Source organism: Methylobacterium nodulans ORS 2060 (assembly GCF_000022085.1).
Lineage (GTDB): Bacteria > Pseudomonadota > Alphaproteobacteria > Rhizobiales > Beijerinckiaceae > Methylobacterium > Methylobacterium nodulans.
This window is the reverse complement of the sequence record NC_011894.1, coordinates 6,858,500-7,082,024: the sequence shown is the minus strand read 5'-3', so window position 1 is coordinate 7,082,024 and position 223,525 is coordinate 6,858,500. Positions and strand designations below refer to the sequence as shown.

Genomic DNA, 223,525 nt, shown 5'->3' with positions numbered 1-223,525 from the left:
GTGCCCGTTCGGCTGGCGCAGGGCCGGGAAGCGCGCCACCGTGAAGGTGCCGCCATCCTCGAAGGCCTGCGCGGTGGTGGCGTCGAGGGCGCGGAAGGCGACCGGATCGAGCCCGACCGCCTCAACGGCGCCGTTGACGTCGCCGCGCTCCAGGAGGGCGGCGATCACCCCGATCTGGGCCTTGTCCTGAATGTCGGCGATCGCCGCCAGGAACGCCCGCTGGAGGCGGGGCGCCCAGGCGTCGATCAGGTCGGCGATCGAGGCGGCCATGCCGGGATTAGGACTTGCTGCTCTCGCGCTTCCAGCCGTCCTTCAGGTAGGCGTCCACCTGATCCTCGGTCACGATGATGACGACCGGCTGGTCCGAGCCCTCGACCGGGCGCTGGAGCCGCACGCTCGGCTCGGCCACCACGTCGGGCTTCGGCTGCGCCGTCTTCGCCGACTTGGGCGTGTCGGAGGTATCGGCCATGAGAAATCTCCCTTGAGAGTGACGGGACGGATCACGGCATCGGTGCCGTGAGGTTCACGGCGCGTCAGACGCGCTCGCGACAGGGGCCGAGGCCGCAGAGGCCGCAGCGCTTCGGCGCGGGCTTGTCCTGGGCCAGCAGGACCTCGCGGCACACCGCCGGGCCGGGCCGGCTGGCGGACCGGGACGAGGTGAGCAGGGCGACCTCGCCCGGCACCACCGCGCGGATTGTTTCCGCAGCGCGCTCGGCCGCGGCATGGCCGTCGCGGCCCGGGTCAGGAACGATCAGGATCCGCATCAGAGCCGGCAGCGCAGCACCCAGGCCCCGCGGGCTGGGTCGGTGGTGACGGCGGGCGCGCCGCCGCCGGCCGAGGCGATGGTGAGGGTCTGCCCGTACAGGGTGATGCGGGCGCCCTCCACGGGGGTGACGGGCAGCGACTCGGTGAGGACCAGCACCTTCCAGTCCTGGGCGCCGATGAGGCCGCCCTGGCGCTCGTAGGCGGTCCACTCGTCCCGCATCGCCTTGCAGGGATAGGTCTTGGGCGTGGGCGGGGCCGGGTCCCACTTCGACCCGCCCTCGGACGGCTCGTCGACCGTGTAGACCGCATCCGCGTAGAGCCAGGAGAAGCCGGCCGCGAACACGCCGGCGAGGCTACCGTCGAGCAGTCCCATCAGACCACCAACACGCCGGGGAAGTGGGAGCGGATCAGGGCGAGCAGCTCCCGCCCGTAGGTGGTCTGCGCCAGGGGATCGCCGGACGCCTGGGCGGAGGCCTCTGCGCGATCCAGCTGCAACTGCCCGGAGCGGAACGAGGTGAAGCCGAGGGCGCCGGCCTTGGCCAGCTCCGCCTCGGCGCCCGTCCCGAGTCCGCGCAGGGTCATGTCGTGGGCGGCCTGGAGCATCACGGCCTTGCGCCGGTCCGCCTCAGGCCACCCATTGTCGGCCACCGACGCCGCATCCTCCAGGGCCGCGAGGATCGTCTCGTCCGGCACGCCGTCGAAGGCCGGGAAGCGGACCGTGAGATCCGCGACGGTCGGGGGCGCGTAGGCCATGGCTCAGCCCTGACCCGCCTTGGCGCGCTCGGCCTCGGCCAGGAGCCGCCGGCGCCCCCAGTTGCCGACCTGCACGCCGCGCTCGGTGAGGTAGGCGCGCAGCTCGTCGTCGGAGAGCTTATCGAGTTCGGCGTCCTGCGAGCCGGCGCCCTCCTCGCCATCGTCGCCCGCGGCGGCCTCGCCGAAGACGATCTGCCCCTGGTCCTTCCAGACCTTCAGGATCGGATCGTCCGGGTTGTGCAACTGCACGTCGGCCGTCTCGCCGACCTGCAGGATACGCTGGCGCGGGTTGCCCCGCTCGTCCTTCTCCCAGATCAGGCGCGGGCCACGGGCCCGGTTCGTGATCTCCACCATTGCTATTCCTCCTCGGACCGCTCTCAGGGGCGTGAGGCGCCGTGCGGCGCCTCAGATCCCGTCGAGGTAGCGGAAGGCGCCCGGGCGCCGGATATCGACGCCGCCGAGGCGGAAGGCGCCGGGCACGTCGAATTTGAACGGCCCGGTCTGCCAGGCCGGGAAGAACCGGAAGGGCATGGGCATCCAAAGCTTCACCACCGCCGGATCGCGCCGGTAGGCGACCATACGGGTCGTGCCGCCGGCCCCCGCGGTCTCCAGCCCGCGCACGCCGAACACGTTGAGCGGGCGCTGGGTCTCGATGGTGTAGACGTTCTTCTGCTGGATCCAGTCCAGCAGGGTCATCTGGCTGGTCGGATCGATCCGCCGCAGGCTGAGCGCAATCATCTGGTCGTAGGGCAGCAGCACCGTGTCCGCGAGTTCGACCGTGGATGAACCGGTATAGATGCCGGTCAGCTGCCCGTTGACGTCGGCCAGCACCTGATCCGCGGTCTTGTCCACCCAGCGCGTGCTGCTGCCCGTGCCCGTCGCCGCCGCCGAGCCCTGGGTGACGCCCGGGTTGTTGATGAGGCCCGAGTAACCCTTGGCCGGATCGCCGAACAGGGCGACCTGATCAATGAACTCCTCGGAGGCGCGGCGGGCCGCATCGGCCTTGTCCGCCGACAGGTTGAGGCCCATCAGCTGCGCCTTGCCGATCTCCTCCAGATCGTAGCCGTAGCCGATACCGGCCATCGAGACCGAGGACTCGAACTGGCTGCGCAGCACATCGGCCCGCGGCACGTCATGCGCCTGACCGGTGATCCACTTGGCCCGGCCGACCTGATCGACCGAGTAGTAGGTGACGGATGGGATCCACTCGGGGGCATTGGTGTCCACCGGGACGAGCCGCGGGTAGCGGATCTCAGGGTACTGCGTCCGGTAGACCTGGGGCTCGATGAACGTCTGCTGGCTGACCAGAAAGGCCAGGGCGCGCGGTGCATCGATCAGAAACTGGCCTCGCATGGTCAGTGTCTCCTTTCGATCAATTTCCAGGATGGAGAGGGGAGATCCGGCTCAGGCCGGATCAGGGGAGGTTGAGCCGCAGCATCACCAGCGCGCCGTCGGCGCCGGAGCTGTCGAAGATGGCCGGGACGGCCGTGTTGCCGGACGCCGTTGCGGAGAATCCGCCGGCCGGGGTGACGAAGGCAGGCGCGCCGGCCGTGACGGCACCGGTCGCCCGCACCCAGACGGTGCCGCGGTGCATGACCGAGACCGTGTCGCCCTTCGGGTGCAGGTCGCCCGCGCCGCCCGCAATGGTCAGGGTGGGGAAGTGGTCGGTGCAGGTGACGCCGCGAAACACCGCCCCGGTCGTGGCGATGGCATCGTCCGTGGCGCCCTGGAAGGCCGCCTTGCCGAAGCCGATCCCGCCTGCCGTCTCGATGACGCGGGAGATAATCCCGTCGCTCTCCATGTAGGCGACCATGCCCTCGAAGGCGGGGGCCATGGCGCCCGCATAGGTGGTCTGAACCGGAGGCATTCCAGTCTACTCCTATTCTAGTGCTGCACGAGGAATGACTGGATCACTGCGCCGCGCGGGCGGGCATGTTCTTCCAGGCATTGGTGAGGTAATCGACGTTCGCGTTGTAAGCGTCCTCGATCACCTTCGGGCCGGCGGTCGGCTGGACGCCGTCCGCGATGGTGCGGGCGAGCGGGTCGGCCGGCTTGGCGTCCTTGGCGATCGCCAGGAAGGCGCCCTCGACCGCGCCGTCCGTGAGATCCTTCGCGCTGTCACCGAGGCGAGCGGACACGACCTCGCGGCGGATCTGGGCGTCGGTCTTGCCGGCATCCATGAAGGTCGCGCCGATCACAGTCTTGGCCACGTCGATGACGCTGGCACGCGCCGCCACCGCGGCCGCCAGCTTGTCGGGGGTGAGGGCCGCGTCCTCGACCTGCTTCTTGAGGACCGCGATCTCGCCGTCCTTGGCCTCGATGGTCTTGCGGGCCGCGGCGAGCTCGCCATCCTTCGCCTCGATCGCCTGGGCGTGGGTCGTATTCGCCTCGTTCAGCTGCTTCGTGAGCGACAGGTTGTCCGTCGTCAGCTGGCCGATCTGCTTCTGCAGTCCGGACACCGCGACCACCGCGGCGTCGCTCATCTCGACGGTGTGTCCGTCGATCGTCAGGGTCTTCATGGGGATCGCATCCCTCTGCTGTTGCTGGACGGAGAGCGCCCGCATGGTCTTCGCGTCGGCGGGGCGCTGGTCGCCGATGCGGCAGTCGGGGCCGGCCCGGCCGCGATCCACGATCGCGACGTGATCGACCACGATGTTGGTCTGGCGGGCGTCGTAAGCGCGCCCGTCCGGGGTGGTGCCGGGGGTCCAGTCGAGGTCGCACTGGTACCCAACCGACAGCTCGCGCTTGCCGGCCTTCACGGCGTCGATCGCGCTCTGGTCGGCCAGCAGCATGGGGATGCGGACGAACTCGCCGTCGCGCAGCACCTCCTCGCCCACGTGCCCGCGGGCGACATCGCGCCAGGTGGCCGGGGTGACCGGCTGGGCGGGATGATCGAGGGTGACGGGCTTGTGGCCGAAGGTGCGCAGGCTATCGGCCCGGAAGACCTCATCGGCATCGCGGTAGACGCGGACGATCGGCATCTCGGGCTTGCCCACCTCGATGCCGAGGTAGTCCTGCACGTTGCCGCCGCGGGCCGCCTTCGCCTGGATGACGACCGAGCCATTGCGCATCTCGCGTGCGTTCGCGATCTCGGCCGTCTGGCCGAGCGACAGATGATCGAAGAACTGCATGGGTGCCTCTGCTACCGGCCGCCCGCGGCGGCTCCCTCAGACCTGATCGGTCCAGTGCTTGTGCCGGCGGACGATCTTCACGCGCCCGCGCCGGATCTCGCGCAGCACCTCGCCGGGGCGGGCCAGGTTCATGCGCGGGTTGCCGCGCTCATCCTTCGCGACGAGCTCGACCTCGCCGGCGAGATCGTCGGCCATGGTGCAGAGGCCCCGGACGCGCTAACCGTCGAGATAGACGACGAAGGTGATTCCGGCGGCGGCGGCCTCCTGCCAGAGCCCGCAGATCGTGCAGTGGCGCGGGGCCGGGAGGCCGGCGAGCGCGCTCCGGCGGCTGCAAGCGGGTTGGGTCATCCGCCGTCCTTCAGTCGTGCCCGGGGAGTTCGGGGGCGCGCTCGGCTGCGTGGAGCAGCCACGCGAGGCAGGCGAGCCAGACGATGCCGAGCCAGATCACTCGGCGGCCTCCAGCTTTGCCCGCCAGTTCTCATCGATCGGCTCGAAGATCTCGGGGCCGAAGACGAGCGGGCCGTTGTAGGGCTGGACCTTGGATAGATCGATGTCGCCCGCGTTCCATGAGAACGTGACGTGGGGCTGGTATTCCGGGTGATCCCACGAGGCGCCCGCGTCGATGATCTCCTGCCAGCGCCACCTCAGGTCGGAGGAGGCGAACAGCAGAACCACCGCCTCGCCGAAGCGCTCGATCAGCCGCGGGCCGCCGGCGTCGATCTTCAGCTGCTCGCCCTGCCAGGTTTGGCCGACCTTCATCCAGTCGAGGGGCTGACGGCTGTAGGCGATGGTGACGTGCAGCTCGCGCGCCGGCATCAAGTCCGAAAACCCCTGGCTGCCCGCCCAGGCGAGCAGGTCGTCCCCATTGAGGAGCTTGCGGCTGACGTAGAGGCTCCGCGGGGTGGCGTCCGCGACCTGGCGGGCCGGGAATGGCACCACGGTGCCGGTGAAGCCCTCAGCCGGCTGGCCGTCCGGCCCGAACTGGTCGGCCTGCGGATCGTCCTCGGTCAGCGGCGTGTCGCCATGCTCATCGTAGGCCACGTCAATGCCCGGCAGCAGGCCGCTGTCGGTGACGAAGCCCTTGACGCCCTTCGCCAGGATCTCGTCGGGGATGACGGCGGCGTTCGCCAGCACGTTGACCGCATCCGAGATGGTCTTGAAGGCGTCGGCCTTCTCCTTCTGGGTCGGCTGGTAGAGCGGGCGCCACTCGTACCAGACCTCCGGAGGGCGATCGCCGAGGGCATGGCGGATCAAGAGCTCGTCCAGGCGGGCGATCGCCGGGGTGAGGACGACCTTCTGCTCGGCAGCGCAGCGGTCGTAGTAGTTGCGGGTATCGCTATCGCCGGTGGCATTCATGCCCTGGGGCGATTGGCCGAGCAGCCGGGTCGCCGGGATATCGGCGGCCGCCGAGGCGACCAGCAGGAACAGGCGGACCACGTCGGGCAGGCCGGTGAAGGACAGCTGCTTTTGCTCGTAGACCTCACCCTCTGGGCTCCGCCCGTCGCCCTCCAGCAGGAGCATGTTGACCATGCTCTTCATCTGGGCTGCGTACTCGAACCGTTTCGTGAGGTCGGCGGTACCCTTGGCCGTGGCCAGCTGGCGCGAGAGGCCGGGGACGAAGATGATGTCCTGCTTGGCCTCTGGCAGCATCGCATTGACGTAGGCGGCCGAGGAGGTCGCCTGATCCACCGCATCGAAGACCGCCTGGAGCACGCTATCGCCCCAGCCCTGCTCTGTGGCCTGGGCGTTCACCTCCAGGAGCGGCGCGCCGATCAACCGGATGACGCGCGAGGGGTGGATCCGCTGGACGCCGCTCTTGGTGCCGCTCAACGTCCACTCAACCGGCTCCCCGAACCAGGGCGACTCCGGGTGCATATCGATCTGGCCGGGGGTGATCTCGTAGCGGCCAAGGACGTGGACATAGCGGATGCCGCCCCGGCGCAGGCGCTCGGGGACGAGCGGCTGGCTGGGATCGGCCGCGCCGTCCCCGATCAGCAGCGCGGCGCCGCCGTCGCGCCGGGCCCGGCGCAGGGCGTCGAGCAGCTTGGTCTGGAGGCTCAGCGCCTTCTCGGCCGCCTCGATCGCCTCGACCTGCTTGGGGTCCGCCTGCCAGCTGCGCCACTCGCGCAGCATATCGAACGGCACGATATCCACGATTTTGCGAGCGACCCAGTTGCCGCGGTAGGCGGCCTGGATCTCCTCGGGCGTGCGCGGCAGGAAGACGTGGGTATTCCCCAGCGTCTTATCCTTGGCGGTGCCGATTCCGCTGAGGAAGTTCTTGAAGCCGTCGATCAACCACATCAGTCGAGCACCGACATCATCCCGTAGCTGGACTTCGCGAGTTCTTGGAAGGCGCGCGATAGGGCGTCGACCTGATCCTTGAAGCTGCCACTGGGGAAGGAGGACACCTCGTCCAGAAAGGCCTCATTCCAAGGCCCCACGACGAGAACGATATTGCCGGCCTCGGCCTGGGCCGAGACGGGCAGGGCGCGGGTCTCCTTGTCGCCGCTCTCGGGCGTCGCCCGGGCGATGAAGCCGGCCAGCTGCCCGATCAGGTACTGCGCCTGGAACTTGCCGGCGCCGCCGGGATCCTGGGGCAGTGAGATCCGCACATCCTCGCCGTCCTCGCGGGCGGTATTCACGATCATGCGTTCGAGCTTGCCGGCCGAGACCCGGTCGCGCCGCACGTCGGCGATGTAGAACGTCCCATCCGGGGCGCGGCCGAGCAGCAGGCCGGCGGTGTAGGCGGGCTGGCTGCTGCCCTTGGCCTCGGAGGCGGCCAAGTCCCAGGACCGCACCCACTCGCAGCCGGCCGGCGCCGCGCGGACGATCCCGAACCAGTGGCGCTTGAACAGGCCGCCCTCGCGCGGGGCCGGGCGCTGCTGGTATTGCCCGGCATAGGCGTAGGAGCCCATATCGTTCCGCAGCTGCTCGACGGTGGTCCGCGGGAAGCGGATCGGATCGAGCAGCTCGCCATCGCGCTTGCGGGGGTCCTTGAACCCGATCGTGGTGACGCAGCGCCGCTCGGCCTCGAATTCCATCGGCAGGCAGAGGTGCACGTACCCCATGTTGTGCTTCAGGATCGTGCCGCTGATGTCGTCCTCGTGCAGGCGCTGCATGATGACGACGATCGCGCTCTGCTCCTGGTCGTTCAGGCGGTTGACCGCGCCCTCCCTGAACAGGCGGGTGGTGGCGGCCCGCTCCGCGGGGCTCTCGGCCGTCTTGGTCGAGTGCGGGTCGTCAATGATCAGCCGGTCGCCGCGCTGTGAGGTCAGTGACCCGAAGGGCACGCCCTCGCGCGAGCCGGTGCGGGTGTTGGCGAAGCTGGTTTCACCGGCGCGAGTCAAAACCACCTCGGGCCAGAGCGCCCGGTACCAGTCCGACAGGATCAGATCCCTCGCCTTGCGGGTGTCGCGCTTGACCGGGATGTCGTTGAACGCGGTGGCGAGGTAGCGCATCGAGGGCAGCGCCGCCGGCCCCCACTCCCATGCCTGCCAGAGGACCGACGCCAGGAGGCTCTTGGACGAGCCCGGCGGCACGTTGATGAGCAGCCGGTTGATATCGCCCCGCGTCACCGCCTGGAGGTGGTCGCAGATCGCGTCGATATGCCAGCCATGCACGTAGGGGGTGCGGGGCTCCAGCACATGCCACGCCTCCCTCACGAAGCCCTGGAGGGTGGAGCAGCGGGCCCGGATCCGCTCGGCGTCGCGGGCAACCCGCTCAGCCTCGGCCTCACGCGCTCTCCTCGCCCTCTCCGCCCGGAGCGCCGCCATCATCGTCGCCGGATCCACCGGCAAGCGGGCCGAAGATTGCCTCAAGCGCATTGAGTTGTTCCGGTGTCGCCTTCGACAGGTCCACGGTCGTAATGGGCGCGCCGCCCGGCCCGCTGACCTCCCGGGGCGGCTCCTTCCAGCCGGCGCGCGTTTTCAGCCAGAATATCTGCGCTGTGGTCTGCCCGGGGCCGCGCGTCGTAGCGTTCTTGTATAGACTTTGCGCTACTTTCGCGTTTGCAGATATCCGGCCGCGGAACAGCTCTTCTGCATAGTGTTTGCGTAGCGTCATAATCGCTACGCCGATATACCGTGCGATATCCTCTTCCTTGATCCCGAAGCTGGCGAGGGCGGCAACCTCCGTGCGCTTGCCCTCGGGTGGATCATGTGGGGGACGCCCGCCCTTGTTCTTGGGCGGCTTGCTCATTCCCACACCTTCGCTGCAGCGAAGATCCAGCCTGAGAAGTCACCGAAGCGGAATATCTCGGTGAACCCGGCCATCTCCTGGGCGTGCATAGGGCGCTGGACCCCGGCCAGGGATAGCTCCTTGGCGATCACCTCATCCGGCTTCGCCCCGGCCTCGTACTTCGCCGCGAGGGTGAGCCGATACATGATCTGCCCGACCTCGCCGCCGATCGGCTCGCGCTTGTCGAACACGATCAGGGCGCCGGCGGGCCGTAGGGCCGCCTTCATCCGGTTGATGACGCCGAGGCGCTCAGCCGGCCGGACGAACATCAGGGAGAGGAAGCAGATGATGAGGTCCGGGCGCCGGGCCGCGAAGTCGTAGGACTCGGCCTCACCGATCTCGACAACGCCGGGCGCGGCGTAGGCTTCAAGCATCGCCGGGCTGTTGTCGACGGCAATCAGGTTAGCCCGGCGCGCCCTGAGGGTCGGGGCGAGCGCCCGGCCGATGTTGCCGGTACTGGCGCCGAGGTCGATCACCACTGATCCGTCCGCGATGAAGTGGCGGGCGAAGTGGACGACGATCCCGGTAGCGAGCTCGTACCACGGCAGCTGTTCCCGCACGTGGGCGTCGAACGCCGCGGCGATCTCGGGACGCTGGAAAGTCCAGTTGTCGGGAATGTGCATTTTTTGCATCAGAAACTGTGTACATCCCGCGGGATGCACCCTACGAGTTCTTGCGGCGGCGGGTACCGCCCGGGGTTCTAGCCCGGATCAACACGAGGACTACTCAGATGACCGCTATCCTTGAGACCCTGACCAATGGCGCGCTCGCTGGTCTCTACCAGCAGGTGACTGGCGCGAACGCTGCGCGGTTCTCGTCTCGCGCCGCCGGCCTCAAGCGGGTCCGCGCCGCTCTGGAGTCTCGCAATCTGACGGTCGAGATCGAGGACGGCGCCCCGATCCTTATCAACCGCGTCGAGGCGCCGGCCCGCGCCGGGGTGAGACAGGGCCGGTCCAACTTCGACGCCCACGTTACTGACCGCGCCGTTACTCTCAACACCGCCGCGGCCATGGCCGAATACAAGGCGGAGGACGTGGTCGCCGAGCTGCCCGAGGGCACCGCTGCGGTCTACCGCGCTCTCCTGGGGCAGGCTGAGGGCTGCGTGTCGACTGACGACACCGGTCGCCAGTTCCGGACGACCTACCTCGACAACGCCCGACCGGGCGGTATGCCGCCGCGCGTCTTCGCCGCCACCCTGTCGGTCCTGGCCCAGCGCGGCCTCTACCGGCCCCTCGACAATGAGGCGTTCGGTGAGGTGCTGCTGACCTCGATCGAGACCGCAACCCCGATCGGTATCAAGGCCGGCGCTGGCCAGCTGGATGCCCACGTCGAGGCGATGCGCTTCGTCCGGGCTGATAAGGGGGCCGTCGCCAGGCTGCTTGATCAGGTCCAGGCGCCGGCGCCGGCCGCGGCGGAGGACAATGGGATATCCGAGTACATCCGCCGGCTCCGTTCGATGCCCAACGAACGCCGGCCCGGGCTGCGGGTGATGGATCCCAAGCCTGGGAAGGAGAAGCCCGCCAAGGCGGCGGACGGTCAGCCCCGCGCTGGCTCGAAGAACGAGCAGATGCTTGCGATGGTCCTCGCCGAGGGCGGAGCGACCGAGGAGGAGATCTGCAAGGCGATCGGGTGGAAGGCCTGCGCGGTCACCCTGAAGCGAGCCGCCGCGAAGGCCGGGATCAGCCTGACCCTGGTCAAGCAGCCCGGCGAGAAGCGCGGGCGGTACGTCGGCCAGCGGGCGGCCTAGCGATAGCGGCAGGCCCGTAGGCCGTTTGCACGACCGACCGATAGAACGCCGCGGGATCCGGAAGCACCCGGCCCGCGGCGTCTGACATTCCGGCGCCGCCCTGGAAGGTGTCCTTCGGGCGCTTCACGACCCAGCCGGGGACGATGCCGGCGGCGGCCTGCTTGAGCGCCCCCTTACCGGGGGGGCACTCGGCCTTGGTCATCGCGATCACCGCCTCGACCAGCCGGCGCTCGATGAAGGGCAGGCGGCACTCAACCCCCGCCGCCATGAACGCCTTGTTGCAGCGGACGAAGTTGCCTCGGGCCATCTTGAGCAGCTGCGCGACGCGGATCTCCCGCCAGCCGATGTCACTAGCGCTCGCGCCCTTGATGCACATGTTGCCGTAGCCGCCGAACAGCTCGTCCGCGGCCTCCCCTGATAGGCATGCCTTGAACCCGTCCGACGCGATCGCGTGGGCAAGGGGGATGCAGAGCGCGGCGATCTCGACCTGGGCCTTGCTGTCGATCTCGATGGCGCGGGCCGCGGCCTCGAGCGCATCCCCGGTCGGCGCCGGGACGGGGACCTCGACCAGGGGGACCTCGAACTCGTCGCAGAGCCGGCGGGCCGCGCGGAGGTCCGCACTCTCCCCGTCGAGTACAGCCGTATAGGCCACCACGTCCGGCTTGCGCGCCTTGGCGAGCGCGAGGACGAGGGATGAGTCCAACCCGCCGGAGATCAGGCAGCAGAGCGGGGCATCAGCGACAAGCCGGCGCTCGACCCCATCACGCACGAGGCTGATGAGGCGGTCATTGATCCCGGGGTGCTCGGGCCGCTCATACCAGGGCCGGACCTCACCGTTAGGGAGGTCGAGGACGCAGCCGGGCGGGAGCGGGGCGGCAGGGCAGTCCCGGCCGAGCCCTTTGCGCTCGCTTGACCAGGCGAATCCGTTGCCCTTCCGGTGGACGTACAGGGGGATCTCGCCGAAGCGGTCACGGACGAGGATGTGCATCTCGCCCTTGCTCCAGGCGAAGGCGAACATGCCCTCCAGTCGCGCCAAGCCGTGAACGCCCCACCGGTGCAAGACCGCGGCGAGGACTTCCGTGTCCCCGGCGGTCCGGAACCGGACGCCTTCAGCCTGAAGCTGAGCACGGACCTCCTGGTAGTTCCAGATCTCGCCGTTGAAGGTGAGCACGGCGTCCCCGTAGCGGAACGGCTGGTCGCTCGCGCTGGTAAGGTCCACCAGGGAGAGGCGGACGTGGCCGTGCACCGCCGGCCCGGCGGAGAGGACGCCGGATCCATCCGGACCCCGATGCGCCAGCTGCTCCAGGCGCGACGAGACGTCGAAGCCCGGCAGGTTGAAGGAGCCGATGATCCCGCACATCAGAGCTTCGCCAGTCAGAGCTTCGCCAGGATGTGATCGCGGACGGTCGCCGCGACGTGGCTCATCATCACCGGCGGCACGGCGCGGCCGAGGCGCTCCCACTGCTGGGCGAAGTCACCCTTGAGCACGTAGTCATCAGGGAACCCACAGATGCGCCGCAGCTCAGCGATGCTGAATTTCCGCTTCTCGTACGGGTGGGTGACGCTGGCGATCGATCCGGATCCGCCGGACGCCGTGACGGTCGGGCATGGCGCGTTCGGGTCGGGCCGCACAAGCTGGAAGTACCGGTCGCTCTGACCCGGCCCGCCGAGCTTGTCCCACTCCTCACCGATCGCGAACCGGCTGATATCCGCCTCCGGCTCGACCTCACCGTACACCTGGTAGTGGTTCGCGTTCACCGAATTGACGCCGACCGTCACGGTCGGGCAGGGGCGGTTGGTGATCTCACCTGCCCCGTACAGACCGGAGGTGTCGTGTACCGCCCGCGTGATCCAGGGGAGCGCGTCACGGACGCTGTAGCGGAAGGGCAGCGGCTTAGGGAACGCCGGGCTCAGCCCGAGATCATCCCGCACCCCGACGAAGATCAACCGCTGCCGGGCCTGTGGGACGCCGAGCCACTGAGCGTCGAGCAGCTGCGCCTCGACCTTGTAGCCGAAGGACTTCAGCTTGCGGATGATCTCGATGAAGTAGCCCTTAGCGGTCCCCTTGACCAAACCGCTCACGTTCTCGGCTACGAAGACCTTCGGCCGGACGCCATCGATCAGGCGGGCGTACTCGAAGAACAGATCATCCGACCGCTGCTGCGTATCCGAGTAGGCCTTGACCGTGCCCCAGCCCTTCTCACGCTTGCCGGCCGTCGAGAAACTCGCGCAGGGCGGGGAGCCGTCGAGGATGTCGAGCTCGCCCGGCTTGAGGCCGGTGGCGAACAGGAGGTCTTCGGCGGTCAGCTGCCGGATGTCCCGGCCGTCGAGGATAGTCGACGGGGAGGCATTCGCACGGTAGGTCTCCCGGGCCGCCTCGACGAACTCGCTAGCGAACAGGATCCGGTACCCGGCCATCCGGTACCCGGTGCTCGATCCGCCTCCGCCCGCGAAGGTCGAGATGACGTTGAAGCCGTTCCACGGCATCTCGCGGATCTCGGCCATCAGCGGCACGCGGTAGGGGGGCTTCTGCGGACCCGTAGCGCGGGCGCGCGGGACTTCGTCCGTGATCACGATCTCAGGCACGTAACCCGCCACAATTGTCGGCGCCGGGCGGTCGGTGCAGTCCATGAAGGCGTGCGCCCGCCCCGGGAAATACCGTAGCCGATCCTCGGCTTGCTGGAGCTTCGCGCCGGCTGAGACTAGCCCAGTCGCACGCTCGATCCAGAGCCGTGGCACTCACGCCACCTTGCCCGACCACTGGTACCCGCACTTCGGGCACTTGTGCTCGGTCTCTACGTCTTCGTCGAAGCTGCCGAAGGCGGCTGGCGGATTATCAGCGGTGAAGAGGTCGCCGATCGCCTCGGCGGTGAAGCCGGTCAGCGCGGTATCGAACCCCTCATCCTGCAGCGCCTTGAACTCGACCCGGAGCAGGTCATCGTCCCAGGTCGCGTTGAGGGAGAGCTGGTTGTCCGCGAGGATATAGGCGCGGCGCTGCGCATCCGACCAGCCGGTGCAGTCCACGACGGGGACCTTGCCCTCGGGGATCGGCGCGCCGTTGGCGAATTTCAGGGAGGCGCCGGCTGCGTAGAGTTCCCGCGCGGCAATCGAGCGGGCGTGCCCGGCTACGATGCCATTGGCGTCGGCGAGGATCGGGTTCGTCCAGCCGAAGTTCTCGATGCTCGACTTGAGCTGCTCGATTTGCTCCCGCGAGTGTCGGCGAGCGTTGCGCTCATAGGCCTTCAGGCTGTCGAGAGCGCGAAGCGTGATCCGCGGGGCGGCCTGTTCTTTCATAGACTCTAGAATCCTCAATCGGCGTCCGAGGAGGGGGTGTCCGCCGCATTAGGTCTGCGTCTCGATCGATGCGGGCCGGTCTCGTCACCGGCTCCGAGTTCCGCGTTGGTCGCCTGCCCAGGGAATGGATACCCACGGACCCCAGCGCGCGTCCGGACCCTACTCTCAGGCGGTGCGTGTCCTTCCACACTGCCGCATCGAACTCGGAAACTGCCGGGCGGCGGGTGCCGTACATCGGTCCGCCGATTTTGGGCACAAGCCGCCCTTTGCCTCGTCATTCCTCGCTTGGGGGCGACGTGGGCCGGGACCTGGGGGGCAAGCATCGGGCCGTTGGCTGTCAGCGCCTACGCACGCAGGTTACTCCTGGCGTCTGGATAAAGGGCGGCATTCCTGTGAGTCAAGTCCGCTCGACCTGTGAGAAGTCGAGTCCAACCGACGATATGCGGCCGAAGATCTGCACACCTACCTTGAGTCGCCTCGTCACGAAATCAGCGTCCTCGACCACGCCGTTAAACGAGGCGAACGGCCCATCCTTGATCCACACCTCGTCGCCGGGCTCGAATGCGCTGGGGTCGCGCTCGGTGAGCGTGTCGGAAAGCGCCTGGACAAACTGGCTGAGCTCATTGGGGGGGACCACGATCGGGCGGCCCAGGCCGTCGCGCACGGCATCGCGGACGAAATAGGTCTCGCCGTGGACGGCATCGACCGGTGCACCGGCCTTAAGCCCCACGAACAGGACGCGGCGCAGCAGTTGGCGCTGGACGATGCGGCGCCGGCCGTTCTCGGCGACCACCTCCACGCGCTCGTCGGTGAGCACCGCGGGGATGCCGGCGCGGTTGAGGTCTTTCGCAGCGCGGCGGGCATATCGCGGCTTGGCGACCACTACGTGCCACCTCCTGCCCGCGTCGATGGCCGATTCCGGCCGATTGTCGGGGCCGCGGGCGGTCTTCTGCGAGCTGGGCGGTACCTCCTCCGCATCGGCGGAACGGCCGCCAGCGGCCTCCTGTGCGGATTCCACGTCCGCCGCCAGCGTGGCCAGAGCCTCGCGCTGCTGCTCGCCCTGGGGATGGAGGCTGCGGCGGGCGGCCTCGGCCGTGAGCCGGGACCGCTCACGGCGGGCCTTCTCGCGACGGCGGCGGCGGCGGCGTTGTTCGGGGGTCATCGGCGCACCTCGGCTGGTGTGACGGGGTTGCGGGAATCGGGGTGCGGTCAGGCGGCCTTGCGGGCGCTCTCGATCAGTCGGCGAGGGACGTGGCAGCCGGGCTCGTTCGGCTTCGGCCCGAGGAACGGGAACCAGCTGCTCGGGTCCTGGCGCCAGCGTTTCACGCAATCGCGGAGGAAGGTCTCGGAGTAGTCGCCCGCGCCGGGAATCGTAACCTTCGGCCCGTCATCGCGCTTCGGCTTGGCGGAGATCCCGTCCCGCTGCCGGGCGACCCGTTGCCGAACGACGCGCTCCTCGACGCGCTCGGCGACGATCTCCCACGAGTAGATCCGCCGCTTGCCGGATAGGGCGTCGAGGCAGGCGGGGATGATCTCGTCCTCGAGGTCGAATCCCTGGGCGATCAGGCGGACGATCGGGCCGATCGCTGGGCTCTGCGGGGCGTGTGGGACGGCCTCACAGATCCGGGCCAGTACCCGGTCGTAGGTGGCGTGATTGTGCTCGATGGCCGCGGGCGCCACGGCCTTGCCCGCTGTCGAGGGGTTCGAATCCTCCCCCAAGGCGCGGCTGGGCACGTTCTGACCGGGCTGGACATCGGCCGGCGTGTCCGCGGGCAGGGCGTCGGCACCAGCGGCCTCGGCGTCATCCTCATCGCCCGCGGCGGCCCCCGCCGGGTTGGGGCCGCCCTCGCGTGTACGTGCGCCCGCGCCCGCGGGGGACGGGGCGCCATCGCTGCCGCGCCTAGTATTATCCTTTTCCCTTTCCTTTTCCCTTTCCTTTTCCGGCAGTGAGCCCTCAGTGAGTGACCCCTGATCGGGTACCGTCTGAGCCCACGGCGGAAGGGGTGTCATGGGCTTTCCGCGGCGGTTGATGTTCTGGTGGCGCCAGCCCGTAACCTCAAGAAACTGTTTGTTATCAACGTCGTAAAACCGGACGAGGCCACTCACTGAAAGCTCAGTGAGCATTCCGTGAATGTCGGCCGCCGTGAAATCATCGGACGGGTAGATCTGCGCCTTGATGCGCTTGGCGGAGACCGCCATGCGCCCGTGGTCATCGCAAAAATTCCATAGCCCGATGAACAGGAGGCGCGCCGGCACTGAAAGCTCCATGACTTGCTCGGAGGTCCAGTACTCGGGCTTGATGGTGCGGATGCGGGCCATGGTCAGGCTCCCGGGGCGAGGGCGTCGAGCCGGGACGAGGCGACGTCGCAGAACAGCTCAGCGGTGGTGAGGGGGCCGGCGCGGTTCTTCCCGAAGATCACCTCTAGGATGTTGCGCCGCTTCGCGAGGCGGTCAGCCAGATCGGGGTCACCGGTCCGCTTGACCTTCTCCTCAAGGTAGTAGGCATCGCGGTAGAGGAAGAGGACTCGGTCCGCGGCCTGCTCCAGGGAGCCGGAGTCGCGCAGATCGCCGAGATTCGGGCGCCGGTCAGTACGCTCTTGCTTTTCCGTCTGCCTGTTCAGCTGGACAAGCAATACAATGCAGACATCCTCAGCCTTCGCGACGGTCTTGAGACCATTTGCGATCTCGCTGATCTCAAGGTTGCGATTGCCCTTATAGCGGTCGGGCGACTTGATGAAGTCGAGGTAGTCGATGAACACGACACCGAGCTTGTGCCCGCGGCGCGCCATCCGCCGCCGCTCAGCCCGGATCCCATGAACGATCTTCGGAAGGGTGATGTCATTCCCGACCTCAAGGCGCAGGGGCAGCCCGTCGTACTGCGACTTCGCCCAATGCAGCCGGTACATATCGGCGTCGGAGAGGCGTGTAGCCTGCATGACATCGCCAAATTCGATCGCGCCCTGACGATCCCATGCGATGTCGGTCAGGTACCGGGCGACCTGCTGCTCCCGGGTGATCTCCAGCTGGTAGACGAGCGTACCAGCCTTCTGAGCGGCACGGCGGCTGAACGAGGTCAGCACTACGCTCTTGCCCATCCCCGGGCGCCCGGCGATGAGCCAGAGCTCGCCGCGTCGGTACCCGCCCTTCGTAAGCGCGTCGATCACGGGCAGACCGGTCGGAATGGCCTCATCCTCGAGCGTCCCATTGCGCTTGGCCTCGACACGATCAAGCAGCCACTGCGCAGCCTCGTCGCCATACATGCCGGCTAGATGATCGGAGCCCTCATCCGCGCGGCAGTCCAGCATGGCCGCCTCGATGTCGTCGACGATGCTGTCGGACGAGGACTCGATGCCCTCGTTCCGGGCGCGATCGGCGGCCTGCTCGGCCGCCTGGATGATCCGGCGCCGGGCAGCGAGATCACGAACGATGAGAGCGTAGCCCTTGGCGTTGACGGTGGTCGCCTGCACCGCCAGCTCGCGCAGGTACGCGCCGAGGGTCAGATCCTCATCGACCTCCTTGTCGCCGATGTACGCCTTCGCGGTGATCGGCGTACATGGGAGACCCTGTGCGATCATCGCGGCCATCTCGCGCCAGATCTGCCCGTGCAGGGCCTCGAAGAAGTGCTCCGGGGTGACGATGGAAGCGACCTCGGCCATCACGTCGTTGTTGTGCAGGACCGCGCCGAGCAACGCCTGCTCAACATCGATACTGTGCGGTAGCGGGGGGGCCTCATTCTGGCCGCCGCCGATCCCCTGGAACGGGATGACGTTGCCTTGCCTGCGCATCAGGCTCTCCTCGTGGTGGTGCTGAAGTCACGGCTGGCAAACAGCGCCAGCCATCGCGCCCACGCGGCACCCGCCGCGCGGCCGTCCTCAATCCGGCACGAGCCCGCGGCGTTCGCGCGGGTGGCCAGAACCTCGTCCCAGGCCCGCGCTAGCTCGGCGCTAATCGCAATGAGCCGGAGGGCGGGAATTCCGTAGGCGATCTCCTGCCACTCGGCCCATGCGCGGCCGGCAGCCATGCCCTTGAGCAAGTCCGCGGATGCCTCCGCGGCTTTGTGGGCTTCTCGGTAGAGGCGCCAAGCGAGAGGCTCCCCAACAGCACCGATACGGCGATGGGCGGCGCTCATGCGGCCCCCCGATCGTAGGCCGCCAAGATGCGCTCCCGCTGGCGGACCGGCAGGGCTTCGAGGATGCGGAGCGCCAGAGCGCGCCGCTCCGGATCGAAGTGGTCGCCCAGCGCCTCCGCGGCCGGGCGGGCTTCCGGTACCGCGCCGATCGCGCCGGTGAGGCGCACGGCGTCGGTCCCGCGGGTGAAGATCCCGACGATGCCGGCCTGAAACACGGGCAGGGACCGGAAGCTCATGTCAGGCCCCCGCGAGCGCGAGCAGGGGCGCATCCGCCTGGACGCCGTAGAGGCGGGCATCGTCGGGCCGCGTGCAGCGCGCCCGGGTGCCGGGGGGCAGATGGGTGAATTCGGGCTTGCGGCCGCGGTTCGCCGTCTTCCGCCAGATCACCCAGGCGTAGTCGGTGGCGGTGCTCGCCGCCGGATCCCAGCGACCGCGGGTCATGGGCACCCGCTCGCAGAACTGCGCCACGATCGAGGGCGGCTGCGGGCCGAACAGCTTCTCGTAACGCTCGGCCCCGGCGAGCCAGGAGGTCCGCACCAGCAGCGCCATGCCGACGCGGGCGAGCGGCAGCGCGGTCAGGGCGAACTCGAGCGCGACCGAGAAGGGCGGGTTGGTGATGATCCAGTCCGGGCGGTAGGCGTGCCCGGCCGGGTCGAGGAAGTCCCGCACCCGAAAGCCGCGGCCGTAGTCGAACACGTCCGAACCTTCCGCGTGCCAGAACTCCTCCTGCAGGGGCCCGACCATGTGCCCCTCGCCGCAAGCCGGATCCCAGACCTCCTGGCCCGCGATCGGCACGCCGCGCTCGCGCAGCAGCGCGCAGAGCGCGCGGGTCGCCCACGGGGGCGTGGGGAAGAAATCGAGGGCGGTCGGCGGCTCGCGCCGGCTCGCCATCACGGCGCGGGCGTCCCGGGTCTTCATGCGGCCCTCAGCGGGCGGGCGCCGAGCGGCCCGGCCAGGAAGCGGCCGGCATGGGCCTTGGCGAAGGTGCAGACGCCCCCGACCCAGAGGGCGAGGGCGTCGGCCTCGTCATCGCGCTGCACGTCCCAGCCGTAGCGGCGGGCGACGTGCATCATGGTCTCCTTGTCGGCCCGGCCGTGCCCCGCGAACCGCTTCTTGTTCGTCTGGATATTCTCCTCGATGCAGCGGATCTCGGCCTGGTGGCAGACCAATTCAGTCACCCCGGCGAGGCACATCAGCTTGCGGGCAGTGGTGATATGGGTCTTGCCGGGCGTGAGGATCGGCGCCTCGAACACCACGATCGCGATGTCCTCGCCGGCGATCTTTAGGCTCAGCCAGTCCTGGAACGCCGCGAGCAATTTCCCGATGTCATTGCCCGTCGAGGGCAGGGTGTAGTGCCCGAAGGCTGGATCGCCGTCCGGCGACCCGAGGGCCCAGCCGGTCGAGGCGACCGAGAGGTCGAGGGCGAGGATCTTGCGCATCGGCGTAGCGCGTCCCGGCTCAGTTTAGGGTCTTGCCGCTAACGCGGGTCGGCTTGATGCCTTTGGTGATCGCCTCTGCATTCGCCGCGGCCTGGGCGGCGCCGGCATCGGCCGGCGGCTGGTCAGCCTTCGGCGCCTCAGCGAACAGGTCGGCCTGATCATTGAAGCCGAGTACGTCGCAGTAGTGCCGGAACGTCTGGAGGTACGCGGAACGGTCCTGAGCCTCCATACGCTTGAGCGCCAGTGCGGCCTTGAACGCCTTCCGATTGATCCCGAACCGCTCCTCCGCGTCCTTGATGAACGCGCCCATTTCGCCCCTCGCGCTGTCCATCTCCGCCTTGTGACTGTCGGCCTGCGAAAACAGCGTCTGCAGAACTTCAGCGGCGGTCATCGTTCCGCCGTTCTCACTCATCCGTGCGGCCATTCGTGTTACTCCCGAGTAGAGCGGCCGGCGGCCGCGCGCTGCTATAATCCAGTTATTGACGACGAGCCGAGGAAAACGATAATTGAGGGCGGCAACGGCTCATATATCGTGCCGCAGAAGCTGCAAATCCGCGAAGCACTTGAAGAAGTGCAGAAGCGCCGACCGGCAAAGGGGCTGTATATTGCGCTGTGCACGCAACCGGCGACCAACCGAGGCCCTTAGGAAGGCGGGCGCTCATCACGCCGCGCACTCCCGCGGCACGGCGGCAACAGCGGCGCGCTTCGCCGCAAGGCAGATCGCAAGGAACTGGTCGGCGGTGACCCTGCCACCGGTCACCCGCTCGACATCGAGCGCGATGTCCAGGCTGACGTTCCGCTCGCCGCGCAGCGGCCGGGAGATCGTCGTCGCCGCGCGGCCCATCCGCTCGGCGAGTTTGGAGACGTTATCGCCTGTCTCCTCGAAGTACTGCTCTAGCGCGTTCATGCCGCCGCGAACCTCAAAGGTTGGGTCCGCCAATGTTGCCAAATAGGCAAGATGAATTCAAGCCTGTTGGTTGCCTATCTGGCTATGGCCTCGGGCGGCTGGTCGGGCGAAATTGTCGAATGGGCAAGACCAATCGAACGCGGCTCACACCTGCGGAGAAGCCGAACCGCATCGCGGAGTGGCGTGAGAAGCGCGGGCTGACGCTCGAGGCACTCGCTGAGGCGACCGGCTTCTCGACGGGCTATCTATCCCGCATGCAGAACGGCAGCCGGAACGTTTCCCTCAAGAACCTGGCGAAGATCAGCGAGGCCCTTAAGGTTCCTGTTGCGGACCTGGTTCCGGAGGGCGAAGAAGTACCTCCCGGCGGGGAGGCGTCCCCGATCCCGCTGCCAAAAGGGATGGTGCGCGTGATCGGGATTGCAAAAGCCGGGCTGTTTAGGGAGGTCGAGTCCCTGGCCTACTTTGTCCACGATCCAATTCCGGCCTACCCAGACACGGAATTTCCTCACGCTAGACAGTTCGCCGTGTTAGTTGAAGGCGACTCTATGAACGCCGCTACCCCCGTTCCGATCCCGGACGGGGCAAAGTGTATTTGCGTGGACTTCGACGACATCAACATTCCCCTCCGGTCTGGAATGAAGGTCGTTGTAGAGCAGATCCGCGACGGCGGCCATCTGCGCGAGTGGTCCGTCAAAGAGGTGAAGCTGTTCGCCGACCGAGTTGAATACCACCCGCGCTCGACGTCTCGCGAGTTCAAACCGATCGTTGTGCCCAAGGATGCTACGGCCGACACCGGCCGGGTCGTGCGCGTCCTTGGGTTGGTGCGTGAGGTCAACGCACGGATGCCTATCTCCTAAGCACCCCAATCATCGGAATCCGCATCCCAGGAGCCGTGGGCATGGTCGACGCCCGTCAGCTGGGCTGACGGGCACTCGCAGACGCTGCAGACTACGACCATCCGGCGCAAGAGGCCGCATTCCAGAAAATCCTCGATATTGGCCGGCGGCTCTGCTTCCGTACTAGCATCCACTAGCCGCATTGTATCTTTCAGACAATTTGCGCAGCGCAGGTGAACTGCGAAGGCATGCGGGTTTCTGCCATTGATTATGTCGTCGGCCGTAAGACTGTCCTGACTCATAGCGGCTCCCGAGTCGACCCGTTTGTTCTCATTTCGTTCGCGTTCCGGCCGGGAGTCAATCGGCGGAATTCCCGTTTTGCGTGCCTGTGGAAAGGTGTGGATTGTGGAGCTGGACCGGGCCCGATGCGTGAGGGTCGCCACATTGCTAGTGCCTATTTGGCAATTTCTCACTTGCGTGAATTTTGCCTCTTTGGCAAGGTTGTGCCATCGCGATCTCGCGACGGAGCACGCCGATGCCGTCCCATCAGGAAACCTCGATCGTCGCCTTTCCCGGCCCGGGCGACACCGCCAAGCGCGTCGCGGCCTCCCGCCTCCGTGACGCCGTAGAGGCCTTAGCCGCGGCCGAGCGGCGCCTGAACGAGATCACCCTTACCCTCGTCGCGGGGTCCATCGACTTCGCGCGCACCAGCTCTGACGCCGAGAAAGCTATCACCGAAGCGACCGCCCGCGTCTTTGAGCGCCGCCGGGCGCTGGATGAGATCCGGTTCGAGCTGGTTGCCCCCGAGGATCACCGCCTCGTCGCGAACGACGAGGAAGACCTCGAGCGGGCGCACAAGGCCCGCCTCCGCGAGATCGAGGCCGAGATCCCGACCTACGCGCCGCCGCGCCTGACCGCGGCGTGCCTCGGCCTGTCCTCCGTCTCCCGCTGAAGGAAGTCTGCCATGTACGCGGCTGCTTGCGCCGGGGCTCGTCCCGGTGCGGATCCCGTCATCCGTCCCGTCATGGATCCCGTCGCCCATGCCGGGAAGAATGCCCTGATGGAGGCCGGCATCATCCCGCTGCTCGGCCTGCCCCAGCCCGAGGTCAAGGACGAGGCGCATACCTTGCGCCTCGCGGTGATCGGGCTCCGCGCCCGGCATCAGGCGACGGCGGTCGACCTCGATGAGATCGCCGGGCTGCTGCGCGACGGCGCATCGGAACTGGCCCTGGAACGGGTCGTCTCGCTCCGCGCCTTCGTCGCCTCGGCCGCCGCCGGCCTCGCTCCAGAGACGCTGTGATGCTGACCGGCGATCAGCTCGCCGTGGCGATCGCCTCGGCCCCTGTCCTGCTCCTGGCCCTGCTCTGGGCGGCAGGCGACCTCGTCCGCCTCTGGGCCCAGCAGCGCCCGGCCGCCCGCCCGCGGGGGACGGCCCGCCGGGCCCTCGGCGACCTTCTCGGCGCGCTGCTGCTGTCGGCCGCCTGGGGCTTCTTGGGGCTCTCCACGCTCTGCGACGCGCTCGGCAAGCGCGCCGCGGGCCAGCGCTACGGGGGCGGCCGGTGAAGATCGAGCGCCACCGGATCAACCCGGCCAAGGACCGCGCCGGCTGGCTCGCCCTGCGGGCCCCGGACATCACCGCCTCGGTCGCGGGCGCCATCCTCGGCGTCCACGAGTACACGACCCGCTTCGAGCTCCACGCGCTCAAGGCCGGGCACCTCTCCGAGGATCCGACCGAGACCCCGGCCATGCGCCGGGGCCGCCTCCTCGAGGACGACGCGCTGCAGATCCTCGCGGAGGACCGGCCGCACTGGAAGGTGACGCCGGCCAACAATGTCTACCTGCGCGCGCCGGACCTTCGGATCGGCTGCACGCCGGACGCCTACGCGGTCGATCCCGAGCGGCCCGGCCGCGGGGTGATCCAGGTCAAGACCACCTCCGACTTCGTCTTCCGGCACAAGTGGCGGGCCGAGGGCGAGATCGAGCTGCCGCTCTGGATCGCCGTCCAGGCGATCGTGGAGGCGAAGCTGGCCAAAGCCGCCTGGGCGGCGGTAGCGCTCCTCGTGGTCGGGCACGGCCTCGACCTGCACGTGGTCGACATCCCGCTCCACGCCGGCATCTGGGACCGCCTTGTCGAGGAGGTGCGCGGGTTCTGGCGCGGGGTCGAGGACGGCGTGCCCCCGCCGGCCGACTATACCCGCGACGGCGATGCGCTGGCCGCCCTCTACCCGCCGGACGACGGCCTGCCGGTGCTCGATCTCTCAGGCGACAACCGGGCGCCCGCCCTGGTCGATGAGCGCGCCGCGGCGGCCGCCGCGATCCGCGACGCCGAGAAGCTGAAGAAGGCCCTCGACGCCGAGCTGGTCGAAAAGCTCGCCGGCCACACCCAGGCGACCCTCGGCGACGGCCGGCTGATCGTCCGCAAGACCCAGCACCGGGCCTCCTACACGGTCCAGGCGACCTCCTTCCCGCAGATCACCATCCGCAACCCGAGAAAGGCAGCCGCATGAGCGCTGGAGCCCTCACCCTGTCCGACGCCGAGAAGAAGATCGCCGAGCGGGTCGATGTCGGGTCGGCGAACGCCCTCACGGTCTCCTCTGAGCGCGGCGGGATCGCCTTCGCGAATGCCGGCCAGCTGCTCGAATTCTCGAAGATGATGGCGATCGCCAAGAGCGGCATCCGCGCCCACCTGCGCGGCAATCCGGGCGCCTGCCTCGCGATCGTCACCCAGGCGGTCGAGTGGGGACTGAGCCCCTTCGCGGTCGCCAATAAATCCTACTTCGTGAATGACCAGATCGCGTTCGAGAGCAGCCTGATCCAGGCGGTGATCCTCAAGCGTGCACCGATCAAGGGCCGGATCCGGTTCGAGTACACGGGCGAGGGAGATCAGCGGCGCTGCCGGGCTTGGGCGCGCCTCGCCGACGAGCCGGACGAGATTGTCGAGTACACGTCGCCGCCGATCGAGAAGATCACGCCGAAGAACTCGCCGCTGTGGAGGAATGACCCGGATCAGCAGCTGTCCTACTACTGCGGCCGGGCGCTCTGCCGGCGCCACTTCCCCGATGTGCTGCTCGGCGTCTACGCCGAGGACGAGATCGAGGCGACCCCGGCCCGCGGACCGGAGGCGGCGCGGGATGTGACGCCCCGCGGGCTCGCCTCGAAGCTCGACGTCCTGGCGGCCGGGCCGAAGGCGCCGCTGCCCGTGACCGATGCCGTGGAGGCCTTCACCGCCCCGGAGGAGCCGCCCCAAGAGACCGCGGAGGAGGCCCGTCCGCCCGTGGACGACTTCCCGGGGGGTGATGCGCTTGTCACCCCTCCGACCGAGCGGGAGCCCGGCGCGGACGAGGAGGAGGGCGAGGACAAGTTCCTGGGCGATCCCGAGCATCCGGACTTCAAGGCGGGGGCGCTGGCCAAGCAGCGCGGCCACCGGCGGCGCTGCCTGAACCAGTCAATCGCGGGCGATCCCGAGCGCCTGAACCGCTGGTTCGCTGGCTACGACAGCGCCGAGGCTCTGGCGGGCAGGGAGGGCTGACCGATGCGCGCCCTTCCCATCACGATCACGGCCAACGACTCGGGGCACTTCAACCTCACCGTCGGGCACGGCGAAAATACCCAGCACGCGACCGGCCTCGCGTGGGACGAGCTCCTCGGCATGGTGGGTGTGCTCACCCACCCCGAGATCCGGTCCGCGCCCTACGGCATCAGCAAGGTCCGCGCGGTCGGTGCTCCGGAGCCGGACGCCCCCGCGCCCTGCGTCCCGCGGCACCAGGAGCCGGCGCCGCCGCCGCTGCCCGAGCCGATGGCGGTGATCCGCATCCCGCTCGATCAGGCCAATCAGCTGTCGTCCGGCATGGCCGACCTGCTGTGCTGGCTCGGCGGCTTCCGGGCGGCGCTCCATAATGATGCTCTCGACCGCTTGCCCATGGGGATCGACCAGACCCGCGAGGCGCGCCGCCTGATCCGTGCGGCGATCTCTGACGCGACTGGAGATGACTTCGCGGAGCTGCCGTTCTGATGGGCGCGCCCAGCTGCTGCGGGGCGCTCGCGCGCCTCACGACCGGCCGGGAGATCTATCCCCACCGCGTCGATCTCGCCCGCACGTCCTTCTGGAAGTGCGACACCTGCCAGGGGCACGTCGGCTGCCATGAGGGCACTCACCAGCCCCTCGGCACTCCTGCCACCGCCGAGGTGCGCGCCGCCCGCAAGGCGGTGCACCGGGTGCTCGACCCGATCTGGCAGGATGCCTGGCGCATCCGCGCCTACGTCGGGCGGCCGAAGCGCGACCGGCGAAGGATCCAATGCGCGGCCCGGCGCCGGCTCTACGCCTACCTCGCCCACCGCCTCGGGATTCCGCGCGAGGCGTGCCACGTCGGCATGTTCGACCTCGACCGCTGCGCCGCGGCGCTCGCGGTGCTGGACGGCCTCACCTACGGCGCCGTGCGCGCCTGGGCGCAGCCGATCGAGGCCGCGGCCCGCGCGGCCGGGAAGCCCAGGCCGCTCCGCGAGCGCGGGAGGGCCGCGGCATGATGCAGGCCGAGCACGCCACCGAGCTGCGCGCGCTGCGCCGCGCCCTGGCCGAGAAGGAGGCCGAGGTCGCCGAGCTGCGGCGGGCCCTGACCGGCTCCCTGACCACGCCCCGCGCGTGGGGGCTCACCGCCACCGAGGAGCGCCTGCTGCTCGCCCTGCGGCGCGGCACCCTGATGAGCCGCGACGCGCTGATGACCGCCGTCTACCAGCTGGCCGACGACGAGCCGTCCGAAGGCGTCCTCGACGTGATGATCAGCAAGCTGCGGCGGAAGCTCGCCCGGCGCGCGGCCGGCATCCACATCGAGACCGCCTGGGGGCGGGGGTGGCAGCTGGCTCCCGAGAGCGCGCGGATGCTCGCCCGGATCCTCGATCCGAGCATTCCCGACCACCGCAAGCCGAAGGCCCGGCGGTTCTTCTGGCCGGAGCCCGCGGTCACCCGGCTGGTCGAACTGTGGAAGCAGGGCCGGACCTCCCCGCAGATCGCGAAGATCCTGGCCCAGGAGGGCCTGTGCCGGGTCTCGCGCTGCGCGGTGATCGCCAAGCTCCACCGCCTCGGTCTGCTGGGGGAGGGCCGCCATGGATGAGCCCTGCGCCTGCCCCTACTGCCGCCTCACCCGCCGGATGATGGAGGTCATTGCCGAGGAGGCCGCCGCCAGCGGGATCGCTGCCAGCGGCTTGTCGCTCCGCGCGGCGGACGTGGCCCTCATCGCCCTGGCGCGCGTGGCGGGGATCACGCTGAACCGGATCGATGACATCGGCACGGATCGCTTCGCCAACCTCGTGGTGCAGGCCCGCGACTGCGCCCGCGCGGAGATCAGCGCCGCGGGAGGCATCCAGTGATCTGGGCCCTCCTGCACTACCAGCGGGTGATCGCGACCGGCTGCCTCGCCGACGTCCTCGACGCGGCCGAGGGCGACGACGTGATCGAGCGGACCTTCCTGCCCGGCGGGCTGCGCGAGATCGCGCGCATCCTCGAAGTGCCGGTCCATGCCCTCTTCGGCGCCGAGCAGGAGCCGGCGGCCGGTGGCGAGATCTTCACCCTCGTGACGCTGCCCGGCACGGTGCAGCTGCTGCGCGCCTACGAGGCCCTGGTGCCGGTGCGGCGCCGCGCGCTGCTGACCCTGATCGGCCCGGCCGAGGATGCGATCGGGGAGGCACCCTGATGGTCGCCTACAACTTCAAGCCGCGCTTCGTGGAGCCGATCGCGCTGGGCGCCAAGGCCCAGACGATCCGCGCCCACCGCGGCGTCACCAACCAGGGGCGCCACGCGCGGCCCGGCGAGGCGCTGCAGCTCTACACCGGCCAGCGGACCCGCCACTGCAAGCTGATCGGCCGGACCACCTGCGAGAGCGTGGACCGGATCATCCTGACCCTGCCGAGCATTGCGCAGCGCCCGTCCGTGATCCTGACGAACGGCGCCGGCACCGTGACCGAGGACACCGACGATCCGGCCGCGCTCGACGCCTTCGCGCGGCGGGACGGCTTCCGCGACTTCGATGACCTGGCTGCCTTCAGGCGCGCGGAGCATCCGGACGTCTGGGTCTTCTCCGGCGTCGTGATCCGCTGGCCGCCCTTCCAGAACTTCGACGCACTTGGAGGTGCCGCATGACCCCCGCTCCCGACACCGCTCAGTGCCGACAGCTCGGCGACCAGCTGATAGCGCTCTGCGCCGGCTTCCCCTGCGAGATCGCCATGCTCGCGCTGGCCGACGCCCTGGCCATGGGGGCCGCCCAGGCGGCCGACACGCCCGACGAGGCCGCGGCGATCCTGCGCGACCTCCTGCCCGAGATGCAGCAGTCGGTCCGGGTCAACTGGCCGGCGGTCCTGCGCGCCCGGGCCGCGCTCGGCTGCGGGGGAGGACGCGCCTGATGCCCGCCCCCTCCTCCGCTTCGCAGGGTGGACCGATGACCACCGAGACCCAGGCCGGCCCGGCCTTCCGCCGCTTCGACGGCGCCGACATCTGGCTCGGCCTCACCCGCGAGGAGCAGGCCCGGATCGGCGCTGTCGCGATCGAGCTGGTCGCCTCCTGGCGGCTGCGCCAGCGCGTCTACGAGGACCAGCTAAGCGACATCCTCGGGCGCGCGGCCGAGGCCGCCGAGACCCTGCTGACCCGGATGCTCACCATGGAGGTGTCCGAGGCGCTGCCGGACGGCGCCCTGGAGGCGGAGGACGGCGTCACACCGCGCGTCCCGTTGCTGCTCGGCGGAATCTGCCGGGATTGCGGCTGCACCCAGGAGGACGCCTGCCCCGGCGGCTGCGGCTGGGCCGGCGAGGACCAGTGCTCGACCTGTGCCCGCGAGAACGCCCCAGCGGCGGGCCGGATCGAGCTTTGACCCGGAGGCAGTGCATGGCCGAGAACAGCAAGATCGAATGGTGCCACCACACCTTCAATCCCTGGGTGGGCTGCACTCGCCTCAGCCCGGCATGCGACCACTGCTACGCCGAGGCCTGGGCCAAGCGCACCGGACAGGCGCACCTCTGGACCGGCGAGCGCCGCCGGACCAGCGCCTCGAACTGGCAGCAGCCGCTCAAGTGGGACCGCGCCGCGGCAGCGGCCGGCGAGCGGCATCGGGTCTTCTGTGCCTCGCTGGCCGACTTCTTCGACAACCAGGTGCCGAGCCGCTGGCGCGACGACGCTTGGCACCGCATCGCCCAGACCCCGCACCTCGATTGGATGCTGCTGACGAAGCGCCCGCAGAACATCGCCAAGATGCTGCCGGGCTCGGCGATCGGCGCGCCGGCCTGGGGCGCGGGCTGGCCGAACGTCTGGCTCGGCACGACGATCGAAGACCGTGCCCGGCTGCGGAACCTCGACGCGCTGAGGACCGTGCCGGCGCGGGTCCGCTTCCTGTCCTGCGAGCCGTTGCTCGAGGATCTCGGTGAGATCGACCTCACCGGCATCCACCTCGTGATCGTCGGCGGCGAGAGCGGCCCGGGCGCCCGGCCGATGCGTGCGGAGTGGGCGCGAGCCATCCGAGGCCAGTGCATCGCGGCGGGCGTCGCCTATCACTTCAAGCAGCACGGCGACTGGATCGACGTCGACCAACTGCGCCACCTCGACGGCTGGACGGGCGGGCCTGAGTTCGGGCGCTTCGACCACTGCCGCTACGACCAAGACGCCGAATGCCTGCGGATCGGCAAGGCCGCCGCCGGCCGCCTCCTCGACGGCCGCACCTGGGATCAGATGCCGGAGGTGCGTCCGTGAGCACCTTCGAAACCATCCGGCTCGGCGCCATCACGCTCTACGCGCTCTTCGGCGCCACCCGCTACAGCTGGCGCGCCGTGCGAAGGGGAGGGGGAGGGAGACAATGAGACCAGGCGCTCTGACGGAGGGCGAGGCCGATGCGATCTACACCGCTCTGGTCGAGGAGGCTGGGGCACCCGACGACGTATACGACCGCGAGATGTTCGTGCGCTCCGCAGCCGGCGTGCTTCCACTGGAATGGCGCTTCCAGGGGCGGCTCGGGTTCGGCGGCAAGCTGTACTTCGACGGGGAGAGGCCGCCGCGTGTCGATTGCTACCCGCAGGATCGGAATGAGGAGCGCGAGGCGATCATCGCCCGCACCAACGAGCGGCTCACCATACTGGAGATCCTCCGTGCGTGAGTTCGTGCGCGTCGCGCTCGGGGCGCCGCTCGTCGTGTGGTGTCACAGTCGGGGAGGGGCCGATGCCTGAGAGTCCGCTTGCGAGCTTCCCGATCCCCGACCGTCTCGCCCGCGCCTTCCAGGAGCGGACCGCCATCACCCTTGCCGAGGCCGCCAACGCTCTGGAGATGAACCAGAAGCAGCTTCGGGCCGAGGTGAAGGCCGGCAAGGTGAAGTACGTCTTGCGGGGTCAGAGTCAAACCCGCAAGCTGCGCCGGTTTCTTCTCGTGGATCTGCTGGAATACCTCAACGGGGAGCGCCGCCAGGAATGTCCGTCTACAAGCGCCCGAACTCCGCGTTCTACTGGTGCGAGTTTGCAATCGGGGGTCATCGAATTCGATGCTCTACGGGCGAAACTGATCGCCGGCAGGCGCAAGTCGCCGAAAAGAGACTAAGGGAAAAGAAGCGCCTCGAACTGGCAGAAGCCGAGAACCGTCGGGCCGAATGGGGCGGTAAAGAACCGCCGACCATGGCGCATGTCTGTACCCGATACTTCAACGAGGTAGGACAGTTTCACGCGACGCCCGACACGACGTGGTGGGCGCTCGAATGGCTCGCGCACCACTTCGGCAAGGAGACGCTCCTCTCGGAGATCACGACGGAGCGGATCGCGGAGATGGTCGCGTATCGGCGCGGGATCCGCGTGCGCCGGGATCCGGAAACGGGAGCGCTGCGCGAGATCCCATCGGAGAAGGTCGCGAACGCCACCGTGAACCGCTACGCGGTGGAGCCCCTCCGGAAGCTGTTCCGACGCGCCCGGGACGTGTGGCTCTACCAGATACCCTACCCGCGCTGGGGCGACCTGCGGTTATCCGAGCCGCAGGAGCGCATCCGCGAGGCGGACCCGGACGAGGAGCACCGGATCGTCGAGGCGCTCGGGCCGGACTATGGCCGCCTGTTCCGGTTCATGATGGCGACGGGCACCCGCGCCAGCGGCGCCCTGCTCACGTGGCCGCAGATCGACCGTCGCAACCGCGTGGCGCGGATCAGGAACAAGGCCAAGGACGGGCAGGCCCGCTGGTACACGATCCCGCTCACGAACGCGTGCCTCGCGATCCTGGACGAGTGCAAGGGGCACCACCCAATCGCCGTGTTCACCTACACCGTGGCGCGCACCCGGGACGGACGGACAAAGGGCGAGCGGCTGCCGATCACAGACAACGGCTTCAAGACGCACTGGCGGCGCTGCATCCGCGAGGCCGGCCTCGCCGAAGGCTTCCGGCGACATGACACCCGCCACACCGCCGGCACCCGCTACGTTCGGGCGACCGGCAACCTGAAGGGCGCGCAGAAGCTGCTGGGTCACTCCCGCATCGAAACCACGACCCGCTACGCCCACGTGCTCCTCGACGACATCCGGGCAGGGCTTGAGGCCGTGGAGGCCACCCACACTGCTCAATCTCCCCACATTGAGCCCCACATTGACGCGGCTGAAGGCAGAAAATCGAGTTAGATCAGGTGTTTAGTGCGTCAGAACGTTGTTCTGGGGGACTAGGGGTCGTGGGTTCGAATCCCGCCGCTCCGACCATTTATCTTCAGGAACTTAGCCCTGATCTTGAGGTGGTGCCGGCACCCCGGTTTGCAGAACGGTTTGCAAAATCGTGGGTCTGCGACGCGCCCACGATGGTCTGGACGGTGCCGGTCGCTCTCGCGCTGGCAGCCTAACGCCACGCTAAGACGTGGCGATGTTTGCCACCGAATCGTCTCCCGGTCCCCCCGCCGTGCTCGCATAGAGCCGCGGGCTCGCCAACCTGTCGCTGGGCCAGCCGCCGTGTCCTGGCTTCAGGCTCGACGCGGCCGTCCGCGGCTACCTCGATGACCCCACGCCCGGCATGCGGCTGATCGCGGAGGGGGGTTGCTCTCGACCTCGCCGCGGTCGTGCTGGCCCACCCCTATGACCGCGAGTTTTGGCATTCTGCAATTTAGTCTGCTTTCTCTTCGTTACTGCCAGAGCGGTCCGCTGCGAGGTGCGCAGGGTCCGGCTTCAAAGGTTGCGCTTGGCCTGAGAAAAGGCCCAGTCAAGCCAAGGGGTAAGCGCCTCGAGATCGTCACGCTCGACGGTGCCGCCGCACCAGATGCGAAGACCCGGGGGCGCATCGCGGTAGGCGCCGATGTCGAAAGCGACCTGCTCCCGTTCCAGGATCTCGACGATGTCCTTCGTCAGGGCTGCAGTTGCCGCATCGCCCCTGGCGAGCACGTCGGGATCGGTGATGACGAGGCAGACGCTCGTGTTCGAGTAGGTGGCTGAATCGACCGCAAGATTGGTAATCCAGGGGGTCCGCGCCACCCAGTCATGGATCACCTTGGCGTTGGCGTTGGCCCGTGCGTGAAGCGCGTCGAGGCCGCCGATCGACTCGGCCCAGCGCAGGGCATCAAGGTAGTCTTCGACCGCGAGCATCGAGGGCGTGTTGATCGTGTCCCCCTCGAAGATGCCGTCTATCAGCTTACCGTTCTTTGCGAGGCGGAAGACCTTCGGCACGGGCCAAGCGGGGGTGTGGCTCTCGATCCGTGCGACGGCGCGTGGCGACAGAACCAAGACGCCATGAGCAGCTTCGCTGCCCATCACCTTCTGCCAGGAGAAGGTGACAACATCGAGCTTGTCGAAAGGCAGAGGCTGCGCAAAGGCTGCCGAGGTGGCATCGCAGATCGTGATGCCTTCGCGGTCCGCCGCGATCCAGTCGCCGTTCGGCACCTTCACGCCCGCAGCCGTGCCGTTCCAGGTGAAGATGACGTCGTTGTGCCAAGTGTCGATCCGAGAGAGATCCGGCAGCACGCCATAGGGTGCTTGGTGAACGCGAGGATTGATCTTCAGCTCTTTCAACGCGTCCGTAACCCACTCGGCCCCGAAAGCTTCCCAGGCAGCGACCTCGACGGCCCTCGGGCCCAGCATCGTCCACATGGCCATCTCGACGGCACCGGTGTCGGAGCCCGGCACGATGCCGATGCGGTAGCCGGATGGTACGCGCAGGACTCGACGGGTCAGGTCTATGGCTTCCTTGAGCCTGCTCCTGCCCAGTGGAGAGCGGTGGGAGCGGCCGAGTACCGCCCTTGAGAGCGCATCGACCTGCCAGCCAGGACGCTTGGTGCACGGCCCAGACGAGAAGCAGGGCACACGCGGACGCACCTCAGGCCGACGAGATGCCGCCTCAAGCGATCCGGATTTGCCGGAAGCGCCCGTGCCCATCACATGAAGAGTGCCCTGCATCGCGGCTGCCTCCTGCTACTGGACCAGCATGTTGCGGAACTGCCAGGGATCGCTCTCGTCGATGTCCTCCGGGAACAGCCCGGGACGGTCGGCGAGCACGGCCGAGGTCACCTGCAGGCCGGTGGCGTTCTGGTAGGGGGCGATGCGGCGCGTCTCCTCGATGGAGAGCTGCGAGCCGTACCAGTAGGCGTTCTTGCCGTGGCCGTAGAGGAACACGCCGATCACGATGGGTCCAGTGATGCGGCCATGCACGGGCCAATGGCGGTCAACCATATCTGCATCCTGCAGGGGCGTTGAAACGGGCCGGCCTTCAGGCACAGCCGTGACGGCGACATCGCCACGCCCCAGTGGGCGACGTCGCCGAGGCCTGTAGGAGAACGGAGAGCTCTTAGTGCTTGAGGAATGCTCTGGTCGTTTTTGGAGCATCCTCGACGAAACGCAGTCCAACGCCTTCAACTGCAACCACGTGCCGACCACCCGTCTGGGTGTCACAGAAGGGCATCCGATCTCCGACCTTCAGGCCCAGCAGCGCGATGCCAAGTGGGCTGCCCGCCGAGATCTCGTCGTCGGGGCTTATCAAGTCACAAGGATGCACGAGCATGTGAGCCCGCAGGCATGGCTCGTCATCGATCCGGTAGATCACACGACAATTGGCTGAAACAACCTGGTCGGGCAGCTCCATGGCCGGGCATACCGTCGCCCGCTCCAATTCAGAAAATAGAAAAACGACGTTACGGTCTCCGTGCATGTAGGCTGTGAGCCCATACACGACGAGACGGTCAAAATCGTAATTAGAAATCGTAATCGGTGGGAGGCTGGGGACTCCGTCCATACTGGCACCTCACAGCATGACCGCCCCGCGCAGCTATTCCGGGCAGTGCAGATCGCGGCGCAGCCGTTTCCAACGGCGTGCACGAAGAACAACGATTATGTGCTGGAGATTTTTCCCTGGGCCTGGCCTCACCCTGACAAGGTTAGCCAAGCGCCAGGGCTAAGAGCCTGCTTGGAGGCTGCCCGCGCGTGCCAGGAGGCGGATGCTTTGAAGGCGATTGGACATAGCGTCTTCCAGGATAGACAGAGCCATTCGGGAGTCAAGTGGGGCTTGGCGGGCTGTCAGGGCAATCGCTTCTGCGTCAGGGAGTCAGTGGCAGGTGTGCCTATGATTCATGAGGGCTTTGTGCCGGAAGCCGCCTGGAGGGCGAGGGCCGCATCGTCCAGCCCGACAGCAGGGTGGGGCGGAGCGCCCCTTCTACCGCGCGATGGGGCCGTTCGGGCCCGAGCAGCTGCAGTGGTCGGACAAGGCGAGCGCCGAGCTCGTTGCGGTGCTCTACGCGGGCGCGGAGCCGGTCGGGCAGTTCCCGGCTGCGGCCGCGCGCATTTATCGCCCAACACGACTACACCACAAGAAGGCGAACGCGCATTGAACGGGCATGCCTAGATTTAGAAAAAGTATAATTAAAACACATGCCCTAGGTGTGTCATCAACATCACTCGGGAAAATCTAATACCAACGCAGGCATTGCGAGCCTTGCTGCAGAACGCCATTTGTTGGCACCGTGCTGACGTTCCTAGAGGCAGGTGTGATGCGTAGGATGAGCTGCAATCAAGCATTGCGAGACCATGGTCAGGTCGCGCCAGTGTCGAGAAAGTCTACCGACCTCCTGACCGTTCTGGTGGCCACTGTCGCGCTCAGCCCCCTCGCCGCCAGAGCTCAGGAAGCTGCCGGCGGATCCATTCAGCTCTCCGAGATCGTGGTCGAAGGAGCCGGCCAGGGCACGGCACCCGGTACTGCGCCTGCATCTGTGGGCAATCCAAATGCCGTCGTTGGACCGCCGCCCCCGCCCTATGCCGGTGGGCAGGTTGGCTCCGGCTCGCGCCTCGGCTTTCTCGGCAATCGCAGCACCTTCGACCAGCCCTTCAGCCAAACCAGCTTTACCGACAAGCTCATCCGCGATCAGCAGGCCCACACTCTCCAGGATGTTGTGAACAACGACCCGGCCGTGCGCACAAATGTGCCAGCCTTCAGCGGCATCCAGGGCTTCTTCATCCGTGGCTTCCCGTACTTCGCCCAGGACATCGCGTTCAACGGCCTCTATGGCGTGGCCGACGCCTTCAATCCGGCGCTCGAACCGATCGAACGCGTGGAGGTGCTCCATGGCCCCTCGACGCTCCTCTCCGGCATCCCGCTTTTCGGCAACATCGGCGGCACCATCAACCTGATCCCCAAGCGCGCGTTGGAGGTGCCTCTCACGCGCGTGACCCAGGGCTACATCTCCGATGGTCAGAGCTACACGGCACTGGACTTCAGTCGCCGCTACGGTGCGTTCAACGAATGGGGGGTTCGCTTCAACGGCGCCTACCAGTTTGGCAAGACGCCCATCGATAATCAGCAGATCGAGTTTGGCGTTGCGGCCCTGGCGCTTGACTACCGCGGCGAGCGCTTGCGGCTGTCCGCCGACCTCGGATACCAGAAGACCGACTTCAACTCACCGCTGCGCAACCGCACGGTTGCAGCCGGCTTCCCCATTCCTCGCGCCCCAAACCTGAGGCTGAACCAGCAGCAGCCTTGGGAGTACCGCGACAGCGACAACAAGCAAGTGGCGCTGCGGGCCGAGTATGACCTCACTGACCAGCTCACCGTCTATGCCGCCTACGGCCACAGTCAGTTCTATCAGGAGTACCTAGGTGGTGTTCTGACGATCTTCAATGCTCGCGGCGATTACCGCGATCCAATTAGCTATCTGCCATTCATCTCGAATGGAGATACAGGCGAGGTCGGAGCGCGTGGTCACTTCTATACGGGTCCAGTCAAGCACGAAGTGGGCGTCGCGGCAGTCGGCCTCTGGTACGACCAAAGTGCAGTCAGCTATTCTATTGGCAGCACCATCACTTCCAACCTCTATGCACCGACCTATTTTCCGCCTCGCAGCGCATTCGGGCAGACTGACGCGCTGCCGATGACCGCTGCACGAATCAACCGCTCGGTGGCCATTGCCGACACACTGTCTGTATTCGATGGCCGAGTACAGCTCACCATTGGCGGGCGCTGGCAGGGTATCAACGTAAAGAGCTTCAACGCTCGTACCGGAGCGACAACTGCGATCGAGGATAGCAGCGCATTCTCACCCGGGGTCGGTTTGGTGGTGAAGCCGATAGATCGGCTCTCACTCTACGCCAACTACATCGAGGGTCTAACCTCCCCGGCCATACCACTCACGGCAGCGAATGCGAACCAAGCGTTGCCAGCCATCGTGTCGAGCCAGGTTGAGGCTGGGGCCAAGTACGATTTCGGTGCCGTGGGCGTGGGCTTCGCCGCCTACGAGATCAACCAGCCCTTCGGCTTTCTGGGCCTCAACAACGTGTTCGCGCTGAACGGCGAGCAGCGCAACCGTGGCGTCGAGTTCAGCGTGTTCGGCGAGCCCGCGCCCGGCTTTCGCTTGCTTGGCGGTTTCAGTCTGATCGACGGACGCCTGCTGAAGACGCAGGGCGGTCGGTTCGACGGCAATGTCGCCGTTGGTGTTCCTGACGCTCAGGTCAATCTTTACGCTGAATACGATCTTCCGCCATGGCTTGCACCCGGCGTGACGCTGACCGGGCGCATCATCTACACATCTGCACAGTATTATGACCAGGCAAACTCGCAAAAGATCCCGGATTGGGCTACGCTTGATCTTGGCCTGCGCTACAGCACCGTTGTTCAGGATCGCCCTGTGACCTTCCGCGCCAATGTGGTCAACGTCACAGGCAACAACTACTGGGCTACGACCGGCCGCGGAATCCTGAGCCAAGGTGCGCCTCGCACCTTCTTGGTATCAGCGACAGTCGATTTCTAGAGCGCTCCCCGCCGAAGCGGATGCCGGTTCGGCGCAAGGGAGCGCGAAAAATCAAAGACTTGAGAGCCGCGGCCGTTTCAACCGAAACGGGCACGGCTCTAAGAGTCCGTTGGGAAAGGGTGGCCAAGAGAAAATGCGGGATGATAGAGCATGTCTGCTCGTCTCGAATGGATGAATGGCCCCTCCTTGGTCTGGACCGCTGCAAATCGGCCGCGCTATGATCGTCGCAGCCAGAGATACCCGAGTGATATGACGAACGACGAGTGGCTCACCCTGGAGCCACTGCTTCCTGTCGCGGAGGGGATCGGGCGGCCCCGGACCTATCCTATTCGGGACATCATGAACGGCATCCGCTACGTGCAGCGGTACGGCATTCCCTGGGATGCCATGCCAAAGGATCTGCCGCCCGCCAGTCTCTGCTACGATTACTGGCGGTTGCTCACCGATGGCGGCCACATGGACCGGATCAACCATCATCTCGTGATGAGGGATCGTGAGAAGTCCGGGAAAGAAGCCAGTCCAACGCTGGCGATTGTGGATGCCCAGGCGGTGAAGTGTGACGCCCCGCAAGGCGAGCGCGGGTACGATGCGGCGAAACAAGTGCTGGGGCGCAAGCGGCATCTGGCGGTCGACAGCGACGGACGCCTGCTTGCGGTGATGATCACTCCGGCCAACGTTCAGGATCAAGAGGGCGGGATCCCGCTCGTCAAGCGCTTGGTTCGTCTCTGTCCCTGGATCAAGACAATCGTGGTGGACGGTGGGTACAAGGCCCGTTTCATTGAGGCGGTTCAGGCTGGCACGAGCCGTGTCGTGGAAGTGGTCGTACGGCCGCAATTTGGGAAGGGCTTTGTGCTTCTGCCGAAACGATGGCGGATTGAGCAAAGCATCGGCGCTCTCACGGTGTCGCGCCGTCTCAAGCTGGATTACGATACGCTGCTTCACATCTCGGCGGCGGCTATGCTTTTCGCCTCTATAACTCGGCTTCTCGCGTCAATCACTATGAAATGACCCTTTCCCAACGGACTCTAAGCCCGGAGTGCTCGTCGCATTGAGGAACACAGGTCGCCGGTCCGCATCAGGAGCCTTGCGGATCGTCCTGACCGGTTGCGGTGGCGGTGCTGATGGACGGAGCCGCTGCGTGGCAAGTCTCGTGCTGGATCCCGGGCCACATTCCGCTGCCGCTGCATGCGCCCGGGAAAGAGAGAGCCAATCTCCTCGCGTGGGCTGACATGGTCTCATCCGGCATCCGCATGGCGAAGCCATCAATCGGATTTCGAATGATTCAGCCTTCAGTGACTTGCCCAACCCGGCCCTACGGTGGTGCGCGCTCGGTGAATGCCGTTCGCTCGACGTTGAGGCTGTTATGAACCCGGCGCTGGGCGAAGTGGACGCGCGAAAGTTCTACAGGAGCTGCGCGAGTTTGACACTTACTGGCTTGGCAGTCCCAAACGCGTGCCGCGTCGTCTTGGGTGGATAGAGTTGGCCATCGCGGGCGCGCCGCAGCACCTCTTCACGAGTGGGAACGACGTCGGCACGCCAAGAGGCCAGATCGACGGCCTCGTAGTCGAAGACGCGGACCGGTACGCGGGTGAGGCCGAGTTGAATGGCAGCCGCACGGCGATGGTGACCGTCGAGGAGCGCCAGCGTCGTCCGCTCGACGCAGATCGGCTGCGTCCAGGCCTGCTGCGCCACGATCAGATCGACCACCTCGCGCACGCGATCCGGGCAGATCTCTTCGGTCGGCCGCAGGGCATGGGGCGAAATGAAGTGGAGATCGGCCGTGCTCATGCGGGCTGCTCCGTCGTTTCTCTGGATGAGGAGAGAAAGATTCGCTCTGGCCGCGCATGGCAGAGGAAATCGTGGTGCGAGATGTCCCAGCCGTAAGCGCCCGCCATCTGCAGGCAAACCAAATCGCCGATGCGCGCGCGCGGCACCGGAACGTCACGGGCGAGCACATCCTTTGGCGTGCACAACTCACCAGCCAGCGTGAGCTTCGTGTCGAGCAATTCCGGCCTGGGCCAGGGGTGCGACCACTCCTCGCGCGGCAGGATTTCGAAGGGGTGGTTGTGCGACCACGAACTCGGCAGCCGGAAATGATGGGTGCCGCCGCGCAACAGCGCGAAAGCGCGTCCGTGTACCTGTTTCAGGTCGATGATTTCGCAGACGTATGCCGCATGATACGCGGCGACGATGCGTCCGCACTCGAACTGCAAGCGAAGACCTTTCGCGTGGGGAGTCAGCGCGCGTGCGAAACCGATGACGTCAAAGCGCCAGTCCGGATCGGCGTAGTCGACACCCCAGCCACCACCAAGGTTGACGATCCTCAGGTCCAGGCCGTGCTCGGCGGCCAAGCCGCGGGCCATCGCCAGTTCGGCGGTGCAGAGGGCCGCATGGGCAGCGGCATCCCGGTTGTTGGATACCGTATGGAAATGGAAGCCCTCGAACCGTAACGCGCGGCAGTCGCGCAGAATGGTGAGCGCATCGGGGATCGCGGATTGCTCGATGCCGAACTGGGTCGCCGCGCCGCCCATGGTCAGGGTCGCACCCGGGACCGGACCGGCAAGATTGACGCGCAACAGCACGGGAATCGTCGCACCGGCCCGTGCTGCGACCGCGTTGGCGAGGCGCATGGCCTGAGCGCTCTCCACGTGCAGTCGCTCGACCCCGAACGCCAGAAGAGTGCGGATATCGCCTTCCGTGCGAGCGGGGCCGCCCATCACGATCCGGGCCGCGGATCCCACGGCTTGACGCACGCGGACGATCTCGCCAGCGGAAGCGACCTCGAAGCCGGCCACATGAGGAGCAAGCGCCCGCAGCACCTGCGGGTCATTGTTCGCTTTCACCGCATAGAAGAAGTCGGTGCCGGGCGGGAGAGGCGCGCGCAGCGCGCGAGCCTGCTCTCCCAGCGCGCTGAGGTCATGGAGGAAAGCGCATATGGGGCCATCGCCGCGCGTTACCGCGAGAATAGTCTCGATCGAAGGTCGGTAAAAGCTCATGATGCAGCTCCGGAGGCCCGCCACGCACGGTCCGTTTCCGTCAGCGCTCGACGCAGCAAGCCACGGTCGTTGGCGGCGATGATGCCGAGCGCGCCCTCGTCGAGGAGGCGCGACACGTCCCCGTTCGCGCGGGGAATCGCGAAAGCGTGGATACCGGCCTCTCGGCAGACCCGCGTCACGGCAGAGCCTGCGGCAACCACGGCGGGAGCGTTGGTCTGCCAGGGAAGACCGATCGCCTGCGAGAAGTCTGCAGCGCCGAACAGCAAACCATCGACGCCGTCGAGCCTGGCGATCTCTGCGGCCATCCGAACGCCATCCTCGTCCTCGATCATGGCAACCAACAGGGTCTCGCCGTCGAGGCGCGTGACGAGATCTCTCAGCTCGCAGTCGCCGTAGCGGCCGAGTCGTCCGGCGTTCAGGCCGCGGATTCCGCGGGGGGCGTAGCGGACCCGGCGCACGGCTTCCTCTGCATCCGCGGGCGAGGACACGCGCGGCACGACGATGCCGGCCGCGCCGGCATCGAGACACTGCAGGATTCTCTCCGAACGCGCATCCGGCACACGGACGAGGGCACTGAGGCCTGTGCGCTCGGCTGCCGCGAGCAACTGCTCCACAGCCGCGCCGTCGAGGAGCGTGTGCTCCAAGTCGATCAGGACGAAGTCGAAACCCGCGATCGCGGCAATCTCGACGATTTCGGGGGCGGCCAACGAGATGAACAGACCGCCTGCCGGGCACCCCGCATCGAGCCGGGTTTTCAGACGCAGGCGCGCGCTCATGCGAGGAAAGCCGCCAGCGGCGCAAGAGGATTGGCGATCGGCCGGCCATGGGCCGTTTTGGGATCGAGGCGCCGGCGGGCGAGCGCCTCGACCACCAGCATCTCGGAGCCGAGCCGGTAACGCAAAGCGCCCTCCCGTGCGGCCGGATAGGCTGCGCAATGTTTGCTCAGGATTGTGATCACCTGATGCCAGAACCGAGACTCGGAGTATCCGAACCAGAGATCGAGGCACCAGCCGAGTTCCGCCAAATTAACGCCGAACAGAGCATCGACCATGAAGTCGCGCACGTCCTCGACGTCCTGCGCCTCCACATACGAATTCGCGTTGACGCGGGCGTGATCCGGCGGGGTTGGCAGCAGGGCCGGGCGACGGCAGCCGAGCAGTTCAGGAATGAAGCGGACCCCGTCATGGAAATCCTTCAACGCCACGCGAGTCGGCCAGCCGTCACGGTGAAGGAGCACCATGTTCTGCTGGTGGCTCTCGAGCGCGATGCCCCGCGCGACCAGGACATGCACGACCGGCAGCATCGTGACCGTCAGCAGCCGATCGACCCAGGCCTCAATGCCGTAGCGGGCGATCCAACCCGCGACGAAGGGAGTCTCGCCGTCCAGGTGCGTGAGCGCTGCGAATGGAACGGCCTCCTCGTCCTCCAGGTACGGCGCGACCGGATCGCGCCAGATCGCCGAGAGGGCGCCGCGCGTCGCCCCGGTTCGGTCCCAGACCAGCGGACCCGTGACGGCAACGCCCATGCGCTCGGCCAGGAGAATCGTGCCGCTCGCGCGCAGGTAAGCGTCACTTGCCGCGACCTCATGGAGCCAAGCGCTGATGATCGGCGCATTGAGCACCGTATGGGGTGCGAGGGTGCGCGCCGTCGAGGTGTTGCGGATCGAGAGCGACAATTTCAGCGAGGGCGCGTCCGGTGCCGTCCGGTCGGCAAGGGTGCGGATCGATTGCTGGGCCGTATAGACATGCGGGCTTGCCCCGAGAGGGATCAGCAATCCTTTCTGCTGCTCGGCCGCTGTCGCACCATCGGCGACGCGCTCCCATTGCCAGGGATGGACCGGCATCAGGAAAAAATCGTCGAGCTTGCCCCCACTCGCCGTGATGCGGGCGGAAAAGGCAGCGCGGGTCGCTGGATCAAGACTTCCGCCGAGCAGCTTCTCGTCTTGATGACCTGGCCTCTCGATGGCGTTCGCCACCGCGAGCGAGCGATGGGCCGCAATCCAGACCGGCCGCAAGGGCTCACCGAATTCGGGACCGAAAGCCCGATTGTCGGCGGGCGTGAAGCCGATGCGGGACTTGAAGCAAGGGTGATAGCGGTGCCCGTCCGGAAGCCGACCCTCCAGATCGTCGTAGGACAGAGCCGAGAGCCGAGTTTCGGCAATCTGGGCCAGGGTCATGGCGTGGTTTGCCTGCGTTCGCGCCACTTCCTCGGCGAAACGGGCGTGATCGTCAGGCGTGCCGGGTAGGTCGGGGAGCAGGTCCGCGACGAAGGCGGAAGCCTCGGTGACCGGGCCAGCTTCCGACTCCAGGCTGTCGTGATCGAGGAGCACGCGGCCATAGGCCCGCATGCGCCGGGCGCGGGCCCGATAGGTCGCCGCGCCGCTCGTCGGCGTGACCGTCACGATCACGTCTTCGTCCGGACCACGAAGCGAGAGCACCGAACCGGGCAGCAATTCCTCATGCAGCAAGGCACCCAACAGCTGCCCCGAGACGCGTCGTCCGGCGAGGTCCCATGCAGCGTGGTGATCGGACGGAGCCGTTTCCGGCTTCGTCCCGCCGCAGCGTGAGCGTGTCGCCGAAGCGGTCGAGCGAAGCGGATTGTCGATGGCAACGTAGTCGGGGCGCTCGGAGCGGCCAGTCAGGCAGCTCACGAAATTTGCTTTTGCCGGCAGGGTCCTGGCCTCGAGCAGACGCCTGATCAGAACGGCGGTCTCGGCATCCTCGCGCGCGTTTGTGAGCGCCTCGGCGAGACAGCTCCAGAGCATGGCCTCGTCGGTCTGGGCGGCGCGCGCGACTGTCGCCACCACATGCGCGACTTGGTTCACGATGAGGTAATAGAGCAGGCGCTGCCATGCGTCGGCGCGCGTGTAGTGTACGGCCGGGTCCAGGAGCAGATCGGGCGCGAGGCGGGCAAAGCGCTCCGCATCGATGCTGACACCTTCGAGATCCCGAACCACGAGGCGCGCCGGCCGACCCGCGTCAAGCGAGAGCAGGCTGTTCTGGGCATGTGCCTCCAGGCTGATGCCCGTCGCCGCGAAGAGGCGCAACGGCGGCAGGATCACGACCCTCGCGTAGTCGTGCAGCCACGCCTTCGCATCCTCCATGCCGGTGAGAGCACATCCCATTCCGGCGAGGATCGGCTGGCCATCGCCGGGCGCGGGTTCCAGCAGGCCGGCGACGACAAAGGCTCGACGCGCCGGTCCCTCGCGCGCCAGCACGCCCGTGACGGCCTCCAAACCCGGAAGGTTGACGTGGAGTGCACCGCGCTCGCTCAGGATATCGAGGCCGCACGCAGCGACGCTCTCCGGGATCGCCGCAAGAGCGCGAGCGGCGGCGATGCTGCGGGCCAGATGCTCGCGGCTGTTGGTGCGCGCGAAATTCGTAATTCGCGCCGCGATCGGCAGCTTCAGGAACAGGTTCTGCTCCGGCGCAAATACCGTGCGCACCGAGGAGGTTGGAGTGACGACACCGCCACTCGGGCCTGTGATCGTGAGGCGGCCCGCCGCGATCAGGGCCGAAATCGTCGGATCGGCTTCAAGCCGTGCTGCCTGCCAGGGGTGGCTCGGGATCGGGATTCGGCTGCCGATCGCGTCGGACGACAACCTGGAGAGATCCGCAAGGGCTGCGAGCGTCCGTGTCTTGGCGTCGGGGTCGCGCCAGAGATCTCCGACGAGATCGGGATCGGCCAGCAGCCAACACAAGCGATAGGCTGCGCCGCGCTCGGGCGCATAGGCTTCGAAATCGGCGTCCGAGAAGCCGTCGATGCTCTTGGCGAGCGGGTGAAACGGATGGCCGTGCCATAAGCTCTGCTCCAGCCCGGCCGGACTGCGATCCGGAGCCCGTCCGGCGCAGGCGCGCGCATGATCACGGGAGCGCAGGAGACCATCGAGGATGCGCCGCCTCATTGCTTCCCGCGCCGGCGTCTCCTCGGGAGCCAACGCATCGATCATGCGATGCGCGAGTTCCGCGGGATCATCGAGCGTGCGGGTATGGCCGTCCGCCTTCCGCAGCAGAACTGGCCAGCCCCACTGATGAAAGCCGCTCGGTGACCGCCGCAGGCAATGGGCCAGGAGCGTGTCGGGTCCGAGGGGAATCGCACAACGCTCGCCCTCGGCCGGGTCGGAGCCGGATGCGCATTCGCGCAGCCATGTGTTCAGCAAGCGCTCCGTGGCGAAAGCCTGACAGACCGCGGCAGTGGGATCCGGCTTTGCAAGCGCAGCATCGGAACGGGTCATCGGGCTCGGCTCCAGGCATCACGGACGAGGCGTGGTTGAACGGTCAGAAGGGTGACGGCACCGGCCAGCGAGAGGCCGGCGGCCGCCCAGAGGGCACCGCCGGGGCCGAACGGACCGAGCATCAGTCCGGCCGCGAAGGGGCCGATGAGCTGGCCCACGGTGAGGCTCGCCCGGGCTCGCGCAATGGCAGCGACGCGACTCGGCCCGGCCGCTTCCACGGCGGCGAAGAGGGCCGGGGCCTGGCCTGAAAACAGCGCGCCTTGAAGCAGGCGGAGGGCTATGACGGCCGTAAGGCTCAGGCCGAGCGGCATCGCCGCAAAGGCCAGGGCACAGCCGAGAAGGGACAACGCGAGAGCGGCAACCGGCGCCACGGCATCGATGCCCCGGCCCCAGAGCGGGAGGATCGCGAGAGCAACAAGCCAGCTGAGGCTGTGCAGCAAACCGATCAGACCCGGCGTGTAGATCTCTGGATCATGGGCAATTGCCCAAGCAGGAAAGAAGGCGATGAAGGCGAAAGCCCCGGCGCTGCCGCACATGCCGGCCCCGAGCAGCGGCAGGGCGGTGCGGCGATCCGGTTCGGTTCCGCGCTCCGGCTCAACCAGCCTCTTGCGACACGCCGCAGCCGCGACGGCCGCAGCCAGCAGGATCAAGCCGCCGCAGGTGAGCATCAGGGTTCCCAGCTGTCCACGTTCGAAAGCCAGGCCGCCGACGATCGGACCGACCAAGCAGCCGGCAGAGACGGCCTGCTGCATCAGCGTGAAGCTTCGCCCTGATTGCGGAGTCAGCGACCGGAAGGCCAGTGCCAGCACGACGCCGCTGCCGGTGGCACCTTGGACCAGCCGACCCAGCACCAAGGTCAGCGGATCGGCCGCAAGTGCCAGAAGCCCGCAGCTCACCGCGCTCAGGGCACCCGTCCCGAGGATGAGCTCGGATAGGGAGAATCGTCGGGCAAGGCGTGTCCAAGCCGGTGTGAGGGCAAGCGTCGTCACGGCCGGGGCCGCCAATGCCAGGGCGGTCCAGGCGGCTGGCGATCCGCTCATGGTCACGACGTGGAGACCGAGGAACGGCAGCAATGCGAGCGGCGCGATGGTGACGAGGGCCTGCAACGCTGCAAGTGCGGCGAGGCCGGGCCCGGACTTGGAGCCGTGCCCGACCCGGTCGGGTCGGATCACGGCTCCAAGCTCTTGCTGTGACGCGCTCCCTTGCGCTGAACCGGCATCCACTTCGGCGGGGAGCGCTCTGGCCTGTTGAGAATCACGGTGTTCCGCGACAGGGGACCCCGCCCGCTCCTTCGATCCGAAAGTCATTGCGGGACGCCCAGGAAGAGCGGGTTCGGCGCACGTGCGAGGCGGCTGGGCATCGAGGTGCTCGGCATGCTGGATGCCAACAGCGGCGTCAGCACCTGCTTGAACGGTGCGCTCCGTTCATTGAGCAGGAGGCCCGAGATCAGTGCCTTGCGGGAGCTCGGCACATCGACATCGCGAAGAACCCTTCGCACTTGCGCGACCAGGATTCTGCGCGCGTCGCGGAGATCGAAGTTGGATTCTGCAGCCGCAAAGGCTTCGGCCACGGCACGCAAAGCAACGTCGATCGCGAGCGTCTGGGCGTAGGCGAGGAGATCCTCCGGCCGGCGCAGGAGCAGGGTGTTCCGCTGCGGATCGGTAATCAGGTAGGCCGGAACGGGCAGGCCGACCTCTTCGAGCCAGACGGGAGCGCAGCGAACGGTGTCGTGGTCGCGCAGGACGAGGCAGCGGGGCCGTCCTTCCACGAACGTGATCAGAGCGTTCTGGCCGTGCAGCTCCGGTGCGAAGCCGTAGCAGGCTCCGCGCAGCGCGGTGCCGAGAACCAATTCCGCGACGCTCGCGAAGAGTGCCTGCAGGTCCGGCCGGTCTCCCGCGATCAGGCGTATGGCCGGAGGAAGGCCGCCTCGCGGCGCCACCGCAAGACTCGCCAGCGGGACCGTCAATCCGCCTTCTGCAGGGAGGCGGCGGATGGTGCAGCCGAGAAGCGCCGGCCGCTCGGCATAGACGTCGCCATCGCGCTCAGCGAAATGCCAGAAGGCTGCTTCGTCGGCGAGGGCGACATGACGCGACAGCCAAGCGTCGCGCCGGAGCCCGGCGGCAAGCAGATCCGCGCCGTGCAAGCCATTGTGCAGGGATTGTGGCGTCAGGAGGCGGCGTACGCTCAACGTCTGCACGTCGAGCGGCAGCTTGAGATGAAGGCCAGGCTGGCCCGGGAGGACGAGGGTGCGCAGGGAGGCCGTCGCCGCAACGAGCGGGCCCTGGAAATCCAGGATGACGAGGTGCCCGGCCAGGATTTCCTGTTCGAAGCGCTCCGGCAGCACATGTGTGGCCTGCCATGGGTGCACCGGCAGCGCGATGTGTGAGACGGCAAGTCCGCGCTCCGCCATCTCCGCATCGAGCATCGCCTTTTGCGGGCCATCGAGGAGCGATACGGCGGGGCCGCTCCGTTCGGCCTTTGGCGAGGCCGAGAGGAGCGTCCGCGCGACGGCACACCAAGACAGCGCGAAGAGGCGTCCTGCCTCGGCGCCGTAGGCCAGCACCTCCGTCGGGCTCATTCCCTGGCGAGCCCGGGCCAGCGGATGAAAGGGGCGGTCCTGCCAGGCAGCGAGCCGTTCACAAGCGAGTGGCCGGCCCGCCAGCACATCCGCTTCCAGCGCCTGAGCAGATATCTCCCAGAGATCGCGCTGCGCGAGAATGCCACCGAGTTGGAGCCGGGTGCGCTCGGCGACAGGGGGCGCGAGATCCGGCAGGCCGGACAGAACCAGGTCGAGCAGCCCGGCCGCGCCGAGCTCGTTCCGGGCGCTGGCCGTCTCGTAATGGACCGAGCCGGCGAGACGCACTCCTTCTCGCCAGCCATCCGGCGCAACCCGGGCGCGCAGATGGCCTGGACCGAGCGCCAGCGCATAATCCCGTGTTTGGTCCACAGCTGCCGGCCCAAGAATCGCCCGGCTCTGGAAGCCGGCGACATCCTCCAGCCAGAGAGCGTCGAAGAGATCCGCCAGGATCGCCGACGTGATATCCGGTGCCGCTCCGCCACGAATCACGGCGTACGCCCTCAGAACAGCGGCAGCAGGGTACCGGCACCCCGCTCCTCGGCACGATGCAGGACGGCTCGGGCGCAGACGATGTCATCGACAGCCATTCCCATCGGGTTGAGCAGGATGATCTCGTCATCGCTCTCGCGACCCGGTTTCCGTCCGACGACGATTTCGCCGAGTTCGGCATGCAACTTGTCCCGGGAGAACACCCCCTCCTCGACAAGCAGGTTGATGATTTTCTTCTCCCGATTGGATTGATCCCAGTCGTCAACGATCACCTTGTCGGATTTGAGGAAAACATCTCGCTCAACATCCATGATCGAGACGTTGGCAAGCAGGGTGCCGCGTGCGAGCCAGCGGAAAGGCAGGTAGGGCGTATCGGTGACGGTGCAGGTGATCACGACGGCTGCATCGCGCACGGCCGCCTCGGCACTCCCCGATATCTCGATGCCAAGCCGCGGGAAGCGATCGCTTAAGCGAGCCGATAGATCCTCGGCCGCCGGTCTGCGCAGATCGAACAGCCGCAGGGTGCGCAGGCTTGAGAACTGCTCGGCCAGCATGCGAGCCTGCCGCTCGCCGATCGGCCCGCAGCCGATGATGGCCGCATCCGAGAAGTTCCGTCGTGCCAGATTCCGGATTGCGACACCCGTCACGGCGGCCGTGCGCATGGCGCTGATGAGGCCGGCTTCCAGGATTGCGACCGGAAAGTGCGTTTCGGAATCGTTGAGCACGATCACCGCGCTCGCTCGCTCCAGGCCGCGCACGGCTGGGTTGTCGTGCTTGGAGCCAATCCACTTCAGGCCGGCGATCGGATGCTTCCCGCCGATCCAGGCAGGCATGGCGATGATGCGGTCTGCAATGTGTCGTGTGCGCGGACTGCGCAGGTAGGGCTTGAGGGGCTGCACGAAGTCTCCGGACGCGTGCAGGCGAAACCCATCCTCGACCGCCTGCATGTAAAGGTCGGAGTGGTCACCACCGAGGGCGACGATGTCCGTGCGTGAGAGGTAGCGCAGAACCGGTGACGTCATCGTTCTTGATCCAAGTGGCTGGTGAGCAAGAGGCGTCCGCCCCGGGACCTAGCGGCTGCCCAGGTTGGCCATGTTTGAGCGCGTGGCAGATCAGGCCGCAGCGGCGCGGGTTCCGAGAGGACGGTAAGATGCCTCGAAGGATATCGAACGCCTCCGGTCCGCAGGCGGCCAAGCCGGGTTGTAGACAGTGTCGAGGTAGCGCTCACCACGATCCGGCAGCAGAGTGACGATGCGCGAGCCTGGCGGCAGATGCGGGATCAGCTTGGTGATCGCCGCAACCACAGTGCCCGAGGAGCCGCCTGCGAGGATGCCCTGTGTTTCGGCAAGGCGCCGACAGCCGAGTGTCGACTCCCAATCTGTAGCGTAGATCACGCTGTCGACTTCGGACAACGAGAGCTGTTCGGGCACGCGACTTGCGCCAATACCCGGAATATCCCGTCGCCCACCGGGGGCGCCGAAAATCACCGAACCGTCCAGATCGACGGCGACGACTGAGATCCGCGGCCAGCGCTCCCGCAAGCGCCGGGCCAATCCCATCAGGGTGCCACAGGTGGAGACCGCGGCGACGACGTGCGTCGGCTCGGCTGGCATGTCCCGCACGATCTCGGCACCGATACCGTGGTAGTGTGCACGCCAATTGTCAGGGTTGGCGTACTGGTTGAGCCAGACCGCACCCGGAATGGTTCGAGCGAGTTCCTCGACGCGCCGCACCCGCGTGTGCAAGTAACCGCCTTCTTCGTCCCTCTCATCAACCATATCGATACGGCCACCAAAGGCCTCGATGAGGCGAAGATTGGCTGGGGCGATATTCGGGTCGACGACAGCCGTGAAATTCAGACCGCGCTGTTTTGCGATCATAGCCAAAGCAATGCCAAGATTGCCCGACGAACTCTCAATAATGTGACTTCCCGGTCCGATTCGACCCGTGGATACAGCTTGCGCGACCATATAATGGGCCGTGCGATCCTTCACGCTGCCCCCGACATTCAGCAACTCCAGCTTGGCAAAGACTGGCACGACATCAGGCGGAAACAGCGCGTCGAGAGCGACGAGGGGTGTGCCTCCCACGACCATCCCGGTGTCCGGCATCATCGGCATTTCCTCGATAGTTGAACGGTATGAGTCCGACGCAGCGGATCTCAACATCCTGCGCGGGCGCTGCTTCTGTGCGTCGCCGTCAACGTCGACCTGTTTAGCCATAAATTCCTTGGTTGCAAGCAGGTCTCGCAAGAAATTCGCGAACGGACCCACTCATTAAATTGAAAATTTACAATCTACACCCGGAAGTATCTGAACTTAGAATTATGAAAAAGCGTCTTTTTCTTTGCGGTACACCTCCGATCGAAGGCTTGAGCCTGACCCGCATTGTGGCTTTGCCGCCCATGAGCCCACGAGCGAACGCACGGCCTTCGCTTCCGTCGTGAGCTTGTCGCCCGCTCGCTCGACCAGGTGCGGTCTGCGGCCGTGACGCGGCCGCTGGATGAGCGAGGATCGGTTGTCTCGACTGGCACGCTGCTACATGCCGCGGTGACACCCTGGCGTTGCGCGGACAGCTGCCGGCCCGGGACCCGGCCGAGTTGTCGATGCGATCCAGACCGAGGTCGAACGGTTGGACGAGGACTCGCGCCCTCCGTTCTGGATGTGGCGGCATTCCAGCCCCACGACTGCAACGGCGCCCCTGTCGCCTCATCCTCCGGGGGAGGTCGGCAATGCGGAGCGCAACGGGGATGTGCTTCGCGCGCGCATCTTGCTTCTCTGGAGGATTACCCGACCAAATATGACAGCGCTAAATTTGATGATGCAGCACGATCTGATCGGCACTACCATGCTGGCGATGCACAAAGGGGGCATGAAGTGCAGCCACTATCGTTGCCGCTACTTTCGGCAGCCGGGTTTGTGCTCGGATGTGCTGCTTTGCGCGCATCCCGGCGATACGCGAATGACCTCACGCCGCTCCTGACAGGGACGACCATCCTGCTTATCGTCATCCTGCTCCTGGCCGTCTGTGCGCGGGTGCAGATCTTGCCGTTCGAGACGACCGGTCGTGACGAGGCCGGGATCCCGTTCGACGACGCCCTGTGACGGACCGGGCAGCGGGCGCCTGCCGCGCGACGCGGCCGGAGACGCTCCGGGCCTGTCAGACGACCGTCGAGATCGCGCCGGGGGGATGCGACAGCAGGGTCGCGAGCAGGCTGAGGCCGTATCGCAGCGTCTCGCAATCCGGCGCGGCGCCCAGGGAAATCCGGATCGCCTCCGGCGCCGGGCCGACCGCGAACGCGTCGCTCACGATGACGGACAGCCCGAGCTGCCGCGCATGCGCACCGAACTCGCCCCGCCGCCAGGGCGCCGGAAGCCGGAGCCAGAGGTGATGCCCGCACGGATGGGCCTGGAGATCGAGATCCCGCAGCGTCTCCCGCGCGACGGCTTGGCGGAGGCCGTTCTCCCGCCGGATGGCCGCGATGATCCTGTCGAGGTCTCCCTGCGCGATCCACTGGGAGGCGAGCGCCGCCGCGAGAGGCGACGCCATCATGCTGATGGCGCGCAATTCCGCAGCGAGGCGGACCGCCTCGTTCGTCCCCGGCACCGCCACGTAGGCGATCCGCAGACCCGGGCTGACACATTTGGACAAGGTTGCGATGTGCCACGTGATGTCGCCGGCCAGGGCCGCGAGCGGGGCGGGAGCATCGGGCGGCAGCGCCCCATAGGCGTCGTCCTCGATGATCGTCACCCCGTGCGCGCGCGCGATCTGCGCGATCCGCTCGCGTCGGTCCGGCGGCAGCGTCGCGGTCGTCGGGTTGTCCAGCGTCGGTACCAGGTACAGGGCGCGGGGCCGCTCGGACCGGCAGCATGCGAGGAACGCCGCCGGGATGACGCCCGCATCGTCGCAGGCCACGGGCATCAGACGGCCCCCGCGCCGCTCGGCGGCCATGCGCAGGCCCGGATAGGTCAGGGCCGGCACGCACAGGGTATCACCCGGCCTGAGGACGACCGCCAGGACGGCGGCGAGCGCCGCCTGCGCCCCCCCGGCGACGAGGATGCGCTGGAGCGGGACCGGGCCCAGCCGCCGCCCGAGCCACTCCGCCGCCGCCGCGCGGTCGGCCAGGTTCCCGGCGCTGTCCTGGTACTGCATCCGGTCCAGGAAGCCCGGAGAGCCGGCAAGCCTCGACAGGCCGGCCTCGATCCGCTCGGCGAGCCTCGCCTCGGCCGGCTGCGGCGGCATGTTCATGCTGAAATCCACGCTGCCGGAAGGGTCCGGCCTGGGCAGGCTTGCCGACGGCAGCGCGGAGCCGCGAACGAAGCTGCCCCTGCCGGCACTGGCATCGATCAGCCCCATCCTGCGTGCTTCGTTGAAGGCGCGCGTGACCGTGGTGAGGTCGACATCGAGGTGCTTCGCCAAGGCACGCTGCGGCGGCAGCCGCGCCCCCGGGGACAGGCGCCCGCTGCGGATGTCATCGGCCAGGGCCTTGACGATCGCCAGATATTTCGGGCCGGCACCGGCCGCGATTGTAGGGCTCCAGGACTCCATCATTGACCCCGAGACAAACCATGTTGTATGCATACATGCGGCATACATACAGGGTGCGGATAGCTTCTGCCGTCTGGAGCTCCTTCCAGATCGGCATCCGAATGTATGGATACTAATCCATACATTGGCGGCCCGCAAGGCGGATGCTCTGCCGACGGGCAGGCCGGCGACCAGTCAGGAACGTGGGACCATGCAAAGATCGACCGATCAATCGTTGCTGTCAGTCGGGCTGCGCTGCCGCTGCCCGCGCTGCGGCGAGGGACGCCTGTTCACCGGCTTCCTCACCCTGAAGCCGCAGTGCGAGGCCTGCGGTCTGGATTACAGCTTCGCGGACCCGGCCGACGGCCCCGCCTTCTTCATCATGATGACGATGGCCTTCCCGGTCACCGCCTTCGGGATCTGGCTGGAGCTTGCCTGCAATCCGCCGCTCTGGATCCATGCGGTCGTGACGCTTCCGCTGCTCCTGCTGACCTGCGTGCCGGTCATCCGGCCACTGAAGGGGCTCTTCATCGCCAGCCAGTACATCAACAAGGCCGAGGAGGGACGCTTCGCGGTTCCGGGCGCGTCCACCGCCCGGCCCGGGACGAGAGGCTGACGGGATTCGCGTCCTGCCGCCCGGATCGTACTCTCGATGCGAGCCCCGCGAGGCCCCTGGGCCGTGCAGAAGAGCCGAATGACCATCGACCGCGCGCGACACCGCACCGATGCGGTTCTCCTCGATCTGGACGGCACCCTGGTCGACAGCCTGCGGGACCTCACGGAGGCCCTGAATGCCGTGCTCACCGGGGAGGGGCTGCCATCCGTCAGCCTTGCCCAGACGCGCGCCATGGTCGGCGATGGCGCCGGCAAGCTCGTCGAGCGCGCCTTGCAGGCGACGGGCGGAGACCCGGCTCGCGCGCATGAGCTCGTGCCACGCTTCCTCACCCTCTACGAGCCGATCGCCTCCAGGCACACTCGCCCGTATCCCGGCGTCGTCGAGACCCTCGGGTCGCTCTCCGAGGCCGGCTTCGCGCTCGCCGTCGTGACCAACAAGCCCGTGCGGGCCACGCGCATCGTCCTCGACGGCCTGGGCCTGGCGCCCTTCATCGGCGCGGTGATCGGTGGCGATACCCTGGCGCAGCGCAAGCCGGATCCGGCCCCCCTGCGGGCGGCCTTGCGTCAGCTTCGCGTCCCGCCGGGGCGAGCCGTGATGGTGGGAGACAACCACCACGATGTCGAAGCGGCCCGGGCCGCAGGGGTCGCCGCCATCGCGGTGTCGTATGGCTATGCCCACCGTCCGCCGCACGATCTCGGAGCCGACGCGGTGATCGACGATTTCGCGGAGCTGCCTGCCGCGCTCATCCGGATCTGGCCGCGCGGGACCGCCCGGCTCTCCGCGGCGAGCGCTTCGGCCGCCTGGACCTCGGCCAGGACGGTGCGGACCCGCTCGTAGAAAAGACGCATGCCGTGCAGGCGGGCGTCCTGCTGCTGGTCCTTTCGGCGGCAGGAGGCGTCGGCCAGATCCTGACCCGCTGGGCCACGGCGCTCGGCGCGACCGTCATCGGCACGACCGGATCCCCGCAGAAGCGCGACGCGGCGCTGGCGGCCGGCTGCAAGGCAGTGGTGGACCTCAAACGACGCCGATTGGCCGCGGGCGTTCCTGGAGGCGACCGGAGGACGCAAGGCGCGCATCGGTTCACGACCGGCCGGCCCGCGCGAGGGGGGGCGTGCGCAGGCCGGCCGGTGTACCGCGCGCCCGCGGACGGGCTGCGCGATGGCGAGCGGCACCGGACCCGGTGCCGCATTCCTATCGCGTCGGAGCGGGTGGGCCGTCGGGACGGGGCCTCCGAGCCGGAGCCGGAACCGCTCCCGTGGCCGCCGGCTTGGCGGCCCATTCGGGATCCGCGCGCGGACCGCCGGCCGCGTCCGTCGCGCCCTGGAGCTGTCCGGGCGCCACATCCGTCACCCGCTTCCAGGCCTGCGAGCCGCAGAACACCGCCAGCATGCAGCCCTTCACCGACAGCTCGGTCGGCCGCTCGCTCCAGACGGTCACGTCATAGGACTTGCCGTTGTCGCCATTGTAGATCTTGCCCTCGAACCGTCCTTCCTCGTTCGGCGCGAGCCCGAGGAGCATCTGATGGCCGAGCAGGGGCCGCGCCTGCTTGCCCGGATCCGGGTTGAACTGGTCGAGGCGCGGCCGTCCCTGGTCGTCGAGCGGCTTCTTGGCCCAGACGATGTAGCCGCACAGGTGGGTATGGCGCGGCCCGCAATGCTCGGTGCGCACCCGGGCGCGACCATCCTCGGTCAGCCAGGTGCCGGTCGGATCGGCCGCCGCCGCCGGGCCCGGCCTCATCGCGGCGAGGGCCATGACGCCGACCAGCGCGGCCGCGGCAAGGCGAGGGGTGACAGAGGTCATCGGGACTCCTCCTGAGGAAGCCGGGCGGGAACGGCGAGTCCTGACTCTAGCGGGCCCCGCCCATGGCGGGATGGGATATCGCTGCCTCGGCCGGCTCGTCGCGCGACAGGGCCGGCAGGCGGCCGGCCAAGCCCGCCTCGAGTTGAGCGCGGAGCTGCGCGACCGCCGGGGCCGGGTCGTAGTCGGGCAGCAGGGCCCGATTGACCATGATGCCCTTCATCAGAGGATTGATCGCCGCATACAACGCGGCCGGGTCGCAGTCCGGCGCGGTGGCCAGCCTCGCGAGCGTCTGGACGAACCAGCCGCGCGCCTCTTCCTCACTCCGGTCCACCATGGCGGCAATGCCGGGATTGCGGGTGGCCTCCGACCAGATGTCGAGGCGCAGCACCGCCGTCCCGCGGGTGACCTGCGCGAAGTAGCGCTCGATGATGCCCATGAGCGCCCCACGCCGGTCGCCGGCCCGCTCCATCTCCGCGACGAGGGCGGCGCCGCGCTCCCGCTCGCGCTCGGCAAGGCCGAGGACGACGTCCTCCTTCGAGGCGAAGTAGCGGTAGATGTTGGCCGGGCTCATCGCCGCCTCGCGGGCGATGTCCTGCATGGTGGCGCGATGGAAGCCGCTGCGGACGAAGCAGGCCTCGGCGGCATCGAGGATATGCTCGCGCCGCGTCGTGCCCCCCTTCGCCTCGGCGACGGTGCCGGCCGCCACGCTCATGATGAGAGCCTTCCGGATTCCGCGAAGGGGCCGACGCGGCCCGCGTCATGCGTGGTCCGGACCGCGCTGCAGGATCGGGGCTGCAGCTCCAGATCGGCGCAGAGGCGCGCCTGCCACCCGGCCGATCCGGTGCCGGTCCAGCCGATGAGCGCCAGCCATCCGGCCGCCACGAGGACGGCAAGGACGAGGTTCGCCGGTGAGCACAGCGCGAGGAGACCCGTCGGGAAATCGGGCGCCCGGTATCCAGCGGTCCCGCGACACGGGCGGCGCGCTCCGAGCGCAGACCCCATCCGGCAGCCCTGCTGAGATCGACCCATGGTCAGCTCCTCTGCCTCGCCGGGGATAATGAATGTTCATTCTCCTGTCAATGAACGTTCATTCACCCCACTGGAAGCCAACGTGCTCTTCGCGGCCGGCGGGATCGGCTGCCTTCTGTTCAGCCGCGGCGAGCGCGAGGAGCAGGGCCTGCGCGCCGCCCTCTACCGGATCCTCGGTGTGGCCGTGCCGGCCCTGGCGGTTCCGCTCGTGCTGACGGTCCTCGTCGCCCCGTGACGCCCCGGCCCCGCGCGGCCGATCTCGCACGCAGAGACATACCTGACCCTGCGGGCGCAATGGTCCCCACATATCGCGAGGCTTGCCCCAGCCATGGCGTATCAGGCGGAAGAGATCGAGACGGATGGCCGCGAGCCGGTTCGCCTCCGGTGAGGGCGCGACCCCGAACGCGATGCGCCGCCGGGGGGCGCCCCGGATGGTGATGGCCAGGGACCGATGAGATCACCCCCGGTCCTCACTGAACCGAAGCTTCGCGCCTTGGCCGCTGCGGAGGCTTAGTCCAACTCAAGTCGCGCCCGCCCTCCGGCATCAGCCGTTCTGTATAGGCCGGCAGTAGGTGCGGCTTAGGTCGAACAGCATCGCCATCTGCCGGAACTACCAAGATCACACCGACACCCAGCACTCCGACGCTCAGGGCATCAACAACCCAACGTGGTATCCCCCAGTGATTCAGTAGTACTGATGCTGTAATTGTGACGCTGACAACGCCTACGACCTGATACCACATCTGCCCACGCTCCCGGCGAGCGGGCACAGATCACGCAGACTTTGCCGATTTCAAGGCGTCCCTCAAGGTGCCGCCGCGGATCTACTGCGGAAACAGGGCGTCCGCACGGACTTCATGGGGGAGGGCCGGCGGTGTGTTGAGGAGGCGCCGGACAGGTCGATCCTGCCTCGGGGCCCAAGATGCTGCCGCGCATGCTCACGCATCGGGCCGTCGATCCATCTCGACTTGTCGACGCCAAGCCAGAGGTTTGCGAAGAGACTTGGCGACAATTCGAGAGCATAACCAACGGTCATTGAAAATGACTGTTGGTATCATCCCTCAGGGTCAGCCCGGCTGGTGGTGAACGTCCGGCGCCGCGCGGCTGCACGCAAGCGGCCACGTCGATCCATTATCCATAAACATCATCAATCCGTTGATCAGCAACGATGTCGGATCCGCCGACACGCCGTGGCAGCGCGGCAGCCGAGGCCCGACCTCCATCCGTAACGACACGATGACTGTCGAGCTGATCTGGTTCGACCGCAGGCGTCCATGCCCGATGCCCGACCGCAAGGCCTGCAAGACCGTTCGGGAAGGCCCGCTAGCAAGAGATGGGCCCGTTTGCTGCAGGTAAGTGCCCGCCTGTGCGGTCCATGCTCTACGACCGCATGAGCAAGCTGGAGAGAGCAGGATGCAGGTGCTCGACGCCTACAACGTCTTTCGCCGCAGGGAGAAACCCGCGCTCCGCTGCGCCGTCCGCCAGGATCGCCCCGTGCCGAATTTCATCCGTGGTGATGCGTGGGAGTTCGCGGGGATCGCCCACACCGCTGATCCGCCGGCCGGGTTCAAGTCCAGAGCCGCCAGGGAGGCGACCTCACGGGCAGGCTACTACCTGTTTTATGCGTTGAACAGTTGAGAGGGATGGCAGCGGGCCGGGCTTGAGAGCAGCTTGCCGACCCGGCCCGCCGGTGACGCTGTGGCGGTTCTTCGGTGCTGGAGGAGACTGGCAGCGCCACGCCCCCTGTGTGGTCTTGGCCTGGAAAGCTGTCTTTCACGCAAGTTGAGCGTGGCCGAAGGCCGCCTCGGCCTCTCGGCCTCTCGGCCGCCGCCGCCACGGGCTCGGCGCCGCTGCCCTTGACCTCCAAGCAAAACGGCCGGAGCGCCCCCCGGCCGCCTGAGCGTCGAATCCGACCGATCGATCAGCGCAGGAGCTGCAGAACGCCCTGCTGCGCCTGGTTGGCCAGCGACAGCGCCGAGATGCCGAGCGAGTTGCGGGTCGCGAGGGCCTGCGAGTTCGCCGCCTCCTCGTTGAGGTCCGCGTTCGTCAGGTTGGCCGCGCCCGTGTCGAGCACGTTGATGATCTGCTTGGTGAACTCCTGCCGGTTCTGCACCACCGCGAGGTTCGCGCCGAGCGACGAGGCCTGGTTCTTGAGGGTGCTGACGGCCGTGTTGATCGTCGTCAGCACCTTGTTGATCGCGTTGGTCTCCAGGAAGTTGTTCTGGCCGACTGCCGACAGGCCGAGATTGGCCGCCGACACATTCGTTCCCGTCACCGACAGCGACGAGGTGCTCTTCTCGTTGAAGTTGATCTTCAGGGTGTCGCCGGCGAGCAGGTTGACGCCGTTGAACCCGGAATCGGCGGCGAGCTGGTCGATCTGCGACAGCAGGCTGTTGTAGGTGGTCACGAGGCCGTTGCGCGCCGTCAGGCCGTCACCGCCGATCATGGCGGTTGAGGTGCCGGAGTTGAACGGGTTGTTCGACCCGGTGGCGAGCAGCGTCAGGCTCTCGGCGCCGGCCTCGTTGGTGGTCGTGATCTTGAGCTGACCGGTCGAGACGTCGAGCGAGGCCTGCGCGTTGGCAGGCGCGAGCGCGGCGTTGAGCTGCGTCAGGTTCGAGATCTGGCCCGCCGCGGTGCCGAAGGTCAGGGACATGGCCGGGCCGCTGCCGACCTGCACAGAGATCGTCTTGCTGTCGAGCTGGCTCTTGGTGAAGGTCGTCCCGGTCGTCGAACCCTGGCCGGCACCGAAAGACTTGGTGGTAAAGCCGAGATTGCTCACCTTCGAGGTCGCCGTACCACCGTCGCCGAGGGCGATCGTGGTGGCCGAGTCGGTGGCCGCGAAGTTGAATTTCCGGTTGGCGGCGTCGTAGGTGGCGGACACGGCCCCGCCGGTCGCGACGCTGACCTTTTGGGCGAGCGAGGTGAGCGTGTCGGTGCGGGCGATCGAGATGGTCTGACCGTTGACCGTGAAGTTGTCGCCGACGTGAAAGCCGAGGCCGGTGGCGAGCGAGGTCGCGGTCGGAACGAAGGTGCCGGCCGCCGTGGTGGGCGATGCGCCGAACAGGGCCTGCGTCCCCGAATCCGTGCCGATCGTGAAGGCGCCGCCGTCACTCGTGCCCGTTGCGACGATGAAGTTGCCGCTTGCGGCCACGGTTACGGCCGAGCCGACTGCTTTCAGCTGCGTGTTGATCGAGTTGACGAGCGCGGTCTGGCTGACGTCGTCAACGCCCTTGTTCAGGGTGATCTTGACGTCATCGATCGTCACCGTGGCGGAGTTGCTGGAGCCGAAGAGCGCAGCGTCGATGGCCGCGGTGGTGCTGACGTCGACGGTTCCGGTGACGGTCTGAGCAGTTGCGCCCGCGGCTGCGCCGATGGCGTTGTCGCCCACCGCCGTGGTCGGCCCCACCGACAGGAGGTTCGAGGCCGTCGCCCCGGAGAGCGCGATCGAGGCGATGCTGGCCTTGGCCGTGAAGGCATTGGCAGAGGCGAGCGCCTGCTGAGCGACCGACTTCAGCTGATCGGTCAGGCCCTGCAGCTTGGTGATGCCGGTATTGGCCGCCTGAATGGTCTGGATGCCGTTCGAGACGCCGTCGAGCAGGGCGGTCAGCCCCGAGGACCGCGCCGTCAACCCATCCGCCGTGAAGAAGTTCGTCGGATTGTCGAGGGCCGTGTTGACCTTCTTGCCCGTCGCCAGGCGGTTCTGGGTCGTGGCGAGGAGGCTGGCGGTGTCCTGCAGCGACAGCAGGTTCTGGCGCGTCGCGGCCGAGAGGGTGATGGACGACATCCGGGTAGATCCTGTTGATCTCGACGCCCTCCGCTTTTGAGGGCGCCGGCAGTTGGCGCCGGAAGCCGTTGCTCAGTCCCTAATGCGATCGATGGATTATTCCACCATCCGCCAACATCGTCCGCAGAGTTAATGGCCCGTGAATGCGGAGAATCCGCCACCACGCGAAGACAGGGCGATGCTTGCGCGAATCATCCCCCGGCCGCACCGCCGGACCGGGCGGCGAGGGGGCGGGACCACCTCTCCCGCCCCAATCGTCGCCCGGGTGCCGCGGCTCAGAGGGACTTGAGGAGCGTCTCGGCGCCGGAGACCTCGGCCTTCGAGGGGGAGTCCTCGACGTTGAGGGCGCGCACCACGCCGTCATCGACCAGCATCGCGTAGCGCTTGGAGCGCACGCCGAGGCCGAACCCGGCGCCGTCCATGTCGAGGCCGATCGCCTTGGCGAAATCCCCGTTGCCGTCGGCCAGGAACTCGATGCCCTCGGCGCCCGCCGCCTTCGACCACGCATCGAGGACGAAGACGTCGTTGACCGAGGTCACCGCGATCGCGTCGACCCCGCGCGAGAGGATCTCGGCGCGCCTGGCGACGTAGCCCGGCAGGTGATTGCGGTGGCAGGTGGGCGTGAAGGCGCCCGGAACGGCGACCAGCACCACCCGGCGGCCCTTGAACACGTCGTCGGTGGTCTTCGCCGCCGGTCCGTCCGCCGTCATGACGCGGAAGGTCGCCTGGGGCAGGTGATCGCCTACCTGGATGGTCATCGTGCTCTCCCGATCGGTGAGGGCCGACCGGCGGCGCCTGCCGCCCGGTCGCCTGAGCCTCCGCTCCTGTGCCGGGCCCGGGCGGGCGACCGTCCCGCCGCGTCTGGGCCGCGGCCGCTGCTTAGCGCGACCATTCCCGGGTGTCGAGGTTCGCCTCGGTTGTCACGGGGCGCTGGCCCGGGCTCGCCAGGATCAGGCTCAGGGGCAGCCGATCGGCTCCCGCGGGCGGGCGCTCCAGGACGGGGATGCGGAACAGCACGGTCCCGGGCGCCTCGGGCAGGGGCCGGGGCGGGGGCAGCAGCAGCCAGCCGGGCGGGGCGGAAACGAAGAGATCCGCCCGGTCCCCGCTCGGCACCCGGACGCGCACGGCCACGAAGAGCCGGCCGGCGAGCCCCGGCCGCTCGGGCACGGCGCCCAGCACCGTGAGCGGCCCCTCGCCCAGGCGAACGGGCCGCGGCGAGGCGGCCACCGCCTCCGCCACCTGCGGGTCGCCGACCGCGGCGGTATCCGCCGGCAGGGTCAGCGAGAGGTCCGCCCGCACCGGGATGCAGATGTCGTTGCACACGCCGTAATCGAGGCGAAGCCGCAGGGCGACCGGGCTGCGCGGATCGGCCGGCACCACCCGCAGCGGCAGCACGACGCGGTCCTCGTAGCCGAACACGACGTCGCCCGCCTCCGTCATGCGCCGCGGCACCGGCCAGAGCACGTCGACGGCGGCGGCATTGCGGGAGGCGGACCAATCGACAGCGGGCGGCATCCCGGCCTCGCCCGGATCGCGCCAGAAGGTCTTGAAGCCGCGGTCGAGCAGGATCTCAAGGCCCGCATAGCGCACCCCGTCCGCCTGGCCGCCCGGGACGAGCCGCGCGCGGGCATGAAGGCCGGTCGCCCAGGCCGAGGCCGCCCGCGCCGGCGACGAGGCCAGCGCGGCGAGCGCAGCGGCGAGCGGGAAGACGCCGAGGCGGGCGGCCCGGCACCGCCCGAAAGCAGAGAGGGTCATGGCCTTGTCGTCCGCACTCGGTCGTCCGCAATCCCGTAATACGCGGCATGCCGGACCACGCCACGCGCGCCGAATCGTACCAGCAGGAATCGGACCAATGCGAGAAACGATCGTGTGACTCTCCGCGATCCATGGGGCCGCCGAACCATGAGGCGCCGATTCATGGGGCCGCCGCGGCGTCGTTCCACGCCCCCCCGGTCGGTTTCGAGGATGGACATTGCCGGGCCGGGGCGTAGCATGCTGTCATGCGCATGCGATCCGACCCTCACGAGACGACGGTGCCGGGCGAGAGGCCCGCGGCGAGCTACCTCGATGGTCAGCTCCTGGTGGCCATGCCCGGCATGACCGACGAGCGCTTCGCCCGGTCGGTGATCTATCTCTGCGCGCATTCCGCCGAGGGGGCGATGGGCATCATCGTCAACAAGCCGGCGGCGGACCTCAACATGCCCGACCTCCTGGTCCAGCTCGACATCATCCGCCAGGACGACGCCATCCGGCTGCCGATCCGGGTCGGGCACATGCCGGTGCTGATGGGCGGCCCGGTGGAATCGAGCCGCGGCTTCGTCCTGCACTCGCCCGATTTCCACATCGACCAGTCGACGCTGCTGATCGACGACGGCATCTGCCTCACCGCCACCGTCGAGATCCTGCGGGCGATCGCGGCCGGGACGGGCCCGCGCGACGCGGTGCTGGCGCTTGGCTACGCGGGCTGGCAGGCGGGGCAGCTCGAGAGCGAGATCCAGGCCAACGGCTGGCTGCACTGCCCGGCGGATCCGGACCTCATCTTCAACACGGCGCTCGACGCCAAGTACGACCGCGCCCTGCGGGCGATCGGGATCGAGCCCGCCATGCTCTCGACGAGCGCCGGGCACGCCTGAGCCCGCACCGGCCCGCTCCCTCTTTCCGGGCCCGTTCGGGCCTGCACGACTGGAGCGCCAGCGGAAGGAGATCTGGGACCCAGCATGAGGACGTGCCGCGAAGCGGCTCCGCTTGCCTCCAACGTGGCTGACAAGCGGGCGCTGCGCGACGTCTTCTGCTGGGTCCCGGGTCGCATTCCGCTGCCGCTGCATGCGCCCGGGACAGGGGGGAGCGGACGAGGTGACGCCGGGCGGGCCGATCGATGATCGTCGCTGGACGCGTCGGGCGGATGCCGGCTTCAGGTGCCGCGCAGGCTCGATGATCCGCTCTCCGAACCATCATCCGGAAACCGGATCACTCCTGCTGCGGATCGAAGCCCGGATTCATGCCCTCCACGGGCGGAGGACGGCGCCGGGGCGCGCGCGGGGCATTGCTCGCGGTCGGGGCCGCGCTCGTGCTGAGGCCGAGCCGCGTGGCGAGGGAGAGCACCCGGCCCTCCGTGAAGCGCAGGTGGCAGAAGCCATGTACACCCTCGCGCGCATAGGCGCGGCACATCTGCTCCCGGTCGGACGAGAAGGCCGCCTGCTCGGCGACGATGGGGCGGACGTCCTCGCGCTTGGCGCGCTGCGTCATCACCTTGTAGTTCTCACGCACGGCCCGGTCGGCGGCGCCGCGGGCGGTGTCGAATTCCTGGGCGCGCGGCACCAGCGCGGCGGCGCCGGGTCCCCACAGGCCCTTCGGGGTGGTGGCGCAATCCGCCGCCTGGAAGACGCAGATATCGGGCTCGGTCAGCGGCGTGACCAGCACGCTGCCCTCCAGGATCTCCATCCGCAGCGGACAGACCGGATCGGAGGAGGCGAGTCGGGTCACGCCGTTCGGCCGGCCCTGATCGGCCAGGGGGAGCGGAGCCCCGGTGTTGAGGGGGACGCGGCAGGATTCCGTCGGCTGCGAGACCTTGGTGCCCTGGAGGGTGATGCGGGCGGTGAGCCCGCCGCCCTGCGCCCGTTCGAGCCGCAGGGAGCCCGCGGCCCCGTTCTGCTGCAGGTCCTGGCCGATGGCGCTGTCGTCGTTCGGCGCCCGGATCACCACGGGCTTCGGCGGCGGAGGCGGGGCGGCCGGGCGGGGCTCCGCCGGGGGCACGTCGACCGGCGCGCCGGGCGGGGCGACCCGGGGCGCGGGCTGCGCGGGTGGCCGGGCCGCCCGTCCGATGCCGAACAGCTCCTCGAAGAAGGACTGGGCCGAGGCCGGGGCGGGCAGGACCGCCACCGCGAGGGCGAGGAGGAGGCGGGTCGGGGGCATCAGGCTCCAACAGGCGAAACGCGCGAAGACCGACATTACCATGCGCGACGTGGCGCGGACGTGGCAAGGCCGCAACATTCTCGTGGCGCCTTGGCCGGAAACGGGAATTCGGGTTGACGGGGCGATACGCGGGCGGGCCGTCTCGCCGCGGCGGGGCTTCGCCTTGCGAGCCTATCACGGCGTTCTTATATCGCGTCCGGCGCGGGCGCCGCCATCGACCCTCATCCCCCCGAGGTCTGGACGGATCCCGCCCGGCTGAACGATTTTCGTCACCTGTAGCACCATGGGCCGAGCTGCTTCGGGGCTCGGCGGTCTGCTTAAAAAACACCAACGAGGGATCCCACCATGGGTAAAGTCATCGGTATCGACCTTGGCACCACGAACAGCTGCGTGGCCGTGATGGAAGGCACGCAGCCCAAGGTCATCGAGAACGCGGAGGGTGCGCGCACCACCCCGTCGATCGTCGCCTTCACGGATGACGGCGAGCGGCTCGTCGGCCAGCCGGCCAAGCGCCAGGCGGTCACCAACCCCTCCCGCACCTTCTTCGCCATCAAGCGCCTCATCGGCCGCACCTACGACGACCCGATGACGCAGAAGGACAAGGGCCTCGTCCCCTACGCGATCACCCGCGCGGGCAACGGCGACGCCTGGGTCGCGGCGGACGGCAAGCAGTTCTCGCCCTCGCAGATCTCCGCCTTCACGCTCCAGAAGATGAAGGAGACGGCCGAGTCGTATCTGGGCCAGCCGGTCACGCAGGCGGTCATCACGGTTCCGGCCTACTTCAACGACGCCCAGCGCCAGGCCACCAAGGATGCCGGCAAGATCGCCGGCCTCGAGGTGCTGCGCATCATCAACGAGCCCACCGCCGCCGCGCTCGCCTACGGCCTCGACAAGAGGAAGTCCGGCGTGATCGCGGTCTACGACCTCGGCGGCGGCACCTTCGACGTGTCGATCCTGGAGATCGGCGACGGCGTGTTCGAGGTGAAGTCGACGAACGGCGACACCTTCCTGGGCGGTGAGGACTTCGACAACCGGATCGTCGAGTACCTCGCGGCCGAGTTCAAGCGCGAGCAGGGCATCGACCTGACCAAGGACAAGCTCGCCCTGCAGCGCCTGAAGGAGGCGGCCGAGAAGGCCAAGATCGAGCTCTCCTCGGCGACCCAGACCGAGATCAACCTGCCCTACATCACGGCCGACGCGTCCGGCCCGAAGCACCTCGCGCTCAAGCTCAGCCGCGCGAAGTTCGAGTCGCTCGTCGACGACCTGATCCAGCGCACCATCGAGCCCTGCCGCAAGGCGCTCAAGGATGCGGGCGTCTCGGCGAACGAGATCGACGAGGTGGTGCTGGTCGGCGGCATGACCCGCATGCCGAAGATCCAGGACGTGGTGAAGACCTTCTTCGGCAAGGAGCCCCACAAGGGCGTCAACCCGGACGAGGTCGTGGCGATCGGCGCCGCCGTGCAGGCAGGCGTGCTCCAGGGCGACGTCAAGGACGTGCTGCTCCTCGACGTGACCCCGCTCTCCCTCGGCATCGAGACGCTGGGCGGCGTGTTCACCCGGCTCATCGACCGCAACACCACCATCCCGACCAAGAAGTCGCAGGTCTTCTCGACGGCGGAGGACAACCAGAACGCGGTCACCATCCGGGTCTTCCAGGGTGAGCGCGAGATGGCGGCCGACAACAAGCTGCTCGGCCAGTTCGACCTCGTCGGCATTCCGCCGGCCCCGCGCGGCGTGCCGCAGATCGAGGTGACCTTCGACATCGACGCGAACGGCATCGTCAACGTCACGGCCAAGGACAAGGCCACCGGCAAGGAGCACCAGATCCGCATCCAGGCCTCGGGCGGCCTGTCCGAGACCGAGATCCAGCGGATGGTGCAGGAGGCCGAGGCCAACGCGGCCGAGGACAAGAAGCGCCGCGAGCTCGTCGAGGTGAAGAACCAGGGCGAGAGCCTGATCCACGCCACCGAGAAGTCGGTGAAGGAGTACGGCGACAAGGTCTCGGAGGCCGACAAGGCCGGCATCACCACGGCCATCGACGCGCTCCGCCAGGCGCTCGCCGGCGAGGATGTCGAGACCATCAAGGCCCGCACCACGGACCTGATGCAGGCCTCGATGAAGCTCGGCGAGGCCATGTATGCGGCGAGCCAGGGCGCCGGCCCGGAGGCCGGAGCCGATCAGGCGCAGGCCAAGAAGGACGACGTCATCGACGCCGATTTCCAGGAAGTCGACGACAAGGACCAGAAGAAGCGGGCCTGATCCTCGGGTCCGGCGCGGCCGGGGTTCGCCCCGGCCGCGCGCGATTCTTGCGTCATACCAACGGGCCTTGAAAAGGACCGTTGGTTCCGGTCTCGGATTCTCGCCAAGCCTCTGATGAAGCCTTTGGCTTGGTGTCGAAAATTCGAGATGGGTCAACGGCCCGATGCGGCAGCACCCGCTGCGCCAGCAGCCTGGGCCGTTGGTATCAGCGGATAAGACCGGCACGGTCCCCGGCGCCCGAGGCGGCGGGGGCCGTGCGCGTATGGCCTAAGGGTTCAGGCCCGGAGGGGCGAGGGCGACGGGGAATGTCGAAGCGCGACTATTACGAGGTGCTGGGCGTCGCCAGGACGGCGGGCGAGGGCGAGCTGAAATCGGCCTTCCGCAAGCTCGCCATGGCCTACCACCCCGACCGGAACCCGGGAGACAAGGAAGCCGAGATCAAGTTCAAGGAGGTCAACGAGGCCTACCAGACGCTCTCGGACGGCCAGAAGCGCGCCGCCTACGACCGTTTCGGCCATGCCGCCTTCTCGCAAGGCGCGGGGGGACCGGGCGGGCCGGGCTTCGGCGCCGACTTCGGCGACTTCATGTCGGACATCTTCGACACCTTCTTCGGCGATGCCCGGGCGGGCGGCGCGGCCGGCGCCCGGGGCGGCCGCGCCGGCGGCCGGGAGCGCGGTGCGGATCTGCGCTACAACCTGGAGATCACGCTGGAGGAGGCCTTCACGGGCAAGACCGAGACGATCCGGCTGCCCACCTCCGTCACCTGCGAGGTCTGCGCGGGCTCGGGCGCCAAGGCCGGCTCGAAGCCCCGCACCTGCCCGACCTGCGGCGGCTATGGCCGGGTGCGGGCCGCCCAGGGGTTCTTCGCCATCGAGCGGACCTGCCCGAACTGCCATGGCCGGGGCGAGATCATCGACGATCCCTGCACGGCCTGCGGCGGCGCCGGCCGGGTCACCCGGGAGCGCACGCTCTCGGTCAACGTGCCGGCGGGCGTCGACGACGGCCTGCGCATCCGGCTCGCCGGCGAGGGCGAGTCGGGCCTGCGCGGGGGGCCGGCGGGCGACCTCTACATCTTCCTGTCGATCAAGCCCCATCCGTTCTTCCAGCGCGACGGGGCCGACCTGTTCTGCCGCGTGCCGATCTCCATGGTAACGGCGGCGCTGTCGGGCGAGATCACCGTGCCGGTGATCGACGGCTCGCACACCACCGTGCGGATCCCGGCCGGGACCCAGACCAACAAGCAGTTCCGCCTGAAGGGCAAGGGCATGCCGGTGCTGCGCTCGCGCGACGTCGGCGACCTCTACATCCAGGTCTTCGTCGAGACGCCCCAGAACCTCACCAAGCGCCAGCGCGAGCTCCTGCAGGAGTTCGACCAGCACGGCAGCCAGGCCGACAACCATCCGGAGAGCGCCGGCTTCTTCTCGCGGGTGAAGGAGTTCTTCGACGGCCTGAGCGGGTCCGGGCGCGCCTGAGGCGATCGGCCATGAACCGGGGGGCTTGACGCGCGTTTCACGCGCGGCCCTGCGGGAAAGCGCCCTCCGGCGCCGGAGTCGAATTCTCAAGCCGGCTCCAGGCTTGACGGCCGCGCCCCTTTGGTCGAGAGCCGTTTCTCAATCGTCCGCGTGATTTAAGGGTCCGCCGTCTTGCCCTTGCCCCGCCGATCCAGCGCGAAAGCCCTCGCCCTGTCCCGCACCGCGCCGCGGCGCGACCTGTTCGAGGACGAGGCGCGTTTCCTGCGCTCCTGGTTCGAGCGGCCTCTCGTGACCGGGGCAGTGACCCCTTCCGGACGGTTGCTCGCCCGTACCATGGCCTCCTATGTCGACCCGCGGCTGCCGGGGCCGGTGATCGAGCTCGGCCCGGGCACCGGCCCGGTGACGGACGCGCTGGTGCGGCGGGGCATCGAGCAGGAGCGCCTCGTCCTCGTCGAGTACAATCCCGATTTCTGCGAGCTGCTGCGTCGCCGCTTCCCGCGCGCCACGATCCTGCGCGGCGACGCCTACCGGATGCGCGAGACCCTGCGGGACATCGTGACGGAGCCGGCCTGCGCCACCATCTCGAGCCTGCCGCTCTTTACCAAGCCCCTGGAGCGGCGCCTGGACCTGCTCCAGGAGGCGCATGATCTGATGCAGCCGAACGCGCCCTTCGTGCAGTTCACCTACGCGGTCGTGCCGCCGATCCCGGCGCGCTCCTCCGACTACACGGCGAGCCGCTCGAACAAGGTCTGGCTGAACCTGCCGCCGGCCCGCGTCTGGGTCTACCGCCGGCCCTGACGGTGCCACCTTGCCCGAATGGCGGACGGCGCTGCGCATCCTCCGCCGCCGCGTTCACTCTATAACCTCTACGGGCCGCCGGTCCCGACGACCGCGCGGCAAGGCGTTATGGGAGTGGACGCATGCACGTCACGATCAAGGAAGCCCAGCAGGCGATCGAGGCCGCGCGCGCGAAGGCGGAAGCGATTGGCACTCAGATGTGCATCGCCGTCGTCGATTCCGGCGGCAACCTCAAGGCCTTCTACCGGATGGACGACGCCTGGGTCGGGTCCATCGACATCGCCCAGAAGAAGGCCAAGACCGCCCTGTTCTTCGGCATGCCCACCGGACAGATCGGGGCATTGTCGCAGCCGGGCGGCCCGCTCTACGGGATCGAGCACTCGAATGACGGGCTCATCACCTTCCCGGGCGGGATTCCGATCGTCGACAAGGACGGGGTGATGTCGGGCGCGATCGGCGTCAGCGGCTCGACCGTGGAGAACGACCACGCGGTGGCCGAGGCGGGCGCGCGGGCGATCGGCGAGACGGAGCTGCCCGGCCATCCCTGGCGGACCTGACCGGGCGGCCCCGCCGCCGAGTTCGGCCCCGTCTCCGGGTCCGGCCTCCAGGTCCGGCGGCGGGACGTCCGGCGACGGGGCCCGTGCGGCCAAGCTACCCCATTGCGGACGCGATCCTCTGCTCTCACCGCGCCGCCCGGCTGGATCGGGTTCGTACTGGAGTTCTCGCCGTGCTCTACCGCACCGCTTTCGCCCTCGCCCTGACGTCGACCTGTGCCTTGGCGTCGCCCCAGCAGACGCCCGCGCCGGATCGCGCCGCCCTGAAGCAGTACTGCACTGGCGATTACCTGACCTATTGCGGCAACTTCCCGCCGGACGGCCCGGAGGTGCGGGCCTGCTTCAAGCAGAACAAGGCCAAGCTGTCGCAGCCCTGCCAGGCCGCCATCGCCGGCTACGTGAAGGCGCAGCGGCGGAGCTGAAAGCGCCTACGGCCGGCAAAAGCCGCGTCAATTCAAAGCCCTGGCGCTTTGTCCCAAAGCGAAATCGAGCTGCGTGGAAGCCGCCCCGCTCCTCATGCTGAGGTGCTGGGCGATCGAAGATCGCTCAGCCTCGAAGCACGCCGGACCGGTGCTCCTGCCCACCCTGATCTTGGACGAACGTTCAGGGGTGCTTCGAGGCCGCCCGCGCGATCTTCGATCGCCAGCACCTCAGCATGAGGGCCGGTGGGGCTGCCATGGGGGCGCACCATGGGGGGCGCACTTGCAGCCGGCTTCCGCCATCAGGGCCGGCTCGGCCGGTGGCGAACTCATGCGCGGGTCCGGGATGCGGCGCGCCGCGTCCCGGCGACTGCGCCGGCGAAGCACTCCGCCGCCGAGCGCGCTCATGCAGCGTCAGCGCAACCTCGCGTATCGGCCTGAGAAGGCTCGCGGATTCCGCAGTGCGCGGGCGGCTGCGCCAGGCTGTCCGGGCTCGCCGCCGGCTGGCGGGGCGTGAGCCGGCGCACATCGCCGTGCAGGACCTTTCTGCCACAGTGGCGGCGGATCGGCTGCCGGGAGGGCCGGATCCGACGGGATCGCCGCCGAGTGTCGCGACGCGACACTGGTGTCCCGCCGCCTCCGCCGCTCCACTGGCTGCCCTGTAGCGAGGCTGGCCCATGGCGGACACATCCCTGTTCCTGAACCTCGGCGGCGCGATGGTGCTCGCGGTGCTGGCCGGTCACGGCATCCGCTGGGCTCTCGACGCCTGGGTCCGGCTCGCCCCCGCGAGTTCCGACGAGGCGGAGGGCGCGGAGTAGCCCGGCCTCGCGCGGACCCGGCGACTCTGGGACGGCCGGCCGGCCGACAAAGCTGTGGGCCGAGTCCACGCCTGACCGGGCCCGCCTGCTTCCTGGGATCGGCGCGTCATCTCAATGACTTGCGTGATTGTCCTCAGGGCCGGCGCGAGGAGCGCCGGCGCCGCCGCGGGCCAACCGCCTCGACCCGATCTGCCCGACACGCCAAGGACTTGGAGGATTGTCCTCGGGCACGGCCGCAGAGCCGTCCCGCCGTTTGACTCCGCGCCCCGTCAAGCCTTCCTTCACGAAGACGCGCCAGCTTGGCGGTGAATGCCGTTGCCCCCCGGCGGCGGCTTAAGGCCGCGACAGGTCCGGGGCGAAACCGGGCGGCGGCGAGGGCGGCAGGCGGGAACCGGAAGGACGATGGCGGGATCCTCGAAGGGCGGCTTGATCGCATCCGGCAGCGCAGCGGGAGCCCTGCGGCTCGCGGCAGTGGCCGGCGTGGCGCTCCTCACGGCCAATTGCGCGGGCACCCCGCACCCCACCACCACGGCCGCGCGGAGCGGCCGCCAGATCGACCCGAAATACGGGGTCGCCCCGAGCCCGCGCCTCTACGGCGAGAACGATCCGATTCCGAAGGGCGGCGGCCGCGCCATGGTCGGCAAGCCCTACATGGTCGCCGGTCACACTTATGTCCCGCGCGAGGACCCGCGCGGCTATGTCCGCGAGGGGCTCGCCTCCTGGTACGGCACCGCCTTCCATGGGCGGATGACCGCTAACGGCGAGGTGTTCGACCGTTTCTCGGTGGCCGCCGCCCATCCGACCCTGCCGCTGCCGAGCTACGCCCGCGTCACCAACCTCGCCAACGGCCACTCGATGGTGGTGCGTGTGAACGATCGCGGCCCCTATCATGCCGGCCGCCTGATGGACGTGTCGGAGCGGGTGGCCGAGGCGCTGGAGTTCCATCGCCGCGGCACGACCCGGGTCCGGGTGGAGTATCTCGGCAAGGCCTCGGTGGCGGGCAGCGACGACCGCAAGCTGATGGCGACCCTGCGCACCGACGGGCGCCCTGCGGGAGGCCCCTTCGGCGCCAACCTGATGGTGGCCGACGCCGGCGAGGAGGCGAAGCCCTTCGCCTTCCGGCGGCCCGAGCCCGAGCCGACGCCCGTCACTCCGGTGGTGGAGCGTCCGCGGGTGATGCCGGCGCCCGTGCGGGTGGCCGAAGCCCCGCTCCGTCCCGCACCGGCCCCGCGCCCGGCCCCCATCCGGGTCGCCGAGGCGCCACCGCGCAGCGCGCCCGCGCCGCAGCCGGCGGCGGCCGCCAGATCCATGGTCGCCGCCAAGCCCATCGTCGTCGCCAAGGACCGCAGCGCCCTGGCCCAGGCCATGCTCGCGGCGGCGCAGCCCGCGGGCCGGACCGGACCGGCTCCGGCGCCCCCGCGCCGCGCCGCGCCGCTGCCTCTCTCGGCGCCCCTCCAGCTCGGCGGCGCTCATCCGGTCCCGCCCGGCCGGCCCGGAGCGGGCCGCAGCCTGACCGCCCGGTTCGACGGCGGCGGGGCGGGCGCGCGCAAGACGCATTCGGCCGCAGCGCCGCGTGCCCGCGTCGCGGATATGCTCTGAGCGAGGCGGCGGATCCGCCGCGGTTGCACCACCCCGGCCGGAGCGTCAGAGTGGCCGCCGGACGGGCAATCGGGACGGTGGCGGCATGGTGACGGCAGCATGGGCGGGTAGGGCGGTCGCGCGGCTCGCGATGGGGATCGCGCTGGCCGCCTGTCTCACGGCCGCCGCACGGGCGCAGGGCTTCCAGAGCCAGGCCCCGCACGCGATCCTGGTCGATGCCGATTCCGGCTCCGTGCTCTACGAGAAGGCCGCCGACGAGCCGTTCTCGCCCGCCAGCATGGCCAAGCTCATGACCGTCGAGGTGATCTTCGACGAGATGCGCAAGGGCCGCCTGAACCAGGACAGCGAGTTCCCGATCAGCGAGAATGCCTGGAGGCGCGGCGGCGCGGGCGGGGGCGGCTCCTCGATGTTCGCCCAGCTCAACAGCAAGGTGAAGCTGCCGGATCTCCTGCGTGGCCTCATCGTGCAGTCGGGCAACGACGCGGCCATCGCCGCCGCCGAGGCGATCGGCGGCACCGAGGACAATTTCGCCCAGATCATGAACCGGCGCGCCCGCGAGCTCGGGCTGACCCGCTCCACCTTCCGCAACGCCACCGGCTACTCGGCGCCCGACCAGAAGGTGACGGCCCGCGACCTCGCCAAGCTCGCCATTCACCTGATCGAGACCTATCCGGAGGAGTACAAGCTCTTCGCCGAGCGCGAGTTCACCTGGAACAAGATCCGCCAGCAGAACCGCAACCCGCTGCTTGCCATGGATATCGGGGCGGACGGGCTGAAGACCGGCTACCTGGAGGAATCGGGCTACGGCCTGACGGGCTCGGCGGTGCAGAACGGCCAGCGACTGGTCATGGTGGTGAGCGGCCTCAAGACTGCCCGCGAGCGGGCGGCGGAAGCCCGCAAGCTCCTCGACTGGGGCTTCCGCGCCTTCGAGGCCCGCCAAGTCTTCGCCCCCGGTGAGACCGTGGCGGAGGCCGACACTTATGGCGGCGAGAAGGGCAAGGTGGCACTCGTCGCGAAGAAGCCCGTGCGGGTGCTGCTGCCGCGGGGCTCGGCCGACCGCCTCACCGCGCGGGTGGTCTACCAGGGCCCGCTCATGGCGCCGGTGGCCGAGGGGCGCGAGGTCGCGCGGCTCAAGATCATGCGCGGCGATCAGCAGCAGCAGGTGCTCGACATGCCCCTCTACACCGCCGAGGCCGTCGGCACCGGCACCATGACCCAGCGCGCTCTCGACGCGGCCATCGAGGTCGGGACCGGCTGGGTGCGCGACGCCTTCGCCAAGCTGACGAACCGGTCGTGAGCGGGACGGCGCAGCCCGGCGTCTTCATCACCGTCGAGGGCGGGGAGGGCGCCGGAAAGTCGACCCAGATCGCGAGGCTCGCCGAGCGCCTGCGGGCAGGCGACCGGGAGGTGATCACCACCCGCGAGCCCGGCGGATCGCCCCGGGCCGAGCAGATCCGCACCGCGCTGCTCGCGGGCGCCGCCAAGGACCACGGCCCCTTCGCGGAGGCGCTGCTGTTCTCGGCCGCGCGTCTCGACCATCTCAACACCCTGATCCGGCCCGCGCTCGCCCGCGGCGCCGTGGTGCTCTGCGACCGCTTCGCGGATTCGACCCGGGCCTATCAGGGGGCGGCCGGCGGCATCGACCCGCAGGAGGTCGCGGCGCTGGAGCGCGTCGTCGTCGGGCCGACCCGGCCCGACCTCACGCTGATCCTCGATCTCCCCCCCGAACTCGGTCTCGCCCGCGCCCGGCGGCGGGCCTCGTCCCCGGGGCCGGACCGCTTCGAGGCCGAGACACTGTCCTTCCACCAGCGCCTGCGGGAGGCCTTCCGGGCCATTGCCGCCCAGGAGCCGGAGCGCTGCGTCCTGATCGACGCCGCGGCCGACCCGGACGCGGTGGCGTCCGCCATCCGGGCGGCGGTGGCCGGACGCCTGCCGCAGCTCCTGCGCGAGGGACACGGCCATGCCGCCTGAACCGGCCGGCGAGGATCTGGAGCCGGGCGAGGTCCCGGGGCTGACGCGGCCGCGGGCGCAGGCCGCCCTCATCGGCCAGGAGGCGGCCGAGCGGGCCTTTCGCGAGGCGATCGGGGCGGGGCGGCTGCACCATGCCTGGCTCCTCGGCGGCCCGCGCGGGATCGGCAAGGCGACACTCGCCTACCGGGTGGCCCGCCACCTGCTCGCGCAGCAGGGGACGGGGCGGGGCGTGCCGGAGACGCTGGCGGTGGCGCCGGGCCACCCGGTGGCCCGGCAGGTCGCGATGCTGTCGCATCCGAACCTCGTGGTGCTGCGCCGCCAGCGGGCGCCCGGCGCCAAGACCGTGCCGACGCAGATCACCGTCGAGGCCGCGCGCCGCGCGCTCCATCTCTTCGCCGAGACCTCGGCGGATGCGGGCTACCGCATCTGCATCGTCGATTGCGCGGAGGAGCTGAACCTCGCCAGCGCCAACGCACTCCTGAAGCTCATCGAGGAGCCGCCGCCGCGCTCCCTGTTCCTGATCGTCAGCCATGCGCCGGGCCGGCTCCTGCCCACGATCCGCTCCCGCTGCCGGCGGCTCGCGCTGCGCCCGCTCGGCGACGCCGAGGTGGTGCGGGTGCTCCAGGGTCTCGGCGAGCCCTTTGCCGCTCATCCGCCCGAGGTGCTGGCCCGGGCGGCGCGCTTGAGCGAGGGCTCGGTCGCCCGGGCGCTCGGCCTGCTCGACCCGGCGACCCTCGCCCTCGTGGACGAGATCGAGGCGCTCCTCGCCGCGCCCGACTGGCGCCGGGTCCTGGCGCTGGCCGAGCGCCTGAATTCCCGCGACGCCGACGCGCTCTACGAGACCGCTCTCGACACGGTGCAGCGCCACCTCGCCGCGGAGATCGGCCGGCGCCTCACCGAGCCGCCCGCCCGGCTCGCGGCCTTGGCCGATGCGAGCGAGCGCATCGCCCGCGCGGCCCGCGAGGCCGCGACCTACAACCTCGACCGCCGCCCGGTGATCCTGTCGCTGTTCGAGGAGGTGGCGGCGGCCCGCTAGAGCGGTGCCCGATCAGGTTGAAGCGTAAGCATCGTGCTCGTATCCGGCGGCCGCGAAGGAGTTGCGGCCCTCCTCGGGTGAGAAGTGCATGCAGGCTTGGCGGATACACCACACGCTGGCGCAGATCGACGGACAAGGTGGTCGGCATCAGAGCCTCCCCCTTGGGTCGTCAACCCCTTCACATCCTGCACAGCTTCAGAACGGATGAACACCGCTCTAGAGCGGGGCGCCAGGCCATCCATGCGCTTTGCTCAGGGCAGGGGGTGTCCACCTCACCCCGAATTTGCTCTAAGGCTTGAGAGACAAGGGGGCGCGGCCGCGCCCCTCGCGATCCTCGAACCTTCTCGGGAACCCCTTTCGTGGCGGGCGAACGCTTCACCATCACCACGGCGATCTCGTATCCGAACGGCGCGCCGCATATCGGCCACGCCTACGAGGTGATCGCCACGGATGCCATCGCGCGGTTCAAGCGCATCGACGGCTACGACGTGTTCTTCACCACCGGCACCGACGAGCACGGGCTGAAGATCCAGCAGACCGCCGCCAAGGCGGGCGTCACGCCCAGAGCCTTCGTGGACGCCATGGCGCCGCGCTTCCGCGCCATGGCCGAGGCCCTGAACTGCTCCTTCGACCGCTTCATCCGCACCACCGACCCGGACCATGTCGCGGCGTCCCAGGCGCTCTGGCGGCGCATGGAGGAGGCAGGCGACATCTATCTGTCGAAATATTCCGGCTGGTACTCGGTCCGCGACGAGGCCTATTACGACGAATCCGAGCTGGTGCTCGGCCCCGACGGCGTGCGCTGCGCCGAGAGGACCGGCACCCCCGTCGAATGGGTGGAAGAGGAAAGCTACTTCTTCCGGCTCTCGGCCTATGCGGACCGCCTGCTCGCGCATTACGCCGAGAACCCCGACTTCATCGGCCCGGAGACCCGCCGCAACGAGGTGGTGAGCTTCGTGCGCTCCGGGCTGCAGGATCTCTCGGTCAGCCGCACCACCTTCGACTGGGGCGTCCCGGTGCCGGGCGCGCCCGGCCACGTGATGTATGTCTGGGTCGACGCGCTCACGAACTACATCACCTCCTGCGGCTTTCCGGACGAGGGCGATCCGCGCTGGCGGCACTGGCCGGCCGACCTGCACGTGATCGGCAAGGACATCATCCGCTTCCACGCGGTCTACTGGCCGGCCTTCCTGATGTCGGCCGGCGTGGCCCTGCCCAAGCGCGTCTTCGGCCACGGCTTCCTGCTCAGCCGCGGGGAGAAGATGTCGAAGTCGCTCGGCAACGTGGTGGATCCGGTCGAGCTCGCCGGCCTCTACGGGGTGGACCCGCTGCGCTACTTCGTGCTGCGCGAGGTGCCCTTCGGCCAGGACGGCAACTACTCGCACGAGGCGATCGTCAACCGCACCAACGCGGATCTCGCCAACGATCTCGGCAACCTCGCCCAGCGCTCGCTCACCATGATCGCGCGCAATTGCGGGGGCGCCGTGCCGGAGCCGGGCGCGCTGATAGAGGCCGACCGGGCCTTGCTGGCCGCCGCCGACGCGCTGCCGGCCGCCGCGCGGGCCGCGATGACGGATTACGCGCTCCATCATGCGCTCGCGGAGATCTGGGCGGTGGTGGCGGAGGCCAACCGCTACTTCGCCGGCCAGGAGCCCTGGACCCTGCGCAAGACCGACCCGGCCCGCATGGGAACCGTGCTCTACGTCACGGCCGAGACGCTGCGCGCGATCGGCATCCTGGTGCAGCCCTTCGTGCCGGCGGCCGCCGCCAAGCTCTTGGATCTCCTGGCTACCCCTAAGCAGGCGAGGGGGCTCGCGCAGGTCGGGGAGGGGAACCGGCTCGTCCCCGGCACGGCCCTGCCGGCGCCGAGCCCGATCTTCCCGCGCTTCGTCGAGCCGGAGGCCTGAGGCGGCATGCTGGTCGACAGCCATTGCCATCTCGACTTCCCGGGCCTCGCCGGGCGGCTGCCGGAGGTGCTGGAGCGGGCGCGCGCGGCGGGCGTGACCCGGATGGTCACGATCTCGACCCGGGTGCGCCACGCGCCTGTCTATCGCGACCTCGCCGAGGCTCACCCCGAGATCTTCTTCACGGTCGGGACGCATCCGCATCAGGCGGGCGAGGAGCCGGACATCCCGGCGGACGAGATCGTGGCCCTGGCGCGCCACCCGCGCTGCATCGGGATCGGCGAGGCGGGCCTCGACTTCCACTACGACAACGCCCCGCGGGACGTGCAGGCGCGGGTTTTCCGCACCCATATCGCGGCGGCCCGCGCGAGCGGCCTGCCGCTCGTGATCCACGCCCGCGAGGCGGATGCCGAGATTGAGGCGATCCTCACCGAGGAGATGGGGCGCGGGCCGTTCCGGGCGGTGCTGCACTGCTTCTCGTCGGGCCGGCGCCTCGCGGAGGCGGGCGTGGAGCTCGGGCTGTTCGTGTCCTTCTCCGGCATCCTGACCTTCCGCCGCTCGGAGGAGCTGCGGGCGATCGCGGCGGCGGTGCCGCGCGACCGGATCCTCGTCGAGACCGACGCGCCGTACCTTGCGCCCGAGCCCCATCGCGGCCGTCCGAACGAGCCTGCCTATGTCGCGGAGACCGCCCGGGTGCTCGCCCGGACCCTCGGTATGGCGCCGGACGACCTCGCGCGGCTCACCACCGCCAATTTCTACCGGCTGTTCGACAAGGCTGCGCAGGGCGACGCCGCGCAGGCCGGATCGGCCCCATGAGGTCCAGCCCATGTCCGCGCTGACGCTCCGCATCCTCGGCTGCGGCTCCTCCGGGGGCGTGCCGCGGGTCGGCTCCGGCTGGGGCGCCTGCGATCCCGCCGAGCCGAGGAACCGCCGCGGCCGCTGCTCGATCCTGGTCGAGGGACGCCAGGATCATTCCGGCCCGGCGACGATGGTGCTGGTCGATACCTCGCCGGATCTGCGCGAGCAGCTCCTCGACGCGGGCGTGATGCGGCTCGACGCCGTGCTGTTCACCCACGCGCATGCCGACCACACCCACGGCATCGATGACCTGCGCCCGCTGGTGATCCAGATGCGGCGGCGCATCCCGGTCTATGCCGACGCGACCACGCAGGCGCTGCTGAAGCTGCGCTTCGGCTATTGCTTCGAGACCGCGCCGGGCAGCCAGTACCCGCCGATCCTCGACCTGCACGAGCTGCCCGACGGCATCCCGCTCTCCCTCGCAGGCCCTGGCGGCCCGGTCACCGCCTCCTCGTTCCGGATGGAGCACGGCGATGAGGAGGCTTTGGGCTTCCGCTTCGCGGACGCGGCCTACGCGCCCGACGTCAGCACCATGCCGGAGGCCGCCAAGGCGCATCTGCGCGGCCTCGATCTTCTCATCATCGACGCGCTGCGCGACACGCCGCACCCGACGCATTACTCGGTCTCGGACGCGCTCGCGCTGATCGAGGAGGTCCGGCCGCGCCGCGCCATCCTCACCAACCTCCACACGGACCTCGATTACGAGGCCCTGCGCCGCCGGCTGCCGGAGGGCGTGGTGCCGGCCTATGACGGGCTGACCGTCACGGTCGACGGCTGACAATACACGCAGAGCCAGATTGTCGCGGCGACCGGGCTCGTCCACTCCACCCGGTGCCGGAGATGGGCCGGAAGCAGGAGATGGTCGCCCGGCTCGAGCACCCGCGCCTCGGCCTCGCCGGCGATGCGCAGGCGCGCGGCGCCCGCGAGCAGCAGCACCCATTCGTCCTCCGGCTGGTCGTACCAGAAGCCCGGCGGGCTCGCTTGGCCGGTCGAGACGATGCGCTCGATCCGCAAGCCCGGGCGCGCCAGGATCGCGGTGACGACCTCGTCCGGGCTGCCGGGCGGCGGCAGGTCGGCGAAGATGTCGGCGGTCGGCGCGGTCATGGCGGGCTCCGGCTCCGGGAGACAGGACGCAGCAGGCGTAGCCGCCCCGGCGCGGCGGGTCACGCCTCGGACTGCAGCTGAAGCGGCGCCACCGCCGCCTTAGGTTCCATAAGATCCCTTATGCGAATCAGGATCCCGGGGCTCCGGCGGGTGGCCAGGTGTCGTGCGCGGATTATTTTGGCGCTGATGAACGGCATAGAATGGCACTGATCTGTCACCCTCCCCGCCTCGGCGTCGGCGCAAGTGATTGGATGTGAAGGCGGAATGCCTGGGTGGAGAAGAGGAGTCTGCCCTGGCTGCGGCGGCCTGTTCCCGAGTTTGCGACAGGCCCTGCATCGCCGATTATCTCGGGCTGACCATCGAGACGGTGTCGCGTGCGGTGAGCCAGTTGGAGGCTGACGGTGCGCTCCTTCGGGCGGGTGCCCGGCGGATCCGGCTCTGCCATGCTGCGATCCGCCAGATCCTGCGTGACTGACCGGCAGCGCGCGGGTCGGGGCCGCGTCGGAGGATGCGCGTGGTGTGCGACGAATCCAGGGACGGAGTCCTGGCGCGGAGCGGCAGGACTCCGCTGTAGGTGAAGGCATGAGTGGCTCAAGGATCCAACCTGCGAACCATCGCTCCGGCAAGCCCGCGGGCGCGGCCGGAGGCCGGATGCGGCGGATCGGGCAGCGCCTGTATGAAGAGCTGAAGCGGATCGCCACAATCTTCGTCTACCTATGGATTGTCTTCGGTGTTCTGGTGCTGCACGAGTCTCTCGTATTGTCGCGACATGGCATCAACTATGATTTCTATGGCTTTGCCTTCATCAATTCCTGGATCCTGGCAAAGGTCATGCTGATCGCCGAGAGTCTGGATGTCCGTCCCCGCTGGCAGGGCCGGCCATTGATCTACCCGATCGCGGTGCGCGCGGTCGGCTTCGCGATGCTCCTGGTCTGCGCCTACGCCATCGAGGAGACGGTTATCGGTCTCTGGCGGGGCCGGACGCTCGCAGCCAGCGTTCCGGCCATCGGCGGCGGCGGTTTGCGCGGGCTCGTGGTGATCACCGTGATCATGGCGGTCGCTCTCGTTCCCTATTTCGCCTTCCGGGAACTCGGCCGCGTGCTCGGCCGCGATCGATTGCGGGCTCTGATGGTCACGGGCGCTGTCGGGCCGTCATCGAACTCGACCGGAAGCGGCGGAGCTTGATCCGATGCCTGCGGCCTCCGCTCTGGCGGGCCGCAGCCGACCGCCCCCTTCCCCGGCACGGACGCCCTTGCCGACCGCATCATCCGGGATGTCCCGTCCGATCAAGCCGCGCAGGCGCGAACTGCAAGAATAGAGCGCCATTCTCCTGGCTCGGCGATCGGGCGAGGGACGTCCATGGTCCGCTTTCCCCGACTCCTCCTTCTCCTCTCGCTGGCCGTCGGGCCGCATCACGCGGCTCGTGCGCAGACGGACCCAGGCGCGGCCCTGCCTGTCGGCACGGTCGCAGCCCAGCGAAAGCCCATCGACAAGGCGCTCGACTTCGTGGGCCGCGTCGAGGCGGTCAGCCGCGTCGAGGTGCGGGCGCGAGTCACCGGTTATCTGGACGCCGTCCTGTTCAAGGAGGGGGACCCGGTCAAGGAAGGGGCGCCGCTCTACCGGATCGAGCCCGATCTGTTCGAGGCCGCGGTCAAGCAGGCGGAAGGCGCGCTCGAGCGCAGTCACGCCGCCGAAACTCTCGCGGCCATTCAGCTGCAGAGGGCGCAGGAGCTGCTCGACCGGAACGCCGGCACCGTGGTGGCCCGCGACCAGGCCCGTGCCGCCCTCGACCAAAGCAAAGGCGCGGTCATGGGGGACGAGGCGAACCTGCGGACCGCCCAGATCAATCTCGGCTACACGAAGATCGTCTCCCCCATCGCCGGCCGGATCGGGCGCACCAGCGTGACCAAGGGCAACGTGGTGGGTCCGGACAGCGGGGTCCTGACCACCATCGTCAGCCAGGATCCCATGTACGTCACCTTCCCGGTGAGCCAGCGCGAGTTCCTGCGCGTCCAGCAGGGCGGCGATCGCCCAGACCCTAGTCGGATCGCCGTGCGGATCCGCTTCTCGGACGGCTCGACCTACGGCCAGGTCGGGCGGGTCAACTTCGTCAACATCAGCGTGGACCGCACCACGGACACCGTACTGGTGCGCGCGACCATGCCGAACGGGGCTGGCGCGCTGCGCGACGACCAGCTGGTGCAGGTCGCCCTGCAGACCGGGATGCCGGAGGAGAAGGTGGTGGTGCCGCAGGCCGCGCTGATCGCCGACCAGGGCGGGGTCTACGTCTTCGTGGTCGAGGACGGCCGCGCCGTGACCAAGCGCGTGAAGCCGGGCCCCGGCGCCGGCGGCCAGGATGCGGTGATCGAGGAGGGGCTGTCCGGCGGCGAGCTCGTCATCGTCGACGGCCTGCAGCGGGTCCGGCCCGGCATCCTCGTCCGGGCAACGCCGATCGGCCCCCCGGCCAGCAGGACCTGATCCAATGCTCTCCGCCATCTTCGTCGACCGGCCACGCCTCGCGGTGGTGATCGCCATCGTCACGGCGATCGCCGGGGCTCTGGCGCTGCTCTCCATCCCGGTGGCGCAGTATCCCGACATCGTGCCGCCGCAGGTCTCCGTAACGACGACCTATCCGGGCGCGTCCGCCGACGTCGTGGAATCGACCGTGGCCCAGCCGATCGAGTCCCAGGTCGTCGGCGTCGACAAGATGATCTACATGAAGAGCGTGAGCGGCAACGACGGCAGCTACACGCTCACCGGCTCCTTCGAGCTCGGCACCGATCCCGACATCAACGCCGTCAACGTCAACAACCGGGTCCAGATCGCCCTCGCCAAGCTGCCCGAGGACGTCCGCAAGCAGGGCGTCACGGTCAAGAAGAAATCCTCGGCCCTGCTCGGCGTGCTCGCCGTCTACTCGCCGAAGGCGATCCAGGATCCGCTCTTCATCTCCAACTACGTGACCATCAATCTGCTCGACCGGATCAAGAGCACGCCGGGCGTCGGCGACGCGACGCTGTGGGGGCCGCAGGATTACGCCATGCGGGCCTGGGTGCGCACGGATCAGCTCACCGGCCTCAACCTGACCACAGGCGACGTCATCAACGCCATCAAGGCCCAGAACGTGCAGGCGCCCGTGGGGCGGATCGGCGCCCGCCCGATCTCCGACGAGCAGCAGCTCCAGCTCAGCATCCAAACCCAGGGGCGGCTGACCTCGCCCGAGCAGTTCCAGAACATCGTGCTGCGCACGAACCCGGACGGATCCCTGCTGCGCCTCGGCGACGTGGCCCGGATCGAGCTCGGCGCGGCGAGCCTCGACCGCGAGACGCGGCTCAACGGCAGCCCGGCGACGGTCATCGCCATCTACCAGTCGCCCGGCGCGAACGCCATCGCGACCCTGAAGGAGGTCAAGGCCCGGGTCGGCGAGCTCGCCAAGGCCTTCCCGGAGGGGCTGGAGTGGAAGGTCACCTACGATCCCACCGCCTTCATCACCGAGACGGTGCACGAGGTGCAGAAGACCCTCGTCGAGGCCTTCGTGCTCGTCGTCATCGTGGTGTTCCTGTTCCTGGGCAGCCTGCGGGCGACGCTGATCCCGACGCTCGCCGTCCCGGTGAGCCTGATCGGCACCTTCATCGCCCTCAAGGCCGTGGGCTACTCGGCGAATTCCGTCTCGCTGCTCGCCATGGTGCTGGCGATCGGCATCGTGGTCGACGACGCCATCGTGGTGGTCGAGAACGTCGAGCGGGTGATGGAGGAGCACCCGGACCTCACGCCGCGCGAGGCGACGAAGCGTGCCATGGCGGAGATCACCGCGCCCATCATCGCGATCACGCTCGTCCTGCTCTCCGTGTTCGTGCCGGTCGCCTTCGTGCCCGGCATCTCGGGCGAGCTCTTCCGCCAGTTCGCGGTCGCGGTGGCGGTCTCGATGTTTTTGTCGGCCATCAACGCGCTGACCCTCTCGCCCGCCCTCTGCGGCGTGCTGCTGCGGCCCCATCACGGCCCCCGCCGGGGCATCATGGGGCTGGTGATGCGCGGGATCGACAAGGTGCGCGACGGCTACGGGGCCGCCGTCGCCCGGATCGTGCGGCTGTCGGTCATCGGCCTCGTCCTGGCGCTCGCGGCCGCCTGGGGCACGGTCGAACTCTCGAAGATCACCCCGACCGGCTTCCTGCCGGAGGACGACCAGGGCGCCTTCTTCGTCGTGGTGCAGTTGCCCGAGGGCGCCGCGGTCGGGCGGACCTCGGAGGTCGTGGGCCGGGCCGAGGCCCTCCTGCGCGAGGAGCACGCGGTGGCCGACTACACCTCGGTGATCGGCCTCAACTTCATCGACAACTACTCGCAGAGCAACGCGGCCTTCATGGTGGTGACGCTCAAGCCGTTCGAGGAGCGCAAGGGCGCGGGCGACGGGGCGGCGGCGATGATCGCGCGCCTCGGCCAGCGCTTCCGGGAGATCCAGGGCGGGATGGTCGTCCCCCTGGCGCCCCCGCCGATCATCGGCCTCGGCACCGGCGGTGGCTTCGCCTATGTGCTGGAGGACCTGCGCGGCGGTGATCCGCGGGAGCTCGCCCAGGCCCTGCGCGGCCTCATCGTCGCGGCGAACCAGGAGCCGCGGCTCAACCGGGTGTTCAGCACCTTCTCGGCGACGAACCCCTCGGTCTTCCTCGACATCGACCGCAACAAGGTCCAGATCCTCGGCGTGTCGCTCGATTCCGTGTTCCAGGCGCTGCAGGCCTCGCTCGGCGGCTACTACGTCAACGACATCAACCTGTTCGGCCGCACCTGGCAGGTCCAGGTGCAGGCCGAGGCCGCCGACCGGGCGAGGATCGACGACATCTACCGCATCAACGTGCGCAACAAGGACGGCCAGATGGTGCCCCTGCGCAGCCTCGCGGAAGTCAGGATCGTGGTCGGGCCGCCCTCGCTCATCCGCTACAACAACCTGCGCGCGGTGACGGTGCAGGGCTCGCCCGCCCCGGGCGTCTCGTCGGGCCAAGCGCTCGCCGCCATGCAGGCGGTCGCGGCCCGCACCTTGCCGACCGGGTTCGGCGGGGAATGGACCGACACCGCCTTCCAGGAGAAGCGGGCGGAGGGCAAGACCGCGATCATCCTGGCCTTCGCGGTGCTGTTCGCCTTCCTGTTCCTCGTCGGCCTCTACGAGAGCTGGACGATCCCGGTGCCGGTGCTGCTCTCGGTCACGGTGGGCATCGTGGGCGCCTACGCGGCCATGGTCTGGGGCAAGCTGACCCTCGACCTCTACGCCCAGATCGGCATGGTGGTGCTGATCGGGCTTGCGGCCAAGAACGGCATCCTCATCGTCGAGTTCGCCAAGGAGCAGCGGGAGAAGGGCGTGGGCTTGCGGGAGGCGGCGACCGAGGGTGCGCGGCTGCGCTTCCGCCCGGTGATGATGACCTCCTTCGCCTTCATCCTCGGCCTGCTGCCCCTGGTGGTCGCCACCGGCGCCTCCCAGCTCGCCCGGCGCGACGTGGGCACGCCGGTCTTCGGCGGCATGATCGCCGCCTCCTTCCTCGGCATCTTCGTGATCCCGCCGCTCTACGTCGTGTTCCAGGGCCTGCGCGAGCGGGCCTGGCGGCTCATGGGCGGCAAGGGGAAGCAGCGACCGATGCCGCCGCCCGGCGCGCCCGCGGGGGCGCCGGGGCATCTTCCGGCCGAGTGAGCGGGGCCCGAGAGGGGGATGCGCCATGGACGACACCGATCAGAGCCTGCTGGCCGAAGCCTCCAACGACGGCGCAGCTGAAGTCGCGGAGGGCGGCCGGCTGAAGCGGAAGGTCTATGAGCGCGAGCTGCGCAAGCTCCAGGTGCAGCTGTGCCATCTGCAGGCCTGGGTCCGGGCGACGGGCGCCCGGATCATCGTGGTGTTCGAGGGCCGCGACGCGGCCGGCAAGGGCGGCACGATCAAGGCCATCACGGAACGGGTCAGCCCGCGGGTGTTCCGCGTGGTCGCGCTGCCGGCGCCCTCCGACCGGGAGAAGAGCCAGCTCTTCCTCCAGCGCTACATCGCGCATTTCCCCGCCGGCGGCGAGATCGTGATCTTCGACCGCAGCTGGTACAACCGCGCCGGCGTCGAGGCCGTGATGGGATTCTGCAGCGAGGCGGAGCAGCGCCGGTTCCTCGATCTTTGCCCCAGGGTCGAGCACTTCATCGTCGGCGGCGGCATCCAGCTCATCAAGTTCTGGCTGGAGGTCGGTCGGCAGGAGCAGAAGCGCCGCTTCGAGGCCCGGATCACCGATCCCCTCCGGCAGTGGAAGCTGAGCCCGATGGATCTCGAATCCTACCGGCGCTGGTACGACTACTCCCGGGCGCGCGACGCCATGCTGGCGGCGACCGACACCGACGAGCTGCCCTGGCACATCGTCCGCTCGGACGACAAGCGGCGGGCGCGCCTCAACTGCATCGCGCATCTCCTCCACCTGATCCCCTACCGGGAGCTGGCGTCCGAGCCGGTGAGCCTGCCGAAGCGGTGCAAGGAGAACGCCTACGACGACACCCTGCGCGACCGGCGCTTCGTGCCCGAGCGGTACTGACCTCTCAGAGCCCGAGGCTCGCCTTGAACTCCTCCATCCGGCCGATGGAGGCCTCGTGTTGCGCGCGCAGGTCCGGGTCGGCGGTGCCATCCCGCTCCATCTGGAGGTGAAGGATCTCCTCGTCGAGCCGGTCGCGGGTGAGTTCCTCCACCGACAGGACGTGGTCGGCGAGGATCGTCACCTGCGTCCCCGTCACCTCCGCGAAGCCGCCCCGCACGAAGGCGCGGCGGCCGGTCCCCTCCGCGTCGGTGGCGAAGACGAGGCCCGCATGGAGCAGGGTCACGAGGGGCGCGTGACCGGGCAGCACCGTCATGTCGCCCTCGACGCCGGGAAGCAGCACGGAGCGGACCTCGCCCGAGAACACCACGCGCTCGGGTGAGATGAGTTGCGCGAAGAGGTTGGCCATGGCGCCCGCCCGTTCAGGCCATGATGCTGAGGCCGCCGTCCACGTAAACGGTCATGCCCGTGAGGCGGGCGGCGTAGGGCGTCGTCAGGAACGCTGCGGTGAGGCCGACATCGTCGATGTCGACGAGTTCGCCGATCGGCGAGCGCTCGATCGCCTCGTTCAGGAGAAGATCGAAATCCTTGAGGCCGGAGGCGGCGCGCGTCTTGAGGGGGCCGGGCGAGACGGCGTGGACGCGGATGTCGCGCTCCCCGAGCTCGTAGGCGAGGTAGCGGACCGCGCTCTCGAGCGCCGCCTTCACGGGCCCCATCAGGTTGTAGTTCGGAACGACCTTGTTGGCGCCGTGATAGCTCATGGTCAGGAGCGTGCCGCCCTGCTTCATCAGCGGCGCGGCGAGCCGGGCCATGCGGATGAAGGAGTGGCAGGACACGTCCATGGCGACCCCGAACCCCTCCGCCGAGCTGTCGACGAGCCGGCCCTGCAGATCCGCCTTGGGCGCGAAGGCGATGGAGTGCAGGGCGATGTCGAGGCTGCCCCAGGTCTCGGCGAGTTGGCGGAACACTGCGTCGAGGTCGCCCTCCTTCTGGACGTCGCAGGACAAGAAGATCGGTGCGTCGAGCTCGCGCGCCAGCGGCTCGACATGGGGCTTGGCCTTCTCGTTCAGGTAGGTGAGCGCGATCTCCGCCCCGAGCCTGCGGAACACTCGGGCGCAGCCATACGCGATGGAGTGCTCGTTCGCGACGCCGAGCACCAGGGCGCGCTTGCCGCGAAGCGCGTTGCCGTCGGGGATCTGAGTCATCAATGGGCCCTCTGCGACTTGCTCCAGCCGGCCCGGCGCCGGGGAGGCTGCGATGCGGCAACGGCCGCGGGGACGGGTTCCGGCGCAGGAGCGAGGAGATCCTGGAAGATCGGCAGGAGCGCCCGCTGTTGCGGTTCAAGATCGAGGTTGCTCATCAGCCGCTCGAGAAGGGCGAGGAGGTGTCGGCGCTCCTCCGCCGTCGGCACCAGCGCCGGCAGGGCTTCCATGGCGCGCTCGGGCTCGTGCTCGACGATATGGGCCTGCCGTCGCACGATCTCGCTCGCCTCGCCGGCCGGCCGGTCGAGCAGCCCGACCTCGCGGCCGACGAGTTCGCGGATGCGCTTGAAGATCGAGAGGTGCCGCTCCTGCCCTCCGACCCGCGCAATGAGCAGGGCCGCCCGGACCGCCGCGTCGGTGAACCCGCCCTCCCCGATCCGGCTCAGAGCGTCGCGGATGGCGGGCGCGTCGCGGCCGGAGATCGCCTCGGCCACCGCGGCCTCCGGCTCCTCCGCGGGGGCGACCACGCTCATCGTGCCATAGATATTGTAGAACAGGTTTTCGACCGTCGCGTCGCGCAGCTGCCGATAGAGATCCCAGCCCGCCATGATGCCGGCGGCGAGCCGGCGCTCCGCCGCGACGCTCGGACCCGCCTCGTCGCGGGGCACGCGATGGGCCTTGGCGAGATCCGCCCATCCCCCCAGCGAGGCGAGGGCCGGGTTGAGGTCCGAGAGCGCCCAGCGCCGTGCCCGGAGCGGGTGGAAGGCCCGCGCGAGACGCCCGGTCTCCGGTCGAGCCCAGGCGGCCATCACCGGGTGGACGAAGGTCTCGTAGAGCGTTGCATTGAAGGCGGAGACCTGCTCCACGGCCGCGAACGGCACCTCGTCCTTGCGCGCGTATTTCTGTAGCTTCTGGAGATCCTCGACCTGGAACTCCCGCAGGGCGACGTCGTAGCGCACCGCCCCATCCGCGCGCTCCTCCTCGACCTTCATGCCGTAGAGGCCGGGCGGGAGGTGCTCGATATACTCGAGCAGGTCCACGATCTGGGCGTGCTCGCGGCGCGCCACGCTCGCCGAGACGAAGATGCCGAGATGGCCGATGCTCTGATGCATCAGGCCCACGATGACCTGTCCGTTCGCCTTGAGGTCCTGCGTCGTGGGGTAGAGGTCCGCGACCCAGTTGAAGGCCTGCTGCGGCGGCGTGATGTTGTCGCCGAGGGAGGCGAACAGGATGATGGGGGAGCGGATCGCGCGCAGGTCGAAGGCGCGCCCCTCCGACCACTCCGCCCCGCCGGAGGCCAGCCGGTTGCCGACGAACAGGTTGTCGACGATCCACTTGATCTCGTCGCGGTTCATCAGGAAGTAGCCGCCCCACCAGCGCTCGAACTCGAGGTAGCGCTCCGGCTCCGTGTCGATCTTCGCGAAGAGATTGTATGCCTTGCCGAAATAAGTGTTGGCCGGGTTGAGGTACTCGAAGTTGTCGACGAGATAGGCCCCGTCGAACTGGCCACCGCCGAGGTCGCTCGCCAGAAGCGCCGTCCAGCTGCCGCCGAGCATCCCGCCGGCATAGCGCATCGGGTTCTCGGCATCGTTGCCGGCCCAGTAGGACATCGGGGCACCGTTCACCACGATGGGACCCGCGCAGTCCGGATCGAGCGCGCCCACCAGCATGGCGGCCCAGCCGCCCTGGCAATTGCCGACGATGACCGGCTTGCCCCGCGTGGGGTGGCGCTCGCGGACGATGCGCAGGAACTCGGCCTCGGCCCGCGCGACGTCGGCGAGGGTCTGCCCCGGGACCGGATCGGGGAAGAAGATCACCATGTAGACGGGGTGGCCGGCCCGCAGCGCCATGCCCACCTCCGATTCCGGCTTGAAGCCGCCGATGCCCGGCCCGTGCCCGGCCCGCGGGTCGATGATGACGTAGGGGCGCTTGTCGGGATCGGTGTGCACGTCCGGCGGCGCCGTGATGCGCACGAGCGCGTAATTCGCCGGCCGCTCGAAGCGGCGCGCATCGGCGACGATCTCCCAGCCGAAGGCCAGGAGGGGGGGCTTGCCCGCCGCCTCGTGCGCCAGCCAGTTGTTGCCGCGCTGCCGCAGCGTGTCCCAGAACAGGAGCGAGCGCTGGGCGAAGTCGGTCCAGTAGGTGACGGCATCGCCCCAGGCCTGCGCCGGCGTGAGCGGCCGGGCCGCCTCGATCCAGGCCCGGTTGGCGGCCTCCGTCGCGTCGAGGTAGCCCTGCAGGGCCGCCGCGCAGCGGCGCTGGTAGACTTCCGCGATGCGGGCCTGCAGCGACATCAGGGTGGGCGGCCCGTCGCTCGTTGCGGGTTGGGATGTCTGAGAGTCTGCCATGATGATTGTCCTGCGCGGGCGGGGTCTCAACCGCGGGTCGCCTCCCAGGTGAGGAAGAAGCCGACATCCCCCGGCACGCCGTCCGGCCAGTCGACGATCATCGCCTTGAGGCCATATCCGGCCGGATGCAGGCGATCCCGCCAGAACTCGTAGGCTTGGCGCGGCCGGCCGGTCAGGGTCTCGGGCCAGCCTGCTTCCGCGTTGTTGATGGCCCGGCCCTTGTCGGTGCACATCAGGTTCGGGAAGCGCATCACCAGCAGTTCCTTCTGCCCCTGCTCCGCGGCGATGCGCAGCTTGTGCAGGAGCGCCTTCGTGATCTCCTGCACCTTCTCGGGCGTGACCTCGACCGGCTCGGACAGCCGCTTGACGAGTTCCGCCCGCGCCTTCCCGGCCCGGTCCTGGCCCTCCATCTCCTTCATGGCCTTCGCGGCCCTCATCCGGGCCGAGTAGGCGGCAAGGTCGGCAGCGGACATGAAGGGGTCGTTCCCGATTTCCGATTCGGGCTTCGTCGTCAGGGTCTCCATGGCGGCCTCTCTTGGCTCACAGCGCCGGCTGGCGCGCCTCGGCGAGCACGTCGTGCATCCCGTGCGCGATCATCGCTTCCTCGTCGGTGGGGATGACCCAGGCCGACGGGCCGGGCCCGCGCGTCACGCAAGGGCCGCCCGACGCGTTGGCGGCCTCGTCGAGCGTAAAGCCGGCCCAGGCGGCGCCGCGCAGCACCTCGGCCCGGGTGGCGGCGTCGTTCTCACCGATGCCCCCCGTGAAGACGAGGCCGTCGATGCCCTTCAGCGCCGCCACGAGCGACCCGATCTCCCGCCCGATGCGGTAGACGAACAGGTCGATCGCCGTCCGGGCGCCCGGATCCGTCGCCGTGCGGGCGCGTAAGGTACGCATGTCGTTCGACACCCCGGAGACGCCGAGGAGTCCCGACCGGGTGTAGAGCAGGCGCTCGGCCTGATCGGCGTCGAGCCCCATTTCCCGCAGCATGTAGAAGACGACGCCCGCATCGAGGCTGCCGCAGCGCGTGCCCATGGGCAGGCCGTCGAGAGCCGAGAAGCCCATGGTGGTGGCCACGCTGCGTCCCCGGTCGAGGGCGCAGAGGCTCGCGCCGTTGCCGAGATGCGCGGCCACCACGCGGCCCTCGGCGAGCGCGGGGGCGTAATCGCCGAGCACCGAGGCGATGTAGGCGTAGGACAGGCCGTGGAACCCGTAGCGCCGCACGCCCCGCTCGGTCATGTCCCGCGGCAGCGCGAAGAGCTGCGCGATCTCCGGCCGGGCGCGGTGGAAGGCGGTGTCGAAGCAGGCGATCTGCGGAAGCTCCGGGAACTGCCGCCGGACGATGCGGATCGGCTCCAGGTTGTGCGGCTGGTGGAGCGGCGCCAGCGGCACGAGGCGTTCCAGCTCCCGCACCACCGCGTCGTCGATCCGCACGGGGGCGGAATAGGCGAGGCCGCCATGGACCACCCGATGCCCGACCGCCGCCAGCCGGTGCTCGCGCCGGTGCGCGCGCAGCCATGCGGCCACGTGCAGCAGCGCCTCCTCGTGCCCGTACGGCTTCCCCTCGCCGAGGCGCTGGTCGGCCACCACCGCGCCGGCGCCGTCCCGGATCAGAAGGTGCGGCGAGCCGCCGAGGCCCTCGAACAGGCCCCGGAAGATCCGGCGCGGCGCACCGCCCTCCCCGGGCTCGAAGACCTGGAACTTGAGGCTCGACGAGCCCGCGTTCAGCACGAGGGAGGCGGGGATCATGGCCTAGACCTCGGGCAAGGGCCGCGTCGCGCGCTGGGCGGCCGCGAACAGGGATGCGACCGCGCAGGAGGCGAGACGGGTCAGGCGCGAATCGGCGCGGCTCGTCAGGATGATCGGGACCCGGGCCCCCAGCACGATCCCGGCAGCGTCCGCATCGGCCAGGAAGGTCAGGCTCTTGGCCAGCATGTTGCCCGCCTCGAGGTCGGGCACGACGAGCACGTTGGCCCGCCCGGCGACGGGCGAGTGGATCTTCTTGATGCGGGCCGCGCCGAGATCGATGGCGTTGTCGAGGGCGAGCGGCCCATCGAGAACCGCGCCCGTGATCTGGCCCCGATCCGCCATCTTGCAGAGCGCAGCCGCATCGAGGGTCGAGGGCACCTTCGGGTTGACGGTTTCCATCGCCGACACGATGGCGACCCGCACCGTCTCGATCCCGAAGGCATGCGCGAGGTCGATGGCGTTCTGGACGATGTCGCGCTTCTCTTCGAGCGAGGGCGCGATGTTGATGGCGGCATCGGTGACGATGAGCGGGACATCGTGACTGGGCACGTCCATGACGAAGCAGTGGCTGACGCGGCGGGCGGTCCTGAGGCCGCCCTCCCGGCGGACCACCGCGGCCATCAACTCGTCGGTGTGGAGGCTGCCCTTCATCAGCGCCTCGGCCTCGCCCGCATTCACGAGCGCCACGGCCTTGGCGGCGGCGTCGTGGCTATGGGCGGCATCGACGATGCGCAGGCCCGCGATGTCGGCGTCGAGCGCGGCGGCGGCGGCCTGGATCTTGGGGCGGGGTCCCACGAGCGTGGGCTCGATGAGGCCCAGGGACGCGGCCTCCAGCGCGGCCCCGAGCGATGCCTCATCGCAGGGATGGACGACCGCGACCTTGAGCCGGGGGCGTGCCTGCGCGGCCGCGACCAGGCGGTCGTACTTCTCGTGCCGGCGGTGCCCGGCCGGCGCCTGCTCTGTCGTCGAAATCGCCACGATGCTCTCTCCTGACCGGGGAAGGCTGTTCGTGCGCCATCGACCGCTGTCGGGGCGGGGTCGCGGTCGAAGTGATGGGGTGCGGCGTCGCGGGATCGCGTTCGCTCGCGGCACTGCCGGACCCGCCGGCGTCGTTTCCTGCCGCGCAGTATCACGGAGTCCCGGGCGTCGCGCTTGATCGGGTGGGACACCCGCCGCGATGCTCCGCACGGTCGACGCGCGAAGCCACGCGGGCGCAGCAGCACCGCCTTATTGCTGCACGCGAATCTTGATCTGCATCAACAAGACTTGATCTTCATCAACAAGAACGGACCGGAACGGTGCGACAATGCCAGTTCCGGATGGGGATCGCCCGCGGCATCGCCGGGACACGACCGGACACCTCTTCGGAAACTCACGATGCGGGAGCACGCGATGCAGAGGCTCATGCGTGACTGGGTATGCGCTGTTGCGCTCGTCGCGACCGCCGGCGCGGCCGATGCGCAGACCGACCGCTCGCCCCTGACGGACCGGGCGGATTCGATGATGCAGATGGGAGCGGCTTCGCTGATGCCGGCCCTGCGCGGGCGGTGGATCCATGCCGATCACGGGCTCATCGTGGGCCGCGTGCGCGAGGTCAGGGTCTCGGAGAACGGCCACACGCTCCTCGCGGTCGTGGCGCGTCGCCGCCGGCTCGGAGGCGGAGAGGTCGCGATCCCGGTCCCGAACCTGCGTCAGGTCGGCGACACGCTGACCGTCTCCGGAGCTCCCGACGCCATCCGGGCGCTGCCGCCGCTCTAGCGTCTGGACGCTGCCTCCTCTCTTGGCGATGGCGCAGGTCCCGGTCTCTGGACCGAGGCGGAGGATGACCGTCATGGAGCCGATCTCGACCTACGCTGCCAGCGAGCGCCTCCGCGACGGGCGAAGCCTGACGATCCGCGCGCTCCGGCCGGAGGATCGGGAGGGCCTGCTCGCCGCCGTCGATCGCTTCGGCGAGCAGTCGCGATACCTCCGCTTCTTCGGTCCGAAGCGCGGTTTCAGCGACAAGGAGATCGACTATTTCGTGAATGTCGATTTCCGCGGGCACGTGGCCCTGGTCGCGCTCGTCGACGAGACCGCCCGCCCCACGGTCATCGGGGGCAGCCGCTACATCGTGACCGGGCCGGGCGTGGCCGAGCTGGCCTGTGCGGTGGCGGACGACTACCAGGGACAGGGCGTCGGCACGGCCCTGATGCGCCACCTCATCGCCATCGCCTCGAAGAGTGGGCTCAGGGAGCTGACCGCCGAAGTGCTCGCGGACAACGCTCCCATGCTGACGCTGCTCGCGCGCTGCGGGCTCACGGTGAGCAGGCAGCGCGACGGGCAGGTGGTGCATGTCGTCGCCCGTCTGCCCGAGAGCTGACCCGGGGAGCGGACACCCGATCGCCCTCGTCCCGACCCAATATCCCTCGGCGTCGCGCCCGTTCGATCCCGGCTCCCCGCGAGGCGGGCCTCAAAAGCGGTGCACGCGCATTCGAGATGGATCGATGGCCCGATGCATCAGCATCTCGGGCCGTCGGGATCAGACATCGTGCGGACCGGCCCCGGTGGGCGGCCCGTCCGGCACGACCAATTCGGCCTCCGTGGCGGCAAGCACCTGATTGAGACTCACGCCGGGCGCCAACTCGACGAGCGTCGCGCGGGGACGACTGCAGCGGCAGCGGAAGGAGATCCGGGACCCATATGTGGACGGCCCGTTCTCGCAAGCGGACAATCCCGGTCCGGCTCTGCCGTTGCATCCATATGTTCGGCCTTCGGGTGCGGCTCTGCCGACCGCGGCCCAGGTGGTGGTGCGCGACACGCCGCCCAATCAGCACAGTGACCTCGAACGGCCCTTGGATCCCCCGGAGTGAGGCATGTCACGACAGCCGAGCTGACCAACCATCTCCCGCTTGCAAGCTCATGGGCGCCTCACCGGCCCCCGGTTCCCTCCTGATCGCGCCACCGGCCCGGTCAGGCCCGGGCCGGCTCCGCCCCTCCCATCGGCGGGCCGGCCCGGGCCGGGTCGTAGCTCGCCCCGCTCACCAACAGCCGCCAGGCGATCCGCGCCAGCTTGTTGGCCAGCGCCACCGCCACCAGCCGCCGCGCCTTGCGCGCCACCAGCCGCGTCAGCCAGCCCGCCAGCCCCGCGCTCTCCGGCTTGAGCTGGCGCAGCACCGCCATCGCGCCGGCCACCAGCACGCTGCGCAGTTGCTCGTCGCCCGCCCGCGTGATCCCGCCCAGCCGCGGCTTGCCCGCGGTCGCGTGATCCTTGGGCGTCAGCCCCAGCCAGGCCGCAAAGTCCCGCCCGCTGCGGAACGCCTGGGGGGCCGGCGTCTTCAGCACCAGCAGCGCCGCGCCCACCGGACCGATCCCCGGCACGGCGCTCAGCCGCCGGCAGCTGGCGTTGCCCCGCTGCCACACTTTGAGCTGGCGGTCGGCCTCCTGCACCCGGGCCTCGATCTCCTGGTACTCGGCCCACAGCGCCGCAAACAGCGGGCGGGCCAGAGCCGGCACGCGCGGGTCCTCGGCCAGGCGCGCGACCAGTTCCGCGAGACGGGCCAGCCCCTGAGGCGCCGCCAGCCCGAACTCGGCCGCATACCCGCGCAGGCTGTTGCTGACCTGGGTGCGCCGCTTGAGCCATTGCTCGCGCAGGCCCGTGAGCATCAGCGCCGCCTGCTGCTCGGCGGTCTTGACCGGCACGAAGCGCATCTGCGGCCGGCTGACCGCCTCGCACAGGCCCGCCGCATCGGCCGCGTCGGTCTTGGAGCCGGGCACGTAGGGCTTGACGTGCTGGGGCGCGATCAGGCGCACCGTGTGGCCCAGCCCGGCCAGGGTGCGGGCCCAGTGATGCGAGGCCCCGCAGGCTTCCAGCGCCACCAGGCAGGGCGGCTGCTGGGCGAAGAAGGCCAGCATCTTGCTGCGCGACAGCTTCAGCTTCAGCACCGGCCGCTCGGCCGCATCGACCCCGTGCAGCTGGAAAACAGACTTGGACGTATCCAGCCCAATGCGGATAATCTCGCTCATGGACGGCCTCCTCGGATGAGATCCTGACGACCTCATTCTGGCACACACTGATGCCGTGGGGGGCCGTCCACACCATCAGCACAGGAATCCGCGCAGCGACCGCTTTCAGCGACAGTACTGACATTCGGTCGGAAACTTCTCCTCGACATCCGCTAGCGCGTGATCTGGTGCGGCGAGATGGGGTCGCTGCTCGGGAAGGTCTCCTCCAGCGCCTCATCCAGCAGCTTGTCCTGGCGACGATTCAGGTCCTCCCCGGGCACCCGGTTGCCCGGCGCGGACGCCGCCGCCTGATCGGCGCGCGACCGACCCCGGCTGATTCCGTCAGGGCTGCCGGTGCGGGCGCGGCTGCGCGCATCGCCAGCCCCGCCCCACGGCCGCCCGGAGCGCCAGACGATGAGCAGGAGGGCGGCAGCCGTCAGGCCGACCGCGAGCGCCCCGAACAGGTCGGTGGTGTCGATGGCCACCCGCTGCGGCAGGCTGCGCGGGCCCGACGCCTGCAGAGCCCGCACCTTTGCCCGCACGAAGGCGGTGGTCGCAGTCCGAACCTCCTCGGAAGGCAGCGCTTCACGCGCCATGGGCAGGAGGTCGTGACGATGGCGATACAGGTGCTGGTCGACCAGATAGGTGGCATCCTCGAAGGTGTTGAGCCATCCTTCCGAGCCCTTCCGGTGATGGCTGGACAGCTGGCTGAGCTGCCGCATCACTTGACCATGCTCGTGGCGGAGATCGTCGATCAGCTCACCGGCCCGGCCGTGAGCGCTCAGCGGCTCGAACAGGCTCGCCTCGACGGCTTCCGAATGGGCGCGGAGCTCGTCGATGAGGTCGGCGAGGAGCCGCTCACGGCTGCGAATGACGCCGGGACCGTTCAGCGCATTGGGTATCTCGCGGATGAGTTCGGCGATGTTCGCGTGGTCGCGCGCGATGAGCTGCCAGACGTTCATGGCTCGTCCCCTCTTGATGGCGCCTTCCAACCCGCGCGGATCGAGAGTCGTTCCCGGCGATCGGGCCGTCATCCGCGGCCCGACCGCGCTCATCCGGGCGGGCCCGGTGTCGGCGAGACGCCTGACACCGGGCCGCCGGCCTCCGACCGGCGTCAGAGGAACCCGGTCGAGAACCAGGGCACGAAGGTCAGCACGAGCAGCCCGAGGAACAGCGCGCCGAGATAGATCCAGATCCGACGCATTCCGGATTCGGGCGACACCTGCCCGATGATGCAGGCCGCGTAGTAGCAGAGGCCGAATGGCGGCGCGAACAGGCCGAGGCCCATCGCGAGGATCACCACCATGCTGTAGTGCACCTCGTGGATGCCGAACTGATGGGCGATCGGGAACAGCAGGGGTCCGAAGAGCACGATGGCCGGGATGCCCTCCAGCAGGCTTCCGAGCACCATGAAGGCGACGACCGAGATCAGCAGGAAGCCGACCTGCCCGCCCGGGACGGCGGCCATCGCCCGGGCGAGGTCGTGCGAGAAGCCGGACTGCGTCAGCGCCCAGGCCATGGCGCTCGCCGCGCCGACGATGAAGAGGATCGCCCCCGACAGCGAGGCCGTGCGCGCCAGCATCGGCAGCACCGCCCTCGCCCGCAGACCGCCGCGGTAGACGAGGAGCCCGAGGAGCAGCGCGTAGGCGATGCCGATGGTGGAGACCTCCGTCGCCGTGGCGACGCCCTCCACCACCGCGGTGCGGATCAGGAACGGCAGCAGCAGCGCCGGGAGCGCAACCACGAGCGTCTTCCCGACCACGGAAGCCGGGGCCCGCGCCACCGTGACGGCATCCTCCTCCCTGCCCGCGCGGTAGCGGGCGACGGCGGCGAGCACCACAGCCAGCACGAGCGCGGGCAGGATCCCGGCCGTGAACAGCGCCGCGATCGACACCCCCGTGACCGACGCAATGGCGATGAGGACGATCGAGGGCGGGATCGTCTCGCTCATGGCGCCCGAGGCGGCGAGCAGCGACAGCAACTCGCCGTCCTTCATGCCGCGGCGGCGCATCTCGGGAAACAGCACCGGGGCGACCGCGGCCATGTCCGCGGTCTTCGAGCCGGAGATGCCGGAGACGAGCAGCATCGCGCCGAGGAGCACGTAGGACATGCCCGCCTTCACGTGGCCGAGCAGCGAGGCCAGGAACGCGACCATCACCCGCGCCATCCCGGTCACCTCGACGAGCTGGCCGAGGAGCACGAAGAGCGGGATGGCGAGCAGGATCAGGCTGCTCATGCCCTCGTCCATGCGGCCGACCACGATGGTCAGCGGCGTCGAGGTCACGGTGAGCAGGTAGGCCGAGGTGGCGAGCGCGAAGGAGAACGCGATCGGCACGCCCGCCACGATGCCGACGCCCAGGAGCCCGACGAAGAAGACGACGAGGGACCAGTTGCCCATCCCGGTCAGGGCCGGCGCGCCGAGGGCGAGGAGCGCGGCGAGCCCGCCTAGAACCAGCCCGACACCGAGGAGATCGGCGATGCCGTGGCGGGCGAGACGCAAGGAGGAGCTCAGCAGCGCCGCCACGAACCCGACCGGCACCGCGAGCGCCCGGATCGTCCCCGGCCAGCCGAGGGCCGGCGTCTCCACGAAGGACTGGTCGTCCGTGTAGTCGTAGGCCGCGTGCAGCAGCAGGACGAGGAAGGCGAACACCGCCCCGACCGCGAGCGCCTCGCACCACGCCTGCGCCCGCGGCGACAGGGAGCCGACCACGAAGGTGAGCCGCATGTGCTCGCCGCGCTGGATCGCCACCACGCTGCCGAGCATGGCGAGCCACAGGAACAGGATCGAGGCGAGCTCGTCGCTCCAGATGATCGGATGGCCGAGCGCCCGCGCGCCGATGCCGGCGAACAGGATCAGCACCTCGGCGGCGACCAGGAGGGCGGCCGGGATCTCGACGGCGAGCCGGAGCCAGCGCTCGGCGACGGCGAGCCAGTCGGACGGGGTGGCCGGCGCCGCGTGAGCCCGGCCCGGCAGGTCGGCCGCCGCGCTCATGCGAGGGCTCCCGTGACGGATTCGAGGGCCTTCCAGGCCTCTTGCCCGAACTTCTCCTTCCAGTCGCGGTAGAAGCCGGCCTGGCCGAGGCTCCGGCGGAACGCCTCCTTGTCGGCGCTCTCGAAAACCAGCCCCTTGGCCGAAAGCTGCGTCTTCAGCGTGCCATTCAGCCGCGCGACGTCCTCGCGCTGCTCCATCGCCGCCCGGTCGAACTCGCGCCGGACGATCTCCTGCAGGCTCTCGGGCAGGCGGCCGAAGGCGCGCCGGTTCGCCACGATCCAGAAGGGATCCCAGATGTGGTTCGTCTCGGAGACGTATTTCTGCACCTCGTAGAGCTTGCCGGCGTCGATCGCCACGAGCCCGTTCTCCTGGCCGTCGACCAGCCGGGTCTGCAGCGCGGTGTAGAGCTCGTTGAAGTTGATGGAGGTGGGGTTCGCCCCGAGCGCCGAGAACAGCGAGGTGAAGATCGGCGAGACCGGCACGCGGATGCGGTAGCCTTTCAGGTCCTCCGGGGTCTTGATCGGCTTCGACGCCGAGGTGATCTGCCGGAAGCTGTTGTCCGCGGCCTTGGCCGGGACGAGCAGACCCGCCTTCTCGATCTGGCTGCGCACGTACTGGCCGATCGGCCCGTCCGCCCCCCGCCAGACCTGCTCGTAATCCGCGAAGGCGAAGCCGACATTGGTGATCGCGGCGCCCGCCGCGACGGTCGAGATCACCGATCCGGCGATGTTGAGGAACTCGATCCCGCCCGAGCGCACCTGCGTGATCAGGTCCGTGTCCGAGCCGAGCTGGCTCGCGGGGAAGAACTTCATCTCCAGGCGCCCGCCCGAGGCCTCGCGGATGCGCTGGGTGGCCTGCTCGAGGCGGGCATTGATGGGCTGGGTGAGGGACTGGCCCGTCGCGAGCTTGTAGCTGAACTCGGCCGCCAGCGCCGGCCGGGTGCGGATCGCGACCAGCGGGACGGCGGCCGCGGCGGTCAGGAAGCTCCGGCGCGAGAGGCCGCCGTCGCTGGTGGAATCCGGCTCGTTCGTCATGGTGTTTCCTCCGAGCGTGCCTTCATCTGCCGCGAGGGGCAGTTCGGCATCGTTTCCGTTGAGAATGCGTCGTGTCCCGGAATCCGGGTCGGTCCCGGGCCCGGCGGTCGCGGGGCGTCCGCCCTGCGGAGCGCGGGTCCCGCCTCCGTCGTCCTCCCTGTCGGCCCCCTTCGCGAGGGGGCTCTTCTCGTTCCCTGCCCGACACTAGGAAGGGCATTCATGTAGGACAATCCAGATTGTTTGCGCGTTCATGTAGCCTGGCTAAACTATCGCCATGCCGGTCCCCTTTCGCGCCATCAGCGTCTTCCACGCCGTCGCCCGCTCGGGGAGCATCACCCGGGCGGCGGACGAGCTCGGCGTCACGCCCTCGGCGGTGAGCCAGCAGATCCAGACCCTGGAGGTCAGCCTCGGCACCGCCCTCATCGGCAAGTCCGGGCGCAACATCGTCCTGACGGAGGCGGGCGAGCGCTATTTCGAGATGATCGGCGGCGAGATCGACCGGATCATGGAGGCCACGCAGCGCATCCAGGGCTTCCGGTCGGTCACCACGCTCACGGTCCGCGCCACGCCGAGCCTGTCGACGAAGTGGCTCCTGCCCCGGCTCGCGGCCTTCGTCGAGGCGCATCCCGACATCGAGCTGCGCCTCGACGGCACCAACGAGCCGGCCGCCTTCCAGAAGGAGAGCGTCGATCTCGAGATCCGGCACGGGACCGGCGGGTGGCCGGGCCTCTATGCGGAGGGGCTGGTGGAGGAGAACTTCCGGCCCGTCTGCGCCCCGTCCCTGGCGGCGCCCGGGAGCCTCGGGCCGGAGGATCTCGCCCGGCATCGGCTCATTCACTCCGTGAAGTCGCAGGTGCAGTGGGGGCACTGGTTCAAGCTCGCGGGCGTGGCGCCCGCGACGCGCTGGCGGCGGCTGCTCTTCGACCGGACCCACATGGCGATCGATGCCGCCGCGGGCGGGCTCGGCATCGCGCTCGAGAGCGACCTGATGCTGTGGGGCGACCTCGCGTCGAACCGCCTCGCCTGTCCGGTGCGCGACCCGCCCCGGATCGCGCTCGTGACGCAGTGGATCACCTGCCCGCACGACCACCTGCGCTACCGCAAGGTCAGGGCCTTCCTCGACTGGCTCCGGACGGAGCGGGACAGCTGGGCGGCCGAGAGGGCGCAGGCCGCCACAACCCTTTAGCCAGACTTCACGATGCGCTCGTAATTCTGGATTGTCCTTCAAGAACGGCGCTTCTAGCGTCCGGCCGGTCACGACTTCTCGGGGCGGACGAAGACCCGGTGAGGTTGCACGAAGGATGCGCCGCTTTGCGCGCTGGCGTTCTTTAAGCCCGACCTGAGCGCCGCGGCGGGCCGCCATTCAATCCCGGAGGAGGAAGCCCATGAATCTGTCCACCCTGCTGCTGCAGCGCGCATCGGCCGGCCGGCCTGTGCGGATCGGCCTAATCGGCGCCGGCAAGTTCGGCTCGATGGTGCTGGCCCAGGCGCAGCGCATCGCCGGCCTGCACGTCGTGGGCGTCGCCGACCTCAATGTCGGCCGTGCCCGGGACTCGCTCGCGCGCGTCGGCTGGCCGGAGGAGCGCTATGCCGCTCCCACCCTCGGCGACGCCGTGCGGACCGGCCGGACCTGCGTGCTCGACGATGCGGGCGCGCTCGCGGCCTGCGACGAGATCGAGTGCATCATCGAGGCGACCGGGCATCCGATCGCCGGCATCCGGCACGCGCTCCAGGCGATCGAGGCCGGCAAGCACGTCGTCATGGTCAATGTCGAGGCCGACGTGCTCTGCGGCCCCCTCCTGGCCGAGCGGGCGCGCCAGAAGGGCGTCGTCTACAGCATGGCCTATGGCGACCAGCCCGCCATCATCTGCGAGCTCGTGGACTGGGCCCGCTCCTGTGGCTTCGAGCTGACCTCCGCGGGCAAGGGCATGAATTTCGAGCCCCGCTACCGCTACTCCACGCCCGACACCGTCTGGGGCTTCTTCGGCTGGTCCGAGGAGGAGGTGCGGAAGGGGGATTTCAACCCCAAGATGTACAACTCGTTCACGGACGGCACCAAGGCCGCGATAGAGATGGCGGCCGTCGCCAACGGCACCGGGCTCGACTGCCCGGATGACGGGCTCGCCTTCCCGCCGACCGGCCTGCACGACCTCGCCCGGGTGTTCCGCCCGGTGGCGGATGGCGGCCGCCTGCCCCGCAGCGGCCTCGTCGACATCGCGGCGAGCCAGGAGCCGGACGGGCGCGAGGTGTTCAACAACATCCGCTACGGGGTGTTCGTCACCTTCAAGGCGACGAGCGAGTACACGAGGGCATGCTTCCGCCAGTACGGCCTGCTGACCGACCCGTCCGGCTGGTACGGCTCGATGTGGCGGCCCTTCCACATGATCGGCCTCGAGACGAGCGTGAGCGTGCTCTCGGCGGTGCTGCGCAACGAGCCGACCGGCTCATCGAAGGAGTTCCGCGGCGACGCGGTGGCGACCGCCAAGCGCGACCTGAAGCCCGGCGAGATGCTCGACGGCGAGGGCGGCTACGCCGTCTGGGCCAATGCCATCCCGGCCTCGAAGAGCCTCGCCCTCGGGGCGCTTCCCATCGGGCTCGCGCACAACGTCAAGCTCAAGCGCCCGGTCGGCAAGGACCAGGTCGTGCGCTTCGACGACGTGGAGCTGGAGAACGACCTCGATGTGGTGGCGCTGCGCCGCCAGATGGAGGACGGACTCCGTCGCGCGACCCAGAAGGCGGCCTGACCCGCCCTGCCCCGCCGGCCGGCCCGCCCGGCCGGCGGATCCCCTCTCCTGCCCTCCGCAGGCGCCGGTCCGGCGCCCGACCCGCACGAGCATCCGCATGCCCGCGTCACGCTCCCGTCCCTTCGTCGTCCTGGCCGAGTTCAAGGTCAGGCCCGGCGAGCTCGGTGCCTTCCTGGACCTCGCGCACGAGGACGCCCGCGCCTCGGTCGCGCACGAGCCGGGCTGCCGCACCTTCGACGTCGCGGTCAGCGAAAGCGATCCGCAGACCGTGGTGTTCTACGAGGTCTATGACGACCGCGCCGCCTTCGACGCGCATCTCGAAACCCCCCATCTCGCGCGGTTCAGGGCCGGGTTCCCGGCGCTCGTCGTCGAGGAGCGCCCGGTGCGCTTCCTCAGCCAGTCCTGCTGCGGCGCGCAGGTGCCCTGATGGCGCCCGCGACGATCGGCTTTCTCGGCACCGGCATCATGGGCGCGCCGATGGCGCGCAACCTCTGCAAGGCCGGCCATGCCGTCCAGGTCTGGAACCGGTCGCCCGGCAAGGCCGCGGCGCTCGCCGCCGATGGGGCGCGGATCGCGGCCGACCGGCGCGACGCGGCGCGCGACGCCGATGCCGTCATCTGCATGGTGAGTTCCGGCCCGGTCTGCGACGAGCTCCTGCTCGGACCGGAGGGCGTCATCGCCGCCATGCGGCAAGGCAGCGTGCTCGCGGTGATGAGCTCGATCCCGGTCGAGACCGCGCGCCGGCAGGCGGAGATCGCCGCGGCATCGGGGATCCTCTACGTCGATGCCCCGGTCTCAGGCGGCGAAGCGGGCGCCATCGCCGCAACGCTCGCCATCATGACGGGCGGCAGCCCGGAGGCCTTCGGGCGGATCCGCCCGGTTCTCGCCGCGATGGGGCGGCCGACCCATGTCGGCCCTGCCGGCAGCGGGCAACTGGCCAAGCTCGCCAATCAGGCCATCGTCGCCTCGACGATCGTCACGGTGGCCGAGGCGATCACCTTCGTCGAACGCGGCGGGGCCGATCCGGCGAAGGTGCGCGAGGCCCTGCTCGGCGGCTTCGCCGACTCGACCATCCTGAAGCAGCACGCGCTTCGCATGATCGCGCGCGATTTCACGCCGGGCGGTCCGGCCAAATATCAGCTCAAGGACACGGGCACGGCGCTCGCGCACGCCGCGACACTCGGATTGGATCTTCCGGTGCTGTCCTTGGTGGACCGCTTGTTCTCCGATCTGATCGAGAGTGGGGACGGCGAGCTCGATCACAGCGCGATCATCCGCGAGCTGTGGCGGCGCAACGGCCTGGATGTCCTCGGGTGATTGATCCCGACGATCAGGATGCCGAGGCACCGGGCCGTTGGGATGAGTTCACCACCGGCCGGGCCGACCCGACGGATGACGCATCGTAGATCCGTGCACCGGATCTCACGGCCGAGGCGGCCGTAAGCCCGATAGCCGGCCTGCTGCTCCTCCAGGCTCGTACCTGCCCGTGCGTGGCCCGGCTCACGTCACGAAAGTCGACGGCCTCCTCGATGTGCGGCCGTAGCTAGTCTCAATAATTGACACGAAGAGTTTCATCTCCAATCATTTGCATGAATTTATTGATCATTTGAGCTTTCTCGAAGACGAGAATGCTGTCGTATGCCGTCATCGCCACGGTCTGTCGCGTGAACCTGCTCGGCGCGACGGTCCCATCACGCACATGATCCGCGTTCAGCTCGTCGATCAGGCCCTTGAACCGCTCGACCATCGAGCGAGGTTCCCCTCGACCGCCGCCGTAATCCGGCCAATAGGCCGTGTGCATGTCTTCGATCATGTACACGGCGTTGGCGGCGATCCGATCATACAGGAAGTCGAAGCTCGCCGTGACGTGGTCCATGTGGTGACTTCCATCGTCCAGTACGACATCCGGCGCGCCAAACTCGTCGATAAGGGATTGAAGAAATACCGGATCGGACTGATCACCGATGCGCACAGACACCTGCTCGTCAGCATATTGCTGACACACCGGATTGATGTCGATAGTCACGATCCGCGCGAGTGGGCCGAGCCAGCGCTTCCACATTTGAGATGAGCCGCCATTCCCGGCTCCGATCTCCAGAAACGTTACCGGATCACCTACGTATCGACCGAAATGGCGCTCGTATGCGAAAAAATAGTGTGGAGATTTGTGAATGGGGCGACCAGTATTGCTTAGAAAGATATTGTATAACGACATTGAGCCGCCTCTCGTCACGACTATCTTCTCGATCACTTTCCTAGCAACGGGGCAGATTTCCCGCAAGGGCACGCCCGGGCCGGATGAGGAGGGCTGAAACGAAAAACCCCGCCACGGCCGAGCCGGGCGGGGTGAAAGGCAAAGCCTCGCTATCAGCAGCTATAGATAAGCACATCCTCCGCGTGCGGTACATCTCTTCTTTGGGGGTAGGCGATCTTCCGTGCGCGAGATCTACGGGCAGAAAAGCCCGCCGCAGCGCCGGGCGGGTTCGGCGAGGATCAGCGATGAGCGGGCGGATGGCGCAGAGCTTCGTGTGCTTCCCACCGGTCCATTCGCTCTGCGAACCGGTTGATCGCAGCGGCGAGCTGGCTGCTGTGCCGGCACCATCCCGAGGGTACCGACCTCAGCGTGCACGGTTTCGCCGTCTCGGTCATGGCGAAGTCGCGCATCACCAGCCAGCACAGCTTCGACAATCCGCGCTGACCGCGCCGACGAGCGGATATCGTACGGTTCCGCACCGAGCGCGGCCGCGGACGGTGCTGGAGCGCGCGCCGCCGGGCGCTACATGCCGGAGCCCGGACGGGTCCACCATGTCGCAGAACAAAGGCAGGCGCCCCGCGTTGGCGGGAGCGAAGCAGGGCCGGTCGCCGCGCTCCTTGGACGAGGAACCCCATGCCGTCGATGCAAGGCGTTGTCACCATCGCCCGGGAGAGCCGGTTCCAGCTCGTTGACGACGTCGGCGCCTTCGGTCTCGGCGTGCTTCCGCTCCTCGGACTCTGCGCGGCGCGGCCGGACGTGAGCTTCCGCTTCGCCCAACCCGAGAACCGGCCCGAGGCGCCCGAGCACGGCCCGCCGCCCCGGGCCGGCCACGTCGCCTCGAAGTCTTGGGCCCCCTCCCTCAGACGGTCCGCCTGATCGTGCAGATCTTCCGACCCGGCGCCGACACGATCGCCCGGCTCCTGATGGTTTCGGTGGCCGCATTCCCGGTGCTCGCGGTCGGGCTGACCTACCGGCTCTGGGCCTCGCCCTACGCCACGCAGCAGAACGTCGTCCGCGAGCAGCCGGTGCCCTTCAGCCATCAGCACCATGTCGGCGGGCTCGGGATCGCCTGCCGCTACTGCCACACCTCGGTCGAGACGGCCCGCTTCGCCGGCCTGCCGCCGACCCATACCTGCATGTCCTGCCACTCGCAGATCTGGACCAATGCCGAGATGCTGGCGCCGGTGCGGGGGAGCCTCGCCACCAACACCCCGATCCACTGGCGGCGCGTCCACACGCTGCCGGACTATGTCTATTTCGACCACAGCGTGCACATTGCCAAGGGCGTCGGCTGCTCGACCTGCCACGGCGCCGTCCAGAGCATGCCGCTGATGCGGCAGGCCGCGCCGCTCACCATGAGCTGGTGCCTCGACTGCCACCGCAACCCCGAGAGGAACCTGCGCTCCCGCGAGGAGGTCTACGACATGACCTGGACCCCTCCCCCCGACCAGGAGACGCGCGGCAAGGTGCTGAAGGCGCAGTACCACATCCAGTCCGCCGACCGTCTCAGCGAGTGCTCGATATGCCACCGCTGACCGGCGCCAACGGATTGTCGCGCCGCGAGGCGCTCCGGGCCTTCGCCGCCGGCATCACGCTCGCGGCGGGCGCCTGCGCCAAGCCCGACGAGGAGATCGTCCCCTACGTCGTCCAGCCCGAGCGCGTGACGGGGGGCGTGCCGCTCGTCTTCGCCAGCACGCTCCCGCTCGCCGGCTACGGCCGCGGCTGTCGGGTGCGGTCCGTCGACGGCCGTCCGATCAAGGTCGACGGCAATCCGCGCCACCCGGCGAGCCTTGGGGCGACGGACGTCTTCGCCGAGGCGGCCGTGCTCTCGCTCTACGATCCCGACCGCTCGAAGACCGTGCGGCAGGGCGGCGACATCGCCAATTGGAGCGCGCTCCAGAAGGCCCTCGTTCCGAAGGTCTCAAGGTGGCGGGGCAGCCAGGGCGAGGGCCTGCGGCTCCTCACCGGCCGGGTGACCTCGCCGACGCTCCAGCGCCAGATCGGCCGCCTGCTCGACGCCTATCCGAAGGCGGTCTGGCACGCTTACGAGCCGACCGAGGACGCCTCGGCCCGAGCGGGCGCTGCCCTCGCCTTCGGCCGCGCGCTGACGCCCCTGCCCCATCTCGACCGGGCCGCCGTGATCGTGAGCCTCGACGCCGACCCGCTCGGCCCCGGCCCCGACCAGATCCGCAGCGGCCGCGGCTTCGGCAGCCGGCGCGTGCCCGAGGCCGGTGACGGCTTCTCGCGCCTCTACGCCATCGAGGCCACGCCGATGCCGACCGGCGCCAAGGCCGACCACCGCCTCGCCCTGCCGCCGCAGCAGATCGGCGAGGCGGCGGTGGCGCTGGCGAAGGCGCTCGGGGCCGGCACGCGTGACGCGCAGCTTCCGGACGCGGCCGCCCGCCTCGTGGCGCGGGCCGCCGAGGACCTGAAGGCCCGCCACGGCGCCGCCCTCGTGCTCGCCGGGCCGACCCTGCCGCCGGACCTCCACGCCCTGGTGCACTGGATCAACGGCCAGATCGGCGCGCCCCTCGACTGGATCGAAGCGCCCGACGCGATCGCCGGCCGCATGCCCGGCTCGCTCCCCGACCTCGCCCGCGATCTCGCGGCAGGCGCCGTGTCGGACCTCGTGATGCTCGGGGTGAACCCGGCCTACGACGCGCCTGCCGACCTCGCCTTCGCGGAGAACTCAGCGAAGGCGCCCTTCCGGCTCCATCTCGGCCTCTATGTCGACGAGACCGCAATTCTCGCCTCCTGGCACGTGCCGGAGACGCATCCGCTCGAGAGCTGGGGCGACCTGCGGGCGATTGACGGCACCGCCTCGGTGGTGCAGCCGCTGATCCGGCCCCTCTACGCCACCCGCACCGCGGAGGAGGTCGTCTCGGCGCTCCTCGGCGAGACGGATGCTGCAGCCTACGACCTCGTGCGCGAGACTTGGCGCGAGACTAGGCGGGCGGGACAGGATGGCACAGGCGAGAATGGCGCGAAGCAGGCTGCGTTCGAAGCGTGGTGGCGGCGCGTGCTCCATGATGGCGTCGTGCCGGACAGCGCCGCCACGCCGATCGCGGTCGGCGCCCCGCGCCTGCCGGATCTCAATCCCGCCGCGGGCCCGGGCGACCTCACCCTGGTGCTGCGGCCGGATCCGACCGTCTGGGACGGACGCTTTGCCAACAATGCGTGGCTCCAGGAATGCCCGGCGCCCCTCACCAAGCAGGTCTGGGGCAATGCCCTCTCGCTCTCGCCCGAGGAGGCGGTGCGGCGCGGCGTGAAGCAGGGCGATCTCGTCCGGATCACGGCCGACGGGCGGGGCATCGAGGTGCCGGTCGCCGTCGTGCCGGGCCATGCGGCCGGCGTCGCGAGCCTGACCCTCGGCTACGGCCGGACGAAGGCCGGCGCGATCGGCAGCGGCATCGGCGCGAACGCCTATGCGTTGCGCCGCCAGGACGCCCTCTGGCGGATCGATGATGTCGCCCTCGCGCCGACCGGCCAGCATCCCGGGATCCTCACGACGCAGCGCGTCGTCCGCGAGCGGGAGGCGAAGGAGAACTACCCGCTCCTCACCATGGCCGCGCTCGCCGAGGGCCGCACGGCCACGAAGGAGGCACCCGGCACCAAGCGCGGCCCGCACCCGACCCTCCTCGGTTCCTCGACGGGCGACGCGGACGGCCATGCCTGGGCGATGGTGATCGACACCTCGCTCTGCATCGGCTGCAACGCCTGCGTGATCGCCTGCCAGACCGAGAACAACGTGCCGGTGGTGGGGCCCGAGGAGATCGCGCAGGGGCGCCTGATGCACTGGCTGCGCATCGATACCTACGATCGCGGCCGAAAAGGACATCCGCGCCCCGGCTTCCAGCCGGTGCCCTGCATGCATTGCGAGCACGCGCCCTGCGAGCCGGTCTGCCCCGTCGCGGCCTCGGTCCATGACGGCGAGGGCCTGAACGTCCAGGTCTACAACCGCTGCATCGGCACCCGCTTCTGCGAAGCGAACTGCCCCTACAAGGTCCGGCGCTTCAACTTCCTCGGCTACGCGGACGGGCAGGAATACGCCAATCTCGGCCTCGACCCGCTGCCGGCGCAGCGCAACCCGGAGGTGAGTGTCCGCCAGCGCGGCGTGATGGAGAAGTGCACCTACTGCATCCAGCGCATCAGCGGCGCACGGCGCGCCGCCGAGCGCGACGGGCGCCCGCTCGGCCGGGGCGAGGTCACGACCGCCTGCCAGGACGCCTGCCCGACGCGGGCCATCGTGTTCGGCGACCTCGCGGACCAGGAATCCGACGTCGCCCGCCTGAAGAAGGAGCCGCGCCACTACGCGCTCCTCGGCCATCTCGGCACGCGCCCGCGCACCACCTACCTGGCGGACCTCCGCAATCCCGCCCCCGATTTCCAGGGAGACGGCTCGTGAGCGCGGATCTCCGGGCGAAAGCCCCACCGGCCCATCGCTGGATCGCCTCCGAGCGGGCGAGCGACGTCGCCATCACGGACGCAATCGTCAACCCGATCCTGATCGGCGTCGGCAAGGGATGGTGGATCGCCCTCGCGCTCACCCTGCCCTTCGTGCTCCTCACCCTCGTCGCCATCGCGTGGCTGTTTTGGCGGGGCGTCGGCGTCTGGGGCATCAACACCACGGTGGTGTGGGGCGTCGCCATCGCCAACTACGTCTGGTGGATCGGCATCGGCAACGCCGGCACGCTGATCTCCTCGATGCTGCTCCTCACCCGGCAGCGCTGGCGCGCCTCGATCAATCGCTTCGCCGAGGCGATGACCCTGTTCGCGGTCGCGATCGCCGGGCTCTTCCCGATCTTCCACCTCGGCCGGCCGATCTACGCCTACTGGCTCGCCCCCTACCCCAACACCATGGGGCTCTGGCCGCAATGGCGCAGCGCCCTCGTCTGGGACTTCTGGGCGATCGTCAGCTACCTCCTGTTTTCGCTCCTGTTCTGGTATGTCGGCCTGCTGCCCGACCTCGCGACGATGCGCGACCGGGCGAGCTCTCGCGGCGCCCAGGTCTTCTACGGCGCGCTGGCCCTCGGCTGGCGCGGCTCGGCCCGTCACTGGCGGCGGCTCGAAACCCTGCACACCACGATGGCGGCCCTCGCGGTGCCCCTCGTCTGCTCGGTCCACTCGATCGTCGGGCTCGATTTCGCGGCAAGCCTGATGCCGGGCTGGCAGGAGAGCATCTTCCCGCCCTACTTCGTGGTCGGCGCTATGTATTCGGGCTTCGCCATGGTGGTGGTGCTGGCGGCGCTGGTGCGCTGGGGCCTGCGGCTCCAGGCGGTGATCACGGTCAACCACTTCGAGGTGATCGGCCGGGTCATGCTCACGGCCTCCCTCGTCATGGGCCTGTCCTACGCCACCGAGTGGTTCACGGCCTGGTACGGGGGCAAGCCCGGCGAGCGCGGTCTCGTCGCCTACGAGGTCACGGGCGACTACGCCGCCCTCTACTGGGCGATGCTCGCCTGCAACGTGGTGCTGCCGCAGGCCCTCTGGCTGCGACGCCTGCGGCGCAGCATCCCGGCCATGGTCGTGCTCTCGATCATCATCAATGCCGGGATGTGGCTGGAGCGCATCCTGATCATCTGGACGACGCTCTCGCACGGCTACGCGGCGAGCCTCTGGCGGGTCTTCCACCCGACATTCTGGGACTGGTCCTTCCTGTTCGGGCCGCTCGGCCTGTTCGCCTTCTTCTTCCTCATCCTCGTGCGGGTGGTGCCGGCCGTATCGATGCACGAGGTGCGTCAGCTCTCCCACAAGGAGGCCGCCTGATGGGAGAGATGCTCGCCGCCTTCGCGGATCCGCAGAGTCTGGTCCGGGCCGCCCGAACGGTGCGGGAGAGGGGCCACCGGCCCCTCGACACCTTCACGCCCTATCGCGTGGAGGATGCCGAGACCGTGCTGGAGCCGGAAGAGCGCCCGACCCGCATCCGCTGGGCGATGCTGATCGGAGGCTTCGGCGTCGCGGCTCTGGCCTACGGCATAGAGTGGTATAGCGCGGTCATCGATTACCCGCTCAATTCGGGCGGGCGCCCGCTCCACAGCTGGCCGGTCTTCCTGCTCGTTCCCTTCGAGGTCGGGGTCTTCGCGGCGGCGCTCACGGGGCTCCTCGCCTTCCTGTGGGGCAGCGGCCTGCCGCGCCTGCACCATCCCCTCTTCGAGATCCCGGGCTTCGAGCGGGCGAGCCAGGATCGCTTCTTCCTGCTCGCTGCGGAGACGAACGCGGAGGGCGACGGCATCGCGCTGCGTCATCTCCTCGAGGAGGCGGGCGCCCTCGTGGTGTTCGAGGTGCGGCGATGAGACGGGCCGTGCTGCTCGCAGCCGCGCTCCTCGCCGGCTGCCAGGACCAGAGCCTCTTCCAGCAGAAGCGCTACGACGCCTACGCGCCCTCGACGATCTGGCTGGATGGCACCTCGGCGCAGCCGCTGCCGGCCGGCACCGTGGCGGAGGGCGACCTCGCCCGCGACGCCGCGCTCAGGGTCCAGCCGGAGGTGACGCCCGCGCTCCTCAGGCTCGGCCGCGATCGCTACGACGTCTTCTGCTCGCCCTGCCACGGCTATGACGGCGACGGGCACGGCATGATCGTGCAGCGGGGCTTCCCGCCGCCGCCCTCCTACCATTCCGAGCGCCTGCGCGCCGCGCCGGCCACCCACTTCGTCGACGTCATCACCAACGGCTACGGCGTGATGTATTCCTACGCGGCGCGCGTCCCGCCCGCGGAGCGCTGGGCCATCGCCGCCTATATCCGGGCCCTGCAGCTGTCGCGCCACGCGACCCTCGCCGAGGCGCCCGAGGCCAGCGGGAGGCTGCCGTGATGGATCAGGCCGTCCGCGGCTGGCTCGCCGCCTATGCCGCCTGGAGCGGCATCCCGATCGGCAGCCTCGTGCTGCTCCTCATCCACGGCCTCACCGGCGGGCGCTGGGGCGAGGCGCTCGGGCCGGTGCTGCGCCCGACGGCGGCGCTGATGCCGCTCGCAGCCCTCGCCTTCGTGCCGATCGGGCTCGCCCTGGCGGCAATCTATCCTTGGGCCGCCGATCCGGCCCATGCGCCGCCGCAGGTCGGCCCCCAGTTCCTGAACCCGACCTTCTTTCTCGCCCGCTCGACGCTGGCGCTGGTGGTCTGGTCGGCCGTCGGGCTCGTCGTCGCGGCGGGAAGGGGCGGACCGCTCTTCGCCGCCCTGGCGCTCCTCCTCCACGGAATCCTGATCAGCGTGATCGCGGTCGACTGGGTGCTGTCGGTCGAGCCCGGCTTCGTCTCCTCGGCCTTCGCGGCGGGCTTCGCCATCGAGCAGATCCTCTCCGCCCTCGCCTTCGCGGCCCTGCTGGCGCCGGCCTCGCTCGATACCGAGCGGGCCGGGGATCTCGGCGGGCTCCTGATCGCGACGCTGCTCGGCACCGTCTATATCGGCCTGATGTCCTTCATCGTGGCGTGGTACGGCGACCTGCCCGACAAGGCGGAGTGGTACCTGCGCCGCACCGAGCACGGCTTCGTCTGGCTCCTCGTCGCTGCCCTCGTGGCGGGCGCCGTCCTCCCCTTCGCGCTGCTGCTGCGCAAGAGCCTGCGCCAGAACCGATCGGTCCTGCGCCTCGTCGGCGCCCTCGTGCTCCTCGGGGTCGCCCTGCACCGGCTCTGGCTCGTCGTCCCGGCCTTCGACGAGCGCGGCCTCGCCCTCCTCCTCGCCAGTGCGAGCCTCTGCCTGCTCGCTGCCCTCACCATCGGCCTCGTCCGCTGGACGGCGCCGCTTTTCGCAAGGGGCCCTGGCCATGTCCACTGACGCCGCCCGCAAGGATCAGCCCCCGGAAGCCCCCGGCGTCCCGGTCTTGCGGGTGCTTGGCCCCGTCTTCGGCTTCGCGGTCTTCACGGGCCTGACGATGGGCGCGCTGAAGCTCTACTACGACCGGACCACCCTCCCTCACGGGCAGGTTCCGCCGCGGGCGATGCCCCAGCCCGGCCTGCAGCTCGACCCGCCGGGCGACCTCAAGCGCCTCCTCGATGCGCAGCATGAGAACCTCTCCCATTACGGCTGGGTCGACCGCGACCACGGCGTGATCCGGATCCCGATCACCCGCGCGATGGAAATCCTGGCCGGCCGGGGAGCGGCGGCCTTCGACCCGGTCGGCGCCCCCGCTTCGGCGCCCGGCCCGATCAAGGAGAGCCGGCGGCCATGAGGCGCATCCTCCTCGCCCTGCTGATCGCACTCCTTCCGGTGGCCGCCCCAGTGACCGCCCAAGCCGGCCTGTCCGAGGCCGATCTGGCGGGCGCCGGCCTCTCGCCCCCGGCCGGCGCGCGGCTTCCCCTGGCCTTGCGCTTCACGGACCAGACCGGGCGCGTCCTCGCGCTCGGTGACGCGCTCGGCGAACGCCCGGCGCTGGTGCTGCCCGTCGACTTCACCTGCCGGACCCTGTGCGGGCCCGCGCTCGCCGTCGTGGCGAGCGTGCTCGCGCAGACGGGCCTGCGGCCCGGCGCCGATTACCGCCTGATCGTGCTCGGCCTCGACCCGAAGGACAGCCTGCAGGAGGGCCGAGCCCTCCTTGACGCCCAGGTGGCGGATCCGGCCTTGCGGGACGCCACCACGCTCCTGCGCGGCGAGGCGGCGGCGGTCGCCGGTCTCACCCGCGCGGTCGGCTACCACACCGCCTACGACGCCGAGCACGACCAGTTCGCCCACCCGGCCGCCGTGCTGGCCGTCACCCCGGACGGGCATCTCTCCCGCGCGCTCTCGACGCTCGCCCTCGACGGGCGGGACCTGCGCCTTGCGCTCCTGGAAGCGGGCCGGGGGACGATCGGCGGTGTCGCGGGCCGGCTCGCGGTGCTGTGCTACGGCTTCGACGCGGCGCACGGGATCTACACGCTCGCGATCTCGCGACTCATGATGATCGCCGCCGTGCTGACGGTGCTGGGGGTGGCGCTTGCCTTGTGGTTCCTCGGCCGCAACGGCGCAGCCACCGCTTCTGGAGACCACCCCCCTCCTCATGCTGAAGTGCTGTGGGCGATCTTCGATCGCCCGAAGGCTGCCTCGAAGCACCCCAAACCGCTGGTCCGGGACAAGGGTGACCGGGAGGAGCGGTCCTGGGTGCTTCGAGGCTGCGGCGGAGCCGCAGCACCTCAGCATGAGGAGCCGAGCCTTTACCATGACCCCGCGGCGCCGAGGCGTGACGGAGGGGGCGGCCGCGCCGCCCGTGAGGCCTCGTGATCTCCTTCTGGCCCGAGACCGCCTCGACGCTGGCCCAGCGCATCGACGTCATCTTCGCCGGGCTGCTCGCGCTCTCCGGCACGATCCTGCTCCTCGTCCTCTGCCTGCTGATCGGCTTCTCGGTGCGCTACCGGCGCGGCTCGGCGGCGCCGCGCGGGCCAATGCCCGAGGTGATGAGCCGCGAATTCGAGATCGGCTGGACCAGCGCGACCCTGTTCCTGTTCGTCTTTCTGTTCTGGTGGGCCACCTCGGTCGAGATCAAGGCCTTCCTGCCGCCCAAGGACGCGATCGAGGTGCAGGTCGTCGCCAAGCAGTGGATGTGGAAGACGCTGCACAGCAACGGCGCCCGCGAGATCAACGAGCTGCACGTGCCGATCGGCGTGCCGGTGCGCCTCGCGCTGCGCTCGCAGGACGTGATCCACTCCTTCTTCGTGCCGGCCTTCCGCCTCAAGCAGGACGTCGTGCCGGGCCAGCTCCATGAGACCTGGTTCCAGGCAACGAAGCTCGGCGTCTTCCACCTGCTCTGCGCCGAGTATTGCGGCACCGACCATTCCCGCATGCGGGGTAAGATCGTGGTGATGACGCCCGAGGACTACGCCGCGTGGCTCGCCGCCCAGCCTGAAGGGGACGACCTCGCCAAGGAGGGGGCGGCGCTCTTCGTCGAGCGCGGCTGCTCGGGCTGCCACGCGCCCTCCGCGAAGGTCCACGCGCCGAGCCTCGCCGGCCTCTACGGCCGCACGGTCGCGCTCAGCGACGGCCGCATCGTCACGGCGGACGAGGCGTATCTGCGCGACTCCATCCTGCAGCCGAAGAAGGACGTGGTCGCCGGCTACGAGCCGATCATGCCGAGCTTCGCAGGGAGGCTCTCGGAGGGCGAGATCCAGAGCCTCGTCGCCTACATCCGCTCCCTCGCCCACAGCCCGGAGGACCGGTCATGAGCGATTCCGCCGCGCTCGGCGAACTGCCCCTGCCGACCGAGCCGGACTACCTGCGGTTCAGCCGCACGGTCGGCTCCTGGCTCACCACCACCGATCACAAGCGCATCGCGATCCTGTTCGCGATCGTGATCACGCTCTTCTTCTTCATGGGCGGCGCGGCGATCACCGTGGTGCGCCTGGAACTCGTCTCGCCGGAAGGCCACCTCATCACCTCGGACACCTACAACAAGCTCTTCTCATTCCACGGCATCGTGATGGTGTGGTTCTTCCTGGTGCCCTCCATCCCGAACACGCTCGGCATCTTCCTGGTGCCGCTGATGATCGGCGCCTCGGACCTCGCCTTCCCGCGGCTCAACCTGTTCAGCTGGTACCTCACCGTGGCGGCCGGGGCCTGCACCGTCTACGCGCTGATCGCCGGCGGGGTCGATACCGGCTGGACCTTCTACACGCCCTTCTCGACGATGTTCTCGAACTCGCACGTCTTCGCGGCGGCGATGGGCGTGTTCCTGGCCGGATTCTCCACCATCGCCACGGGCGTCAACATCATCGCGACCGTGCACATGCTGCGCTGCCCCGGCATGACGTGGTTCCGCCTGCCGCTCTTCGTCTGGGCGGTCTACGCGACCAGCATCATCATCGTGCTGGCGACGCCGGTGCTGGCGATCTCGCTCCTGCTGGTGATGGCCGAGCGCTGGCTCGGCCTGCCGATCTTCGACCCCAACCGCGGCGGCGACCCGATCCTGTTCCAGCACCTGTTCTGGTTCTACTCGCACCCGGCCGTCTACATCATGGTGCTGCCGGCCATGGGCGTCGTCTCGGAGATCATCCCGGTCTTCGCGCGGCGGCGCATCTTCGGCTACAGCTTCATGGTCTACGCCATCCTGGCGATCGCCGGCATCGGCTTCTTCGTCTGGGGGCACCACATGTTCGTATCGGGCATGTCGCCCTTTGCTGCCCTGATCTTCTCGTTCCTGTCCTTCATCATCGCGGTGCCGTCGGCCATCAAGGTCTTCAACTGGACCTTCTCGCTCTACCGCGGCCAGATCGCGTTCAGCGCCCCGATGCTCTATGCCCTCGGCTTCATCGGGCTGTTCACGACGGGCGGCCTGTCGGGGCTGTTCCTCGCCGCCATCCCGATCGACGTGCACGTCACCGACACCTACTTCGTCGTCGCGCATTTCCACTACATCATGGTGGGCGGCTCGGTCTCGGCCTTCTTCGGTGGCTTGCACCTCTGGTGGCCGAAGGTGACGGGCAAGATGTACCCGGAATCCTGGGCCCGCTTCGCCGCCATCCTGATGTATTTCGGCTTCAACCTGACCTTCTTTCCGCAGTTCGTCGCCGGGTATCTCGGGATGCCGCGGCGCTACCACACCTATCCGCCGGAGTTCCAGATCTACAACGTGATGTCGTCGTCCGGCGCCGCGATCCTGGCGGCGGCCTACCTGCTGCCGCTCGGCTACCTGACCTGGTCGCTCTTCTACGCGGCCAAGGCGCCGAGCAACCCCTGGGACGCGACCGGGCTCGAATGGAGCACGACCTCGCCGCCCCCGCACAAGAACTTCCTCCGCCAGCCGCGGGTGGCGCGCGGCCCCTACGACTATCACCCGGAGGGCCAGTCGGCGGAGGTCGGCCCGCCGAGTTATCAGCGCGAGCAGGAGCTGCTGCAATGAGCGAGGCCGCCGAGCGGCTGATCCGCGAGCCCTGGTCCGACCTCGGGCGGCAGAAGCACGGGGCCACCTTCGGCATCTGGCTCTTCCTCGCGAGCGAGATGCTGTTCTTCGGGGCGCTGATCCTGACCTACGCGGTGATGCGGATCGGCCACCCGGAGGCCTTCGCGGCCGCAGGCCGCGAGACGAACCTCACCTTCGGCACCCTCAACACGGCGATCCTGCTCACCAGCAGCCTCACCATGGCGGTCGCCGTGCAGGGATCGGCCGCCCGGGAGGACCTGCGCCGTCTCGTGATCGTCTGCCTCGCGCTCACCGCGGCGCTGGGCGTCGCCTTCCTTGTCGTGAAGGGCTTCGAGTACCGCGAGGACCTCGACAGGAGCCTCGTGCCGGGTCCGGACTTCCCGCTGCCCGAGGCGCCGGCCCAGATCTTCTTCGCCCTCTACTGGGTGATGACGGGGGTGCACGCGGTCCACCTGTCGATCGGGATCGTCCTCGTCGGACGGCTCGCGCTGCAAGGCCTGCTCGGGCGGCTGGAGCTGCGCGAGAGCCCCGACGTCGAGGTGACGGGCCTGTACTGGCACCTCGTCGACATCGTCTGGGTCTTCCTCTACCCGGTCTTCTACCTGCCGGGGCGGTCGTCATGAGCCCGACAATCCGCTCCCTCTGGCTTCGCAACCTCGCGGTTTGGGCGGCTCTCCTCGGGCTGCTCACGCTGAGCTACTTCGCCGCGTTCTGGAAGCTCGGATCGCTCACAACGGCGATCGGCTTCGGCATCGCGGCCGTGAAGGCGCTCCTTGTGCTGGTGTTTTACATGGAGCTGAAGGAGGCCCGCGGGCTGGTGCGCCTTGCGGCCGCCGCCGGCTTCATCTGGGCGGGCGTCCTGTTCGCGCTGACGCTCAGCGACGTGTTGACCCGCTCCTGAACGCTCCAACCAGGATGCCATTGCGGTTCCGGCATTCGGTGCTCGGGGCCTTGCGCCATTTGCCAGGCCGCCTGAATGGCCAAAGACGAGCTGAGCGGCATGAAAGTCCAAAACGGCACGAAACTTGGCAGGCGAGGAACACGGTACGTCAGCGCACGGTTTCTGAATGGACGGGGCACTCCGAGGCCGCTTCCGGCAGTTGCGAAAGCGCCGAAGCGACACAGCTGGTTGGAAGGGGAGCAGTCCATGTCCACCACTCCTGTCAGTGGAGAATAGGGATGCCTGGTGAGGAGAACACGGCGCATTATGACGGTCCGGCCGGCGGTTGGGGCTCTATCCGGGGCATCGCCCGCATCTTCGGCAAGGAGTGGGCGACCCCCCTTGCGACCGAGACGCTGTACCGCCAGAACAAGCCGCGCGGCTTCATGTGCGTCTCCTGCTCCTGGTCCAAGCCGGCGAACTATCATCCCTTCGAGTTCTGCGAGAACGGCGCCAAGGCCACTCTCTGGGAGCTGACCAGCCGCCGCTGTACTCCGGATTTTTTCGCCAAGCACACGCTGACCGAGCTGCGGAACTGGAAGGATTATGACCTTGAGCAGCAGGGGCGGCTCACGCACCCGATGCGCTATGATCCGGCGACCGACAAGTATGTCCCGTGCGAGTGGGAGGAAGCCTTCCGCGAGATCGGGTCCGAGCTCAGGATGTTCGATCCAAAATCGGTCGTTTTCTATTCGTCGGGTCGCGCCAGCCTCGAGGCATCCTATCTCTATGCACTCTTCGCGCGGATGTATGGGAATAACAATCTCCCGGACTCATCCAACATGTGCCACGAGACCACCGCCGTGGCGCTCAAGAAGGTGATCGGTGCCGGAGTCGGCACGGTCGTGTTCGATGACCTATCGAATTGCGACGCGATGTTTTTCTTCGGCCAGAACACCGGCTCCAACTCGCCGCGCTTTCTGCACCCGCTCCAAGAGGCGGCCAAGCGCGGGGTCCCGATCATCACCTTCAACCCTGTACGCGAGAAGGGCCTGGAGGTCTTCATCAACCCACAGAACCCTGTGGAGATGCTCACCGGGCAGGAGACCCGGATCAGCGCGCAGTACCATCAGGTGCGGCCGGGCGGCGACGTCGCGATCCTCATGGGTATCTGCAAGCATGTCCTCGCGGCCGACGATGAGGCGAAAAAGCAGGGCAAGCGCGTGCTCGACGTCGATTTCATCGCGCAGCATACGACAGGCTTGGAGGAATTTGAGGCCAAGGTCCGGGCCACCTCCTGGGAGGAGATCGAGCGCGAATCGGGTCTGAGCCGGAGCGACATCGAGGGCGCCGCCCAGGTCTATGTCGAGGCCGACCGGGTGATCGGGATCTACGGCATGGGGCTGACGCAGCACGTGCACGGTTTCGAGAACATCGCCCTCTTCGTCAACATGCTGCTCCTCAAGGGCAATATCGGACGGGATGGCACCGGCATCTCGCCCGTGCGCGGACACTCGAACGTCCAGGGGCAGCGCACGGTCGGCATCTCCGAAAAGCCCGAACTCGTCCCCCTCGACAAGATCGCCGCCCAGTTCGGCTTCGAGCCGCCGCGCGACAAGGGCATGAACACGGTGGAAGCCTGCGAGGGCATCCTGGCCGGCACGGTGAAGGCCTTCTTCGGGCTCGGCGGCAATTTCGTACGCGCCATCCCAGAACGCGACCGGATGGAGCGCGCCTGGACGAAGATGCGGCTGACCGTACAGGTGGCAACCAAGCTCAACCGCAGTCACCTCGTGAATGGCGAGATCGCCTACCTGTTGCCCTGCCGTGGCCGAACCGAAGAGGACCTGCAGGCGACCGGCCCGCAGGCGGTCAGCATCGAGGACACGTTCAGCTGCATCCACGGATCGCTGGGGCGGCGCACGCCAGCGAGTGAGTCCCTCAAGTCGGAGGTCGCGATCGTGGCGGGCCTCGCCAAGGCGACGCTCAAGCCCAACCCGAAGGTGAAGTGGGACGAATGGGTGGGCGATTATGCGCTGATTCGCGACGAGATCGCCGAGACCTACTCAGAGGAGTTCCACGACTTCAACGAACGAATGTGGACACCGGGCGGCTTCTATCGGGGCAATTCGGCACGCGAACGGATATGGAAGACGAAGAGCGGCAAGGCCGAGTTCACGACGCCCAAGACGATGACTGCCAGCGGCTTCAAGGACGCGCCGGGCCGCTACCGGCTGATCACGATAAGGTCGAACGACCAGTTCAACACGACGATCTACGGCTACAGCGATCGCATGCGCGGGATCGAGGGCACGCGGGACGTCCTTCTCATCAATCATGACGAGATGAAGCGGGCGAATCTCCACGAGGGTCAGATTGTGTCCCTGGTGAGCGACGCGGAGGATGGCGTGGACCGGGAGGTGTCCGGGTTGAAGGTCGTCCCCTTCTCGCTGCCGGACGGGTGCTTGGGTGCCTACTATCCGGAGATGAACCCGCTGATGCCGCTCTCGCATCACGACGAGCAGTCGAAGACTCCGGCCGCAAAATCCATCCCGGTCCGCATCCGAGCCTCCGCCGAGACCGACCTCGTGACGGTACGGCGCGAGCCACTGGACCATGCGACCACCGATGTCTGATCTGGTGTAGGGGCCAGGCTCGCCATGACGCGGTCGTGATAGGCCCAGAGCGCCGCACACCCGTCCCTGCCGCGATCCGCCTCCACGGACAGGTAGCCCGGCACCGCCCGGTGGCGCACCTCGCGAATACAGCCGGCTACACCGCCAGGAAGGACACGGCCCGGCATCAACTCGGGAGAGACGAACGGCCAATCCAAAGGCGGTTTAACCATCGGGTGATACGGTCGGGCTGGCGAGTGCCGGATAGCCGCCCTGAGGCCTCGAAGTAAGGTCCGACATACCGGATGCGGGCCGGCAGAAGCGGATGGATCCGCCGAAGAACCTCCAAGGCCCGTGCGGCCCTGCGCTGTTCGTGCCTGCCGTAGGGCAGTCCAAAGGAAGAGCGCAAGCGGTCAGGAAGCAAGCCGGCGGTGAGGTCCCTATACCAGTGCGGCACCGGCACCCGACCCGCACCGCTCAGGACACGGGCGCCCGTCACGCGTGCGACCTCGCCGACCGTGAGCACGTCCGAGCTGAGCATGGATTCCATGTACCGACCGAACCCTGGCCCATCCGGCGGCTGCGCTTCGTAGGGGATCCCGAACAGAGCGCCGAGCCTGCGGCTCTCCTGGAAGTACCGCTCGCGCATTCCTGACCCGAGTGGCGGGCACACGAGCTCGTAGGTGGCAAGGGCCGTATCCACAAGCGTGGCATGAACCCACATCAGGGCCGAGGCCTCGTTCGCGAGGTAGCCCGATCCTTTCGGATAAGGCCCGACCCGCTCCGGCATCGTCCCCCGAATCGACGCATGCCGCCGATGCAAACGTCGAGCAGTCGTGAGCGCCTGATCGAGCGATCCGAACACCAGAGCGAACACGATTCCGAACGTGCGATGGAAGCGCCCGATTGGGTCATCCAGAGCCGTCGAATGGTCCGCAATCGCAGCCGCGACCCAGGGATGGGCGAGTTGCATCAGCAGCGCGCGGCCGGCGCCCAGGAAGACGATTGCCTCCCGGTCGACCTGCCACAGGGCCGAATCTGGACCGAACGCGCCTTCGTGCAGCCCGGCGGCCTCGGCTCGGACATGATCCAGGCTTCGTTCGAGATCAGCAAGGCCGACGATCATTGAAGCACAGATCCGTACTCAAGGTGTTGATGATCGCATCGCCGATTTTATCCGACTACGGCAGAGCAGTCTGGGGCTGTGGTTTCATGTGCTGGATTTCGTTCGCGCGATCCAGTCCGGGAGGGCCGCCACAAGACAGATCACCAGGTCTGAGAGCCGCCAGTCGAGGGCACGGGCCTGTTTGGAGGCCTGATCCAGGTCCGAGAGCGAGACGTGCTCGCCCCGCGGCACGACCAGCACGGTCGCGGTGAGCCGGACACCGAGAGCGCGTGCCCGCCCATCCTCGATCGAGATGGCGGGCGCTGAGGCTGCGCGCAGATCCTCTTCTGTCGCCACCTCAGCGCCTCTGGATCGAAGCCACGCGGCGCCGGGATCGCCGGGGAGCGCGGCAACCCTCAAGTCTCGGAGCTTCGGCCGTGGATCCTCTCCGCCCTGTGTCGCGAGCACGATCCGGGTCTCGCGATAGGCCCGCGTGGCACCGAACTGCGCGATGCCGGGCAGCTCGGTCGTTGGTCTGCAGATCACAAGGTCGAGTTCACCCGGCATTGAGCCCGGCGAGCAGTCGCGTTTGTCCTGCGCGACGCACGCCACCGCGCATTGGTGGAAGAACGCCGGCAACACGACCGCCGTCCTGCTCTCGGCCGACCTTTTCCACCCGAAGAGCGACCCGCATCAGATGTGAGGTCGCGCGAGGGCGAGGAGACGGACCATGCCAGATCCCGGCACTCTCGGCCTGAGCGGGCCGACGCCGCGCGAGAGCACCCAGGCGGGTGACCTCGTCCGCAACCTGGTCATCGGCCTGATGGCCTTCCTGACCGTGGTGGACCTGTTCGCCACCCAGGCCATCCTCCCGTCCCTCGCCCGTGCCTACGCGGTGAGCCCGGCGGCCATCGGCTTCGCCGTCAACGCGACCACGCTCGGCATGGCCCTCGGCGGCCTCGGCGTGGCCTTGCTCGGCCCGCGCATCGACCGCCGCCGCGGCGTGGTCGTCAGCCTGCTGCTCCTTGCCATCCCGACCGCCCTGCTCGGGACCCTGCCCGACCTCTGGCTCTTCGCCGCCCTCCGGGTGCTGCAGGGCATCTGCATGGCGGCGGCCACGACTGCAAGCTACCTCGCTGCGGGCACGGACGGGCTCATTCCCGAGACCCTAGCATCGCATTCGCGCACGGCTGGCGCATGCGCCGGAACGGCCGGGCCATCGCGGTGGACGACGATCAGCGGGAGCTGGCGCGCCGTTGAGCCCGCGGGCAGCGTCCCACCATGCCCGACTCGCCCACCCTCGACGTCCCCTCCCCACTGTCCTCGAATGGAGCCGCGGGCCCGCCTCCTTATCATCCGGCCAGCCGCCGCGCCCGCCTGCGAGCCTTCCTGCGCTCTCCAGCGCTATGCCGACCGCTCAACTTGCCCATAAGCGAAGCTCACTGGGAACCGGTCTGATTATGGGTGAGAAGATTCGAAGGGAGTCGGAATCGGCGCTCGAGGCTGCTCTTGAGCGGCTGCGCCGGGCGGGAGGGTTCTGATCCGTTGCGGCCAGCGGAGCCGTTCAAAAGGCTGCCGGGACGGCAGAGCCCCAGGGGTCGGAGCGGCTTGCGAGATTCGTCCTCTCGAAGCTGCTCTTGAGCGGTGGCGGAAGGCTATCGGAGGGTGAGGCAAGGTCTGCGCCAGGGCGAGGTCAGCGATAGGGGGAAGTTGATCCGGTTCGGCAAAGGGGTTTCGCGACGTGTAGTCGCAGTGGGGCCGTTCGCTTTCAAATTCGCCTGTATATGCACCGATAAATGGAAGAGAGGAAGCCGCTGCAACTTAGGTTATGCTAAGACATATCGGCAGGAAAGTGAGGTCAATCGGCAGCTCTTATGTCCGGTTGTAGCTTGCTTGCCGGTTAGGATCCTGCTCATGCAACGAGCTGCTAGACAGATGACGGATGCAGAACACGATCACTTACTGGCCGACGACCTCTTTCCAGAGTGGAAGTACATCCCAGACATGGACGGCGCTCCATTCGAGTACGAGCAGAGTGATTGGGGGTACTACCAGGGCCGGCTCGTCGCCGTGGACTGCGCAGCTCACGAGTTGTTCGAACGCGACGAGATGCCCCGGCAACTCGAATAAGACCTTGCTCGCCTGCAGGGTGATGAACCGCCGGCGGGCGCGTAAGCCGGTGTATGGGCCGAGAAGAGCCCGCCACGGCAGGACCAGGCGGGCTGAGGTGGACTCGTTCAGACCAGCATCAGGCAACCTCGCCTGTCGGCGCGGGTCTGTAACCTTTGCTGGCCGATCCGTCCGCAGGTTGCGCATGCTCACCTCGTGGGTGTGGGCAAGCACACCTCCGGGTTCTCCCTGTCCATCGGGAGGCTGTATCGGGCGTCGCGCGCGAGACCGCGCGGGACGTGTAAGCGTCGGTAGGGCGAGGTCGGCAGCGCAGGTACAAGAGGCGGCCTGCACGATCCGTGTGGCCTCGAAGTGCCGGCCCGTGAAGTCGCCATGGGTTTGGCGCTTTAGCTTGAGGGCAAGAGCGTCCAAGATCCTGGGCCGGCTCCGGGACGGAGACGGCAAGCTCGGCGGGTATGCCTAATGACCCGTGAACGCCCTTACCTTGGCGACAGGACCGCCGATCGAACCCACCGTGTAGCCAACTCAAAAGACCCAGAAATTCCAGCGGTCCAGATAGGTGCCGCGCTCGAAGGTCGCGATCAGCTGCTTGTACCCGCCGCCGTTACCGTCGGCGTCGTACCAGAGCCGGCCGGCGCCCTGGTCGTAGATGAGGTAGTCGTCGGGGTCCTGGGCGTCCGTGCCGGCGCGGAACTCACTGGCGGGGGGCGTCCCCTTGGACAGCGACGAGAAAGCCTCGCCGAGATCGATCATATCGTCAGCGGAGTTGAGGTCCGTGATGTGGTCGATTCCCGTGGAGGAGATCGTGTCCCCGTTGAACACGAACGTGTCGGAACCGGCACTGCCCGTCAGCCAGTCGAAGCCAGCGCCGCCCTCGATGACGTCGTTGCCGCCGCCGCCGTTGATGGTGTCGTTGCCCAGGCCACCGTTGATGGTGTCGTTGCCCAGGCCACCGTTGTAGACATCGGAGCCGAAGCCGAGCTGCACGGCGTCGTTGCCGTCGGTGCCAGAAGAGGTCTGGCCCTGGGCGCCGTAGGAGCCCATCCCGAGCCCGTCGGTGCCGAGGGTGTGGAAGTCGGTGGACGACACGAAGCCGACGTCGCCACGGACCTCGGTCGCGGTGAGGTCGTCGACCGCAACACCGTTCACTTGGTCGGTCTCGACGTCACCCTCGTAGAAGTTGTACGAGCGCGAGGACCAGGGCTCGTTGAACACGACCCAGCCCTGGTGAGAGGCGCCGTCCGAGGCCACGACGATGTTGTTGTGGAAGTCCATCTCCGAGCCGACGGGGCCGTCGGTGCCGACGAGGATGGCGTCGGGGTCGCTCTCGATGATGGTGTTGTAAGAGATGTCGACCCTGTCGTGCTCCACCCCGAACGTGCCGCCGTCGTTGTGGAAGTAGAGGAAGCCCCCGTTGTCCTTCGACAGGTTGTTCTGGATCACGAGGTTGCTGACGGTATCGCCCGTCTCGCCGCCGGTCTCGATGAAGCCGCACGAGTCGGTGGCGGTGTTGTCGTGGATGTAGATGTCGTCGACGGTCTTCCAGATCTCGAACGCGCCGCCGTCCCAGCCGTAGTCGTAGGACGCCGCCTTGCAGTCGTCGATGGTGTTGAACGAGAACTCGTTGTGCGAGCCTGCGATGCTGAAGGCGGTCGCGCCGTAGTCGTCGTTGTTGTCCGGGGCCGAGGTGCCCTGGGTGTTGCGGACCATGATGGTGTCATGGACGTAGTTGCTGGTGTAGAGGCCGTTCTCGCCCGTCACGAGGATGCCCGTGCCGGTCCCGGTGATCTCGCTGTCCTTGACGGTTGCCCAGTTGCCATTGACGACGATGCCGGCCGCGGAACCTGACGTGATCTTGATGTCACTGACCGAGACGTAGTTGCCGTCGACGATGATGGCAGCCGTACCGCCCTCGATGGTCGTCGTAGCGCTGCTGAATACGGGGTCAGCCCCGGTGCCGTACGAGCCGATCACGATGCGGCTGGTGGACGTGCCGGAGGCGTTGATGGCGAGGGTGCCAGAGAAGCTGCAGCCGGCCTTGAACAGGACCTGGTCACCGGGCTGGAGGTTCAGCGAGTTCACCTTCGCGATGGACGCGAACGCGGTCGAGGTGGACGCACCGTTGTTGCTGTCGCTGCCGGCGGCAGAGTCGACGTAGTAGACTGCCATCGAATCCCCCGTCTCATCCGAGCAACTGCTGACGGAGCCCTCGCACCATGCAGGAGAGCACAATGTCCCCGGCAACGAAATAGCCGGCCTTGGCGGGGCAGGATAAGGCTTCAAACGCAGAATTGCACCCCCGAGCCGAAGCCCAGAGTGCGTGGTGAAGTTAGCTGAAAAAATGCAGGGAGCTGGAACCGAGTGGAGACGGCATGAATATGCCATCTCGGCTGAGCCCTGCGGTCAAGCCCCATGGCCGCGGGCTTGAGGGCGGGGCTCGCTGGCGAGGTATGCTGGCAAAGGTCGTTAAGTGCGACCAATGCAGACATTGTCTGATGGGTCAAATCCAAACTTTTACACGTTCGAGACGAGCAGACATGCTCTACCATCCCGCATTTTCTCTCGGTTACCTTTCCCAACGGACTCTGACTGGTCTGCACCAACCTATCCGGTCTCGGGGACAAGTCCCGGCCAAGATGGAGTTCCGCTCACCCTGGTCATCCCATGAAGGGGCGCATCGAGACGCTCTCCACCACGCCGCGTGAGGGCAGCCTCGTTATCTGTCCAGACGAGATGGGCCCTCTCAGCGCCAAGAGCGATCCGGGCCGGGACCTGGTTCGACCCCAGCCGACCCCGGCGGGGCGCGCCCAGCAGGAGATCGACTCTGGCCGGCGTGGCAACGGCTATGTCTTCGGGGCGTTCTGCCCGGCGACGGGCGCCGCCTTCTCGTGCCTCTACCCGGGTCGCGGCGCCGCCCACTGGGTGGCCTTCCTGGAGGACGTTGAGAGCTGGCTGCCGCAGGAGGTCGTGCGCGTCTACGCCATCGCCGACGACTTGGGCAACCATCGCGTCACTGGCAAATATATTTCATGATTAGAAAGCCATTTTCTTTCTATTAACCAATCACAATCATATACATTATAGTACTGATGCGTGCCTTACATCGCTTCGTGCACCAGCCGCACTGCACAGCGTGCGCTCTCAATTAAGAAAGAGTAGCTGTTAACACGTTCTGGGTTAAGTGGAGAACTGGTCTAAACGGGTCGTCGAGCCAGGACGAAGGTGGAAACACCGAACTTGCGCAAACCTGGGGCGCGCTCGATTACCGGCATTAGGCGCCGATACAGCCGAATCAGGCCTTGCGGCAGCCAGGGATAGACCTCGAACACAGGCAGGACATAGCTGACTGAGACGATTTCCAGACCAGACCTCGCCACCACGTTCCTCAGTTCATAGGGCCAGTAGTTCCGCGCCGACATGAAGCGCATAGCAAGCCGGCTCGGAAGCCACGGCAGGAACGGGATCGGGAAGCCCAGATCCCGGCCCATCACACGCATGCCGTGGCCTTCAAACGGGAACCAGCGATTGGGGCTCATGACGGCTAGGTGCCCGCCGGGACGCAGGACACGCCGGATTTCGGCCAAAGTGGCGGGTTCATCGAGCACGTGCTCCAAGACTTCATTGAGGAACACGCCGTTAAACGATTCGGCTTCGAACGGCAGTTCTTGGCCGTCGTACCACGCGAAGCTCACGGTGTCAGAGGCGCCCTTCGCCTTGGCCATTTCGATCCGATCCCGGTCAGGGTCGACCCCGACCGCCTTCTCGGCGCCATAGCGGGTAAGGGCAGCCGTGTAGCCTCCATCGGCACAGCCGTAATCGAGCCACACGCCCTTGAGGACGCCGGTCTCTTTCAGCTTGCCCAAGCGGTACTCGACGTTGCTGCCGACCGCCGTCGAGCCCCCGGGATGCAGATAGGCAGGCTGGCGCGGATCGACGGCAAAGCGCTCGTTCTTGATGGCCGCGAGGCTGGAGGGCATCGGGCGATCCTCCGAATCAGAGATTAGGGTCGCACCCGGATCGCCGGACGCAAACCTATCCAAGGTGGTATCCCCCAAGGTGGTATGCCCAAAGAGATGTGCCCCTCTTCCGTGCGCTTCTGTCCGAGGTGGTATCCCCAAAGAGACGTGCCACCTCCCGTGCGCTTCCTTGGCGGATCCATACCATAGATTATCGTAGAGCGTTATCGTGGCACACTGGGAATGCATCAGCTCAGCGAATCGGCGTCTACTCGTCCCAACTCCCGAACCGCATTCCATCTTCAAGCAGCGGAAGGAGTTTTCAATGATGACACGGAACAGCAGTGCTCTGGACGTGGCAATCGTCGGGGCTGGACCTTACGGCTTGTCGCTTGCAGCGCATCTGCGCGAACAAGGCGTTGAATTCAGGATTTTTGGCGAGCCCATGGGCTTGTGGAAAGACAACATGCCGAAAAACATGTTGCTGAAATCTTGCCCCCAATTCTCTAACATCGCCGACCCCGAGGACGAGTTTACCATCAAGAGCTACTGTGCCGAGCAGAGCGTTCCCTACCATAACGAACTGATTCCGCTGCCGCTCGAACGCTTCGTGCAGTACGGCGACGCATTTCATGTCCGTTATGTTCCCATGCTCGAGCGCAAACGTCTGGTCTCAGTCGAGCTCGCTACGACGCGCTGGCGCGCGCATTTCGATGACGGCGAGACAGTGGAAGCGCGTCGCCTCGTGCTGGCGATCGGCTTGCGCCCCTTCCGGCACCTTCCGGAGCAGGCCCTGCACCTATCGGCCGAGGTCGCCTCCCACAGTAGCGATTACGGCCCGCTGGCCTCGCTCGACGGCAAGGAGGTGGTGATTGTGGGCTCCGGCGCCTCGGCGACGGACCTCGCTGCCCTGATCCACGAGCGCGGAGCACGGGTCACCTTGGTGATGCGTCAGAATGAGATCAGGTTCGCAGGTCGGCCCCGACAGCGCTCTCTGCTGGAGCGGATGTTGACGCCCCGGGCCGGGATTGGCTCAGGTTGGACCATAGCGGCCTGCTCGGCCTTTCCAGAGTTGATCCATGCGCTCCCAGCGGCGCAGCGCCTGCGGCTGGCCAATACGCCGGCTCTCGGCCCGGCCGGCGGCGCCTTCATGCACGATCGCGTCTTGGGCAAGGTCCCGGTGGTGTTCGGCCGCTCCCTGGAGAGGGCGGAAGAACGCAACGGCAAGGTGGAGCTGTACCTCAACGGGCCTTCGGGGCGGCAGGTCGTTGCGGCCGATCACGTGATCTTTGCCACCGGGTACAAGACCGATATCGCCCGGTTCGACGTGCTTCCGGCGAGCCTAGTGGGTCGCATGGCGACGGTCGAGTGCGCACCTCAGCTCTCGTCGCATTACGAGACCTCGCTGCCCGGGCTGCACGTGATCGGTCCTGCTGCCGCCAATAGCTTCGGCCCCGTTTGCCGCTTCGTTTACGGAACCCGGTACCCGGCCCGGCATCTCGCCCGGTATTTGCCGCGCATCTTGGCGCGGCGGTCGGTAATCGCTCCTAAGCTTCAACCTCTGAGCGAGACGGTTTTGCAACAATGAATACCCCTTTCAATTTCGAAACCTTGAAGTCCATGGCCGAGCAGAGCCGGAGCTTGCCTGGTGTGTGGACCGCCACGGCCTCGGGAGAACGCTTCGTTCTCCCCAGGGTCAGTTTCGTGATCCCGACCCTCAACGAGGCCAAGAACCTGCCCTGGCTGCTGCCCCGTGTTCCGGCCTGGGCGCATGAGATCATCATCGTGGACGGCCGCTCGACGGATGGAACGGTCGAGATTGCTCGCAAGTTGCGGGACGTGAAGGTGGTGATGGAAACCCGGAGCGGCAAAGGCGCCGCGCTCAATGCCGGATTCGGGGCGGCAACCGGCGACATCATCGTCATGCTGGATGCTGACGGCTCCATGGCGCCGGAAGAGTCGATCCTATTCGTCGGTGCGCTGATGGCCGGAGCCGATGTGGCTAAGGGCTCGCGCTTCGTGCAGAGCGCCGGCACGGACGACATGTCGTATTTCCGGATGTTCGGCAATTGGGGGCTCACCCAGATCGTGCGCCTGCTCTACGGCGGGGCCTGGACCGATCTGTGCTACGGCTACATGGCCTTCTGGACCAAGCACGTTCCGACCCTCAACTGCGATTGCGACGGCTTCGAGATCGAGACCCTGATCAACGTGCGGGCTATGAAGGCCCGGCTGCGCATCGTCGAGGTGCCGAGCTTCGAGGCTAGCCGCATCGTTGGTCTCAGCAACCTGCGGGCCATCCCGGATGGCTGGCGCGTGCTCAAGACCATTGTGCGTGAGCGGCTGGTTCCGCGAAAATCTGAAATCGCTTACGGTCACCCGTAGCCGGGATCGGTGCGCGTTCATGTCCAGTTGTGATTGTGGACCGGAACAAGGACCAGTGAGCTGGATTGGGGTTCGTCCATGCGCATTCTGATGGTGTCTGCGCGCTACTACCCGTTCATGGGCGGGATCGAGACTCATATTCATGAGGTGGGACCCCGGTTGGCCGCGCTCGGTCATTCGGTCGACGCTTTAACCACCGATCCGAGCGGCACTCTCCCCCACGAAGAACTCGTCAAGGGCATGCGCGTCCGGCGGGTCCGGGCATGGCCGAAGCACCGGGACTATCACTTCGCCCCCGGGGTCATGACCGAGATCCTCCGCGGGAGCTGGGACATCATCCATTTCCAGGGCTGGCACACCTTCGTGGCCCCGCTCGGGCTTTTGGCGGCCGTGAAGCGCGATCTCCCGTTCGTGCTGACCTTCCACAGCGGCGGCCATTCCTCGAGGCTCCGGAACGCCGTGCGCAGCTTGCAGAGAGCGCTCCTGAAGCCCCTGATCGCCCGGGCCGACCGGCTGATCGGCGTGTCCGAATTCGAGGCCGATTTCTTTTCCAGCACGATGGGGATCCCGCGCGATCGCTTCGCGGTCGTGCCGAACGGCACCTCGACACTCACCCCCAGCCCGGGCGTCCGCGTCGACCCGAACCTGATCATCTCGGTCGGCCGGCTGGAGCGCTACAAGGGGCATCACAGGGTCATTGAGGCGATGCCTGAACTGCTGCGCCGGGTCCCCGGAGCGCGGCTCAAGATCCTCGGTGCCGGCCCTTATGAGGCGGAACTGAAGGCGGCTCGGCACCAGCTCTGTCTTACGGACGTGGTCACCATCGAGGCCATCCCCGGCGCGGAGCGCCAGCGCCTCGCGGACACCGTGGCGAGCGCCGGCCTTTTAGTGCTGCTGAGCGAGTACGAGGCCCACCCAGTCGCCGTGATCGAGGCCCTGTCTCTCGGCCGTCCGGCCCTGGTCAGCGACACCTCGGGCACGCGCGAGCTGGCCCAGAAGGGCCTTTGCCGAGCGATTCCCCTCGATGCCACCCCGGTCGCGATCGCCGACGCTCTGGCCGAGGAGCTGCGGACGCCGCGATCCGTTCCGGCTGAGACGCTGCCGAATTGGGACGATTGTGCACAGGCGCTCCTGGACGTTTATCACTCTGTCACGAGCCGACCTGTCCGCAGGCCGAATTCCTCACAGCCGGTTACTATAAAGCCCGTAGGCTAGCCGAGGGTTCTCGGGGCGATGGCGAGCGCTTCATTTCTCACAGGCAACGTGTTTCTGTCGGCTCGGTCGGTTCGGCCGGTTGTAGCCTTCGTGTCCAACCTCATCGGCCCGGAATTGCACGGCGGCACGGTCGACCCGAAACCCCACCCGGTCAGCCCCGGCTGGATCGCCGGGCTGTGTGTCACGATCGCCCTCGGCCTGTTGCTGGTTGTCGTTGGCAACGGAGCCGGTCTTCGCGGCTCTCCCATTGCCTTCCCGGTCTATTGGACCGGCACGGTCCTGGTCCTGGTCCCGGCGGCTTTGCGCGTGTCTCGCCCGCTCGTCGCCCGCGGGGAGCGGCTAGTCATCCTGCTGGTCATGGCGGAGGCCCTCTATCTCGTCAAGGTCGTCTACTACCCCCTGAATTTCGTCGGCCATGACGAGTTCCTGCATTGGACCGCGGCCGTCGACCTGATTACCGCTAGGCGGCTTTTCCTGACCAACCCGTTGCTCGAAGTCCAGGCGAGCTACCCAGGTCTGGAGATCGTCACCACCGCTGTGGCCCATCTCACCGGCACCTCGGTGTTCGTGGCGGGCTCGATCCTGCTTGCGGTCTTGCGGGCCACCTTCGTCGGCGCCCTGTTTCTGTTCCTGGAAAAAATCTCAGGCTCGGTGCGAATTGCCGGCATCGGCTGCCTCGTCTACATGGGCTGCCCGACCTTTCTGCTGTTCGAGTCGATGTTCTCTTACGAGAGCCTCGGCATCGTTCTGTGCGCGCTCACCTTCGCGATCGAGGCCGGATCTCGGGACTTGGAACCGCGCCAGCGGTATGGGTCGGTCCTGCTGATTGGGCTGGTCCTGGCAAGCCTTGCCGTCACCCACCACCTGTCCTCGGCGTTCGGCGCTATTTATTTTGGCGGCCTCGCGCTGACGGAAGCCTTGCGCCATGGACCGATGCGAACCGGGGTCCGCCTCGTTCTGGTCACGTCGGCCGTGCTGGCCATCACCCTGCCCTTGCTGTGGATGGAATTGCGTGGGAATCCGGTCGAGAGTTATCTCGGACCGGTGATCGAGCACGCCTACAAGGTCCTGTTGAACAAGATCCAAGGCTTCCCGGTCATGCCGGCCGAGATTCCCAACGAACGGCCGCAACAGCCGATCCTCATGCGCGCGACAACTCTGTTCGGCGTTCTGCTGATCGCCTTGTGCTTGGCAACGGGGTTCTTCCGCACCTGGGGCTTGTCGGCGGTCGGGGCCTTGCGCCCCGGCTGGGCCTTGATCGGGGAGGTTCTGCGCAAGCGGCACTGGCGTGACAGCCGCCTGATCTTCCTCACCATGGTGGCGGTCGGGTTCCCGGTCTCGGTGGCGCTGCGGTTGACCATCGGCGGGTGGGAGGTCGGCAACCGTATGGGCAGCTTCGTGTTCTTCGCAGTGGCCCTGCTCGTCGCCGTAAGCATCGTCCATTTCTGGCAGCGGCGGGCAGCGCGCGGTTGGCGTCTCCACGCGTCGAGCGCCTTCGTGGCGATCATCGTCATGAGCGGCTCCACCTCCGCCACGATCGACCCCATCCGCGGCATGTTCAGGGTGGTCGCCGATAGCGAATCCATCGAGACCATGGGGGTCGAGACAGCCTTGTGGACCAAGGAATGGCTCGGTCCGGGCAATCGGTTCAGCTCTGACCGGATCAATCGGCTGCTGCTAGCGGGCTATGGCCGCCAGGACGTGCGGATCGACGTGTGGCAGGGCATTACCGCAGGGCGTGTCTTCCTCGCCGAACAGCTCTATCCGGATGGCTATTACGCCCTGGTGAATGGCGATGTCGACTTCCTGCTGGCCGATCTGCGTCTCACCTTCGCCGAACCGGTCATGGGTTACTACTACGAGCCTTGGGAAGACAATACCGGGATGAAGGTCCCAGCCTCGTCGTTGCTCAAGTTCAACGATGTTGAGGGGGTGACCCGAATCTACGACAACGGTTTCCAGATCATCTATGATGTGAGGGCACTGCATGCGCCCCGCTAGAAACTGGGATCTCATGGCGGCCTGCCTGTGGGCCGGGCTCATGGTCGCCGCGGCCCTTTTCACCGACTCTCCCGTGCTGCGCACCGCCTTGGGCGTGCCTTTGGTCTTCCTGATCGTCGGGCACACGGTTCTGCGCGCCGTCGGCATTCCGACCGTCACGCTGACGCAACACCTGACTTACTCCGTCGGGGCGAGCCTCGCCTCCTGCATCCTCGGCGGCTTCGCGCTTCATTTCGCGCATGGACTGAACCCGATCGGTTGGGCGATATGGATGTGGGGAGTGACGGCGCTGGCCACGGTGATTGCCGGTATTCGCCGCACCACGCCCGCCCTTCCGCCGCGTCTTAGCGTGATTCCGGGCTTCCGGCTGTGGCACGGGCTGGCCCTGACGGCCTCTGTTCTGATCGTAGTGGGGGCCTTTGCCTTGGCCGTCGACCAGGAAGAGAACCACCGCGAGTTCCGATACACGGAATTCTGGATCGTGCCCCAGGAAGGTTCAGGTGAGCTCGTGGTTGGGATCCGCAGCGCCGAGACCAAGGGTCAGGTGTTCGATGTTGAGGTCACGCTGGATAACCGTCCCTTCGCGACCTATCGCGGCCTCGTCATCGAGCCCGGCGAGACGTGGACCCACAACATTCCTGTGCTGATCACCGATGCGCCGCAAAAGGCGGAAGCCCGCCTGTTCCGTCCGCAGGACAACGTGATCTATCGCCATGTCTCGGCGCTCGTGCCGGGCACATGACCAGGGAGAGGCCGGTGCGCGTCTTGCTGCTCACCCAATTCTATCCGCCGATTATCGGCGGCGAGGAGCGGCACGTGCGCAATCTCGGCGCCGCCCTGGCCGCGCGCGGGCATCATGTCAGCGTGGGGACCCAGGCCGCACCCGGCGCCTGCGAGACCGAAATGGATGGGGCCGTGCGGGTGCATCGTCTGCGGGGCACACTCCAGCGCCTGACAGGCTTGCACGCCGACTCCGTGCGACCGCACGCGCCGCCTTTCCCGGATCCGGAACTGACCCTCGGCTTGCAGCGCCTGATCACGCTGGAGCAGCCCGACATCGTTCACGCCCACAACTGGCTCTACGCCTCCTATCTGCCGCTCAAGCGCCGTTGTGGCCCCCGCCTCGTGGTGACGCTCCATGATTACAGCCTCGTCTGTCCCAAGAAAAACTACATGCACTGGGGTACGCACCTCTGTGAAGGCCCGGGCCTCCCCAAGTGCCTGCCCTGCGCAACCAAGCATTACGGTGCCGCCAAGGCTTCGCTGACCACGCTCGGGACCTTCGCAACCAAGCACGCGGCGCGGCGCACTGTCGACTACTTCATTCCGGTCAGCTGGGCGGTGGCTCGTCATTCCCGGCTCTGCGAAGATTCTGCACCCTTCGAGGTCATTCCCAACTTCGTGCCGGACAATGTCGGGGTGCTTGGCCCGGAGGATTCCAGCCTCGCCGGGTTGCCGCGCGAGCCGTTCATCCTGTTCGTCGGCGACATGATGCGGCTCAAGGGCATCGAGGTTTTGCTCGATGCTTATGGCTGCTTGCCGGACGCCCCGCCGCTGGTGCTGATCGGACGCAGTTTCCCGGAGACCCCGGACAGATTTCCGTCGAACGTTTACGTATTCAATTCCTGGCCGCACGGGGCCATCATGCATGCCTGGAAGCGCTCCCTCTTCGGCGTGTTGCCCTCGACGGGGCCTGAGGCCTGTGCCACGGTGATCATGGAGGCCATGGCGTCCGGCAAGGCCGTGGTGGCGAGCGACATCGGCGGCATGCCGGACCTGATCGACCATGGCGAGACCGGGCTTCTGGTGCCCCCCGGTGACGCGGCGGCCCTGGCCGGGGCTATGCGGCGGCTAATCGACGAACCAGCGTTGCGGGCCAGAATGGAGACGTTGAGTCTCGTGCGAGTGAAGCGGCTCATGGCCGATGCCGTTGTGACCCGGATCGAACAGGTCTACGAGGACGTTCTTCACAATCGCCTGCCCGCGACCGCAGGAGAATCCCTGTGTTCGTAGGCTTCACCGAATCGATTGGCCGCTTGTTTCGACCATTTCGCAAGAGCACGACGCTCGTCCAGAATTCGGGCGCGATGGCGATCGGCTCGATGGTGACGGCCGTCCTCGGCTTTGCCTATTGGTGGCTCGCCGCGCGGCTCTTCCCGCCGGAAGTGGTCGGAACGGCAACGGCTCTGCTGTCGATCATGGGGCTTCTCGGGCTTCTCGGCGAGGCGGGTCTTGGCACCCTCCTGATGGGCGAGATCGCCCGCCATCCAAGTCGGATGCCCGGGCTGGTGGCCGCGGCGTGTTCGGTTGGCGGGTTGATGTCGATCTGCTTGGCCTCGCTGTACCTGATCACCGCCTATCTCCTGATGGGGTCTGAACGGCTCATCCATGGCTGGACCAGCGGCATCGTCTTCGTCTTGGGTACGGGTTTGAGCGGGCTCTCGATTCTCACCGATCAAGCGTTCATCGGCATGCTGCGCACGACCAGCGGTATGATCCGGCAGACGCTGTTCGCAATTTTTAAGCTCGGTTTCCTCCTGCTGGCGATCAGCACACCGAGCGCCTTGACCATTCTCCTGAGCTGGGCGGCCGGCATGTTCGTCTCTTGGATCGGGCTCGACCTCATCGTCCGAGGGGAGGCGCGCCGGCTCCTGGTCCAGCCCGACTTTCGATTGCTCTACCACCTGCGCTCCAAGGCGTGGGCGCATTACTGTCTCGACGTCGCCCTGCAGGCTCCAAGCATCGGGATGCCGTACCTCGTTCTGGTGCTTCTCTCGCCGACCATCAACGCCCCGTTCGCGGCAATCTGGATGCTCGTGTCGGTCGTGAACATCATTCCGGCCGCCCTCGCGACGGTACTGTTCCCCGCAGTCCGCGCCGATCCGGGGCAGAGCCGGCATCAAGTGGGATTGTCGCTGGCCCTGTCTTCCGTCTTCTCGCTCGGGTGCGGCGTGCTCCTTTATTTTGCCACCGAGACTCTGCTCGGGTTGTTCAATCCCGCTTACCCGGCACTTGCCGGCACGGGCTTGGACTGGCTCGGCTTCAGCCTGATCGGCTGGACCATGAAGATGCATGCCTGCACGATCGCACGCCTGAGTGACAGCATGGCCAAGGTGTCCCGCTGGTTCGCTCTGGGTGGCCTCCTGGAGGTCGGCGCCGCTGCGCTGGGCGCCCAGTATGGCGCCCTTCACGGATTGGTGGCGGGATGGACGGCGGCCATCACAGTCGTGGGGGCGGTCGTGCTGGCGCGCAGTGTCGTGGTGGCACGGGCCAAGAGATCCTCCCCGGGCTTGGGCGACGGGGCGTGCCCGACTCGGGCGTAGACAGGGGGAGGAGCGCCGTGAAGTGTTATCGACCTCAACTGGACGGCCTGCGGGCGATCGCGATCGGGCTGGTGGGGATCGAGCATTACGGCGGGCCGCTCGTGCACGAGCATTTCCCGATCAGTGCGGGTGCGGTGGGGGTCCACCTCTTTTTCGTCCTAAGCGGCTTTCTGATCACCCGCAACCTGCTGCTGCGGCTCGATGGACACTCGCCCGGTGACGTCATCCGGCGCTTCTTCATCGGCCGCGCGGCGCGTCTCGCGCCGGCCTATTACTTGGCTCTTCTCGTGCTCTTCGCGCTCGGGGCGCCGAAGGTCTCCGACCATATCTTCTGGCACCTGACCTACATGAGCAATTATCTGGCCGCGACTGGCGGCCCGTTGCTGGTGTTCTGGTCCCTGGCGGTCGAGGAGCAGTTCTACCTGATGCTGCCGCTGCTGCTGTTCCTGTACAACTGGAACGCCGTGCGGGTGGCGACGGGGCTGATTGTCGTCGGGTTCCTGTCGCGCAGCTTGGTTCTGGCCACCCCAATCGACCCCTGGTCATTCGAGCTGTCGATCCTCGGCAAGTTCGAGATCCTCGGGACGGGGGTTCTGATTGGCGCCTTGTCGTACCAGGCTTCCCAGCAGGGGAACCGGTTTTTGTTCGGCCCCGCCCTCGTGGCGCTCGCGGTCGCCTGCTTCGTCTTCCAGGGCGTCGCTTGGTACCTGTGGGGCAACGGCGTGGTGCGCCATCTCACCTTCCCCCTGACCACCGGCATCTTCTTCGCGATGCTGGTGCTGCGGGCCGATGCCGACCTGCCCGGGCTTTTGGCCTTCTTCAGCGGCTTCGCCTTCGTGCGCTTCGTCGGCAAGATTTCGTACGGCATCTATCTGACGCATGCGTTCTTCCCGGAGATTTTCACCTCGACGCTTTACGTGCACCATTTCGGACCCGCCCCGCTCTGGGTGCAGGGGCTCGGCTCGATCGCCTTGAGCCTGCTTGTTCCGACGCTGTCCTGGTATCTGATCGAGCACCCGTTCCTGCGCTTCAAGGAGCGGGTGCTGGACGGGCGAGCCGCCCTGCGCTCGCTTGCTGCCCCGGTGAGCCGAGCCGCGCCGTGAAGGCTACTTCGTCGCCACCGCGACAATGCCCATGACCAGGTGCGAAATCGGGTGCTGGCGCAGCCGGGACGGGAGCCGTTCCACCACCCGCTCCAGGCCGCACAACAGGGGATAGGGCACGGTTACCAGCCAGCGTCCCCGCACGACGATCGGGAACTGCATGCGCCGGAACCCAGCTTGGCGCAGCATCGCTTCGATCGACCCGTAATCGTATTCCCGCATGTGGAAGCCGGTCGCCACGTCGTCGAAATAGACCGAGATGTCGTGCGGGCCGGTGATGTGACTCGGTGTCGTCATGATGTAGCGCCCGCCGGGCTTCAGAACCCGGTAGATCTCGGCGAGCTGCGCCTCAGCATCCTCGACATGCAGATGCTCCATGAGCTGATCCGAATGCGCGAGATCGATCGATGCATCGGGCAATGGGACCTTGACCCCGCTGGTCCTGACAAAGCGGAAGTTCGCAGGCGCGAAGGTGTAATCGATCAGGACATCGGTGACATCAAGCCCGAGCACCTCCTTGGCAGAGGAAGCCAGCGCGAAGGGCACTGCAGCCGTGCCGCAGCCCACTTCGAGATACACCGACTCCTGCGTCAGGAGTGTCTTGAGCTGGCTCACTTGCCCAGCTATAGTTTTGGCTCGAACCTCGGCATTGGCGTGTTTCTGAGGGTGGTCCGGGAGGCCGCCGAACAGCTCGGCATAAACTTCCGCATAGAGCTGAGCACGATCCTCGCGCGAGGCGGCTCGCAGCCGGTCGGCCAGCCTGCGTTCAAGTTCGTAATGCGCGATCAACCGCTCCGGAGATCGTGTGTCGCCAAACCGATTCTGAATGGACCTATAGTCCGGTTTTAACATGACGACGGTCGTCTCCCGCTTGCCCTCGATACCGCTCAGGTCGAAGCGTGTCGCGCCACCAGTACATCCTGCTCCCCGGTACCTGAGTCCCTGGCCCACCGGGAAGGTTGCCCGCACCAGTAGCCCGGATAGAAGTCGTAAACGAGTCCATTCTTTGCGTAGACCTCCCGGACATAGGATTCCTCGAAGGCGACCGCGAGTTCTGGCACCTTTTTGCTCATCACCCAGTGGGTACCCATGAAGTGCTTGAACTGCAAGGATGATGTTGCGGTCATCATAAGCCGGCGCGATTGGTCGGTAATCAGCGCGTAACTCGCGGCGCACTGTCCGGTGGGCTTGAGCACTCGCGCGATCTCGGACACATAACGATTGAATTCGGACGGAACCATATGCGTGAACACCGAGACGAGCACGATGACGTCGAAGCTGTTGTCTTCGTATGGGAGCTGGTATTGATCAGCGCGTAACCTGCCCTTCGGGTTGTATTCCTTATTGTACACGTCCGCGAGTTGGAAGTGGAGGTTGCTGTGCGAGTTCTTGATGTTGGCCTCGCACCAGCGGATCGCGTCCGGAATGATGTCGAGGCCATCATAGGACCCATGGGCGTCGAGGTATCCAGCCATGGCGGCGGCGAGCCGTCCATAGCCGCAGCCGATATCCAACACCTTTGAGGAGGGGGTGAGCCCGGCCACCTCTTCCAGAGCCTTGATCGCAGCCTTGCCGCTGCCCTCGAAGTCGATCACGGCGCCGGAGCAGTTGTGCAACCGAGGAGGCATCACCCCGGTCTTGCGTCCCATTACTCGATCAATGAGGTCGATGGGAGCGAGGTAAACCGTCCGCAGGCCCCACCGGAGCCAACGCGGGAGCACCGGCAGGAGATGGCTGGTAAACCACTTTTGAGACAGCAGCCAGATACGAAGCCGTTCCGCCGCGGACGCAATGTGCAAGAGGGCAGCCATTCGTCAGAACTCCTCATCTCATCAGGAAGAACCCGTGCGCGGTGAGGCGCACAGGTTGGAGAGGTCGTCCGGGCTCGCTAACGCAGCTCAGGTCCGAGGCCGCACGGGCAGGGAGGGGTGCGGCTGGAGGTCGACTTGGTCGCTAGTCGGAACGGCTACATTGGGCTCGGAGGGCAGCGCCTCATCCTTAGAATCGGCGCTGCGGTCGACATTGACGAGATCGCCGGGCTGAAGCACCGTCATGCCATCCGACATGATGGAGATCGGCCCGGCTGCCGTCTGGCGGACGATCTCGTAGGTGACGCCCTTCTGGCCGCCGGACCCGATGTGGCTGGTCGTCAAGCTAGAGAGAATGCCATGGCTGGTGTTTATCTCGCGTTCGGCATCAGTGAGTGAGCGCTCGATCACGTCGATTTCGGTTTGCAGATCCGACTTGTTCTCCGCGCGGATCCGGTTGGCCTCCTGCTCCAGGGACGACAGGCGCGCACTCGCCATGCTGTATTGGTTGAGGGCCTCCTGGCGCCGCTGCTCGGCGTCGCTCAGCTCGCTCAGGACCTGATTGACCACAGTATTGGCCAGGATGTTCCTGCTGACGAGCGCCTTCATGCTGTTGACGCGCTCCTGCCGTAGGCGGACCAGATCATCGATCGGACCCAGCCGGCCCTTCATCATGTCCAGGGCCTGCCGTTCTGCATCGAGGGCGGCGGCGATCGCCACCTCCCGATTGCGGCGGGTTTGCGCGATAGCTTTGCGGCGTTCGCTCTCCCCACTGATGAAACTGCGGGCCTCGGAGGCGCCAATCAACTCGACCAGCTTGAGCGGAATTTTCGGCTGAGTGCCGTCGCGTTCTGCCCTGAGGACGGCGACCCGCGCCAGAAGCTTGAGAATGGTCTGCGTGGCCCCGTTGCGCTTCTCAACCTCGCGCACCGCCTCAAGTTTCTGCCACGGCTCCATGCCGGCGCGTTCGAGGCCGCCGGCCAGGGCCAGCGCGTGCATGACCGTCATGCCCGAAGCGTACTTATACGAGCCAGGGTTCTTGACCAGGCCAAGCACGTAAACTGGAGAACGCTCCAGGGCCAGGATGTTGACTAGCCCTTTTCGGCCCAGCGCCTGTGAAAAGGCCTTGGCCAGAGCCGCCTGGATCTCGGCAGTTCTGCGTCCGGCGGCCGGGATCTGACCGAGCAGCGGCACCATAATGGTGCCGTCTTCCTGGACCGCGTATTCGCCGCTCAGCTCCGGCCGCTGCTGGATTCCCTTCATAGCGGAGGCCGCCCGGCCCCACTTGTCCTCCTCGACGTCGAGGCGCTCGTAGAAGGCGAGCTTGAGGCGGTCCCCGACCCCGATCGGCGTGCCGGCGGGCGGATTCGCGGCAGCACCGACGGCTTTGGCCGTGGGCTCGGCCGTTTCTGGATCGCTGGCGACCGCCGAAGCCGTTTGAACCAAAGAAGGCCGAGCCGTCGGCTGCGCCTGTGCAACACCCGCGGCGGGGGAGACCAACTTCCTGTCGCTCACGAGCGTCTTGGCGGCCCCCACCGTCTCTGGCAGGACTGAAATCGCATAGATCCGGTCCAGGACTTTTTGCAGGGCGGGGCCGGACGCGTCCCGGACGAGGTCCGGGTGCGCGGCGACAAATGCTCCCAACGCCAACCCACTGGAAAAGCCCAAAGTCAGAGCCATCGGCCGCAAGCGCGAGCAGGAGGATCCTCGGCGCTCTTCCGCGGCTTGCGTCTCATCGACTTGGCCAGATTGTTCCTGACGGTCCATGCTGAAGGCGCCTTTCAAGAGCTGAAAAGTACCTCTTTCAAGAGCTGAAAGTACCTAACTAGATCTTCGCCCCAAAGGGGCCAAACGGCAACTCCCCTCTTGGGAGTACCCCTTTATAGATACCCTCTTCGACCCTGCCAGGGTGCTCCCTGGGTGCTCCAAGTGATAATAGCACAATGAGCCTAATGATACGTTGAGAAATGTAGCTGCAGGCTTGGAGGCTGATCACATAGAACAGCAGCTGGCCCCGGATGGGGCAAAGGGCAGATAGCCCAGCTCGTCGAGCACGATTAATACCGGCGCGCGTTCGCCCTGATCCGTTCACACGAACCATGTTGCGCCGAGATGTGGGTGGCGCGGAGAACGCGTCAGCACGAACGTACGGCGGTATAAGTCCATGCGCGACAGGTAGTCGGCCATACGGCCCTCGCGTTCGGCGCGGGCTTCGGCTTCGAGATTTTCGAGATTGTTGACGAGATCGAGCACATTGACAAATCAGCCGCGCTTGCCGCCGCGAATGTACTCGCGTGATCGCGAGGGCGAGATCAGTTCAGGCTTGCGTTGAGCCACTTCTTCATAGCGGCACCCGAACTTGCCGAGCCTCTTCTCGACAGCGATCACGCCGGCGCTCCATCACGACCGATGAAGAGCAACTTTGGAACGGCGTTCCAGCGCCCTGCTGAGTGCCCCCAAAAGGATGATTGTGCCATTGCCATTGAACGATCACGATAGCAAAAGCAAAGCCTTGCTTGTCGTTCCATTGTTGTCGTTCAACGCTTGCCACCCGGTGGCCAGGGTGACCTGTCCGGGACGGGATGGATGCCATTGAAATGGAGGGGCACGCGCAATGGACGCGCAAGACAACTTCGAACTGGTAAGCTCACGAACCCCGAATTCCCCCAGAGGAAGGAGGCTCGCCCTGCTCGTCTTGGGGGTCTCTAGGATCGCCGTCCTGAGTGCGGGAGCGGTTAGATACCGGGAGCCGATCAGGGTTGTCTCTGGATCAGTGGGATCAGCGGAACCCATCAAGGCCGTCTGCGGATCCATGGAATCCGCAGTGCGAACGCGATGCAGAAGGCCGTTGCCGTTGCCCGTGCCAAGCACGACCAGCCGGCTCAAGCTCAAGCTGCGGCCGGATCCACCCGCGGGACCGTGCCGGCACGATGCGCCGGGCGCCGCCCCGCTCCAACCCAGCGCCGCCCCGAATGCCGCCGCGGTGGCACCGACATCGCCGACCTCCCCGAGACTGTCAGACCAGCGGCGGACGCATCGTCAGCAGTCCTGTTCGGGATCGGCGACCGGCTAGCAGGTGGAGGCTAAACTATGATCATGTCGAGGAATCATCACATCCAGGCTTTGCGCGGGATTGCCGCCTCGCTGGTCGTCCTGAGCCACGCATTGGATGTTATCGTCGAGCACCGCATTCTGCCAGAGTGGTTTAGGCCGGTAGGCTTCAGTATTGGAGGACTTGGGGTGACGACATTCTTCGTCATCAGCGGGTTTATCATGGTTTATATTTCATACCATGATTTTGGCAGCTTCTCAAATTCCTTATACTTTGCTAGACGCAGGCTTATTCGTATTGTTCCGACCTATTGGATTGCCACATTTGTCGCATTCGCGCTCTATCAGATTGCTACTCTCTCCCAGATTGCTACTCTCTCCCGAGAACCCTCAGCAATAGAATTAGTTAAGTCCCTAATTTTTATTCCTTACCCGACTAATTCCTTTCTGGACATGCAGCCCGTTCTCGGGCAGGGATGGACGCTCAATTACGAGATGTTCTTTTATACCTTGTTTACCATTGCGTTGATCTTGCCCCGGCGAATTGGTTTGGTAGGTGTGTTTCTCGTATTTTGTACTATCGTCGCGGCGGGATCATTGGTGAAACCGCTCTCCGACAGTACGCCGGCTCAGACAGTATTCACATTTTACTCCGATCCGATAATCCTGCTGTTTTCAGCTGGTATGGCGATCGGCGTGTTGAGAATGCACTTGGGGGGACGTTTTGTTCTCCGCTATCCATTTTGGATCGCGCTGGCGCTAATTGTGGTGCAGATCATTGTAAACATCTTTTTTCGGATCCCGTCGCGTCTTCCATTTCCGCAAGTCATCTCGATCTGGATAACTGGCGCACTGGCTGTTGCGGCGTGCGCATTCGCCGCGCCCGCATCGGCCGCGCCCACATCGGGTGGTAGGTTTGAAATCATTGCTGAGGCGCTGGGTGATGCATCGTACAGCACGTATCTGTTCCACAACTTCATCGTCGTAGCGCTGAAAATGGTATTCCCAATCACGACAGTGACCGCCGTGTTCTTTGTACTGGTGGCGCTGCTGCTGTCGAATCTGTTCGGCATTGTATTCTATCGGACTATCGAGCGGCCGATCTCCGCACTGGCTCGAGGATCGCGGATCAGATGGATGCCATTGCCTGCGTGGGGCCGCCTTAAATAGCCCATCCGATAGCCGCGGCCGGGTTGGTCGAGCGGCGTCAGCCCCCAACCACGTCGACCAATGTCCGTCCGGATGTTGTCCGGCCCGCTGTCGCCCCTCGCTACGTAGGACGTTATCGACATCGAGGCCCAGGAGCGGAAAGGGCATCAGCCGACGCAGCTCTCCGAGAACGCCCACCAGCAGCGTCTGCTCGCGCATGAGGAGTGGCGCACACTCGTCCAGCCGGTGGCGATGTCGGTCAGTACCAGTGTCTGCACGAAGGCGCCGCTCACGCTCGGGCCGGAATGGGCGACGAGGTCGGCCTCGACGAAGCCGGGCGGCGGATTGCCCCAGTCGGCGAAGGTCCGCACCGGGATCGAGCGGCGGATCGTCGAGGCGGTCCCGCGCCGACGCGATCCCCCGCAGCCCGCTCCCGCTGCGGCCGCAGAGCCCGATCGATGGTCGCCGCACTGATCGCCAGGAGGACTGCCTTGATCTTGGGGCAAGCGCGAGATGGCCGTGGCGCTCCATCGCAGGCCCGAGCGTGGGGATGAGCGCCTTGAGCCGCTTGCCGTAGATCCGGTTGGCGGCCTCCCAGAGCACGATCAGCGCCTCGCGAACCGCTTCGCCGTAGAGCCGCCGGCGCTCGCGCGCCGCCGGCACCGGCCCGGACGGAGCGGTCCGAAGCAGTCGCATGGCGTGCTTGCGATGGTGGCCGGTCACAGCGGCGAACTCGTCGAGGATGCGCGTCTTGTCCGCGCGTGAACTACTCCGGTAACGCGCCGCCACGGCGGCCAGCAGTTCATCGCGCGTTGCCATGCCCACCCGCCTCATCGTCGCCTCCACCGCCGATCCGTGGTGGGGAGCAAACCAGATGAGGCAACGATCCAGCGTCGGGGAGCATTTCAGGCGAGGCAATGCGCGCTCTCATCCAGATCGCCGCGCTACAGTCGCCGTCAATGCCGCTTCGTATTAGGCACGCAGACGATGTTTCGCTCCGCTGACGAGGACCATTGGCGTCGAACTTTCGCCAATGCGCCGGCTTAGCGTCAGAGCACATCATCCACGACCAGACGGCTGGCGAGCTATCTTATGACCCGGACGGCCACGGCCCGCTGGTCCAGGTGCAATTCGTCCAGCTCGCCGCCGGCACACCGCTGACTTACTGGGACCTGTTCCACCTGTAAGGCGCAAGAGGGGCCGGGGAGACCCGGCCTTTATGTCCCCAGAAGAGGTACCCCCAGGTGAGTACCGTGCTGGTCCGGGGAGGAACTTCCATCTGCAGTCAGCGGCCGATAGGAGGCCGTCACCTCACCGTTACTCCGGACCGATCGAAACAGGTCGATCACTTCGAGACCGGAGCGTCGGTTGTACGTGTGGCATCCAAACGAGCCGCACTCCATCCGGCCGATCGGTGTCTGGGTAAACTCGATATCTGTCAGCGCGTGGATCCGACAAAACATGACCGCCCCACCATAGCCGCGGGAACAGTCTTGGACCGGTCGGTAGCGGTACCCATCCCTCTCGAATATCGCCCCCGCCGAGCGGCCATAGCAAGCGTTCAGCAGGACCGGATTGTTGCGATGGGCGATCCATGGCCCGGTGAGCCGGTCCGCGTGGAACAGCGCCAGGAGGTCCCACGAGGTTGACCTCCAGAGTTTCGGGTTGACGAACAGCCAAAACTGGTCGCGTTCGGGCAGAAGGGTGGCGTCGTAGCCTTCGATGCCTTCGAGCAGAGTGGCCTCCCGCGTCCACCGATCGGGGAACGGGTCCGCCCGATACAAGGTGACAGTCTTTGCCGCTCCGGATTCGGGGATCATCCAAATCTGCCCGTCGTGCTCGAATACGAACGGGTAAGAGAGGTGGTACGGCTCCTCCAGGACGGTCCGGGGGGGGCTGATGATCCCTGTTCGATCCACCTTCGCGACGGCGATGCAGCCACGGCCGCTGCGGTACGGGTATTCCTCCATGAACAGGTAGTGCTCGCCGCCGTGCTCGAACGGGAAGGGATCGGCGAAGTAGCGCCGGGCGTCGCCCGGCAGGACGCGGAACTCGGCTTGGCCCTGATCGAGCAGCGACGATCCGCAGTCGAAGCGCCAGCCGACGGTCCAGGTCTCTCCGCCGCTTGCCAGGAGCCCGAGCAATCGGACCGTCTTTGTGGCGACCGTACCCATGGCATGGGTCAGCACCGAGATCGCTCTGACGGGTACCGTCGTGGGGGCGCGCCCTGGTGCCATCCCCGCAGAGGCGCCCGGGGGCTCACGCACGACCTTGGTGAGCAGTTCGACAGCACAGGAGAGGACAGCATCCAGACCGGCCGCAAGGATGCGTCGATCACGGACGGCCGGATGCGCGGTCCAGGGCCGTTGTGGACGGTCGGTGTCATAAACGTCGAGCCGAAAGCTCTGGCTGTCGAGCAGGGCTGCAACGATCCCGATTTCGCCCGGCACCCCGTTGAACAGGGGCCGCAGCACGCGCCGGCTCGGGGGAATCGTCTCCTGGGTCGCGAAGTCGATCAGCACGTCGAAGGGTTCATGCCAGCCCGCTTCAGCCGGCAGGGCGGCGGCCGACGCTACGTCGACGGCTCCGCCGTCGCAGAAACGATAGATCAGCCGCTCCAGCTCGAAGACGAGCCGACAAGCCCGAGGCAAGGGATGGCGCTCGCTCGCGAAGGTGCACGAGACCTCACAGCCCGGCACAGCCGCAAGGCTCTCGGCCAGCCAGAGATGCCAGCGGAAGAGCCGTGAAGGATCCAAGTGGAAGCAAACCCGCATTGGGGGCAGTCCTATGTGGGGCAGTCCGCTTTTCCGCTATACCTTAACTCTGACTGGCAAAACTGTTCGGCTTCCAACGCAAAGCCATCGAAGCGAGGCTTTTCCGGCCAAGTATAGCGCTCCTCGCGCGCATCCGATCGATTCGAGCAGCCCCGGACCCGGATCATCCCAGCGCCAGTAGGCATTGTGAACCCTGTAATTCGCTGGATAGCGACAGATCGTGCCTTGCATGCGGGCGGATAGCAGATCCCTGAACTCATCGCGCCACACATGGGCCGGATCCGGCTTCAATTGTGGGCCCGGCAGCCCGGCCATGTCACAATAGGCCACATGGCAGAGGTTGATCCCGGACAGCGCCGAGATCTCCACCTGCCCGTCGACCCGCCCCACGGTTGGCTCCACCATGAGGAAGCGGCCATCCCGGCGGTCGCGCTTGTATTCCATGCTGGCGAACCCGGTGGTGACCCCGACCGAACGAAAGAAGCGGATCGTCAGGTCTTCTAGCTCATCCGCCGCGAACGAGGCTGCCCAACAACTGGCGGTGAGCCCCACCTGGGGCGGGAACGAGCGACCCTTTTGGCCCGTGAAGGCCACCGGAGCCTCGCCCATGTAGCACAGGGAAAAGTATATGGCGTCGTTCGAGCCCTCGATCCATTCCTGAACAATCACTTCTCCGACCGCATCCAGCACGCGCTCGCAGAGCGACAGAGCGCTGGCATGACTCTCGACCCGGTAAGCCTTTTGGAAGGAGCCGTCGTAGGCCTTCGAACGTCTGTTTGGTTTCACGCACAGCGGAGGCCGCAGATCGTGTAAACTCCCCAAGTCTCCGCGGTTGCGCAGCAGCATGGTTGCCGGGACGGGAAACCCATTGTCCTGAGCCAGCCGAAAGAAGGGCTCCTTAAGGGTCAGATCACAGAGGGCTTGCTGCTGTGGAAGCTTAAAGCGAAAAGCGGGTGCGAGGCGGTCGCGGAAGCGGGACACCGTCAACAAGGCCACGTCATCGGCGCAGATCAGGATCCCTGGGCCAGAGAGTTCTTGGCGAAGGTTCAGCAGCTCATTGACGAATGCTGCCCCCTCGAATGTAGACACTGTATATCGCCGAGAATAGCGCGACACCGCTGCCACGTCGCGCCCCGCTTTGACCACAACGATCGAGTGCAGTCCGGCTTGGGCCAGGCTGCGGACCGCACCCAAGCCATTGATTCCGCCGCCCAGGACGATAGCTTCTGGCGTACTCATTTCGCTCCTTTGGCTAGGGCGACGCCGTACCACATGCGACTTGCGGCTTCAGTGGAGGTCTGATGCGCCAGATGCGATGAGATCCGATGCGCCGTGAAGTCGGCACCGAACACGAAACGCATCACGGGGCCAAACATCGTGGCCGTAACGGGACCGGCGAAATAGAGCCCCGGGACAGATGTTTCGAAATTCGGCGACAGCCACGGAGCCTTCCCGACAAGGCGCAGACGCTGCACGAGCGCGGGGCTCAGGAAAGGCAGGCGTAGCACATCGGCCTTATAACCGGTGCCTGCGATGACGTGGTCCACGTCGACCGTCCGGGCGCTGCCGGCGGACGCCCGCAAGCGCAGTTGCACCCCTGTGTCGCCCGCTCTGGCCGCTTCCAAGGAGTGCCCCAGGAGCTTGGGAAGCCCGATGGACCGGTCCTTCATGGGCAATCCGGCCGACGGAGAGGGGAACCCTTCTCCCGTCCGCATCCGGTAAGCCTCCGGGAAGTAGCGGAAGAGCCAAGGCAAGTCCGCATAGAAACGATGCATCCAGCCAGGGCCAATTCCGGAGATCGGCAAGAGCATTGGCTTCAGGATCGAGTGCCGACCCGAGCCGCCCCAAAGGCCACTGAAGACGAGGTCGGGCTTGCGCGAAATGAGGTGAACGGAGGCCTGGGCTTCGTGCAGCAGGACGGCGGTGTCGATGGCGGATGCTCCGCTTCCGATGACGGCGACGCGCTGTCCTCGGAACTTTTCGAGATCGTGGTGATCAGCCGCGTGGGACACCATCCCCTTGGGCAGAGCCGCAAGCACTTCTGGGATATGGCGAAAATAGTTCAGGCCCATGGCGAGGACGACCCGGCCGGCTCTAAACAAATCTCCGCCGCTCGTGCGTAACTCGAATCCGTTTGGATGCAGATCGACGGAGGTAACCTCCTCGCATTCCAGGTCCGGCACAACGCGCTGTTGAAAATCGAGCCCGTACTCGACGAACTGCTCGACCGGAATGGGATGATCAACGTCCTGATATTTCAGGCCGCGATCGCCGCAGAACCGCTTCAGGGTGAAAGCGCCTTCGGGATCGGACAGGTTCGAGGCAAAGCCGGCTGACTTAAGCAGCATGCCTGTCGGCATCTTGCTCTGCCAGCTCTCCATCGGCTTGCCCAGTATTCGGTAGTTGACCTTTCGGCCGCGCAAGTGCGCCGCGATCGATAATCCAAAAGGACCGGCTCCAACCACGGCAACATCACATGTATCAGACACTGCTTTGGCCCCTTGCTAAACAGATTTCGGGTAGGAGAGACTTGAGAGATTTGAAAAAGACCAGAGCCTTCCGTGACCATCAAACGAAACGCACCAGCACAGGTCTCACGGTCGGGGTCCCCTCCCCGGCGCCATCCGGGCGGCGCGGCTCGAACCTGCATCACCTCGAGGATCGTCTGTCCGAGGCTGTCCGGGAATCATTCCTATGCTAAACGTTACCAAAAATAAGCCTCACCGCCCCCTCCTCAAAGGGAGTACCCCCTTAGCAGTGATTGTGTCCTCCTCACTATCATAGCCAATGGTCGCTGATGATCGTGAGAGCAATCTGGACTGCGCTGGGCCTTCTTGCCCTGGCTGCATGGACGCCCGCCTCGGCGGATCCCTTCGTGCGAACGGCGGGAACTAAGTTTATCCTTCGCGGGAAGCCCTTCTTCGTGGCGGGCGCGAACAACCATTACCTACCCTGGGGCTCGGAGGAGGAGGTCACCCAGGTGCTCGACGATGCCGTGGCGCTCGGGGCCAACACGATCCGCACCCTTCTCGGGCCAGTGATCGGGTCGCCCGACGGCAGCACGCCGACGATCTGGAACTGGAAGAGCAAGGCGACCAGCTACAATCTCGGCGTGAACGGGACATACCTCCTCTATTGGGACGCGCGCGAGCGACAAATGGGTATCAACGACGGCCCAAACGGGTTGCAGAAGATCGACTTCCTGATCGCGGAAGCCGGCAAACGCAACCTGAAACTCATCATCGCCTTCCTGGATTTCTGGGACTACACCGGCGGCGCCCAACAGATGCGGGCGTGGTACAAGAGCAACGACAAATCGACATTTTTCTTTAGCGATTCGAGAACCAAGAGGGACTACAAGACCTGGGTGTCCTACGTCCTGAACAGGGTCAATTCCCTGACCGGCGTCGCCTATCGGGACGATCCGACCATCATGGCCTGGGATCTGATGAACGAGGGCAATGCCACTCCGGAAAGCCTGCGCTTGGCCTGGACGGCCGAAATGTCGGCCTATGTAAAGGCGCTTGATCCCAATCACCTCGTCAGCTCGGGCAATGCCAATGTGACGAGCCCACTCGTTGACCTGCCGATCCCGACTCTGGATTTCGGCACGTGGCACGGTTACCCGCTCTACTACAAGCAAACGGTGCAAGAATTCGATGCGATGATCACCAAGTTCTGCCAGCTGGCAGCGCAACACAACAAGCCTGTTTTGTTGGAGGAATTCGGCTATTCACGTGGCAACCACGATGCAGCCGAGGCCTTTACGCGCTGGCTCAACACGCTCACCCGCGACCCCAATTGCGCTGGCTGGCTGGTCTGGGAGCTTGTGTCGAAGCAGAACGATGGTACCGTTCCTAACGATCCGACGTTCCAGTTCGAAATCAGCCGAGACGACTCTCCCATCTGGAAAGCGCTGAAGGCGGGTACCATCCGATCCATCCCATGACCGAAGCTTCTGTCGTCATCTGTGCCCACACGCTCGACCGCTGGGACGAGCTGAACGCGGCGGTTGCCTCCGTGCATGCCCAGACCCGGCCGGCGCGGGAGATCTACGTCGTCACCGACTACAATGAAGTCCTGCGTGAGCGCGCCGAAAGCGAGATTGAGGGTGTTCGAGTGGTCCCGAATACGAAGGAGCCGGGGCTGTCCGGCGGGCGCATGACCGGGGCGGATCTCGTGACTGCCGAGGTCGTAGCCTTTCTGGACGACGACGCCATCGCCGACCCACGCTGGCTCGAAGAACTTTTGCAGGCGTATGAGAATCCCAACGTCCTCGGGGCCGGCGGTTCGGTCGAGCCGATGTGGCGCGAGCTGCCGCCCTCCTGGTTCCCAGGCGAGTTTGGCTGGGTGATAGGCTGCACCTATAACGGAATGCCGGTCCAGAACGGGCGCATCCGCAACCCGATTGGCGCAAATATGAGCGTGCGCCGGGAGGTGCTCTATCGGGCCGGGGGCTTTGCATCGCAAATGGGCCGGCAGAAGGCGGGCTTCTCGATCAGCAGCAAGGCCAAAGCCGGCGGCAAGGCCGAGAGTTGTGAGGAAACCGAGTTCTGCATCCGAGCGGCGCGGCTCCACCCGGGAGGGTATTTCGCCTACCGTCCCGGAGCGCGTGTCCAGCACATTGTGCCAGCACAACGTGGCACGTGGCGGTACTTCGTACACCGCTGTCTTGTCGAGGGCACGGCCAAGGGCGTACTCACGGATCTGACTGGCACCAAGGATGGGCTCAGTTCGGAGGGGCGCTATGTCCGTGAGGTCTTGCCCCAGGCCGTTATGCACAATCTCGGGGCGGCAATGCGGGGCGACACGGGCGCTGCTCGGCGTGCGTTGGTGATCGTTGCCGGCCTTGTCATCACGGCCTTTGCTTACGGCAAGACGCGTGTCGAGCGGCGCCGCTCGAATTCGGCAAGGATTGATGCTGTTTTTTAACCCAATGCGCCATCAAAGCACGAGATTAAACATCTAAACAGCAGCGCGCAGCCAGCGCAACCTCAAATGCGGCTGCGCCTCGACACCAGCCCAATGCATTCGGCATCGGCAGGTTTTCCTGCGCTCGGCGGCTTCCCGCGCCAGAAGGCAGTTTTCGAGGTGTTTTGCCAAGGCCAGATCTGCGCTACATTTGCACCTACTGGTCCAAATCCAACGCTTGGTACCCACTCAGATGCCCGACCCGAGATCGTGAGAGTCTGAGAGGGGTGGGTTCGAAGTGTCAGATTTCGACCACTAACGCGTTGGATGAGGGGCGCCATGCCAGAGATTGAATATAAATTTTACGGAGACTTCTCTGACATCCCGACGCTCGAGACAGTCTGGAAGGCGGTCGAATCACCCCATGTGTTCCAGACCTATGAGTTTGTCAGTAGCTGGTTCTCAATTACGCACCATTGTCAGCACCCTGCCGTGGTCATTGGATATGAGCGGGGGGTGCCGTTTGGAATCCTTCCCGCCTGCGTTATCAAACGCAACCAATTTCGGATACTCTCGTGGGCTCCTGTACCGCTTGTGCTGGACTACGGAGATATTTTGTTCAATACGGATGCGCCAATTCGTCCAGAAGAGTTCATGAGGAGAGCCATCGATCTCGCCAAGGAATCGGCCTCTTGTCGAACCACGGCCTTTTACCACGTGCGAGAGGACGCCACCTGCTACCCCTTTCTCCAGCAGCGGTTTCTCCTGGCGAGTAGAACCATTGCACCCTACCTCGTTGCGGGCCAGCCATTCGAGGCGACCCTTCGAAAGGTGCGCGAGGCTAGGAGCAACCAAAAGGCAAATTGCGAAAGAAACATCAAACGCCTCAAAGAGATGGGGCAACTCAATCTGACGATTTATCGCGAGAGCTCGGACGATGCAGAGCGCGCTCTTGCTTTTATATTCAAACACAAGAAGAAGCAATTTAGTAGAACAAAAATAATGATTGACTATACCGATTATAAGAACTGGTACATTAGACAAATCAGAGAAAATAGAGATGCATTTGTTGCCTGTTTGACGCTAAATGGGCTGCCGATCGCAGGACTGTTTGGCTTCTTTTGGCAAGAACGTCTGTACTATCTTGTTCCAGCATACGATGTCGAGCTCAGTAAGTATGCCCCGGGGAGGGTCTTATTCTATCTTTTGATAAAACAGTACTCTGAAGATATTAAGATTTTTGATCTTGGTATAGGAGATGAAAGTTACAAGCTCCAGTGGACGATTCAGTCTTGTGATGTTTTCTCCTTTATTGAACCCACTATTATTGGCTGGATTGCCTACAATTCAACCCGGGCTATTGCGTTCGCCACCAGCCAGATCGCTCGCCTCAAATCCTTATAGGCAACATTTGCGCCCATGCGTCGCATTCGATCAGCGCATACTCGGCAACTCTCCCCGCGGTCCTATTCAAGACCTTCTCCGGCTGCAAACCCGATCCGGGCTGAGAAGAGCTGCAGCTGGCCGCCGACAGACCCTATTTGACACTTCCACCCGCACATTTCCATTCACAGCAGAGACGCGCCATTTGCCTTAACCAACCGCCTAGTACTACAGCCGGGTTTAGGGGCTGTTGACATACACCATCCTGACGCAAGGCTAGTGCACTGACGCCTTCAAAACGTACAAGGAGCAGCGCGAATTGCCTTGTAACCGCAATTGCTTATTGAGCTGCTGTCTGGAGCTTTCGTCCGCGTCTGTGCACTAGAGCGGCATCCGAGCGGGTTGCGACAAAGGGGTCAGCACCGCGTTGAGGGGTGAAGGAGTGTGCTGATGCCTTCACTCTTGTCTGTGGATCTGCGCGAACGTGTGGTGGCGGTGGTGGCGGCAGGCGCCTCCTGCCAGCGGGCGGCCGCCCGCTTTGGGGTCAGCGTGTCCAGCGCCTGTCGCTGGTCGGCGCAGTTCCGCCGAGAGGGGCGGGTCGCGCCCAAACCGTCGGGCGGCGACCACAACTCGCAGCGCATCGAGGCCCCTGCCGAGCTGATCCTGGCCACCGACGAGGCCCAGCCGCAGATCTTCCTGCGTGAGCTGCGCGCGCGTCTGGCCGAGCAGGGTGTGCAGACCAGCTCGAGCGGCCTGTCGCGGTTCTTCGCCCACCACCGGATCCCCCGTAAACAAGGGCGGCGCATGCAGCCGAGCAGGAGCGGGAGGAGGTGAGGGCCGCGCGTCACGCTTGGTTCGACGCCCAGCTCGCTCTCGACCCGGATCGCCTCGTCTTCCGCGACGAGACCGCGGCGGCCTCCACCATGGCCCGCCGCTCCGGCTGGGCCCCGCGGGGCCAGCGCTGTCGGATCGCGGTGCCGCACGGGCACGACAAGACCACCATCACCGCCGCGCTGCGCCCGACCGGCTGGGTCGCCACCGCGCTGTTTGACGGGGCCACGAACGGGCCGCGCTTGTGCGCCGACGTCGCCGAAACCCTGGTCCCGGTGCTCAAGCCCGGCGACACCGTCATCCTGGACCTCGGCACCCACACGGTGTCCGGCGTGCGTGAGGCAATCGAAGCGGGTGGCGCACGCCTGCTCTACCTCCCGCCCTACAGAAGATGTTCCTGGGCTATGCGAGCCGGCACGGCCACGCGCTGATCGATCGCGCCCTCTACCTGCCGCGGTCCTGGACCGAGGACCGAACCCGCTGTCAGGCTGCGCACGTCCCGGCGGAGGTGAGCTTCGTCACCAAGCCGCAGTTGGGCCTGGCCATGCTGGAGCGGGCGCGGGCGGCGGGGCCGCCGTTTGCCTCGCGGGCGATAGCGTGTACGGAGCCGAGCGCGCGATCCGGCGCAGGGCCGAGGCGAACCGGATCGGCTACGTGCTGGCCGTCACCACGGGCCAGCGCCTGAGCCTGTGCCCGGTGGCGGAGTGGTTTGAGGACCAGCTTGAAGCGCTGCCCGCGACCGAGACGGTGTGGCAGCGGGTGAGTGCGGGCGCGGGCGCCAAGGGGCCGCGGGTCTACGACTGGGCCTTGATTCCCTATCGCGGTGCGCCCGTAGGCTTTCAGTGCGCGCTGCTGGTGCGCCGCTCGCTGGTGGATCCAGACGACCTGACCTTCTACCTCACTCACGCGCCGGCTGAGACGACACTGGCTGACCTCGTTGCGGGTGGCGGGCCTGTGCTGGACAATCGAGAGCTTCTGTGAGCCGGCCAAGGGCGAAGTGGGGCTCGACCAGTACGAGGTGCGCTCCTTCCCGGGCTGGTCCCGGCACGTCACCTTGGCAATGTTCGCTCTGGCCGACCTGGCGGTCCTGCGCCGGGCGGCGCTCGGGGGGACAGGCGGAGGCGGATCTCGCCGCCAAGCTTCTCCCCCTGACCGTGCCCGAGGTGCGGCGCCTGTTCGCCGGGGGCTCGTGGGACTGGCGCCGCTCACGCCCAGGGCGCTCCTACACTGGTCTGTTTGGCGCCGCCGTCACCAGCCGCGCCCGATGTGCTCACTGGCGGCGACGAGTTCACTCTCCTGATAATCACATCCTCAAGGCCGCGGGCCTCAACCGGCTCACCCCTGCCGACCGCACCCGCAAGCCACACAGCGCGTTCAAGGAGGACGAGGTCGGCTTCGTGCACCTGGACGTGAAGCACCTGCCCAAGCTGCAGGATCGGAATGGCGTCACCCGCAAATGCTCCCTGTACGTCGCCATCGACCGCGCCTCCCGCTTCGTGCATCTGGCCGTCAAAGACGACGAGATGGCTGCCTCGGCGATCGCCTTTTTGGAGGAGGCGCTCGCGGCCCTGCCGTTTCGGGTTACGAAGGTGCTGACCGACCGCGGCTCCTGCTTCACCGCCGAGGGCTTCGAGACGGCCTGCCGGCAGCACGGTGTGGAGCACTGCACAACCCGGCCCGACACGCCGCGCTACCTTCGGCATGGTCGAGCGTTTCAACGGGCGGGTGCAGCGCGAGGTGCTGGGCATCACGCTCTCCAGCCATCGTGATCTTGAGACGGTGCCGGCGGGCTTCACCGCAGCCTACACCGGCCGCCGTCAACGCGTGCTGAAGGGCCGCTCACCGGACCTGGTGCTGCGTGAGCGCCTGAGGGCGAACCCCGAGTTGGCCAAGACCGTCACGAAGCCGCCCGACCCGGAAGCCCTCCCCGAAGCGCTTGAGGTCGTTACTGCTGCCAATGAGGTTTCGCATCCAGACAGATAGGAACCGAAGGTGGCTTCCTCATCGTGAAAGTAGGTCTTGCTGAGGAAGTGGCCTGTCTACTTGAAAGAAAGGCAATCCAAAGCCGATCCGGCTTGCAAGATACATAATTGACAAGAAAAGGGGCCAGGAATACCCCGGCCCCAACTGGTTCAGTAGTGGAACAGATTGCTGGCAGAAAGCGGTGTACCGGCGGCGAGCTGGGCAAACTCCAGCTGGGCCTGCGGACCGCTTCCGTCCGGGTCGTAGTACATCGCCCCCGTTCCCTGGTTGTAGACGATGTGCTGGTTCAGCGTCTCGGCGGCCGTCCCGACGTGAAAGTAGTCGTTGGTGAGGCTGCCCTGCGGGATCCCGGCGAACTGGGTTCCGAGGTCGATGATGTCCTGCTTGGCGTTGAAGTCCGTGATCCTATCCACGCCGCCGATGAGCACGCTCGCCGAATCAAACACGAAGGTGTCGAACCCGGCGCCGCCAGTCAGAACGTCATTGCCGGCGCCGCCATAGAGGGCGTCGTTTCCGCCGAGCCCACTGATTTGGTCGTTCCCGGCCCCTCCGGTCAGGACGTCGTTGCCCTTGGTGCCGGTCAGGATCTTGTCGGTCGTGGTGACCGTGTCGGCTCCGGCTGTGGTTGTGGCTGAGGCTGTGGCTGTGGCTGTGGCTGTGGCTGTGGTGTCCCCGCCGGATGTCGTCTGGGGCGAGGTCGTGCCGCCCACCGAGGCGCCGCTCGTGGTGGTCGTCTGCGGCGAGGTCGTGCCGGCATAGGCGCCGAGCCCGGTCGCGGGGCTTCCGGCCTGGAGGTGGAAATCCGTGCTCGACACGAATTGCGGGTCGCCGCTGCTCTCGCCGGTCATGTAATTGCTGCCTGTCGGCGTGATCTGGGCGCCGTCATAGCGGTTATAGCTGCGGTTCGAGACCTCCTGGTTGAACATGACCCAGCCGGAGGCGACGTCGACGATGTTGTGGTCGAACTGAAAACCGGTCCCCACCGGTCCGTCGAAGACCATCTGCGCGCCGCTGCCGCTCTGCTGAACGATGGTGTTGTAGCTTTCCTTAAAGCTGCCGACGTTGATGCCGAACGTGCCGCCGGCATTGTGCAGGCAGTGAAAGTCGCCATTGTTGAGTGAGACGTTGTGGTCGAGGGTGATACCGTCGATGGTGTCGCCCGCCATACCGCCGGCTTCGAAGAACCCGTTGGAATCCTGCACCCAGTTGTCGTGGATGCGAATGTCGCTGACCGAGCGCCATGTCTCGAAGCCGCCCCCATCCGTGCCGTAATCGTAGGACGGCGCCTTGGCATTCACGATCTTGTTGTAGCCGAAGTCGTTATGGGAGCCGAAGATGCCGAAACCAATCGCTCCGGCATCATCAACCCCGCCTGGGGTGTTCACGACCATTTTCAGGTCGTGGATATAGTTTGACTCGAGCTGATTGTACTGCCCATAGATCTCCATGCCCATGCCGGCATTCGAGACATCGGAGTTGGTGATAATGTTATGGCTCGATGCTGCGTCCACGCTCACGCCGCCCCGGGAAGCGCCGCGCGCATCGAGGCCGTCCACCACAACATAATTGGCGCCGTTGAGGAGGATGTTGTTGGTGCCGGAGGACTGAATAATCGGCTTGGCGCCGGTCCCATAGCTGTTGAAGGTGATTGGGGCCGAGGCCGTACCGTCAGCCGTGATGCTAAGCGTGCCCTGATAGGTGGTGCCGGCCTTGATCGAAATGGTGTCGCCGGGCTGAAAGGCGTGGTTATTGATCGCCGCGAGGCTTCTAAAAGGCGCGGCAGCCGAGGTACCGGCATTGGTGTCGGAGGCGGTCGCCGCAGAGTTATCGAGATAGTAAACGGCCATTTCTTCCCTTTTTTGCTCGTGTGGTCGCTCGGACCTTCGGTGGAAGGTCCGGGAGATGGCATCCTGCCCGTGTGATGGCCCCAGGACGTAGTGAGTGGGGGCCGGAGGGTCGTCCCAGCGATCGGGTGGCGACGCTCCGCGCGGCGCGCGAAGCGTATTCGCAGGGGCGGCGCTAGCATGTCCGACCCCGTCGCTGCCTCCGCTTGGCTTGGCGGTGCGGCAATTGACATATATTGATCCAACTTGCCGATCAAGCCTCTCGTTAACCATTGTTGCAACGAAGCGCGATCAGCGGCGCATGCGGACCTATGCAAAGTACGAAGGAATACAATTGCGAGATCTGAGATTGCCTGTGCGGTATACAGGTGCCGCGCGGCGCTCCTGTGGATGGCCGTGGCCAGCGGGCTCGTGAACCTGCTCTCCCTCACGGGCTCGTTCTTCATGCTGCAGGTCTACGATTGCGTGATCCCGAGCCGCAGCATCCCGACGCTCGCCGGGCTGTGTGCGCTCGCGCTCCTGCTCTACGTGTTCCAGGGCGTGCTGGAGGCCTTGCACGCCCGCGTGCTCGCCCGGATCGGTCGCGGTGCACGAGGATCTCGCGGCGCGGGTCCTCGACCTGACTATGCGGACTTCGCTGCGCGGCGACGTCGGGCAAGCCGGGCAACCGTTGCGCGACCTCGATCAGATCCGGGGCTTTCTCTCCGGCTCCGGCTCCGGCCCGGTGGCACTCCTCGACTTGCCCTGGATGCCGGTCTACCTGCTGATCTGCTTCCTGTTCCACCCCGCCATCAGTGATGTTGACCCGCTCTCGATACTGCTGGCGAATTCGGCGTGTGAGGCAGCTTGGCTGATAAAGCGAGCGAAGGCGGATTGGCGGACCGTGGCGAGCGGATCTCCGGCCAGCCAGGCGGCGAGCCGGACGAGGTTGAGGGTCGCCGCCGTCAGCATGTGCTGGAGGTGTACCTTGCCCAGCCCAATCCAGCCCAATGTAACGGGCGCGCCGCAGGTGTAGATCACGGACACCCTGCGAGAGCATTCCCTCGATGCTGGCCGGCCAGCGGTACTGGTCAGCAAAGCTCGCATCCGCTTCCCGCGCCCGCACCGCGTCCAAGGCCACGCGTTCCTCGCGCCGCCATGGTGTGAGCAACCGGCAAGGTGAGTGCGTACAGCGGGCCTTCAGCGCGCAGGGCTTGCGGTCCGCGCTGGAGAAGCGGATGCGCATCACCGTGCGCCCTCGTTGTGGTCGGCGCTCCAGCTCGTGTTGGCGTGGCCGGTCGGACAGGTGGTGACCTCATGATCCCAGTCGATCCGGAAGTCCCGTATCGTGAAGGCTCAACACCCGCCGCCCGCTCGAACCGACCGGCCACGTGCCTCCCGCCGAGGCGGAAGCGCGCTACCATGCCCAGGCCGAGGTGCCAGCCTTGGCCGCTTGAGCCAAACCAAACGGCCTCCAGGAAACCCGGGGCGGTTCAGCTTCCGCTCCTGTCCTCCATGCCGGTGCTGCAGGTGATCGTCGGCGGGATGGTGTCGGTGGTCTGCGTCGCGATGGTGCTGCGGGCCAACCGGGACCGGCAGGAGGCCCCCCGCCGGCTCTGGGCACAATCGGCGATGGCCCGATGCTGCACTTCCAAGGTCCGGCCGCGCTCCTCGATATCCAGCGGGAGATCCGCGACCTGATCCGCCAGGGCACGGAGTACCAGAGCCGGACCGCGGAGTGCGTGCGGATCATCCGTGAGGAGAGCCGCCGTCAGACCGAGCTACTGGACAAGATCGAGCGCAAGCAGGCCGTGCGGGGGCGGGCCAGCCGAGAGCACTGATCCCTGTCCCGGATCCGTGATCGCGCAGAGCCCGCCCGGCACACTGCCGCCGCGGGCTTCGTCATTTCAGACCTCGCCGGCTGGGCTGGCCGCTCGCGCGTACCACCTGCGGCAGGTCCGGGCGGAGTGAAACGGGTGAGTGACTGAAGTGTTGGCTGGCGAAGGAGAGTGCCGATGGCCCGATTGCCGGCATAATCGGCATCGCTATCCAAGGACCGAGCGAACTGCTGCCCCTAACGCCACCGCAGCGTGACGCAAGTCCGCCTCTGTATGGCCTGCGAAGCCGAGAATGAAGCCCTCCGGGCCATGCACCTCAAGACGTGTCTCACTCAAAAGCCACGACTCTACGCCGGCCTGCTCCAGGATTTGCGACGCAGCTTCCGGCGAGACATCGCCCGCCAAGTAGGCGAGCAGGTGCAGACCCTGGGCGGGTTTGACGATACGCAGATGTGTACCGGCCGACTGCTCCAGCGCAGAAGCCAAGGTGTCGCGCGCCATCCGGTAGTGCTTACGGACGTGCCGGGTGTGAGCCGCGAGCGTGCCGTCCGCCATCAGATCGGCGACTGCACCCTCCAGGAGTGACGGCGGAAAACGATCGTAACTGGCCCGAGCTGCGATCATGCGCTCGAGGGCCGCAGCTGGTGCCACGACATAGGCGAGGCGCACGCTCGAGAAGAGCATTTTTGAGAACGTGCCGAAGTAGATCACGCGGTCGCCACCATCAAGGCCGGCGAGCGCGGTCAGGGGTGGCCCGTCATAGCGGAACTCGTTGTCGTAGTCGTCTTCGAGCACCCAGGCGCGCGCCTCACGGGCCCATTCGAGCAGCGCTAGACGTCGAGGCATAGGCATCGAGACGCTCGTGGGAAACTGGTTCGACGGCGTGACGTAGGCTGCGCGTGCGTCTGACGAACGCTTTCGGCCGGCGGTCACATCCAGCCCTTCGGCATCGACAGGAATGGCGATGAGCTGCAGCCCGGCCGCTCGCAATGTCCGGTGCGTCGGCGGATAGCCTGGGTCCTCTGTCCACACCGCATCCCCCGGCGAAAACAAGGCCTCGGCACACAGACGCAATCCCTGCTGCACGCTGCCGACGACGATGATGCAATCCGGATCAGCACGAAATCCGCGGCTGGCCGCGAGATGAGCGGCGATCTGCTCGCGCAGCGCCCTAGTTCCTCGCGGATCACCACGGAACAGATCCGCCGCGCCGGCTTGGGCAATCCGCCGCCGCGCTGCCATCCCAAAGCGACGCAGAAGGTTTCGACTAACCGTCGTGCTGCCTACAGCGCAAGCCCGCCGTGACGGCACGGTGATGGCGACGGGAGCGGTGGGAGCCGGCGCATGCACCTGGATCCCGGCCGCGACGTAGGTCCCCGCCCCCGTGCGTGATTCCACCAGGCCATCGCCGTAGAGGTGCTCGTAGGCGACGACCACAACACTGCGGCGGACGCCGAGCTGTTCCGCGAGGGCGCGGCTCGATGGCAGGCGCAAGCCGGCGGCGAGCTGCCCATCGAGAATGGCATCTCGGATTGCGGCATGGATACGCCGGGCCTGGCTGCCTGCCCCGCGCTCCAGGCGCAGTGGCAGATCGAGCACGGCTTTCCGCCGCGAAGTGGTCGTCATTTCGGCTACCAAATTGGCTCTCCTGCCGACCAATTGTTCGTGCGAACCGGGGGTGTCAACCAAGGAGACCGCCGTGACGGACGTATCCGCGACTGCCTACCCCATTGATGCGGTGAACCGTGTGAAGCGCCGTCATGACCGAGGTCACTACGACCACGCGACCGTCCACGCTTTGCTGGACGCCGCCGCGCTCTGTCACGTCTCCTACGTCATTGACGGTCAGCCCTACTGCACGCCGACCCTGTTCTGGCGTGAAGGAACGCGTCTCTACTGGCACGGATCGAGCGCCAGCCGGATGCTGCGCAACCTCTCGAAGGGCGAGCCGGCCTGTCTGACGGTCACCCACCTGGACAGCCTCGTACTGGCACGATCGGGCTTCAATCATTCCGCCGACTACCGCTCCGTGATGGCCTTCGGCCACGCCCGGTTGCTGGAAGATCCTGCAGAGAAGCACCACGCTTTGACCATGATGGTCGATCGGTTCTTTCCCGGTCGGACCTCAAGGCTGCGGGAAACAACTGCTCAGGAGTCCAAGGCGACAGCAATCATCTACATGGATATCGCGCGCGCGTCCGCGAAGATCCGCGCAAAGGGTGTTGCCGACGACGAAGAAGACTATGCGCTGCCGATCTATGCGGAACGTCTGCCGGTCCATTCGATCATCGGTGTACCCGAGCCCTGCCCCCGCCTGATGAGCGATGTCGCACGCTCGCCGGATCTCGCCGGCTACGAGACTGGTCGTGCTCTTGGAGATGCTCTGACGGAGGCGCATGCGCGCACCTATAGCTTGCAGCGCTGATTGGCACGGTCCTCTCAGCGCTCATTGGCTGCCGAAACGGCGCGGACCGGTGGTTTCGAGAACGGCAGGTTCTGGACGGTGATATGAGGATAGCTGCTGTTAATGTGCTGGCTCGGCGCTGGAACATGCGTCCTTGCAATAGTCCAACTCCGCATTATCGCGATTAAATTTCACATCATCGCCGCGAGTATTTAATTGTATGAAGCAAGTTCGGCAGCGCTAGCGAAATCTAGCCGAGAGGCAGAGCAGGCAACAAGATGAGCATGGAAGAAACTGGAGTGAACCTTTCGAGCTGGAACGGCGCTTCCAGACCCCAGCGCATCGTGCTCGACGGAGTCTATGCGCGTCTGGAGCCACTCGATCCTGCCTGCCATGCGCGCGACCTCTTCGACGTCACGCAGGAGGCGGGGGCCGAGGAGCGGCACCGCTATCTGGTGGATGCGGTCCCGTTACACGAGGCAGACTTCGTACGATGGACGGAGGGTGCCGCAGCGTCGGATGATCCACTGTTCTTTGCCGTAATCGACAAGGCAACTAGACGTGCGGAAGGGCGGCAGGCGCTGATGCGGATCGATCCGAAGCACGGCGTGATCGAGATCGGCAGCATCCTCTGGGGGCCGGCCATCGCCCGGACGCGGGTCACGACGGAGGCGTTCTATCTCGCCGCCTCCTACATCTTCGACACGCTTGGTTATCGGCGGTTCGAATGGAAATGCGACAGCCGGAACGTGCCGTCGAAGAACTCGGCTACACGGTTCGGTTTTACGTTCGAGGGCCTGTTCCGCGACCACATGATCATCAGAGGAGAGAACCGCGACACCGCCTGGTTCTCGATCACCAGGCCCGAGTGGCCCAGACTCTCGGCGGCACTCACCACCTGGCTCGATCCGTCGAACTTCGATGCTGCGGGTAGGCAGGTGCGGAGGCTGGAAGAATGCCGGACCTGACGATGACAGCTGCCGCAGCGGACAAGCGGGCCACCTTCCGACGAATGCACGACAGCGGCTTCTTCATTCTCCCCAACGCGTGGGATGCCGGCAGCGCGGTTCGGCTCACCGACGCGGGCTTCAAGGCGATTGCGTCGACCAGCTCTCGAACGCAGCCAGCCAGGGCCAGGAGCCGGACGAGAGCGCCATCAACTTCATGCTCAGCGTCGTGAACGGGATCGGACCGCGCGACGAGATCGAGGCGATGCTGGCGAGCCAGATGGCCGCCGTTCACAACGACGGTTTTTCAGACACTTAAACCTGTAAGGATTGCGTGTCAGGAAATGAAACTCGTGAGCTTGTCCACCTTTCGGGACAGCGTCGCTCACAAAGGCTGATTTCTGAGAGCAATCCCACGCTCGCCTTCTCACAATTTAAGAAATCCGGGGGCGGCACCGTCCCGCTCAAGGTTCAGCCCGCCACCGATGCTCAACCTATCGGCCCAAAGTATAGAATTCGTCATTGGGTCGCAGACTGGTGACGTTTGCCATTCGGTTCGACATCCCGAAGAAGGACGCGATCGCGGCAATATCCCAAGCATCTTCCGCGTCAAGCCCGTGCTGCGCCAGCGTGGCGAAATCATCCTCACCGACTGCGTAAGCCTCGAGCGCCACCTTCATGGCGAAATCCAGCATCGCTTTTTGACGCTCTGTAATATCTGCTTTGCGGTAATTGACTGCAATCTGGTCGGCGATCAGAGCGTTCTTTGCCCGAACGCGCAGAATTGCGCCGTGTGCGACGACGCAATACTGGCACTGGTTCGCATTGCTGGTCGCCACCACGATCATTTCACGCTCGGCTTTGGTCAGGTTACCGGGCCTGTCCATCAGCGCATCATGATAGGCAAAGAAGGCGCGGAACTCGTCCGGCCAGTGCGCAAAGACCAGAAATACGTTGGGAATGAAGCCGGACTTCTCCTGTACAGCAAGCAGCCGGTCGCGGATGTCTGACGGCATGTCCGACAGCGTGGGAACAGGATAGCGGCCGATCGGAGCGTTGGTGCGTGAGTTCATGGTGTTCCTCCCATTGTCGAATGCAGCGAGTAGCACATAAGCTCAGCAATAATGATGCGATCACGACTTAAGTTCGACGGCGAGCATTTCACCCTGTGCGCATTCTTCACCGCGTGCGCTGAGTGAAAGCAGAATAGATGCCTTTCGACCATCCAGAGACTTCAGCGTGCCGGTAATGTGCAGTTCTTCACCCAGAGGCGTCGGCTTCCGGAAATTGATGTGCAATGAGGCCGTCACGAACCTGATCGGTGGGCCACTGTCACCCATCTCACGCCCTCGCGCACGATAGGCGAACGCCGCTGCCGAGGCCGTTCCATGGCAGTCCAGCAGCGAGGCGATCATGCCGCCATAGACGTTGTCCGGCACACCTCCGCTGTAGCGCTGATCCGGCGTGAAGCGGGCCTCCGTTTGATCCTCCCGCAGGTAGCTTTTCAAGTGCAGACCGAAGGGATTGGCCGGCCCGCAGCCGTAGCAGTGAGCAAATGTGGGTGGGTAGTGGTCCTGGATCGCCTTCATTTTACCTCCCCCTCAAGTCTATCGGTGTGTGACGACCTTCCACGGCTTGGATGTCAGAAGTTGACAACAATGTTGAGACTGGTCAGTACTAATGGGATTGCGACAAAAGCTAAGACAGTCTGCGTTGCGGTGATACCCGCCATGAGTGGGGCGTCGCCGCCGAGCTGCCGCGCGAGGATGTAGGCGGATGAGGCGGTCGGTAGAGCCTGGAAGAGAAGCGCCGTCGTCAGAGCCGGTCCCTTCAGTCCCGTCAGCCTGGCGACCAGAACCGTGGCGACCGGCATCGCGAGAAATTTCATGACGGACGACGAGGCGACCGGCCCCACCCACTGCCGCGCCGAGCGGAACTCGAGCGCTGCGCCAATGCAGAGAAGGCCGAGAGGCAGCGAGGCTGCACCCAACGCCCGCATGGCCGGCTCCAGCCCCGGAGGAATGCCCAACCCAAGCATCTGGTTCGCGATACCGCCAAGAGAGCCGACGACCAGGGGGTTCGTCACAAGCTGCTTGAGAATGCCGCGACCGGTCAGTTTCGCCGAACCGTGCCGGGCGAACACCATCACGCAGAGGATGTTGACCGTTGGCACGATCGCGGCATTGCAGATCGCCGCCAGAGCGATGCCTTTCGCGCCGAACAGCCCGGCAGCCAGGGTCACACCGACATAATTGTTGAAGCGCACGCGTCCCTGAAACACCGACGTGAACGCTGGCCCGTTCACCTTCATGAGCGGTCGCATGGCGACGACGAGTGCGGCGACGACGAGGGTCGAGAGGATCAGCGTCAGGGCAAGGTCGCCGACAGGCAGCGACTTAAGGTGCGCGGTCGCGAGGCCGTGGAAGAAGAGGCACGGGAGCAGGACGAAGTATCCGAGCCGCTCGGCCTGCGGCCAGAATCCGTCATCGAGGAAGCGGCGATGCCGCAGCAGCATTCCCAGCGCGATCAAAATAACGATCGGCAGCAACGCCAAAAGGACCGCGCCGGTCATGTTCGGCCCCTCAGAGCTGCTCCGCGGCGCGGCGTCGTGGCGAGGATGGGCGATCCTTTGGCGGAGGTCGGTGCGACCGTCGTCATGAGCATCCATCAAGCAGGGTCGGTGAGACGCCTACCACCCTGAAGTGAAAAGAAAAAATTGGTAAATATCATGCGTTCAATGATATGACCTCATGCATTGGCCATGCGCGTATCCGCGAGCCGCGGGAACGCCGGGCGGCGTCACGCGATCGAAGAGAGTTCGCAATGTCGCTTCGTGCCCTTCGGACCCTGCACGCCATTGCCCAGCATGGATCCTTTGCTCGTGCCGGCGAGGTCGTTGGGCTGACGCAGTCGGCGGTGAGCTTGCAGGTGAAGATGCTTGAGGAGGAGTTCGGCGCGCGGCTCTTCGACCGGTCGCGCCGGCTGCCGCGGCTCACTGAGGCGGGCAGGATCGTTCTCGAAAAATCAGCGGAGGTGCTGGCGCTCTATGACCAGATCGCGTCCGCACTGAGCGACGAACAGTCCCTGGCCGGGCGTCTTCGGCTCGGAGCCGTCCAGACCGCGCTGTCCGGCGTGCTGCCGGAGGCACTGGCCGCTCTCAACCAATCGCACCCTCGCGTTCGCGTCCACGTCTCTGCTGGCATGTCGGCGGAGCTTGCCTTGCGGATCGCTGCCGGGGAGCTGGACGCGGCCGTGACGACCGAACCGGTCCGGCCACATCCTCCGGACCTGGTCTGGACGCCCCTCTATGAGGACCGCTTCTGGCTGATCGCGCCGCCTGGCCACGATGCGCGAAGCCCGCGCGAGTTGCTGTCCGAGCTGCCTTTTATCCGCTTCGACAGCCACGCTTGGGCCGGCCGCGTGATTGACCGCGAGTTGCGGCGAATGCGGCTGGATGTCCGCGAGGAAATGGTGCTGGACAGTCTGGAGGTCATCCTGAGGATGGTCGAAAAAGGACTGGGCGTCGCCGTTGTCCCACTTTCAGATGATGTGCTTGCGACACTCCGTTTGACGACCCTGCCGTTCGGCGAACCGCAGCTGATCCGGCGCATTGTGCTTCTGGAAAGACAGGACTGTACCGGTGGGCGACTGTCCGCCGCGCTCGCTCAAGCCGTAATGGACATCAAGAAGGGCGCAGTTCCCGGATGATTTAGGTGCGGTTTGGCGATCACTAAACTCGCCGCCGAAGTGGCTGCACGGCATGTAAAGAAAACGACGGAAAACCTTCCACGCGGATTGAGCCCCGCCCGGCGCTCCAGCCATCTGCCCGAGGCCACTTCCGACTCTCTCGTCCTGATCAAGGCAGCCTTGCACGGGGTGGCGAAGACTTGGCGCGAGCAGGGGCCGGAGCCCTGGCGCTACAGCAAGGCCGGCGTGGTCACGGCCGACCTCGTACCGCTGGTGGAGAGCCCGCGGGCGCTGTTCGGGGCGCTGGACCGGGAGCGGTCGGGAGCGCTGATAGCGGCGATGGATGCCTGCAACCGGCGCTTCGGGCGCGGCACCGTGGTGCCGGCGCGGGCGAGGCTGGAGGCGAAGCGGACCTGGGCGACCAAGTGCGAGATGCGCACGCCGCGCTATACGACCCGGCTCGATGAGCTGCCCGTGGTCAATGCCGTGCCCGTGTGAGCGAGCGTGTCGCGGCTCAGGACGGCAGCAGTGATGCGAGGGAGTCGCGTTGTCTACGGCCTCACGGCCGAGGAGCTACAGGCGCTAGTCGGCCGCTACGAGCTGCGGGACTGCTGGGACAAGCGCTACCTGTGATGAGCCTGGCGCCAGATCACGGGTCAGGAGTGGCCCAGCAGATATGATTGCGTGCACTATGTTATGCCGAGCGCAAACTAAATCATACCACAGGAATACGTTTAGGCATGAGCGGGCAATTTCGGAATCGACGGCCAAGCTTAAGGAGTTGAAGGACTAGTCCGATTGGATGAATTAGCAAATGCTAATTTTGAGGAGTATGCTCCTCCGAGGTAATTACCCACGCCCGTGGCGGTAGGATCAGGCGCGGATGATGTTGAGGATAGTGGCGAAGGTGCCGGCCCCCGAGAGGCGGGCCGTGTCGACGACGGTGCGCACGTCCGCCTCACCCGCGGCCGCCCACATGGCCCGATAGCCGTTCGTCACCTTCCGCTGCACCACTGCCGGGCGCAGCGCGCGCTCGCAAGCGTTGTTGGTGACCGCCACGCGGCCGGGATGGTCGAGGAAGACCAGGAGCTGGTCGCGGGCTCGGCCGATCTTGGCTTGCAGAGCGCGGGTCAGATCGCAGCGGCTTGGTGCAGCGAGGATGGCGGACAGCTGCCGATCCAGGGCCCGGCGCTTGGCCGAGAGCGTCGAGGCGGCCAGGTCGGTGACGCGCTCGGCCAGGCTGAACACGCTTCCCAGCCAGAGTTGTAGGCGCAGCGGCACGGGGTCGTCGCTGACCTCGACCGCGTAGGCGACGTCACGGGCCAAATGCGCCAGGCAGGTCTGGTGATGCTCACCGTGGCCCTGCTGGGCGGTGTAGCGGTCCGACAGCCACACGGACGGCCGGTGTCCGTCCATCATCGCGTGCACCACCGCGGCGGCCCGCGTCGAGGCCGCGTGATGAACGACCGCTGCGTCCGAGCGGAACACCCAATGATACGAGTTGCTGCCCTCGATGCGCACGCCGGTCTCATCCGAGGCGACTACCGCGGCCCGGCGCAGCGCCGAGACCGCAGCTTCGCGATCGGCACGGAACTGCCTCTGGGCCCGACGCAGCAGGTTCATCAGCCCGCCCTGGCTCAAGGTGAGCCCGAACAGGTCCGACAACGCGGCCTGCAGCCGCTCGTAGGACAGAGCCTGGAAGGTCTTCAGATACACCGCCACCGCGTGCAGGCGCGGGCCGAACGGCGTGCCGCGTGCGGCCTGCGGCACTGGAGCGACGACGCGCGTGCCACAAGCCGGGCAGCGGACGGCGAGCCGTTGATGCTGGGTGACCATCGGTGCCACCGCGGGCAAGTCGATCTGCTCGCACACGCTGACGATCTCGGCCGGCAGATCCGGAGCCAGAACACCTCCGCAGCAGGGGCAGTGACCCGGGCGGTGAGCGACGATCTCGTCGGGATCGGGGCTGAGCGTTCGGCTATGTCCCTCGTGACCCGGCTTGGCGCCGCCGGGCTTGGCCTGCTCGCGCCGCTCCTTGCGGTCGGTCGAGGGCGGCTTGGACGAGGTGCGCGAGGTCTTCTCGGGGCGCTGCAGCCGCAGCACCAGCTCGATCAGCTCCTGCTTGCTCAGGCGTTCCAGCTCGCTGCGGCCCATCCCACGAGGGAATCAGCCAAATCGCCTCCCGGCAAGAGGCGCGGCGAACTCCCTCTAGCGGCCTCGCTTGTGGGTCACGCCGCGCTCGCGCGCACCCCGTGGGTAATTACCCTCCGAGGATGATCAACGGTCCGTATCGATGAATGACTCGCTTATGTTTCGGAGCCTGCTTTCACGTGAAGCCATCACTGACGAGCAGATCAACTCTGTCGTTGCCGCATACTTGGCGGATCCCAGGGACGGCCTCTACAAGCTCGCAGGCGGCGTCACCATCGACATCGCCGGTGCGTTGGCGGAACTGGGTTGGACCCAGCTTGTTACGAGCCGTGCCATAAGCGCTCGGGCGCGCCATATGGCATTGAGAACGGCACTCCTCCTGGTGGGCTCAGCGACCACGGAGAGCGCCCGCCAATGTGCAGTCGCTCGGCGGGCTTAGGACCGTTTGCCCTGAACCCGAGGGCGGCGTAGTCGAGAGTTCGCTATCTGATTGCGCCCCGTTCAACCCATGTTCCTTTGCTTCTATCAAATGTAACGCAGGCGAACGGAGCGGGATCAGGAGGCGGCGGGCCGTGCCGACCAAGGTGCTCCGCGACGACGATGTGGCCGGCGCCTGACGGCGCGCAACTGGTTCTCTAACGCGTGCAGATTTGTGGGTAGTCCTCCGCCTCACGGTTGCTTGAGACACCCCGTTAGCGGACGGTCTCCGCGACAGGGGTGAGGACGATGACAACTCAGACGAGGGCGGATGCAGGCGCGGTCGGTCCCGGCCGAGGCGGGCGCATGTCCCGCCAGCGCAAGCGGGATGCGGTGCTGCGGTTGCTGCGCGGCGAGGATCTGGAGACGGTCTCGCGCAGTCTGGGCGTGACGGCCGCGACCCTTGTCCGGGTGGCGCGACGCCTTCCTGGCTGCGGGCGAGGCGAGCTTGACGACCCGGCCCACCGATGCCGAGGCGCTGGAGAGCGGGCGGCTGAAGGCCAGGCTCGGCGCAATCGGGTCCCATCGCACAAGTTGCGATGGGTGCCCGGCTGCTCGAGCGCGAGTTGCTGGAGGCCAAGATCGCCGCCCTGGAGGCGCGCGGCCCCGGCCCTTTGGCCCGCAGGAGGTCGCGGCCGTGAGCCGGTCCGTCTCGCCTTCCAGCGGCAAAGCTTACGGGCTGGCGCGGGTGGGCCGGATCTGGGGCGTGTCGCGCGCCACCGTTCATCGCCACCTCTCTCCTGCCCGGCCCGAGCCCCCGCGGCGGCCCAACCCGGTGGGGCCGATGCCGGATGCGGCGCTGCTTGAGGAGATCCGCGCCACGCTCACCGGCAGCCCGTTCCACGGCGAGGGCCACCGCAAGGTCTGGGCGCGGCTGCGCCTCAAAGGCGTGCGCACCTCCAAGCGCCGGGTGCTGCGCCTGATGTGCGAGCATGATCTGCTCGCCCCCTCTCGCATCGGCGCGCCGCGCGGCCCGCGCAACCACGACGGGACCATCATCCCGGAGACGGTGGACACGATGTGGGGAACGGACCTGACCACCACCTGGACCGGTGAGGGCCAGGTCGCGGTGTTCGTGGCCGTCGACCACTGCTCGGCCGAGTGTGTCGGCATCCATGCGGCGCGCCGGGCCACGCGCTTCGAGGCGCTGGAGCCGATCCGCCAGGGCGTGCGGCAGCGCTTTGGCGGCTTTGCTCCAAAGATCGCCTCCGGCCTGAGTGTCCGGCACGATCACGGCAGCCAGTACATGTCGGATGCCTTCCAGGCGGAACTGGCGTTCCTGGGCATCGCGAGTTCGCCCGCTTTCGTGCGCGCGCCCGAGGGCAACGGCTGCGCCGAGCGCTTCATCCGCACGCTCAAGGAGAACCTGCTCTGGGTGGAGAGCTTCGACACGGTCGAGGACCTCCGCCGCGCCCTGCTGGCGTTCCGCGAGACCGACAACGCAGCCTGGCTGATCGAGCGGCACGGTTTCCGGCCACCGGCAGCCGTTCGCGCTGCGCAACTTCCACCCGCGGCTTTGGCCGCGTAGCCTTCAAATCGGTGTCTCACAAACCGCGGGCGGTACAACGAGCTGCATCACCACCTGCAGCTGTTCGTGGATGCCTACAACTATGGCTGCCGGCTCAAAACCCTACGCGGCCTCACCCCCTACGAGTTCATCTGCCAGACCTGGACAGAGCAGCCCGCTCGGTTCAGGCTCGATCCGTCACACCACATGCCAGGACCGAACATCCTCTCTAGAGCCGCTCCCGATCAGGTTGAAGCGTAAGCATCATCCTCGTATCCAGCAGCTGTGAAGTAGTTGCGGCACTCAGCCGGCGAGAAGCATTTGAAGGCTTGGTGGATCGCCGCCCAGAGTTCACTGACACTGCGGGCCGCCGCCCTGCGCAACAGCGCTTTCAGCTTGGCGAAGGCCTGCTCAATCGGGTTGAACTCAGGTGAGTACGGAGGAAGATAAAGCAGCCGGGCCCCGGTTGCCGCGATCGCCTCGCGCACGCCGGCCACCTTGTGAGCGCCCAGATTGTCCAGGATCACGGTGTCGCCGGGTCTCAGGGTGGGGACCAGGGTGTCGGTCACGTAGGCGCGGAAGCGTTCGCCCGTCACAGGGCCGTCCAGCAGAGCGATCGCGTCAGGCCCGCTCGTGCGCAGCCCGGCAATCACAGTGGTGGTTTTCCAGTGCCCTGCGGGTGCCGCGAGGCGGCAACGCTCGCCGCGCGGGGCCCAGCCGTAGCGGCGGACCATGCTGGTGGTGGCGGCGGTCTCATCCAGGAACACCAGTCGCTCCGGATCCAGCTCAAGCTGGCCGGCAAACCACGCCTCACGAGCCGCCTTTACATCCTCCCGCTCCTGCTCAGCTGCGTACGTCGCCCTTTTTTCCGCGTGATGCGGTGCCGGGCGAAGAAGCGCGACAGGCTACTGCGGCTGACCGGAACGCCTTGCTCCTGGAGCGTCTCGCAGAGCTCATGCAGGAAGCTCTGCGGGTGGGCTTGGTAGGTCTGCAGGATGAGCTCGGCATGAGCCTCGATGCGCTGCGAGCGCTGGTCGCCGCCCATGGGCTTGGGCGTGACATCTCCCTGGCCCTCCTGCTGCCTGGACCAGCGGCTGACGCTGGCCACGCTGACCCCGAAGCGCGCGGCGGCCTGATGGCAGGAGGCGCCTTCTGCAACGGCCGAGACGACGCGCTGGCGCAGGTCGACAGACAAAGCTGAGGGCATGGGCCACCTCCGTTGAGCCGCCCCCCCGGGGACCGGCCAACGCGTTGCCATCACCACGGTTTCAACCCGCTCGGACCCCGCTCTAGTGATCTGTGAACGCGTTCGCGTTTGCGACAGGCACACTGACGACTGGGCAGGCGGTCTGCGTGTAACCTGTGGGTGCGACAATCCCGTTCTTGGTGGCCCAGATTGCCGCCTGCGTGCGATTCGACACCCGAATCTTGCGCAGAATCGACTTTACGTGGACCTTCACGGTGGCTTCGGTTACGTCAAGGCGCCTGGCAATCACCTTGTTGGAACTCCCGGACGCCAGCATGGTCAGGATCAACCGCTCGCGCTCGGACAAGTGCGGCATGTTTATCTGTAAGTTGTCGGCGAGACGCTTGCCATCTGGAACGGCCGTCCCACCATTCGATGACGCTCCACGGTCTGAGGGAGCAGCCGCGCTCTGCCCAAGGGGCGGCGTTGGCAGCAGCTCGGATTTGAGGAGCTGATTCAAGCGGGGGGAGGTCAGGACCGTCTCCCCTGCCATCACCAGCTCGATGATTTTGACCAAGGCATCATGGCTCCTGAGCTGCTCCAGATAGGCACTAGCGCCCGCCCTGAATGCCGCGGCGATCACACAGGGATCGTGCCGATCCGATAGCACCACGATACGGGCGCCCGGCCATTGCCAGTGAAGCGCCGTGATCTCATCCACCGTGGCCGGGGCGGCGTCTCGGGCGCCGAGCAAGACCAAGTCAGGACTCTGGTCACCCGCCTCGCACAGATCAGCACCGTTGGCCGAGGCCAGTGGCCGGATTGTTCGGAACTGGCTCTTAGGCAAGATCCGCACCAATCCTTCTCGGAAAAGCGGATTCGAATCGATGACTAGAGCGACAACCATCTGAACCATGCCAGCCCCCAGTACGGTCAATAATCGCCCTAATACCCCAGTAGCAAATCCGGTCCGAGCAATTCCAGAAGAGGTGTCCTACCCGTCCAGAAGAGGCATTCAAAATTGATCTATACACAGATCCACATTCGAGCGCAACTGTCCGGCTGATCTGCCAAGTGGCTTAACATTTATTACTACAAATATTATTGACAAATATTATTGGCGATACAACCACAGGATATGAATTCAACTATAGCGGGTCGTGTCCCTTGCGGTGGGTCAGGCGGCCAAAGCTTGACCCTCGGCCTGGGCATAGTAGCGCGCTTCGGTCTCGGCGGGAGGCATGTTGCCGATCGGTTCGAGCAGCCGGCGCGTGTTAAACCAATCGACCCATTCGAGGGTGGCGAACTCTACCGCCTCGCAGGAACGCCAGGGACCGCGCCGAGGGATGACCGCGGCCTTGAACAGACCGATCACCGTCTCGGCGAGGGCATTATCGTAGCTGTCGCCGACGCTGCCGACGGCGGGCTCAATGCACCGCGTGGAGGCGTGACCCGATGACCTCCGCCCGCCTCACAAACAGGATCGCAGAGGGATAGGCGATGGCCGTCTACGTCGATCAGCCACTCTTCCCCTTCGGCCGCATGGTCATGTGCCACATGTGGGCGGACTCGCTGGACGAGTTGCACGCCATGGCCGACCGGCTCGGCCTCAAGCGCGCGTGGTTCCAGTGCCCGCCGAAGGCGTCCTGGGAGCACTACGACGTCAGCAAGGGCGTGCGCGCCAAGGCCCTCGCCTTCGGCGCGATCGAGACCGACCGCTACGGCGCAGTCTACTTTGTCGCGCAGCGCGAGGGTCGGACAGAAGTGGTCGAGAGAATCGACCGCGTGCGCCAGCAGGCCGCTGAGGATGCCTTGGCCGAACAGCTGTCACAGGTCGAGGCGTCCCCGTGAACGCGCCGCTGCGTTTAAACGCATCCGCTTTGGCGGCTCAGGACGGCGATACCGCCCCGCTCCGGGGTGAGTGGACCTGCCTGGAGTGCGGCGCGCCCTACGAGGCCGCTGCGCGCCATTCTGGGTTCTGCTCCACGGCATGCCGGCAGGCCTGGAACAACCGGTGCCTGCAGGGCGGCGCCGAGGTCTACGACCTCTTCATGGCCCTCCGCTTCCAGCGCCCGCACGCCCGAGCGCTCAAGCTGCTGTCCGCGCTCAACCGCCTCGCCTTGCTCTACCGCGAGGAGGATCGCCGCGAGCGTGCGGGCCGTCCCTCTTGGCGCGCGCCCGAAGCGGTGCTGGCGGCGCGGCCGTTCCTGAGGGCGGTTCGACTGTCGGCAAGGCGGCCATGAGCGCCGCGGCGCGCAGCATGTCAGGCGAGCCGATCACGCCCGAGCGGATCGAGCGGGCGCTGGTGCTATGCGCCTACATCGTGATGCAGGATGGCACAGACGCCTATCTGCCGATCCTGGAGCGCCTCGAGGCCGAGCTGGTCGAGGCACGCCGCGTTGGATCGCCCCGCCAACGCGCCGAACGCCTGCTGAAAGCCTACACGCTCGATGGCGGGATGAACGCACTCCGCCGTCCCTGTGCCTGATGAGCAGGGGGGATTCTCTCGCTCTACCAGCAGCCCAGCATCTTCCTGCGGGAGCTGCGCGCGGCTCTGGCCGAGCAGGGCATCCATGCGGCTCAAAGTAGCCTGTCACGCTTCGTCCAGTGCCACGGCATCACGCGAAAATAGCATCGCCCAAGCGGCCGAGCAGGACCTGCCCGACGTGAGAGTGGCGCGCAAGCAATGGTACGACGGCATACTCAGATACCAGGGCTTCTCGCTTCGAGTGCCGGGCGATGTACTCACGAAGCGTGTCGTGATAGAGAGCTCGCAGTATCTTCTCTTGGCACAGTCTCTCACGAGGTCAACACGACAAGGGAAAGCCATGCGAAAATATGTCTTTTTGGGGGCAACTATTGGGTGCCTTGCTTTGACCACAACTGCGGATGCACGCCGTCATCACCGCAGCGGTGCGCCTTGCCCTGTCGGACAGATGTACCGGCCATCGCTCGGAGTCTGTGAATCGCGGGCGGCACATCGGCAGACCATGCGCGAGGTGGCTAAGTTCGAGCGCAAGTCCCGCCGGGAGCTTCGGCGGCTGTCGCGCCGGGAGCGGCGCCAGTACGTCCGGGAGATGCGGGAGGCCGCCCGTGAGACGCACGAGGAGCGCCCCAGCCGCCGGCTCCCTCCGCAGCCCGACGTGCAGAAGGACTTCGTGGAGGGCGAGGCTGCGGTGCAGGCGGCTGAGGCCGCGATGACTCAAGACACCGAGGCACACGCTCCCGCCGGCCCTGCCCTGCCTCAGGTGGAATTCTCGGGCATTCCGTGGACCTACAGCGGTCCGCTCTCACTGAACCCGCTGCCTCGCTACGCCTCGCGGGACGGTCTCGACTGGCGCCGCTGATTCTGCGTCACGTCAGAAGCTCTTCCACGCGCGAACCCGGACCTCTGGTCCGCCATCAAACACGCGCTCGTCCGCTGCCGACCAGCCGAGTGCCGAAGCTATCTCGCTGCCACACGCTACAATGCAACCTGATCGCATCCCGCTCTAAGCGGGTCGCGTAGGCTCACCCCGCTTACGCGCTGAACGCCTACACGCTCGACGGCGGAGTGAACGCGATCCGCTGAAGCCACTCCTGCTTCTGCGCGAGGCTCGGGCCCGCCCCATAGCGCGGGCGCTGGTACTTGTGGCCCATCATCGCTGCGATCAGCTTCTCGGGCGCCTCGACCGCCGTCAGCCGGTCCTCGAAGCAGTGCCGAAACGAGTAGGCCGACTGCCCCTCCAGCGGCAGCAGGCCGGCCGAGCGCATCACGTTGTTGGTGATCGCCGAGAGCGAGGCGGCCTTGTCGCGATAGGGCGGGAAGCCCTCGGGCTGCGCCTGGGCGGCCATCAGCGCCAACCCGACCAGCGGCAGCTCGCGAGCCGACTGCTTGGTCTTCATCCGCCGCCCATCGGCGCGCACCACCACGTGCGGCACCTGGTGGTCGAGGCGGATCGTCTCGGCGGTCAGGTTGCAGATCTCGGAGAGACGCATCCCAGTCTCGGCCATGATGTAGAGGATGCGGCGCGCCTCCGGGTTGAGCGCATCGAGGGCGCCCTCCGCAAGGATCCGGGTCTGCACCCATTCCGGCGCAAAAGCCACGCGCTGGCCCTGGGTCTCCCCTTCCAGGCGAAGCTCGGCGAAGACCGGGCCCATGCCGAGCCGATGACTGCGCTCGATCTGCCGGAGCATGCGGTTGATGTGGCCGACGTCCTTGTTGGCCGTGGCGATCTCGATGCCCGCGACGAGCACGCGTTCCTGCCACCAGACCCGGAAATCGAGGGCATCGTTGCGGGTCAGCTCCGTGACGGGCTTGTCTCTGACCACCTTCAGCAGGTTGGCGAGGGCGCGCTTCTTCGGGTTGGCCCATTTGCGCAGTTGGTCCGGCGAGAGGTCCTGGCGCGCGGCCCCGGTCAGGGTCTCGTACTGGTCGAACAGCTGCGAGAGCAGCACGACCGGAACGGGTTCCTTGCCCAGGACTGCGCCGCGCGTGGCGGGATCGTCGGCAACGTCGCGGGCGGCCAGCGCTTCGATGCGGGCCAGGATCTCGGCGAGCGGCTGGGTCGCGACCTCGGCCGCCGGCATGTAGCTGAAGCCGAGCTGGCGGGCGCGCTTTGCGCGCGGCATCGTAGCGCGCCTTCGCCCCCGCACTCTGTCCGCTGGCGAGGCCCTGCCAATAGGCTTCGAGATCGCTGTTCATCTGCGCGGCCGCGCGGGCGGCCCGCACGCCTCGGGGGTCGTCGGCGATGCGGATGTGCGTGGATCGCTTGACGACGCCGCGCCGGTCGAGGGCGGCGAACGGCGCGGGGACGCGGCGCACGAAGTGCCAGAAGCCTTGGCGTCGCGTCAGGACCTCGGGCATCGGGAGCCGGCGATGTTGGACGAAACCGTGCCCCGCCGGCGGGCAGCTCGTCAACAATCTCGGCTATCTAACTGAAAACAAAAGGGAATTTCTGAAATCACCTGGCGGAAGGGGTGGGACATTCCGATCCAACCTTCATGTACCTTTTAAATCAATCACTTAAGCCTTCCCAGTCCCCTCCCCTGTAGCGCGAAACTGTAGCACTCAGGCTGACCAGCTCTGGCAGTTTGGCGGAGGGTTCGGAATTCGAGCTCCCCCATTTGTCGCGGCTCACAAGACCTGCATCTCAGGCAGGGTAGCTTCTGGGCTTCTGCTCGGCAGATGGTTGACCACTGGCTGGAGCACGCAGAGCGCCTAACCAGGGCCTTCCGGCGCCTGACAGTGAGTTGGTGGTGCGGCGGTCCTGGAGGCGTCGTTTGGTGGGGTGACAGCCCAACGACTCAGCTAGGCTGCTGGCAGCTCAAGGTGTGACCGGAGAGGTGAGATGGCTGATACCCATACCCACACCCTCAGCACTCTGCAGGCTGCCACCACCGGCAAGCCCTGGTACCTCGTGGACACGAGTTTCCGCCGCCCGATCGTCAAGATGACCTTCTTCTCGGAGACGCAGGCCCGCACCACCTGCAAGGCCATGAATGCCACGGCTGGCCAGGAGCGGTTCAAGGTGGTGTGGATGGGGGCCTGAGGGCCACTCAAGCACAGCAGAAGCAGTGATTGCAGAGGTTGAGATCTAAGTTGATGCACGAGAGATGGTGGCAAAAGCCAAGCAAGTGCAAAAACGTACAAAGCAACGCATCTTCTTTGACGCTCTTACTTGACTGTATTCAGGCTAAACTGTGAAGCTAATTGCACCAATGTATTATACCAACAATCATTGCTAAGCTGGAACATTGGCATTTGGTAGGAGTTCGCTCCTTGTCAGCCTCGATGCTGACGGTTTACGAAGTGGCAAACATCCAATTATCTCAGCAGCACTAACAGAATGAAACCCGGTAGTTCAGGCGCCCGGTAAGGTCCTCATCCCTTGCCGGGCGTTCTGTCGTCAGTTCTGCTGTCAGGCGTGTTGATTTTAGTGCCAAGCTGGAACACCAGCTGTTGCTGAGCGTTTGCTTGTTGCCATGCCTAATATTTGGCTAGACGTGGCCTTTCATGGGTCATTGAAATCTCCATAGGCAGGTACAGGCGCCCGGCAAGGTCTCCCCATCCCCTCGCCGGGCGTTCTGCTGTCTGGAGTTACGGGTCTTGTAGGTGGAAGCTAGCCGCCTCTCACGGTGATGATGCCGCTCCTGACAGCCGCTTCGGATGACATCTCGTGACCACCTGGCCCACTGAGCGTCACTGCGGCTTCGCCCCATCCTCGGGCGGAGTGCTGCCGGTCAGCGCAGAGCGCACGGGCATTGATGGCCCCTCAGGCACCTCCGATGCGTCCGCTCGCGTAGCCCCTGGAAATGAGACGGCTGCGCTCCCGAGTGCGTCTCTCGGCCGCTAGAAGGTCGGCCAGGGCATCCGTGACAGCCCACCTGAGGGCAAGGGCGGCATCACCTTCGGCCAGCCTGAGGTAGGCTGCTACGATGTCCTCAACGGGGCACGAAGCGGGCGCTTGAGGGCTCTCGTGTATCCGCTGGTGCAGCATAGCTTGCCCCCTCCCAACTCAGATGAGGACAGAGCAAGAACGCGTCACGAGGCTGATGGTTCAGTCAAGAGCCACATAGGCCTACCGAACAGTGACCTTGCAGGTTCCAGAGAGCATCGTGCCAGAGAGAGCTTTCGTGAAGCTACTGGTGTTCTGCGTGACCAGAAGCCTGCCCACAGCGGGCAGAGACAGCAATGAGGCCCGAGCCTAGCTTGGAAGTCAAACGTAAGGCTTTACGGCCGTCCTGGCGACTTCCTGAGGCTTTCTCGGGCCTCTCAGTCAAGCGTGAGACACGCAATCACCTTCCTGAGCCGAGCGTTCTCCGCCTCAAGCTCCTTAATGCGCTGGACCTGATCCAACTTCGGGCCGCTACACTCCTTGCGCCAGCGGTAATCGGTGACCTCGCTCACGCCGAGCGCGCGGATTGCGTCAGCCACGCTCTGCCCCTGCGAGACCAGCACGTCCGCCTGCCGCAGCTTGGCAACCATCTCCTCGGGCTTGAGTCGTTTCGCCATCTCGTCCGTCCTCCAGGCTCAGAAGCCATACTTCAGGGCGGACCACTCCGCTGGCTCTTCGCCAACTTTCGTGGAAATGGTGGGCAGAAGGTCGAAGCCCAGATTCCGCCGGTCGCGCCACAAAGGCCTGCCCTCCGCAGACGCAGAGCCGGTCCTCGTAGACGCAGAGAGGGTCCCACCGGGCGTGTGCAGAAGCTCCATCTCCTGAATGGCTTAAACAGCTCCACGGAAGTTGGCGAAGAGCCACTCCGCTGGGGGCTGATCAAAGGCTTCTCTCTGTCCGTACAGGTATCGTCTATTGGACACCCTCAGGACAAAAAGAGACCGGCGCGAGGGTGATATGGCTCGGCCGGCCTAGTGCGCTTGCACGTGCTATCGAAGGGGGCTCCGATAACGCAGGTTAATCGCCTGTCGCGACCTGCGGTTCCACGCAAAGAGAAGCCAGCGCGAGTGTTGAAGCCCGGCTGGCTCAGTATGCTTGCTCGTGGGAAGCGATGATGTGGGACAATCGCCTCACATCGGAGTTGGTTCCTTGTAAACTTTTCACCGTGCCAAACCATCCGCACCAGAGGCCACATCCGAGACAGGTCTACTCAAGCGGCACACCAGCTCTAATACGGCATTGCATTGCCTCGATCCTAGCGGACCTTGATGCGGCCTCAAATTCTTCAGCTTTTTTGATAAGGTCACGCTCCCTAAGACGAACTGCGGCTTGCCACAGCATTCTGGAAAATAGCTCGTCCTCAATGGCCATTTGCATCCAGGCTTTATGAGGAGCTTCTGGGAGTCTGTGCGCGTGGTCTGACGGCATGGAAGTCTCTCCTGCCTGTCTGCCAACGATACTGTCCGCCGACCATAGCTCGCATTAGTCTTTTCGTCGCTAACAAATGCCAGCGCAAGCAGGTCGAGCTGCAAAGCGCCACTGATGGTGGGCTGAGGGCCTGAAGCACACCCGGCAGCAGCTAAGGCCTGTGGTGTGCGGCTGGGAGGCGACAGAGGCAATCTCAGTAAAGACGGCGCCAAGGGACGGGCTGCGAGTGCCACTGTGGGGGCCAGGGAGGCCGATAGCCGGGCTGAGGACGTGTTCCTTGCCATCCGTGACCTTCGGGCCTCTGGGGCCTCCCTGAGGGCTACGGCGGCCAAGCTTAATCAGGAAGGCATTCCGACAGCCCGAGGTGGTGAGTGGTCAGTCGTTCAGGTGGCCAGGGTTCTCAGCAGGATCGAGAGTGGGACTGCCTGAGATGGAACTACTCAAGGGGCACACCTGCTCTGACTCGGCATTGCATTGCGCCCCCCCTAGCGGACCTTGATGCAAACTCAAACTCCTCAACCCTCTTAATCAGACCACGGTCTCTGAGTTCTCCTGCGGTCTGCCACAGTCTTGTGGCTAGTAGCTCTTCGTCGATCGCTGCCTGCACTAAGGCTTCGTGAGGGACCTTCGGAAGTCTGTGCGCGTGGTCTGAGGGCACGGAAGGCTCGCCTGCTTTTCTACCAATAATGACTCGCAGCAGCAGTGGTTTCACTCACACAGGCGAAAGCAGGCAGGTTGCGACCCAAAGCGCCACTTATGGTGAACCGGGGGCCTGAACACACCCGGCAGCGGCTAAGGCCCGTAGTGTCCGGCTGGGAGGCGCCCGGGGGAATCTGCGAGGAACTGGCGGCACCAAGGGACGGGCCGTGAGCGCCACTGTGAAGGCCAGGGAGGCCGATAGCTGGGCCAGAGTGGCGTTCCCCCACCATTCAGGACCTTCGGGCTTCTGGAGCCTCCCTGAGGGCATGGTGGCCAAGCTGAACCAGGAGGGAATTCCTATGACGTCAGGGAAGGGGGGGGTGAGTGGTCAGCCGTTCAGGTGGCGCGGGTCCTCAGCAGGCTTGAGGGCGGGCCTCAGCCAGGCCAGTGAGGGCTTGCAGAAGATTGAGTGTCGGTGAGCCATGTCAGACCGAAGGCGACTGTTCCATGGCCGAATGACTTCCCCGCAAAGACCAAGACCAGAAACAGACGGATGTCGGCTCTGAGGAGCCCAGCAATGACGGTGATGGCATCGCCGAAGGTTGGCAGCCAACACAAGGCCAGCGCCCATACCCCGTACCGCTCGAACCAAGCCGTAGCCCTGTCCAGAGTTGACTGAGACAGGGGGAACCAGCGGCGATCCGCCAGGCCAGCGACGTTGCGGGCGATGAGGTAGTTGATAGTTGCGCCCATGACGTTCGCGATCACGGCAGTTGCCAGGAGGGCGACCAGACTCCCGGCCTGAGCAGCCAAGAGCCCGGCCATGGCCATCTCAGAGGACCCAGGCAGAAACGGCAGGAACGTGCCGGCAATGAGTGAGGTGACGAACAGCCCGAAGAAGGCCGGCAGAGCATCCATCGGGTTTCACTCATCATCTTGGGGCCGGATCGACCCGGTTTTTCGCCCTCTGGTTTCGTTCGGTGTCTCAGTCCCTTGAGCCCATTAGGGGTGGAAGAAGGCGACATTAGGAGAACCACCTCTCGTGACCACCCGGCCCACTGAGCGTCACAGGGCCAGCCCAGAGAGCTGGTCCGTGGCCGCCCCGTCGTCACGATCCTCGCCGCATTGCCAGCTACCCGCGGAGCCGGAGCACGTCGAGCCGACTGAACCGGCGAGGATGTGGGGCGTGTAGCAAAGCCTTGGCAGCGTGCAAGGCGAGGATGAACGGGAGCACGTCCCGCCCCCATCTCCTCACTATTCGCGCCTAGGTGCGATCACCTTGTGAACTGGTGCGGAGAGATCAGATCGCTGCTGGGGAACGTCTCCTCCAGCACCTCGTCCAGAAGTTGGTCTTGCCGTTGGCGAAGGTCCTCGCCCGGAACATGATTCCCCGGAGCTGATGCTGCTGCCAAATCGGCACGGGGCTTACCCCTGCTGATACCCTCAGGTCTCTCTCTGTGCCTTCCTGTGTAACCGCCGCTGGTCACGCCTCGCGTCCCTAGAGCGCTGAACGCAACGCGATGAGCCCTAGAGCCACAGCCGCAAGAACAGCGACTGCCCCGAACAGCCCACCGCCGGCGGCCGTCTGAGGTCGGCTGCGAGTTCCTGACTGCAACGCCCGCATCTTGGCTCGTATGAACGTGCTGGTCGCGTTCTGAACCTGCTCGGACGACAAGACCTCACGGGCCAGAGGCAGCAGTTCGTTGGTGTGCCGGGAGAGGTGCTGGTCAACGAGATAGGTCACGTCCTCGAAGGTGTTGAGCCACCCTTGGGAGCCCTTGCCACGGTATGCTGCAAGCTGGTCAAGCTGCTGCATCACCTGATGGTCCTCACGGCGCAGGTCGCTGATTAGCCCTGATGCCCTATTGTGCGCGCTCAACGGCTCCAACAGGCTTGCATCGATAGCCTCTGCGTGGGCGTCCAGCTCGTCGATGAGGTCGGCCAGAAGCTGCTCACGGCTGCGCACCACTCCTGGACCGTTGAGAGCGTACGGTATCTCACGGATGAGATCAGTGATGTTGGCGTGGTCGCGCGCGATGAGTTGCCAGACGTCCATAACTCGTACCCTCTCGGTGCCGTCCTCCAACTCACGCCTGACGAGACTCGTTCCGGATGAACAGGCTGGTATCCGCTCCCACGATCCCGGTTATCGTGCGGTCTAAGCCTTCCCGCCCTTCACGACCGTCAGCTTCTTCGACCCCGGTGGGAGGTCAGTTGGCCGCGGTGGTCCCTCCAGGTCCACGGTCCAAGCCTTGCAGTGAGGCACGTGCTGGCTCTTCTCCCGCCCTCTCGGGAGGTGCCGCCACGGGCAGTCATACGAAATATGGTCGAGCGATTCGTCCAGGGACGCCTCAGGCCCAAACTTCGGGGCCAACCTCGCGAGCCTTTGGGCTCCCTTCTGATCACATAGAGGGCGCCCACTCGCACGATCTTATCCCAGGGTCATTGACGCCCTGGAGTCGCTCGCGATGGTGCCAGCCATCGGCGACGCTGGTGACCATCTGACGAGCTGAGGGCCTGTGTACTGTCCTCAGCGCCACAGAATGGTGGGCCGAGGCACACCCGCACCTTGGCTCTGCTCTTGTCACGCGAACCGGAAGGCGTCCTCCGTCAGGCTCGCCAGCGTGGTGTTCTGAAGCGTCACGCTGGTGTCTGAGCTGAGTGTGATGACCACATCCGAGCCAATCTGCTCGCTGGCCCCGAGCACCTGGGCAAAGGACGCCAGACCGTTGTTGAACTTGATCAGGTCGTGATCGGGGCCACTCGCCGCGAAGTCGCGGATGAGTTCATGCCCATCGCCCAGCCCCACGAAGAAGGTATCGGCACCAGCTCCGCCCACCAGTTCGTCATCACCTGAGTTGCCGAACAGCAGGTCGTTGCCATCCTCGCCGAAGAGCGAGTCGATACCAGCTCCGCCCGACAGCAGGTCGTCTCCAGCGCCCGCCCCGATGAAATCGTCCCCGGTCTCACCGAATAGGACGTCATTGCCGGTCTGCCCAAAGATCACATCGTTCCCGGTTCCGCCGTAAGCGAGATCGTTTCCGGTGCCCGCCAAGATGCGGTCATCGTTCTCGTCCCCGAACAGCAGGTTGTTGCCTTCCTCGCCGAAGAGGGTGTCGTTACCATCACCGCCTGAGAGGAAGTCATCTCCAGAGCCTGCCCCGATGAAGTCGTCCCCGGTCTCACCGAACAGGGCGTCGTTGCCGGTCTGCCCGAAGATCACATCGTTTCCGGTTCCGCCGTAAGCGAGATCATTGTCGATGCCCGCCGTGATGCGGTCATCATTCTCGTCCCCGAACAGTAGGTTATTACCTTCCCCGCCGTCGAGCGTGTCGTTACCGTCACCGCCTGAGAGGAAGTCGTTCCCGACCCCCCCGAAACCGCTGTCATTGCCCTCCTGGCCAAAGACGAGGTCGTCCCCCGCATCGCCGTAGACAATGTCATCATCCAGGCCACCGTACAGAGCGTCCTGTCCCTCTCCTCCCGAGAGGGCGTCGCGGCCCGGATCACCGAAGAGCCCGTCGTTCCCCTTATTGCCTTCTAAGCGGTCATTGCCGAACCCACCATGCACGAAGTCGTCTCCGGACCCTCCAAAGAGGAGGTCGTCGCCATCAAGGCCACGGACGGTGTCATTGCCAGCAAGGCCGTAGACTTCATCGTTGGCCGATGTGCCATCGACCGAGTTGTTGTCAGCATCTCCGCTGACGACCGACTCTAAGGATGGCCGGAACGTGGATTCGGCTTGGTCATGAATGATAACCTGATCGCCGGGGTCGAGACGCTCTCCTCGACCGATCAGAAAGTATTGCAGTCCTTCTCTTACGATGACGTGGTCTTCATCGTCAACTCCGACTTGTCCTACCCCCGCTAATGTGCTCCTGGTTCCAATTCCAGGAATCAGAGTGTAGGTATAGTACGCAAAAGAACCAAGCTCAAGCGAGTTAACGTAAAAGAAATCACTGAAGTCATCAGCGTTATCATAGCTACGAGCAGTCGTGTAGTCACCCGAGAGAAGTGTAGGGCGGGTACTTAGGGGGCCCACTGGATACTGGCTCGTGGGCAGCGCTGTGAATACTGCTGTGCCGGTTGTCTCGTCGAATGTGTAGGAGCCGTATGTTATCGAGAAGGGAACCTTGAGCTTTGCCAGATCAGCGTAGCGCGACATTGGGCGGCCTTCGCAGGGCTACTCGATATGGGCCCCAGTACATATAGCGAGTATCCTACAGCTGCAATAACGGCTACGCTTGGAGCCGCCTCGTGCTGGCCTGAGGCTCCCTGAGCTTCCCCATGTCTGCTGCACAAGTTCGACCTAGTATCGATGCGGGCGAGGGGCAGGCTAGCCAGATATTAACGACAAATGAGAGCGGCTTGTTTCCCTACTCGCGATGTCGTCAATGCGCTCGTTCAGTTCATCACCAGCGTGCCCCTTGTCCACGTCCGGCGCACCTCAGCGTGCCTGGACACGGGCACATCGAGAGCACTAAGGTCTGCCTTCAGATCAAGCTTGCTCCTGACAGAGGGCTTTCTCCATTTCTGACGTCAATCAAACGGTAGCCTCTGAGGCTGTCTAGGACGGCTCTACACGGGGTTTCTGTGCTGTTGAGGTGAGCCACCAGTCAGGCAGTGGACGCCCTCTGGTGGCCTCCTAATGCCATTCTACAAGCCTCTGGAAAGGACAGCTTGCGCCACATCCTGCTGAACGCTGCTGTCCGTTTCTGCGTAAGACGGATGGAGTACCCTCCCGAGAAGGGCTGTCTCGCTAAACCATTGAGATAGAAACGGAAGTTACGGGTCTTGTAGGTGGTATGTAAAGTGGTGTGAAGTGTTCTCATCGATACGCAGGGTGCAGGTAGGCATTCTCAGTGGTTCATAGCCGCTGATGTGATCTCAACAGGCAAGTGGATAGAGGTAATCCTCCTACCTACATCCTCCATTAAGGCTTTCACCTCTTCCCTCCTTGACCAAGGAGCCATCGGGCCATCATGCAGGCCAAGAGCAACAATGCCCCTTGCTCTCAACTCCTCAAGCACGGTGACCAGGATACGGCTCTCTATGTGCATTAAGCTGTAGCCAAGGCCATCTCCAAGGCAGTTAGCCAACGGTGGATGTGCTTCTGCGATAGCGGCTCTCGTATGCTTAACTGTCCATCCTTCCGGTAGGCTTGGTTCATGGGTATCGGCATCTCCGATAAGGAGTTCAGATGGCCAGCTCTTGCGCTTCTTGTTATTGTCGAAGAGGAGAGTACTCAGCACAAGCTTAACCCCTCTACGGTGGTTCTCCAGGCCAGGAATGGCGTAGACGTCACCTTCAGGAGGTGTAGCTCCAGCACTCGCATAGGCCAACCGTGGGAACATCGAGGAAAAGTCGAGGATAGCGGCCTCCTCGCCACCTATCCTGATACCTCCTCTTCTCGCACGCTTAAGGTTCTGCCAGAAGCCTCCGAACAGCCGTTCTCTGCGGTCAAAGCGAATGTCCTTGTCAGTGGGCTTCAGGACGAAATGACGCCGCATGGTGCGCTGGTAGGCGTCTACAGGACCAAGCCCATCGTCTATAAAGCTGATGTCTGCCCCTTCAAGGAATGCGTTTATCTCCCGTATGGTTTGCCGCATCTGCCGTATTTCTGGCGTGTCGGCGTAGTCCACCATGGCTTTATGACTGATGATTTGGCCGGAAGCAGACAGGAGGGTCTTCTGCGAAAGCAGGATGACCTCTTCACCAGGGAGTCGGCGGAAGTCGGACAGCTCTACACCAGCCTCGCGAACCCTCTCAGCGAAAGCTGAGGTAGGAGCGGTGGTCGAGGCTTGGCCACGCTCAAAGGAGCGGTTCCAATCGAGCACTCCCGCCTCCTCAAGCCGCCATAGGAGCTTCCGGAAGCCCTTGCCGAAGACGGAGCTGTCATACCGAGTGCGTCTCTCGGTTGAGTTCCCCACCAGACACGCAAGACGACCCAGCTCAGGCGGCAGGTGCACGGCGTGGGCGAGGTTGGCGACGATGGCCTCAATGGCCGTCTCGTGCCGCCTCTGGTCCTCTTGCCGACGTACATGCTTGCGCGGCTCGTGAACCTTCTCGTGCTCGTCTACCTGAGCAGTCACCTGCTGAACGAGGCTGAGTAAGCGTGGCGCCTTGGCTCCCCTGAAGTCGTCAAACCAGCGGTGCCGGGTAGGCTCCGTCATCACCGCAGTTCCTCCAAGGCCTTATGGAAGTCCTGGCGAGCGTTCTCCCGCTCCTGCCTGTCACGCTCCTCCAGCCTCGCCATGTGCGTCCCGGCTCCCCCAAATGCCTCTGCAAGCCACTGCCCCATCACGACGATGGCTCGTGGTGGTACGTCCTTGTACACGCGCCTCACCTTCCCAGTGTCGTTCTCCCAGAAGGTCCCGGCGTTCATGTCCGTCAGACCACGAACCCTCCTGACAAGCTGAGTACGGAAGCCTGCGTCAGACCGAAACCGCCGTGGCTCAGCTTCTAGCAGGAGAAACATGGCCAGAGCCGTCTCTACGACCGCCTTGGGCTCCACGTCTGCCGCGAGCTTCAAGACCTCCTGCGCAGCCCGTCTCTCGAACGAGTAGCCCGTCTACCCACGCTGGTGGCCGTCTACGATGCTCTGAGCGTGGCTCACGATGGTGTCCCACCGAGCCTCCAGTTGACCCCACAGCGGGCTCTCCTTGTTCTTCTCGATACGAACCCTCACGAGGCGCTTGTACGACCCCAGGAGGGCCTCCGTAACGCCGACCTGATCGACTGCTCCATGCCTGCGCAGACGAGCCTTATGAGCCTTGCAGTACAGGCTGAACCGTGACGCAGCCGGGGAAGAACAACCCGGTGCGCTACATACCCTCGACATTCATACTCCTGAGAATAGGGGCCGTACCCTGAGAGACAGTAAGCGAATAATAGCAGGCATGTGAGGCAGAATAGAGGCCCCCAAGCGACCAATACACGTTATGCACCTCTCATCTCAGCACCCAGGTAGTCATGACAATCAGGCAGACTCCATTGAGGGCATGAAGTCCGATCTGCCACCAAGCTGCGGTCCCTACAGCCAGGACGAGGGCGACATCACAGACTGGGATGAGGACGGTTGCGCCCAGGACGATGCCCACCGCACGCCTAGACGAGAAGCAGGCAAGCCCAGCCAGATAGAGGGCCAAGGCAGCATCTCGGAAGCCGATAGCACGAAGGTACGCATCAGCGAGGTTGCCTGGAGCCGGTATGCCGAAGATCGAAGCTCCTGTGGTCGGGGCTACGATGAACAGGCCACTCAGGCACAGGTACACTGCTGAGAGGCCCAGGACGACCCAGAAGCTCGGCTCTGAGGCGGATAGGCGTTGGTCGGCAGAAGCCACGCTGGCCCTCCTACGGCTGCGTGAGGTCAACCGTGGAAGGGGCCTGAGGTGTCGTGCTCAGGCGCATTGAAGCCGCGTCCATCCCCTGCCTGACAGGCGCAGAGGCACCACATCTGGTAGCGAGGGCGGCATCACATACAAAACCCGCTCCGAGTGTGAGCCTAATGATGAAGACCTTGGACAGTTGTGAGCTTCGCTCGCCTTCGCTCCTTGTCCTCAGTATGCTTGGCACTAAGGAGGGGCGCTCAATGAAGGCAATGCACGCAATCTGCCATTACAAGAACGGCAGACCAGACAACCTATTCCAAATTGGAAAAGGACAGGGAGTTTTTAGATCGGGGTATTGGAGAATTTCTCCACAAGAGGCGCCCGCTTTACGGGGTGGCTGGCTCTACCTTCATGAGACCAGCAATAAACCTGCCTACTTCATGGCTCGTATTGAAGAAGTAGGAGAGCCTGATAGCGAAGGCAAATACAACCTATTGGTCAAAAAGGACAGCTCGAGAGTCGATGTGACTTGGAGGGGCAGCACTCCAACTCCGAGTAGGTATGTCAGTATCGTAGAGGCCAATCGGCCGCATGAGACTAGCAGCCACACGAGGTAGGAGCCTGCTTGGCCTCAAGCTCCTGTCCAGCCGCCATCATGCGGCCTTCGGGTTCAACGCCCGGTGCACCGACATGCGGCTGATGCCGAGTTCCTTCGCGATGGCAGACGGACCCATTCCGGTGGCGTGAAGCTCCCTCACCTTCTCAGCAGGCACCGAAGCAGGGCGCCCCTTGCCCGCATAGACGCCCGCAGCCTTGGCCTTGGCGATGCCCTCAAGCTGACGCTCCCTGCGAAGGTTCGTCTCAAACTCGGCGAACACCCCGAGCATCTGAAGGAAGCAGCGTCCCGCAGCCGTTGACGTGTCGATGGGCTGCTCAGTGGCCTTCAGGGCAACTCCCTTCGCCTCAAGCTGCCGAACGAGGATAGCGAGGTCAGCAATGGAGCGGGCCAGCCGGTCGATGCGGGTCACCACGATGGTGTCGCCCTTTCTGGCGAAGTCCATGAGCGTCTGAAGCTCGGTCCTGCCCTCCGTGCTGGTGCCTGACCGCTTCTCTGAGCGAATGACCTCGCACCCTGCTGCCCGCAGAGCTTCCTCCTGAAGGCTGAGGTCTTGGTCGGTGGTACTGACGCGGGCGTAACCATACACGGCCATTGGGCTGCATCCTGTCACAGAACGATCCAGACCCTGTGACAGTGATGTACCAAAAGCCCCAAGTAAACCCTTTTGTGACGCACTCAAGCGTAACAGGACGATGTACCTGAGCGGTAAACCCTTCTGTGACTCGGTGGGTCAGATGAGGTGGGCTGCCAGCCACAGCGGGAGGCCGATAGCCATGAGCCCAATGAAGGTGGTTATGACGAGGGTCCGAGCCGGGCTCCTCAGTGGACGTGGAGCACGCACAAGGCGGACGATGCCATGCGCCAGCCCGAGCACTGCTCCTGCCACGAACCAGACCAATGCTCCCCTCCATGGTCGCCAGTGAAGGGCAACCATCGGCTCGGCCTACTCGTTCAAGCCGGCGCCTCATCGTGGGTGTGAGCTTTCCAGAGCCAGCCCCTCCTTGAAACGGATGGGGCCACGGGGGGTTTTTGGAGCCTCCGATCTGTCGATGCCAATTCAGATACGTGGCATAAACATTCAGACCCGCCACCTCGATTGGCGCTCCCCGGTCTTTCTTTCATCGTCATTCAGGAACTTGGAGAGCCACATCGCGGCAAGCCGGTCGGCCTCAGCCTGCGAGATGGCATCCTGGGCACCTGAGAGCCGGCGCCGCGCCGCAGATAGCTCCCGGCCGAACTCCACCGACTTGAGGCGAGCGCGACGCACTGCCTCAGCACGATCAGCGGTCCCGAGAGCAATCCACTTCTGCCCGCTGCGGCCACCAGGGATGGCCTCTCGCAACTCGGGAGGGACGTAGCCTCGGAACGAGTAGGTGCCGTTCTTGCGGCGAACAAGGCGGGTCTCAAGGCCCATCGCGAGGGGTCACCTGTAGCAACAACCTGTAGCACAGGTGCCGCCCAACCCCTTGTCTGTCAACGCTTCTCAGTAGGCCAGACACTTAGCAGAAGTCTGGCGGAAGGGGTGGGATTCGAACCCACGGTGGAGTTGCCCCCACGGCGGTTTTCAAGACCGCTGCCTTAAACCACTCGGCCACCCTTCCAAGGCCTTGATCCGGTTGAGCTTTTGGCGGCTTCGGCGGGATCTCGGAACCCGCGTTTGCGGCCGCTCTGCTCCCGTTTCGGCCACCGGCCCTGTCTATGGCGGCGCGGAGCGCGGCGTCAACCTTCGCGGCCGCGTCGGCCTGCATCGCCCTTCGCACCCGGCCGCCGAATGAACCAATCAGGCACCCCCGCAGCTGCCGCCGTCGCCGCAGCTGCTGCCACCGCTGTCAACTCCTCCGCCCAAATCCCAGCCCAGGCCGCCGGTCCAGGCGCCTCCGTCCGACCCCATCGCCTCATCGGCGCGCCTTTGAGCTGGCCTCCCGATGAGAACCGTGAGCAGCACGATGACGGCAACGCCCGGAATGACTAGCAGCAGCATCTCCGACATCGCCATGGGATCGATCCTTCGGACGCGGTGCAGGCTCGCCAGATAGCACGCCGATTCAGGGCAGCAGAGCGTTCACCGCAGGTGCGAGGGCGAGGCCGAGAACGAAGGCTGCGGCCATGAGGCGGCGGATCTGGAGCGGGCTGACCATTGGAACCTCCGGTGCGAATGCCGACCGGCGGTGTGCCGCAGAAAGCAGAAGAACGTGGTGCCGGAGCGCACGTCAGACCCGATTGCCATTCCAGTCTCTGCAAGACGCGCTGACATTCGCGCCCGTCTCGAGGCAGGCAGGAACGGACCTCAGATCCACTCGTGCGCAAACAGGAGCGACGCCACGGCCAACCCGATCAGGCCGACAATGAAGGCGACGTCCGCGATCCGCTCCAGCATCTCGCCGCGCGCCCGTCCGAGCGAGTTACGGATCGAGAAGTACGAGCACAGGGCGCTCACGACGATCACCGCCGTGATGAACCCGAGGATCTCGTCCGCCCGTCGGGCGATGCCGTTCGCCTCGGTGAGCTTCACCAGCCCGATCTGCGTCGGGCACAGGCCCGCCATCGTCGCCGCGTTCGGCAGGATGTGATGGGACTGCACACCTAGGAGCCCGTCCGAGTAACGGTTTGATGCGTTGGGACTAAGGTTGAGATCTGGGCGGATGGCTCCTGCGCCACAGGCTCAGCGCGCGGCCTGCGCCAGCTTCAGGAGGTTATGGGCGGTGCAGATCATCGCCCACTCGCCGCGGACCTGATCGAGCCCACGTAGCAGGAACTGTCGGAAGCCTCTGGCCTGCTTGATCTGCCCGAACACCGGCTCGACGACCTGCTTCCTGAGACGGTAACGGCTCCGGCGCCCAGCCCGCTTCAGGCGGACGGCCATCGCGCTCATCAGGGGCATCTTCGTCAGCCTCCGGCGACCTGCTGCATCCGCCTCGCCGTGACGGGCACGGCCCGGAGCGAGATAGGCTGTGATCCGTCGCTCCTGCAGCGCGGCCAGGTTCGCCTCGGTGGCAAAGCCGGCATCTCCGGAGACCTCCCGCGGCTTGCGCCCGAGATGGGTGCAGACGCCGTCGACGAGCGGCACGAGAGCGCGCGAGTCGGCGGGGTTCGTCACGAGCCGATGCGCGACGATCACCTGATGGGCCGCATCAACCGCAATCTGGCCGTTGTAGCCCTGCACGAACCCGTCGCGCGTGGGCAGGATGCGGCTGTCCGGGTCGGTGAAGTTGCGCTGCGCCCGGTCGGGCGGACCGCCGTCCTCGCCCCGCAAGGGCCGACCTTGCCAGCGCATGCCCGACGAGGCCCCCGGCCCGTCCTCGTCCTCCGGATCGGGCGGATCGGCAGCCTCTGCCTCCAACGCGGCCTTGGCGGCGCGGATCGTCTCCAGCCGCCGCTGCTTGTCGGCCATCCAGGCCGGTGTCTCGTCGCCACGATGGTCGGTCCCATGAGCCCGATCCTCCGCCGCGTCGGCCTCGCGCGCTTGATCCAGCCAAGCCTCGACCTCGGCGGCCAGCGTCGACTCGGCCGCCTTCATCCGGCCGTAGCTCATCGCCTTGTGGCGCGAGGCGTTGGCCTTCAGCTTGGTGCCGTCCACCGCCACGTGGGCAAAGCCGACCAGCCCGGCCGCCCGGCACAGCCGCAGCACCTGCACGAACAGGTCCGAGAGCGCCGTCAGATGCCGCTTGCGGAAGTCAGCGATGGTGCGGAAGTCGGGCCGGTTCAGGCCGGTCACGGCCATGAAGTCAACCCGCTCCTCGCAGGCGCGGGCGAGCTGACGCGACGAGTACAGACCGCGGCTGTAGCCGTAGAGGAGCAGGGCCACCATCATGCCGGGATGGTAGGGCGGGTAGCCGCGCTCCTCGGTGTAGGTGTCGAGAATGGCTGAGAGGTCGAGCGCCTCGCGCACCGTATCGCGCACGAAGTGCGCCATGTGCCCGGGCGGCACGAACTCATGCAGCGAGGGTGGCAGCAGCCAGCCCTGATCGACGTCCCAGGAGCGAAACACCTTGGCCATGAGCCGAGTGAATCATCCCAAAGCGCCGCCGTCGAGGTACTTACTCGGACGGGCTCCTAGTGGATTGATCGGCGTGTGAGGATCGGCTGCTCGACGGCATCGGTTCCGATCACCGCGAGCAGCTGGAGCGACTCCGCCAGCTGGGTCGCGGTTTCGAGCGGAAGCCCTGTCTGCATGCGCCCGTTCACCCGGACCGGCTCACCCGTATGGAGGGCGTAGACGCCCCACCCCTCACGTCCTTTGCGCACGGTGTATCCGCGGTTCGGCATGGTGTTCCTCCGGCCCCAAGCTCTCCCGGCTTGATCGAGGCCAACGCCCGCGACAACGGCCCGCTCCGAGCGCGCACAGAAGGATAGCGCTGCCACTTCTCCGACCTTGGTCCACATGCCGGCATTGCGAATGCCGCGATGGGCGCACCGCTTGCCGTTCCGCTTGGCGTGAGGTGCCGGAACAACCACCCGCTCCTCCGACCCCCGAGACCGGGCCGCTCCCCCTTTAAGAACAAAGCCCGAACACCTATATCAACGTCATGTTTGAGAACAGCTTTTCCGGGCCGGACGGGCCCGTCGAGCGCCAGGACGGCGCCTGGCGGGTGCTGCCGATCGAGGGCCGGTTCGAGCTCGTGTACGAGGATGGCAACGGCACCTGGACGGTCCGCCATCTCGCCGCTCACGAGCTCAAGATCGGCCCGGGCAAGGTGCTGGTCGGCGGGACCGACCGGGATCGCGATGCCTATCGGGGCTTCCGGGCCGACCGCATCCATCGCCTCACCGACCGCGACACCGGCGAGCGGGTGGAGCGCAACATCCTCGACTGGCTCCTGCGCCGGGCCGAGGCCGCCCGACGCCGCCGGGCCGCGGCCCTGCGCCAAGCCTCGCTCCCGCGCAGGCCCGGCAGGCAGCAGGCCGCTTCGGCCTGAGGCCGCCGAGACGGGCTCGTCTCCGGCCGAGGATCCGCGTCCCGTTCGGCTCAGGCAGCAGAGCGGGAGCTCAGCGGCCGTCGGAGGGCGGCACCTCCGGCAGGACCCAGTCCAGGAACGCCTCCACCACCGCGCCGGTGTCGAGTGGCTCCTCGGCGCCGTAGAGGCCGTTCCAGATCGTGGCGGTCAGGCCCGGCGCCGCCAGCAGCAGGGGAAACCGTACCAGCGCATCCGAGGAGAGCTCGCCCCGCGCCACCGCCTCCTGCGCGAGCCGCCGGATCGCCCCCGTGACCGGGTCGACGACGACCCGGCGGTAGGCCGCCGCCACGTCCGGAAAGCGCCCGCCCTCCGTCACCACGAGCCGGATCAGGCCCGCCCGCCGCGACTCTTCGAGGCCGCGGAAAGCCGGCAGCGCCACGCGCCGCAGGAAGGCCCGCAGAGGCTCGCCGGGCGCGGGCCCCTGCGGGCTGAGCGCACCGACGAGGTCGGCCATCATCTCCCGCAGCACGCCCTCGAACAAAGCCTCCTTGTCGCGGAAGTAGAGATAGAGCGTGCCCTTCGCGACGCCCGCCCGCGTCGCCACGTCGATCATCCGGGCATCGGAGAACCCCCGCTCCAGGAACACGTCGAGGGCCGCCGCCACGATGGCGCGACGGGTCCGGGCGGTCTTGTCCGGGCTCGGGCCGCGGCGGCCCGCCCCCGCAGCCGGTGCGACCTGCGTCATCGGGCCTCCGCCGGGGTCATCGCGCATCCGAGGCCGGTTGCAAAAGTGACCCACGGGTCATAAGCTGTCCCGCGGAGGGTCCGACCATGTCCTCTTCGTTGCATCCCTCGATCCTGATCGTCGGCGCCGGACCGACCGGCCTCGTCCTCGCCCTGCGGCTCGCCCGCCACGGCATCCCGGTCCGCATCATCGACCGGGCCGCCGGCCCGGGCGAGGCCTCCCGCGCCATGGTGGTTCATGCCCGCACGCTGGAGTTCTACCAGCAGCTCGGCTTCGCGGACGAGGTGGTGGCCCGCGGCATCCGCATGGGCGGGGTCCATCTGCGGGAGGAGGGGGCGGAGGTGGCCGCGATCCGTTTCGGGGATCTCGGGGTGGGCATCAGCCCCTTCCCCTTCATGCTGTGCTTTCCCCAGGACGATCATGAGCGCTTCCTCCTGGCCCGCCTCACTGATGCCGGCGTGCCGGTCGAGTACGGCACCGAACTCGTCGACCTCGCGGAGGGCGAGACGGGCGTGCGCGCGGTCCTCGACCGGGCGGGCGCGCGGGAGACCTGCGAGGTCGCCTATCTGTGCGGCTGCGACGGCGCCCACAGCCGGGTGCGCCAGAGCCTCGGCATCGGCTTCCCGGGCGGCACCTACAGGCAGCTCTTCTACGTCGCGGACGTGCACTTGGCCGATCACTTGGCCGATCAGCTCGGCGAGGACGTCTTCGTCAATCTCGGGGTCGATGCCCTCGGCCTCGTGCTGCCGGTGCGGTCGAGCGGCATGCACCGGCTGATCGGCATCGTGCCGCCGCATCTCGCTCAGCGCGACGACCTGAGCTTTTCGGACGTGCAGCCGACGGCCGAGCCGCTCCTCGGCGTGCGCGTCGCGGCGGTGAACTGGTTCTCGACCTATCACGTGCACCACCGGGTGGCGGCGCAGTTCCGCTCCGGCCGCTGCTTCATCGCGGGCGATGCCGGCCATGTCCACAGCCCGGCGGGCGGCCAGGGGATGAATACCGGCATCGGAGATGCGGTGAACCTGTCCTGGAAGCTCGCCACGGTGCTGCGCGGCCGGGCCGACCCCGCCCTCCTCGACACCTACGAGCCGGAGCGGATCGCCTTCGCGCGCCAGCTCGTCGCCTCCACCGACCGGGCCTTCGAGGCCGTCATCGGCCGGGGCCTGCGCCATCAGGTGCTGCGCACGTGGCTCCTGCCGCACCTGATGCCCCTGCTCTGGGGCTTCTCGGCGACGCGCCGCATGATGTTCGACATCGTCTCGCAGGTGCGCATCGCCTATCCGCACAGTGCCCTCAGCCGGGGCCGGGCGGGCACGGTGCGGGGCGGCGACCGCCTGCCCTGGATTCCGGGCCCGGAGGGCGACAACTTCGCGGCCCTGCGCACGCTCGACTGGCAACTCCACGTCTACGGCAGCGTGCGGCCCGCCCTGGCGGATGCCGCCGCGGCGCTCGACTTGGCCGTCCATGCCTTCGCGCACGGGCCGGCCGCCGCGGAGGCGGGCATGCCGCGCGACGCCGCAATCCTGGTCCGGCCGGACGGCCACGTGGCGCTCGCCCTGCCCGATCAGGATGCGGCGTTGCTCGCGGCCTATGCCCGGCGGCACGGCCTGCGATTCGCCGGACGCGACGCCGTCGCCGCGTGAGCCGCCGCCCGGCGGCGTGCCGGCCCCCGCTCCGCCGGGCAAGGCTCTTGACCGCCGCCCGCCGCTGCGTCATTGCCGGCAGCGGGACACCTCTCCCCACCGAGAGGCGCCCATCTGGAAGGATGGATACCAGAGATGACGACCCGGCCCGACGCGCGCCCGCGCGCGCCCTTCTTCTCGTCCGGCCCCTGCGCCAAGCGCCCCGGCTGGACGCCCGCCGCCCTCTCCGACGCGGCCCTCGGCCGCTCCCACCGCGCGAAGCTCGGCAAGACCAAGCTGAGGGAGGCCATCGACCTCACCCGCGCCGTGCTGGAGGTGCCGGACGATTACCGCATCGGCATCGTGCCGGCCTCCGACACCGGCGCCGTCGAGATGGCGATGTGGTCGCTGCTCGGGCCGCGCCCGGTCGAGATGCTGGCCTGGGAATCCTTCGGCGAGGGCTGGGTCACCGACGCGGTCAAGCAGCTCAGGCTCGACGCCCGCGTCACCACGGCCCCGTACGGCCAGCTCCCCGACCTCTCGGGCATCGACACCAAGCAGCACGACGTGGTGTTCACCTGGAACGGCACCACCTCGGGGGTGCGCGTGCCGGATGCGGACTGGATCGCCGCCGACCGCGAGGGCGTGGTGATCTGCGACGCCACCTCGGCGGCCTTCGCCCAGAACCTCGACTGGGGCAAGCTCGATGCCGTGACCTTCTCCTGGCAGAAGGTGCTGGGCGGCGAGGCCGCGCACGGGATGCTGATCCTCTCGCCGCGCGCCGTCGCGCGGCTGGAGAGCTACACGCCGTCCTGGCCCATGCCGAAGATCTTCCGCATGACCAAGGGCGGCAAGCTCATCGAGGGCATCTTCCAGGGCGAGACCATCAACACGCCCTCCATGCTGGCGGTCGAGGACTATATCGACGCCCTGCGCTGGGCGGAGGGGCTCGGCGGCCTGCCGGCCCTGCGTGCCCGGGCGGACGCCAACGCCAAGGTCGTGGCGGATTGGGTGGCGCGCACGCCCTGGATCGCGAATCTCGCGGCCGATCCGCGTCACGCCTCGAATACCAGCGTCTGTCTCGTGATCGCCGACCCGGAGGTGACGGGCCGCGGCCCCGAGGCCGTGGCGGCGCTCGCCAAGGGCATCGCCGCGAGCCTGGAGCGCGAGGGCGTCGCCTTCGACATCGGCGCCTACCGGGACGCGCCTGCGGGCCTCAGGATCTGGTGCGGGGCGACCGTCGAGGCGGCGGATCTCGAAGCTCTCACGCCCTGGCTCGACTGGGCCTTCGCCGAGGAAAAGTCCCGCCTGCTTCGGCAGGCCGCCTGACGCCGCTCGGATCCGCCGCGCGCTCAAGACGGGCGCCGACAGAACCCCTCTCCCGTTTGGGAGAGGGGCAGGGGTGAGGGTGGAGACGGTGCAGCAAGAAGCCTGAACGGTGCCGCTGCCAACGCTGCGCTCAGCGCTTGATCCGGAACCGTAGCACCCTCACCCCTGGCCCTCTCCCAAACGGGAGAGGGGTTCTGCCCGCGGCGTGTCCGCGGGACGTGCCCCGTGTGCGGCGGATCCGGCCCACCGATCCGGAGCCTTATCCATGACCACCCCCAAGCGCGTCCTCATCTCCGACGCCCTCTCCCCCGCCGCCGTCGCGATTTTCCGCGAGCGCGGGCTCGTAGCCGACCTGCGTCCCGAACTCGGCAAGGACAAGGAGGCGCTCGCCGCCGCCATCGGCGATTACGACGGCCTCGCCATCCGCTCGACCACCAAGGTCACGGCCGCCCTCCTCGACAAGGCCGAGCGCCTGCGGGTGGTCGGCCGGGCCGGCATCGGCGTCGACAATGTCGACGTGCCGGCCGCCACCGCCCGCGGCGTGATCGTGATGAACACGCCCCACGGCAACGCGGTCACCACCGCCGAGCATGCCATCGCCATGATGCTGGCGCTCGCCCGCGAGATCCCGCAGGCGGATGCCTCCACGCAGCAAGGGCGCTGGGAGAAGAACCGCTTCCTCGGCATCGAGCTGACGGCCAAGACGCTCGGCGTGATCGGCTGCGGCAATATCGGCTCCATCGTGGCCGACCGCGGCATCGGCCTGCGCATGCGCGTCATCGCCTACGATCCCTTCCTGACGCCGGAGCGCGCCATCGAGATCGGGGTCGAGAAGGTGGAACTCGACGAGCTGTTGCGCCGCGCCGACGTCATCACCCTGCACGTGCCGCTCACCGAGAAGACCCGCAACATCCTCTCCGCGGAAGCGCTCGCCCGCACCAAGCCCGGCGTGCGCATCGTCAACTGCGCCCGCGGCGGCCTCGTGGACGAGGCGGCCCTGCGCGCCGCCCTCGACCGGGGCCATGTGGCGGGGGCGGCCTTCGACGTCTTCTCCGTCGAGCCTGCCACCGAGAACGTGCTGTTCGGGCACCCGCACGTGATCTGCACGCCGCATCTCGGCGCCTCCACCCGGGAGGCGCAGGAGAACGTCGCCCTTCAGGTGGCCGAGCAGATGGCCGACCACCTCCTCCACGGCGCGATCCGCAACGCGGTCAACTTCCCGTCGATTTCGGCCGAGGAGGCGCCGCGCCTGCGGCCCTTCGTGACGCTCGCCGAGCAGCTCGGCTCCTTCCTGGGCCAGCTCACGGAGGCGCCGATCCGCGGCATCCGCATCGCGTTCGAGGGCGAGATCGCGTCCATGAACCTGAAGGCGCTCACGGCGTCGGCCGTCGCGGGCGCGCTCAAGCCCTTCCTCGAAGGCGTCAACATGGTCTCGGCGACGGAGGTCGCCCGCCAGCGGGGCATCGTGGTCGAGACCACGACCCGCACCGGCAGCGCACACAACTACGCCTCGGTGCTGCACGTCACCGTCGAGGCCGAGGACATGCCCCGCGACGCAGCCGGTACCGTGTTCCATGACGGGGTGCCGCGCACCGTCGAGATCCGCAGCATTCCGCTCGAAGCCGCCTTCGCGCCGCACATGCTCTACGTGCGAAACGCCGACCAGCCGGGCTTCATCGGCCGCTTCGGCACGCTGCTCGGCGAGGCGGGCGTCAACGTCGCGACCTTCCATCTCGGCCGCGACCGGCCGGGCGGCGATGCGATCTGCTTCGTGGCCGTCGACCAGCCGGTCTCGCCCGCCCTGCTGCGGCAGATCGAGGCGATTCCCCAGGTCAAGCGCGCGCGCGCCGTGCGCTTCTGACGGTGCTCGGGCGGATGATCCCCGGGCGATCTCCACGGGAGACGCCCGACGCCTTAACCTACATTAATCAGTGTGGCGCAAACGCAGCCCTCCTCGGAGAATAGTCCGGTCTCCCTGGCCCGGCGCCGTGAGAGGGTTGTTTTGAGACAGGCGCGCGGTCATAAACCTTCGCTCGCTGGGGAGCTTGAAGAGATGACCGCAGCCCGGTCCGATGCCGCGTCGACCGCCCCATCGTCCGGCCCGGCCGCGATGGGCGATCTGCCGTTCGAGAAGGCGCTCGAGGAACTCGAGGGCATCGTGCAGCGCCTGGAGCAGGGCAACGTGCCGCTCGACGAATCCGTCGCGATCTACGAGCGCGGCGAGGCGCTCAAGCGCCATTGCGAGCAGCTGCTCCAGCGGGCCGAGGCGCGCATCCAGCGCATCACCCTGGGGGCGGACGGGAGCCCCGTCGGCACGGCGCCGCTCGATGTCGCCTGAGGCGCCCGCCCTGCCCGTCGCCCGTCCGCGGCCGTTACGCGCTCAAGCAGCGCGCTTCCCTTTCCGGACATGAGGATCGTTCGGTGTCACCGCTCAGCCTTCCCCTCCTCGATCGCGTCCGTGATCCGGCGGATCTCCGCGCCCTGCCGGAGAGCGACCTGCGCCAGCTCGCGGACGAGTTGCGCGCCGAGACCATCGACGCGGTGTCGGTCACCGGCGGCCATCTCGGGGCCGGCCTGGGGGTGGTCGAACTCACGGTGGCGCTGCACTACGTCTTCACCACCCCCGACGACCGCCTGATCTGGGATGTCGGCCACCAGGCCTATCCGCACAAGATCCTGACCGGCCGGCGCGACCGCATCCGCACCCTGCGCCAGGGCGGCGGGTTGTCCGGCTTCACCAAGCGGGCCGAGAGCCCCTACGATCCGTTCGGGGCGGCCCATTCCTCCACCTCGATCTCGGCCGGGCTCGGCATGGCGATCGCCCGCGATCTGGCCGAGGCGGCGGCGCGCGCCCGCGGCGAGACGCCGGCGCGGCGCAACGTGGTGGCGGTGATCGGCGACGGCTCGATCTCGGCCGGCATGGCCTACGAGGCGATGAACAATGCCGGGGCGCTGCGCTCGCGCCTGATCGTGATCCTCAACGACAACGACATGTCGATCGCCCCCCCGGTCGGGGCGATGTCGGCCTATCTGGCCCGGCTGGTCTCGGGCGACACCTACCGCTCCTTGCGCGACACCGCCAAGCAGTTCGGCCGGCTGCTGCCCAAGGCCCTCTACGACACCGCGGCGCGGGCCGAGGAATACGCCCGCGGCATCCTGGCGGGCGGCGGCACCATGTTCGAGGAGCTCGGCTTCCACTATGTCGGGCCGATCGACGGGCACAATCTCGACCATCTGCTGCCGGTGCTCAAGAACGTGCGCGACGCGCCCGAGGGCCCGGTGCTGGTGCATGTGGTGACCCAGAAGGGCAAGGGCTACGCCCCGGCGGAAGCCGCCGCCGACCGCGGCCACGCGGTGGTGAAGTTCGACGTGCTCTCGGGCCAGCAGGTGAAGGCCAAGCCGAATGCGCCGAGCTACACCCGGGTGTTCGGGGAGAGCCTGGTCAAGGCGGCGGCTGCGGACGAGACGGTGGTGGCGATCACCGCGGCGATGCCGTCGGGCACCGGGGTGGATATTTTCGCCAAGGCGCATCCGGAGCGCACCTTCGATGTGGGGATCGCCGAGCAGCACGCGGTGACGTTTGCGGCCGGTCTGGCGGCGGAGGGGTTCCGGCCGTTCTGCGCGATCTACTCGACCTTCCTGCAGCGGGCCTACGACCAGGTGGTGCACGACGTGGCGATCCAGAACCTGCCGGTGCGGTTTGCGCTCGACCGGGCGGGGCTGGTGGGGGCGGACGGGGCGACGCATGCGGGGGCGTTCGACCTGGCCTATCTGTGCTGCCTGCCGAACCTGACGGTGATGGCGGCGGCGGACGAGGCGGAGCTGGTGCACATGGTGGCGACCGCGCATGCGCATGATGCCGGCCCGATCGCGTTGCGCTATCCGCGCGGCGAAGGCGTGGGGGTGGACCTGCCGGAGCGGGGCGAGGTGCTGGCGATCGGCAAGGGCCGGGTGCTGCGGCGGCCGCCAGGGGCGCGGGTGGCGCTTCTGAGCCTGGGCACGCGGCTGGCGGAGGCGCTGAAGGCGGCGGACCGCCTGGAGGAGAGCGGGATCGGGGTGACGGTGGCGGATGCGCGCTTTGCCAAGCCGCTGGACGAGGCGCTGATCCTGGATCTGGCGGGGAGCCATGAGGTGCTGGTGACGCTGGAGGAGGGCTCGACCGGGGGCTTTGGGGCGATGGTGCTGCATCTGCTCGCGGCGCGGGGGGCGCTGGATGCGGGCACGGTGCGGGTGCGCACCCTGACGCTGCCGGACGTGTACCAGGACCACGACAGCCCCGAGCGCATGTACGCCCAGGCCGGCCTCGACGCGCCTGCCATCGTCCGCACCGTCACCGACCTGCTGCCCGAGCAGCCGCGCGCGGCGAAGCGCCCGGCCCGCGACACCAACGTGGTCAGCGTCTCGCGGCGTCCGCGCTGACGCGGCCGATCAGGTCGCCGGCTTGCGCTTGCGGGCATCCGCCGAGCGGATCGCCTGCCAGGCATTCGGCTGGGAGACGAAGGCCCGGAGGGCGGCGGCGTTCTGCGCCGCCTCCGCGCTGCCGAGGTCGCGGCGCAGGATCTCCTCGGCCTCGGCGGAGCGCCCCGAGAGCCCGAGCACCAGCGCGAGGTTCTGGCGCACCCGTGCATCCGCCCGCGGATCGGCCGCCGCTTGGCGCAGCACCCGCTCGGCGTCGCCGAGGCGCTTGGCGAGCGCAAAGGAGAGGCCGAGATTCGACAGCACGCTCGGCTCGCCCGGGACGATCTTCAGCGCGGCCTCGTAGTACCGCCGGGCCTGATCGTGATCGCCCATCTGGTCGGCGACGGCGCCCTGGGCCGAGAGCACGCGCCAGTCGGGATTGGCCGGGGAATGCGCGTTCTGGAGGACCTCCGCCGCCTCGCCGTAGCGGCCGGCCTCGGCGAGGGTCTTGCCGTAGGCCGCGAGCACGGCCGGGTTCCTGGGGTTGCGCAGGGCCGCCTGCTGCAGGACGGCGGCGGCCTGGGCCGTCTGGTCCGTGGCCCGCAGCGCGTTGGCATACGCGATGGCGCTGCCGACATCCCCCGGATTGCCGTTGTAGCGCGAGGCCAGCCGGTCGAGGTCCCGCCGGGCCGGTGCCGCACCGGTGCCGGCCTCGATCGATCCCGTTGTCGCGGGCGAGCGCGACAGGCACCCCGACACGAGCAGCGCCACCGCACCCGCCGCCAGCAGGCGCTGGAGGCCGGAACGCGACACGACGAAGGCGGGACCCATCGGGATGCTCCTCATCCGGGCGTGATCAGCCGGTGGCCTTCTCGCTGCCGGCCCGCCGGTGATAGGGCGTTAACCCTAACCGCCGGTTAACAAGGAGCCATTGATTTTCGATGCCAAACCAAGGGCTTGGCGAAAAGACGAGAACGAAACATTGGCCCTTTTCACTCCATGCCGGTATTAACTTTTGATAATACGCCACACATCGCCGATGTACGAATTTTGCCCAGATAGATACGCATAGAACCAGGCGTCATATGATATTAAGGATCGCATCGATGAGGCTCCTCAGGCAGGCGAGCACCGCATGCCCGTCGCAGAGCCTCGTTGGCTCACCTTCGGATAGGTTCGAACGCGCGCGCAGGCGTCATGGGTCGCGGCGATGACGGTTCGAGGCGACGGATGCGTGTACCTCGTGGCGGTGGGAACGCACGGCGACATCCTGCCCGTCATCGCTCTCGGGGCCGCACTCACCAAGCGCGGGGTCCCCGTCAGCCTTGCTGCGCCCGCCCCCTTCGGCCCGCTCGCAGCCCGCGCCGGCTTGACCTGTCACCCGCTCGGAACGCACGGCGACTTCGATGATGCCGTCAATGCGGCGTCACTCTGGCATCCGATCCGCGGCGCCCGGTCCTTGTTCGCCGTCGTCGCACGGGCTGCCGAGCCGACCTATCGATGGCTGGAAGAGAATTGCCGGCCCGGCGTGGACGTCGTCGTCGCCTCGACGCTCGCCCTCGGCGCGCGCGTGGCGCAGGATCGGCTCGGCCTCTCGCTCGTCACGCTCCACCTCATGCCGATGCTCATCGAGAGCCGGTTGGCCCCGCCGCGACTCCCGGGGCTGCCGCTGCCCGAGCTGCTGCCCGCGCGCTGGCGCCATTGGCTCGGGCGCGGCGCCGACGACTTCGTGATTGGGCCGGCCGTGCTCCCGCGCCTGAACGCGTTCCGCCAGAGTCTCAGCCTCCCGCCGGTCAAACGGCTGCGGCACTGGTGGCACAGCCCGCAACGAATTCTGCTGGCGACGCCCGGCTGGTACGCCTCGCCTCAGCCCGACTGGCCAGTGCAGCTGGTGCAGGTCGGCTTTCCGTTTGCCGATCTCTATGGCGACACGGACCGCCTCGCGCCCGATCTCACCGCCTTCCTGGAGGCCGGTGCGCCTCCCCTGGTCTTCACTTACGGCTCGGCCATGGGCTTGGCCCACGGGTTTTTCAGGACAGCCGTCGGCATCTGTCGGCAACTGGGAATGCGTGGCATCCTGCTGACGTCCAGGGTCGAGCAGATCCCGTCCGACCTGCCGGACGGGATCTATCACGCGCCATACGCACCTCTGAGCCAGCTGCTGCCCCGTTGCGCGGCACTGGTTCATCACGGTGGCATCGGGACGGTGGCCCAGGCCCTGGCGGCGGGATGCCCACAGCTGATCGTCCCTGTCGCGTTCAACCATGCGGACGAGGCACGGCGGGTCGCCCGTTTGGGCGTTGGCGCCGCGCTGAGTCGCCGCCGTTTCACGCGGAGGCGGGCTGGCCGCGTGCTGGGGCGCCTGCTCACCTCGGAGAGTGTCACGGCGGCCTGTGCTGAAGCCCGAGCAAGAATCGCCCGCGAGAACGGCATCGAGACCGCCTGCGATGCGGTCGAACGCATGCTTGCGTGATACCGCGCCGACCAGTCGGGCGTGCCGATGCCCTGCCGTATCAAGATCCGGGGACCGTCGAAGGAGCGAAGCTGGCGGAGGGTCATCGGCCGGCGAGTTCCTGCGCACCGGCGCTCACCGGAAGCCGCTGCCCGATGGCGCGGCCGACGGCTCGACCATGTGGCCGATCCAGATCTTCCGATCGACCAAGTCCGCGGCGATCTCGACGAAGGCTTGGCCGACGAAGCGCGCTGCCGGCGTCACAGGACGATCCGCCGGATAGGCCAGGACCAGCCTGCGGGCGGGCGTCGGGTCGACGATGGGCGCGACGCACAGCTCGCCCCGCTCGACGGCAGCGTAGATGGGCGCAAGCGGCAGGATCGTCGAACCGAAGCCGGTGCGCACGAGGTCGATCATGGCCCCGAAGGCATCCGCCTCGACGCTCGTCTGCAGAGCCACATCGGCTTGGCGGGCGCATTCCTCGACGAGGATCCGCAACCCGTGGCGAGGGCTCGGCAGAACGAGTTTCTCCGCAGCAAGCGATCTGAAGGGCACCGGCCGGCCGAGGCTCAAGCCATTCCCGGCCGCCCTCACGAGCAGCAGGGTCTCCATCATCACCGGGACGATGCGCAACGACCGGGTGGATTTCGGATCGTAGGATACGGCGAGTTCGAGCTCGTCACGCTGCAGCCAGTCGAGCAGATGCCCGCTGAAGGCCGAAAGGAAGCGCACCTGAAGCTTGGGATGCTCCTGCTGGATCCGGGTGACGAGCGGAACCGTGACGATCTCCGCGACGGTCGGGGTCGTTCCGATGCGGACGAGACCGCGATACGACGAGCGGCCGCCAGACGCGACCGCGCGGATCGCGTCGAGCTCGATCATGACCCGCGTGGCGTGATCCAGGATCTCGCGGCCGATCTCCGTAATCACCATGCCGCGGCCGTGCCGATCGAACAGCACGACGCCGAGTTCCTCCTCCAGCTGCCGCACCTGCCGGCTGAGGGCGGGCTGGGCGACGTGCAGGCGGTCGGCGGCCCTGCTGAGGCTTCCGAGTTCCGCCACGTGGATCAGGGTCTTGAGCTGCGTGAGGTCCATGCGAAGTCCCGACCCCCGGATGCGCCGCTTGGGGCCTTGCCGGCCCGCCAGACAGCCTGCCGCAGCGGCCCTTCGCAAGGCGCTGCCATACAATCCCCTTATAGCTGATAGGCCGAAGCCGCGAGAGCACGTTCGTCCGGAAAGCCTGTACCGTCGAACAAATTGAGAAGAATTGTGGCGCCGACCGAATGCGCCGCTCAAATAACGAGGAAGCGCATCATGGCCGGCACCAGTCATTTCCCTTAAAGGGCGATCGATCCTGCTCCGGCGCGGCCCAGAGGCGCGCCGTAACGAGCCGATGTCTGATCGCGGGCTTTTCCGCACGCAAATCGTCCCGAACAGAAAAGCCTGAGCAGGCGCGAGCGCGCCGGCATGGGACCGGCCGTGCCGTCTCCGCCAGGTCGGAGGGCCGCGGCACGCATCACGACCGAGAGGGAGAAACCATGTCGGAACCGCTTGCGCCTTCATATCCGGGAGGACTTTCATTGCAGGTACGGCGGCGCGGCAGAGAGCGTGTCCGGGCCATGCTCGGAGCCTGCGCGGGCAACCTCGTCGAGTGGTACGATTTCTTCGTCTACGCCTACGCCTCGATCTACTTCGCGGGAGCCTTCTTCCCGAAGGGCGATCAGACCAGCCAGCTTCTCGCCACCGCCGGCGTTTTCGCGGTCGGGTTCTTCATGCGGCCGATCGGCGGCTGGCTGTTCGGCTGGATCGCCGACACCCGCGGCCGCAAGATCGCGATGGTCATCTCCGTGATGATGATGTCGGCCGGCTCGCTCCTCATCGCGATCCTGCCGACCTACCAGGCGATCGGCATCGCCGCCCCGATCCTCCTGGTGATGGCGCGGATGTTCCAGGGCCTCTCCGTCGGGGCGGAATACGGCACCGGTGCCACCTACATCAGCGAGATCGCGACAAAGGGACGGCGCGGCTTCTACGGATCCTTCCAGTATTTCACCATCGTGGCCGGGCAGTTCCTCGCGCTCTCGACCGTGACGGCCCTGCAGCACCTGCTCACCCTCGACGAGCTGCGGGCCTGGGGCTGGCGCATCCCCTTCATCATCGGGGCGCTCAGCGCCGTGGTGGTGTTCTATCTCCGCCGCACCATGACCGAGACTGGCAGCGAGAAGGCCATGCACCGCAAGGAGGCGGGCTCGCTGAAGGGGCTCCTGGCGCACAAGCGGGCCGTGCTGCTCGTCCTCGCCTTCACGGCCGGCGGCTCGCTCTACTTCTACACCTTCACCACCTACATGCAGAAATTCCTGGTGGTGTCGGCGGGCATGAAGCCCGAGACGGTCAGCATCGTGATGACGGTGTCGCTCGTCAGCTTCATGCTGATGCAGCCGGTCTTCGGCCTCCTGTCCGACCGGCTCGGCGTGAAGATCCACATGCTGCTCTTCACCGGGCTCGCCGCGCTGTTCGTCGTCCCGATCCTGACCCTGATCAGAAGCGTCACCGACCCGGTCGCCGCCACGGGGCTGGTGATCGCGGGGCTCGCCATCGCGGCCTTCTACACGCCGGTCTCCGGCCTCGTGAAGGCCGACCTCTACCCGGCGAGCGTGCGGGCGCTCGGCGTCGGCTTCCCCTACGCCATCGCCAACGCGATGTTCGGCGGCACCGCCGAGTACGTGGCGCTGTTCCTGCGCTCCAACGGCGCCGAATCCTGGTTCTACGTCTACGTGGCGGTGCTGGCGGCTTTCGCCTTCGTGGCCTCCGTGGCGATGCCCGAACTCACCCGTCACGGCTACCTCGACGGGTCCGGCACCATCAAGGGCAATACCGGCTTCCGCCGGGATCCGGCCCGCCGCGCCAAAGCGCTCCCCGCCGAAGTGGATACCGGTTCGGCGTAAGGGAGCGCGAAATATCAAAGACTTAGGAGCCGTGCCCGTTTCAACGGAAACGGGCACGGCTCCAGCGGCAAGCTATAACCGGCCGGCATATCTCATCGAGCCAATCGATAATCGTTCCGGCCGGGGCATTCGCCTAACACAACAGGATATCCGGGCGATCAGGAGAGAAACGATCCATGCTTGCACGCAATGAAGAGACAAGTCCTGCGATCGATTGGCAGGCCGATGTCTTCCGGGTGCTGAAGGAGGCAGGTGTCAGGCACGTGGTCTACGTGCCGGATGCAGGTCACGCGACGGCGATCCGGCTGGCGGAAGCCGACGAGACGATCCACTCGGTGGTCCTGACCACCGAGGAAGAAGGGATCGGCTACCTTGCCGGGGCATGGCTCGGCGGCGAGCGCGGCGCGCTCCTGATGCAGTCGAGCGGCGTCGGCAACTGCATCAACACCCTGGCGCTGCAGGTCTGCGCCCGCTTCCCGCTGCTGATGGTGGTCACCATGCGGGGCGACTGGGCGGAGTTCAACGGCTGGCAGAACCCGATGGGCCAGGCGACCGAGCGGGCGCTCAACCTGATGGGCGTGATGACCTGGCGCGCCGACGAGCCCAAGGACGTCGCGCCGCTCCTGCACGGCGCCGCCACCATGGCGTTCAACGGGGACGCGTCCTGCGCCCTCCTCCTTGGCCAGCGACTGATCGGAGAGAAGCAGTGGGTGAAGTGACTTTGAGCGAAAGACTCGATCGCCGGGACGTGGTGGCGCGGCTGCTGGCGGACCGGACGGATCTCCTCGTGGTCACGGGCCTCGGCTCGGCCTCCTACGACGTGATGGCGGCGGGCGACCACGACGGGAACTATTATCTCTGGGCGGCGATGGGCTCGGCCGCGATGGTGGGGCTTGGCCTCACCACCGCGAAGCCCGACCGGCCGGTGCTCGTCGTCACCGGGGACGGCGAGATGCTGATGGGCTTCGGATCGCTCGCCACCATCGCGGTGCGCAAGCCGGCGAACCTGACCATCGCGGTGCTCGACAACGGGCATTTCGGCGAGACCGGGATGCAGCAGAGCCATGCCGGGCGCGGCATCGGCCTCGACCGGGTCGCGGCGGCCTGCGGCTTCCCCTGGACCGCCGAGGTCACCGACATGGCCGGCATCGACGCCCTGCGCACCCGCCTGAGGGCGGATGCGGGCCTCGGCCTTGCCACCGTGAAGATCAAGCCTGAGAACCCGCCCCGCGTGCTGCCTCCGCGCGACGGCTCCTACATCAAGAACCGCTTCCGGGCGCATCTCGGCCACGCGCCGATCTGAGGCAGGAGACTTAAACCATGGCGGAGCTCGCGCGCTTCCACAACGTCGTCGACGGCCGGTCCTGCGCGAGCACGACCGGGCGCTGGCTCTCCTCCACCAATCCCTACACGGGCGAGGACTGGGCCGAGGTGCCGGCTTGCGGCCCGGACGATGCCGAGGCCGCCATCGCGGCGGCCCACCGGGCCTTCACGCAAGGGCCCTGGGCGAGCATGACGCCGACCGCGCGGGGCAAGCTCCTGCGCCGCCTCGGCGACCTGATCGCCCGGGACGCCGAGCGCCTCGCCGCGATCGAGGTGCGCGACAACGGCAAGCTCTTCGCCGAGATGGCCGGGCAGCTGCGCTACATCCCCGAATGGTTCTGGTACTTCGGCGGGCTTGCCGACAAGATCGAGGGCGGGGTCGTCCCCTGCGACAAGCCCGACCTCTTCACCTATACCAAGCGCGAGCCGCTCGGGGTGGTGGTGGCGATCACCCCGTGGAACTCGCCCCTGATGCTGCTGACCTGGAAGCTCGCGCCCGCGCTCGCGGCCGGCAACACCGTGGTCGTCAAGCCCTCCGAGTTCACCTCCTGCTCCACACTGGCGCTGATGGAGCTGGTGCGCGAGGCCGGCTTCCCGGACGGGGTGATCAACACGGTGACGGGCTACGGGGCCGAGGTCGGCCCGACCCTCGTCGGCCATCCGCTCGTCGCCAAGGTCGCCTTCACGGGCGGCGACGCCACCGGGGCCGCCGTCTATGCGGGCGCCGCGAAGGGCATCAAGCACGTCACGCTGGAACTCGGCGGCAAGTCGCCCAACATCGTCTTCGCCGATGCCAAGCTCGACGACGCGGTCAAGGGCGCGATCTCAGGCATCTTCGCGGCCTCCGGCCAGACCTGCATCGCCGGCTCGCGCCTGCTGGTGCAGCGCTCGGTCTGCGAGGAAGTCTCCAGGCGGGTCGTCGCCTTCGCGGCGAAGGCCCGGCTCGGCGATCCGATGGAGCGCACCACCCAGGTCGGCCCGATCACCACCGAGCCGCAGCGCCGGAAGGTGCTCGACTATATCGACATCGCCCGGCAGGAAGGGGCCCGCTGCCTGCTCGGCGGCGGCACGCCGAGCGCCCCCGAACTGGCGCGCGGCTGGTTCGTCGAACCGACCATCTTCGGCGAGGTGACCAACGCCATGCGCATCGCCTGCGAGGAGGTGTTCGGCCCCGTGCTGTCGATCATCCCCTTCGACGATGACGAGGAGGCGGTGACGATCGCCAACGACAGCCCCTACGGGCTCGCGGCGGGCGTCTGGACCACCGACATGCGCCGGGCGATCCGGATGTCGGACCGGCTTCGCGCCGGCACCGTGTGGGTGAACACCTACCGGGCGGTGAGCGTGCTGATGCCCTTCGGCGGCTACAAGCGCAGCGGCATCGGCCGGGAGAACGGGCTTTCGGCCATCGACGAGTACCTCCAGACCAAGAGCGTCTGGATCAACCTCGCCGAGGAGACGCCCGACCCCTTCGTCATGCGCTGACGCGCACCTTTCCGTCGCCGCGGGCGACGCTACTCGAGACCAACCAGAGCCCGAAACGACAGGGAAACGGCCATGCAGACGATCGACCACGGCCAGCATCAGGACATCCGCGACGCGGTGCGGGCGCTCTGTGCGGAGTTTCCGCCGGAATACCACCGCCGGATCGACGAGGCCCGCGGCTACCCGGAGGCGTTCGTCGACGCGCTGACCAAGGCCGGCTGGATGGCCGCGCTCATCCCCGAGGAATACGGCGGGTCGGGGCTCGGGCTGACCGAGGCCTCGGTGATCATGGAGGAGATCAACCGCTCGGGCGGCAATTCCGGCGCCTGCCACGGGCAGATGTACAACATGAACACGCTGGTCCGGCACGGCTCGGAGGAGCAGCGCCAAAAATACCTGCCGCGGATCGCCGCCGGCGAGCTGCGCCTGCAATCGATGGGCGTGACCGAGCCGACCGCCGGCACCGACACCACCCGGATCAAGACCACCGCATTGCGCAAGGGCGACCGCTACGTCATCAACGGCCAGAAGGTCTGGATCTCGCGCATCCAGCACTCCGACCTGATGATCCTGCTCGCCCGCACCACGCCGCTCGACCAGGTCAGGAAGAAATCCGAGGGCATGTCGATCTTCCTCGTCGACCTGCACGAGGCGCAGAAGAAGGGCATGACGGTCCGCCCGATCCTCAACATGGTCAACCACGAGACCAACGAGCTGTTCTTCGACGACCTGGAGATCCCGGCCGAGAACCTGATCGGCGAGGAGGGCCAGGGCTTCAAGTACATCCTCACCGGGCTTAACGCCGAGCGCACGCTGATCGCGGCCGAGTGCATCGGCGACGGCTACTGGTTCATCGACAAGGTCTCGGCCTACGCCAAGGAGCGCAAAGTCTTCGGCCGGCCGATCGGCCAGAACCAGGGCGTGCAGTTCCCGATCGCCGAGAGCTTCATCGAGGTCGAGGCGGCCAACCTGATGCGCTACGAGGCCTGCCGTCTCTACGACGCGCACCAGCCCTGCGGCGCCCAGGCCAACATGGCCAAGTATCTCGCCGCCAAGGCGTCGTGGGAGGCGGCGAACGCCTGCATCCAGTTCCACGGCGGCTTCGGCTTCGCCTGCGAGTACGACGTCGAGCGCAAGTTCCGCGAGACGCGTCTCTACCAGGTCGCGCCGATCTCCACGAACCTGATCCTGTCCTACGTCGCCGAGCACATCCTCGGCCTGCCGAGGTCGTTCTGATGGGTACCGGGCTTCCCCTCGAAGGGCTCGTCGTCGTCGCCATCGAGCAGGCGGTCGCGGCGCCGTTCTGCACCGCCCGCCTCGCCGATGCCGGCGCCCGGGTGATCAAGATCGAGCGGCCGGAGGGCGATTTCGCCCGCGGCTACGACGACGTCGTGGCCGGCCAGCAGAGCAGCTACTTCGTCTGGCTCAACCGCGGCAAGGAGAGCCTGGTCCTCGACCTCGCGAGCGAGACCGGCAAGCAGAGCTTGCGCGACCTGCTCGGCACGGCGGACGTGCTGGTCCAGAATCTGAAGCCGGGCGCGCTCGACCGACTCGGCTTCGGGATCGAGTCCTTGCGCCGCGAGCATCCCCGCCTGATCGCCTGCTCGATCAACGGCTACGGCGAGTCCGGCCCCCTGGCCGAGCGCAAGGCCTACGACCTGCTGATTCAGGCCGAGTCGGGCCTGTCCTCGATCACCGGCGGGCCGGAGGAGCCGGCGCGGGTCGGCATCTCGCTCGTCGACATCGCCACCGGGGCGACCGCCCATGCGGCGATCCTGGAGGCGCTGATCGGGCGGTCGATCAGCGGCCGGGGCGCGGCGATCAGCATCTCGATGTTCGACGTGATGGCGGACTGGCTGACGGTGCCGCTCCTCCATCACGAGGGCGGCCGTTCGCCGAAGCGCATCGGCCTCGCCCATCCCTCCATCGCGCCCTACGGGGTGTTTCGGACCCGCGAGGGCAAGCCGATCCTGATCTCGATCCAGAGCGATCGGGAATGGGCCAAGTTCGCCGCCGAGTTCCTGCGCGATCCGACGCTCGCGCGCGATCCGCGCTTCGCGACGAACGTCGCCCGGGTGGCGAATCGGGCTGAGACAGACGGGCTGGTGGCGGCGGCCTTCGCGGCGCTCGACGCAAGTGGGGCCGAGGAGCGCCTGTTGCGGGCCGACGTGGCCTTCGCCTCGGTCAACGACATGGCCGGCCTCTCGGGCCATCCGCACCTGCGGCGCATCACGGTCGAGACCCCGGCGGGCCCGGTCTCCTACCCGGCCCCGGCGCCGATCGTCGACGGGCCGCCCCGCACCTATGGTCCCGTCCCGGCGCTCGGCGGCAGCCGGGCGGCCGCCGCTGCGGCCCCGCAGGAGGATGCGTGATGGCCCGGCCCGAATCCCTCGATCTCGCGCATCTGCGCTCCTGGATCGGGCGCGAGGAAACGGCGGAGGACGTGGTCACACCGATCCTGGCCGAACGGTTCCACGGCACGCTCGATCTCGCCGGCCCCGCGCCCCGGGCGCGCGAGGCGGTGCCCCGGCTGATCCATTACGGCCTGACGCAAGCTGCGGTGCCGACCGCGGGGCTGGGGCCGGACGGCCACCCGGCCCGGGGCGGCTTCCTGCCGCCAGTGCCCCTGCCCCGGCGCATGTTTGCCGGCAGCACCCTCGCCTTCCAGGGCGACCTGCGCGTCGGGGATGCCGTGCGGCGCGTCTCGCGCATCGCCGACGTGACGCTCAAGGAGGGCCGCACCGGGCCGCTTCTCTTCGTTGCAGTCGAGAATCGGATCGAGGGCAACGGGGAGACGGTGCTGGAGGAGCAGCAGGACATCGTCTATCGCGGCCTCGACGCGGGCGGTGCCGCCAAGGCTCCCTTCCCTGCGCCGCAGGGCCGGTGGAGCGAGACCCTGAGTGCGTCCGAGCCGCTGCTGTTCCGCTACTCGGCCCTCACCTTCAACAGCCACCGCATCCACTACGATCGCCGCTACGCCATGGAGGTGGAGGGGTATCGCGGGCTCGTCGTGCACGGGCCGCTCCAGGCGACGCTGCTTCTCGGCTTCGCCGCCCGGCTGCGCAGCGCCCCGCCGTCCCGGTTCTCGTTCCGCAGCCTGTCCACCCTGTTCAACGGCGAGCCGATCGTCCTGCACGCCGAGGAGGACGGCGACGGGCTGAAGCTGTGGACCGCCCATGAAGGCGGCCCCGTCGCGATGGCCGCGCAGGCGGCGTGGACGTGAGGGAGCCTGCCGGAGCCGGTCCGGCAGCGATGTCTTTTCCACTCGATGCGCCCCCTGACGCTACGTCCGGGTTGCTGCGATGATCGACAGCGATCACCGGAAGAATGAAGCCCGCCATGACCTTCGCCAGCTCCGTTCCGCTGCTGTTCCTGCCGGGGCTTCTCAACGATGCGGTTCTCTGGCGCGCCCAGATCACGGCGCTGGCGGACCTCGCCGCCGCCGCGGTGGCCGACCTGACCCTGGACAATACCATCGCGGATATGGCGCGGCGGACCTTGGCGGCGGCGCCGCCGCATTTCGCCCTGGTGGCCTTGTCCATGGGCGGCTACGTGGCCTTCGAGATCCTGCGCCAGGCGCCCGAGCGGGTCGCGCGGGTGGCGCTCCTCGACACCTGCGCGGCGCCCGACAGCCCCGAGCGGGCGGCCGAGCGCCGCAAGGGGATGGCTTCGCTCAGGGTCGGGCGCTTCGCGGGCGTCACGAACCGGCTGCTGCCGCAGCTCGTCCACGCCTCCCACGTGCAGGGGCCGGTCGGCACCGCCGTGAAGGCGATGGCGGAGCGGGTGGGAGGCGAGGCGTTCCTGCGCCAGCAGCAGGCGATCCTCGACCGCCCCGACAGCCGGCCGACCCTGTCGCGGATCACGGTTCCGACCCTGGTGGCGGTGGGCGAGAACGACGTGCTGACGCCGGTCGACGATGCCCGCGAGATCCATGCGGGCATCGCCGGCTCGCGCCTGCACGTGTTCAGCGCCTGCGGTCACCTGCCCCCGCTCGAACGGCCCGACGAGACGAGCGCCCTGCTGCGGGAGTGGTTCGAGGCGAGCTAGAGTATTGTCCGACAACAAGAGGATCACGCGATGGCCGATACCCCCCACCCGCTCGCTCCGCTGGTCGATCCCGCGGTGCTGGCGATGTTCCGCGGTGTCGCGACCGCCACGATCAGCGACAATCTCGACCGTTTGCCGGGCCTGGTCGGCCTGCGCGCCTTTCACCGCTCGGGCGCGCTCCTCGGCAGCGCTCTGACGGTCCGCGTCCGGGCCGGCGACAACCTCGCCATCCATCAGGCGCTCAACCTCGCCCGTCCCAGCGAAGTGATCGTGGTCGATGGCGGCGGCGACACCAGCCGCGCCCTGGTGGGCGACATCATGAAGGCCATCGCGGAGAGAAGCGGCGTGGCGGGCTTCGTCATCGACGGCGCCATCCGCGACTCCGCGGCCTTCGCGGCCTCGGACTTTCCCTGCTACGCGCGGGCCGCGATCCATCGCGGCCCCTACAAGACGGGGCCGGGCGCGATCAACGTGCCGGTCTGCATCGGCGGGTGGATTGTCCATCCCGGCGATATCGTCGTCGGGGACGACGATGGCGTCGTGACCTTCTCTCCCGAGATCGCGCCCCGGCTGATCGATGCCGTCCGGGCTCAGGAGGCCCGCGAGGCGGAGGTCATGCGGATGATCCGGGAAGGCCGATACGACGGCCGCTACGGCAAGACGTCCAAATAATCGATTTCGCTGCCTGAGACCGGCACGTGAAGACGCTTGAACTCTCTGCCACTCGGCGAAAAGGAGCGACGATGCGCATTTTCGGCATGATTCTCGCAATGGCCCTCGCGATGCCCGTCGCGGCAGCCCCCACGGGAGCCGGCGAGCTGACCGGCACCCTGAAGAAGATCAAGGATTCCAACCGGATCGTGCTCGGCGTCCGGGACGGCGGCCCTCCCTTCAGCTACATCGACAATGATCAGAAATACGTCGGCTACACGATCGACATCTGTGACAAGATCATCGATGCCATCAAGAAGGAGATCAATGCTCCGACCCTTCAGGTCGAGATGAACCCGGTGACGTCGTCGACGCGCATTCCGCTGATGACGAACGGGACCATCGATCTCGAATGCGGCTCGACGACGAACAATCCGGAGCGGCAGAAGCAGGTGACGTTCACCAACGCGCATTTCGTCACGACCAGCCGGTTCGCGTCGAAGAAAGCTCAGAACATCAACAAGATCGATGACCTGAAGGGCAAGACGGTCGTCTCGGTGGCGGGATCGACGAATCTCGTCCAGATCAACAAGGTGAACAGCGAGCGCAAGCTCGGCCTGACGATCCAGGCGGCGAAGGACACCGTCGAGGCCTTCCTGCTGCTGGAGACCGACCGGGCGGCCGCGTTCGTGATGGACGACGTGCAGCTCAGCATCCTGATCGCCCTGTCGAAGGACCCCGCCGCCTACACGATCAGCGAGGATGCCTTCGCGCTGCCGGAGCCGTACGGGATCATGCTGCGGCGCAACGACGAGCCGTTCAAGGCCGTCGTGGACCGCGCCACGGCCGATCTTTACCGCAGTCCCGAGATCGCCGCGATTTACAAGAAATGGTTCGAATCGCCGGTCCCGCCCAAGGGCATCAACTATCGCTTCCCGATGCCGGCGGAGCTCCGGCGGGCCTTCGAGCATCCGACCGACAGCCCCGATCCGGCAAGCTACAAGAGCTGAGCGCGCGCCTGGCAAGCAGGCATGACGCGGGGCTACTGCCCCGCGTCATGCCTGAATAGAAACTCATACGGTTTCCGATTGATCCGTTCCGAGACGAGAGGGCGCGGGAAGCGCGGGATCCCCTCTCCCGTGCGGGAGAGGGGTAGGGGTGAGGGCCCAGATGGTTCAGCAAGAAGACTGAGCCGTGCCGCTGTCAGCGCGACGCTCAGTGCTTTGTTCTGAAGCGTAGCACCCTCACCCCCTGCCCCTCTCCCACTCGGGAGAGGGGCTCCCCGCGCGTCCTCGTCTCGGAGCAGATCAACCGGAAGCCATATGATATCTGATCATCAGCCTTCGCGATCGAGCTGCCGCCACCCCTTCGAGCCCCGGAACGCCCCGTGACCGTCCTTCTGCCCGCCGCCGACGCCGCCTCCGCCTGCCCGATCTGGTGCGTTGCGGCCGAGGATTGGCCCGCCCTCGCCGAGACCCTGCCCGCCCCGGCCGCCGCCTTCGCGCGGGCGACGGGGTTCGCGGGCAAGCCCGGCACGCATGGCCTGCTGCCCGACGCGGCGGGCGGTCTCGCGGGGGTGGTGTTCGGCATCGATCCGCAGGGCGATCCCTTCGCGGTGGGCAAGCTCGCCGACGTCCTGCCCGAGGGCCTCTACCGCTTCGCCGCCCCGCCGCCGGATCCCGCCCTGGCGGCCCTCGCTTGGCGGCTGTCCGCCTACCGCTTCACCCGCTACCGCGACCGCCCGGCGCCCTCCGCCCGGCTGGTCGTGCCGGACGGCGTCGATCCGGCCGAGATCGGCCGCATCGGCGATGCGGTGACGGCCGGGCGCCACCTCGTCAACACGCCGGCCAACGATCTCGGCCCGGCCGAGATCGAGACCGCGGTGCGGACGCTGGCCGAGCGCTGCGGGGCCGCCTGCGCGGTCGTCTCGGGCGAGGCGCTGGAGCGCGACTTCCCGATGATCGCCGCGGTTGGCCGGGCTTCGGACCGGGCGCCGCGCCTCATCGACCTGACCTGGGGCGACACCGCCGCCCCCAGGGTGACGCTCGTCGGCAAGGGGGTCGCCTTCGACACCGGCGGCCTCGACATCAAGCCCTCCGCCGCGATGCTCCTGATGAAGAAGGACATGGCGGGCGCCGCCGCGGCGCTCGCCGCCGCCGAGATGGTGATGGGAGCGGGCTTGGCGGTACGCCTGCGGGTCCTCGTGCCCGCGGTCGAGAACGCGATCTCGGGCAGCGCCTTCCGGCCCGGCGACGTGCTGCGGAGCCGGCGGGGCCTGACGGTCGAGATCGGCAACACCGATGCGGAGGGGCGCCTCATCCTGGCCGATGCGCTCGCGCTCGCCGACGAGGAGAGCCCGGACCTGCTCATCGATTTCGCGACGCTGACGGGCGCCGCCCGGGTGGCGCTCGGCCCGGACCTTCCGGCCCTGTTCACGGAGGACGACGCCCTCGCCGCCGCGATGGCGGAGGCGGGCCGCGCCGTGAACGATCCGGTCTGGCGCATGCCCCTGTGGGCGCCCTATGCGAGCCTCCTCGACTCGAAGGTCGCCGACCTCAACCACGTCTCGAGCGGCCCCTTCGCGGGGGCGGTCTCGGCCGCCCTGTTCCTGCGCCGCTTCGCGCCGGCGGCGAAGGCCCATGCCCATCTCGACCTCTACGGCTGGAACCCGAGCACCAAGCCCGGACGGCCGGAGGGCGGCGAGGTGCAGACCGCGCGGCTCGTCTACGAATTGCTGAAGCGGCGCTACATCTGATCCAAAATCCGATGGCTTGCTTTGCCAAGCGGATGTCGGCTTTGCTTAAGGGGGCGCAGAGCTCTGCTCCGCCCCTTCCCGCCCCTTTCCCGGACGACTGCAGCGCCAGCGGAAGGAGATCCGGGAACCAGCACAAGGACGTGCCGCGAAGCGGCTCCGATTGCTGAACCGTCTCCACCCTCACGCGCGATCTTCGATCGCCTACCCCTCTCCCATCCGGGAGAGGGGATCCCGCGCGCCGTCAGCGGCGCAGGATCTTGGTGACGATCCGGCCGACGAGCGTGCTCGAATCCTGGTTGCGGTAGTCGTGACGGTCGCCGGGGCGGGCGTTTGGGTCGTCGTTGCCCAGGATCTTGGTCACGATGCGGCCGATCAAGCTCATGGGGATCCCCTTCGGCTGGCGGGCGCCGGGCGCCCTGTCTGTCGTCTCAACGAGGGACAGGCTCAGCCGTTCCGCCCCCTACGGCGTCAGACCCATTGCGCCATCGCCTCGAAGACCAGGGCGTGGCGCGCGGCCAACGCGTCGATATCCGCCGCGTAGCCGCCGCCGATCACCGCGGCGAGCGGGATGCCGCGGCGGCGCGTCTCGCCGATCACGTGGCGGTCGCGGGCGGCGAGGCCCGCATCGGTGAGCGCGAGGCGCCCGAGGCGGTCGTCGCGGTGCGGGTCGACGCCGGCATTGTAGAAGACGAGATCGGGCGCGAGCGCGTCGAGGAGGCGCGGCACGTGCTGATGCAGCACCGCCAGATAGCCGTCGTCGTCGAGCCCGTCCGGCAGGCCGATATCGAGGTCGCCCGGCACCTTGTCGGCCGGATAGTTCTTCTCGCCGTGCATCGAGAAGGTGAAGAGGTCGGGCTCGGCCGCGAGGCAATCCGCGGTGCCGTCGCCCTGGTGCACGTCGAGATCGATGATCAGCGCGCGGCGGATCGTGCCCTCCCGGTGGAGCGCCAGCGCCGCCACCGCCACGTCGTTGAAGACGCAGAATCCTCCGCCCCGGGCCCGCCGCCCGTGATGGCTGCCCCCGGCGGTGCTGCCCGCGAGCCCGCCCGCCAGCGCGAGGCGGGCGGCGAGCAGCGTGCCGCCCGCCGAGGCGAGGGCGCGCCGTGCCACGCCCGCATCGACGGGCAGGCCGATCGCCGTCTCGATCGCGCGCGGAACGGTGCCGGTCAGCACCTGCTCGACATAAAAAGGGTCATGGGCGAGCGCCACGGTGCCGGCACCGGCCGGCTCCGGCCGCGCGAAGCCGTTCGGCACCAGCCCGCGCTCGACCAGGATCTCGGCGAGCCGCCCGTATTTGCGCATCGGGAAGCGATGGCCGTCCGGCAGTCCGGCCTCATAGGCCGGATGGAACACGACCGGCAGCATGGGATCTCCTCCGGACCGATATGGGCACGCGCTCCACACCCGAAGCGCGACCGCACGCCGCAAGGCCCCCATTCCGGGGTTGAGTTGCGGCCACGTTTCCTCCCAATGTGACACACGCTGCGCTCCGGCGTGGACACGGTTTGAACACGAACCTCGCCGACCCTAGCGGCAGGAGGCCGACCTAAGGGAAGGCGGGAGTAACGGGCAGCCGGGGGCATGCCGGGCAAGAGACGGATGGCGCAGAGCGCGCGGGCAGCGCGCTGCCTTGGGGTGAGGAGCAGGCCGGGGGCGCTCGCGCTCGTCGCCTGCTTGATGGGCGTGCCGGAGGCGCGCGCCTTCGATCTGTTCGGCCTGTTCGGCCGCGAGGAGGCGCCCCCGGCGCCGCGCCCGGACGCCCTGCCCTATGCGGTGCGCCTCCAGGGCGTCGAGGATGACGACCTCCTGTCCGCCCTCCAGGACGCCTCCACTCTCTACCGCCTGCGGGGCGAGCCGCCGCCGGACGGCGAGGGCCTGCTGCGCCGGGCCGAGGCCGACGCCACCCGGCTCGTCGATGCGCTGTGGGGCTACGGCTATTATTCCGGGACGGTCGCATTCCGCATCGAGGATGTCGTGCTGGGCGGCGACGCCGCCGCGCGGGCGGCCGTGCGCGCCGCCGAGGCGACCCGCAACCGGCGCCTTGTGGCGGTCCGCATCAGCGTCGAGCAGGGACCGCTCTACCGTCTGCGCCGCATCGCCGTGCGGGACGCCTCCGGCCGGCCCCTTGACCTCCCGGCCCGCCTCACCCGGGTCGGCGACGACGAGCCGGCCCGCTCCGCCACTGTGCTCGCCCGCGAGGCGCGAATCATCGACCAGCTCCGGGCGCAGGGCCATCCCTTCGCCAAGGTGGTGCGGCGCGAGCCCGTCGTGGACCATGCCGACCGCGCCATGGACGTGGCCTTCACGGTCGATCCCGGACCGAAGGCGGCGCTCGGCGCCGTGGCGGTGCGCGGCACGAGCAGCCTCGACCCGGCGGTGGTGCGCTCCTTCATCTACGCCGAGCCGGGCGATCCCTACTCGCCCGAGGCGATCGCGGGCATCCGCCGCTCGGTCACGCGGGTCGAGGCGCTGGGCGGCGTGCGGGTGCGCGAGGGAGAGGCGCTCGATCCGGACGGCAGGCTGCCGGTCTTCGTCGACATCACCGAGCGGGCGCCGAACCTGCTCGGCGTCTCGGCCCGCTACTCCACGGTCGATGGGCCCGGTGTCAGAGGCTACTGGGCGAACCGCAACCTGTTCGGCGGCGGCGAGTCCCTGCGCATCGACGCGGATCTCTCCTATCTGGGCCTCGGCCAGGATTATTACGCGCGCCGCCGCAAGCTCGCGGGCATCGAGACCAACGGGCTCGGCGGGCGGCTTGCCGCGACCTTCGTGAAGCCCGCCCTGTTCGGGACCCGCAACGACCTCCTGGCCGGGGCCTTCATCGGCCGCGAGGTGCAGCAATCCTATCTCAGCGACGCGGCCGGCGGCACCGTCGCGCTCCGCCACCGCTTCAGCGACACGTTCTCGGTGCAGGCCGGCATCGAGGGGCAGGTCGGCTATGCGCGCGACGTGCTGGGCCGGGTGGATTACCGCCTGATCGGCCTGCCCGTCTCGGTCTCCTACGATTCGACCGACAATCCGCTCGATCCGACCAGGGGCATCCGCCTCACCGCCTCGGCCACCCCCTATCCGAGCTTCCTCGGCTCGGATCCGGGCCTCTTCGTCGCCAAGGCGCAGGGCTCGACCTACTACGCCCTCGACGAGGACGCGAACACCATCCTCGCCGCCCGGCTCGGCTTCGGCTCGATCAGCGGGGCGGGCCTCGCCGAGATTCCGGCGTCCCTCCGCTTCTTTGCGGGCGGCGGCGGGTCGATCCGCGGCTATGCCTACCGCACGGTCGGGCCGATCGGCCCGTTCCAGCTGCCGATCGGCGGGCGCTCGCTCCTCGAAGGCTCGGTCGAGGCGCGCATCAAGATCACGGACACGATCGGCATCGTGCCGTTCCTCGATGCCGGCACCGCCTTCGCGTCGAGCCTGCCGGATTTCGACGAGCCCATCCGCTACGCGGCCGGCCTGGGGCTTCGCTACTACACCGGCTTCGGCCCGATCCGGGTCGACCTCGCGGTGCCGCTGAACCCCGACAAGGCGCTCAAGCAGCCGCCGGTCGCCCTCTACATCAGCATCGGGCAGGCCTTCTGATGACGGACGGCGTGAAGGAACGGGCGGCCTTCCCTGGCAAGGCCATCCACACCGCCGGCTCAGCCGCGGGCAGCGCCGAGAACCCCTCTCCCGTGCGGGAGAGGGGCAGGGGTGAGGGACCTCAGGCGTCCGCAAGAAAACTGAACCGTGCCGCTGTCAGCACAACGCTTAGTGATTCATGGCGGGAGGGTCCGGGGCCCTCACGCGCGATCTTCGATCGCCTGCCCCTCTCCCGCACGGGAGAGGGGTTCCCGCGCTGCCCGCGGCTGAGCCGGAGCCGCGCCGCCCAGGCCGCGGCGGCGCTCGCCCTCCTCCTGTTCGGCCTCGTCTGGCTCGGCCACACCGCCGCGAGCGTCGCGGCGGAGGGCGAGACCACAATGCTCGGCAGCCTGCTCTCGCGGGCGCTGTCGACGCCGGCCTCGCGGGTCTCGATCGGCGCCGTCGACGGCGCCCTCTCCTCCGATGCCACCATCCGCGACGTGTCGATCGCGGATCGCGAGGGGGTCTGGCTGCGCCTCGACCGCGCCCGGCTGATCTGGCGGCGCACCGCTCTCCTCTCCCGGCGGCTCGAGATCGACCGGCTGGAGATCGGACGTCTGGAACTGCTCCGCCGGCCCCTCCCCAATCCGGTCGCGACCACGTCGACGGACGACCCGATCCTGCCCGAGCTTCCGGTCAAGGTCGAGGTGAAGGCCTTCGCCCTCGACGAACTCGCCCTCGGCGAGGCGGTGCTGGGGCAGGCGGCGCGGCTCGCGGGCGCAGGCCAGGCCAAGCTCGGCGATCCGAGCGAGGGGCTCGACCTGTCCCTCGGCATCCGCCGGCTCGACCGGCCGGGCAATGCCACGCTCAAGCTCGCCTACGTGCCGGAGGGGCAGCGGCTGGAGCTGAAGCTCGCCCATGACGAGCCCGAGGGCGGCCTCGTCGCGCGGGCCGCGAACCTGCCGGGCCTGCCGCCCGTCACCCTCGACCTCGACGGGCGCGGCCCCCTCGACGCCTTCGCGGCGAGCCTCGCCTTCCGGGCTGGCGACGATATCGGCGCCGAGGGCAAGGCGCGCATCGACCGGGTGGCGCGGGAGCGGCGCATGAGCCTCGATCTCGCCTCGCGGATCGAGGGCCTCGTGCCGGGCCCCGCTGCGGCGGTCTTCGCCGGCACGACCCGCCTCGACGGATCGCTGCGCTTCGGCGACGACGGCTCCTACCGGTTCGAACGCTTCGACCTGACCTCGCGCACGGCGCGGCTCACCCTCGCGGGCGGCCTCGACGCGGCCCGGACCCTCGACCTGACGGTCGCGGCCCGGGCCCTGCCGACCGAGGGCGGCGTCACCCGCGCGGGCGCGGGCGAGATCGAGGCGCTCACCTTCGACGGCAGCATCACCGGCCCCCTCGCCGCGCCCCGAATGCAGGGGCGGCTGCGGGCGGCGGGCCTGCGCACCGCCGACAGCCGGCTCGCCCGGATCAGCGCCGACCTCTCGGCCGAGCCGCTGCCGAAAACCCCGGGGGGCCAGGGGGCCCCTGAGGGCCAGCCCTTCCGCCTCGCCGCCGATGCGGCGGTCGAGGGGCTGCACCTCGCCGATCCGGCCCTGCGGCGCGCCATCGGGGCGCAAGCGCGCTTCACCTTACGCGGAGAACTCCGCCCGGACGGCGTCGCCGATCTCTCCGAGCTCACCCTCGAGGCGCCGCAGGCGGGCCTGCGCTATGCCGGCCGCCTCGGCCGCAGCGAGGTGGCCGGCACCCTGCGGGCGGAGCTGCGGGACCTCTCGGCCTTCTCGCTCCTGGCGGGCCGGCCTCTGGCCGGGCGCCTCACCGCCTCGGCACTGCTCGCCGGCGATCCCACCCGGACCGGCGTCTCGGCCGAGGTCGAGGCGGCGGGCGAACGCCTCGCCCTCGGCACCCCCGCCCTCGACCGCACGCTCGGCCCCACGCCGCGCTTTACCGGGCGGCTGACCCGCCTGCCGGACGGCTACGCGGTGGAGCGCGCCCGCTTCACCGGCACGGCCGTGACCGGGAGCGCGCAGGGCCGCGCCACCCTGGCCCAGGCCGATCTCTCCGCACGCCTCGACCTGTCGGATCTCGCCACCCTCGATCCCGACCTCGCCGGGCGCGCGGGCCTGACCGCCACCCTCACGGGCTCCCTGGAGCGCCCGGACCTCGCGCTCGCGCTCGCCGCGCCCGACGCCAAGGCCCTCGGCCGCCCCCTGCGCGACCTCGCAGCCGAGGCGATGCTGCGCGACGTGACCGGGCATCTCAATGGCACCTTAAGCCTCGCCGGCCGGGTCGACGGCAAGTCCCTCACCGGCGAGGCCCACCTCGCCCGCCGGCGCGGCGACTGGGTCCTCGACCGGCTGGCCTTCGGGCTCGGCTCGGTGGCGCTGCAGGGCAGCGCCGCGATCGCGGCGGAGAGCGGCCTCGCCGAGGCCGACCTGTCACTGCAGGCGGGCAACCTCGACGACCTCTCGGCGCTGGCCCTCACGCGGCTCGCCGGCCGGCTCGACGCCGCCATCGCGCTCGACCGGCGGGAGGGCAAGCAGGGCGCGCGGATCCGGGCGACCGGAGAGGGCCTGCGCGGCGCCGGCCTCGCGCTGGCGCGGCTCGACGCCGATCTCGCTGGCTCCGACCTCGCCGCCGCGCCCCGCCTCCAGGGCCGGCTCAATGCCGACCGGCTCCTGGCCGCGGGCGAGACCATCGACAGCCTCCGCTTCGAGGCCGTGCCCGCCGGGGATGCGAGCGACCTGACCCTGCAGGCCCGCGCCCGGGGTTTTTCCCTCGACGGCGCCGGGCGGCTGGTGGCGGGCGCGAAGCCCCGGCTCGACCTCGCCCGGTTCGCGGCCGTGCGCGGCGCCGACCGCCTCGCGCTGGCGGGACCCGCGACCCTCGCCCTCGATGGGCAGGACCTCGTGGTGGAGCGCCTCGCCGTCGCGGCGGGGCCGGGCCGCGCGAGCCTCGACGGGCGCCTGGGCTCGCGGCTCGACCTGCGGCTCGCCCTCGCGGGGGTGCCGCTCTCGCTGGCGCGGCTCGCCGATCCGCGCCTCTCGCTCGCCGGGACCCTCGACGGAGAGGCGGCGCTCGCCGGGCCCCGGGCGAGCCCGGAGGGGCGCTACAGCCTGCGGGTCGCACGCCTGGTGACGCCCGAGACCCGCTCGGCCGGCCTGCCGCCCATCGACGCGCGCGTTCAGGGCCCGATCCGCGACGGGCGGGCCGGCCTCGACGGCACGATCACGGCGGGGCGCGGGATGCAGCTCACCCTGGGCGGCTCGGTGCCGGTGGAGACCGGCGGCGCGCTCGCGCTCTCGGCCCGCGGCAGCCTCGATGCGGCGCTCGCCAACACGCTGCTTGCCACCTCCGGCCAGCGCCTGTCCGGCCGCATCACCCTCGACGGAGAGGTGACCGGCCCCGTGGCGGCGCCCCGGGTCGGCGGCAGCGCGACGCTTGCCGGCGGCAGCTTCACCGACCCGCTCCAGGGCATCCGCCTCACCGACATCCAGGGCCGGGTCAGCGGCCGGGGCGACACGCTGGTGATCGAACGCCTCACCGCCGCGACCCGCAACGGCGGGACGCTGCGGGCGGAGGGACGGGTCGCGGTGGCGCCCGCGCAAGGGTTCCCGGGGTCGCTGACCATCCGGGCGGACCGGGCCGAGCTGGTGTCGAGCCCGCTGATGACCGCCGTGACGGGCCTCGACCTCGCGCTCTCGGGCCCCCTCGCGCGCACACCCCGGATCAGCGGCCGGGTGGACGTGGTCTCGCTGGAGGTCGGCATCCCCGACCGCCTGCCCGCGACCGTCCAGCCCCTGCCGGGGATCCGGCACGTCAACGTGCCGGAGGCCGATCGCCGGCGGCTCGCCGCCCGGACGCGGCAGCAGGCCAAGGCCGGACGCAAGGCGGCGCCCTTCGACGCCACCCTCGACATCACGGTGAACGCCCCGGGCCGGATCGTGGTGCGCGGTCGGGGCGTCGATGCCGAGCTCGGCGGGGCGCTGCGGCTCACCGGCAGCTCGCGGGCTCCGGTGGCGCAGGGAGGCTTCGCGATGCGCCGCGGCCGGATCCAGATCGTCGGCCAGCGCCTCGACTTCAACCGCGGCCGCGTCAGCTTCGCGGGCGACCTCACGGCGCCGGACCTCGACTTCGAGGCCCAGACCCAGGCCGGCGACGTGACGGCCCGCATCGCCGTCAACGGTCCGGCGGACCGACCGGCCTTCGTGCTCAATTCCGAGCCGCCCCTGCCGCAGGACGAGGTGCTGTCGCGCCTCCTGTTCAAGAAGGCCTCGGGCGGGCTCTCGCCCTTCCAGGCCCTGCAACTGGCGCAGGGCGTGGCGCAGCTTTCGGGAGGCGCGGGCGGCCCCGACGTGTTCGAGAGCGCCCGCAAGGGCCTCGGCCTCGACAGCCTCGACGTCCAGGCCGGGGCGAAGGGCGGCGCGGCGGTCGGGCTGTCGCGGGCGCTCGGCGACAGGCTCTCGGTCGGCGCCCGGGCCGGCACCCGCCCGGAGGACAGCGCCGCCACCATCACCTACGACGTGACCGGCCGCATCAAGGTGCAGGGGGAGGCCGGCGCCGACGGCCGCACCGCCATCGGCGTCGGGGCGGAATGGGAGTATTGATCCGGCCTCCGGTTGAGCTTTTCGAGACGAGTCTACGCGGAGAACCCCTTTCCCGTGCGGGAGAGGGGCAGGCGCTCAATCCTGCAACCCTGCCGGTCCTCGTCCACGCTACCGCGTGGCCGATCCGGCTCTCCGCTCCTGCTTTGGGCTGCGCCCATCAATAGCCGCCCCGAAACCTGCCGTCGTCCGGTGAACGGCGGCCAGGGGTGGTAGGCTGTCATCTGTTGTGGATGCCAGAATACAGGCGAAAATTTCGTCTAGCGCTTTGCTTTAAAAGTGATTTTGCGCTAAAATAGCGCGTTCCACAAGGCCATGGCAGCCGCTTTCAGGAGATCGTAAATGAAGCTTGCAACCAAGTTAGAAGATATATCCAGGTATATTTTTGAATTTATTACTTTCGAATGGTTTGATTTTGCTTGGCGTAAAATTTCGTGCTCAGCACTTGCTCGCGAGCACCATATTTTTACTTAAAGGTCAATGGCTTACAGCTTGTCTTACGCTGTGGCTCGCGCCTGACGTGGAACATGCCACATCCGCTCGGCAGGGCCGAGCTGCGCCCCCCACTCATCGCTATGTCGGATTTCCTTTGCGCTTATGTACATAATTATGTACATTTGAGCCATGGGAGAGAATGAGCGCACGGTTTGGGACGACCCCAAAAACGATAAGAACATCCAAGATCGTAAGATCGACTTTGCGGACCTTGATGACGCTTTTGATGGGCGCTTCTCCCTTGTGACCGAAGACAAAAGACGGGACTATGGCGAACAACGGTTCAACATGCTGGTTGAATTTCATGGAGTGATCTTGAATATCACGTTCACCATGCGCCCGCCCAAGCACCGGATTATTTCGGCCCGCGTTGCGAGCCGGAAAGAAAGGAGGACGTACCATGCCAAGCAGCAAACCAGCTAAGGCCACGACCGGCCGCACGGATTGGGCGGCACTCCGCGCTATGTCCGAGGACGAGATCGAACGCATCGCCGCCGAGGACGAGGACAACCCGGCCACGGACGAAGCCCATTGGGCTGAGGCGACCGTAGGCCTGCCGCCCGGCAAGACCTCGATCCACGCGAGCTTCGATCGGGACGTGGTGGACTTCTTCAAGCGCGGCGGCCGGGGCTATCAGACCCGCATGAACGCCGTCCTGCGGCGCTACATGGAAGCCCAGCAAGCCAAGAAAGCTTAACCGCTAACGACACCGACCAGAGCGCCCCCCGCCGGGGGCGTTTCTGCGTGGGGGCGTCCCTTCCAGCTCATGCCCTCCGCTGCCAGGCGGATCAGGCGCCGCGCCGCGCCGTCAGCAGCGAGGCGATCAGCACGCTCACCGCCACCGTGGCGATGAGGAGCGTCGAGATCGCGTTGATCTGCGGCGTCACGCCGAGCCGCACCTGGCTGTAGAGACGCATCGGCAGGGTGGTGGCGCCCGGGCCCGAGACGAAGCTCGCGATCACGAGATCGTCCATCGACAGCGTGAAGGCGAGCAGGAACCCCGCCACGATGGCCGGCAGGAGCAGCGGCAGGGTCACGGTGCGCAGGATCGTGGCGGGCGGCGCGCCGAGATCGGCGGCGGCCTCGATCAGCGAGCGATCGAGGCCGCGCAGCCGCGCCTGCACCACCACGGTGACGAAGCAGAGCGTGAAGGTCGTGTGCGCCGCCACGATGGTCCAGAGGCCCCGGTCGATCCCGAGCGCCACGAACAGCAGCAGCAGGGAGAGCCCGATGATGACCTCCGGCATCACCATCGGGGCGACGAGGAGGCCGGAGAACAGGGTGCGGCCGGGAAAGCCGCCGCGCCGGTCGAGGGCGAGGGCCGCAAGCGTGCCGAGCATTGT

Annotated in this window: 207 protein-coding genes, 1 tRNA gene and 17 pseudogenes (2 of these 225 cut by a window edge); 123 read left to right on the top strand and 102 right to left on the bottom strand. The window is 67.3% G+C overall.

From position 1 onward, the window contains the following. From MNOD_RS33080 to MNOD_RS33020, 15 genes are all read right to left on the bottom strand, one after another. Nucleotides 1-270 carry the start of a phage minor head protein gene (locus MNOD_RS33080; RefSeq protein WP_015933314.1) on the bottom strand. The gene continues 738 nt to the left of window position 1, outside the view, so only the first 270 of its 1,008 coding nucleotides appear in the window; the start codon lies at nucleotides 268-270; its stop codon lies beyond the left edge, outside the window. 7 nt (nucleotides 271-277) lie between these two features. Beyond that, nucleotides 278-469, bottom strand: a complete 192-nt coding sequence (locus MNOD_RS33075; RefSeq protein WP_015933313.1) for a hypothetical protein — start codon at nucleotides 467-469, stop codon at nucleotides 278-280. Between the two features lie 64 nt (nucleotides 470-533). Continuing rightward, nucleotides 534-764 (bottom strand): hypothetical protein, encoded by a 231-nt coding sequence (locus tag MNOD_RS33070; RefSeq protein ID WP_015933312.1) that lies wholly within the window; start codon nucleotides 762-764, stop codon nucleotides 534-536. Continuing rightward, nucleotides 764-1,138, bottom strand: coding sequence for a hypothetical protein (locus MNOD_RS33065; RefSeq protein WP_015933311.1), 375 nt, complete (start codon nucleotides 1,136-1,138; stop codon nucleotides 764-766). The genes MNOD_RS33070 and MNOD_RS33065 overlap by 1 nt, the downstream gene beginning before the upstream one ends. Continuing rightward, nucleotides 1,138-1,518 carry a DUF4054 domain-containing protein gene (locus MNOD_RS33060; protein WP_015933310.1) on the bottom strand — a complete coding sequence of 127 codons (381 nt, stop codon included), beginning with the start codon at nucleotides 1,516-1,518 and terminating at the stop codon, nucleotides 1,138-1,140. The genes MNOD_RS33065 and MNOD_RS33060 overlap by 1 nt, the downstream gene beginning before the upstream one ends. Before the next feature lie 3 nt (nucleotides 1,519-1,521). After that, a complete protein-coding gene (locus MNOD_RS42010; RefSeq protein ID WP_015933309.1) occupies nucleotides 1,522-1,872 on the bottom strand; it encodes a hypothetical protein in 351 nt (116 codons plus the stop codon). Nucleotides 1,873-1,923: 51 nt separating this feature from the next. Continuing rightward, nucleotides 1,924-2,871 carry a DUF2184 domain-containing protein gene (locus MNOD_RS33050; protein WP_015933308.1) on the bottom strand — a complete coding sequence of 316 codons (948 nt, stop codon included), beginning with the start codon at nucleotides 2,869-2,871 and terminating at the stop codon, nucleotides 1,924-1,926. A gap of 61 nt (nucleotides 2,872-2,932) precedes the next feature. Next, a complete protein-coding gene (locus tag MNOD_RS33045) occupies nucleotides 2,933-3,385 on the bottom strand; it encodes a structural cement protein Gp24 (RefSeq protein WP_015933307.1) in 453 nt (150 codons plus the stop codon). A 43-nt stretch (nucleotides 3,386-3,428) separates the two neighbouring features. Further along, complete coding sequence (locus MNOD_RS33040; protein WP_015933306.1) at nucleotides 3,429-4,649, bottom strand: DUF2213 domain-containing protein; 1,221 nt, start codon at nucleotides 4,647-4,649, stop codon at nucleotides 3,429-3,431. A 36-nt stretch (nucleotides 4,650-4,685) separates the two neighbouring features. Then, a complete protein-coding gene (locus tag MNOD_RS47360; protein ID WP_015933305.1) occupies nucleotides 4,686-4,844 on the bottom strand; it encodes a hypothetical protein in 159 nt (52 codons plus the stop codon). A 21-nt stretch (nucleotides 4,845-4,865) separates the two neighbouring features. Continuing rightward, entirely contained in the window at nucleotides 4,866-4,997 is a 132-nt protein-coding gene (locus MNOD_RS50170; RefSeq protein WP_015933304.1) for a hypothetical protein, read from the bottom strand. 96 nt (nucleotides 4,998-5,093) lie between these two features. Next, nucleotides 5,094-6,950, bottom strand: coding sequence for a phage portal protein (locus MNOD_RS33035; RefSeq protein ID WP_015933303.1), 1,857 nt, complete (start codon nucleotides 6,948-6,950; stop codon nucleotides 5,094-5,096). Then, a complete protein-coding gene (gene terL / locus MNOD_RS33030; protein ID WP_015933302.1) occupies nucleotides 6,950-8,425 on the bottom strand; it encodes a phage terminase large subunit in 1,476 nt (491 codons plus the stop codon). Before terL ends, MNOD_RS33035 begins: the two co-directional genes overlap by 1 nt. Next, entirely contained in the window at nucleotides 8,382-8,846 is a 465-nt protein-coding gene (locus MNOD_RS42460) for a hypothetical protein (protein ID WP_015933301.1), read from the bottom strand. Before MNOD_RS42460 ends, terL begins: the two co-directional genes overlap by 44 nt. Then, complete coding sequence (locus MNOD_RS33020) at nucleotides 8,843-9,508, bottom strand: methyltransferase domain-containing protein (protein ID WP_244424609.1); 666 nt, start codon at nucleotides 9,506-9,508, stop codon at nucleotides 8,843-8,845. Before MNOD_RS33020 ends, MNOD_RS42460 begins: the two co-directional genes overlap by 4 nt. A gap of 107 nt (nucleotides 9,509-9,615) precedes the next feature. On the opposite strand from MNOD_RS33020, the gene MNOD_RS42005 reads away from it, so the two are divergent. Continuing rightward, nucleotides 9,616-10,632 (top strand): DUF3489 domain-containing protein, encoded by a 1,017-nt coding sequence (locus MNOD_RS42005; protein WP_015933299.1) that lies wholly within the window; start codon nucleotides 9,616-9,618, stop codon nucleotides 10,630-10,632. Here the strand turns inward: MNOD_RS42005 and MNOD_RS33010 are convergent. From MNOD_RS33010 to MNOD_RS32955, 12 genes are all read right to left on the bottom strand, one after another. Beyond that, nucleotides 10,580-11,992, bottom strand: coding sequence for an asparagine synthetase B family protein (locus MNOD_RS33010; RefSeq protein ID WP_015933298.1), 1,413 nt, complete (start codon nucleotides 11,990-11,992; stop codon nucleotides 10,580-10,582). The genes MNOD_RS42005 and MNOD_RS33010 overlap by 53 nt on opposite strands. A 14-nt stretch (nucleotides 11,993-12,006) precedes the next feature. Further along, nucleotides 12,007-13,218 (bottom strand): DNA cytosine methyltransferase, encoded by a 1,212-nt coding sequence (locus MNOD_RS33005; protein WP_244424608.1) that lies wholly within the window; start codon nucleotides 13,216-13,218, stop codon nucleotides 12,007-12,009. A 153-nt stretch (nucleotides 13,219-13,371) separates the two neighbouring features. Then, entirely contained in the window at nucleotides 13,372-13,926 is a 555-nt protein-coding gene (locus MNOD_RS33000) for a ParB/Srx family N-terminal domain-containing protein (RefSeq protein ID WP_015933296.1), read from the bottom strand. 397 nt (nucleotides 13,927-14,323) lie between these two features. Next, a complete protein-coding gene (nusG, locus tag MNOD_RS42000) occupies nucleotides 14,324-15,088 on the bottom strand; it encodes a transcription termination/antitermination protein NusG (RefSeq protein ID WP_015933295.1) in 765 nt (254 codons plus the stop codon). Between the two features lie 47 nt (nucleotides 15,089-15,135). Further along, the gene (locus tag MNOD_RS41995; RefSeq protein WP_015933294.1) at nucleotides 15,136-16,245 is read right to left on the bottom strand and encodes a hypothetical protein; all 1,110 of its coding nucleotides are present in this window, start codon (nucleotides 16,243-16,245) and stop codon (nucleotides 15,136-15,138) included. Between the two features lie 2 nt (nucleotides 16,246-16,247). Beyond that, nucleotides 16,248-17,711: a replicative DNA helicase gene (locus tag MNOD_RS32985; RefSeq protein ID WP_015933293.1), complete on the bottom strand. Its 1,464-nt coding sequence runs from the start codon at nucleotides 17,709-17,711 to the stop codon at nucleotides 16,248-16,250. Beyond that, nucleotides 17,711-17,959 (bottom strand): hypothetical protein, encoded by a 249-nt coding sequence (locus MNOD_RS32980; RefSeq protein ID WP_157091617.1) that lies wholly within the window; start codon nucleotides 17,957-17,959, stop codon nucleotides 17,711-17,713. The genes MNOD_RS32985 and MNOD_RS32980 overlap by 1 nt, the downstream gene beginning before the upstream one ends. Nucleotides 17,960-18,051: 92 nt before the next feature. Beyond that, nucleotides 18,052-18,291, bottom strand: a complete 240-nt coding sequence (locus MNOD_RS32975) for a hypothetical protein (protein WP_015933291.1) — start codon at nucleotides 18,289-18,291, stop codon at nucleotides 18,052-18,054. A 1-nt stretch (nucleotide 18,292) separates the two neighbouring features. Further along, a complete protein-coding gene (locus MNOD_RS32970; protein WP_015933290.1) occupies nucleotides 18,293-18,973 on the bottom strand; it encodes a hypothetical protein in 681 nt (226 codons plus the stop codon). Then, on the bottom strand, nucleotides 18,970-19,494 hold the full coding sequence (locus MNOD_RS32965) for a RuvC family protein (protein WP_015933289.1): 525 nt from the start codon (nucleotides 19,492-19,494) through the stop codon (nucleotides 18,970-18,972). The genes MNOD_RS32970 and MNOD_RS32965 overlap by 4 nt, the downstream gene beginning before the upstream one ends. 19 nt (nucleotides 19,495-19,513) lie before the next feature. Next, nucleotides 19,514-19,918, bottom strand: a complete 405-nt coding sequence (locus tag MNOD_RS32960) for a hypothetical protein (protein WP_015933288.1) — start codon at nucleotides 19,916-19,918, stop codon at nucleotides 19,514-19,516. A 237-nt stretch (nucleotides 19,919-20,155) separates the two neighbouring features. Beyond that, nucleotides 20,156-20,401 (bottom strand): helix-turn-helix transcriptional regulator, encoded by a 246-nt coding sequence (locus MNOD_RS32955; RefSeq protein WP_015933287.1) that lies wholly within the window; start codon nucleotides 20,399-20,401, stop codon nucleotides 20,156-20,158. 119 nt (nucleotides 20,402-20,520) lie between these two features. On the opposite strand from MNOD_RS32955, the gene MNOD_RS32950 reads away from it, so the two are divergent. From MNOD_RS32950 to MNOD_RS32870, 18 genes are all read left to right on the top strand, one after another. Further along, the gene (locus MNOD_RS32950; RefSeq protein WP_015933286.1) at nucleotides 20,521-21,258 is read left to right on the top strand and encodes an XRE family transcriptional regulator; all 738 of its coding nucleotides are present in this window, start codon (nucleotides 20,521-20,523) and stop codon (nucleotides 21,256-21,258) included. Between the two features lie 514 nt (nucleotides 21,259-21,772). Further along, nucleotides 21,773-22,189, top strand: a complete 417-nt coding sequence (locus MNOD_RS32945) for a hypothetical protein (protein ID WP_015933284.1) — start codon at nucleotides 21,773-21,775, stop codon at nucleotides 22,187-22,189. A gap of 12 nt (nucleotides 22,190-22,201) precedes the next feature. After that, nucleotides 22,202-22,537, top strand: coding sequence for a hypothetical protein (locus MNOD_RS32940; protein ID WP_015933283.1), 336 nt, complete (start codon nucleotides 22,202-22,204; stop codon nucleotides 22,535-22,537). Further along, nucleotides 22,537-22,800: a hypothetical protein gene (locus tag MNOD_RS32935; protein WP_015933282.1), complete on the top strand. Its 264-nt coding sequence runs from the start codon at nucleotides 22,537-22,539 to the stop codon at nucleotides 22,798-22,800. Before MNOD_RS32940 ends, MNOD_RS32935 begins: the two co-directional genes overlap by 1 nt. After that, the gene (locus MNOD_RS32930) at nucleotides 22,797-23,744 is read left to right on the top strand and encodes a YqaJ viral recombinase family nuclease (RefSeq protein WP_015933281.1); all 948 of its coding nucleotides are present in this window, start codon (nucleotides 22,797-22,799) and stop codon (nucleotides 23,742-23,744) included. The genes MNOD_RS32935 and MNOD_RS32930 overlap by 4 nt, the downstream gene beginning before the upstream one ends. Then, nucleotides 23,741-24,766, top strand: coding sequence for a recombinase RecT (locus MNOD_RS32925; RefSeq protein WP_015933280.1), 1,026 nt, complete (start codon nucleotides 23,741-23,743; stop codon nucleotides 24,764-24,766). Before MNOD_RS32930 ends, MNOD_RS32925 begins: the two co-directional genes overlap by 4 nt. 3 nt (nucleotides 24,767-24,769) lie before the next feature. Next, nucleotides 24,770-25,249, top strand: a complete 480-nt coding sequence (locus MNOD_RS32920) for a hypothetical protein (protein ID WP_015933279.1) — start codon at nucleotides 24,770-24,772, stop codon at nucleotides 25,247-25,249. Continuing rightward, nucleotides 25,249-25,761, top strand: coding sequence for a zinc-finger-containing protein (locus MNOD_RS32915; RefSeq protein ID WP_015933278.1), 513 nt, complete (start codon nucleotides 25,249-25,251; stop codon nucleotides 25,759-25,761). The genes MNOD_RS32920 and MNOD_RS32915 overlap by 1 nt, the downstream gene beginning before the upstream one ends. Further along, nucleotides 25,758-26,345 carry a winged helix-turn-helix domain-containing protein gene (locus MNOD_RS41990; protein WP_015933277.1) on the top strand — a complete coding sequence of 196 codons (588 nt, stop codon included), beginning with the start codon at nucleotides 25,758-25,760 and terminating at the stop codon, nucleotides 26,343-26,345. Before MNOD_RS32915 ends, MNOD_RS41990 begins: the two co-directional genes overlap by 4 nt. Further along, nucleotides 26,338-26,601 (top strand): hypothetical protein, encoded by a 264-nt coding sequence (locus tag MNOD_RS32905; RefSeq protein WP_015933276.1) that lies wholly within the window; start codon nucleotides 26,338-26,340, stop codon nucleotides 26,599-26,601. The genes MNOD_RS41990 and MNOD_RS32905 overlap by 8 nt, the downstream gene beginning before the upstream one ends. After that, nucleotides 26,598-26,924, top strand: a complete 327-nt coding sequence (locus MNOD_RS41985; RefSeq protein WP_015933275.1) for a hypothetical protein — start codon at nucleotides 26,598-26,600, stop codon at nucleotides 26,922-26,924. Before MNOD_RS32905 ends, MNOD_RS41985 begins: the two co-directional genes overlap by 4 nt. Then, entirely contained in the window at nucleotides 26,924-27,370 is a 447-nt protein-coding gene (locus MNOD_RS32895; protein WP_015933274.1) for an ASCH domain-containing protein, read from the top strand. The genes MNOD_RS41985 and MNOD_RS32895 overlap by 1 nt, the downstream gene beginning before the upstream one ends. Next, a complete protein-coding gene (locus tag MNOD_RS32890; RefSeq protein WP_015933273.1) occupies nucleotides 27,367-27,630 on the top strand; it encodes a hypothetical protein in 264 nt (87 codons plus the stop codon). Before MNOD_RS32895 ends, MNOD_RS32890 begins: the two co-directional genes overlap by 4 nt. Further along, the gene (locus tag MNOD_RS32885) at nucleotides 27,630-28,094 is read left to right on the top strand and encodes a hypothetical protein (protein WP_015933272.1); all 465 of its coding nucleotides are present in this window, start codon (nucleotides 27,630-27,632) and stop codon (nucleotides 28,092-28,094) included. Before MNOD_RS32890 ends, MNOD_RS32885 begins: the two co-directional genes overlap by 1 nt. 14 nt (nucleotides 28,095-28,108) lie before the next feature. Continuing rightward, nucleotides 28,109-28,966 (top strand): phage Gp37/Gp68 family protein, encoded by an 858-nt coding sequence (locus MNOD_RS32880; RefSeq protein ID WP_015933271.1) that lies wholly within the window; start codon nucleotides 28,109-28,111, stop codon nucleotides 28,964-28,966. A gap of 103 nt (nucleotides 28,967-29,069) precedes the next feature. Next, a complete protein-coding gene (locus MNOD_RS32875) occupies nucleotides 29,070-29,366 on the top strand; it encodes a hypothetical protein (protein ID WP_015933269.1) in 297 nt (98 codons plus the stop codon). 62 nt (nucleotides 29,367-29,428) lie between these two features. After that, a complete protein-coding gene (locus tag MNOD_RS41980; RefSeq protein WP_015933268.1) occupies nucleotides 29,429-29,800 on the top strand; it encodes a hypothetical protein in 372 nt (123 codons plus the stop codon). A gap of 74 nt (nucleotides 29,801-29,874) precedes the next feature. Then, the gene (locus MNOD_RS32870) at nucleotides 29,875-30,858 is read left to right on the top strand and encodes a tyrosine-type recombinase/integrase (RefSeq protein WP_015933267.1); all 984 of its coding nucleotides are present in this window, start codon (nucleotides 29,875-29,877) and stop codon (nucleotides 30,856-30,858) included. Between the two features lie 531 nt (nucleotides 30,859-31,389). On the opposite strand, the gene MNOD_RS32865 is transcribed toward MNOD_RS32870, so the two are convergent. Both MNOD_RS32865 and MNOD_RS32860 read right to left on the bottom strand, forming a co-directional pair. Further along, entirely contained in the window at nucleotides 31,390-32,589 is a 1,200-nt protein-coding gene (locus MNOD_RS32865; protein ID WP_015933266.1) for a phosphoserine transaminase, read from the bottom strand. Between the two features lie 36 nt (nucleotides 32,590-32,625). Beyond that, nucleotides 32,626-32,832: pseudogene (locus MNOD_RS32860) on the bottom strand (homospermidine synthase); the annotation flags it as partial. 169 nt (nucleotides 32,833-33,001) lie between these two features. Here MNOD_RS32860 and MNOD_RS49575 point away from each other — a divergent pair. The 3 genes from MNOD_RS49575 (at nucleotide 33,002) to MNOD_RS32845 (ending at nucleotide 37,451) form a co-directional block, all read left to right on the top strand. Then, nucleotides 33,002-33,268 (top strand): hypothetical protein, encoded by a 267-nt coding sequence (locus tag MNOD_RS49575; protein WP_244424607.1) that lies wholly within the window; start codon nucleotides 33,002-33,004, stop codon nucleotides 33,266-33,268. Nucleotides 33,269-34,193: 925 nt separating this feature from the next. Beyond that, nucleotides 34,194-36,443 (top strand): TonB-dependent receptor, encoded by a 2,250-nt coding sequence (locus MNOD_RS32850; protein ID WP_015933264.1) that lies wholly within the window; start codon nucleotides 34,194-34,196, stop codon nucleotides 36,441-36,443. Nucleotides 36,444-36,593: 150 nt separating this feature from the next. Further along, on the top strand, nucleotides 36,594-37,451 hold the full coding sequence (locus MNOD_RS32845; RefSeq protein ID WP_015927380.1) for an IS5-like element ISMno12 family transposase: 858 nt from the start codon (nucleotides 36,594-36,596) through the stop codon (nucleotides 37,449-37,451). Nucleotides 37,452-37,844: 393 nt separating this feature from the next. Here MNOD_RS32845 and MNOD_RS32840 read toward each other — a convergent pair whose 3' ends face one another. The 8 genes from MNOD_RS32840 to sbnA all read right to left on the bottom strand — a co-directional run bounded on the left by MNOD_RS32840 (nucleotide 37,845) and on the right by sbnA (nucleotide 48,854). Further along, nucleotides 37,845-38,231 (bottom strand): ParB N-terminal domain-containing protein, encoded by a 387-nt coding sequence (locus MNOD_RS32840; protein WP_015933263.1) that lies wholly within the window; start codon nucleotides 38,229-38,231, stop codon nucleotides 37,845-37,847. Further along, complete coding sequence (locus tag MNOD_RS32835; RefSeq protein WP_015933262.1) at nucleotides 38,228-39,439, bottom strand: type III PLP-dependent enzyme; 1,212 nt, start codon at nucleotides 39,437-39,439, stop codon at nucleotides 38,228-38,230. The genes MNOD_RS32840 and MNOD_RS32835 overlap by 4 nt, the downstream gene beginning before the upstream one ends. Continuing rightward, the gene (locus tag MNOD_RS32830) at nucleotides 39,436-40,215 is read right to left on the bottom strand and encodes an HpcH/HpaI aldolase family protein (protein ID WP_015933261.1); all 780 of its coding nucleotides are present in this window, start codon (nucleotides 40,213-40,215) and stop codon (nucleotides 39,436-39,438) included. Before MNOD_RS32830 ends, MNOD_RS32835 begins: the two co-directional genes overlap by 4 nt. Continuing rightward, entirely contained in the window at nucleotides 40,212-43,673 is a 3,462-nt protein-coding gene (locus MNOD_RS44505; RefSeq protein WP_015933260.1) for an IucA/IucC family protein, read from the bottom strand. The genes MNOD_RS32830 and MNOD_RS44505 overlap by 4 nt, the downstream gene beginning before the upstream one ends. Continuing rightward, nucleotides 43,670-44,845, bottom strand: coding sequence for an MFS transporter (locus MNOD_RS32820; protein ID WP_043749860.1), 1,176 nt, complete (start codon nucleotides 44,843-44,845; stop codon nucleotides 43,670-43,672). The genes MNOD_RS44505 and MNOD_RS32820 overlap by 4 nt, the downstream gene beginning before the upstream one ends. A gap of 131 nt (nucleotides 44,846-44,976) precedes the next feature. After that, on the bottom strand, nucleotides 44,977-46,740 hold the full coding sequence (locus MNOD_RS32815; protein WP_015933258.1) for an IucA/IucC family protein: 1,764 nt from the start codon (nucleotides 46,738-46,740) through the stop codon (nucleotides 44,977-44,979). Between the two features lie 11 nt (nucleotides 46,741-46,751). Beyond that, a complete protein-coding gene (gene sbnB / locus MNOD_RS32810) occupies nucleotides 46,752-47,762 on the bottom strand; it encodes a 2,3-diaminopropionate biosynthesis protein SbnB (protein ID WP_015933257.1) in 1,011 nt (336 codons plus the stop codon). A gap of 90 nt (nucleotides 47,763-47,852) precedes the next feature. Next, a complete protein-coding gene (gene sbnA, locus MNOD_RS32805; protein ID WP_015933256.1) occupies nucleotides 47,853-48,854 on the bottom strand; it encodes a 2,3-diaminopropionate biosynthesis protein SbnA in 1,002 nt (333 codons plus the stop codon). Between the two features lie 822 nt (nucleotides 48,855-49,676). Between sbnA and MNOD_RS47355 the strand changes: the two genes are divergently transcribed. Next, nucleotides 49,677-49,844 (top strand): hypothetical protein, encoded by a 168-nt coding sequence (locus MNOD_RS47355; RefSeq protein WP_157091615.1) that lies wholly within the window; start codon nucleotides 49,677-49,679, stop codon nucleotides 49,842-49,844. Between the two features lie 55 nt (nucleotides 49,845-49,899). On the opposite strand, the gene MNOD_RS32800 is transcribed toward MNOD_RS47355, so the two are convergent. Next, complete coding sequence (locus tag MNOD_RS32800) at nucleotides 49,900-51,291, bottom strand: aminotransferase-like domain-containing protein (RefSeq protein WP_015933254.1); 1,392 nt, start codon at nucleotides 51,289-51,291, stop codon at nucleotides 49,900-49,902. Between the two features lie 187 nt (nucleotides 51,292-51,478). Here MNOD_RS32800 and MNOD_RS32795 point away from each other — a divergent pair, with 187 nt between their 5' ends. After that, nucleotides 51,479-51,883 carry a DUF983 domain-containing protein gene (locus MNOD_RS32795; RefSeq protein ID WP_015933253.1) on the top strand — a complete coding sequence of 135 codons (405 nt, stop codon included), beginning with the start codon at nucleotides 51,479-51,481 and terminating at the stop codon, nucleotides 51,881-51,883. A 78-nt stretch (nucleotides 51,884-51,961) separates the two neighbouring features. Beyond that, entirely contained in the window at nucleotides 51,962-52,720 is a 759-nt protein-coding gene (gene gph, locus MNOD_RS32790) for a phosphoglycolate phosphatase (protein ID WP_043749857.1), read from the top strand. Between the two features lie 354 nt (nucleotides 52,721-53,074). Here gph and MNOD_RS32785 read toward each other — a convergent pair whose 3' ends face one another. Genes MNOD_RS32785 through MNOD_RS32775 form a run of 3 tightly spaced genes read right to left on the bottom strand, consistent with a single transcriptional unit; the run spans nucleotide 53,075 to nucleotide 54,712 of the window. Beyond that, complete coding sequence (locus tag MNOD_RS32785; protein ID WP_015933251.1) at nucleotides 53,075-53,683, bottom strand: DUF2147 domain-containing protein; 609 nt, start codon at nucleotides 53,681-53,683, stop codon at nucleotides 53,075-53,077. Between the two features lie 46 nt (nucleotides 53,684-53,729). Continuing rightward, the gene (locus MNOD_RS32780) at nucleotides 53,730-54,395 is read right to left on the bottom strand and encodes a TetR/AcrR family transcriptional regulator (RefSeq protein ID WP_015933250.1); all 666 of its coding nucleotides are present in this window, start codon (nucleotides 54,393-54,395) and stop codon (nucleotides 53,730-53,732) included. Then, nucleotides 54,392-54,712: a hypothetical protein gene (locus MNOD_RS32775; protein ID WP_015933249.1), complete on the bottom strand. Its 321-nt coding sequence runs from the start codon at nucleotides 54,710-54,712 to the stop codon at nucleotides 54,392-54,394. Before MNOD_RS32775 ends, MNOD_RS32780 begins: the two co-directional genes overlap by 4 nt. An 82-nt stretch (nucleotides 54,713-54,794) precedes the next feature. Here MNOD_RS32775 and MNOD_RS47350 point away from each other — a divergent pair, with 82 nt between their 5' ends. Together MNOD_RS47350 and MNOD_RS32770 are read left to right on the top strand one after the other, a co-directional pair. Then, on the top strand, nucleotides 54,795-54,947 hold the full coding sequence (locus MNOD_RS47350) for a hypothetical protein (RefSeq protein WP_157091614.1): 153 nt from the start codon (nucleotides 54,795-54,797) through the stop codon (nucleotides 54,945-54,947). 1,178 nt (nucleotides 54,948-56,125) lie between these two features. Beyond that, nucleotides 56,126-56,350 carry a hypothetical protein gene (locus tag MNOD_RS32770; RefSeq protein WP_015933246.1) on the top strand — a complete coding sequence of 75 codons (225 nt, stop codon included), beginning with the start codon at nucleotides 56,126-56,128 and terminating at the stop codon, nucleotides 56,348-56,350. A 283-nt stretch (nucleotides 56,351-56,633) separates the two neighbouring features. On the opposite strand, the gene MNOD_RS32765 is transcribed toward MNOD_RS32770, so the two are convergent. The 3 genes from MNOD_RS32765 to MNOD_RS32755 form a co-directional block, all read right to left on the bottom strand. After that, nucleotides 56,634-58,496 carry a flagellin N-terminal helical domain-containing protein gene (locus MNOD_RS32765; protein WP_015933245.1) on the bottom strand — a complete coding sequence of 621 codons (1,863 nt, stop codon included), beginning with the start codon at nucleotides 58,494-58,496 and terminating at the stop codon, nucleotides 56,634-56,636. 275 nt (nucleotides 58,497-58,771) lie between these two features. After that, the gene (locus MNOD_RS32760; RefSeq protein WP_015933244.1) at nucleotides 58,772-59,254 is read right to left on the bottom strand and encodes a peroxiredoxin; all 483 of its coding nucleotides are present in this window, start codon (nucleotides 59,252-59,254) and stop codon (nucleotides 58,772-58,774) included. A gap of 121 nt (nucleotides 59,255-59,375) precedes the next feature. Further along, a complete protein-coding gene (locus MNOD_RS32755) occupies nucleotides 59,376-60,251 on the bottom strand; it encodes a protein-disulfide reductase DsbD domain-containing protein (RefSeq protein WP_015933243.1) in 876 nt (291 codons plus the stop codon). A 245-nt stretch (nucleotides 60,252-60,496) separates the two neighbouring features. Here MNOD_RS32755 and MNOD_RS32750 point away from each other — a divergent pair, with 245 nt between their 5' ends. Next, complete coding sequence (locus tag MNOD_RS32750) at nucleotides 60,497-61,129, top strand: YqgE/AlgH family protein (RefSeq protein WP_015933242.1); 633 nt, start codon at nucleotides 60,497-60,499, stop codon at nucleotides 61,127-61,129. Nucleotides 61,130-61,463: 334 nt separating this feature from the next. Here MNOD_RS32750 and MNOD_RS32745 read toward each other — a convergent pair whose 3' ends face one another. Beyond that, complete coding sequence (locus tag MNOD_RS32745; RefSeq protein ID WP_043752740.1) at nucleotides 61,464-62,408, bottom strand: hypothetical protein; 945 nt, start codon at nucleotides 62,406-62,408, stop codon at nucleotides 61,464-61,466. A gap of 345 nt (nucleotides 62,409-62,753) precedes the next feature. Between MNOD_RS32745 and dnaK the strand changes: the two genes are divergently transcribed. The 13 genes from dnaK to MNOD_RS32685 all read left to right on the top strand — a co-directional run bounded on the left by dnaK (nucleotide 62,754) and on the right by MNOD_RS32685 (nucleotide 76,874). Next, complete coding sequence (gene dnaK / locus MNOD_RS32740) at nucleotides 62,754-64,667, top strand: molecular chaperone DnaK (protein WP_015933240.1); 1,914 nt, start codon at nucleotides 62,754-62,756, stop codon at nucleotides 64,665-64,667. Between the two features lie 305 nt (nucleotides 64,668-64,972). Then, nucleotides 64,973-66,139: a molecular chaperone DnaJ gene (dnaJ, locus tag MNOD_RS32735; protein WP_015933239.1), complete on the top strand. Its 1,167-nt coding sequence runs from the start codon at nucleotides 64,973-64,975 to the stop codon at nucleotides 66,137-66,139. Nucleotides 66,140-66,310: 171 nt separating this feature from the next. Then, nucleotides 66,311-66,937, top strand: a complete 627-nt coding sequence (locus MNOD_RS32730; protein WP_015933238.1) for a class I SAM-dependent methyltransferase — start codon at nucleotides 66,311-66,313, stop codon at nucleotides 66,935-66,937. 122 nt (nucleotides 66,938-67,059) lie between these two features. Beyond that, entirely contained in the window at nucleotides 67,060-67,494 is a 435-nt protein-coding gene (locus MNOD_RS32725; protein ID WP_015933237.1) for a GlcG/HbpS family heme-binding protein, read from the top strand. A gap of 170 nt (nucleotides 67,495-67,664) precedes the next feature. Next, a complete protein-coding gene (locus MNOD_RS32720; RefSeq protein ID WP_015933236.1) occupies nucleotides 67,665-67,913 on the top strand; it encodes a hypothetical protein in 249 nt (82 codons plus the stop codon). Nucleotides 67,914-68,587: 674 nt separating this feature from the next. After that, nucleotides 68,588-68,728 (top strand): hypothetical protein, encoded by a 141-nt coding sequence (locus MNOD_RS48440; protein WP_015933235.1) that lies wholly within the window; start codon nucleotides 68,588-68,590, stop codon nucleotides 68,726-68,728. 402 nt (nucleotides 68,729-69,130) lie between these two features. Further along, a complete protein-coding gene (locus MNOD_RS32715) occupies nucleotides 69,131-70,327 on the top strand; it encodes a septal ring lytic transglycosylase RlpA family protein (RefSeq protein WP_015933234.1) in 1,197 nt (398 codons plus the stop codon). 85 nt (nucleotides 70,328-70,412) lie between these two features. Next, a complete protein-coding gene (locus tag MNOD_RS32710) occupies nucleotides 70,413-71,624 on the top strand; it encodes a D-alanyl-D-alanine carboxypeptidase family protein (protein ID WP_015933233.1) in 1,212 nt (403 codons plus the stop codon). Next, the gene (tmk, locus tag MNOD_RS32705; protein ID WP_015933232.1) at nucleotides 71,621-72,298 is read left to right on the top strand and encodes a dTMP kinase; all 678 of its coding nucleotides are present in this window, start codon (nucleotides 71,621-71,623) and stop codon (nucleotides 72,296-72,298) included. Before MNOD_RS32710 ends, tmk begins: the two co-directional genes overlap by 4 nt. Further along, the gene (locus tag MNOD_RS32700) at nucleotides 72,288-73,334 is read left to right on the top strand and encodes a DNA polymerase III subunit delta' (RefSeq protein WP_015933231.1); all 1,047 of its coding nucleotides are present in this window, start codon (nucleotides 72,288-72,290) and stop codon (nucleotides 73,332-73,334) included. Before tmk ends, MNOD_RS32700 begins: the two co-directional genes overlap by 11 nt. 359 nt (nucleotides 73,335-73,693) lie before the next feature. Next, complete coding sequence (metG, locus tag MNOD_RS32695; RefSeq protein ID WP_015933230.1) at nucleotides 73,694-75,241, top strand: methionine--tRNA ligase; 1,548 nt, start codon at nucleotides 73,694-73,696, stop codon at nucleotides 75,239-75,241. A 6-nt stretch (nucleotides 75,242-75,247) separates the two neighbouring features. Beyond that, nucleotides 75,248-76,054, top strand: a complete 807-nt coding sequence (locus tag MNOD_RS32690) for a TatD family hydrolase (RefSeq protein WP_015933229.1) — start codon at nucleotides 75,248-75,250, stop codon at nucleotides 76,052-76,054. Between the two features lie 10 nt (nucleotides 76,055-76,064). After that, on the top strand, nucleotides 76,065-76,874 hold the full coding sequence (locus MNOD_RS32685; protein WP_015933228.1) for an MBL fold metallo-hydrolase: 810 nt from the start codon (nucleotides 76,065-76,067) through the stop codon (nucleotides 76,872-76,874). On the opposite strand, the gene MNOD_RS32680 is transcribed toward MNOD_RS32685, so the two are convergent. After that, nucleotides 76,841-77,200, bottom strand: coding sequence for a cupin domain-containing protein (locus MNOD_RS32680; protein WP_015933227.1), 360 nt, complete (start codon nucleotides 77,198-77,200; stop codon nucleotides 76,841-76,843). The two genes, MNOD_RS32685 and MNOD_RS32680, sit on opposite strands and share 34 nt — an antisense overlap. A gap of 334 nt (nucleotides 77,201-77,534) precedes the next feature. On the opposite strand from MNOD_RS32680, the pseudogene MNOD_RS47345 reads away from it, so the two are divergent. The 5 genes and pseudogenes from MNOD_RS47345 to ppk2 all read left to right on the top strand — a co-directional run. Continuing rightward, nucleotides 77,535-77,675 (top strand): annotated as a pseudogene (locus MNOD_RS47345) (helix-turn-helix domain-containing protein); the annotation flags it as partial. Between the two features lie 176 nt (nucleotides 77,676-77,851). Next, nucleotides 77,852-78,385, top strand: a complete 534-nt coding sequence (locus MNOD_RS32670) for a hypothetical protein (protein ID WP_015933226.1) — start codon at nucleotides 77,852-77,854, stop codon at nucleotides 78,383-78,385. A gap of 174 nt (nucleotides 78,386-78,559) precedes the next feature. Further along, a complete protein-coding gene (locus MNOD_RS32665) occupies nucleotides 78,560-79,678 on the top strand; it encodes an efflux RND transporter periplasmic adaptor subunit (protein ID WP_015933225.1) in 1,119 nt (372 codons plus the stop codon). Between the two features lie 4 nt (nucleotides 79,679-79,682). Beyond that, nucleotides 79,683-82,871, top strand: a complete 3,189-nt coding sequence (locus tag MNOD_RS32660; RefSeq protein ID WP_015933224.1) for an efflux RND transporter permease subunit — start codon at nucleotides 79,683-79,685, stop codon at nucleotides 82,869-82,871. Nucleotides 82,872-82,896: 25 nt separating this feature from the next. After that, a complete protein-coding gene (gene ppk2 / locus MNOD_RS32655; RefSeq protein WP_015933223.1) occupies nucleotides 82,897-83,739 on the top strand; it encodes a polyphosphate kinase 2 in 843 nt (280 codons plus the stop codon). A 4-nt stretch (nucleotides 83,740-83,743) separates the two neighbouring features. Here the strand turns inward: ppk2 and atpC are convergent, their stop codons facing one another. The 6 genes from atpC to MNOD_RS32625 are packed head-to-tail and all read right to left on the bottom strand — an operon-like array spanning nucleotide 83,744 to nucleotide 90,010. Next, nucleotides 83,744-84,145 (bottom strand): ATP synthase F1 subunit epsilon, encoded by a 402-nt coding sequence (atpC, locus tag MNOD_RS32650; RefSeq protein ID WP_015933222.1) that lies wholly within the window; start codon nucleotides 84,143-84,145, stop codon nucleotides 83,744-83,746. Nucleotides 84,146-84,158: 13 nt separating this feature from the next. After that, nucleotides 84,159-84,941, bottom strand: a complete 783-nt coding sequence (gene fabI, locus MNOD_RS32645) for an enoyl-ACP reductase FabI (protein ID WP_015933221.1) — start codon at nucleotides 84,939-84,941, stop codon at nucleotides 84,159-84,161. Further along, complete coding sequence (locus MNOD_RS32640) at nucleotides 84,941-87,286, bottom strand: DUF3141 domain-containing protein (RefSeq protein WP_015933220.1); 2,346 nt, start codon at nucleotides 87,284-87,286, stop codon at nucleotides 84,941-84,943. The genes fabI and MNOD_RS32640 overlap by 1 nt, the downstream gene beginning before the upstream one ends. 26 nt (nucleotides 87,287-87,312) lie before the next feature. After that, on the bottom strand, nucleotides 87,313-87,810 hold the full coding sequence (locus tag MNOD_RS32635) for a hypothetical protein (RefSeq protein WP_015933219.1): 498 nt from the start codon (nucleotides 87,808-87,810) through the stop codon (nucleotides 87,313-87,315). Between the two features lie 16 nt (nucleotides 87,811-87,826). After that, complete coding sequence (locus MNOD_RS32630; protein ID WP_015933218.1) at nucleotides 87,827-89,032, bottom strand: acetate/propionate family kinase; 1,206 nt, start codon at nucleotides 89,030-89,032, stop codon at nucleotides 87,827-87,829. Between the two features lie 3 nt (nucleotides 89,033-89,035). Continuing rightward, nucleotides 89,036-90,010 (bottom strand): phosphate acetyltransferase, encoded by a 975-nt coding sequence (locus MNOD_RS32625; protein WP_015933217.1) that lies wholly within the window; start codon nucleotides 90,008-90,010, stop codon nucleotides 89,036-89,038. 414 nt (nucleotides 90,011-90,424) lie between these two features. Here MNOD_RS32625 and MNOD_RS32620 point away from each other — a divergent pair, with 414 nt between their 5' ends. Beyond that, on the top strand, nucleotides 90,425-90,790 hold the full coding sequence (locus MNOD_RS32620) for a TrkA C-terminal domain-containing protein (protein ID WP_015933216.1): 366 nt from the start codon (nucleotides 90,425-90,427) through the stop codon (nucleotides 90,788-90,790). Nucleotides 90,791-90,863: 73 nt separating this feature from the next. Continuing rightward, complete coding sequence (locus MNOD_RS32615; RefSeq protein WP_015933215.1) at nucleotides 90,864-91,391, top strand: GNAT family N-acetyltransferase; 528 nt, start codon at nucleotides 90,864-90,866, stop codon at nucleotides 91,389-91,391. 590 nt (nucleotides 91,392-91,981) lie between these two features. Here the strand turns inward: MNOD_RS32615 and MNOD_RS32610 are convergent. From MNOD_RS32610 to MNOD_RS32595, 4 genes are all read right to left on the bottom strand, one after another. Next, nucleotides 91,982-93,034 carry an IS110-like element ISMno16 family transposase gene (locus MNOD_RS32610; protein ID WP_015926940.1) on the bottom strand — a complete coding sequence of 351 codons (1,053 nt, stop codon included), beginning with the start codon at nucleotides 93,032-93,034 and terminating at the stop codon, nucleotides 91,982-91,984. Nucleotides 93,035-93,186: 152 nt separating this feature from the next. Then, complete coding sequence (locus MNOD_RS32605) at nucleotides 93,187-94,005, bottom strand: hemerythrin domain-containing protein (RefSeq protein ID WP_244424606.1); 819 nt, start codon at nucleotides 94,003-94,005, stop codon at nucleotides 93,187-93,189. A 122-nt stretch (nucleotides 94,006-94,127) separates the two neighbouring features. Continuing rightward, nucleotides 94,128-96,005, bottom strand: coding sequence for a TRAP transporter large permease (locus MNOD_RS32600; RefSeq protein ID WP_015933213.1), 1,878 nt, complete (start codon nucleotides 96,003-96,005; stop codon nucleotides 94,128-94,130). Further along, nucleotides 96,002-97,039: a TRAP transporter substrate-binding protein gene (locus MNOD_RS32595; RefSeq protein WP_015933212.1), complete on the bottom strand. Its 1,038-nt coding sequence runs from the start codon at nucleotides 97,037-97,039 to the stop codon at nucleotides 96,002-96,004. Before MNOD_RS32595 ends, MNOD_RS32600 begins: the two co-directional genes overlap by 4 nt. 274 nt (nucleotides 97,040-97,313) lie before the next feature. Between MNOD_RS32595 and MNOD_RS32590 the strand changes: the two genes are divergently transcribed. From MNOD_RS32590 to MNOD_RS32575, 4 genes are all read left to right on the top strand, one after another. Further along, nucleotides 97,314-98,225, top strand: a complete 912-nt coding sequence (locus MNOD_RS32590; protein ID WP_015933211.1) for a LysR substrate-binding domain-containing protein — start codon at nucleotides 97,314-97,316, stop codon at nucleotides 98,223-98,225. Between the two features lie 199 nt (nucleotides 98,226-98,424). Next, complete coding sequence (locus tag MNOD_RS32585; protein WP_015933210.1) at nucleotides 98,425-99,783, top strand: NAD(P)H-dependent oxidoreductase; 1,359 nt, start codon at nucleotides 98,425-98,427, stop codon at nucleotides 99,781-99,783. 97 nt (nucleotides 99,784-99,880) lie between these two features. Then, nucleotides 99,881-100,210 carry a putative quinol monooxygenase gene (locus MNOD_RS32580; protein ID WP_015933209.1) on the top strand — a complete coding sequence of 110 codons (330 nt, stop codon included), beginning with the start codon at nucleotides 99,881-99,883 and terminating at the stop codon, nucleotides 100,208-100,210. Next, nucleotides 100,210-101,100: an NAD(P)-dependent oxidoreductase gene (locus tag MNOD_RS32575; RefSeq protein WP_015933208.1), complete on the top strand. Its 891-nt coding sequence runs from the start codon at nucleotides 100,210-100,212 to the stop codon at nucleotides 101,098-101,100. Before MNOD_RS32580 ends, MNOD_RS32575 begins: the two co-directional genes overlap by 1 nt. A 232-nt stretch (nucleotides 101,101-101,332) precedes the next feature. On the opposite strand, the gene MNOD_RS32570 is transcribed toward MNOD_RS32575, so the two are convergent. Beyond that, nucleotides 101,333-101,998 carry an O-methyltransferase gene (locus MNOD_RS32570; RefSeq protein WP_015933207.1) on the bottom strand — a complete coding sequence of 222 codons (666 nt, stop codon included), beginning with the start codon at nucleotides 101,996-101,998 and terminating at the stop codon, nucleotides 101,333-101,335. 348 nt (nucleotides 101,999-102,346) lie between these two features. On the opposite strand from MNOD_RS32570, the gene MNOD_RS50165 reads away from it, so the two are divergent. The 15 genes from MNOD_RS50165 (at nucleotide 102,347) to MNOD_RS32500 (ending at nucleotide 117,371) form a co-directional block, all read left to right on the top strand. Next, complete coding sequence (locus MNOD_RS50165; protein WP_280113436.1) at nucleotides 102,347-102,481, top strand: hypothetical protein; 135 nt, start codon at nucleotides 102,347-102,349, stop codon at nucleotides 102,479-102,481. A 189-nt stretch (nucleotides 102,482-102,670) separates the two neighbouring features. Further along, complete coding sequence (locus MNOD_RS32565; RefSeq protein ID WP_015933205.1) at nucleotides 102,671-102,913, top strand: hypothetical protein; 243 nt, start codon at nucleotides 102,671-102,673, stop codon at nucleotides 102,911-102,913. Then, on the top strand, nucleotides 102,913-103,572 hold the full coding sequence (locus tag MNOD_RS32560; RefSeq protein WP_043752734.1) for a cytochrome c3 family protein: 660 nt from the start codon (nucleotides 102,913-102,915) through the stop codon (nucleotides 103,570-103,572). The genes MNOD_RS32565 and MNOD_RS32560 overlap by 1 nt, the downstream gene beginning before the upstream one ends. Beyond that, entirely contained in the window at nucleotides 103,560-106,442 is a 2,883-nt protein-coding gene (locus MNOD_RS32555; RefSeq protein WP_015933203.1) for a 4Fe-4S dicluster domain-containing protein, read from the top strand. The genes MNOD_RS32560 and MNOD_RS32555 overlap by 13 nt, the downstream gene beginning before the upstream one ends. Continuing rightward, nucleotides 106,439-107,803 (top strand): NrfD/PsrC family molybdoenzyme membrane anchor subunit, encoded by a 1,365-nt coding sequence (nrfD, locus tag MNOD_RS32550; RefSeq protein ID WP_015933202.1) that lies wholly within the window; start codon nucleotides 106,439-106,441, stop codon nucleotides 107,801-107,803. Before MNOD_RS32555 ends, nrfD begins: the two co-directional genes overlap by 4 nt. Then, the gene (locus tag MNOD_RS32545; RefSeq protein ID WP_015933201.1) at nucleotides 107,803-108,330 is read left to right on the top strand and encodes a DUF3341 domain-containing protein; all 528 of its coding nucleotides are present in this window, start codon (nucleotides 107,803-107,805) and stop codon (nucleotides 108,328-108,330) included. The genes nrfD and MNOD_RS32545 overlap by 1 nt, the downstream gene beginning before the upstream one ends. Then, entirely contained in the window at nucleotides 108,327-108,845 is a 519-nt protein-coding gene (locus tag MNOD_RS32540) for a c-type cytochrome (RefSeq protein WP_015933200.1), read from the top strand. The genes MNOD_RS32545 and MNOD_RS32540 overlap by 4 nt, the downstream gene beginning before the upstream one ends. After that, nucleotides 108,842-109,804 (top strand): hypothetical protein, encoded by a 963-nt coding sequence (locus MNOD_RS32535; protein ID WP_043749841.1) that lies wholly within the window; start codon nucleotides 108,842-108,844, stop codon nucleotides 109,802-109,804. The genes MNOD_RS32540 and MNOD_RS32535 overlap by 4 nt, the downstream gene beginning before the upstream one ends. Then, the gene (locus MNOD_RS32530; protein ID WP_015933198.1) at nucleotides 109,794-110,198 is read left to right on the top strand and encodes a hypothetical protein; all 405 of its coding nucleotides are present in this window, start codon (nucleotides 109,794-109,796) and stop codon (nucleotides 110,196-110,198) included. The genes MNOD_RS32535 and MNOD_RS32530 overlap by 11 nt, the downstream gene beginning before the upstream one ends. Then, nucleotides 110,195-111,223, top strand: coding sequence for a thioredoxin domain-containing protein (locus tag MNOD_RS32525; RefSeq protein WP_015933197.1), 1,029 nt, complete (start codon nucleotides 110,195-110,197; stop codon nucleotides 111,221-111,223). The genes MNOD_RS32530 and MNOD_RS32525 overlap by 4 nt, the downstream gene beginning before the upstream one ends. Then, nucleotides 111,220-112,161 (top strand): cytochrome c oxidase subunit II, encoded by a 942-nt coding sequence (gene coxB, locus MNOD_RS32520; protein WP_015933196.1) that lies wholly within the window; start codon nucleotides 111,220-111,222, stop codon nucleotides 112,159-112,161. Before MNOD_RS32525 ends, coxB begins: the two co-directional genes overlap by 4 nt. Continuing rightward, nucleotides 112,158-113,834 carry a cytochrome c oxidase subunit I gene (locus MNOD_RS32515; protein WP_015933195.1) on the top strand — a complete coding sequence of 559 codons (1,677 nt, stop codon included), beginning with the start codon at nucleotides 112,158-112,160 and terminating at the stop codon, nucleotides 113,832-113,834. Before coxB ends, MNOD_RS32515 begins: the two co-directional genes overlap by 4 nt. Continuing rightward, a complete protein-coding gene (locus MNOD_RS32510) occupies nucleotides 113,831-114,478 on the top strand; it encodes a cytochrome c oxidase subunit 3 family protein (RefSeq protein WP_015933194.1) in 648 nt (215 codons plus the stop codon). The genes MNOD_RS32515 and MNOD_RS32510 overlap by 4 nt, the downstream gene beginning before the upstream one ends. After that, nucleotides 114,475-114,756: a cytochrome C oxidase subunit IV family protein gene (locus MNOD_RS32505; protein WP_015933193.1), complete on the top strand. Its 282-nt coding sequence runs from the start codon at nucleotides 114,475-114,477 to the stop codon at nucleotides 114,754-114,756. The genes MNOD_RS32510 and MNOD_RS32505 overlap by 4 nt, the downstream gene beginning before the upstream one ends. 278 nt (nucleotides 114,757-115,034) lie before the next feature. Beyond that, nucleotides 115,035-117,371: an FdhF/YdeP family oxidoreductase gene (locus MNOD_RS32500; protein ID WP_015933191.1), complete on the top strand. Its 2,337-nt coding sequence runs from the start codon at nucleotides 115,035-115,037 to the stop codon at nucleotides 117,369-117,371. A 166-nt stretch (nucleotides 117,372-117,537) separates the two neighbouring features. Here MNOD_RS32500 and MNOD_RS32495 read toward each other — a convergent pair whose 3' ends face one another. Together MNOD_RS32495 and MNOD_RS47340 are read right to left on the bottom strand one after the other, a co-directional pair. After that, nucleotides 117,538-118,476, bottom strand: a complete 939-nt coding sequence (locus tag MNOD_RS32495) for an oxygenase MpaB family protein (protein ID WP_015933190.1) — start codon at nucleotides 118,474-118,476, stop codon at nucleotides 117,538-117,540. Nucleotides 118,477-118,560: 84 nt separating this feature from the next. Further along, complete coding sequence (locus MNOD_RS47340) at nucleotides 118,561-118,812, bottom strand: hypothetical protein (protein WP_157091613.1); 252 nt, start codon at nucleotides 118,810-118,812, stop codon at nucleotides 118,561-118,563. Nucleotides 118,813-118,966: 154 nt separating this feature from the next. On the opposite strand from MNOD_RS47340, the gene MNOD_RS48435 reads away from it, so the two are divergent. The 3 genes from MNOD_RS48435 to MNOD_RS48430 all read left to right on the top strand — a co-directional run bounded on the left by MNOD_RS48435 (nucleotide 118,967) and on the right by MNOD_RS48430 (nucleotide 120,585). Further along, nucleotides 118,967-119,158, top strand: coding sequence for a hypothetical protein (locus tag MNOD_RS48435; RefSeq protein WP_198157566.1), 192 nt, complete (start codon nucleotides 118,967-118,969; stop codon nucleotides 119,156-119,158). A 27-nt stretch (nucleotides 119,159-119,185) separates the two neighbouring features. Next, complete coding sequence (locus MNOD_RS50790; RefSeq protein ID WP_015933188.1) at nucleotides 119,186-119,887, top strand: MFS transporter; 702 nt, start codon at nucleotides 119,186-119,188, stop codon at nucleotides 119,885-119,887. Between the two features lie 503 nt (nucleotides 119,888-120,390). Continuing rightward, nucleotides 120,391-120,585 (top strand): hypothetical protein, encoded by a 195-nt coding sequence (locus MNOD_RS48430; protein WP_043749836.1) that lies wholly within the window; start codon nucleotides 120,391-120,393, stop codon nucleotides 120,583-120,585. 318 nt (nucleotides 120,586-120,903) lie between these two features. Here the strand turns inward: MNOD_RS48430 and MNOD_RS47335 are convergent. Both MNOD_RS47335 and MNOD_RS50160 read right to left on the bottom strand, forming a co-directional pair. After that, nucleotides 120,904-120,999: pseudogene (locus MNOD_RS47335) on the bottom strand (IS6 family transposase); the annotation flags it as partial. Between the two features lie 111 nt (nucleotides 121,000-121,110). Continuing rightward, nucleotides 121,111-122,754: a calcium-binding protein gene (locus tag MNOD_RS50160; protein ID WP_015933186.1), complete on the bottom strand. Its 1,644-nt coding sequence runs from the start codon at nucleotides 122,752-122,754 to the stop codon at nucleotides 121,111-121,113. Between the two features lie 495 nt (nucleotides 122,755-123,249). Here MNOD_RS50160 and MNOD_RS32470 point away from each other — a divergent pair, with 495 nt between their 5' ends. After that, nucleotides 123,250-123,618 carry a hypothetical protein gene (locus MNOD_RS32470; protein WP_015933185.1) on the top strand — a complete coding sequence of 123 codons (369 nt, stop codon included), beginning with the start codon at nucleotides 123,250-123,252 and terminating at the stop codon, nucleotides 123,616-123,618. Nucleotides 123,619-123,779: 161 nt separating this feature from the next. On the opposite strand, the gene MNOD_RS32465 is transcribed toward MNOD_RS32470, so the two are convergent. After that, nucleotides 123,780-124,562, bottom strand: a complete 783-nt coding sequence (locus tag MNOD_RS32465; protein ID WP_015933184.1) for a class I SAM-dependent methyltransferase — start codon at nucleotides 124,560-124,562, stop codon at nucleotides 123,780-123,782. Between the two features lie 304 nt (nucleotides 124,563-124,866). On the opposite strand from MNOD_RS32465, the gene MNOD_RS32460 reads away from it, so the two are divergent. The 8 genes from MNOD_RS32460 to MNOD_RS41965 all read left to right on the top strand — a co-directional run bounded on the left by MNOD_RS32460 (nucleotide 124,867) and on the right by MNOD_RS41965 (nucleotide 134,568). After that, complete coding sequence (locus MNOD_RS32460) at nucleotides 124,867-126,129, top strand: FAD-dependent oxidoreductase (protein WP_015933183.1); 1,263 nt, start codon at nucleotides 124,867-124,869, stop codon at nucleotides 126,127-126,129. 116 nt (nucleotides 126,130-126,245) lie between these two features. Next, nucleotides 126,246-126,926: a glycosyltransferase family 2 protein gene (locus tag MNOD_RS32455; protein ID WP_244424605.1), complete on the top strand. Its 681-nt coding sequence runs from the start codon at nucleotides 126,246-126,248 to the stop codon at nucleotides 126,924-126,926. A 78-nt stretch (nucleotides 126,927-127,004) separates the two neighbouring features. After that, a complete protein-coding gene (locus MNOD_RS32450) occupies nucleotides 127,005-128,141 on the top strand; it encodes a glycosyltransferase family 4 protein (protein WP_015933181.1) in 1,137 nt (378 codons plus the stop codon). Between the two features lie 90 nt (nucleotides 128,142-128,231). Continuing rightward, entirely contained in the window at nucleotides 128,232-130,142 is a 1,911-nt protein-coding gene (locus MNOD_RS32445; RefSeq protein WP_157091611.1) for a hypothetical protein, read from the top strand. Nucleotides 130,143-130,155: 13 nt separating this feature from the next. Beyond that, nucleotides 130,156-130,884, top strand: coding sequence for a hypothetical protein (locus MNOD_RS32440; protein ID WP_043749833.1), 729 nt, complete (start codon nucleotides 130,156-130,158; stop codon nucleotides 130,882-130,884). Nucleotides 130,885-130,898: 14 nt separating this feature from the next. Continuing rightward, nucleotides 130,899-132,155 carry a glycosyltransferase family 4 protein gene (locus MNOD_RS32435; RefSeq protein WP_050783455.1) on the top strand — a complete coding sequence of 419 codons (1,257 nt, stop codon included), beginning with the start codon at nucleotides 130,899-130,901 and terminating at the stop codon, nucleotides 132,153-132,155. After that, the gene (locus MNOD_RS47330) at nucleotides 132,146-133,465 is read left to right on the top strand and encodes a lipopolysaccharide biosynthesis protein (RefSeq protein WP_015933177.1); all 1,320 of its coding nucleotides are present in this window, start codon (nucleotides 132,146-132,148) and stop codon (nucleotides 133,463-133,465) included. Before MNOD_RS32435 ends, MNOD_RS47330 begins: the two co-directional genes overlap by 10 nt. Before the next feature lie 17 nt (nucleotides 133,466-133,482). Then, nucleotides 133,483-134,568, top strand: a complete 1,086-nt coding sequence (locus MNOD_RS41965) for an acyltransferase family protein (protein WP_015933176.1) — start codon at nucleotides 133,483-133,485, stop codon at nucleotides 134,566-134,568. A gap of 3 nt (nucleotides 134,569-134,571) precedes the next feature. Here MNOD_RS41965 and MNOD_RS32420 read toward each other — a convergent pair whose 3' ends face one another. The 4 genes and pseudogenes from MNOD_RS32420 to MNOD_RS50785 all read right to left on the bottom strand — a co-directional run. Next, complete coding sequence (locus MNOD_RS32420; protein WP_244424604.1) at nucleotides 134,572-135,357, bottom strand: class I SAM-dependent methyltransferase; 786 nt, start codon at nucleotides 135,355-135,357, stop codon at nucleotides 134,572-134,574. 98 nt (nucleotides 135,358-135,455) lie between these two features. Further along, nucleotides 135,456-136,379, bottom strand: a complete 924-nt coding sequence (locus MNOD_RS32415; RefSeq protein WP_015933174.1) for a class I SAM-dependent methyltransferase — start codon at nucleotides 136,377-136,379, stop codon at nucleotides 135,456-135,458. An 87-nt stretch (nucleotides 136,380-136,466) separates the two neighbouring features. After that, a complete protein-coding gene (locus MNOD_RS32410; protein WP_083786630.1) occupies nucleotides 136,467-138,143 on the bottom strand; it encodes a polysaccharide biosynthesis/export family protein in 1,677 nt (558 codons plus the stop codon). 220 nt (nucleotides 138,144-138,363) lie between these two features. Further along, nucleotides 138,364-138,674 (bottom strand): annotated as a pseudogene (locus tag MNOD_RS50785) (hypothetical protein); the annotation flags it as partial. Between the two features lie 792 nt (nucleotides 138,675-139,466). On the opposite strand from MNOD_RS50785, the gene MNOD_RS41960 reads away from it, so the two are divergent. Further along, nucleotides 139,467-140,597, top strand: coding sequence for an acyltransferase family protein (locus MNOD_RS41960; protein WP_015933172.1), 1,131 nt, complete (start codon nucleotides 139,467-139,469; stop codon nucleotides 140,595-140,597). A 111-nt stretch (nucleotides 140,598-140,708) separates the two neighbouring features. Here the strand turns inward: MNOD_RS41960 and MNOD_RS49555 are convergent. From MNOD_RS49555 to MNOD_RS32390, 4 genes and pseudogenes are all read right to left on the bottom strand, one after another. Continuing rightward, nucleotides 140,709-141,410: pseudogene (locus MNOD_RS49555) on the bottom strand (hypothetical protein); the annotation flags it as partial. 383 nt (nucleotides 141,411-141,793) lie between these two features. After that, nucleotides 141,794-143,350, bottom strand: coding sequence for a glucosamine inositolphosphorylceramide transferase family protein (locus tag MNOD_RS41945; RefSeq protein WP_015933171.1), 1,557 nt, complete (start codon nucleotides 143,348-143,350; stop codon nucleotides 141,794-141,796). A 36-nt stretch (nucleotides 143,351-143,386) separates the two neighbouring features. Next, entirely contained in the window at nucleotides 143,387-144,589 is a 1,203-nt protein-coding gene (locus MNOD_RS32395; protein ID WP_015933170.1) for a carboxylate--amine ligase, read from the bottom strand. Further along, nucleotides 144,586-145,815, bottom strand: a complete 1,230-nt coding sequence (locus MNOD_RS32390) for an NAD(P)-binding domain-containing protein (protein ID WP_198157564.1) — start codon at nucleotides 145,813-145,815, stop codon at nucleotides 144,586-144,588. Before MNOD_RS32390 ends, MNOD_RS32395 begins: the two co-directional genes overlap by 4 nt. A gap of 332 nt (nucleotides 145,816-146,147) precedes the next feature. Here MNOD_RS32390 and MNOD_RS32385 point away from each other — a divergent pair, with 332 nt between their 5' ends. From MNOD_RS32385 to MNOD_RS50780, 6 genes and pseudogenes are all read left to right on the top strand, one after another. After that, entirely contained in the window at nucleotides 146,148-147,299 is a 1,152-nt protein-coding gene (locus MNOD_RS32385) for a glycoside hydrolase 5 family protein (protein WP_015933168.1), read from the top strand. Next, nucleotides 147,296-148,282 (top strand): glycosyltransferase family 2 protein, encoded by a 987-nt coding sequence (locus tag MNOD_RS32380; protein ID WP_015933167.1) that lies wholly within the window; start codon nucleotides 147,296-147,298, stop codon nucleotides 148,280-148,282. The genes MNOD_RS32385 and MNOD_RS32380 overlap by 4 nt, the downstream gene beginning before the upstream one ends. Nucleotides 148,283-148,600: 318 nt before the next feature. Next, nucleotides 148,601-149,665, top strand: a complete 1,065-nt coding sequence (locus MNOD_RS44480) for a GNAT family N-acetyltransferase (RefSeq protein WP_015933166.1) — start codon at nucleotides 148,601-148,603, stop codon at nucleotides 149,663-149,665. 429 nt (nucleotides 149,666-150,094) lie between these two features. Then, a pseudogene (locus MNOD_RS49550) lies at nucleotides 150,095-150,861 on the top strand (IS630 family transposase); the annotation flags it as partial. 5 nt (nucleotides 150,862-150,866) lie between these two features. Then, nucleotides 150,867-151,735, top strand: a pseudogene (locus tag MNOD_RS44475) (IS701 family transposase); the annotation flags it as partial. Nucleotides 151,736-151,782: 47 nt separating this feature from the next. After that, a pseudogene (locus tag MNOD_RS50780) lies at nucleotides 151,783-152,458 on the top strand (DDE-type integrase/transposase/recombinase); the annotation flags it as partial. 149 nt (nucleotides 152,459-152,607) lie between these two features. On the opposite strand, the gene MNOD_RS50150 reads toward MNOD_RS50780, so the two are convergent. After that, nucleotides 152,608-154,305, bottom strand: coding sequence for a hemolysin-type calcium-binding protein (locus tag MNOD_RS50150; RefSeq protein WP_015933164.1), 1,698 nt, complete (start codon nucleotides 154,303-154,305; stop codon nucleotides 152,608-152,610). 387 nt (nucleotides 154,306-154,692) lie between these two features. Here MNOD_RS50150 and MNOD_RS49525 point away from each other — a divergent pair. Beyond that, nucleotides 154,693-155,095, top strand: a pseudogene (locus MNOD_RS49525) (type I secretion system permease/ATPase); the annotation flags it as partial. Between the two features lie 246 nt (nucleotides 155,096-155,341). Here MNOD_RS49525 and MNOD_RS50775 read toward each other — a convergent pair. After that, a pseudogene (locus MNOD_RS50775) lies at nucleotides 155,342-155,527 on the bottom strand (IS5/IS1182 family transposase); the annotation flags it as partial. 394 nt (nucleotides 155,528-155,921) lie between these two features. Between MNOD_RS50775 and MNOD_RS32345 the strand changes: the two are divergent. Further along, nucleotides 155,922-156,122 (top strand): hypothetical protein, encoded by a 201-nt coding sequence (locus MNOD_RS32345; RefSeq protein ID WP_043749826.1) that lies wholly within the window; start codon nucleotides 155,922-155,924, stop codon nucleotides 156,120-156,122. A gap of 204 nt (nucleotides 156,123-156,326) precedes the next feature. On the opposite strand, the gene pdxR is transcribed toward MNOD_RS32345, so the two are convergent. Continuing rightward, nucleotides 156,327-157,757: a MocR-like pyridoxine biosynthesis transcription factor PdxR gene (gene pdxR, locus MNOD_RS32340; RefSeq protein ID WP_015933163.1), complete on the bottom strand. Its 1,431-nt coding sequence runs from the start codon at nucleotides 157,755-157,757 to the stop codon at nucleotides 156,327-156,329. Nucleotides 157,758-157,818: 61 nt separating this feature from the next. Between pdxR and MNOD_RS32335 the strand changes: the two genes are divergently transcribed. The 3 genes and pseudogenes from MNOD_RS32335 to MNOD_RS50385 form a co-directional block, all read left to right on the top strand. After that, a complete protein-coding gene (locus MNOD_RS32335) occupies nucleotides 157,819-158,544 on the top strand; it encodes a pyridoxamine 5'-phosphate oxidase family protein (RefSeq protein ID WP_015933162.1) in 726 nt (241 codons plus the stop codon). Nucleotides 158,545-158,801: 257 nt separating this feature from the next. Continuing rightward, nucleotides 158,802-159,491: a GNAT family N-acetyltransferase gene (locus MNOD_RS32330; protein WP_015933161.1), complete on the top strand. Its 690-nt coding sequence runs from the start codon at nucleotides 158,802-158,804 to the stop codon at nucleotides 159,489-159,491. Nucleotides 159,492-159,493: 2 nt separating this feature from the next. Next, nucleotides 159,494-159,637: pseudogene (locus MNOD_RS50385) on the top strand (isocitrate lyase/phosphoenolpyruvate mutase family protein); the annotation flags it as partial. Nucleotides 159,638-159,964: 327 nt separating this feature from the next. Here the strand turns inward: MNOD_RS50385 and MNOD_RS32320 are convergent. From MNOD_RS32320 to MNOD_RS32310, 3 genes and pseudogenes are all read right to left on the bottom strand, one after another. Continuing rightward, a complete protein-coding gene (locus MNOD_RS32320; RefSeq protein ID WP_015933158.1) occupies nucleotides 159,965-160,543 on the bottom strand; it encodes a peroxidase-related enzyme in 579 nt (192 codons plus the stop codon). A gap of 195 nt (nucleotides 160,544-160,738) precedes the next feature. Then, nucleotides 160,739-160,885: pseudogene (locus tag MNOD_RS50770) on the bottom strand (PaaI family thioesterase); the annotation flags it as partial. A 227-nt stretch (nucleotides 160,886-161,112) separates the two neighbouring features. Continuing rightward, the gene (locus MNOD_RS32310; protein ID WP_015933156.1) at nucleotides 161,113-162,042 is read right to left on the bottom strand and encodes an AEC family transporter; all 930 of its coding nucleotides are present in this window, start codon (nucleotides 162,040-162,042) and stop codon (nucleotides 161,113-161,115) included. A gap of 251 nt (nucleotides 162,043-162,293) precedes the next feature. On the opposite strand from MNOD_RS32310, the gene MNOD_RS32305 reads away from it, so the two are divergent. Beyond that, a complete protein-coding gene (locus tag MNOD_RS32305) occupies nucleotides 162,294-163,178 on the top strand; it encodes a LysR family transcriptional regulator (protein ID WP_015933155.1) in 885 nt (294 codons plus the stop codon). A 114-nt stretch (nucleotides 163,179-163,292) separates the two neighbouring features. Next, nucleotides 163,293-163,655, top strand: a pseudogene (locus tag MNOD_RS32300) (DUF4113 domain-containing protein); the annotation flags it as partial. A gap of 375 nt (nucleotides 163,656-164,030) precedes the next feature. Here the strand turns inward: MNOD_RS32300 and MNOD_RS32295 are convergent. Then, entirely contained in the window at nucleotides 164,031-165,311 is a 1,281-nt protein-coding gene (locus MNOD_RS32295) for an IS66-like element ISMno2 family transposase (protein ID WP_012631399.1), read from the bottom strand. Between the two features lie 723 nt (nucleotides 165,312-166,034). On the opposite strand from MNOD_RS32295, the pseudogene MNOD_RS32285 reads away from it, so the two are divergent. Both MNOD_RS32285 and MNOD_RS44460 read left to right on the top strand, forming a co-directional pair. Further along, nucleotides 166,035-167,313 (top strand): annotated as a pseudogene (locus MNOD_RS32285) (DDE-type integrase/transposase/recombinase). A 42-nt stretch (nucleotides 167,314-167,355) separates the two neighbouring features. Then, nucleotides 167,356-167,553 (top strand): annotated as a pseudogene (locus MNOD_RS44460) (hypothetical protein); the annotation flags it as partial. On the opposite strand, the gene MNOD_RS44455 reads toward MNOD_RS44460, so the two are convergent. The 3 genes and pseudogenes from MNOD_RS44455 to MNOD_RS32265 all read right to left on the bottom strand — a co-directional run. Continuing rightward, a protein-coding gene (locus tag MNOD_RS44455; RefSeq protein WP_076611772.1) for an IS630-like element ISMno11 family transposase occupies nucleotides 167,538-168,499 on the bottom strand; the annotation gives its coding sequence in 2 pieces (ribosomal slippage) (nucleotides 167,538-168,160 and nucleotides 168,160-168,499; 963 coding nt in all). The pseudogene MNOD_RS44460 and the gene MNOD_RS44455 overlap by 16 nt on opposite strands. An 82-nt stretch (nucleotides 168,500-168,581) precedes the next feature. Next, nucleotides 168,582-169,394: a LuxR C-terminal-related transcriptional regulator gene (locus MNOD_RS32270; RefSeq protein WP_015933151.1), complete on the bottom strand. Its 813-nt coding sequence runs from the start codon at nucleotides 169,392-169,394 to the stop codon at nucleotides 168,582-168,584. A 261-nt stretch (nucleotides 169,395-169,655) separates the two neighbouring features. Continuing rightward, a pseudogene (locus MNOD_RS32265) lies at nucleotides 169,656-169,910 on the bottom strand (integrase core domain-containing protein); the annotation flags it as partial. A gap of 68 nt (nucleotides 169,911-169,978) precedes the next feature. On the opposite strand from MNOD_RS32265, the gene MNOD_RS32260 reads away from it, so the two are divergent. The 4 genes from MNOD_RS32260 (at nucleotide 169,979) to MNOD_RS32245 (ending at nucleotide 171,825) form a co-directional block, all read left to right on the top strand. Further along, nucleotides 169,979-170,329 (top strand): DUF4031 domain-containing protein, encoded by a 351-nt coding sequence (locus MNOD_RS32260; protein ID WP_015933150.1) that lies wholly within the window; start codon nucleotides 169,979-169,981, stop codon nucleotides 170,327-170,329. Next, complete coding sequence (locus MNOD_RS32255; protein WP_015933149.1) at nucleotides 170,326-170,721, top strand: hypothetical protein; 396 nt, start codon at nucleotides 170,326-170,328, stop codon at nucleotides 170,719-170,721. The genes MNOD_RS32260 and MNOD_RS32255 overlap by 4 nt, the downstream gene beginning before the upstream one ends. Next, on the top strand, nucleotides 170,718-170,966 hold the full coding sequence (locus tag MNOD_RS32250; RefSeq protein ID WP_015933148.1) for a hypothetical protein: 249 nt from the start codon (nucleotides 170,718-170,720) through the stop codon (nucleotides 170,964-170,966). Before MNOD_RS32255 ends, MNOD_RS32250 begins: the two co-directional genes overlap by 4 nt. Before the next feature lie 502 nt (nucleotides 170,967-171,468). Next, on the top strand, nucleotides 171,469-171,825 hold the full coding sequence (locus MNOD_RS32245) for a hypothetical protein (protein WP_015933147.1): 357 nt from the start codon (nucleotides 171,469-171,471) through the stop codon (nucleotides 171,823-171,825). Nucleotides 171,826-172,012: 187 nt separating this feature from the next. Here the strand turns inward: MNOD_RS32245 and MNOD_RS32240 are convergent, their stop codons facing one another. Next, complete coding sequence (locus MNOD_RS32240; protein WP_015933146.1) at nucleotides 172,013-173,089, bottom strand: site-specific integrase; 1,077 nt, start codon at nucleotides 173,087-173,089, stop codon at nucleotides 172,013-172,015. Between the two features lie 719 nt (nucleotides 173,090-173,808). Between MNOD_RS32240 and MNOD_RS32235 the strand changes: the two genes are divergently transcribed. Continuing rightward, nucleotides 173,809-174,009 carry a hypothetical protein gene (locus tag MNOD_RS32235; protein ID WP_015933145.1) on the top strand — a complete coding sequence of 67 codons (201 nt, stop codon included), beginning with the start codon at nucleotides 173,809-173,811 and terminating at the stop codon, nucleotides 174,007-174,009. 723 nt (nucleotides 174,010-174,732) lie between these two features. Here the strand turns inward: MNOD_RS32235 and MNOD_RS49515 are convergent. Beyond that, entirely contained in the window at nucleotides 174,733-174,957 is a 225-nt protein-coding gene (locus tag MNOD_RS49515) for a hypothetical protein (RefSeq protein ID WP_015933144.1), read from the bottom strand. 278 nt (nucleotides 174,958-175,235) lie between these two features. Continuing rightward, a pseudogene (locus tag MNOD_RS32225) lies at nucleotides 175,236-175,472 on the bottom strand (transposase); the annotation flags it as partial. A 976-nt stretch (nucleotides 175,473-176,448) separates the two neighbouring features. Between MNOD_RS32225 and MNOD_RS50765 the strand changes: the two are divergent. Further along, nucleotides 176,449-176,712, top strand: coding sequence for a recombinase family protein (locus tag MNOD_RS50765; RefSeq protein WP_083786628.1), 264 nt, complete (start codon nucleotides 176,449-176,451; stop codon nucleotides 176,710-176,712). Nucleotides 176,713-177,357: 645 nt separating this feature from the next. Here the strand turns inward: MNOD_RS50765 and MNOD_RS32220 are convergent. From MNOD_RS32220 to MNOD_RS32160, 13 genes are all read right to left on the bottom strand, one after another. After that, nucleotides 177,358-177,840, bottom strand: a complete 483-nt coding sequence (locus MNOD_RS32220) for a YqaA family protein (RefSeq protein WP_015933141.1) — start codon at nucleotides 177,838-177,840, stop codon at nucleotides 177,358-177,360. 580 nt (nucleotides 177,841-178,420) lie between these two features. Then, a complete protein-coding gene (locus MNOD_RS32215) occupies nucleotides 178,421-178,978 on the bottom strand; it encodes a hemerythrin domain-containing protein (protein ID WP_015933140.1) in 558 nt (185 codons plus the stop codon). Nucleotides 178,979-179,506: 528 nt separating this feature from the next. After that, nucleotides 179,507-181,087, bottom strand: coding sequence for a calcium-binding protein (locus MNOD_RS45835; protein WP_015933139.1), 1,581 nt, complete (start codon nucleotides 181,085-181,087; stop codon nucleotides 179,507-179,509). Nucleotides 181,088-181,781: 694 nt separating this feature from the next. Continuing rightward, nucleotides 181,782-183,095 carry a hypothetical protein gene (locus MNOD_RS41930; protein ID WP_015933138.1) on the bottom strand — a complete coding sequence of 438 codons (1,314 nt, stop codon included), beginning with the start codon at nucleotides 183,093-183,095 and terminating at the stop codon, nucleotides 181,782-181,784. Then, nucleotides 183,095-183,454, bottom strand: coding sequence for a hypothetical protein (locus MNOD_RS49510; protein ID WP_244424602.1), 360 nt, complete (start codon nucleotides 183,452-183,454; stop codon nucleotides 183,095-183,097). The genes MNOD_RS41930 and MNOD_RS49510 overlap by 1 nt, the downstream gene beginning before the upstream one ends. A 418-nt stretch (nucleotides 183,455-183,872) precedes the next feature. Continuing rightward, nucleotides 183,873-184,196, bottom strand: a complete 324-nt coding sequence (locus MNOD_RS32195; RefSeq protein ID WP_244424830.1) for a DUF4267 domain-containing protein — start codon at nucleotides 184,194-184,196, stop codon at nucleotides 183,873-183,875. 710 nt (nucleotides 184,197-184,906) lie between these two features. Continuing rightward, nucleotides 184,907-185,464 carry a recombinase family protein gene (locus tag MNOD_RS32190; RefSeq protein WP_015933136.1) on the bottom strand — a complete coding sequence of 186 codons (558 nt, stop codon included), beginning with the start codon at nucleotides 185,462-185,464 and terminating at the stop codon, nucleotides 184,907-184,909. Between the two features lie 486 nt (nucleotides 185,465-185,950). Next, nucleotides 185,951-186,286, bottom strand: coding sequence for a DUF6538 domain-containing protein (locus MNOD_RS32185; protein WP_015933134.1), 336 nt, complete (start codon nucleotides 186,284-186,286; stop codon nucleotides 185,951-185,953). A gap of 97 nt (nucleotides 186,287-186,383) precedes the next feature. Beyond that, nucleotides 186,384-186,473 (bottom strand) — tRNA-Ser (locus tag MNOD_RS32180). Between the two features lie 179 nt (nucleotides 186,474-186,652). Continuing rightward, nucleotides 186,653-186,868 (bottom strand): hypothetical protein, encoded by a 216-nt coding sequence (locus MNOD_RS32175; RefSeq protein WP_015933133.1) that lies wholly within the window; start codon nucleotides 186,866-186,868, stop codon nucleotides 186,653-186,655. 291 nt (nucleotides 186,869-187,159) lie between these two features. Beyond that, nucleotides 187,160-187,453, bottom strand: a complete 294-nt coding sequence (locus tag MNOD_RS32170; RefSeq protein ID WP_015933131.1) for a hypothetical protein — start codon at nucleotides 187,451-187,453, stop codon at nucleotides 187,160-187,162. An 81-nt stretch (nucleotides 187,454-187,534) separates the two neighbouring features. Then, nucleotides 187,535-188,869 carry an IS1182-like element ISMno38 family transposase gene (locus tag MNOD_RS32165; protein ID WP_012631034.1) on the bottom strand — a complete coding sequence of 445 codons (1,335 nt, stop codon included), beginning with the start codon at nucleotides 188,867-188,869 and terminating at the stop codon, nucleotides 187,535-187,537. Between the two features lie 56 nt (nucleotides 188,870-188,925). Then, the gene (locus MNOD_RS32160) at nucleotides 188,926-189,138 is read right to left on the bottom strand and encodes a hypothetical protein (protein ID WP_015933130.1); all 213 of its coding nucleotides are present in this window, start codon (nucleotides 189,136-189,138) and stop codon (nucleotides 188,926-188,928) included. Between the two features lie 260 nt (nucleotides 189,139-189,398). Between MNOD_RS32160 and MNOD_RS32155 the strand changes: the two genes are divergently transcribed. Then, a complete protein-coding gene (locus MNOD_RS32155) occupies nucleotides 189,399-189,788 on the top strand; it encodes a hypothetical protein (protein ID WP_015933129.1) in 390 nt (129 codons plus the stop codon). Nucleotides 189,789-189,858: 70 nt separating this feature from the next. Here the strand turns inward: MNOD_RS32155 and MNOD_RS32150 are convergent, their stop codons facing one another. Beyond that, nucleotides 189,859-190,512, bottom strand: coding sequence for a TetR/AcrR family transcriptional regulator (locus MNOD_RS32150; protein WP_015933128.1), 654 nt, complete (start codon nucleotides 190,510-190,512; stop codon nucleotides 189,859-189,861). 86 nt (nucleotides 190,513-190,598) lie between these two features. On the opposite strand from MNOD_RS32150, the gene MNOD_RS32145 reads away from it, so the two are divergent. The 5 genes from MNOD_RS32145 to dxs all read left to right on the top strand — a co-directional run bounded on the left by MNOD_RS32145 (nucleotide 190,599) and on the right by dxs (nucleotide 197,882). After that, nucleotides 190,599-192,155 carry an FAD-dependent monooxygenase gene (locus MNOD_RS32145; RefSeq protein WP_015933127.1) on the top strand — a complete coding sequence of 519 codons (1,557 nt, stop codon included), beginning with the start codon at nucleotides 190,599-190,601 and terminating at the stop codon, nucleotides 192,153-192,155. Between the two features lie 135 nt (nucleotides 192,156-192,290). Continuing rightward, nucleotides 192,291-193,463 (top strand): phosphoserine transaminase, encoded by a 1,173-nt coding sequence (locus MNOD_RS32140; RefSeq protein ID WP_015933126.1) that lies wholly within the window; start codon nucleotides 192,291-192,293, stop codon nucleotides 193,461-193,463. A gap of 265 nt (nucleotides 193,464-193,728) precedes the next feature. After that, nucleotides 193,729-195,324, top strand: a complete 1,596-nt coding sequence (gene serA / locus MNOD_RS32135) for a phosphoglycerate dehydrogenase (RefSeq protein WP_015933125.1) — start codon at nucleotides 193,729-193,731, stop codon at nucleotides 195,322-195,324. Between the two features lie 192 nt (nucleotides 195,325-195,516). Next, nucleotides 195,517-195,801 carry an exodeoxyribonuclease VII small subunit gene (locus MNOD_RS32130; RefSeq protein ID WP_015933124.1) on the top strand — a complete coding sequence of 95 codons (285 nt, stop codon included), beginning with the start codon at nucleotides 195,517-195,519 and terminating at the stop codon, nucleotides 195,799-195,801. An 83-nt stretch (nucleotides 195,802-195,884) separates the two neighbouring features. Further along, complete coding sequence (gene dxs, locus MNOD_RS32125) at nucleotides 195,885-197,882, top strand: 1-deoxy-D-xylulose-5-phosphate synthase (RefSeq protein WP_015933123.1); 1,998 nt, start codon at nucleotides 195,885-195,887, stop codon at nucleotides 197,880-197,882. Between the two features lie 9 nt (nucleotides 197,883-197,891). Here dxs and MNOD_RS32120 read toward each other — a convergent pair whose 3' ends face one another. Next, a complete protein-coding gene (locus tag MNOD_RS32120) occupies nucleotides 197,892-198,692 on the bottom strand; it encodes a tetratricopeptide repeat protein (RefSeq protein ID WP_015933122.1) in 801 nt (266 codons plus the stop codon). A gap of 379 nt (nucleotides 198,693-199,071) precedes the next feature. On the opposite strand from MNOD_RS32120, the gene MNOD_RS32115 reads away from it, so the two are divergent. Beyond that, nucleotides 199,072-200,334, top strand: a complete 1,263-nt coding sequence (locus tag MNOD_RS32115) for a glycosyltransferase (protein WP_043749813.1) — start codon at nucleotides 199,072-199,074, stop codon at nucleotides 200,332-200,334. Between the two features lie 114 nt (nucleotides 200,335-200,448). Here the strand turns inward: MNOD_RS32115 and MNOD_RS32110 are convergent, their stop codons facing one another. Further along, a complete protein-coding gene (locus tag MNOD_RS32110; RefSeq protein ID WP_015933120.1) occupies nucleotides 200,449-201,408 on the bottom strand; it encodes a LysR family transcriptional regulator in 960 nt (319 codons plus the stop codon). A 524-nt stretch (nucleotides 201,409-201,932) separates the two neighbouring features. Here MNOD_RS32110 and MNOD_RS32105 point away from each other — a divergent pair. The 11 genes from MNOD_RS32105 (at nucleotide 201,933) to MNOD_RS32055 (ending at nucleotide 213,519) form a co-directional block, all read left to right on the top strand. Then, nucleotides 201,933-203,258 carry an MFS family transporter gene (locus MNOD_RS32105; RefSeq protein ID WP_050783446.1) on the top strand — a complete coding sequence of 442 codons (1,326 nt, stop codon included), beginning with the start codon at nucleotides 201,933-201,935 and terminating at the stop codon, nucleotides 203,256-203,258. Between the two features lie 176 nt (nucleotides 203,259-203,434). Then, nucleotides 203,435-203,977, top strand: coding sequence for a thiamine pyrophosphate-binding protein (locus tag MNOD_RS32100; protein WP_015933118.1), 543 nt, complete (start codon nucleotides 203,435-203,437; stop codon nucleotides 203,975-203,977). Then, nucleotides 203,965-204,561 (top strand): thiamine pyrophosphate-dependent enzyme, encoded by a 597-nt coding sequence (locus MNOD_RS32095; RefSeq protein ID WP_015933117.1) that lies wholly within the window; start codon nucleotides 203,965-203,967, stop codon nucleotides 204,559-204,561. Before MNOD_RS32100 ends, MNOD_RS32095 begins: the two co-directional genes overlap by 13 nt. Nucleotides 204,562-204,578: 17 nt before the next feature. Then, nucleotides 204,579-206,066, top strand: a complete 1,488-nt coding sequence (locus tag MNOD_RS32090) for an aldehyde dehydrogenase (protein WP_015933116.1) — start codon at nucleotides 204,579-204,581, stop codon at nucleotides 206,064-206,066. A 72-nt stretch (nucleotides 206,067-206,138) separates the two neighbouring features. Further along, nucleotides 206,139-207,302 (top strand): acyl-CoA dehydrogenase family protein, encoded by a 1,164-nt coding sequence (locus MNOD_RS32085; protein ID WP_015933115.1) that lies wholly within the window; start codon nucleotides 206,139-206,141, stop codon nucleotides 207,300-207,302. Beyond that, complete coding sequence (locus tag MNOD_RS32080) at nucleotides 207,302-208,438, top strand: CaiB/BaiF CoA transferase family protein (RefSeq protein WP_015933114.1); 1,137 nt, start codon at nucleotides 207,302-207,304, stop codon at nucleotides 208,436-208,438. Before MNOD_RS32085 ends, MNOD_RS32080 begins: the two co-directional genes overlap by 1 nt. Next, nucleotides 208,438-209,289 (top strand): HTD2 family dehydratase, encoded by an 852-nt coding sequence (locus MNOD_RS32075; protein WP_015933113.1) that lies wholly within the window; start codon nucleotides 208,438-208,440, stop codon nucleotides 209,287-209,289. Before MNOD_RS32080 ends, MNOD_RS32075 begins: the two co-directional genes overlap by 1 nt. 116 nt (nucleotides 209,290-209,405) lie before the next feature. Then, on the top strand, nucleotides 209,406-210,113 hold the full coding sequence (locus MNOD_RS32070) for an alpha/beta fold hydrolase (RefSeq protein ID WP_015933112.1): 708 nt from the start codon (nucleotides 209,406-209,408) through the stop codon (nucleotides 210,111-210,113). A 30-nt stretch (nucleotides 210,114-210,143) separates the two neighbouring features. Continuing rightward, nucleotides 210,144-210,785 carry an RraA family protein gene (locus MNOD_RS32065; RefSeq protein WP_015933111.1) on the top strand — a complete coding sequence of 214 codons (642 nt, stop codon included), beginning with the start codon at nucleotides 210,144-210,146 and terminating at the stop codon, nucleotides 210,783-210,785. Nucleotides 210,786-210,856: 71 nt separating this feature from the next. Continuing rightward, entirely contained in the window at nucleotides 210,857-211,774 is a 918-nt protein-coding gene (locus MNOD_RS32060) for an amino acid ABC transporter substrate-binding protein (RefSeq protein WP_015933110.1), read from the top strand. Nucleotides 211,775-212,151: 377 nt separating this feature from the next. Beyond that, nucleotides 212,152-213,519, top strand: coding sequence for a leucyl aminopeptidase family protein (locus MNOD_RS32055; protein WP_015933109.1), 1,368 nt, complete (start codon nucleotides 212,152-212,154; stop codon nucleotides 213,517-213,519). Between the two features lie 241 nt (nucleotides 213,520-213,760). On the opposite strand, the gene MNOD_RS32050 is transcribed toward MNOD_RS32055, so the two are convergent. Both MNOD_RS32050 and MNOD_RS32045 read right to left on the bottom strand, forming a co-directional pair. After that, nucleotides 213,761-213,901 (bottom strand): hypothetical protein, encoded by a 141-nt coding sequence (locus tag MNOD_RS32050; RefSeq protein WP_015933108.1) that lies wholly within the window; start codon nucleotides 213,899-213,901, stop codon nucleotides 213,761-213,763. An 86-nt stretch (nucleotides 213,902-213,987) separates the two neighbouring features. After that, nucleotides 213,988-214,884: a histone deacetylase family protein gene (locus MNOD_RS32045; protein WP_015933107.1), complete on the bottom strand. Its 897-nt coding sequence runs from the start codon at nucleotides 214,882-214,884 to the stop codon at nucleotides 213,988-213,990. Between the two features lie 312 nt (nucleotides 214,885-215,196). Here MNOD_RS32045 and MNOD_RS32040 point away from each other — a divergent pair, with 312 nt between their 5' ends. The 4 genes from MNOD_RS32040 (at nucleotide 215,197) to MNOD_RS32025 (ending at nucleotide 222,879) form a co-directional block, all read left to right on the top strand. Then, the gene (locus MNOD_RS32040; RefSeq protein WP_244424829.1) at nucleotides 215,197-217,098 is read left to right on the top strand and encodes an autotransporter assembly complex protein TamA; all 1,902 of its coding nucleotides are present in this window, start codon (nucleotides 215,197-215,199) and stop codon (nucleotides 217,096-217,098) included. Beyond that, nucleotides 217,098-221,690, top strand: coding sequence for a translocation/assembly module TamB domain-containing protein (locus MNOD_RS32035; protein WP_015933105.1), 4,593 nt, complete (start codon nucleotides 217,098-217,100; stop codon nucleotides 221,688-221,690). The genes MNOD_RS32040 and MNOD_RS32035 overlap by 1 nt, the downstream gene beginning before the upstream one ends. Before the next feature lie 621 nt (nucleotides 221,691-222,311). Next, complete coding sequence (locus MNOD_RS32030; RefSeq protein ID WP_015933104.1) at nucleotides 222,312-222,605, top strand: BrnT family toxin; 294 nt, start codon at nucleotides 222,312-222,314, stop codon at nucleotides 222,603-222,605. Further along, on the top strand, nucleotides 222,583-222,879 hold the full coding sequence (locus tag MNOD_RS32025) for a BrnA antitoxin family protein (protein ID WP_015933103.1): 297 nt from the start codon (nucleotides 222,583-222,585) through the stop codon (nucleotides 222,877-222,879). Before MNOD_RS32030 ends, MNOD_RS32025 begins: the two co-directional genes overlap by 23 nt. Nucleotides 222,880-222,970: 91 nt before the next feature. Here MNOD_RS32025 and MNOD_RS32020 read toward each other — a convergent pair whose 3' ends face one another. Then, nucleotides 222,971-223,525, bottom strand: the 3' portion of a protein-coding gene (locus MNOD_RS32020) for an ABC transporter permease (RefSeq protein ID WP_015933102.1). Its footprint extends 228 nt past the window's final position; the window shows 555 of its 783 coding nt (coding positions 229-783); the start codon falls outside the window, past its right edge — the gene reads right to left on this strand; it ends in the stop codon at nucleotides 222,971-222,973.

Excerpts from the sequence above, each read along its gene's own strand:
- MNOD_RS33075 (WP_015933313.1), bottom strand. The coding sequence starts at position 469 with ATGGCCGATACCTCCGACACGCCCAAGTCGGCGAAGACGGCGCAGCCG.
- MNOD_RS33070 (WP_015933312.1), bottom strand. The coding sequence starts at position 764 with ATGCGGATCCTGATCGTTCCTGACCCGGGCCGCGACGGCCATGCCGCG.
- MNOD_RS33065 (WP_015933311.1), bottom strand. The coding sequence starts at position 1,138 with ATGGGACTGCTCGACGGTAGCCTCGCCGGCGTGTTCGCGGCCGGCTTC.
- MNOD_RS33060 (WP_015933310.1), bottom strand. The coding sequence starts at position 1,518 with ATGGCCTACGCGCCCCCGACCGTCGCGGATCTCACGGTCCGCTTCCCG.
- MNOD_RS42010 (WP_015933309.1), bottom strand. The coding sequence starts at position 1,872 with ATGGTGGAGATCACGAACCGGGCCCGTGGCCCGCGCCTGATCTGGGAG.
- MNOD_RS33050 (WP_015933308.1), bottom strand. The coding sequence starts at position 2,871 with ATGCGAGGCCAGTTTCTGATCGATGCACCGCGCGCCCTGGCCTTTCTG.
- MNOD_RS33045 (WP_015933307.1), bottom strand. The coding sequence starts at position 3,385 with ATGCCTCCGGTTCAGACCACCTATGCGGGCGCCATGGCCCCCGCCTTC.
- MNOD_RS33040 (WP_015933306.1), bottom strand. The coding sequence starts at position 4,649 with ATGCAGTTCTTCGATCATCTGTCGCTCGGCCAGACGGCCGAGATCGCG.
- MNOD_RS47360 (WP_015933305.1), bottom strand. The coding sequence starts at position 4,844 with ATGGCCGACGATCTCGCCGGCGAGGTCGAGCTCGTCGCGAAGGATGAG.
- MNOD_RS50170 (WP_015933304.1), bottom strand. The coding sequence starts at position 4,997 with ATGACCCAACCCGCTTGCAGCCGCCGGAGCGCGCTCGCCGGCCTCCCG.
- MNOD_RS33035 (WP_015933303.1), bottom strand. The coding sequence starts at position 6,950 with ATGTGGTTGATCGACGGCTTCAAGAACTTCCTCAGCGGAATCGGCACC.
- terL (WP_015933302.1), bottom strand. The coding sequence starts at position 8,425 with ATGATGGCGGCGCTCCGGGCGGAGAGGGCGAGGAGAGCGCGTGAGGCC.
- MNOD_RS42460 (WP_015933301.1), bottom strand. The coding sequence starts at position 8,846 with ATGAGCAAGCCGCCCAAGAACAAGGGCGGGCGTCCCCCACATGATCCA.
- MNOD_RS33020 (WP_244424609.1), bottom strand. The coding sequence starts at position 9,508 with ATGCACATTCCCGACAACTGGACTTTCCAGCGTCCCGAGATCGCCGCG.
- MNOD_RS42005 (WP_015933299.1), top strand. The coding sequence starts at position 9,616 with ATGACCGCTATCCTTGAGACCCTGACCAATGGCGCGCTCGCTGGTCTC.
- MNOD_RS33010 (WP_015933298.1), bottom strand. The coding sequence starts at position 11,992 with ATGTGCGGGATCATCGGCTCCTTCAACCTGCCGGGCTTCGACGTCTCG.
- MNOD_RS33000 (WP_015933296.1), bottom strand. The coding sequence starts at position 13,926 with ATGAAAGAACAGGCCGCCCCGCGGATCACGCTTCGCGCTCTCGACAGC.
- nusG (WP_015933295.1), bottom strand. The coding sequence starts at position 15,088 with ATGACCCCCGAACAACGCCGCCGCCGCCGCCGTCGCGAGAAGGCCCGC.
- MNOD_RS41995 (WP_015933294.1), bottom strand. The coding sequence starts at position 16,245 with ATGGCCCGCATCCGCACCATCAAGCCCGAGTACTGGACCTCCGAGCAA.
- MNOD_RS32985 (WP_015933293.1), bottom strand. The coding sequence starts at position 17,711 with ATGCGCAGGCAAGGCAACGTCATCCCGTTCCAGGGGATCGGCGGCGGC.
- MNOD_RS32975 (WP_015933291.1), bottom strand. The coding sequence starts at position 18,291 with ATGAGCTTCCGGTCCCTGCCCGTGTTTCAGGCCGGCATCGTCGGGATC.
- MNOD_RS32970 (WP_015933290.1), bottom strand. The coding sequence starts at position 18,973 with ATGAAGACCCGGGACGCCCGCGCCGTGATGGCGAGCCGGCGCGAGCCG.
- MNOD_RS32965 (WP_015933289.1), bottom strand. The coding sequence starts at position 19,494 with ATGCGCAAGATCCTCGCCCTCGACCTCTCGGTCGCCTCGACCGGCTGG.
- MNOD_RS32960 (WP_015933288.1), bottom strand. The coding sequence starts at position 19,918 with ATGGCCGCACGGATGAGTGAGAACGGCGGAACGATGACCGCCGCTGAA.
- MNOD_RS32955 (WP_015933287.1), bottom strand. The coding sequence starts at position 20,401 with ATGAACGCGCTAGAGCAGTACTTCGAGGAGACAGGCGATAACGTCTCC.
- MNOD_RS32950 (WP_015933286.1), top strand. The coding sequence starts at position 20,521 with ATGGGCAAGACCAATCGAACGCGGCTCACACCTGCGGAGAAGCCGAAC.
- MNOD_RS32945 (WP_015933284.1), top strand. The coding sequence starts at position 21,773 with ATGCCGTCCCATCAGGAAACCTCGATCGTCGCCTTTCCCGGCCCGGGC.
- MNOD_RS32940 (WP_015933283.1), top strand. The coding sequence starts at position 22,202 with ATGTACGCGGCTGCTTGCGCCGGGGCTCGTCCCGGTGCGGATCCCGTC.
- MNOD_RS32935 (WP_015933282.1), top strand. The coding sequence starts at position 22,537 with ATGCTGACCGGCGATCAGCTCGCCGTGGCGATCGCCTCGGCCCCTGTC.
- MNOD_RS32925 (WP_015933280.1), top strand. The coding sequence starts at position 23,741 with ATGAGCGCTGGAGCCCTCACCCTGTCCGACGCCGAGAAGAAGATCGCC.
- MNOD_RS32920 (WP_015933279.1), top strand. The coding sequence starts at position 24,770 with ATGCGCGCCCTTCCCATCACGATCACGGCCAACGACTCGGGGCACTTC.
- MNOD_RS32915 (WP_015933278.1), top strand. The coding sequence starts at position 25,249 with ATGGGCGCGCCCAGCTGCTGCGGGGCGCTCGCGCGCCTCACGACCGGC.
- MNOD_RS41990 (WP_015933277.1), top strand. The coding sequence starts at position 25,758 with ATGATGCAGGCCGAGCACGCCACCGAGCTGCGCGCGCTGCGCCGCGCC.
- MNOD_RS32905 (WP_015933276.1), top strand. The coding sequence starts at position 26,338 with ATGGATGAGCCCTGCGCCTGCCCCTACTGCCGCCTCACCCGCCGGATG.
- MNOD_RS32895 (WP_015933274.1), top strand. The coding sequence starts at position 26,924 with ATGGTCGCCTACAACTTCAAGCCGCGCTTCGTGGAGCCGATCGCGCTG.
- MNOD_RS32890 (WP_015933273.1), top strand. The coding sequence starts at position 27,367 with ATGACCCCCGCTCCCGACACCGCTCAGTGCCGACAGCTCGGCGACCAG.
- MNOD_RS32885 (WP_015933272.1), top strand. The coding sequence starts at position 27,630 with ATGCCCGCCCCCTCCTCCGCTTCGCAGGGTGGACCGATGACCACCGAG.
- MNOD_RS32880 (WP_015933271.1), top strand. The coding sequence starts at position 28,109 with ATGGCCGAGAACAGCAAGATCGAATGGTGCCACCACACCTTCAATCCC.
- MNOD_RS32875 (WP_015933269.1), top strand. The coding sequence starts at position 29,070 with ATGAGACCAGGCGCTCTGACGGAGGGCGAGGCCGATGCGATCTACACC.
- MNOD_RS41980 (WP_015933268.1), top strand. The coding sequence starts at position 29,429 with ATGCCTGAGAGTCCGCTTGCGAGCTTCCCGATCCCCGACCGTCTCGCC.
- MNOD_RS32870 (WP_015933267.1), top strand. The coding sequence starts at position 29,875 with ATGGCGCATGTCTGTACCCGATACTTCAACGAGGTAGGACAGTTTCAC.
- MNOD_RS32865 (WP_015933266.1), bottom strand. The coding sequence starts at position 32,589 with ATGGGCACGGGCGCTTCCGGCAAATCCGGATCGCTTGAGGCGGCATCT.
- MNOD_RS32850 (WP_015933264.1), top strand. The coding sequence starts at position 34,194 with ATGCGTAGGATGAGCTGCAATCAAGCATTGCGAGACCATGGTCAGGTC.
- MNOD_RS32845 (WP_015927380.1), top strand. The coding sequence starts at position 36,594 with ATGTCTGCTCGTCTCGAATGGATGAATGGCCCCTCCTTGGTCTGGACC.
- MNOD_RS32840 (WP_015933263.1), bottom strand. The coding sequence starts at position 38,231 with ATGAGCACGGCCGATCTCCACTTCATTTCGCCCCATGCCCTGCGGCCG.
- MNOD_RS32835 (WP_015933262.1), bottom strand. The coding sequence starts at position 39,439 with ATGAGCTTTTACCGACCTTCGATCGAGACTATTCTCGCGGTAACGCGC.
- MNOD_RS32830 (WP_015933261.1), bottom strand. The coding sequence starts at position 40,215 with ATGAGCGCGCGCCTGCGTCTGAAAACCCGGCTCGATGCGGGGTGCCCG.
- MNOD_RS44505 (WP_015933260.1), bottom strand. The coding sequence starts at position 43,673 with ATGACCCGTTCCGATGCTGCGCTTGCAAAGCCGGATCCCACTGCCGCG.
- sbnB (WP_015933257.1), bottom strand. The coding sequence starts at position 47,762 with ATGACGTCACCGGTTCTGCGCTACCTCTCACGCACGGACATCGTCGCC.
- sbnA (WP_015933256.1), bottom strand. The coding sequence starts at position 48,854 with ATGATGCCGGACACCGGGATGGTCGTGGGAGGCACACCCCTCGTCGCT.
- MNOD_RS32800 (WP_015933254.1), bottom strand. The coding sequence starts at position 51,291 with ATGATGGAGTCCTGGAGCCCTACAATCGCGGCCGGTGCCGGCCCGAAA.
- MNOD_RS32795 (WP_015933253.1), top strand. The coding sequence starts at position 51,479 with ATGCAAAGATCGACCGATCAATCGTTGCTGTCAGTCGGGCTGCGCTGC.
- gph (WP_043749857.1), top strand. The coding sequence starts at position 51,962 with ATGACCATCGACCGCGCGCGACACCGCACCGATGCGGTTCTCCTCGAT.
- MNOD_RS32785 (WP_015933251.1), bottom strand. The coding sequence starts at position 53,683 with ATGACCTCTGTCACCCCTCGCCTTGCCGCGGCCGCGCTGGTCGGCGTC.
- MNOD_RS32780 (WP_015933250.1), bottom strand. The coding sequence starts at position 54,395 with ATGAGCGTGGCGGCCGGCACCGTCGCCGAGGCGAAGGGGGGCACGACG.
- MNOD_RS32775 (WP_015933249.1), bottom strand. The coding sequence starts at position 54,712 with ATGGGTCGATCTCAGCAGGGCTGCCGGATGGGGTCTGCGCTCGGAGCG.
- MNOD_RS32770 (WP_015933246.1), top strand. The coding sequence starts at position 56,126 with ATGCAGGTGCTCGACGCCTACAACGTCTTTCGCCGCAGGGAGAAACCC.
- MNOD_RS32765 (WP_015933245.1), bottom strand. The coding sequence starts at position 58,496 with ATGTCGTCCATCACCCTCTCGGCCGCGACGCGCCAGAACCTGCTGTCG.
- MNOD_RS32760 (WP_015933244.1), bottom strand. The coding sequence starts at position 59,254 with ATGACCATCCAGGTAGGCGATCACCTGCCCCAGGCGACCTTCCGCGTC.
- MNOD_RS32755 (WP_015933243.1), bottom strand. The coding sequence starts at position 60,251 with ATGACCCTCTCTGCTTTCGGGCGGTGCCGGGCCGCCCGCCTCGGCGTC.
- MNOD_RS32750 (WP_015933242.1), top strand. The coding sequence starts at position 60,497 with ATGCGCATGCGATCCGACCCTCACGAGACGACGGTGCCGGGCGAGAGG.
- MNOD_RS32745 (WP_043752740.1), bottom strand. The coding sequence starts at position 62,408 with ATGCCCCCGACCCGCCTCCTCCTCGCCCTCGCGGTGGCGGTCCTGCCC.
- dnaK (WP_015933240.1), top strand. The coding sequence starts at position 62,754 with ATGGGTAAAGTCATCGGTATCGACCTTGGCACCACGAACAGCTGCGTG.
- dnaJ (WP_015933239.1), top strand. The coding sequence starts at position 64,973 with ATGTCGAAGCGCGACTATTACGAGGTGCTGGGCGTCGCCAGGACGGCG.
- MNOD_RS32725 (WP_015933237.1), top strand. The coding sequence starts at position 67,060 with ATGCACGTCACGATCAAGGAAGCCCAGCAGGCGATCGAGGCCGCGCGC.
- MNOD_RS48440 (WP_015933235.1), top strand. The coding sequence starts at position 68,588 with ATGGCGGACACATCCCTGTTCCTGAACCTCGGCGGCGCGATGGTGCTC.
- MNOD_RS32715 (WP_015933234.1), top strand. The coding sequence starts at position 69,131 with ATGGCGGGATCCTCGAAGGGCGGCTTGATCGCATCCGGCAGCGCAGCG.
- MNOD_RS32710 (WP_015933233.1), top strand. The coding sequence starts at position 70,413 with ATGGTGACGGCAGCATGGGCGGGTAGGGCGGTCGCGCGGCTCGCGATG.
- MNOD_RS32700 (WP_015933231.1), top strand. The coding sequence starts at position 72,288 with ATGCCGCCTGAACCGGCCGGCGAGGATCTGGAGCCGGGCGAGGTCCCG.
- MNOD_RS32690 (WP_015933229.1), top strand. The coding sequence starts at position 75,248 with ATGCTGGTCGACAGCCATTGCCATCTCGACTTCCCGGGCCTCGCCGGG.
- MNOD_RS32685 (WP_015933228.1), top strand. The coding sequence starts at position 76,065 with ATGTCCGCGCTGACGCTCCGCATCCTCGGCTGCGGCTCCTCCGGGGGC.
- MNOD_RS32680 (WP_015933227.1), bottom strand. The coding sequence starts at position 77,200 with ATGACCGCGCCGACCGCCGACATCTTCGCCGACCTGCCGCCGCCCGGC.
- MNOD_RS32670 (WP_015933226.1), top strand. The coding sequence starts at position 77,852 with ATGCGGCGGATCGGGCAGCGCCTGTATGAAGAGCTGAAGCGGATCGCC.
- MNOD_RS32665 (WP_015933225.1), top strand. The coding sequence starts at position 78,560 with ATGGTCCGCTTTCCCCGACTCCTCCTTCTCCTCTCGCTGGCCGTCGGG.
- MNOD_RS32660 (WP_015933224.1), top strand. The coding sequence starts at position 79,683 with ATGCTCTCCGCCATCTTCGTCGACCGGCCACGCCTCGCGGTGGTGATC.
- ppk2 (WP_015933223.1), top strand. The coding sequence starts at position 82,897 with ATGGACGACACCGATCAGAGCCTGCTGGCCGAAGCCTCCAACGACGGC.
- atpC (WP_015933222.1), bottom strand. The coding sequence starts at position 84,145 with ATGGCCAACCTCTTCGCGCAACTCATCTCACCCGAGCGCGTGGTGTTC.
- fabI (WP_015933221.1), bottom strand. The coding sequence starts at position 84,941 with ATGACTCAGATCCCCGACGGCAACGCGCTTCGCGGCAAGCGCGCCCTG.
- MNOD_RS32640 (WP_015933220.1), bottom strand. The coding sequence starts at position 87,286 with ATGGCAGACTCTCAGACATCCCAACCCGCAACGAGCGACGGGCCGCCC.
- MNOD_RS32635 (WP_015933219.1), bottom strand. The coding sequence starts at position 87,810 with ATGGAGACCCTGACGACGAAGCCCGAATCGGAAATCGGGAACGACCCC.
- MNOD_RS32630 (WP_015933218.1), bottom strand. The coding sequence starts at position 89,032 with ATGATCCCCGCCTCCCTCGTGCTGAACGCGGGCTCGTCGAGCCTCAAG.
- MNOD_RS32620 (WP_015933216.1), top strand. The coding sequence starts at position 90,425 with ATGCAGAGGCTCATGCGTGACTGGGTATGCGCTGTTGCGCTCGTCGCG.
- MNOD_RS32615 (WP_015933215.1), top strand. The coding sequence starts at position 90,864 with ATGGAGCCGATCTCGACCTACGCTGCCAGCGAGCGCCTCCGCGACGGG.
- MNOD_RS32610 (WP_015926940.1), bottom strand. The coding sequence starts at position 93,034 with ATGAGCGAGATTATCCGCATTGGGCTGGATACGTCCAAGTCTGTTTTC.
- MNOD_RS32600 (WP_015933213.1), bottom strand. The coding sequence starts at position 96,005 with ATGAGCGCGGCGGCCGACCTGCCGGGCCGGGCTCACGCGGCGCCGGCC.
- MNOD_RS32595 (WP_015933212.1), bottom strand. The coding sequence starts at position 97,039 with ATGACGAACGAGCCGGATTCCACCAGCGACGGCGGCCTCTCGCGCCGG.
- MNOD_RS32590 (WP_015933211.1), top strand. The coding sequence starts at position 97,314 with ATGCCGGTCCCCTTTCGCGCCATCAGCGTCTTCCACGCCGTCGCCCGC.
- MNOD_RS32585 (WP_015933210.1), top strand. The coding sequence starts at position 98,425 with ATGAATCTGTCCACCCTGCTGCTGCAGCGCGCATCGGCCGGCCGGCCT.
- MNOD_RS32580 (WP_015933209.1), top strand. The coding sequence starts at position 99,881 with ATGCCCGCGTCACGCTCCCGTCCCTTCGTCGTCCTGGCCGAGTTCAAG.
- MNOD_RS32575 (WP_015933208.1), top strand. The coding sequence starts at position 100,210 with ATGGCGCCCGCGACGATCGGCTTTCTCGGCACCGGCATCATGGGCGCG.
- MNOD_RS32570 (WP_015933207.1), bottom strand. The coding sequence starts at position 101,998 with ATGTCGTTATACAATATCTTTCTAAGCAATACTGGTCGCCCCATTCAC.
- MNOD_RS32565 (WP_015933205.1), top strand. The coding sequence starts at position 102,671 with ATGCCGTCGATGCAAGGCGTTGTCACCATCGCCCGGGAGAGCCGGTTC.
- MNOD_RS32555 (WP_015933203.1), top strand. The coding sequence starts at position 103,560 with ATGCCACCGCTGACCGGCGCCAACGGATTGTCGCGCCGCGAGGCGCTC.
- MNOD_RS32545 (WP_015933201.1), top strand. The coding sequence starts at position 107,803 with ATGGGAGAGATGCTCGCCGCCTTCGCGGATCCGCAGAGTCTGGTCCGG.
- MNOD_RS32540 (WP_015933200.1), top strand. The coding sequence starts at position 108,327 with ATGAGACGGGCCGTGCTGCTCGCAGCCGCGCTCCTCGCCGGCTGCCAG.
- MNOD_RS32530 (WP_015933198.1), top strand. The coding sequence starts at position 109,794 with ATGTCCACTGACGCCGCCCGCAAGGATCAGCCCCCGGAAGCCCCCGGC.
- MNOD_RS32525 (WP_015933197.1), top strand. The coding sequence starts at position 110,195 with ATGAGGCGCATCCTCCTCGCCCTGCTGATCGCACTCCTTCCGGTGGCC.
- MNOD_RS32515 (WP_015933195.1), top strand. The coding sequence starts at position 112,158 with ATGAGCGATTCCGCCGCGCTCGGCGAACTGCCCCTGCCGACCGAGCCG.
- MNOD_RS32510 (WP_015933194.1), top strand. The coding sequence starts at position 113,831 with ATGAGCGAGGCCGCCGAGCGGCTGATCCGCGAGCCCTGGTCCGACCTC.
- MNOD_RS32505 (WP_015933193.1), top strand. The coding sequence starts at position 114,475 with ATGAGCCCGACAATCCGCTCCCTCTGGCTTCGCAACCTCGCGGTTTGG.
- MNOD_RS32500 (WP_015933191.1), top strand. The coding sequence starts at position 115,035 with ATGCCTGGTGAGGAGAACACGGCGCATTATGACGGTCCGGCCGGCGGT.
- MNOD_RS32495 (WP_015933190.1), bottom strand. The coding sequence starts at position 118,476 with ATGATCGTCGGCCTTGCTGATCTCGAACGAAGCCTGGATCATGTCCGA.
- MNOD_RS48435 (WP_198157566.1), top strand. The coding sequence starts at position 118,967 with ATGCCGGGCAGCTCGGTCGTTGGTCTGCAGATCACAAGGTCGAGTTCA.
- MNOD_RS50790 (WP_015933188.1), top strand. The coding sequence starts at position 119,186 with ATGCCAGATCCCGGCACTCTCGGCCTGAGCGGGCCGACGCCGCGCGAG.
- MNOD_RS48430 (WP_043749836.1), top strand. The coding sequence starts at position 120,391 with ATGACGGATGCAGAACACGATCACTTACTGGCCGACGACCTCTTTCCA.
- MNOD_RS50160 (WP_015933186.1), bottom strand. The coding sequence starts at position 122,754 with ATGGCAGTCTACTACGTCGACTCTGCCGCCGGCAGCGACAGCAACAAC.
- MNOD_RS32470 (WP_015933185.1), top strand. The coding sequence starts at position 123,250 with ATGAAGGGGCGCATCGAGACGCTCTCCACCACGCCGCGTGAGGGCAGC.
- MNOD_RS32465 (WP_015933184.1), bottom strand. The coding sequence starts at position 124,562 with ATGCCCTCCAGCCTCGCGGCCATCAAGAACGAGCGCTTTGCCGTCGAT.
- MNOD_RS32460 (WP_015933183.1), top strand. The coding sequence starts at position 124,867 with ATGATGACACGGAACAGCAGTGCTCTGGACGTGGCAATCGTCGGGGCT.
- MNOD_RS32450 (WP_015933181.1), top strand. The coding sequence starts at position 127,005 with ATGCGCATTCTGATGGTGTCTGCGCGCTACTACCCGTTCATGGGCGGG.
- MNOD_RS32440 (WP_043749833.1), top strand. The coding sequence starts at position 130,156 with ATGGCGGCCTGCCTGTGGGCCGGGCTCATGGTCGCCGCGGCCCTTTTC.
- MNOD_RS32415 (WP_015933174.1), bottom strand. The coding sequence starts at position 136,379 with ATGGCTGCCCTCTTGCACATTGCGTCCGCGGCGGAACGGCTTCGTATC.
- MNOD_RS32410 (WP_083786630.1), bottom strand. The coding sequence starts at position 138,143 with ATGGACCGTCAGGAACAATCTGGCCAAGTCGATGAGACGCAAGCCGCG.
- MNOD_RS41960 (WP_015933172.1), top strand. The coding sequence starts at position 139,467 with ATGATCATGTCGAGGAATCATCACATCCAGGCTTTGCGCGGGATTGCC.
- MNOD_RS41945 (WP_015933171.1), bottom strand. The coding sequence starts at position 143,350 with ATGCGGGTTTGCTTCCACTTGGATCCTTCACGGCTCTTCCGCTGGCAT.
- MNOD_RS32395 (WP_015933170.1), bottom strand. The coding sequence starts at position 144,589 with ATGAGTACGCCAGAAGCTATCGTCCTGGGCGGCGGAATCAATGGCTTG.
- MNOD_RS32385 (WP_015933168.1), top strand. The coding sequence starts at position 146,148 with ATGATCGTGAGAGCAATCTGGACTGCGCTGGGCCTTCTTGCCCTGGCT.
- MNOD_RS32380 (WP_015933167.1), top strand. The coding sequence starts at position 147,296 with ATGACCGAAGCTTCTGTCGTCATCTGTGCCCACACGCTCGACCGCTGG.
- MNOD_RS44480 (WP_015933166.1), top strand. The coding sequence starts at position 148,601 with ATGCCAGAGATTGAATATAAATTTTACGGAGACTTCTCTGACATCCCG.
- MNOD_RS50150 (WP_015933164.1), bottom strand. The coding sequence starts at position 154,305 with ATGGCCGTTTACTATCTCGATAACTCTGCGGCGACCGCCTCCGACACC.
- MNOD_RS32345 (WP_043749826.1), top strand. The coding sequence starts at position 155,922 with ATGCTGCACTTCCAAGGTCCGGCCGCGCTCCTCGATATCCAGCGGGAG.
- MNOD_RS32330 (WP_015933161.1), top strand. The coding sequence starts at position 158,802 with ATGAGCATGGAAGAAACTGGAGTGAACCTTTCGAGCTGGAACGGCGCT.
- MNOD_RS32320 (WP_015933158.1), bottom strand. The coding sequence starts at position 160,543 with ATGAACTCACGCACCAACGCTCCGATCGGCCGCTATCCTGTTCCCACG.
- MNOD_RS32310 (WP_015933156.1), bottom strand. The coding sequence starts at position 162,042 with ATGACCGGCGCGGTCCTTTTGGCGTTGCTGCCGATCGTTATTTTGATC.
- MNOD_RS32305 (WP_015933155.1), top strand. The coding sequence starts at position 162,294 with ATGTCGCTTCGTGCCCTTCGGACCCTGCACGCCATTGCCCAGCATGGA.
- MNOD_RS32295 (WP_012631399.1), bottom strand. The coding sequence starts at position 165,311 with ATGGGCCGCAGCGAGCTGGAACGCCTGAGCAAGCAGGAGCTGATCGAG.
- MNOD_RS32270 (WP_015933151.1), bottom strand. The coding sequence starts at position 169,394 with ATGGTTCAGATGGTTGTCGCTCTAGTCATCGATTCGAATCCGCTTTTC.
- MNOD_RS32260 (WP_015933150.1), top strand. The coding sequence starts at position 169,979 with ATGGCCGTCTACGTCGATCAGCCACTCTTCCCCTTCGGCCGCATGGTC.
- MNOD_RS32250 (WP_015933148.1), top strand. The coding sequence starts at position 170,718 with ATGAGCGCCGCGGCGCGCAGCATGTCAGGCGAGCCGATCACGCCCGAG.
- MNOD_RS32245 (WP_015933147.1), top strand. The coding sequence starts at position 171,469 with ATGCGCGAGGTGGCTAAGTTCGAGCGCAAGTCCCGCCGGGAGCTTCGG.
- MNOD_RS32240 (WP_015933146.1), bottom strand. The coding sequence starts at position 173,089 with ATGCCGCGCGCAAAGCGCGCCCGCCAGCTCGGCTTCAGCTACATGCCG.
- MNOD_RS32235 (WP_015933145.1), top strand. The coding sequence starts at position 173,809 with ATGGCTGATACCCATACCCACACCCTCAGCACTCTGCAGGCTGCCACC.
- MNOD_RS49515 (WP_015933144.1), bottom strand. The coding sequence starts at position 174,957 with ATGCTGCACCAGCGGATACACGAGAGCCCTCAAGCGCCCGCTTCGTGC.
- MNOD_RS32220 (WP_015933141.1), bottom strand. The coding sequence starts at position 177,840 with ATGGATGCTCTGCCGGCCTTCTTCGGGCTGTTCGTCACCTCACTCATT.
- MNOD_RS32215 (WP_015933140.1), bottom strand. The coding sequence starts at position 178,978 with ATGGACGTCTGGCAACTCATCGCGCGCGACCACGCCAACATCACTGAT.
- MNOD_RS45835 (WP_015933139.1), bottom strand. The coding sequence starts at position 181,087 with ATGTCGCGCTACGCTGATCTGGCAAAGCTCAAGGTTCCCTTCTCGATA.
- MNOD_RS41930 (WP_015933138.1), bottom strand. The coding sequence starts at position 183,095 with ATGACGGAGCCTACCCGGCACCGCTGGTTTGACGACTTCAGGGGAGCC.
- MNOD_RS32190 (WP_015933136.1), bottom strand. The coding sequence starts at position 185,464 with ATGGCCGTGTATGGTTACGCCCGCGTCAGTACCACCGACCAAGACCTC.
- MNOD_RS32185 (WP_015933134.1), bottom strand. The coding sequence starts at position 186,286 with ATGGGCCTTGAGACCCGCCTTGTTCGCCGCAAGAACGGCACCTACTCG.
- MNOD_RS32175 (WP_015933133.1), bottom strand. The coding sequence starts at position 186,868 with ATGGCGATGTCGGAGATGCTGCTGCTAGTCATTCCGGGCGTTGCCGTC.
- MNOD_RS32165 (WP_012631034.1), bottom strand. The coding sequence starts at position 188,869 with ATGGCCAAGGTGTTTCGCTCCTGGGACGTCGATCAGGGCTGGCTGCTG.
- MNOD_RS32160 (WP_015933130.1), bottom strand. The coding sequence starts at position 189,138 with ATGCCGAACCGCGGATACACCGTGCGCAAAGGACGTGAGGGGTGGGGC.
- MNOD_RS32155 (WP_015933129.1), top strand. The coding sequence starts at position 189,399 with ATGTTTGAGAACAGCTTTTCCGGGCCGGACGGGCCCGTCGAGCGCCAG.
- MNOD_RS32150 (WP_015933128.1), bottom strand. The coding sequence starts at position 190,512 with ATGACGCAGGTCGCACCGGCTGCGGGGGCGGGCCGCCGCGGCCCGAGC.
- MNOD_RS32145 (WP_015933127.1), top strand. The coding sequence starts at position 190,599 with ATGTCCTCTTCGTTGCATCCCTCGATCCTGATCGTCGGCGCCGGACCG.
- MNOD_RS32140 (WP_015933126.1), top strand. The coding sequence starts at position 192,291 with ATGACGACCCGGCCCGACGCGCGCCCGCGCGCGCCCTTCTTCTCGTCC.
- serA (WP_015933125.1), top strand. The coding sequence starts at position 193,729 with ATGACCACCCCCAAGCGCGTCCTCATCTCCGACGCCCTCTCCCCCGCC.
- MNOD_RS32130 (WP_015933124.1), top strand. The coding sequence starts at position 195,517 with ATGACCGCAGCCCGGTCCGATGCCGCGTCGACCGCCCCATCGTCCGGC.
- MNOD_RS32120 (WP_015933122.1), bottom strand. The coding sequence starts at position 198,692 with ATGGGTCCCGCCTTCGTCGTGTCGCGTTCCGGCCTCCAGCGCCTGCTG.
- MNOD_RS32115 (WP_043749813.1), top strand. The coding sequence starts at position 199,072 with ATGACGGTTCGAGGCGACGGATGCGTGTACCTCGTGGCGGTGGGAACG.
- MNOD_RS32110 (WP_015933120.1), bottom strand. The coding sequence starts at position 201,408 with ATGGACCTCACGCAGCTCAAGACCCTGATCCACGTGGCGGAACTCGGA.
- MNOD_RS32105 (WP_050783446.1), top strand. The coding sequence starts at position 201,933 with ATGCTCGGAGCCTGCGCGGGCAACCTCGTCGAGTGGTACGATTTCTTC.
- MNOD_RS32100 (WP_015933118.1), top strand. The coding sequence starts at position 203,435 with ATGCTTGCACGCAATGAAGAGACAAGTCCTGCGATCGATTGGCAGGCC.
- MNOD_RS32090 (WP_015933116.1), top strand. The coding sequence starts at position 204,579 with ATGGCGGAGCTCGCGCGCTTCCACAACGTCGTCGACGGCCGGTCCTGC.
- MNOD_RS32085 (WP_015933115.1), top strand. The coding sequence starts at position 206,139 with ATGCAGACGATCGACCACGGCCAGCATCAGGACATCCGCGACGCGGTG.
- MNOD_RS32080 (WP_015933114.1), top strand. The coding sequence starts at position 207,302 with ATGGGTACCGGGCTTCCCCTCGAAGGGCTCGTCGTCGTCGCCATCGAG.
- MNOD_RS32075 (WP_015933113.1), top strand. The coding sequence starts at position 208,438 with ATGGCCCGGCCCGAATCCCTCGATCTCGCGCATCTGCGCTCCTGGATC.
- MNOD_RS32070 (WP_015933112.1), top strand. The coding sequence starts at position 209,406 with ATGACCTTCGCCAGCTCCGTTCCGCTGCTGTTCCTGCCGGGGCTTCTC.
- MNOD_RS32065 (WP_015933111.1), top strand. The coding sequence starts at position 210,144 with ATGGCCGATACCCCCCACCCGCTCGCTCCGCTGGTCGATCCCGCGGTG.
- MNOD_RS32060 (WP_015933110.1), top strand. The coding sequence starts at position 210,857 with ATGCGCATTTTCGGCATGATTCTCGCAATGGCCCTCGCGATGCCCGTC.
- MNOD_RS32050 (WP_015933108.1), bottom strand. The coding sequence starts at position 213,901 with ATGAGCTTGATCGGCCGCATCGTGACCAAGATCCTGGGCAACGACGAC.
- MNOD_RS32045 (WP_015933107.1), bottom strand. The coding sequence starts at position 214,884 with ATGCTGCCGGTCGTGTTCCATCCGGCCTATGAGGCCGGACTGCCGGAC.
- MNOD_RS32040 (WP_244424829.1), top strand. The coding sequence starts at position 215,197 with ATGGGCGTGCCGGAGGCGCGCGCCTTCGATCTGTTCGGCCTGTTCGGC.
- MNOD_RS32035 (WP_015933105.1), top strand. The coding sequence starts at position 217,098 with ATGACGGACGGCGTGAAGGAACGGGCGGCCTTCCCTGGCAAGGCCATC.
- MNOD_RS32030 (WP_015933104.1), top strand. The coding sequence starts at position 222,312 with ATGGGAGAGAATGAGCGCACGGTTTGGGACGACCCCAAAAACGATAAG.
- MNOD_RS32025 (WP_015933103.1), top strand. The coding sequence starts at position 222,583 with ATGCCAAGCAGCAAACCAGCTAAGGCCACGACCGGCCGCACGGATTGG.